The sequence below is a fragment of the Brevundimonas sp. Leaf168 genome (genome assembly GCF_001423685.1).
Taxonomy (GTDB): domain Bacteria; phylum Pseudomonadota; class Alphaproteobacteria; order Caulobacterales; family Caulobacteraceae; genus Brevundimonas; species Brevundimonas vesicularis_C.
This window is the reverse complement of the sequence record NZ_LMOY01000001.1, coordinates 449,320-667,469: the sequence shown is the minus strand read 5'-3', so window position 1 is coordinate 667,469 and position 218,150 is coordinate 449,320. Positions and strand designations below refer to the sequence as shown.

At 65.9% G+C, this 218,150-nt stretch carries 227 protein-coding genes, 3 tRNA genes and 1 pseudogene (1 of these 231 running past the window's edge); 103 read left to right on the top strand and 128 right to left on the bottom strand.

The genetic code is table 11. The features are described from left to right. On the bottom strand, positions 1-834 hold the 5' portion of the coding sequence (locus ASF81_RS03305; protein WP_200932852.1) for an N-acetylmuramoyl-L-alanine amidase. The gene continues 342 nt to the left of window position 1, outside the view; the window shows 834 of its 1,176 coding nt (coding positions 1-834); its start codon is at positions 832-834; its stop codon lies beyond the left edge, outside the window. Positions 835-1,342: 508 nt separating this feature from the next. On the opposite strand from ASF81_RS03305, the gene ASF81_RS03300 reads away from it, so the two are divergent. The 3 genes from ASF81_RS03300 to ASF81_RS03290 are packed head-to-tail and all read left to right on the top strand — an operon-like array spanning position 1,343 to position 6,322. Next, positions 1,343-4,057, top strand: coding sequence for a ribonuclease E/G (locus ASF81_RS03300; protein WP_055804656.1), 2,715 nt, complete (start codon positions 1,343-1,345; stop codon positions 4,055-4,057). Between the two features lie 59 nt (positions 4,058-4,116). Continuing rightward, positions 4,117-5,517, top strand: coding sequence for a M48 family metalloprotease (locus tag ASF81_RS03295; protein WP_055804652.1), 1,401 nt, complete (start codon positions 4,117-4,119; stop codon positions 5,515-5,517). 25 nt (positions 5,518-5,542) lie between these two features. Next, the gene (locus ASF81_RS03290) at positions 5,543-6,322 is read left to right on the top strand and encodes a thioredoxin domain-containing protein (protein WP_055804649.1); all 780 of its coding nucleotides are present in this window, start codon (positions 5,543-5,545) and stop codon (positions 6,320-6,322) included. 156 nt (positions 6,323-6,478) lie between these two features. Here ASF81_RS03290 and ASF81_RS03285 read toward each other — a convergent pair whose 3' ends face one another. Both ASF81_RS03285 and ASF81_RS03280 read right to left on the bottom strand, forming a co-directional pair. Continuing rightward, entirely contained in the window at positions 6,479-8,200 is a 1,722-nt protein-coding gene (locus ASF81_RS03285; protein ID WP_055804645.1) for a hypothetical protein, read from the bottom strand. 62 nt (positions 8,201-8,262) lie between these two features. Beyond that, positions 8,263-9,507 carry an ectonucleotide pyrophosphatase/phosphodiesterase gene (locus ASF81_RS03280; protein ID WP_055804642.1) on the bottom strand — a complete coding sequence of 415 codons (1,245 nt, stop codon included), beginning with the start codon at positions 9,505-9,507 and terminating at the stop codon, positions 8,263-8,265. A gap of 99 nt (positions 9,508-9,606) precedes the next feature. On the opposite strand from ASF81_RS03280, the gene ASF81_RS03275 reads away from it, so the two are divergent. Beyond that, on the top strand, positions 9,607-10,518 hold the full coding sequence (locus tag ASF81_RS03275; RefSeq protein ID WP_055804638.1) for an ABC transporter ATP-binding protein: 912 nt from the start codon (positions 9,607-9,609) through the stop codon (positions 10,516-10,518). Continuing rightward, positions 10,508-11,365: an ABC transporter permease subunit gene (locus tag ASF81_RS03270; RefSeq protein WP_055804636.1), complete on the top strand. Its 858-nt coding sequence runs from the start codon at positions 10,508-10,510 to the stop codon at positions 11,363-11,365. The genes ASF81_RS03275 and ASF81_RS03270 overlap by 11 nt, the downstream gene beginning before the upstream one ends. Here the strand turns inward: ASF81_RS03270 and ASF81_RS03265 are convergent. The 30 genes from ASF81_RS03265 to rpsJ all read right to left on the bottom strand — a co-directional run bounded on the left by ASF81_RS03265 (position 11,355) and on the right by rpsJ (position 28,010). After that, positions 11,355-12,254 carry a LysR substrate-binding domain-containing protein gene (locus ASF81_RS03265; RefSeq protein WP_055804632.1) on the bottom strand — a complete coding sequence of 300 codons (900 nt, stop codon included), beginning with the start codon at positions 12,252-12,254 and terminating at the stop codon, positions 11,355-11,357. The two genes, ASF81_RS03270 and ASF81_RS03265, sit on opposite strands and share 11 nt — an antisense overlap. Before the next feature lie 189 nt (positions 12,255-12,443). Further along, on the bottom strand, positions 12,444-12,902 hold the full coding sequence (locus tag ASF81_RS03260) for a GNAT family N-acetyltransferase (RefSeq protein ID WP_055804630.1): 459 nt from the start codon (positions 12,900-12,902) through the stop codon (positions 12,444-12,446). An 89-nt stretch (positions 12,903-12,991) separates the two neighbouring features. Next, positions 12,992-13,411, bottom strand: coding sequence for a 50S ribosomal protein L17 (gene rplQ / locus ASF81_RS03255; protein WP_055804627.1), 420 nt, complete (start codon positions 13,409-13,411; stop codon positions 12,992-12,994). A gap of 104 nt (positions 13,412-13,515) precedes the next feature. Beyond that, entirely contained in the window at positions 13,516-14,535 is a 1,020-nt protein-coding gene (locus ASF81_RS03250) for a DNA-directed RNA polymerase subunit alpha (RefSeq protein WP_017506040.1), read from the bottom strand. Between the two features lie 93 nt (positions 14,536-14,628). Then, positions 14,629-15,018, bottom strand: coding sequence for a 30S ribosomal protein S11 (gene rpsK, locus ASF81_RS03245; RefSeq protein ID WP_013268944.1), 390 nt, complete (start codon positions 15,016-15,018; stop codon positions 14,629-14,631). Between the two features lie 9 nt (positions 15,019-15,027). Continuing rightward, the gene (gene rpsM / locus ASF81_RS03240; protein WP_026108555.1) at positions 15,028-15,396 is read right to left on the bottom strand and encodes a 30S ribosomal protein S13; all 369 of its coding nucleotides are present in this window, start codon (positions 15,394-15,396) and stop codon (positions 15,028-15,030) included. A 138-nt stretch (positions 15,397-15,534) separates the two neighbouring features. After that, positions 15,535-16,266: an energy transducer TonB gene (locus tag ASF81_RS03235; RefSeq protein ID WP_055804623.1), complete on the bottom strand. Its 732-nt coding sequence runs from the start codon at positions 16,264-16,266 to the stop codon at positions 15,535-15,537. A gap of 27 nt (positions 16,267-16,293) precedes the next feature. Continuing rightward, a complete protein-coding gene (locus ASF81_RS03230) occupies positions 16,294-16,854 on the bottom strand; it encodes an adenylate kinase (protein WP_055804620.1) in 561 nt (186 codons plus the stop codon). Between the two features lie 37 nt (positions 16,855-16,891). After that, positions 16,892-18,271, bottom strand: coding sequence for a preprotein translocase subunit SecY (gene secY, locus ASF81_RS03225; RefSeq protein WP_017506043.1), 1,380 nt, complete (start codon positions 18,269-18,271; stop codon positions 16,892-16,894). Between the two features lie 128 nt (positions 18,272-18,399). After that, a complete protein-coding gene (rplO, locus tag ASF81_RS03220) occupies positions 18,400-18,993 on the bottom strand; it encodes a 50S ribosomal protein L15 (protein WP_055804617.1) in 594 nt (197 codons plus the stop codon). 141 nt (positions 18,994-19,134) lie between these two features. Further along, positions 19,135-19,323 (bottom strand): 50S ribosomal protein L30, encoded by a 189-nt coding sequence (gene rpmD / locus ASF81_RS03215; RefSeq protein ID WP_055753396.1) that lies wholly within the window; start codon positions 19,321-19,323, stop codon positions 19,135-19,137. Positions 19,324-19,326: 3 nt separating this feature from the next. Continuing rightward, positions 19,327-19,935, bottom strand: coding sequence for a 30S ribosomal protein S5 (rpsE, locus tag ASF81_RS03210; RefSeq protein WP_055753395.1), 609 nt, complete (start codon positions 19,933-19,935; stop codon positions 19,327-19,329). A 12-nt stretch (positions 19,936-19,947) separates the two neighbouring features. Continuing rightward, positions 19,948-20,304 carry a 50S ribosomal protein L18 gene (gene rplR, locus ASF81_RS03205; protein ID WP_008259637.1) on the bottom strand — a complete coding sequence of 119 codons (357 nt, stop codon included), beginning with the start codon at positions 20,302-20,304 and terminating at the stop codon, positions 19,948-19,950. Between the two features lie 3 nt (positions 20,305-20,307). Next, the gene (gene rplF / locus ASF81_RS03200; protein WP_055753394.1) at positions 20,308-20,841 is read right to left on the bottom strand and encodes a 50S ribosomal protein L6; all 534 of its coding nucleotides are present in this window, start codon (positions 20,839-20,841) and stop codon (positions 20,308-20,310) included. A gap of 1 nt (position 20,842) precedes the next feature. Further along, positions 20,843-21,241: a 30S ribosomal protein S8 gene (gene rpsH, locus ASF81_RS03195; protein WP_008262310.1), complete on the bottom strand. Its 399-nt coding sequence runs from the start codon at positions 21,239-21,241 to the stop codon at positions 20,843-20,845. 15 nt (positions 21,242-21,256) lie between these two features. Next, positions 21,257-21,562 (bottom strand): 30S ribosomal protein S14, encoded by a 306-nt coding sequence (gene rpsN / locus ASF81_RS03190; RefSeq protein WP_055753393.1) that lies wholly within the window; start codon positions 21,560-21,562, stop codon positions 21,257-21,259. Positions 21,563-21,581: 19 nt separating this feature from the next. Continuing rightward, positions 21,582-22,142: a 50S ribosomal protein L5 gene (gene rplE, locus ASF81_RS03185; protein ID WP_017506049.1), complete on the bottom strand. Its 561-nt coding sequence runs from the start codon at positions 22,140-22,142 to the stop codon at positions 21,582-21,584. Then, on the bottom strand, positions 22,142-22,450 hold the full coding sequence (gene rplX, locus ASF81_RS03180; protein WP_039248554.1) for a 50S ribosomal protein L24: 309 nt from the start codon (positions 22,448-22,450) through the stop codon (positions 22,142-22,144). Before rplX ends, rplE begins: the two co-directional genes overlap by 1 nt. 1 nt (position 22,451) lies before the next feature. Further along, a complete protein-coding gene (rplN, locus tag ASF81_RS03175) occupies positions 22,452-22,820 on the bottom strand; it encodes a 50S ribosomal protein L14 (RefSeq protein ID WP_003164378.1) in 369 nt (122 codons plus the stop codon). An 18-nt stretch (positions 22,821-22,838) separates the two neighbouring features. Beyond that, entirely contained in the window at positions 22,839-23,081 is a 243-nt protein-coding gene (gene rpsQ, locus ASF81_RS03170) for a 30S ribosomal protein S17 (protein WP_017506051.1), read from the bottom strand. Positions 23,082-23,091: 10 nt separating this feature from the next. Next, positions 23,092-23,289 carry a 50S ribosomal protein L29 gene (gene rpmC, locus ASF81_RS03165; RefSeq protein WP_008263673.1) on the bottom strand — a complete coding sequence of 66 codons (198 nt, stop codon included), beginning with the start codon at positions 23,287-23,289 and terminating at the stop codon, positions 23,092-23,094. Next, positions 23,289-23,729, bottom strand: coding sequence for a 50S ribosomal protein L16 (gene rplP, locus ASF81_RS03160; protein ID WP_017506052.1), 441 nt, complete (start codon positions 23,727-23,729; stop codon positions 23,289-23,291). The genes rpmC and rplP overlap by 1 nt, the downstream gene beginning before the upstream one ends. Positions 23,730-23,732: 3 nt before the next feature. Further along, the gene (rpsC, locus tag ASF81_RS03155) at positions 23,733-24,488 is read right to left on the bottom strand and encodes a 30S ribosomal protein S3 (RefSeq protein ID WP_017506053.1); all 756 of its coding nucleotides are present in this window, start codon (positions 24,486-24,488) and stop codon (positions 23,733-23,735) included. Then, positions 24,488-24,868 (bottom strand): 50S ribosomal protein L22, encoded by a 381-nt coding sequence (gene rplV / locus ASF81_RS03150; RefSeq protein WP_017506054.1) that lies wholly within the window; start codon positions 24,866-24,868, stop codon positions 24,488-24,490. The genes rpsC and rplV overlap by 1 nt, the downstream gene beginning before the upstream one ends. A 3-nt stretch (positions 24,869-24,871) precedes the next feature. Then, positions 24,872-25,150: a 30S ribosomal protein S19 gene (gene rpsS / locus ASF81_RS03145; protein ID WP_017506055.1), complete on the bottom strand. Its 279-nt coding sequence runs from the start codon at positions 25,148-25,150 to the stop codon at positions 24,872-24,874. 2 nt (positions 25,151-25,152) lie between these two features. Then, on the bottom strand, positions 25,153-25,989 hold the full coding sequence (gene rplB / locus ASF81_RS03140; protein WP_055753391.1) for a 50S ribosomal protein L2: 837 nt from the start codon (positions 25,987-25,989) through the stop codon (positions 25,153-25,155). Between the two features lie 4 nt (positions 25,990-25,993). After that, complete coding sequence (locus ASF81_RS03135) at positions 25,994-26,296, bottom strand: 50S ribosomal protein L23 (RefSeq protein WP_008260292.1); 303 nt, start codon at positions 26,294-26,296, stop codon at positions 25,994-25,996. Continuing rightward, a complete protein-coding gene (gene rplD, locus ASF81_RS03130; RefSeq protein ID WP_055804613.1) occupies positions 26,296-26,934 on the bottom strand; it encodes a 50S ribosomal protein L4 in 639 nt (212 codons plus the stop codon). Before rplD ends, ASF81_RS03135 begins: the two co-directional genes overlap by 1 nt. Beyond that, positions 26,934-27,683 carry a 50S ribosomal protein L3 gene (rplC, locus tag ASF81_RS03125; RefSeq protein ID WP_039248546.1) on the bottom strand — a complete coding sequence of 250 codons (750 nt, stop codon included), beginning with the start codon at positions 27,681-27,683 and terminating at the stop codon, positions 26,934-26,936. Before rplC ends, rplD begins: the two co-directional genes overlap by 1 nt. A gap of 21 nt (positions 27,684-27,704) precedes the next feature. Then, positions 27,705-28,010, bottom strand: a complete 306-nt coding sequence (gene rpsJ / locus ASF81_RS03120; RefSeq protein WP_003164367.1) for a 30S ribosomal protein S10 — start codon at positions 28,008-28,010, stop codon at positions 27,705-27,707. Positions 28,011-28,599: 589 nt separating this feature from the next. Here rpsJ and ASF81_RS03115 point away from each other — a divergent pair. Next, positions 28,600-29,355 (top strand): porin, encoded by a 756-nt coding sequence (locus ASF81_RS03115; protein ID WP_055804611.1) that lies wholly within the window; start codon positions 28,600-28,602, stop codon positions 29,353-29,355. A 117-nt stretch (positions 29,356-29,472) separates the two neighbouring features. On the opposite strand, the gene ASF81_RS03110 is transcribed toward ASF81_RS03115, so the two are convergent. From ASF81_RS03110 to ASF81_RS03100, 3 genes are all read right to left on the bottom strand, one after another. After that, entirely contained in the window at positions 29,473-30,360 is an 888-nt protein-coding gene (locus ASF81_RS03110; RefSeq protein ID WP_055804608.1) for a DUF2807 domain-containing protein, read from the bottom strand. A 98-nt stretch (positions 30,361-30,458) separates the two neighbouring features. Beyond that, complete coding sequence (locus ASF81_RS03105; RefSeq protein ID WP_055804605.1) at positions 30,459-31,373, bottom strand: hypothetical protein; 915 nt, start codon at positions 31,371-31,373, stop codon at positions 30,459-30,461. A gap of 10 nt (positions 31,374-31,383) precedes the next feature. Further along, positions 31,384-32,550 carry a GNAT family N-acetyltransferase gene (locus ASF81_RS03100; RefSeq protein WP_235559196.1) on the bottom strand — a complete coding sequence of 389 codons (1,167 nt, stop codon included), beginning with the start codon at positions 32,548-32,550 and terminating at the stop codon, positions 31,384-31,386. 143 nt (positions 32,551-32,693) lie between these two features. On the opposite strand from ASF81_RS03100, the gene ASF81_RS15215 reads away from it, so the two are divergent. Both ASF81_RS15215 and ASF81_RS03095 read left to right on the top strand, forming a co-directional pair. Continuing rightward, a complete protein-coding gene (locus tag ASF81_RS15215) occupies positions 32,694-32,855 on the top strand; it encodes a hypothetical protein (RefSeq protein ID WP_165117191.1) in 162 nt (53 codons plus the stop codon). A 38-nt stretch (positions 32,856-32,893) separates the two neighbouring features. Continuing rightward, positions 32,894-33,961 carry a L,D-transpeptidase gene (locus tag ASF81_RS03095; RefSeq protein ID WP_055804598.1) on the top strand — a complete coding sequence of 356 codons (1,068 nt, stop codon included), beginning with the start codon at positions 32,894-32,896 and terminating at the stop codon, positions 33,959-33,961. On the opposite strand, the gene ASF81_RS03090 is transcribed toward ASF81_RS03095, so the two are convergent. The 6 genes and pseudogenes from ASF81_RS03090 to rpsL all read right to left on the bottom strand — a co-directional run bounded on the left by ASF81_RS03090 (position 33,958) and on the right by rpsL (position 40,235). Next, positions 33,958-35,553: a carboxylesterase/lipase family protein gene (locus tag ASF81_RS03090; RefSeq protein ID WP_055804594.1), complete on the bottom strand. Its 1,596-nt coding sequence runs from the start codon at positions 35,551-35,553 to the stop codon at positions 33,958-33,960. The two genes, ASF81_RS03095 and ASF81_RS03090, sit on opposite strands and share 4 nt — an antisense overlap. A gap of 180 nt (positions 35,554-35,733) precedes the next feature. Further along, positions 35,734-36,872 (bottom strand): annotated as a pseudogene (gene tuf / locus ASF81_RS03085) (elongation factor Tu); the annotation flags it as partial. Between the two features lies 1 nt (position 36,873). Beyond that, positions 36,874-36,972 (bottom strand): GTP-binding protein (locus tag ASF81_RS15610; RefSeq protein WP_156356048.1); only part of this gene is annotated, 99 nt, incomplete at its 3' end. A gap of 109 nt (positions 36,973-37,081) precedes the next feature. Further along, positions 37,082-39,160: an elongation factor G gene (gene fusA, locus ASF81_RS03080; RefSeq protein ID WP_055754906.1), complete on the bottom strand. Its 2,079-nt coding sequence runs from the start codon at positions 39,158-39,160 to the stop codon at positions 37,082-37,084. A gap of 145 nt (positions 39,161-39,305) precedes the next feature. Next, positions 39,306-39,779, bottom strand: a complete 474-nt coding sequence (gene rpsG, locus ASF81_RS03075; RefSeq protein ID WP_017506744.1) for a 30S ribosomal protein S7 — start codon at positions 39,777-39,779, stop codon at positions 39,306-39,308. 81 nt (positions 39,780-39,860) lie between these two features. Next, positions 39,861-40,235, bottom strand: coding sequence for a 30S ribosomal protein S12 (gene rpsL / locus ASF81_RS03070; protein ID WP_008260482.1), 375 nt, complete (start codon positions 40,233-40,235; stop codon positions 39,861-39,863). A 1,708-nt stretch (positions 40,236-41,943) separates the two neighbouring features. Between rpsL and ASF81_RS03065 the strand changes: the two genes are divergently transcribed. After that, on the top strand, positions 41,944-42,780 hold the full coding sequence (locus ASF81_RS03065) for a hypothetical protein (protein ID WP_156363120.1): 837 nt from the start codon (positions 41,944-41,946) through the stop codon (positions 42,778-42,780). 2 nt (positions 42,781-42,782) lie between these two features. Here the strand turns inward: ASF81_RS03065 and ASF81_RS15530 are convergent, their stop codons facing one another. From ASF81_RS15530 to rpoB, 3 genes are all read right to left on the bottom strand, one after another. Beyond that, complete coding sequence (locus ASF81_RS15530; protein WP_255353850.1) at positions 42,783-42,914, bottom strand: hypothetical protein; 132 nt, start codon at positions 42,912-42,914, stop codon at positions 42,783-42,785. Between the two features lie 122 nt (positions 42,915-43,036). Then, complete coding sequence (gene rpoC, locus ASF81_RS03060) at positions 43,037-47,233, bottom strand: DNA-directed RNA polymerase subunit beta' (RefSeq protein ID WP_055754901.1); 4,197 nt, start codon at positions 47,231-47,233, stop codon at positions 43,037-43,039. Positions 47,234-47,336: 103 nt separating this feature from the next. Continuing rightward, positions 47,337-51,452, bottom strand: coding sequence for a DNA-directed RNA polymerase subunit beta (rpoB, locus tag ASF81_RS03055; protein ID WP_055804589.1), 4,116 nt, complete (start codon positions 51,450-51,452; stop codon positions 47,337-47,339). A 340-nt stretch (positions 51,453-51,792) separates the two neighbouring features. On the opposite strand from rpoB, the gene ASF81_RS03050 reads away from it, so the two are divergent. The 4 genes from ASF81_RS03050 (at position 51,793) to ASF81_RS03035 (ending at position 57,144) form a co-directional block, all read left to right on the top strand. After that, positions 51,793-52,344, top strand: a complete 552-nt coding sequence (locus tag ASF81_RS03050; protein ID WP_055804586.1) for an FKBP-type peptidyl-prolyl cis-trans isomerase — start codon at positions 51,793-51,795, stop codon at positions 52,342-52,344. Positions 52,345-52,476: 132 nt separating this feature from the next. Beyond that, the gene (locus ASF81_RS03045; RefSeq protein ID WP_156363119.1) at positions 52,477-52,962 is read left to right on the top strand and encodes a hypothetical protein; all 486 of its coding nucleotides are present in this window, start codon (positions 52,477-52,479) and stop codon (positions 52,960-52,962) included. Between the two features lie 131 nt (positions 52,963-53,093). After that, positions 53,094-55,055, top strand: coding sequence for a M61 family metallopeptidase (locus ASF81_RS03040; protein ID WP_055804579.1), 1,962 nt, complete (start codon positions 53,094-53,096; stop codon positions 55,053-55,055). A gap of 112 nt (positions 55,056-55,167) precedes the next feature. Then, positions 55,168-57,144 carry a M61 family metallopeptidase gene (locus ASF81_RS03035; protein WP_055804577.1) on the top strand — a complete coding sequence of 659 codons (1,977 nt, stop codon included), beginning with the start codon at positions 55,168-55,170 and terminating at the stop codon, positions 57,142-57,144. Positions 57,145-57,184: 40 nt separating this feature from the next. Here the strand turns inward: ASF81_RS03035 and ASF81_RS03030 are convergent, their stop codons facing one another. Continuing rightward, positions 57,185-57,862 (bottom strand): type 1 glutamine amidotransferase domain-containing protein, encoded by a 678-nt coding sequence (locus tag ASF81_RS03030; RefSeq protein WP_055804574.1) that lies wholly within the window; start codon positions 57,860-57,862, stop codon positions 57,185-57,187. 119 nt (positions 57,863-57,981) lie between these two features. On the opposite strand from ASF81_RS03030, the gene ASF81_RS03025 reads away from it, so the two are divergent. Further along, positions 57,982-58,893, top strand: coding sequence for a PHB depolymerase family esterase (locus ASF81_RS03025; RefSeq protein ID WP_055804569.1), 912 nt, complete (start codon positions 57,982-57,984; stop codon positions 58,891-58,893). A 10-nt stretch (positions 58,894-58,903) separates the two neighbouring features. Continuing rightward, on the top strand, positions 58,904-59,170 hold the full coding sequence (locus tag ASF81_RS14955) for a hypothetical protein (protein WP_156363118.1): 267 nt from the start codon (positions 58,904-58,906) through the stop codon (positions 59,168-59,170). 115 nt (positions 59,171-59,285) lie between these two features. Here ASF81_RS14955 and rplL read toward each other — a convergent pair whose 3' ends face one another. From rplL to ASF81_RS02995, 6 genes are all read right to left on the bottom strand, one after another. Continuing rightward, the gene (gene rplL, locus ASF81_RS03020) at positions 59,286-59,669 is read right to left on the bottom strand and encodes a 50S ribosomal protein L7/L12 (protein WP_055754823.1); all 384 of its coding nucleotides are present in this window, start codon (positions 59,667-59,669) and stop codon (positions 59,286-59,288) included. A gap of 62 nt (positions 59,670-59,731) precedes the next feature. Then, positions 59,732-60,247: a 50S ribosomal protein L10 gene (gene rplJ / locus ASF81_RS03015; RefSeq protein WP_055754822.1), complete on the bottom strand. Its 516-nt coding sequence runs from the start codon at positions 60,245-60,247 to the stop codon at positions 59,732-59,734. A gap of 310 nt (positions 60,248-60,557) precedes the next feature. Beyond that, complete coding sequence (locus ASF81_RS03010; protein WP_055804566.1) at positions 60,558-61,130, bottom strand: DUF2059 domain-containing protein; 573 nt, start codon at positions 61,128-61,130, stop codon at positions 60,558-60,560. A gap of 69 nt (positions 61,131-61,199) precedes the next feature. Continuing rightward, positions 61,200-61,652: an NUDIX hydrolase gene (locus ASF81_RS03005; RefSeq protein ID WP_055804563.1), complete on the bottom strand. Its 453-nt coding sequence runs from the start codon at positions 61,650-61,652 to the stop codon at positions 61,200-61,202. Between the two features lie 154 nt (positions 61,653-61,806). Further along, positions 61,807-62,889, bottom strand: coding sequence for an AI-2E family transporter (locus tag ASF81_RS03000; protein WP_052247852.1), 1,083 nt, complete (start codon positions 62,887-62,889; stop codon positions 61,807-61,809). A 69-nt stretch (positions 62,890-62,958) separates the two neighbouring features. Continuing rightward, positions 62,959-63,375 (bottom strand): helix-turn-helix domain-containing protein, encoded by a 417-nt coding sequence (locus tag ASF81_RS02995; RefSeq protein ID WP_055804560.1) that lies wholly within the window; start codon positions 63,373-63,375, stop codon positions 62,959-62,961. Positions 63,376-63,428: 53 nt separating this feature from the next. Here ASF81_RS02995 and ASF81_RS02990 point away from each other — a divergent pair, with 53 nt between their 5' ends. Further along, positions 63,429-64,037, top strand: a complete 609-nt coding sequence (locus ASF81_RS02990; RefSeq protein ID WP_055804557.1) for an NAD(P)-dependent oxidoreductase — start codon at positions 63,429-63,431, stop codon at positions 64,035-64,037. Positions 64,038-64,101: 64 nt separating this feature from the next. Here the strand turns inward: ASF81_RS02990 and rplA are convergent, their stop codons facing one another. The 8 genes from rplA to aspS form a co-directional block, all read right to left on the bottom strand. Continuing rightward, positions 64,102-64,791 carry a 50S ribosomal protein L1 gene (gene rplA / locus ASF81_RS02985; RefSeq protein WP_055804552.1) on the bottom strand — a complete coding sequence of 230 codons (690 nt, stop codon included), beginning with the start codon at positions 64,789-64,791 and terminating at the stop codon, positions 64,102-64,104. 3 nt (positions 64,792-64,794) lie between these two features. Beyond that, a complete protein-coding gene (gene rplK, locus ASF81_RS02980; RefSeq protein ID WP_008259841.1) occupies positions 64,795-65,226 on the bottom strand; it encodes a 50S ribosomal protein L11 in 432 nt (143 codons plus the stop codon). Between the two features lie 228 nt (positions 65,227-65,454). After that, positions 65,455-66,030 carry a transcription termination/antitermination protein NusG gene (gene nusG, locus ASF81_RS02975; RefSeq protein WP_017506694.1) on the bottom strand — a complete coding sequence of 192 codons (576 nt, stop codon included), beginning with the start codon at positions 66,028-66,030 and terminating at the stop codon, positions 65,455-65,457. 13 nt (positions 66,031-66,043) lie between these two features. Beyond that, entirely contained in the window at positions 66,044-66,358 is a 315-nt protein-coding gene (secE, locus tag ASF81_RS02970; RefSeq protein WP_017506693.1) for a preprotein translocase subunit SecE, read from the bottom strand. Positions 66,359-66,428: 70 nt separating this feature from the next. Further along, positions 66,429-66,504: transfer RNA gene (locus tag ASF81_RS02965), tRNA-Trp, on the bottom strand. 96 nt (positions 66,505-66,600) lie between these two features. Beyond that, positions 66,601-67,935 (bottom strand): hemolysin family protein, encoded by a 1,335-nt coding sequence (locus ASF81_RS02960; protein ID WP_200932850.1) that lies wholly within the window; start codon positions 67,933-67,935, stop codon positions 66,601-66,603. Positions 67,936-68,030: 95 nt separating this feature from the next. Next, positions 68,031-68,165, bottom strand: coding sequence for a hypothetical protein (locus ASF81_RS15525; protein ID WP_255353849.1), 135 nt, complete (start codon positions 68,163-68,165; stop codon positions 68,031-68,033). 146 nt (positions 68,166-68,311) lie between these two features. Next, on the bottom strand, positions 68,312-70,144 hold the full coding sequence (aspS, locus tag ASF81_RS02955; protein WP_055804544.1) for an aspartate--tRNA ligase: 1,833 nt from the start codon (positions 70,142-70,144) through the stop codon (positions 68,312-68,314). Positions 70,145-70,273: 129 nt separating this feature from the next. Between aspS and ASF81_RS02950 the strand changes: the two genes are divergently transcribed. The 4 genes from ASF81_RS02950 (at position 70,274) to ASF81_RS02935 (ending at position 75,129) form a co-directional block, all read left to right on the top strand. After that, positions 70,274-70,597: a YciI family protein gene (locus tag ASF81_RS02950; RefSeq protein WP_235559195.1), complete on the top strand. Its 324-nt coding sequence runs from the start codon at positions 70,274-70,276 to the stop codon at positions 70,595-70,597. Between the two features lie 86 nt (positions 70,598-70,683). After that, the gene (locus tag ASF81_RS02945; protein WP_055804541.1) at positions 70,684-71,364 is read left to right on the top strand and encodes a DnaA/Hda family protein; all 681 of its coding nucleotides are present in this window, start codon (positions 70,684-70,686) and stop codon (positions 71,362-71,364) included. Between the two features lie 61 nt (positions 71,365-71,425). Continuing rightward, positions 71,426-73,642 carry an RNA degradosome polyphosphate kinase gene (locus ASF81_RS02940; RefSeq protein ID WP_055804537.1) on the top strand — a complete coding sequence of 739 codons (2,217 nt, stop codon included), beginning with the start codon at positions 71,426-71,428 and terminating at the stop codon, positions 73,640-73,642. Further along, positions 73,642-75,129 carry a Ppx/GppA phosphatase family protein gene (locus ASF81_RS02935; RefSeq protein ID WP_055804534.1) on the top strand — a complete coding sequence of 496 codons (1,488 nt, stop codon included), beginning with the start codon at positions 73,642-73,644 and terminating at the stop codon, positions 75,127-75,129. Before ASF81_RS02940 ends, ASF81_RS02935 begins: the two co-directional genes overlap by 1 nt. 162 nt (positions 75,130-75,291) lie before the next feature. On the opposite strand, the gene rnd is transcribed toward ASF81_RS02935, so the two are convergent. Beyond that, positions 75,292-76,440, bottom strand: a complete 1,149-nt coding sequence (gene rnd / locus ASF81_RS02930; protein WP_055804531.1) for a ribonuclease D — start codon at positions 76,438-76,440, stop codon at positions 75,292-75,294. A gap of 79 nt (positions 76,441-76,519) precedes the next feature. Here rnd and purM point away from each other — a divergent pair, with 79 nt between their 5' ends. Further along, complete coding sequence (gene purM, locus ASF81_RS02925) at positions 76,520-77,557, top strand: phosphoribosylformylglycinamidine cyclo-ligase (protein ID WP_055804528.1); 1,038 nt, start codon at positions 76,520-76,522, stop codon at positions 77,555-77,557. A gap of 23 nt (positions 77,558-77,580) precedes the next feature. On the opposite strand, the gene ASF81_RS02920 is transcribed toward purM, so the two are convergent. Beyond that, a complete protein-coding gene (locus ASF81_RS02920; protein ID WP_055804524.1) occupies positions 77,581-79,191 on the bottom strand; it encodes a S10 family peptidase in 1,611 nt (536 codons plus the stop codon). A 142-nt stretch (positions 79,192-79,333) separates the two neighbouring features. Here ASF81_RS02920 and purN point away from each other — a divergent pair, with 142 nt between their 5' ends. After that, on the top strand, positions 79,334-79,936 hold the full coding sequence (purN, locus tag ASF81_RS02915) for a phosphoribosylglycinamide formyltransferase (protein WP_055805385.1): 603 nt from the start codon (positions 79,334-79,336) through the stop codon (positions 79,934-79,936). An 87-nt stretch (positions 79,937-80,023) separates the two neighbouring features. Then, on the top strand, positions 80,024-82,108 hold the full coding sequence (locus tag ASF81_RS02910) for a M13 family metallopeptidase (RefSeq protein WP_055804520.1): 2,085 nt from the start codon (positions 80,024-80,026) through the stop codon (positions 82,106-82,108). A gap of 89 nt (positions 82,109-82,197) precedes the next feature. On the opposite strand, the gene ASF81_RS02905 is transcribed toward ASF81_RS02910, so the two are convergent. Both ASF81_RS02905 and ndk read right to left on the bottom strand, forming a co-directional pair. Continuing rightward, the gene (locus ASF81_RS02905; RefSeq protein ID WP_017504673.1) at positions 82,198-82,398 is read right to left on the bottom strand and encodes a YMGG-like glycine zipper-containing protein; all 201 of its coding nucleotides are present in this window, start codon (positions 82,396-82,398) and stop codon (positions 82,198-82,200) included. Between the two features lie 163 nt (positions 82,399-82,561). Continuing rightward, the gene (gene ndk, locus ASF81_RS02900; protein ID WP_017504672.1) at positions 82,562-82,981 is read right to left on the bottom strand and encodes a nucleoside-diphosphate kinase; all 420 of its coding nucleotides are present in this window, start codon (positions 82,979-82,981) and stop codon (positions 82,562-82,564) included. Between the two features lie 151 nt (positions 82,982-83,132). On the opposite strand from ndk, the gene ASF81_RS02895 reads away from it, so the two are divergent. Both ASF81_RS02895 and ASF81_RS02890 read left to right on the top strand, forming a co-directional pair. Further along, positions 83,133-85,055 carry an ABC-F family ATP-binding cassette domain-containing protein gene (locus ASF81_RS02895; protein ID WP_055804517.1) on the top strand — a complete coding sequence of 641 codons (1,923 nt, stop codon included), beginning with the start codon at positions 83,133-83,135 and terminating at the stop codon, positions 85,053-85,055. Continuing rightward, positions 85,052-85,303, top strand: a complete 252-nt coding sequence (locus ASF81_RS02890; RefSeq protein WP_055804513.1) for a DUF2164 domain-containing protein — start codon at positions 85,052-85,054, stop codon at positions 85,301-85,303. Before ASF81_RS02895 ends, ASF81_RS02890 begins: the two co-directional genes overlap by 4 nt. An 81-nt stretch (positions 85,304-85,384) precedes the next feature. Here the strand turns inward: ASF81_RS02890 and ASF81_RS02885 are convergent, their stop codons facing one another. Both ASF81_RS02885 and ASF81_RS02880 read right to left on the bottom strand, forming a co-directional pair. After that, entirely contained in the window at positions 85,385-85,606 is a 222-nt protein-coding gene (locus tag ASF81_RS02885) for a DUF3126 family protein (RefSeq protein ID WP_039243756.1), read from the bottom strand. 72 nt (positions 85,607-85,678) lie between these two features. Beyond that, positions 85,679-86,878 (bottom strand): DUF1624 domain-containing protein, encoded by a 1,200-nt coding sequence (locus ASF81_RS02880; RefSeq protein WP_055804510.1) that lies wholly within the window; start codon positions 86,876-86,878, stop codon positions 85,679-85,681. Positions 86,879-86,929: 51 nt separating this feature from the next. On the opposite strand from ASF81_RS02880, the gene ASF81_RS02875 reads away from it, so the two are divergent. Further along, positions 86,930-89,005, top strand: a complete 2,076-nt coding sequence (locus ASF81_RS02875; RefSeq protein WP_055804507.1) for a TonB-dependent siderophore receptor — start codon at positions 86,930-86,932, stop codon at positions 89,003-89,005. 7 nt (positions 89,006-89,012) lie between these two features. Here ASF81_RS02875 and cysE read toward each other — a convergent pair whose 3' ends face one another. Both cysE and ASF81_RS02865 read right to left on the bottom strand, forming a co-directional pair. Next, a complete protein-coding gene (cysE, locus tag ASF81_RS02870; RefSeq protein ID WP_055805382.1) occupies positions 89,013-89,840 on the bottom strand; it encodes a serine O-acetyltransferase in 828 nt (275 codons plus the stop codon). A 20-nt stretch (positions 89,841-89,860) separates the two neighbouring features. Beyond that, entirely contained in the window at positions 89,861-90,487 is a 627-nt protein-coding gene (locus tag ASF81_RS02865; RefSeq protein WP_055804504.1) for an NUDIX hydrolase, read from the bottom strand. Between the two features lie 45 nt (positions 90,488-90,532). Between ASF81_RS02865 and ASF81_RS02860 the strand changes: the two genes are divergently transcribed. Next, entirely contained in the window at positions 90,533-91,126 is a 594-nt protein-coding gene (locus ASF81_RS02860) for a nitroreductase (protein WP_055804501.1), read from the top strand. 72 nt (positions 91,127-91,198) lie between these two features. Further along, a complete protein-coding gene (locus ASF81_RS02855) occupies positions 91,199-91,861 on the top strand; it encodes a DedA family protein (RefSeq protein ID WP_045810068.1) in 663 nt (220 codons plus the stop codon). On the opposite strand, the gene ASF81_RS02850 is transcribed toward ASF81_RS02855, so the two are convergent. Continuing rightward, entirely contained in the window at positions 91,833-92,705 is an 873-nt protein-coding gene (locus tag ASF81_RS02850) for a DUF817 domain-containing protein (protein WP_156363117.1), read from the bottom strand. The genes ASF81_RS02855 and ASF81_RS02850 overlap by 29 nt on opposite strands. A 157-nt stretch (positions 92,706-92,862) precedes the next feature. On the opposite strand from ASF81_RS02850, the gene ASF81_RS02845 reads away from it, so the two are divergent. Beyond that, entirely contained in the window at positions 92,863-93,630 is a 768-nt protein-coding gene (locus tag ASF81_RS02845) for an EAL domain-containing protein (protein WP_055804498.1), read from the top strand. 42 nt (positions 93,631-93,672) lie between these two features. Here the strand turns inward: ASF81_RS02845 and queF are convergent, their stop codons facing one another. After that, positions 93,673-94,134, bottom strand: a complete 462-nt coding sequence (queF, locus tag ASF81_RS02840; protein WP_055805377.1) for a preQ(1) synthase — start codon at positions 94,132-94,134, stop codon at positions 93,673-93,675. 473 nt (positions 94,135-94,607) lie between these two features. Between queF and ASF81_RS02835 the strand changes: the two genes are divergently transcribed. From ASF81_RS02835 to ASF81_RS02815, 5 genes are all read left to right on the top strand, one after another. Further along, a complete protein-coding gene (locus ASF81_RS02835; RefSeq protein WP_055804495.1) occupies positions 94,608-95,540 on the top strand; it encodes a nitronate monooxygenase family protein in 933 nt (310 codons plus the stop codon). Positions 95,541-95,578: 38 nt separating this feature from the next. Then, a complete protein-coding gene (locus ASF81_RS02830) occupies positions 95,579-96,295 on the top strand; it encodes a TorF family putative porin (protein WP_055804493.1) in 717 nt (238 codons plus the stop codon). A gap of 176 nt (positions 96,296-96,471) precedes the next feature. Then, positions 96,472-96,684, top strand: a complete 213-nt coding sequence (locus tag ASF81_RS02825) for a cold-shock protein (RefSeq protein WP_008260450.1) — start codon at positions 96,472-96,474, stop codon at positions 96,682-96,684. A 51-nt stretch (positions 96,685-96,735) separates the two neighbouring features. Further along, on the top strand, positions 96,736-96,930 hold the full coding sequence (locus ASF81_RS02820) for a hypothetical protein (protein WP_055804490.1): 195 nt from the start codon (positions 96,736-96,738) through the stop codon (positions 96,928-96,930). A gap of 23 nt (positions 96,931-96,953) precedes the next feature. Further along, positions 96,954-97,211, top strand: coding sequence for a hypothetical protein (locus ASF81_RS02815; protein ID WP_055804486.1), 258 nt, complete (start codon positions 96,954-96,956; stop codon positions 97,209-97,211). Between the two features lie 2 nt (positions 97,212-97,213). On the opposite strand, the gene ASF81_RS02810 is transcribed toward ASF81_RS02815, so the two are convergent. Both ASF81_RS02810 and ASF81_RS02805 read right to left on the bottom strand, forming a co-directional pair. After that, a complete protein-coding gene (locus ASF81_RS02810; protein WP_055804483.1) occupies positions 97,214-98,377 on the bottom strand; it encodes a cystathionine gamma-synthase in 1,164 nt (387 codons plus the stop codon). Between the two features lie 4 nt (positions 98,378-98,381). Further along, positions 98,382-99,782, bottom strand: a complete 1,401-nt coding sequence (locus tag ASF81_RS02805; RefSeq protein ID WP_055805372.1) for a cystathionine beta-synthase — start codon at positions 99,780-99,782, stop codon at positions 98,382-98,384. A 118-nt stretch (positions 99,783-99,900) separates the two neighbouring features. Between ASF81_RS02805 and rnr the strand changes: the two genes are divergently transcribed. Genes rnr through ASF81_RS02790 form a run of 3 tightly spaced genes read left to right on the top strand, consistent with a single transcriptional unit; the run spans position 99,901 to position 103,338 of the window. After that, entirely contained in the window at positions 99,901-102,225 is a 2,325-nt protein-coding gene (gene rnr, locus ASF81_RS02800; RefSeq protein ID WP_055804480.1) for a ribonuclease R, read from the top strand. Beyond that, positions 102,222-102,923: an NUDIX domain-containing protein gene (locus ASF81_RS02795; protein ID WP_055804477.1), complete on the top strand. Its 702-nt coding sequence runs from the start codon at positions 102,222-102,224 to the stop codon at positions 102,921-102,923. Before rnr ends, ASF81_RS02795 begins: the two co-directional genes overlap by 4 nt. 1 nt (position 102,924) lies before the next feature. Beyond that, positions 102,925-103,338: a DUF5990 family protein gene (locus ASF81_RS02790; RefSeq protein WP_055804475.1), complete on the top strand. Its 414-nt coding sequence runs from the start codon at positions 102,925-102,927 to the stop codon at positions 103,336-103,338. 2 nt (positions 103,339-103,340) lie between these two features. Here the strand turns inward: ASF81_RS02790 and ASF81_RS02785 are convergent, their stop codons facing one another. Then, the gene (locus ASF81_RS02785) at positions 103,341-103,907 is read right to left on the bottom strand and encodes a hypothetical protein (protein ID WP_055804473.1); all 567 of its coding nucleotides are present in this window, start codon (positions 103,905-103,907) and stop codon (positions 103,341-103,343) included. 126 nt (positions 103,908-104,033) lie between these two features. On the opposite strand from ASF81_RS02785, the gene rpmG reads away from it, so the two are divergent. Continuing rightward, entirely contained in the window at positions 104,034-104,201 is a 168-nt protein-coding gene (rpmG, locus tag ASF81_RS02780) for a 50S ribosomal protein L33 (RefSeq protein ID WP_003164451.1), read from the top strand. 75 nt (positions 104,202-104,276) lie between these two features. Here rpmG and ASF81_RS02775 read toward each other — a convergent pair whose 3' ends face one another. Further along, a complete protein-coding gene (locus ASF81_RS02775; RefSeq protein ID WP_055804472.1) occupies positions 104,277-105,638 on the bottom strand; it encodes a PleD family two-component system response regulator in 1,362 nt (453 codons plus the stop codon). Continuing rightward, positions 105,635-106,000: a response regulator gene (locus tag ASF81_RS02770; protein ID WP_164952723.1), complete on the bottom strand. Its 366-nt coding sequence runs from the start codon at positions 105,998-106,000 to the stop codon at positions 105,635-105,637. The genes ASF81_RS02775 and ASF81_RS02770 overlap by 4 nt, the downstream gene beginning before the upstream one ends. Positions 106,001-106,106: 106 nt before the next feature. Here ASF81_RS02770 and ASF81_RS02765 point away from each other — a divergent pair, with 106 nt between their 5' ends. Genes ASF81_RS02765 through ASF81_RS02755 form a run of 3 tightly spaced genes read left to right on the top strand, consistent with a single transcriptional unit; the run spans position 106,107 to position 109,456 of the window. Beyond that, positions 106,107-107,375 (top strand): DNA polymerase IV, encoded by a 1,269-nt coding sequence (locus tag ASF81_RS02765; RefSeq protein ID WP_082503403.1) that lies wholly within the window; start codon positions 106,107-106,109, stop codon positions 107,373-107,375. Positions 107,376-107,383: 8 nt separating this feature from the next. Further along, positions 107,384-108,679: a nicotinate phosphoribosyltransferase gene (locus tag ASF81_RS02760; RefSeq protein ID WP_055804468.1), complete on the top strand. Its 1,296-nt coding sequence runs from the start codon at positions 107,384-107,386 to the stop codon at positions 108,677-108,679. 36 nt (positions 108,680-108,715) lie between these two features. After that, the gene (locus ASF81_RS02755) at positions 108,716-109,456 is read left to right on the top strand and encodes a polysaccharide deacetylase family protein (RefSeq protein ID WP_055804465.1); all 741 of its coding nucleotides are present in this window, start codon (positions 108,716-108,718) and stop codon (positions 109,454-109,456) included. Positions 109,457-109,460: 4 nt separating this feature from the next. On the opposite strand, the gene ASF81_RS02750 is transcribed toward ASF81_RS02755, so the two are convergent. Continuing rightward, positions 109,461-110,357, bottom strand: coding sequence for a hypothetical protein (locus ASF81_RS02750; protein WP_055804461.1), 897 nt, complete (start codon positions 110,355-110,357; stop codon positions 109,461-109,463). A gap of 105 nt (positions 110,358-110,462) precedes the next feature. Between ASF81_RS02750 and ASF81_RS02745 the strand changes: the two genes are divergently transcribed. Both ASF81_RS02745 and ASF81_RS02740 read left to right on the top strand, forming a co-directional pair. After that, positions 110,463-110,921, top strand: coding sequence for a RidA family protein (locus ASF81_RS02745; RefSeq protein ID WP_017504644.1), 459 nt, complete (start codon positions 110,463-110,465; stop codon positions 110,919-110,921). Next, positions 110,918-112,063 carry a GNAT family N-acetyltransferase gene (locus ASF81_RS02740; RefSeq protein ID WP_055805365.1) on the top strand — a complete coding sequence of 382 codons (1,146 nt, stop codon included), beginning with the start codon at positions 110,918-110,920 and terminating at the stop codon, positions 112,061-112,063. The genes ASF81_RS02745 and ASF81_RS02740 overlap by 4 nt, the downstream gene beginning before the upstream one ends. Before the next feature lie 52 nt (positions 112,064-112,115). Here the strand turns inward: ASF81_RS02740 and clpA are convergent, their stop codons facing one another. Both clpA and clpS read right to left on the bottom strand, forming a co-directional pair. Next, positions 112,116-114,416 carry an ATP-dependent Clp protease ATP-binding subunit ClpA gene (gene clpA / locus ASF81_RS02735; protein WP_055804458.1) on the bottom strand — a complete coding sequence of 767 codons (2,301 nt, stop codon included), beginning with the start codon at positions 114,414-114,416 and terminating at the stop codon, positions 112,116-112,118. 13 nt (positions 114,417-114,429) lie between these two features. Beyond that, positions 114,430-114,759, bottom strand: coding sequence for an ATP-dependent Clp protease adapter ClpS (gene clpS, locus ASF81_RS02730; protein ID WP_017504641.1), 330 nt, complete (start codon positions 114,757-114,759; stop codon positions 114,430-114,432). A 172-nt stretch (positions 114,760-114,931) separates the two neighbouring features. Here clpS and ASF81_RS02725 point away from each other — a divergent pair, with 172 nt between their 5' ends. Beyond that, positions 114,932-115,405 carry a nuclear transport factor 2 family protein gene (locus ASF81_RS02725; protein ID WP_055804455.1) on the top strand — a complete coding sequence of 158 codons (474 nt, stop codon included), beginning with the start codon at positions 114,932-114,934 and terminating at the stop codon, positions 115,403-115,405. A 61-nt stretch (positions 115,406-115,466) separates the two neighbouring features. Here ASF81_RS02725 and ASF81_RS02720 read toward each other — a convergent pair whose 3' ends face one another. Next, positions 115,467-115,958 carry a phasin family protein gene (locus ASF81_RS02720; RefSeq protein WP_082465129.1) on the bottom strand — a complete coding sequence of 164 codons (492 nt, stop codon included), beginning with the start codon at positions 115,956-115,958 and terminating at the stop codon, positions 115,467-115,469. A gap of 275 nt (positions 115,959-116,233) precedes the next feature. Here ASF81_RS02720 and ASF81_RS02715 point away from each other — a divergent pair, with 275 nt between their 5' ends. Both ASF81_RS02715 and ASF81_RS02710 read left to right on the top strand, forming a co-directional pair. After that, on the top strand, positions 116,234-117,724 hold the full coding sequence (locus ASF81_RS02715; protein ID WP_055804451.1) for a D-alanyl-D-alanine carboxypeptidase: 1,491 nt from the start codon (positions 116,234-116,236) through the stop codon (positions 117,722-117,724). Positions 117,725-117,785: 61 nt separating this feature from the next. Next, complete coding sequence (locus tag ASF81_RS02710) at positions 117,786-118,850, top strand: PA0069 family radical SAM protein (RefSeq protein ID WP_055804448.1); 1,065 nt, start codon at positions 117,786-117,788, stop codon at positions 118,848-118,850. Here ASF81_RS02710 and ASF81_RS02705 read toward each other — a convergent pair. Then, positions 118,847-119,248 carry a hypothetical protein gene (locus ASF81_RS02705; protein WP_055804444.1) on the bottom strand — a complete coding sequence of 134 codons (402 nt, stop codon included), beginning with the start codon at positions 119,246-119,248 and terminating at the stop codon, positions 118,847-118,849. The genes ASF81_RS02710 and ASF81_RS02705 overlap by 4 nt on opposite strands. Then, on the bottom strand, positions 119,245-120,489 hold the full coding sequence (locus ASF81_RS02700) for a class I SAM-dependent RNA methyltransferase (RefSeq protein WP_055804441.1): 1,245 nt from the start codon (positions 120,487-120,489) through the stop codon (positions 119,245-119,247). Before ASF81_RS02700 ends, ASF81_RS02705 begins: the two co-directional genes overlap by 4 nt. A 245-nt stretch (positions 120,490-120,734) precedes the next feature. Between ASF81_RS02700 and ASF81_RS02695 the strand changes: the two genes are divergently transcribed. Then, the gene (locus tag ASF81_RS02695) at positions 120,735-121,397 is read left to right on the top strand and encodes a glycine zipper 2TM domain-containing protein (RefSeq protein WP_055804439.1); all 663 of its coding nucleotides are present in this window, start codon (positions 120,735-120,737) and stop codon (positions 121,395-121,397) included. Positions 121,398-121,541: 144 nt separating this feature from the next. Here ASF81_RS02695 and ASF81_RS02690 read toward each other — a convergent pair whose 3' ends face one another. The 5 genes from ASF81_RS02690 to ASF81_RS02670 form a co-directional block, all read right to left on the bottom strand. Further along, complete coding sequence (locus tag ASF81_RS02690) at positions 121,542-122,273, bottom strand: TlyA family RNA methyltransferase (protein ID WP_055804436.1); 732 nt, start codon at positions 122,271-122,273, stop codon at positions 121,542-121,544. Between the two features lie 21 nt (positions 122,274-122,294). Then, positions 122,295-125,021: a valine--tRNA ligase gene (locus ASF81_RS02685; RefSeq protein ID WP_055804433.1), complete on the bottom strand. Its 2,727-nt coding sequence runs from the start codon at positions 125,019-125,021 to the stop codon at positions 122,295-122,297. Between the two features lie 81 nt (positions 125,022-125,102). Next, on the bottom strand, positions 125,103-125,708 hold the full coding sequence (locus ASF81_RS02680; RefSeq protein WP_055804430.1) for a DUF2497 domain-containing protein: 606 nt from the start codon (positions 125,706-125,708) through the stop codon (positions 125,103-125,105). Positions 125,709-125,838: 130 nt separating this feature from the next. Further along, entirely contained in the window at positions 125,839-127,374 is a 1,536-nt protein-coding gene (locus ASF81_RS02675; RefSeq protein ID WP_055804427.1) for a TolC family outer membrane protein, read from the bottom strand. Between the two features lie 140 nt (positions 127,375-127,514). Beyond that, on the bottom strand, positions 127,515-128,144 hold the full coding sequence (locus tag ASF81_RS02670) for a protein-L-isoaspartate O-methyltransferase (protein ID WP_055804424.1): 630 nt from the start codon (positions 128,142-128,144) through the stop codon (positions 127,515-127,517). 135 nt (positions 128,145-128,279) lie between these two features. Between ASF81_RS02670 and ASF81_RS02665 the strand changes: the two genes are divergently transcribed. After that, positions 128,280-128,353, top strand: a tRNA-Cys gene (locus tag ASF81_RS02665). Positions 128,354-128,401: 48 nt separating this feature from the next. On the opposite strand, the gene ASF81_RS02660 is transcribed toward ASF81_RS02665, so the two are convergent. Continuing rightward, complete coding sequence (locus ASF81_RS02660; protein ID WP_082503402.1) at positions 128,402-129,235, bottom strand: RNA methyltransferase; 834 nt, start codon at positions 129,233-129,235, stop codon at positions 128,402-128,404. A 44-nt stretch (positions 129,236-129,279) separates the two neighbouring features. Here ASF81_RS02660 and ASF81_RS02655 point away from each other — a divergent pair. The 7 genes from ASF81_RS02655 (at position 129,280) to mnhG (ending at position 135,526) form a co-directional block, all read left to right on the top strand. Next, a tRNA-Asn gene (locus tag ASF81_RS02655) sits at positions 129,280-129,354 on the top strand. Positions 129,355-129,573: 219 nt separating this feature from the next. Next, complete coding sequence (locus ASF81_RS02650; protein ID WP_055804421.1) at positions 129,574-132,492, top strand: monovalent cation/H+ antiporter subunit A; 2,919 nt, start codon at positions 129,574-129,576, stop codon at positions 132,490-132,492. After that, the gene (locus ASF81_RS02645) at positions 132,492-132,833 is read left to right on the top strand and encodes a Na+/H+ antiporter subunit C (protein WP_055804418.1); all 342 of its coding nucleotides are present in this window, start codon (positions 132,492-132,494) and stop codon (positions 132,831-132,833) included. The genes ASF81_RS02650 and ASF81_RS02645 overlap by 1 nt, the downstream gene beginning before the upstream one ends. Then, entirely contained in the window at positions 132,830-134,425 is a 1,596-nt protein-coding gene (locus tag ASF81_RS02640) for a monovalent cation/H+ antiporter subunit D (protein ID WP_055804415.1), read from the top strand. The genes ASF81_RS02645 and ASF81_RS02640 overlap by 4 nt, the downstream gene beginning before the upstream one ends. Next, positions 134,422-134,910, top strand: a complete 489-nt coding sequence (locus tag ASF81_RS02635; RefSeq protein WP_055804412.1) for a Na+/H+ antiporter subunit E — start codon at positions 134,422-134,424, stop codon at positions 134,908-134,910. Before ASF81_RS02640 ends, ASF81_RS02635 begins: the two co-directional genes overlap by 4 nt. After that, positions 134,907-135,188 (top strand): K+/H+ antiporter subunit F, encoded by a 282-nt coding sequence (locus ASF81_RS02630; protein ID WP_045810222.1) that lies wholly within the window; start codon positions 134,907-134,909, stop codon positions 135,186-135,188. The genes ASF81_RS02635 and ASF81_RS02630 overlap by 4 nt, the downstream gene beginning before the upstream one ends. Beyond that, entirely contained in the window at positions 135,185-135,526 is a 342-nt protein-coding gene (gene mnhG / locus ASF81_RS02625) for a monovalent cation/H(+) antiporter subunit G (protein WP_055804408.1), read from the top strand. The genes ASF81_RS02630 and mnhG overlap by 4 nt, the downstream gene beginning before the upstream one ends. 116 nt (positions 135,527-135,642) lie before the next feature. Here mnhG and ASF81_RS02620 read toward each other — a convergent pair whose 3' ends face one another. Further along, on the bottom strand, positions 135,643-136,365 hold the full coding sequence (locus ASF81_RS02620) for a hypothetical protein (RefSeq protein WP_200932848.1): 723 nt from the start codon (positions 136,363-136,365) through the stop codon (positions 135,643-135,645). Positions 136,366-136,476: 111 nt separating this feature from the next. Here ASF81_RS02620 and ASF81_RS02615 point away from each other — a divergent pair, with 111 nt between their 5' ends. Then, positions 136,477-137,082 carry a TIGR00730 family Rossman fold protein gene (locus ASF81_RS02615; RefSeq protein WP_055804402.1) on the top strand — a complete coding sequence of 202 codons (606 nt, stop codon included), beginning with the start codon at positions 136,477-136,479 and terminating at the stop codon, positions 137,080-137,082. Between the two features lie 105 nt (positions 137,083-137,187). Continuing rightward, a complete protein-coding gene (locus tag ASF81_RS02610) occupies positions 137,188-137,481 on the top strand; it encodes a hypothetical protein (RefSeq protein WP_017504618.1) in 294 nt (97 codons plus the stop codon). A gap of 15 nt (positions 137,482-137,496) precedes the next feature. On the opposite strand, the gene gltX is transcribed toward ASF81_RS02610, so the two are convergent. From gltX to ASF81_RS02595, 3 genes are all read right to left on the bottom strand, one after another. Beyond that, positions 137,497-138,831: a glutamate--tRNA ligase gene (gene gltX / locus ASF81_RS02605; RefSeq protein ID WP_055804399.1), complete on the bottom strand. Its 1,335-nt coding sequence runs from the start codon at positions 138,829-138,831 to the stop codon at positions 137,497-137,499. Positions 138,832-138,907: 76 nt separating this feature from the next. Continuing rightward, on the bottom strand, positions 138,908-139,342 hold the full coding sequence (gene dksA / locus ASF81_RS02600) for an RNA polymerase-binding protein DksA (RefSeq protein ID WP_017504616.1): 435 nt from the start codon (positions 139,340-139,342) through the stop codon (positions 138,908-138,910). A 179-nt stretch (positions 139,343-139,521) separates the two neighbouring features. Next, positions 139,522-139,947 (bottom strand): flagellar assembly protein FliX, encoded by a 426-nt coding sequence (locus ASF81_RS02595; protein WP_055804396.1) that lies wholly within the window; start codon positions 139,945-139,947, stop codon positions 139,522-139,524. 183 nt (positions 139,948-140,130) lie between these two features. Between ASF81_RS02595 and ASF81_RS02590 the strand changes: the two genes are divergently transcribed. The 4 genes from ASF81_RS02590 to ASF81_RS02575 all read left to right on the top strand — a co-directional run bounded on the left by ASF81_RS02590 (position 140,131) and on the right by ASF81_RS02575 (position 143,672). Further along, positions 140,131-141,252: a flagellar basal body P-ring protein FlgI gene (locus ASF81_RS02590; RefSeq protein WP_017504614.1), complete on the top strand. Its 1,122-nt coding sequence runs from the start codon at positions 140,131-140,133 to the stop codon at positions 141,250-141,252. Between the two features lie 2 nt (positions 141,253-141,254). Beyond that, the gene (locus tag ASF81_RS02585) at positions 141,255-141,557 is read left to right on the top strand and encodes a rod-binding protein (RefSeq protein ID WP_039246464.1); all 303 of its coding nucleotides are present in this window, start codon (positions 141,255-141,257) and stop codon (positions 141,555-141,557) included. After that, positions 141,554-141,991, top strand: coding sequence for a hypothetical protein (locus ASF81_RS02580; RefSeq protein WP_055804393.1), 438 nt, complete (start codon positions 141,554-141,556; stop codon positions 141,989-141,991). Before ASF81_RS02585 ends, ASF81_RS02580 begins: the two co-directional genes overlap by 4 nt. Positions 141,992-142,094: 103 nt before the next feature. Then, the gene (locus ASF81_RS02575) at positions 142,095-143,672 is read left to right on the top strand and encodes an EAL domain-containing protein (RefSeq protein WP_055804390.1); all 1,578 of its coding nucleotides are present in this window, start codon (positions 142,095-142,097) and stop codon (positions 143,670-143,672) included. 5 nt (positions 143,673-143,677) lie between these two features. On the opposite strand, the gene ASF81_RS02570 is transcribed toward ASF81_RS02575, so the two are convergent. After that, positions 143,678-145,288 carry an ABC-F family ATP-binding cassette domain-containing protein gene (locus tag ASF81_RS02570; protein ID WP_055804387.1) on the bottom strand — a complete coding sequence of 537 codons (1,611 nt, stop codon included), beginning with the start codon at positions 145,286-145,288 and terminating at the stop codon, positions 143,678-143,680. Between the two features lie 175 nt (positions 145,289-145,463). On the opposite strand from ASF81_RS02570, the gene ASF81_RS02565 reads away from it, so the two are divergent. From ASF81_RS02565 to uvrA, 3 genes are all read left to right on the top strand, one after another. After that, positions 145,464-145,898 (top strand): hypothetical protein, encoded by a 435-nt coding sequence (locus tag ASF81_RS02565; protein WP_055804385.1) that lies wholly within the window; start codon positions 145,464-145,466, stop codon positions 145,896-145,898. 25 nt (positions 145,899-145,923) lie between these two features. Beyond that, positions 145,924-146,418 carry a group III truncated hemoglobin gene (locus ASF81_RS02560; RefSeq protein ID WP_156363116.1) on the top strand — a complete coding sequence of 165 codons (495 nt, stop codon included), beginning with the start codon at positions 145,924-145,926 and terminating at the stop codon, positions 146,416-146,418. 110 nt (positions 146,419-146,528) lie between these two features. Further along, positions 146,529-149,474 (top strand): excinuclease ABC subunit UvrA, encoded by a 2,946-nt coding sequence (uvrA, locus tag ASF81_RS02555; RefSeq protein WP_055804382.1) that lies wholly within the window; start codon positions 146,529-146,531, stop codon positions 149,472-149,474. 3 nt (positions 149,475-149,477) lie between these two features. Here uvrA and ASF81_RS02550 read toward each other — a convergent pair whose 3' ends face one another. The 9 genes from ASF81_RS02550 to flgK form a co-directional block, all read right to left on the bottom strand. Next, on the bottom strand, positions 149,478-150,380 hold the full coding sequence (locus ASF81_RS02550; RefSeq protein WP_055804379.1) for a hypothetical protein: 903 nt from the start codon (positions 150,378-150,380) through the stop codon (positions 149,478-149,480). 94 nt (positions 150,381-150,474) lie between these two features. Further along, positions 150,475-151,125 (bottom strand): ABC-type transport auxiliary lipoprotein family protein, encoded by a 651-nt coding sequence (locus ASF81_RS02545; RefSeq protein ID WP_055804376.1) that lies wholly within the window; start codon positions 151,123-151,125, stop codon positions 150,475-150,477. Beyond that, a complete protein-coding gene (locus ASF81_RS02540) occupies positions 151,122-152,060 on the bottom strand; it encodes an MlaD family protein (RefSeq protein ID WP_039246448.1) in 939 nt (312 codons plus the stop codon). The genes ASF81_RS02545 and ASF81_RS02540 overlap by 4 nt, the downstream gene beginning before the upstream one ends. A 12-nt stretch (positions 152,061-152,072) precedes the next feature. Then, positions 152,073-152,849, bottom strand: a complete 777-nt coding sequence (locus tag ASF81_RS02535) for an ABC transporter ATP-binding protein (RefSeq protein ID WP_055804373.1) — start codon at positions 152,847-152,849, stop codon at positions 152,073-152,075. After that, positions 152,846-153,961, bottom strand: coding sequence for an ABC transporter permease (locus ASF81_RS02530; RefSeq protein ID WP_055754759.1), 1,116 nt, complete (start codon positions 153,959-153,961; stop codon positions 152,846-152,848). Before ASF81_RS02530 ends, ASF81_RS02535 begins: the two co-directional genes overlap by 4 nt. 228 nt (positions 153,962-154,189) lie before the next feature. Then, positions 154,190-155,644 carry a UdgX family uracil-DNA binding protein gene (locus tag ASF81_RS02525; RefSeq protein WP_055804370.1) on the bottom strand — a complete coding sequence of 485 codons (1,455 nt, stop codon included), beginning with the start codon at positions 155,642-155,644 and terminating at the stop codon, positions 154,190-154,192. Then, on the bottom strand, positions 155,644-156,882 hold the full coding sequence (locus tag ASF81_RS02520; protein WP_055804366.1) for a putative DNA modification/repair radical SAM protein: 1,239 nt from the start codon (positions 156,880-156,882) through the stop codon (positions 155,644-155,646). Before ASF81_RS02520 ends, ASF81_RS02525 begins: the two co-directional genes overlap by 1 nt. 66 nt (positions 156,883-156,948) lie before the next feature. Continuing rightward, the gene (locus ASF81_RS02515; protein WP_039246439.1) at positions 156,949-157,914 is read right to left on the bottom strand and encodes a flagellin; all 966 of its coding nucleotides are present in this window, start codon (positions 157,912-157,914) and stop codon (positions 156,949-156,951) included. Beyond that, the gene (flgK, locus tag ASF81_RS02510; protein WP_055804363.1) at positions 157,911-160,028 is read right to left on the bottom strand and encodes a flagellar hook-associated protein FlgK; all 2,118 of its coding nucleotides are present in this window, start codon (positions 160,026-160,028) and stop codon (positions 157,911-157,913) included. Before flgK ends, ASF81_RS02515 begins: the two co-directional genes overlap by 4 nt. Positions 160,029-160,417: 389 nt before the next feature. On the opposite strand from flgK, the gene ASF81_RS15210 reads away from it, so the two are divergent. From ASF81_RS15210 to ASF81_RS02475, 7 genes are all read left to right on the top strand, one after another. After that, positions 160,418-162,298, top strand: coding sequence for a flagellar hook-length control protein FliK (locus ASF81_RS15210; protein ID WP_235559194.1), 1,881 nt, complete (start codon positions 160,418-160,420; stop codon positions 162,296-162,298). A gap of 4 nt (positions 162,299-162,302) precedes the next feature. Then, entirely contained in the window at positions 162,303-163,031 is a 729-nt protein-coding gene (locus ASF81_RS02500) for a flagellar hook assembly protein FlgD (RefSeq protein WP_055804360.1), read from the top strand. A gap of 48 nt (positions 163,032-163,079) precedes the next feature. Next, complete coding sequence (gene flgE / locus ASF81_RS02495) at positions 163,080-164,858, top strand: flagellar hook protein FlgE (RefSeq protein WP_055804357.1); 1,779 nt, start codon at positions 163,080-163,082, stop codon at positions 164,856-164,858. 172 nt (positions 164,859-165,030) lie between these two features. Beyond that, positions 165,031-165,315, top strand: coding sequence for a DUF1153 domain-containing protein (locus ASF81_RS02490; protein WP_026108337.1), 285 nt, complete (start codon positions 165,031-165,033; stop codon positions 165,313-165,315). 91 nt (positions 165,316-165,406) lie between these two features. Next, entirely contained in the window at positions 165,407-166,618 is a 1,212-nt protein-coding gene (gene mnmA, locus ASF81_RS02485) for a tRNA 2-thiouridine(34) synthase MnmA (RefSeq protein WP_055804354.1), read from the top strand. Between the two features lie 163 nt (positions 166,619-166,781). Beyond that, positions 166,782-169,115: a TonB-dependent receptor gene (locus ASF81_RS02480; protein ID WP_055804351.1), complete on the top strand. Its 2,334-nt coding sequence runs from the start codon at positions 166,782-166,784 to the stop codon at positions 169,113-169,115. A gap of 164 nt (positions 169,116-169,279) precedes the next feature. Further along, positions 169,280-169,969: a response regulator gene (locus tag ASF81_RS02475; RefSeq protein ID WP_055805352.1), complete on the top strand. Its 690-nt coding sequence runs from the start codon at positions 169,280-169,282 to the stop codon at positions 169,967-169,969. Positions 169,970-169,975: 6 nt separating this feature from the next. Here the strand turns inward: ASF81_RS02475 and ASF81_RS02470 are convergent, their stop codons facing one another. Genes ASF81_RS02470 through ASF81_RS02460 form a run of 3 tightly spaced genes read right to left on the bottom strand, consistent with a single transcriptional unit; the run spans position 169,976 to position 171,627 of the window. Continuing rightward, positions 169,976-170,419 carry a VOC family protein gene (locus tag ASF81_RS02470; protein ID WP_235559193.1) on the bottom strand — a complete coding sequence of 148 codons (444 nt, stop codon included), beginning with the start codon at positions 170,417-170,419 and terminating at the stop codon, positions 169,976-169,978. Beyond that, complete coding sequence (locus tag ASF81_RS02465; RefSeq protein ID WP_055804345.1) at positions 170,388-171,089, bottom strand: YafY family protein; 702 nt, start codon at positions 171,087-171,089, stop codon at positions 170,388-170,390. Before ASF81_RS02465 ends, ASF81_RS02470 begins: the two co-directional genes overlap by 32 nt. A gap of 49 nt (positions 171,090-171,138) precedes the next feature. Further along, a complete protein-coding gene (locus ASF81_RS02460) occupies positions 171,139-171,627 on the bottom strand; it encodes a helix-turn-helix domain-containing protein (RefSeq protein ID WP_017504587.1) in 489 nt (162 codons plus the stop codon). Positions 171,628-171,807: 180 nt separating this feature from the next. Between ASF81_RS02460 and ASF81_RS02455 the strand changes: the two genes are divergently transcribed. Together ASF81_RS02455 and ASF81_RS02450 are read left to right on the top strand one after the other, a co-directional pair. Continuing rightward, the gene (locus ASF81_RS02455) at positions 171,808-172,656 is read left to right on the top strand and encodes a thioesterase family protein (RefSeq protein ID WP_055804341.1); all 849 of its coding nucleotides are present in this window, start codon (positions 171,808-171,810) and stop codon (positions 172,654-172,656) included. 55 nt (positions 172,657-172,711) lie between these two features. Then, entirely contained in the window at positions 172,712-172,990 is a 279-nt protein-coding gene (locus tag ASF81_RS02450) for a hypothetical protein (RefSeq protein ID WP_017504585.1), read from the top strand. A gap of 1 nt (position 172,991) precedes the next feature. Here the strand turns inward: ASF81_RS02450 and ASF81_RS02445 are convergent, their stop codons facing one another. The 3 genes from ASF81_RS02445 to queC are packed head-to-tail and all read right to left on the bottom strand — an operon-like array spanning position 172,992 to position 174,702. Next, positions 172,992-173,360: a 6-carboxytetrahydropterin synthase gene (locus ASF81_RS02445; protein ID WP_055804338.1), complete on the bottom strand. Its 369-nt coding sequence runs from the start codon at positions 173,358-173,360 to the stop codon at positions 172,992-172,994. Continuing rightward, the gene (queE, locus tag ASF81_RS02440; RefSeq protein ID WP_055805349.1) at positions 173,360-173,995 is read right to left on the bottom strand and encodes a 7-carboxy-7-deazaguanine synthase; all 636 of its coding nucleotides are present in this window, start codon (positions 173,993-173,995) and stop codon (positions 173,360-173,362) included. Before queE ends, ASF81_RS02445 begins: the two co-directional genes overlap by 1 nt. Continuing rightward, positions 173,992-174,702, bottom strand: a complete 711-nt coding sequence (gene queC, locus ASF81_RS02435) for a 7-cyano-7-deazaguanine synthase QueC (RefSeq protein WP_369814896.1) — start codon at positions 174,700-174,702, stop codon at positions 173,992-173,994. The genes queE and queC overlap by 4 nt, the downstream gene beginning before the upstream one ends. A gap of 201 nt (positions 174,703-174,903) precedes the next feature. Between queC and ASF81_RS02430 the strand changes: the two genes are divergently transcribed. After that, a complete protein-coding gene (locus ASF81_RS02430) occupies positions 174,904-176,514 on the top strand; it encodes a response regulator (RefSeq protein ID WP_055804335.1) in 1,611 nt (536 codons plus the stop codon). A gap of 3 nt (positions 176,515-176,517) precedes the next feature. Here the strand turns inward: ASF81_RS02430 and ASF81_RS02425 are convergent, their stop codons facing one another. After that, a complete protein-coding gene (locus ASF81_RS02425) occupies positions 176,518-177,549 on the bottom strand; it encodes a ligase-associated DNA damage response exonuclease (protein ID WP_055804332.1) in 1,032 nt (343 codons plus the stop codon). Between the two features lie 85 nt (positions 177,550-177,634). Between ASF81_RS02425 and ASF81_RS02420 the strand changes: the two genes are divergently transcribed. The 5 genes from ASF81_RS02420 (at position 177,635) to ASF81_RS02400 (ending at position 180,228) form a co-directional block, all read left to right on the top strand. Then, positions 177,635-178,096, top strand: a complete 462-nt coding sequence (locus ASF81_RS02420) for a PaaI family thioesterase (RefSeq protein ID WP_055804329.1) — start codon at positions 177,635-177,637, stop codon at positions 178,094-178,096. Beyond that, complete coding sequence (locus tag ASF81_RS02415) at positions 178,093-178,488, top strand: PaaI family thioesterase (protein WP_055804326.1); 396 nt, start codon at positions 178,093-178,095, stop codon at positions 178,486-178,488. The genes ASF81_RS02420 and ASF81_RS02415 overlap by 4 nt, the downstream gene beginning before the upstream one ends. Positions 178,489-178,664: 176 nt before the next feature. Next, positions 178,665-179,015, top strand: coding sequence for a hypothetical protein (locus ASF81_RS02410; RefSeq protein WP_055754740.1), 351 nt, complete (start codon positions 178,665-178,667; stop codon positions 179,013-179,015). A gap of 91 nt (positions 179,016-179,106) precedes the next feature. Next, positions 179,107-179,550, top strand: coding sequence for a hypothetical protein (locus ASF81_RS02405; RefSeq protein WP_055804323.1), 444 nt, complete (start codon positions 179,107-179,109; stop codon positions 179,548-179,550). Positions 179,551-179,592: 42 nt separating this feature from the next. Then, positions 179,593-180,228 (top strand): helix-turn-helix transcriptional regulator, encoded by a 636-nt coding sequence (locus ASF81_RS02400; protein ID WP_055804321.1) that lies wholly within the window; start codon positions 179,593-179,595, stop codon positions 180,226-180,228. A 61-nt stretch (positions 180,229-180,289) separates the two neighbouring features. Here the strand turns inward: ASF81_RS02400 and ASF81_RS02395 are convergent, their stop codons facing one another. From ASF81_RS02395 to ASF81_RS02370, 6 genes are all read right to left on the bottom strand, one after another. After that, entirely contained in the window at positions 180,290-180,763 is a 474-nt protein-coding gene (locus tag ASF81_RS02395; protein ID WP_039246408.1) for an SH3 domain-containing protein, read from the bottom strand. A gap of 77 nt (positions 180,764-180,840) precedes the next feature. Next, positions 180,841-181,230, bottom strand: a complete 390-nt coding sequence (locus ASF81_RS02390) for a hypothetical protein (protein WP_055804318.1) — start codon at positions 181,228-181,230, stop codon at positions 180,841-180,843. 60 nt (positions 181,231-181,290) lie between these two features. Next, a complete protein-coding gene (locus ASF81_RS02385) occupies positions 181,291-182,973 on the bottom strand; it encodes a lysine--tRNA ligase (RefSeq protein ID WP_055804315.1) in 1,683 nt (560 codons plus the stop codon). Positions 182,974-183,014: 41 nt separating this feature from the next. Then, on the bottom strand, positions 183,015-183,359 hold the full coding sequence (locus ASF81_RS02380) for a RidA family protein (RefSeq protein ID WP_055804311.1): 345 nt from the start codon (positions 183,357-183,359) through the stop codon (positions 183,015-183,017). A 61-nt stretch (positions 183,360-183,420) separates the two neighbouring features. Then, positions 183,421-183,897: a hypothetical protein gene (locus ASF81_RS02375; protein ID WP_055804308.1), complete on the bottom strand. Its 477-nt coding sequence runs from the start codon at positions 183,895-183,897 to the stop codon at positions 183,421-183,423. A 41-nt stretch (positions 183,898-183,938) separates the two neighbouring features. After that, entirely contained in the window at positions 183,939-184,388 is a 450-nt protein-coding gene (locus ASF81_RS02370; RefSeq protein WP_039246401.1) for an Lrp/AsnC family transcriptional regulator, read from the bottom strand. Between the two features lie 135 nt (positions 184,389-184,523). Between ASF81_RS02370 and ASF81_RS02365 the strand changes: the two genes are divergently transcribed. After that, positions 184,524-185,810: a D-amino acid dehydrogenase gene (locus tag ASF81_RS02365; protein ID WP_055804303.1), complete on the top strand. Its 1,287-nt coding sequence runs from the start codon at positions 184,524-184,526 to the stop codon at positions 185,808-185,810. Positions 185,811-186,155: 345 nt separating this feature from the next. After that, the gene (gene queA / locus ASF81_RS02360; protein ID WP_055804299.1) at positions 186,156-187,241 is read left to right on the top strand and encodes a tRNA preQ1(34) S-adenosylmethionine ribosyltransferase-isomerase QueA; all 1,086 of its coding nucleotides are present in this window, start codon (positions 186,156-186,158) and stop codon (positions 187,239-187,241) included. 7 nt (positions 187,242-187,248) lie between these two features. Here the strand turns inward: queA and pdxH are convergent, their stop codons facing one another. After that, on the bottom strand, positions 187,249-187,923 hold the full coding sequence (pdxH, locus tag ASF81_RS02355) for a pyridoxamine 5'-phosphate oxidase (protein ID WP_055805341.1): 675 nt from the start codon (positions 187,921-187,923) through the stop codon (positions 187,249-187,251). Between the two features lie 109 nt (positions 187,924-188,032). Here pdxH and ASF81_RS02350 point away from each other — a divergent pair, with 109 nt between their 5' ends. The 3 genes from ASF81_RS02350 (at position 188,033) to ASF81_RS02340 (ending at position 190,431) form a co-directional block, all read left to right on the top strand. Beyond that, a complete protein-coding gene (locus ASF81_RS02350; protein WP_055804296.1) occupies positions 188,033-188,767 on the top strand; it encodes a DnaJ C-terminal domain-containing protein in 735 nt (244 codons plus the stop codon). A 9-nt stretch (positions 188,768-188,776) separates the two neighbouring features. Continuing rightward, positions 188,777-189,862, top strand: coding sequence for a chorismate synthase (aroC, locus tag ASF81_RS02345; RefSeq protein WP_055804293.1), 1,086 nt, complete (start codon positions 188,777-188,779; stop codon positions 189,860-189,862). Positions 189,863-190,089: 227 nt separating this feature from the next. Beyond that, positions 190,090-190,431, top strand: a complete 342-nt coding sequence (locus tag ASF81_RS02340) for a VOC family protein (RefSeq protein WP_055804290.1) — start codon at positions 190,090-190,092, stop codon at positions 190,429-190,431. 3 nt (positions 190,432-190,434) lie between these two features. Here the strand turns inward: ASF81_RS02340 and ASF81_RS02335 are convergent, their stop codons facing one another. The 3 genes from ASF81_RS02335 to thiE form a co-directional block, all read right to left on the bottom strand. Further along, a complete protein-coding gene (locus ASF81_RS02335) occupies positions 190,435-191,217 on the bottom strand; it encodes a hypothetical protein (protein WP_055804287.1) in 783 nt (260 codons plus the stop codon). A 43-nt stretch (positions 191,218-191,260) separates the two neighbouring features. Next, the gene (locus ASF81_RS02330) at positions 191,261-192,952 is read right to left on the bottom strand and encodes a HAMP domain-containing sensor histidine kinase (protein ID WP_055804284.1); all 1,692 of its coding nucleotides are present in this window, start codon (positions 192,950-192,952) and stop codon (positions 191,261-191,263) included. 62 nt (positions 192,953-193,014) lie between these two features. Then, a complete protein-coding gene (thiE, locus tag ASF81_RS02325) occupies positions 193,015-193,668 on the bottom strand; it encodes a thiamine phosphate synthase (RefSeq protein WP_055805338.1) in 654 nt (217 codons plus the stop codon). Between the two features lie 131 nt (positions 193,669-193,799). Between thiE and ASF81_RS02320 the strand changes: the two genes are divergently transcribed. The 6 genes from ASF81_RS02320 to ASF81_RS02295 all read left to right on the top strand — a co-directional run bounded on the left by ASF81_RS02320 (position 193,800) and on the right by ASF81_RS02295 (position 198,063). Beyond that, positions 193,800-193,985 (top strand): bacterioferritin-associated ferredoxin, encoded by a 186-nt coding sequence (locus tag ASF81_RS02320; protein WP_055804280.1) that lies wholly within the window; start codon positions 193,800-193,802, stop codon positions 193,983-193,985. A 141-nt stretch (positions 193,986-194,126) separates the two neighbouring features. Then, positions 194,127-194,627: a bacterioferritin gene (bfr, locus tag ASF81_RS02315; RefSeq protein WP_026108332.1), complete on the top strand. Its 501-nt coding sequence runs from the start codon at positions 194,127-194,129 to the stop codon at positions 194,625-194,627. Positions 194,628-194,696: 69 nt separating this feature from the next. Then, a complete protein-coding gene (locus tag ASF81_RS02310) occupies positions 194,697-195,257 on the top strand; it encodes a tryptophan-rich sensory protein (RefSeq protein ID WP_055754984.1) in 561 nt (186 codons plus the stop codon). A gap of 103 nt (positions 195,258-195,360) precedes the next feature. Next, the gene (gene efp / locus ASF81_RS02305) at positions 195,361-195,927 is read left to right on the top strand and encodes an elongation factor P (RefSeq protein WP_017504556.1); all 567 of its coding nucleotides are present in this window, start codon (positions 195,361-195,363) and stop codon (positions 195,925-195,927) included. Between the two features lie 104 nt (positions 195,928-196,031). Next, the gene (locus ASF81_RS02300) at positions 196,032-196,838 is read left to right on the top strand and encodes an inositol monophosphatase family protein (RefSeq protein WP_017504555.1); all 807 of its coding nucleotides are present in this window, start codon (positions 196,032-196,034) and stop codon (positions 196,836-196,838) included. Positions 196,839-197,031: 193 nt separating this feature from the next. Further along, complete coding sequence (locus ASF81_RS02295) at positions 197,032-198,063, top strand: glycerophosphodiester phosphodiesterase (protein ID WP_055804277.1); 1,032 nt, start codon at positions 197,032-197,034, stop codon at positions 198,061-198,063. Here ASF81_RS02295 and ASF81_RS02290 read toward each other — a convergent pair. Continuing rightward, complete coding sequence (locus ASF81_RS02290; protein WP_055754987.1) at positions 198,060-199,928, bottom strand: ABC transporter transmembrane domain-containing protein; 1,869 nt, start codon at positions 199,926-199,928, stop codon at positions 198,060-198,062. The genes ASF81_RS02295 and ASF81_RS02290 overlap by 4 nt on opposite strands. 134 nt (positions 199,929-200,062) lie before the next feature. On the opposite strand from ASF81_RS02290, the gene rpmE reads away from it, so the two are divergent. Further along, positions 200,063-200,287, top strand: a complete 225-nt coding sequence (gene rpmE, locus ASF81_RS02285; RefSeq protein ID WP_017506001.1) for a 50S ribosomal protein L31 — start codon at positions 200,063-200,065, stop codon at positions 200,285-200,287. A gap of 159 nt (positions 200,288-200,446) precedes the next feature. Continuing rightward, positions 200,447-202,009 (top strand): murein L,D-transpeptidase, encoded by a 1,563-nt coding sequence (locus ASF81_RS02280; RefSeq protein ID WP_055804273.1) that lies wholly within the window; start codon positions 200,447-200,449, stop codon positions 202,007-202,009. A gap of 9 nt (positions 202,010-202,018) precedes the next feature. On the opposite strand, the gene ASF81_RS02275 is transcribed toward ASF81_RS02280, so the two are convergent. Together ASF81_RS02275 and ASF81_RS02270 are read right to left on the bottom strand one after the other, a co-directional pair. After that, positions 202,019-202,519: a DUF1465 family protein gene (locus ASF81_RS02275; RefSeq protein ID WP_055754989.1), complete on the bottom strand. Its 501-nt coding sequence runs from the start codon at positions 202,517-202,519 to the stop codon at positions 202,019-202,021. Between the two features lie 109 nt (positions 202,520-202,628). Beyond that, the gene (locus tag ASF81_RS02270) at positions 202,629-202,832 is read right to left on the bottom strand and encodes a DUF1192 domain-containing protein (RefSeq protein ID WP_055804270.1); all 204 of its coding nucleotides are present in this window, start codon (positions 202,830-202,832) and stop codon (positions 202,629-202,631) included. Between the two features lie 88 nt (positions 202,833-202,920). Here ASF81_RS02270 and ASF81_RS02265 point away from each other — a divergent pair, with 88 nt between their 5' ends. Further along, a complete protein-coding gene (locus ASF81_RS02265) occupies positions 202,921-203,892 on the top strand; it encodes an NAD(P)H-quinone oxidoreductase (RefSeq protein ID WP_055804267.1) in 972 nt (323 codons plus the stop codon). Here the strand turns inward: ASF81_RS02265 and ASF81_RS02260 are convergent. Beyond that, the gene (locus ASF81_RS02260) at positions 203,889-204,494 is read right to left on the bottom strand and encodes a beta/gamma crystallin-related protein (protein WP_055804263.1); all 606 of its coding nucleotides are present in this window, start codon (positions 204,492-204,494) and stop codon (positions 203,889-203,891) included. The genes ASF81_RS02265 and ASF81_RS02260 overlap by 4 nt on opposite strands. A 220-nt stretch (positions 204,495-204,714) precedes the next feature. Here ASF81_RS02260 and ASF81_RS02255 point away from each other — a divergent pair, with 220 nt between their 5' ends. Then, positions 204,715-205,380, top strand: a complete 666-nt coding sequence (locus tag ASF81_RS02255; protein ID WP_055804260.1) for a DUF1013 domain-containing protein — start codon at positions 204,715-204,717, stop codon at positions 205,378-205,380. A gap of 72 nt (positions 205,381-205,452) precedes the next feature. Here ASF81_RS02255 and ASF81_RS02250 read toward each other — a convergent pair whose 3' ends face one another. Then, entirely contained in the window at positions 205,453-205,626 is a 174-nt protein-coding gene (locus ASF81_RS02250) for a YdcH family protein (protein WP_017505994.1), read from the bottom strand. A 116-nt stretch (positions 205,627-205,742) separates the two neighbouring features. Here ASF81_RS02250 and ASF81_RS02245 point away from each other — a divergent pair, with 116 nt between their 5' ends. From ASF81_RS02245 to ASF81_RS02215, 7 genes are all read left to right on the top strand, one after another. Further along, the gene (locus ASF81_RS02245) at positions 205,743-206,345 is read left to right on the top strand and encodes a UbiX family flavin prenyltransferase (RefSeq protein ID WP_055804256.1); all 603 of its coding nucleotides are present in this window, start codon (positions 205,743-205,745) and stop codon (positions 206,343-206,345) included. Further along, on the top strand, positions 206,342-206,806 hold the full coding sequence (locus tag ASF81_RS02240; RefSeq protein WP_055804253.1) for a TIGR02444 family protein: 465 nt from the start codon (positions 206,342-206,344) through the stop codon (positions 206,804-206,806). The genes ASF81_RS02245 and ASF81_RS02240 overlap by 4 nt, the downstream gene beginning before the upstream one ends. A 50-nt stretch (positions 206,807-206,856) precedes the next feature. Further along, a complete protein-coding gene (locus tag ASF81_RS02235; protein WP_017505991.1) occupies positions 206,857-207,081 on the top strand; it encodes a YdcH family protein in 225 nt (74 codons plus the stop codon). Positions 207,082-207,249: 168 nt separating this feature from the next. Next, the gene (locus ASF81_RS02230) at positions 207,250-207,891 is read left to right on the top strand and encodes a M23 family metallopeptidase (protein WP_055804250.1); all 642 of its coding nucleotides are present in this window, start codon (positions 207,250-207,252) and stop codon (positions 207,889-207,891) included. A gap of 67 nt (positions 207,892-207,958) precedes the next feature. After that, a complete protein-coding gene (locus ASF81_RS02225; protein ID WP_200932846.1) occupies positions 207,959-209,845 on the top strand; it encodes a CocE/NonD family hydrolase in 1,887 nt (628 codons plus the stop codon). Positions 209,846-209,919: 74 nt separating this feature from the next. Further along, on the top strand, positions 209,920-210,867 hold the full coding sequence (locus ASF81_RS02220; RefSeq protein ID WP_055804244.1) for an ABC transporter ATP-binding protein: 948 nt from the start codon (positions 209,920-209,922) through the stop codon (positions 210,865-210,867). Continuing rightward, complete coding sequence (locus ASF81_RS02215) at positions 210,864-212,222, top strand: ABC transporter permease (RefSeq protein ID WP_055804241.1); 1,359 nt, start codon at positions 210,864-210,866, stop codon at positions 212,220-212,222. Before ASF81_RS02220 ends, ASF81_RS02215 begins: the two co-directional genes overlap by 4 nt. A gap of 166 nt (positions 212,223-212,388) precedes the next feature. Here ASF81_RS02215 and rpsU read toward each other — a convergent pair whose 3' ends face one another. Beyond that, a complete protein-coding gene (rpsU, locus tag ASF81_RS02210; RefSeq protein ID WP_026108547.1) occupies positions 212,389-212,631 on the bottom strand; it encodes a 30S ribosomal protein S21 in 243 nt (80 codons plus the stop codon). Positions 212,632-212,819: 188 nt separating this feature from the next. On the opposite strand from rpsU, the gene ASF81_RS02205 reads away from it, so the two are divergent. Then, positions 212,820-213,467: a COQ9 family protein gene (locus tag ASF81_RS02205; protein ID WP_055805335.1), complete on the top strand. Its 648-nt coding sequence runs from the start codon at positions 212,820-212,822 to the stop codon at positions 213,465-213,467. Between the two features lie 244 nt (positions 213,468-213,711). On the opposite strand, the gene ASF81_RS14950 is transcribed toward ASF81_RS02205, so the two are convergent. From ASF81_RS14950 to purE, 3 genes are read right to left on the bottom strand one after another with little or no spacing between them, the layout of a single operon-like run. After that, complete coding sequence (locus tag ASF81_RS14950; RefSeq protein ID WP_156363112.1) at positions 213,712-213,945, bottom strand: hypothetical protein; 234 nt, start codon at positions 213,943-213,945, stop codon at positions 213,712-213,714. A gap of 42 nt (positions 213,946-213,987) precedes the next feature. Next, positions 213,988-215,070: a 5-(carboxyamino)imidazole ribonucleotide synthase gene (locus ASF81_RS02200; RefSeq protein WP_055804236.1), complete on the bottom strand. Its 1,083-nt coding sequence runs from the start codon at positions 215,068-215,070 to the stop codon at positions 213,988-213,990. Next, positions 215,071-215,562: a 5-(carboxyamino)imidazole ribonucleotide mutase gene (gene purE / locus ASF81_RS02195; RefSeq protein WP_055804233.1), complete on the bottom strand. Its 492-nt coding sequence runs from the start codon at positions 215,560-215,562 to the stop codon at positions 215,071-215,073. 183 nt (positions 215,563-215,745) lie between these two features. On the opposite strand from purE, the gene ASF81_RS02190 reads away from it, so the two are divergent. After that, positions 215,746-216,309, top strand: coding sequence for a GGDEF domain-containing protein (locus ASF81_RS02190; protein WP_055804230.1), 564 nt, complete (start codon positions 215,746-215,748; stop codon positions 216,307-216,309). 22 nt (positions 216,310-216,331) lie between these two features. On the opposite strand, the gene ASF81_RS02185 is transcribed toward ASF81_RS02190, so the two are convergent. Beyond that, positions 216,332-218,134, bottom strand: a complete 1,803-nt coding sequence (locus tag ASF81_RS02185; protein WP_055804227.1) for an autotransporter domain-containing esterase — start codon at positions 218,132-218,134, stop codon at positions 216,332-216,334. Between the last annotated feature and the right edge of the window lie 16 nt (positions 218,135-218,150).

Sequence of the window (218,150 nt, the reverse complement as noted above, 5' to 3'; positions counted from 1 at the left end):
CGGATCGCGCCCCGGCAGATGCAGCTCGCGATGCCAGTTGTCGCCGCGCGTGAACTCGCGCACGGCCCGGCCCGCGCCCTGCTCCGACAAGGTATAGACGCTGGCCCCGCGCAGCGCCGGATCGGCGCCGGCGTCGGCGTGCAAGGAAATGAACAGATCGGCGTCCGCCTGACGCGCGATTGACACACGGCGATAGAGGTCGACGTAGCGGTCGTCGGTCCGGGTCAGGCGCACGCGATAGCGGCCGTTCTTCTCAAGCTCGGCCTTCAAGGCCAGGGCTGCGGCCAAAGTGACCTGCTTTTCCTGGGCGCTTGCGCCGCTGGCGCCCGGATCATTGCCGCCATGGCCGGCGTCGATGACGATCAGGGGGCGTTCTGCGCGACGCGGCGGCGCGCTGGCGCGCGGCGCCGGCGTGGTCGAGGCGCGCGCGGCGGCTCCCGTCGCCTTCAGGTCCACGACATAACGATAATGGCTGACGCCGTCGCCGGGCGGCAGCAGGAAGCGCCGTTCGATCTCGCTGCCGCGCGCCAGTTCTAGCTGAACTCGCGACGAACCGCCGGACGACGTAACTTCATAAGAGCGCACTAGGCCCGAACCGCCACCGTTTAGACCACGCCCTGGCGCAACACCGCTGAGGGCCAGCACCACCCGGCCTTCGCCGCCCGCGTCGATGACGCGTCCTTGCGCCGTCTTGTCCAGATCGATGACGACGCGGGTCCGATCGCCATCGGCGCCGAAGCGCACCGCCAACACATCGCCCTGCGCGCCCCAGGCGAAACCGCGCGTTGCGGACAGACCGCCCATGCAGATGACCACGAAGGCCAGGGCGGTCATCGCCCACTCCTTCGCGCGCCAGCGCATCAGACCTGTCAAAACGCGACCGCTCATCTGCGTCGGCGAACCCGGTTTAAGCCTACTTGAACCCCATCATGACAGAGGCTCGTATTCAGGGGGTTAAGGCGAGCGCCTTTTAATTCTCCCGTTGCATGACTATGCTGTGACCGCTCGCGAACCGATCGCGCCGATTTCGCCTCTGCGAATCTTGGCGCGCCCTCCTCGCGGCGTTGACTTTCACCAATCCTAGAACCGCCCCGGCCTGGCCGATGGTTCGAAGAGCGGACCAGGGACGCGGCCTTCCCAAGGGATTGGCGCGCCCGGTTCAGGACCGACGACTTAATGGGCCTTTCCGCCTGCGTTCCCCAACGGCTTGATCAAGCCTTCTTCGCCGTTCTCGGCGAGGGGATGTCGCGCGCGCCGGCCCTCACCTTCATTCGGCGAGCCGCCATGACCCTGTCCGGAGATCCGGGACGGTCGGCCTGCGCGCGCCAGAGAGAGACTTTCCATGTCAAAGACAATGCTGATCGATGCGGCGCATCCCGAGGAGACCCGGGTCGCCATCGTGGACGGGCGCAAGATTGAGGAATTCGATTTCGAATCCCGTGCGAAGCGCCAGCTTCGCGGCAACATCTACCTCGCCAAGGTCACTCGCGTAGAGCCCAGCCTGCAGGCCGCCTTCATTGAATACGGCGGCAATCGCCACGGCTTCCTCGCCTTCAACGAAATCCACCCCGACTACTACCAGATCCCCGTCGCCGACCGCGAAGCCATCATGGCCGAGGCGCATGACGATGAGGACGAAGACGATCTCGACCGCGAATCGACCGGCGATGACGTCGACCCCGAATCGGCGCTGGCCGACGAGGAGCGGCTGAAGCGCCGCCTGATGCGTCGCTACAAGATCCAGGACGTCATCAAGCGCCGCCAGATCCTGCTGGTCCAGGTCGTCAAGGACGAGCGCGGCGCCAAGGGCGCGGCCCTGACCACCTGGCTGTCGCTGGCCGGCCGCTACTGCGTGCTGATGCCTAACACCGGCAAGGGCGGCGGCATTTCGCGCAAGATCACGAACACCTCTGACCGTCGTCGCCTGAAGAGCGCCGTCTCGGCCCTGGAAGTGCCCAAGGGCATGGGCCTGATCATCCGCACGGCGGGCGCCAAGCGCACCAAGGCCGAGATCAAGCGCGACTATCAATATCTGCTGCGCCTGTGGGAAACGATCCGCGAGACCACCCTCGCCTCTCACGCCCCCTCGGTGATCTACGAGGAAGAGAACCTGGTCCGCCGCGCCGTGCGCGACATGTTCGACAAGGATTTCGACGGCATTCAGGTCGAGGGCGTCGAGGGCTTCAAGGAAGCGCGCGACTTCATGCGCGTGCTGATGCCGGCCCAGGCCAAGAAGGTTCACCTGTATCGCGGCTCGCGCCCCCTGTTCGCGGCCAACGGCATCGAGGAACTGCTGACGCAGATCCACCAACCGGTGGTGCCGCTGAAATCCGGCGGCTATCTGGTCATCAACCAGACCGAAGCCCTGGTGGCTATCGACGTCAACTCGGGTCGCGCCACCAAGGAACGCAACGTCGAGCAGACGGCCTTCAAGACCAATATGGAAGCGGCCGAAGAAGCCGCCCGCCAACTGCGCTTGCGCGACCTCGCCGGCCTGGTCGTCATCGACTTCATCGACATGGATGAAGGCAAGAACAACCGCGCCGTCGAGCGCGTGCTGAAGGAGGCCCTGTCCTCCGACCGCGCCCGCATCCAGATGGGCCGCATCTCGCCCTTCGGCCTGATGGAGATCAGCCGCCAGCGTCGTCGTCTGGGCGTGATCGAGGGCGCCACCGAAGCCTGCCCGCACTGCCAGGGCACGGGCCGCATTCGCTCGGCCGAATCCGCGGCTCTGATGACCTTGCGCGCGGTAGACATCGAGGCCGGCAAGAACGGCGCGGGCGTGGTGGTGCTGAAGGTCTGCACCGCCGTAGGCCTGTACATCCTGAACCACAAGCGCGCCTATCTGCAGTCGCTCCTGGAACGTCGCGGCCTGAACGTCATCGTCCAGATCGACGACAGCCTGGGTCAGGGCGAACACAATATCGAGCGCACCGAGACGAACGAGGACTTCGTCGCGCCCGAGATCGAGATGCCCAACCTCGACGACGACTTCGACGCCTCGCTGTACGAAGACGAGGATGAGGACGACGACGAGGAGATCATCGCCGACGACGATGACGACACCGTCGAATCCCTGGATCGCGAAGACAGCGACGACGACGAACCGCGCGAACGCTCGGAGCGTCACGAGGGTGGTCGCGATCGCGGCCGTGGGCGCAACCGTCGCCGTCGCGGCGGTCGTCGCGACGAGGAAACCTCCGAAGTCGAGGCCGTCGATGCGGTCAGCGCCGACGACGCCTCGGACGATGAGGAAGACGAAAACGGCCGCCGCCGTCGCCGTGGCCGCCGTGGCGGTCGCCGCGTCCGTGAGGATGGCGAGCGCGACGTCTACACCTGGGTCCGCGGCCGCACGCCGTCGCTGGACGACCCCTATGTCTGGTTCGACCCGCTGAACCCTGGCCGCTCGGAAGGTCGTCCGGAACGCGGCGAGCGCCCCGAGCGGGCTGAACGCCCCGCTGTCGCTCAGTCCGAGGTCGAAGGCCTGGATGTCGTCGCCAACAACGGGGCCGGCGAAGGCTCTGGTGAGGAAGGCGGCCGTTCGCGCCGTCGTCGTCGTCGCGGTCGCGGCCGTGGCGACGGTTCCGTCAGCCACGAGATCAAGGTCGAGAACCGCGCCACCAACGAAGGCATGCCGCCCGACGGCTCGCCCGAGACGCCCATGGCCGTCATGGTCGAGCCGACCGAGGCCGTCGAGCCAGCCGCCCCGGCCATCGCGCCCGAACCTCAGCGTCGTCGCGTGCGCCGCAAGTCGGCCAGCGCCAATGTCGAGATCGCGACCGAACCGCATCCCGACACCGCCATCGAGCCGAACGAGGCCACGGTCCAAGGCGCGGCGGTGGAGCTGGACGTGACCCCGCACGAGGCGCTGGCCGCCGAACCGGCCGAGGTCGCCCCGGTCGCCCCCCCGACGGCGGTTCCAGTGACCGAGGCCGTGCTGGCCGAACCCTTCGTCGCCCCCACGCCGGAGATCGACGTTCAGGCCATAATCGCCGAAGACCCGAACCAGATCGTCGCACCGCCCGAAAAGCCCAAGCGCGGGTGGTGGCGCCGCTGATCGGTCACGATTAGACTGTCTGGATACAGGCGGGGGCCGGTCGTTGTTGGAGTAGAGCCATGAGGTGGCTTCCCCGATCTGCATCCCGCGTTCTGGCGGCGGCGGCGACGGCCTTGATGGCTGTTTCCGTCGCCGGCCAGGCCTCCGCGCAAAACCTGATCCGCGACACCGAGGTCGAGGGCATCGTGCGCGAATGGGCCGACCCGGTCTTCGTGGCCATGGGGCTGAACCCGAACGACATCGAAGTTCTGTTGGTCAACGACAACGACCTGAACGCCTTTGCAACACGCGGGCGGATCATGGGCGTCAACACCGGCCTGATCCTGCGCACCAAGACGCCCGGCGAACTGCTGGGCGTGATGGCGCACGAGGCAGGCCACATCAAGAACCGCCACACCCTGCGCGACGGGGCCGAGAACGCCGGCAAACAGCCGATGTTCATGACCATGGCGCTGGGCGCCCTGGCGATCGCCGCCGGCGCGCCGGACGCAGGCGTGGCCCTGCTCGGCTCCAGCCAGTATTTCGGCGCTCTCGGCGCGCTGCATTATATGCAGAGCCAGGAAGGTGAAGCCGACCTCTCGGGCGCGCGGGCGCTTGAGGCGGCTGGCGAATCCGGCGCCGGTCTGGTGTCCTTCTTCGAAAACTTCCGCTCGCAGGAGGTCTTCTCCGACGCCCGCCGCTATCCCTATTTCCGCAGCCACCCCCTGTCGTCGAACCGCATCGAGAGCCTGCGTCGCTATGTGCAGGAACAGCCGCACTACGACCATCGCGACAGCCCCGAACGTATGGCGCAGCACGCTCTGATCCTGGCCAAGATCCACGCCTTCATGGATGCGCCGAACGCCACCCTGCGCGACTATCCGTCAACCGACACCTCCCTGCCCGGCCGCTATGCGCGGGCCATCGCCTGGTATCGCGACGGCCAGACGGACAAGGCGCTGACGGCGGTGGATGCGCTGATCGCCGGCGACGTGAACAACCCCTATTTCCAGGAACTGAAGGGCCAGATCCTGTTCGAGGAAGGTCGCCCGGCCGAGGCCGTCGCCGCCCACCGCGAGGCGGTCCGCCTGAAGCCCGACGCCCCCCTGCTGCGCGTCAACCTGGCCCACGCCCTGATTGAAACCAACGACAAGGCCAATCTGGACGAGGCCATCGATCAGCTGAAACACGCCGTCGTCGCCGAGAAGGACAACACCATGGCGTGGCGCCTTCTGGCCCAGGCCTATGCCTCCCAGGGCAAGGAGGGCGAGGCGCGACTGGCCTCGGCGGAATACTATTTCGCCGGCGGGGATGAGAAGCAGGCCACCCAGTTCGCCCTGCGCGCCCGCTCCATGCTGAATCCCGGTTCGATCGAATGGCGCCGCGCCGTCGATATCGTCCTGGCCTCGGGCGCCACGCCCGACGATCTCAACGACCTGGACCGCCGTGACGCCGCGCGCCGGCCCGCGACCCTCAACTGACCCCTACCGCGAACTGCGAGCTTGAATGACCGACGACGCCCCCACGCCTGCGCCCGAACTCAAGACCGCCAAGCCGGGATGGCTCAGCGGCGGCCGCGCCGGCTATCTGGCGCTGGGCCTGTCGGTCATCGCGCTGGGCTTTTCTGCCGCCCCCTATCTGACCGGCGAATCGAACGTCCGCGCCTATCTGCTGGAGCATCCCGAGGTCTTGCAGGAGGCGCAGATGGCGCTCCAGACCAAGGACGCCGAGGCCGCCGTCGAGGAGACGAACCAGGCCGCCGCCGCCAACGCCGGCCTTCTGGCGCCCGACGCCCGCGATCCGGCCTTCGGTCCGGCGAACGCCAAGGTCACGGTGATCGAGTTCTTCGACTTCCGCTGCCCCGGCTGCAAGGCCGTGGCCCACGACTATCGCGCCCTGATGGCCGCCCATCCGGAGGTCCGCTTCGTCTTCAAGGACTGGCCCATCCTGGACCGCGGCGACGACATCACTTCGCAATACGCCGCCCGCGCCGCCTTGGCCGCGCACCAGCAGGGCAAGTATCTGGAGGTCTATGACGCCCTGATGACCGAGCGGGCGTTGTCGATCGAAGCGATCGACGCCATCCTGGCCGCGCACGGCGTGGACATGGCCCGCGCCAAGGCCGCGATCGCCGCGCCCGACACCACCCGCCACATCGCCGACATCCACACCACGGCCGCCGCCCTGCGTCTGCGCGGCACGCCGACCTTCTTCGTCAACGGCAAGGCCAGCCCCGGCATCGACCCGGCCGAAATCGGCAAACTGATCGAAGCAGCGAAGAAATAGGCATCCCTCTCCCATTGGGAGAGGGCTTGAGCGCACGGCGGCGATAGCCGTCGTTCTGGCGCGAAAGGGTGAGGGTCGGGTCTTTCGACCTAGCCCACCGACCAACCCTCATCCGGCCCTCCGGGCCACCTTCTCCCAATGGGAGAAGGAAAGATGTTAAGCCTCACCCAGAGTCATCTGTCCGCCGATCCATTCGACACCGGCGTGGCGCAGGGCGTCATTGGCCGCCGTCTCGTCGCCCAGCGCCTGTTCGGCGCGGTAGAGGACGTAGTAGCTGTAGGGATCATTCGGCCAATCCTTCAGCAGTTCGCCGATCTTGGCCTTGGCGCCCGCCGCATCGCCGGACGCCAGCATGGCTGCGGCCAGGCTGCGGCGCGTCGGATACCAGATCATGGGCGGATCGCCGCCCTCGGGCGCCATGGCCTGGATCTCCGCCGCCCGCCCATAGGCGGCGATGGCGGCGGGATAGTCATGATCGGTCATGGCCGCGCGGCCTTCCAGCACCTTCTGGAACAGTTCGGCGAAACCGGTCTGACGATCCGCCATCGGGCCCTTGAACGCCTGGTCCGCCAGCAGGGCGGCGATGGCCTGGGCCTCGACCCGAACCGCCGCCGCATCGCCGCGCCGCGCCGCGGCCTCACCCCGTGCATAGCGCCAACCGACCCGCATCAGCGGACGGCCCACGTCGGGCTCGGCCAGGGCCGCGACCTGGGCGTCCGATCCGAACCGGCCGTAAAGCGCATAGGCGTCCGCCGCCATCACCTGACGATAGACGACATAGCCGTCCTCGCCCGCCTCGGGCGGTCCCGCCAGCTGCGGATAGGTCGCCATATACCAGTCGGCCAGCTCCAGCCCCCGCTCGGCCCCGCCCGCCATCAGGGCGCCGCCCATGCCGAAATGGATGTTGTGGGCATGCAGCCGCATGCCGCGAATGCCGCCGGGCGGCCCGACCAGTTGGTCGTAGCTCTTGTCCAGCGCCACGGCGTTGACGTTGGACATCATCGCATCCTTGTAGCGCCCGACTCGATAGAAAGTGTGCGACGGCATATGCACCAGATGGCTGGCGCCCGGCGCCAGCAGGGCCAGCCGCTCGCCATAGGCCAGCGCCCTGTGCGGATCGTCCGACCATTCGGTCAGGTGGATGTACAGGTGAATGGCGCCCGGATCGTTCGGCTTGACCGTCAGGGCGTGCTCCAGGATCGCCATGGCGCGGGTTACGGCCGGATCGGTCGCCTTGCCGTCCTTGTCCCACCATTCGCCCTCGGGCTGGAGCATCCAGGCGTCGGCGGTGATCGAGGCGACCGATACGTCGTCGGCGTGACGCTTTGCGATCCGGTCCATGGCGCGGGCGTAACGCAGGGCGCGGGTCTTCTCCTTGCCGGAATAGCGCTGGATCAGGGCGTCGATCATCTGCCGCTGCATCGGCGTGGCGTCTCGGGCCAGACGCCTTGCGTCACGTGCAACGCGGAGGCCTGTAGCGATCGATTCGGGATCGCCGCCGCCGCCATTCAGGTTCGGCCCGATCGCCCAGGCCTCGCCCCAGGCGCACATGCCGCACGACGGGTCCAACTGCCTCGCCTTCCTGAACGCCCGCACCGATTCCGAATGCTCGAACGCCCAGCGCAGACGCACGCCGTGGTCGAACCAGGCCTGGGCCTCGGGATTCTTCGTATCGACCGCGAAGCCCTCGTCGCCGAAGCCCGGGGCCATGACCATATCGCGTGTCGGCTGGACATCGCCGACGGCCCCGACCCGGCCGCAGACCTGCGGATTGGTGATCAGCGCTAGGGTCGCCGCCGTCGCTGTGGCGTCGGCGACCGCCACGGGCGCAATCAGACAGGCGACCGAAACCGTCGCGACCCACAGACTCTTGCGCATCTTCGCCCCTCTTCCTCTGGCGACCAGTGTGCGCTCAAATCGTCGGCTCGCCAATCACCCCATCAGGGCATAGTGACGGGCAAGGTGTCTTGCGCCCGCCCCTCGCCGGCCGGCGCCGCGATCCCGAGCATTCGCGCCAGGAAGGGCTGCACATCGACGCTGTCCAGATCGGTCAGACGACGCCCGGCGACCACACCCGGCCCGTGGGCGATGAAGATCGCCGCCATCTCCGGCGCCTGATTGTCATAACCGTGGGCGCCGCCCGCCCGCGTCACCGGCCGATCTCGCGTCGCCGTCAGCCAGCCTGTCTCGACCAGACAGACGATCTGCGCCACGCGCGGATTGGAACCATAGGCCAGTCGCGCCGGCACATCGGCCTTGTTCCAGCATTCCATATGCGGATGGCGCCCAACCAGATTCTGCTGCACCTCGGCCTCGCGGCCCGGCGCCGGATCGGCGGTCAGGACCGCTCCGCCATAGCCGATCTTCAGCGCAGCCGGATCGATGATGTCGTCGATCCACACGACCCGCTCCGGCGAGGTCGCGGCCATGCCGTGATCCGATACCACGACCAGCATCGTGCGATCATAAAGCCCCCTCGCCTTCAGCCCCTCGATCAACCGTGCCATCGAGGCGTCCACCGATGCGGCGGCGGCGCGCGTCTCGGCTGAATCGGGGCCGTTGCGATGACCGGCGGTATCGACGATGTCGAAATAGAGCGTCTCCAGCTTCGGTCGCTGATCCAACGGCAGGTCCAGCCACGACAGCAGACGATCCACGCGCGCATCGCCCGGCATTCCCTGGTCGAACGGCGCCCACTGGCTGGGCCTTACGCCGTGGATCTCGACCTCCGATCCCGGCCAGAACATGGTGCCGGTGCGCACGCCGGCCTTTTCGGCCGTGACCCAGATCGGCTCGCCCTGATCCCAGAAGCCGCTTTCCTTGCTGGCCATGGTGAAGGCGCCCAGTTGCGCGTCGGCGAACCGGTTGCCGACCACCCCGTGATGGTCCGGGTGCAGTCCCGTCACCAGCGTATAATGGTTGGGGAAGGTCACGCTGGGGAACGACGGCCGCATCGACCCGAACGCGCCGCCGGCGACCAGTCCATCCAGCACCGGCGTCTGCCCCTTGCCCAGATAGTCGGGCGAGAAGCCGTCGATCGACACCAGGATGATCAGATCGGGACGGCTCGTCTGCGCGGCCTGCTCGACAATCGGAGATGGACGGGCGGATTGCGGGGCTCCGGCGCAGGACGCGACGGCGAAGGCGGCGGCCACGGCAAGGCTGGCGGCGACGAAACGAGACATGAACTTACTCCAAGGCGACACTGAACCATTGCCTAAACTTAATGGACGACAGCCACGCGACGGCTTGTGCGACCGGCGTTCACTCGCCAAGCTTGGCGTATGGAAACCGTCATCGACATTCGCGGACTGACCAAGACCTACGGGACGGTAAAGGCCTTGGACGGCCTGACCTTGTCGATCCCGCGCGGCGGGGTCTACGGCATTCTGGGTCCCAATGGTGCGGGCAAATCGACGCTGTTTCGCACCCTGCTGGGTCTGATTCGGCCGACTGAGGGCGAGGCTGTGGTGATGGGCGGTCGGATCGGCGATCCGGCCTCCATGCGTCGCATGGGCTCGATGATCGAGACGCCGCGCTTTCCGCCGTTCATGACCGCCCGCCAGGTGCTGGAATGGCTGGCCCGCGCCCACGGCGGCGTATCCTCGGCCGAGATCGACAACTGGCTGCAACGGGTCGGCCTGACCGAGGCGGCCAACCGGCGCGTTAAGGGCTTTTCGGTCGGCATGCTGCAACGCCTTGGCGTCGCCGCCGCCCTGATGACCAAGCCGGATCTGGTCATTTTGGATGAACCGACCAGCGGCATGGATCCGCCCGGCATTCAGGAGATGCGAGCCCTGATCCGCAGCCTGGCCGACCACGACGGCGTGACGGTCATCCTGGCCAGCCACCAGCTTCAGGAGGTCCAGCGCGTCTGCGACCGCGTCGCCATCTTCAACAAGGGCAAGGTGATCACCGAGGGTCGCGTCTCCGACCTGACCGCCTCGGGCGAGCGTCTGCGCCTGTCCGTCACGCCGCTGGCCAAGGCCATGTCCGTGCTGGGCGACCGCGCGACGCTTGAGGGCGACGTGATCGTGGCCGCCGTGCCTCGCGCCGAGGCCGCCACCGCCATCAAGGCCCTGGTCGAGGGCGGCGTCGATATCGAAGAGGCCCGTTGGATTGGCGCGGACCTGGAAGACGTCTTCATGAGCGAAACCGGCTGGACCGGCGTGCAGGAGCAAAACCGTGCTGGCTGACGCGATCCGTTCCGAAACCTACCGCCTGTCCAAGAACCGCACCGCCCTGTTCTGGAGCGTGCTGTTCATCCCGATCATGGGCGTAATCCTGGCCACCCTGGGCTTCGTGGTCGCCAAGGCCAATGAGGCGAAACTGGCCGGCAAGCTGCCGCCCGACATGATGAAGGGCGGCCCGCTCGATCTGGGGATGGCCCTGGTCAAGAGCGCGGGCGACTTCGCCAATCCGGCTATCCTGATGTTCGTCCTGATCGGTGCAGCTACCATCTATGCCGGCGACTATCGCTGGGAGACCTGGCGGCTAATCAGCGCGCGCAACACCCGACCGAATCTGCTGACCGGCAAGGTCGCGGTCGTGGGTCTGGTGATCGTGCTGGCGACCATCGCCGCCCTGATCTCCGACATGATCGCCAGTGTAATCCAGGCGGCGGTGTTCGGCCGCCCCCTCACCTTCTCAATGAACGGCGCAGCGGCGGCGGACTTCGGGCTTCTAACCCTGACCTCCTGGGCGCGCATTCTGCAGTTCACCATGCTCGGCCTCCTGGCGGCCGTGGTGACGCGCTCGTTGCTGGCGGCCCTGTTTGCGCCGCTGGTGATCGGCGTGGCCCAGTTCTTCCTGCCCCAACTGCTGCTGCCGGCGGGCGTGACGCCGGACGGCTGGCTTCTGCCGCTGCTGTCGCCGGGCATGGCCACCGACCTGCTCAAAGCCGCCATCGAGGGCGGCGCATCGGCGGCGCAACTGCCAGACCATGCCGTACTCAAAGGTGTCCTCAGCCTGGCCCTCTGGATTGGCGTCCCCTTCGCCGCCTCCATCGTCTGGTTCAACCGCCAGGATTTGTCTAAGGAATAGGCGGCGACGGACTGCGCGCGCCTTCCGCAACCAGCCAGTCGCGGAAGGCGTCCACCGCCGCGTCCTTGCGGCCTTCCGGCCGCAGAAAGACAAACCGGGACGGCCGCTCGACGAAACCGAACGGCGCGGCCAACCGGCCGGCCATCACGTCTGGCGCCACGAAGGCCCAAGGCGCGATACCAACGCCCAATCCAGCGATCGCCGCCTCCACCAGCGAATGATTATGCGCGAATTCTCGCTCCATCGCCGCCGGCGGCAGGGTCACGCCGGCCAGTTCAGCCCAAACCGACCACGCCCGACGGAAGGTCGCCGAATGCAGCCGCGGCGCGCCAGTTAAGGCTTCCATCGTTGGCAGCTGAGCCATCATGGATGGCGATCCGACCGGTCCCTGATGTTGAGCCAAGAAGCGCGTCGCTTCGGTTCGCGCATGAAGCTGATCCGGCTCCACGATACGGATGGCGCCGTCGAAACGATCGCGCCGATAATCGACCGGCGCATAAGATTCCGACAGCCTAACGCGCACGTCAGGATGCACTTCCAGAAATGACGGCAAGCGCGGGATCAGCCATTTCAAGGCGAAGGTGCCCAGACAGGAAATCTCGATCTCCCGCACCGCGCCCTGCCGCGCGGCCTCGACCGCATCCATGATCGCGCTAAACGCTGGCGTCAGGCCCTCGGCCAGCTTTGCCCCAGTCTCGGTCAGCGTCAGCGCATGGCGTGGCCCGGTCACCAGAGCCACGCCCAGTGAGGCCTGCAGCGCCGCGATCTGACGGCTGACCGCCCCGTGGGTGACACACAACTCGGCTGATGCACGGGTCATGCTGCCGTGCCGAGCGAACACCTCGAAGGTTCGCAGCGCATTCAGCGGCGGCGGCGCGCGACCCGACATGTGACCTCCCCTCACAGACCTCCACCCGCTTAATCGATTTCGCCGTCGTCGCCTATCGGCTTCAAGCTTGACGATGCCGCTTCCGAACCCACCGCCCGAACCACCACGCCGCTCGCTTCAGGATCAGATCGCCTACGGCCTATGCATTCTGCTCATATGGAGCATGGCGATCGCCGCGTTCTGGGACGGCTAAAGCCGTTTCTCCATGAAGACGTCCGCGCGCGCATAGGGCGTGGGCCGTGGCGGCAGATGCAGGAAGCCGGCGCCTTCATACAGAGCGATCGCGGGCTTGAGGGCGCTATTGGTTTCCAGATAGAGCCGGGCGGCGCCCATTTCCCGCGCCGCCGCTTCGCAGGCGTCCAGCAGGCGTCGCGCCAGCCCCAGGCCGCGCGCGGCGGGCGTGACCGTCATCTTGCAGACCTCCACCCCGTCGTCGGTCGGGACCATGGCGCAACAGCCCATGGCCTCACCATCCTTCTCAGCGATGAAGATGCGCCCGCCCTTGTCCAGGAACACGCCCTGCGGATCATCGATAGCCAGCCGATCCTTGGCTTCGATGGTGAAGCCGCCCTCGACTAGCCAGGCGGTGTTCAACTGCGCCCAGGCGGCGGCGTGATCGAAACGGAAATCGACGATGGCGCCAGTCATTCACCCCTCATGTCCGGTTTCCACGCAAAGCAAAAGGGCGGTCGGATCGCTCCGACCGCCCTTCCGGCGTTTGGTCAAACGACCAAATCTTAGTCTTCGTCGTTGCCTTCGAAGGCCAAGACCGGACCGGAGTCCTTACCCTTGGCTTCGACGTCGCGATCGACGAACTCGATGACGGCCATCGGGGCGTTGTCGCCGTGGCGGAAGCCGGCCTTCATGATGCGGATATAGCCGCCGTTACGCTCGCTGTAGCGCGGGCCAAGCGTTTCGAACAGCTTGCCGACTTGCGGCACGTCCCGGACCTGGCTGATGGCCTGACGACGCGCGTGCAGGTCGCCCTTCTTGGCGAGGGTGACCAGCTTCTCGACGAAGGGACGCAGTTCCTTCGCCTTGGGCAGGGTCGTGGTGATCTGCTCGTGCTTGATCAGCGAGGCGGCCATGTTGGCGAACATGGCGGTGCGGTGGCTGCTCGTGCGACCGAGTTTACGATGGGCGGCGCCGTGGCGCATCTGGGTCTCTCCTACTCCGGAACCGGTATCCTCAATCGGACCTGGAACCGTAATCTTCTAACCGCCCCGACATTCTCCCGAAGGAGACGGGCGGAGGGTTGAACTTAGATCTGGTCGTCGAACTTCTTGGCCAGATCTTCGATGTTTTCGGGCGGCCAGTTCGGCACGTCCATGCCGAGGCTGAGGCCCATCGTCGTGAGAACTTCCTTGATCTCGTTCAACGACTTGCGGCCGAAGTTCGGGGTGCGAAGCATTTCGCCCTCGGTCTTCTGGATCAGGTCGCCGATGTAGACGATGTTGTCGTTCTTCAGGCAGTTGGCCGAACGAACCGACAGTTCCAGCTCGTCCACCTTTTTCAACAGCGCCGGGTTGAAGGGCAGGTCGGGCTTGCCGTCCGACTGCTCGACAGCCTTCTTGGGCTCTTCGAAGGTGATGAAGATCTGGAGCTGGTCCTGCAGGATGCGCGCGGCGTAAGCCACGGCGTCAACCGGCGTGACCGCACCGTTGGTTTCGACTTCCAGCAACAGCTTATCGTAGTCCAGCGACTGACCCTGACGGGTCGGCTCGACGCGGTAAGCCACCTTCTTGACCGGCGAATACAGGGCGTCGACGGCGATCAGGCCGATCGGCGCATCTTCCGGACGGTTCAGCTCGGCGGCGACGTAGCCCTTGCCGTTCTGGACGGTCAGTTCCATGCGCACCGATGCGCCGTCGTCCAGCGTGCAGATGACGTGGTCGGGGTTCAGAACCTCGATGTCCGCCGGCACGTCGATCTGGCCGGCCGTCACCGGACCGGGGCCCGTGGCGCGCAGGGTCATGCGCTTGGGGCCTTCGGCGTGCATACGCAGCGCCAGTTGCTTGATGTTCAGGACGATGTCGACCACGTCTTCGCGAACGCCTTCCAGCGACGAGAATTCATGAACGACGCCGTCGATCTGGATGGCCGTGACGGCCGCGCCTTGCAGCGAGGACAGCAGAACGCGACGGAGCGCGTTGCCGAGCGTCACGCCGAAGCCACGCTCGAGGGGTTCGGCCACCAGGCGCGCCTTGCGCTGGGCGTCGGAACCGATCTCGATCTGCGGCTTCTCGGGACGGATCAGCTCTTGCCAGTTTCTTTCGATCATTTTGTCCCTCGAACGGGTTTCGCCTGCTCCGGCCTTGTCGACGAGGCCATGGTGGAGCGGACGGAGATTGGGGGTGCCTTAGAACGCTATCGCTTAGACGCGACGACGCTTGGGCGGACGGCAACCATTGTGCGGCATCGGCGTGACGTCGCGGATGGTCGTGATCGTCAGACCGACCGACTGCAGCGCGCGCAGGGCCGATTCACGGCCGGAGCCCGGTCCCGAGACGTTCACTTCCAGCGTCTTCACGCCGTGTTCCTGGGCCTTCTTGCCAGCGTCTTCCGCAGCCATCTGAGCGGCGTAAGGGGTCGACTTACGCGAACCCTTGAAGCCCATGTGACCCGCCGAAGACCACGAGATCGCGTTGCCCTGGGCATCGGTGATCGTGATCATGGTGTTGTTGAACGAAGCATTCACGTGGGCGACGCCCGAGGTGATGTTCTTGCGCTCGCGCTTCTTTACGCGACCCGGTTCCTTGGCCATGTGTCTGTCTTACTTCTTCTTGCCGGCGATCGGCTTGGCGGGACCCTTGCGGGTGCGGGCGTTCGTGTGGGTGCGCTGACCGCGGACCGGCAGGCCCTTACGGTGACGCAGACCGCGATAGCAGGCCAGATCCATCAGACGCTTGATGTTCATCGACGTCTCGCGGCGCAGGTCGCCCTCGACGGTGTGATCCTTGTCGATCGTTTCGCGGATCGACAGGACTTCGGCGTCCGTCAGCTGGTTCACCCGGCGAGCGGGCTCGATGCCCACCTTCTCGGTGATGTCCTTGGCGGCGGCGGGGCCGATGCCATGGATATACTGAAGCGCGATCTCTACGCGCTTGTTGGTCGGGATGTTGACGCCAGCAATACGGGCCACGAAATTCTCCAGATACGCGTTAGTCAGACGCAACAAACGCTCCGGTTAACAAACCAGGAGCGTGGCGCCCTTCGCGGGAAGGCGCCCTTATACAGATGATTCACCGGGCGTCAACATCCGCTCCCGCGCGGCGCGGCTTCAGCGTGGTGGGCGGCCGAAATCTACGCCGACGGTGACCCGCTGACCCTCGACGGGGCGACCGTCTTCGGTCGGGGGCTGAAAGCGGAAATAGCCGGACACCTGCAAGCCGGCCGCGCCGAAGCCCAGACCGGGGGGCGTCTCTTGAACGACGCGGCAACCGTCCAGCCGGCTGTCCAGGCGAATAACGCAGGACAGTTCGACCCGGCCGTAACGGCTGCGGGCGCCCGGCGGATGATTGGCGCGAATCTGGCCGATGGTGGGGCCGGTGACCAGACGCGGTCCGGTCGAGCCGCTGCCGGGGCCAGACCCAGAGCCGACGCCGGATCCGCTGCCTGTCCCCTGCCCGCCCTGGCCGAAGCCGGGTTGCGGCGACAGCGACGGTGCGATCCCGACGACGGGCGCAGGCTCCGGCGCCTTGACAGGCGGGGCGGGAACTTCGCGCGGGCGTTCCTTGGGCGGAGGCGGCGGCGTGTGAATGACGGATGGCGCAGCGGGGGCGCCGCCGCCGGTCTCGGGTGCCGGGGGTTCGTTGGATATCAGCGGCGGCGGATCGTAGAGCACGACCTCAAACGGCGGCGGCTCGACTACGGGCGTCGGCGCCGGCCCCCTCACCTGTCCCAGCCACAGGAACAAGCCGATTTCCGCGACGGCGACGCCGACGAATATCCCCGCCATGCGCCAGCGACGCAGGCGGGTCTTTTGGGGTTTGGGATCGTCCAACTCAGTCATCAGGCGATCAACGCCCGAAAACGCAAATCAGGCCAGGGCCTCGTCGATCGCCTTGGCGACGGACTCGATCGAGCCCATGCCGTCGGCTTCGGTCAACTTGCCCTGGGCTTCATAGTAGGGAAGTAGCGGCGCGGTGTTGCGGTTGTAGGCCTCGAGCCGGACCTTGAAGGATTCGGGATTGTCGTCCGGACGGCCCTGTTCGGCGAAGCGCTTGGCGATCCGTTCGGTCAGGGCCGCGTCGTCGACCTTCAGGCGGACGACGGCGTCGATCTGAACACCGCGCTTGGCCAGCATCTCGTCCAGCGCCTCGGCCTGGGCCACGGTGCGGGGGAAGCCGTCAAAGATGGCGCCGCCGGCGGCCTCGGCCTCCGGCAGGCGATCCTCGATCAGGGCGATGACGATCTCGTCGGTGACCAGATCGCCGCGCGCCAGCACGTCCTTGACCTTGAGGCCCAGCTCCGAGCCCGAGGCGATGGCCGCGCGCAGCATGTCGCCGGTGGAGAGCTGGACCATGCCCTTCTCTTCCACCAGCCGCTTGGCCTGGGTGCCCTTGCCCGCCGCCGGCGGTCCGAACAGGATCAAGTTCATGCTTCAGCCCTCCCCTGGGCGTCTGACAACCTAAGACTTAGCGGCGAACGGGCGTGGGAGCGCCGCGACCGCCGCGACCACGCAGCTTGGCCTTCTTGATCAGGCCTTCGTACTGGTGCGCCAGCAGTTGGGACTGGATCTGGGCCACAGTGTCCATGGTGACCGAGACGACGATCAAGATAGACGTTCCGCCAAAGTACAGGCTGTTGCCGAACTGGCTGACGATGAACTCCGGCAGCAGGCAGACTGCGGTGATGTAGGCGGCGCCGATCACGGTCAGGCGGGTCAGGACATAGTCCAGATATTCCGCCGTGCGCTTGCCCGGACGGATGCCCGGGAGGAAGCCGCCGTATTTGCGCAGGTTCTCGGCCGTATCCTCGGGATTGAAGGTGATCGAGGTGTAGAAGAAGCAGAAGAAGACGATCAGGGCGGCATACAGCGCCATGAACAGCGGCTGGCCGTGCGTCAGCTGAGCCGTCACCAGCGGCAGCCAGCTCATCCAGCTGGGCAGGTCGGCGTTAGCCGTCATGGTCGCAACCGTCGTCGGCAGCATCAGCAGCGACGAGGCGAAGATCGGCGGGATCACGCCGGCGGTGTTGACCTTCAGCGGCAGGAACGAACGCTCGCCGCCGGCCATGCGGTTGCCTTCCTGGCGCTTCGGATACTGGATCAAAAGACGGCGCTGGGCGCGTTCCATGAAGACGATGAAGACCACGGTGGCCACGGCCAGGATGGCGATGAACAGCAGGGCGAAGGCCGACATCTGGCCTTGTTGGGCCAGGCCCAGCAGGCGGGCGATGGTGGACGGCAGGACCGCCACGATACCGGCGAAGATGATCAGCGAGATGCCGTTGCCGACGCCGCGCGCCGTCACCTGCTCACCCAACCACATCAGGAACATGGTGCCGCCGGTCAGGGTCACGACGGTCGAGATGATGAAGAAGATGCCGGGGTTGTCGACCAGGCCGGCCGTGCTGTTCAGGCCCGCGGCGATGCCGAAGGACTGCGCCAGCGCCAGGAACACCGTCAGATAACGCGTGTACTGGTTCAGCTGCTTGCGTCCGCTTTCGCCGCCTTCCTTCTTCAGCTTCTCCCAGGGCGGATACACCGTGCCCATCAGCTGCACGATGATCGAGGCCGAGATGTAGGGCATCACGTTCAGAGCGAAGATGGCCATACGCTCGACCGCGCCGCCCGAGAACATGTTGAACATGTCCAGGATGCCGCGCTGACCGTCCGGGTTCTGGAAGAACTGCAGGAAGGCCTGCGAGTTGATGCCCGGGATCGGGACATAGGTGCCGATGCGATAGACCAGAAGCGCGCCCAGCGTGAACAGCAGGCGTTTATGCAGCTCGGTCGCTTTCGCGAACGAGCCCATATTCATATTGGCGGCGAGTTGTTCTGCGGCCGAAGCCATTATGCGTCCCCACGACTGATTGAGTCGTCAGATAGGCGGAAAGCGGCCCTCATGCGAGGGCCGCTTCCGTTCTTTCGTCGTCGCAGATGTAATCAGGTCACGACCTAATCGCCGCGACGACGCGTGACTTAGGCTTTGGCGGCGGTGCGCTTGGTGCGGGCCGAGATTTTGTTCTCGTCGCCGCGCGGCGCCTTGGGAGCCGGAGCCTTGCCCTTGGCGGCGTTGCGCTTCTCGACTCGCGCGGCGGCCTTGGCTTCGGCTTCGATGCGTTGCTCGACGACCGAGCCGCCAGCGGCCTCGATGGCCTTCTTGGCGCCGGCGGTGGCCGACCAAACGACCAGGTTCAGCGCTTGCTTCAGTTCGCCGGTGCCCAGCAGACGCACGCCGTCCTTTACGCGACGGATCACGCCGGCGGCGACCAGGGCGTCGCCCTTCAGTTCGGACTTGGCGTCCAGCTTGCCGGCGTCTACGGCGTCTTGCAGGCGCCACAGGTTCACTTCAGCCAGCTTCAGAGCATTGGCGTTGTTGAAGCCGCGCTTGGGCATACGCATGTACAGCGGCATTTGGCCGCCTTCGAAGCCGCCGATGGCGACGCCCGAACGCGACTTCTGACCCTTGACGCCACGGCCAGCGGTCTTGCCCTTGCCCGAACCGGGGCCACGGCCGACGCGCATGCGCTTCTTGTGGGCGCCTTCGTTGTCGCGGATTTCGTTCAGTTTCATGTGCCTGATCCTTTCGGGTGCTAGCGCCCGGACATCGTCCGGACTCGGCTTGGAAAAATGAAGGGCCGCTGATAGGCGACCCTCTGGATATTCGCAAGTGCAGAAACGCCCTCCCCCGGGTTCGGGAGAGGGCGAAACGGCTTACTTTTCGACGATCTCGGTCAGGTGGGCGACCTTGGCGATCATCCCGCGAACCGAAGGCGTGTCTTCCAGGGTCGATTCACGACCCAAGCGGTTCAGGCCCAGGCCCACCAAGGTGGCGCGCTGGTCGTTCTTACGGCGGATCGGCGAACCGGTCTGCTTGACGGTGAGCGTTTTCTTCTCAGCCATGACTTAGGACTCCACGGCTTCGGGCGCCGAGGCGCCGTCGTTGCGGCGGCCCATCAGATCCGCGACCTTCTTGCCGCGCTTGGACGCGACTTGACGGGGCGAGGACTGGACCTTCAGCGCTTCGAACGTCGCGCGGATCATGTTGTAGGGGTTCGACGAACCGGTCGACTTGCCCACGACGTCCTGGACGCCGAGGGTTTCGAGCACGGCGCGCATCGGACCGCCCGCGATGACGCCGGTCCCGGGAGGGGCGGCGCGCATCATGATCTTGCCGGCGCCCCAACGGCCGTTGCCGTCGTGGTGCAGCGTGCGGTTCTCGCGCAGCGGAACGCGGATCATCGTCTTCTTGGCTTCTTCGGTCGCCTTGCGGATGGCTTCCGGCACTTCGCGCGCCTTGCCGTGACCGAAGCCGACGCGACCCTTGCCGTCGCCGACGACCATCAGAGCTGCGAAGCTGAAGCGACGGCCGCCTTTGACGGTGGCGGCGACGCGGTTGATGTGCACCAGCTTCTCGACGATGTCGGAATCCGGCCCATCAGCAGCGGGACCGTTGCGGTTGTCACGACGGTTGCGATCGTTGCCGCCGCCGCCGCGTTGGGGTTGTTGCGCCATCTGTCGCGTCCCTTAGAAGTTCAGGCCGGCTTCACGCGCGGCTTCCGCCAGCGCCTTCACCCGTCCATGATAGATGTACTCGCCACGGTCGAAGACGACGTCCTTGACGCCCTTCTCGATGGCGCGTTCGGCGATCAGCTTGCCGATCGCGGCGGCCGCAGCCGTGTCCGAACCGCGCTTGCCCTTGCCGCCTTCCAGCGACGAGGCAGCCACGACGGTCACGCCTTGGGCGTCGTCGATGATCTGGGCCGAGATGTTCTTGTCCGAACGGTAGACCGACAGACGCAGACGACCGTTGGCGACAGCCTTCAGGCGGCGACGCGTGCGCTCCGAGCGACGCTTGGCTTGTTGTCGAAGAGAAAGAGCCATGACTTACTTCTTCTTGCCTTCCTTGCGACGGACCTTCTCGCCCGCGTAACGGACGCCCTTGCCCTTGTAGGGCTCCGGCGGACGCAGCTTGCGGATGACCGAGGCGATCTGACCGACGGCTTGCTTGTCAGCGCCCGAGATCTTGATCTCGGTCTGCTTCGGCACAGCGAAGCTGACGCCGGCCGGCGGAGCGATATCGACTTCGTGCGAGAAGCCGAGTTGCAGCGAAAGGGCGTCGCCCTTCATCGCGGCGCGGTAACCCACGCCGACCAGCTCCAGCGACTTTTCGAAGCCCGTGGTGACGCCGACGACCATGTTGTCGACCAGGGTGCGCGACAGACCCCACATCGCGCGAGCGCGAGGCGTGTCCGAACGCGGCGTCAGCGACAGTTCGTCGCCTTCCTGCTTGACTTCGATCTCGTCGGCGACGGTCCAGGCGCTCTCGCCCTTGGGTCCCTTGACGGTGACGTTCTGGCCGTCGAGCGTGACAGTCACGCCCTTCGGCACGGCGATGGTTTTCTTGCCAATACGGGACATATCAGTAGACCCTGCAGAGGACTTCGCCGCCGACGTTAGCGTCGCGGGCGGAAGCGTCGGACATGACGCCCTTCGAAGTCGAGAGGATCGAGATGCCGAGGCCGTTCTTGACGGGCTTCAGATCGCCGATCGCCGAATAGACGCGGCGGCCCGGCTTGGACACGCGCGCGATCTCAGCGATGACGGGCTGACCGTCAAAGTACTTGAGCTCGATCTCGAACTGCGGAAACTCACCCGGGTTCTGAACCAGGTTGTAGCCGCGGATGTAGCCTTCGTCCTGCAGCACGTCGAGGACGCGCTGGCGCAGACGCGAGGCCGGGGTCAGCACCTTGGAACGCTTGCGGGTCGCCGCGTTCTTGATGCGAGCGATCATGTCGCTCAGGGGATCGTTGATCATCATGTCTGTTCGCTCCCCTTACCAGCTGGACTTCGTCAGGCCGGGAATCTGGCCCAGGTTGCCCAGTTCACGCAGCGCAATCCGGCTCATCTTGAGCTTGCGGTAGAACGCCCGCGGACGACCCGTCACTTCGCAGCGGTTGCGAATGCGGCTCGGCGCAGAGTTGCGCGGCAGTTCGGCCAGCTTCAGGCGCGCGTCGAAGCGCTCCTCCAGCGGCAGGTTTTCGTCGTTGGCGGTCGCCTTGAGGGCGGCCCGCTTCGCGGCATACTTCGCAACCAGGGCCTTGACGGCTTCATTGCGGTTTACGGCGCTTTTCTTAGCCATTGTGCTCTTCCCTTCCCGCTCAGTTCTTCACGAACGGGAACTTGAACTCGGTGAGGAGAGCCTTGGCTTCCTCATCGGTCTTGGCCGTGGTGCAGACGACAATGTCCATGCCCCACATCTGATCGATCTGGTCGTAGTTGATCTCCGGGAACACGATGTGCTCCTTCAGACCCGTGGCGTAGTTGCCGCGACCATCGAAGGACGTGCCCTTCAGACCACGGAAATCCTTCACGCGCGGCAGCGCGATCGTGATGAACCGGTCCAGGAACTCGTACATCTGGTCGCCACGCAGGGTGACCTTGCCGCCGATGACCATGCCTTCGCGCAGCTTGAAGCCGGCGATGGAGTTACGGGCCTTGGTGGCGACGGCCTTCTGACCGGCGATGGCGGTCAGATCCTTGAGGGCGGTGTTCGCCTTCTTGGAGTCTGCGACGGCTTCGCCGATGCCCATGTTCAGGACGATCTTGTCCAGCTTGGGCACCTGCATTTCGTTCGTGTAGCCGAACTTTTCTTTCATCACCTGGCGGATGCGAGCGTGATACTCGTCCTTGAGGCGCGGAGTGTACTTTTCGGTAGCCATCAGATGACGTCTCCCGTCGTCTTGGCGATGCGGACCTTCTTGTCCCCATCGATCTTGAAGCCGACGCGGGTCGCCTTGCCGTTGGCGTCGGCGATCGCGACGTTCGACAGGTGAAGCGAGGCTTCCTTGTTCTTGATGCCGCCCTGCGGGTCAGCCTGGCTCGGGCGCGTGTGGCGCTGAACCATGTTGACGCCTTCGACGAGGACGCGGTTTTCGGTGGGCAGGACTTTCAGCACGTTACCCGTGCGGCCTTTGTCCTTGCCGGTGAGGACGACGACGCGGTCGCCCTTCTTGATCTTGGCGGCCATGTTACAGGACCTCCGGAGCCAGCGAGATGATCTTCATGTGGTTCTTGGCGCGCAGTTCGCGAGGAACCGGGCCGAAGATCCGCGTGCCGACAGGCTCGTTCTGCTTGTTGACGATGACGGCGGCCGACTTGTCAAAGCGGATGACCGAGCCGTCCTTGCGTTGGATGTCCTTGGCGGTGCGCACGACGATGGCGCGAACGACGTCGCCCTTCTTCACACGGCCGCGCGGGATGGCTTCCTTCACGGAGGCGACGATTGTGTCGCCGATCGAGGCGTAGCGGCGCTTGGAGCCGCCCAACACCTTGATGCACATGACCCGGCGGGCGCCCGAATTATCGGCCACTTCCAGGTTAGTTTGCATCTGGATCATAAGATCAGATCCTTCTGATTACGAGGCGGAGGCGTTGGAAAGGACTTCCCAGCGCTTCAGTTTGGACTTGGGGGCGCACTCGACGATGCGAGCGATGTCGCCGACCTTGAGCGCGTTGGCTTCGTCGTGCGCGTGGTACTTCTTGGACGACCGGACGGTCTTCTTCAGAAGCGGGTGAAGCAGGGTGCGCTCCACCTTCACAACGACAGTCTTCTCGCCCTTGTCGGACACGACCACGCCTTCAAGAATTCGCTTGGGCATATTCGTTTCCTTACGAGGCCGCACGCTTCTCGCGCAGAAGCGTCGAGATGCGAGCGATGTCTTTGCGGACTTCACCAACGCGGTGAGTCTTTTCCATTTGGCCGGTGGCCGCCTGGAAGCGCAGGTTGAACTGTTCCTTCTTGAGCTTCAGCAGCTCGTCGGACAGTTGGTCGGTCGTTTGCGACCGCAGATCGGCGATCTTGGTCATTAGGCGGCAGCCTCCACATGCGCGACGCCGGCGTCGATACGGGTCACGACCTTGGTGCGGACCGGCAGCTTGGCGGCGCCGAGACGGAGTGCTTCGCGGGCGACATCGTCCGGCACGCCGTCGATTTCAAACAGGATACGGCCTGGGTGGCAACGCGCGGCCCAGTGGTCCACGGCGCCCTTGCCCTTACCCATCCGGACTTCGGCCGGCTTGCCCGTGACGGGCAGGTCGGGGAAGACGCGGATCCAGACGCGGCCCTGACGCTTCATCTGGCGAGTGATCGCGCGGCGAGCCGCTTCGATCTGACGCGCGGTGATGCGTTCCGGCTCCAGCGTCTTCAGGCCATACGACCCGAAGTTCAGCGAGAAACCGCCCTTGGCCGAGCCATGGATCCGGCCCTTGAAGGCCTTGCGGTATTTGGTCTTCTTCGGTTGCAACATGACTTAGTTCTCACGTCCCCGGTCGCGACGCGGACCGCGGTCGCCACGGGGGCCGCCGCGTTCGCGGCCTTCGTTCGAGGACGGACCCGACGCTTCCTGGGCCCAACGCTTGTCCTGCGCCATGGGATCGTGCTCCAGCACTTCACCCTTAAAGACCCAGACCTTCACGCCGATGATGCCGTAGGTCGTCTTGGCTTCATAGAAACCATAGTCGATGTCGGCGCGCAGCGTGTGAAGCGGCACGCGACCTTCGCGGTACCATTCCATACGAGCGATTTCCGCGCCGCCCAGACGACCCGAGACATTCATACGAATACCCTTGGCGCCCAGGCGCATGGCCGACTGCATCGAACGCTTCATGGCGCGACGGAAAGCCACGCGGCGCTCCAGCTGCTGCGCGATGTTCTCGGCGATCAGCTGCGCATCGGTTTCCGGCTTGCGGACTTCGATGATGTTCAGGTGAACTTCACCCTCGGTGCGCGCCGAGATGTCCTTGCGGAGCTTCTCGATGTCAGCGCCCTTCTTGCCGATCACGACGCCCGGACGGGCGGCGTAGATGGTGATGCGGCACTTCTTGTGCGGGCGCTCGATGATGATGCGCGACACGCCGGCGGCGGCCAGGCGTTCCCGCAGCCACTCGCGCAGCTTCAGGTCCTGGTGCAGCAGGCGGGAGTAGTCGGCGCCGGCGGCGAACCAGCGGCTGTCCCACGTGCGGTTCACGCCGAGGCGCAGACCGACCGGATTGATTTTCTGTCCCATCAGGCGGCCTCGCCGGCTTCACGGACCACGATGGTGATCTCGCTGAACGGTTTCAGGATGCGCGACGAACGACCGCGAGCACGGCTCGCGAAACGCTTCATCACCAGGTTCTTGCCCACGAAGGCCTCGGCGACGACGAGATTGTCGATGTCGAGGTTGTGGTTGTTCTCGGCGTTCGAGATCGCCGAATACAGGACCTTGCGGACGTCGCCAGCGATGCGCTTACGGCTGAATTCCAGCTCGTTCAGCGCCTTCTGGACCGGCATGCCGCGGATCGAAGCGGCGACCAGGTTCAGCTTTTGCGGGCTGATACGCACGTTGACCAGCTTGGCGCGGGCCTCGGTCGGGGCGACCCGACGCTCGTTTTTTGTCTGGGCCATCAGTTACTTCCTTTTGGCCTTCTTGTCCGCCGCGTGACCCGGGAAGTTCCGGGTCGGGGCAAACTCGCCGAGCTTCATGCCGACCATCTCTTCCGAGACCGACACGGGCACGTGCTTCTGACCGTTATGGACGCCGAACGTCAGACCGACGAACTGCGGCAGGATGGTGGAGCGGCGCGACCAGGTCTTGATCACGTCCTTGCGGCCCGACGATTGAACGGCGTCGGCCTTCTTGAGCAGATACCCGTCGACAAACGGGCCTTTCCAGGAGGAGCGGGCCATTCTTAGCGAGCCTTCTTAACGTGGCGGGTACGGATGATATACTTGTCCGTAGCCTTGTTCTTGCGGGTACGAGTGCCCTTGGTGTCCTTGCCCCACGGCGTGACGGGGGTACGACCACCAGAGGTCCGGCCTTCACCACCACCATGCGGGTGGTCGATCGGGTTCATGGCGACGCCGCGAACGTGCGGACGCCAGCCCATGTGACGCTTGCGACCAGCCTTGCCCAGGTTCTGGTTCATGTGATCGGGATTCGACACCGCGCCCACCGTGGCGATGCAGCCGTCCAGGACCATGCGCAGTTCGCCCGAGCCGAGACGGATCTGGGCGTAGCCCTGATCGCGACCGACCAGCTGGGCGTAGGCGCCGGCCGAACGGGCCAGCTGGGCGCCCTTGCCCGGCTTCATTTCGATGTTGTGGATGATCGTACCCACCGGCATCGAACGGAGCGGCATGGCGTTGCCCGGCTTCACGTCGGTCTTTTCGCCCGCGACGATCGTGTCGCCCGCCTTAAGGCGTTGCGGCGCGATGATGTAGGTCTTCTCGCCGTCCTCGTAGGTCACGAGAGCGATGAAGGCCGTGCGGTTCGGATCGTATTCCAGACGCTCGACCGTGCCGACCATGTCCCACTTGCGACGCTTGAAGTCGATCTTGCGGTACAGGGTCTTGGCGCCGCCGCCACGGAAGCGGACCGCGATGCGACCGCCCTGCCCGCGTCCGCCCGACTTGGTCAGGCCTTCGGTCAGCGACTTTTCCGGACGGCCCTTGTGGAGTTCCGAACGGTCAACCAGCACGAGGGCGCGACGGCCCGGCGAGGTCGGATTGTAATGTTTCAAGGCCATCTGATCAGAGCCCCGTGGTGACGTCGATCGACTGGCCGTCAGCCAGCGTCACGATCGCTTTTTTGATGTCGACCCGGCGACCCAGGATACCCCGGAAGCGCTTGGTCTTGCCCTTTTGAACCAGGGTGTTGACCTTCAGGACGTTGACTTTGAACAGGCTTTCGACCGCAGCGGCGATCTCGTCCTTGGTCGCCGTGTCGGCGACGCGGAAGACGACCTTGTTCTGCTCGGACAGGATCGTGGCCTTTTCGGTGATCACCGGGGCCAGGATGGTGTCGTAGTGCTTGGCGGTAGGTTGAGCGGCCATTACGCGGCTTCCTTATCGCTGAAGCGGGCTTCGATGGCCTCGATGGCGGCCTTCGTCAGCACCAGCTTGTCAGCCCGCAGGATGTCATAGACGTTCAGGCCGGCGTTCGGCAGCACGTCGATGTGCGGGATGTTGCGTGCGGCCAGGCCGAAGTTCGCATCGACTTCGGGACCCGCGATGATGAGCGCCTTGGTCCAGCCCAGCTTGCCGAGCGTTTCGCGCAGCGAAGCGGTCTTGGCTTCCTTGACCGAGACGGTGTCGACCACGATCAGGTCGCCCGACTTGGCCTTGGAGGACAGGGCGTGACGCAGAGCCAGCGCGCGGATCTTCTTCGGCAGCGAGAAGCCGTGATCGCGAACGATCGGGCCGAAGGCGCGCGAACCGCCGACGAACTGCGGTGCACGGCGCGAACCGTGACGAGCGCCGCCGGTGCCCTTTTGCTTGTACATCTTCTTACCCGTACGAGAGTTCTCGTTGCGGGTCTGAACCTTGTGCGTACCGGCGCGGCGCTTGGCCAGTTGCCAGTTGACGGTGCGGGCCAGGATGTCGCCGCGGATGTCGGAGATGCCGAAGACGGCGTCCGACAGTTCCACGTCGCCAGCAGCCTTGCCGTCGAGTTGGATGACAGAGAGTTTCATTACGCTTCACCGCCTTCGGTCGCTTCGACAGGGGCTTCTTCAGCCGGGGTCGAGGCGGGTTGAGCAGCAGACTTGCTCGACTTCAGCGCGCCGGGGAACGGAGCGTCGGCCGGGCGAGCCTTCTTGATGGCGTCGCGAACCTTGACGTAGCTGCCGTCGTGACCGGGGACAGCGCCCTTGATCAGGATCAGGCCACGCTCGGCGTCCACGCGGACGACGGTCAGGTTCTGGGTGGTGACGGTCTCGGCGCCGTAGTGGCCGGCCATCTTCTTGCCGGGGAACGTGCGACCCGGGTCCTGACGGTTACCCGTCGAACCGTGCGAACGGTGCGAGACCGAAACGCCGTGGGTGGCGCGAAGGCCGCCGAAGTTCCAGCGCTTCATGGCGCCGGCGAAACCCTTACCGATGGTCTCGCCCTGGATGTCGACCTTCTGGCCCACCAGGAAGTGTTCGGCCGACAGTTCGGCGCCCACGTCCAGCAGACCGTCCGCATCGACGCGGAACTCGGTCACATAGGCTTTCGGTTCGACTTCCGCCTTGGCGAAGGTCTCGCGTTGAGCCTTGTTGGTGTTCTTAGCCTTCTTCGTGCCAGCGCCCAGCTGGAGAGCGACGTAGCCGTCACGCTCCTGGGTACGTTGGCCGACGACTTGGCAGCCGTCGAGCTGCAGCACAGTGACCGGTACGTGCGCGCCGTCATCGGCGAACACGCGGGTCATGCCCAGCTTCTTGGCGATCACGCCCGTGCGCATCGGATCCCGCCTCTTTCTACTTTAAATCTTGATCTCGACGTCCACGCCGGCGGACAGGTCGAGCTTCATGAGCGCGTCCACGGTCTGCGGGGTGGGGTCGACGATGTCGAGCACGCGTTTGTGCGTGCGGATTTCAAACTGCTCACGCGACTTCTTATCGACGTGCGGAGAGCGGTTCACGGTGAACTTCTCGATCAGGGTCGGCAGCGGAATCGGACCGCGAACGGTCGCGCCGGTGCGCTTGGCGGTATTAACGATCTCGCGCGTCGAAAAATCGAGGACGCGGTGATCAAAGGCCTTGAGCCTGATGCGGATGCTTTGATCCATATCGGTGCTTACTTCCAATGCGGTCGGAGGACCGCGTCCCTGTGAACCATTTCAAAGACCGAAGGCCTTCGGGCAAAAAGCCCTCAGGGAACGCAAATCCGCAAAAACGATCGGCCCACGCAGTCGCCCGCGAAGGCCGTTGATATCCCAAGAAGCTGCAAAGAACAGTGACTTAGGTCGTTCTTGCGAACCGCGTTTGCAGCGAACTGCACAGCCGGTCCAACAAGAGTGGTGGCTTATGCCTATCGATTCTGATTTCGTCAAGCGCGCAAACCCGGGCTGAGACAGTATTTCGACGTGGTCTTTCCCGAGGGCTGCGCACGGCGCGACGACACATTCGGCGGCGACGTCGGCGCGTTGCACACCCTCTTTATAGTGGATGAGCGCGACTGCGGCGCGCGCTTAACGACTTGCCCCACAGATCGCCAAGTCGTGACACATTCTCGCCGCAACGCGTGGCTGTTGCGCAACAACCTTGCGATCCCAAGCCAATCGAACGTCGGTTTATTGCTCCGCTTCGTTTTAGCCTGATAGCAGCGCCCCTCCCCGGACCCCCATCCGGGTGCAGACTGCTAAGGACAAAAGAAAAATGAAGACGATCCTCCTCGCCACGGCCGCCGCCGCCGCCCTGTTCGCCGCCCCGGCCTTCGCTCAAGACGCCATCGGTTCGATCGGCGTGACCTATTCCAACCCGTCCATCGAAGTCGCTGGCGACGACGTCGACGCCGACGTCTGGACCGTTGACGGCTCGGTCGCCCTGCCGGCCCAGGACTGGACCGTGACCCTGAACGGCGCGATCGACTACACCAAGGCCTTTGGCGAAGAAGACGTCACCGGCGCCGCCGCCGCTCACCTGACCAAGATGTGGTCCTCCGACGTTCGCGCCGGCGCCTTCGTCGCCGCCAACGGCATCGGCAGCGGCAATGAGCCGATCTGGACCGTCGGCGCAGAAGCGCAGAAGTACCTGTCGAACGCCACCCTGACCGGCCAAGTCGCCTACACGACCGCTGACAACGTGGACGCCGACATCTGGACCGTCGGCGCCGACGCCGTCTTCTACGTCATGCCGAACCTGCGCCTGAACGCGGGCATCGCCTACAACAACGTCGACTTCTCGGGCGGCGACACCGACGCCTGGACCTACGGCGTGGGCGCCGAATACGAGTTCGAGAACACCCCGTTCTCGCTGGGCGCCGCCTACACCCGCGCCGACATCGATTCGCTGGACGTCGACACTTGGTCGGTCGGCCTGCGCTATTCGTTCGGCGGCGGTCTGCAAGCGCGTGACCGCGCCGGCGCCAACCTGGGCGTCTCGGCCATCTCCAGCGTCCTGAGCGTCTTCTAAGCGTCTCGGACCTGATCCATGCGAAGAGCCCCGGCGGAGCAATCCGCCGGGGCTTTTTGTTTGGCCGGAAAAGACCCCCGGGGTTCCACGACCGGGGGCCTTCTCGTCGCTCGGGTCTTACTGCCCGATCTGCAAGGTTCCCGATCCGACGACGGAGCGAGAGACCGATCCCGTGGCCGAGGCGACGCGGACGCTGCCCGATCCGGCGATCGCCACGTCCAGGTCGCGCGTGGCGCCGCCGTAGCGGACATCGCCCGAGCCGCCGATGGCGACCGACAGCTTGTCCATTCGGCCCTGCCGCACATTCACACCGCCCGAGCCGCCGATGGACAGTTCGCTGCGTCCGCCGGCGCTGGCCACCTCGACATTGCCCGATCCACCGACGGCCGCCTTCAGGGTTCCGGTTGCTCCGGCCGAGATGGAGCCAGACCCGCCGACGCTGGCGTTCAGCGATCGAGACGTGCCCGTGCGGATCGCGCCTGATCCGCCAAGGCCCAGCTCCACATCGCCGTCCACATTGGCCACGTTCCAGTTGCCGCAGCCGCCATTGTCCAACTCGACCGATCGCGCGCCGCGTCCGACCGAGCCGAAGACCGCGCCGCTGGCGCTGACATCCACGACGCGCGGCGTGCGCACTACGATCAAAGGCGCGTCTTCCAGACGGATGCGGCCCAGGTCGCGCACCTCGACCGTCGCGCCCTGCCCGGGCTGGCTCGCATCGCTGCGGCCGGAGTTGCAGCCGCGAATGGCGCTGTTGCCGCCCCACATGCCGTTACGGCGCAGGCCGCCGTCGATCTTGACGTCATTGCCGTCGCGGCGAACCTGGATGGCCGGCAGACGCGTCTGGCCTTGCGTGACCTCGACGCCGATATCCTGACGATCCTCGACGATGACCACCACGCGGGCGACGGCGTTGCGGATCTCGACCTCGGCGGCCGAAGCGGGCGCGGCGACGAACCCGGTCAGGGTGGCGACGGCGGCGGCGGCGATCAGTGCGGTTTTCATGAGCGGTGTTCCCTTCCCGAATGTGAGCAGAAGGTGCGCGTCGCCCGCGCCCAAGTCATTTTAACTCGAGGTCATGAACTCGAATTAACGCCCCGAGCTCATGACGTCGCGTTCAGCGCGCCCGCGCCGTCCGCCGCGCCGATCTCCGGCTCGAAGTCGCGCTCGAAATTGGCGATCTTGCTCTTCATCGCGCCCGCCTTCTTCAGCGCCAGCGACGCGGCCCAGCGCGCCGCCAGCTCCGGCGTCGTCATGCCGTCGGTGAAGCGCGGCCGCCCGCCCCGGCTGCGGATCACCGCATTGGTGAACAGCGCCCCGTTCCTGAACCGCGACGGCCAGGTCTGGAAATCCATCGACAGGCTGACGCAAAAGCGATCCAGATTCTCCACCCGGTGCGGCGCATACAGCGGCCAGGTCAGGGCGCGGCCTGGCTCCAGATCCATGACCTGCGCATCCTGTTCGAACGCCAGCGTGTAAGGCAGCTCTTCGGTCGTTTGGCGCGCGACCACCTGTTCCATGTTTCGCTCGGGCAGATGCCCCTCGTCACCGGGATAGACGAACAGCCGCTTGCGCCCACGCAGATGAAACAACATCACGCCCGCCGCGTCGAAATGATAGGGCACGCGCGCCTTGGGCGACGACAGGATCAGCTGCCCCGCGTTCCGCACCGCCCGCATCCCCGGGTAGGTCGCCTGGATCGCCGCGAAATCCTTCATCGCCGCCGCCCACAGCTCGGGCCAGCCGGTCTCGACCCCGCGCAGATTGACCCACAGCCGACCCTGTTTGATCGCCTCCAGCAGCTCCTCACCTGACAGCCGCCCGCGCGCGCCGGTGCGCAAGGACACCTGCCCCTCCTCGTCGTAGTCATACAGGTTGATGTCGAACAGCTCGGCCGGATAGCGATCCAGCACGGCGGCCAGCGCCGCGTCCTCGGCGAATCCTTGCTCGATCAGAGTGTGGGCGTGGGTCTTGGCCTCGGCGATCGGGCCCGGATAGCGTGTGCGGCGTTGGGTCATGCCGATGTCCTCAAACGTGGGCGACGCGCGCCGGCGTCTTCTTCTTGGCGGCCGCCTTCTGGACAGCCGACCGTGCGGCGACCGCCGCGCCCCTCAGCCGCCCGACGGGCGTCGCCTCGCACGCTTCGATGGTGGCCCAGCGCCGACGCAGGGACGCCCGCACCGCCTCGCCGCGTCCGCCCGCCCTGTTCAGCGCCGCGACCGTGATGTCGCCTAGCGCCTGGATCACGCCCGGCTGCATCACCACGGCTTCGCGCACCGTCTGGCGGGCGTTGACGAAGTATTTCTTGTAGGTCTCGCCCTCGAAGCCGAAGTCGAACACCCGGAAGCCCTCGGCCGCCGCCAGCCGCATTGTGTCCATGCTGAGCAGGATGCCCGGCGAACACCGCGCCAGCGTCGGCTCATAGGCCGGGAACCAGAAATGGTAATGCCGCCCGGCATGCAGCGAGAACTCGGTCGCCACCAGCTTGTCGCCCGCATGCATGGCCGCCATCGAGGCGCCGAAGCCTTCTCGCGCCTCGCTCATCAGAGCGTGCAGCAGATCCCGCGTCCAGCCGCAGGCGAAGATGTCATGCAGGCCCGAGCGCCGATACTGCGCCGCCTTCAGCGCGATCAGATGATCCAGCAGCGCCGGATCTCTGAGACCCCGCTCCACCCGGATCGGCCCCAGTTCGGCCTCCAGGCTGCGGCGCGCCCGCTCCTTGTCCTTGAAGTATTTGCCAAAGGTCTTGCGTCGCTCGGCGTACCAGTCGTCATAGCCCGCCTCGGGCATGGCCACCTGCACCGTCTCACGCGCTTGGCCGGTTTCGCCTGCGCCGATCCAGCCGGGCACGTTCAGCCGCTTGGCGCTCAACAGCCGCGCCACGTCTTCCAGCGTGATCGTCTCGTCCGCCGGGGCGATCACGCCGTGATAGTCGTTCATCGGCGCGCCAAGCGGCTGCACCGCTCCGCCGCGTCGCTGATGCGGGAAGAAGCCGACGATCTCACCGTCTCGCCGGAACACGGCGATCGCAGCACCGGGGCAGACCCGCGAGGCGACCTCGGCATAATCCCAGCGGAAATAGGGGCTGGCCAGATCGGGATTGCCAGCCGTCCACGCACGCCACAGGGCGACGGCGGCGGCATCCATCGCCGCCGCGTCCATGATCTCGACCTGCAGCATTCCGGCCATACGCATCCTCTCGGGGCCTTGCGCAGCAAGGTCCATTCCACATCGCACCCTGCCCTATGCGCGTTTCATCAGGGTTCACCGTCATGGTGAATGCACGTTGAAGGAGCCGCGGTCGCCCTGGCGCGTTTGAGTGACCCAAGGAGAAGACCATGACCGATCAACGCCCTGACAGCAAAGCCGTCGAGAACGAGAACCTGCGGCCGGATGCCGACGGCCAGCCGCCGCGCCCGGCGACCGAGCCCAAGGGTTCAAAGGATTCGTCCAACTCCGGCGAAACCGAAACCGACCCCGCGACCGGCGAACCCAACTGAACACCGACCGCCTGCACTCACCGTCTCGAAAGTCTCTTATGAATCGTCCCGCCTACCTCGCCGCACTCGCTGTTCTCGCTCTGGGCGCCTGTTCGCCGAAGGAAAAGAACACAGCCGCCCCAGCGGCGCAGACGGCCGAGGCCGCGCAAGTGGGCCAAACCGGCCCGCTCTCCCGAGACGCCATCGAAAACACCGCCTATGCGCCGCCGCCGGCCGCACAAGAGGGCCAGCCGGCCAGCCCGAATGCCGCCCAGCAGCAGCCGCAGCCCGCCCTGATCCGCGCCCAGGTTCTTCTGGAACGCGCCCGCTTCTCGCCCGGCGCGATCGACGGCCTGGCGGGGTCGAACATGCGCCAGGCCATCTCGGCGTTTCAGGAAGCGAACGGCATGACGGTGAACGGCGAGTTGAACGCCGACGTGATGGGAAGACTGCGCGCCGCCGCCGGACCAGGCGCGGTGACCACCACCTACACCATCACGCAGCAGGACATCGCCGGACCCTACCTCGGCGTCGTCCCCACGGAGCTGGAAGCTCAGGGTCAGGCGGCCCACATGGGCTATGCCAATATCGTCGAGGCCTTGGCCGAGCGCTTCCACGTCACCGAGGCCTTGCTGCGCGCCATGAACCCCGGCGCCGACTTCAATCGCGTGGGCCAAGGCCTGCTTGTCCCCGCCGTCAACACCGCGCCCCTGCCCGCCGACGTGGACCACATCGACGTCGACAAGAGCGAAGGTTCGGTCAAGGCGTTCGACGCCGACGGCAAGCTGATCGCCTACTTCCCCGCCACCATCGGCAGCGGCGACAATCCCACCCCGACTGGCACGGTCAAGGTCAATGGCGTGGCGCGAAACCCGGACTACACCTACGACCCGTCGAAACTCAGCTATGGCGACGGCAAGAAGAAGGTCGTCGTCAAACCCGGCTCGAACAATCCGGTGGGGGTCGTCTGGATCGATCTGAACAAGCCCAGCTACGGCATCCACGGCACGCCGGACCCGCATCTGGTCGGCAAGACGGCCTCGCACGGCTGCGTGCGCCTGACCAACTGGGACGCCTGGATGCTGGCTGACAAGGTCAAACCGGGCGTCACTGTCCGCTTTATCTAGTGGACGGCGCCGAACGGCGTCCCGTCCCAGAAGTCGCAGTGGTGGCGCTCGAAGAAGCCGTCGTCCATCACATCGCCCTCCGGCTTGAACACCCGCACCGGCCCCGCACCTTCGACGCGGGGCCATTCGGCGGCGAAGGCCGAACTGCCGAACGTCGCCCATAGCCTTTGCATCCGCTCAGACAGCGCCTTTTGCTCCGGCGTGAACCGCTTGGGATCAGCAAACACCCAGCGCGTGCCGAACACATAGGCCAGTTCGCTGGCGTGATAGGCGCCCAGATCCAGACCGACAATCCAGTCGGGCAAGACGAACGGCGCCTCGCGATCGGCGAACTCATAGCCCCACACCGGCACATGCTGGGCCAGCAGTCGTCGCAAAGCTTGTGACGGACAGGCGAACCTCTGGTCCGTGAAGTTCGCAGCGATGGCATAGGCGGGCCCGTCCTCACCCACTGGATAGCGCGCCAGCACCCGCTCACCCTGGTCGCCGTACATCCAGATCGTCTCCTTCTGATAGCGATCCATGTCCTGCACCTCGTTGGCGAACAGCCGCCCCTCATCGAGGTTCGTCCCGACGAGGACGGGCACGCGCGTGAACCGTCCCTCGCGGATCGCGACCGCCGGGTTTTCCGGCACAGTGGCGTCCGTGTGCACCGGTCCCCACGATCCCGGCCCGTTGATGCCCGCCCTCAATGACGCCGCGCGCGACAGCCGCCAGGCCGGCAGCGCCTTTAAGCAAGCGATCTGATCCTCGCCGGTGCAGCCAAGCCTTTCGCTGAACATCGGCCCCGACTGGGCCGCATCCTGCGCCCTGACCAGGGACGACGGCTCTAGGCACCCGCCGCTCTGCATGATGACCCGTTGATACAGGCCCTCCGACTGCGGCGACGCCATCAGGTAACAGGCCGTCCAGGCTCCCGCGCTCTCGGCGAACAGGGTGACATCGCCCGGGTCGCCGCCGAAGGCTGCAATGTTACGATGCACCCACTTCAGCGCCGCCTGCTGATCCATCAGGCCGAAGTTGCCGCCGAAGCCTTCGCCGGTCGCCTGAAACCCCGGATGCGCCAGCCAGCCCAGCGCGCCGAGCCGATAGTTCATCGTCACGACCACCCGACCCTGCTCGCGCGCCAGTTTCGACGGATCGTAGTTGGCGCCCGCCCCCACGGTGAAGGCCCCGCCGGGGATATAGATCATAACGGGTCGCGGCTCGGTCGCACCCCCGCCCGGCGCATAGATGTTCAGATACAGACAGTCCTCGGACCCGACGACGATCCCGCCGCCGCCGCCCAGGATCGAGCGTCGCCCGATCGCCTGGGTGCAGTCCGCACCGATCCGCGTCGCATCTCGAACACCCTGCCATGCCGCGACCGGCTGCGGCGCGCGCCAGCGCCGTTCGCCGACCGGGGCCGCCGCGAACGGCACGCCGAGGAACGCTCGCGTCCCCGCCCCATCGACGCCGCGCACCGTCCCGAATTCGGTTGTCGCCAACACCGGCTGGGCGTCCTTGGCGAACCGGACCTGATCGACCTTGCCGGGATGGGTGGCGCAGGCCGACAGGGCGACAAGGCACGCAAGCAACGAGATCAGACGCATCGTGAACCTTGGCTTTTTGGCAGACGATCCTAACGCCTGAGCGTGGGGCTCGTTGCGGGCGCTGGTGGCTCACCCACAGCAAAACGGCCCCCGGATTGCTCCGGGGGCCGTTCTGTTACGCTACTGTGTCTCTCGGCCTATGCGCGCCTCGCGGAGGCGCGCGACTTGAGGCCGGTCTTCTTACTCGACGATCTTGGCGACGACGCCGGCACCGACGGTGCGGCCGCCTTCACGGATGGCGAAGCGCAGGCCTTGGTCCATGGCGATCGGGGTGATCAGCTCGACGTTCAGCTCGGCGTTGTCGCCCGGGTGCGGAAGTAGAACTGCGGGCGATAGTTCGTGAAGAACGGGGTGTGACGACCGCCTTCTTCCTTGGTCAGGATGTAGGCTTCGGCCAGGAACTTGGTGTGCGGGGTGATGGAGCCCGGCTTGCACAGCACTTGGCCGCGCTCGACGTCTTCACGCTTGGTGCCGCGCAGCAGAACGCCGACGTTGTCGCCCGCTTGACCTTGGTCCAGCAGCTTGCGGAACATTTCCACGCCCGTGCAGGTCGTCTTCTGGACCGGACGGATGCCGACGATCTCGACTTCCTCACCGACCTTGACGATGCCCTTCTCGACGCGGCCCGTGACCACGGTGCCGCGGCCCGAGATCGAGAACACGTCTTCGACCGGCATCAGGAACGGCAGGTCGACCGGACGCTCCGGCTGCGGGATGTAGGCGTCGACGGTTTCCATCAGGGCCAGAACGCGCTGTTCGCCGATTTCCGGGTTCACGCCGTCGGTCGCGGCCTTGGCCGAGCCCTTGGTGATCGGAATGTCGTCGCCGGGGAACTGGTACGAGCTGAGCAGCTCGCGCACTTCCATCTCGACCAGCTCGAGCAGCTCTTCGTCGTCGACCAGGTCGACCTTGTTCATGAAGACCACCAGGGCCGGCACGCCGACCTGACGGGCCAGCAAGATGTGCTCGCGGGTCTGCGGCATCGGGCCGTCAGCGGCCGACACCACCAGGATCGCGCCGTCCATCTGCGCGGCGCCGGTGATCATGTTCTTCACATAGTCGGCGTGGCCGGGGCAGTCGACGTGGGCGTAGTGACGGTTGGCCGTCTCATATTCCACGTGCGCGGTGTTGATCGTGATGCCGCGCGCCTTCTCTTCCGGCGCAGCGTCGATGTCGGCGTAGTTCATCGCCTTCGCGCCGCCGGCCTTCGCCAGCGTCATCGTGATCGCAGCCGTCAACGTCGTCTTGCCGTGGTCAACGTGACCAATCGTGCCGATGTTGCAGTGCGGCTTCGTCCGTTCGAACTTTTCCTTGGCCATNCGTGATCGCAGCCGTCAACGTCGTCTTGCCGTGGTCAACGTGACCAATCGTGCCGATGTTGCAGTGCGGCTTCGTCCGTTCGAACTTTTCCTTGGCCATTTTCTAGCTCCTAAGGTCCCCGAACCGGGGTTCCTGCAGTTTGGGGGTTAAGGACGCCCGGTCCTTACGGTCCGGGCGCATATAGGCGGGCTTTCCGAAAAGGGAAAGCTTAGGCGTACTTCTTGATTACTTCGTCGGCGACGTGTTGCGGCACCGGCTCGTAGTGGTCGTATTGCATGGTGAACTGAGCGCGGCCCTGCGACATGCCGCGCAGCGTGTTCACATAGCCGAACATGTTGGCCAGCGGCACGAAGGCGTTCACGACGGTGGCGTTGCCGCGCATGTCCTGACCCTGGATCATGCCGCGACGGCCGTTCAGGTCGCCGATGACCGACCCGAGGTATTCCTCGGGGGTCACGACTTCCACCGCCATGATCGGCTCGAGCAGCTTGGGCGAACCCTTCTCCTTCAGTTCGCGGAAGGCGGCGCGCGACGCGATTTCGAACGCCAGCACGCTGGAGTCGACGTCGTGGTACTTGCCGTCCGTCAGGGTCGCCTTGAAGTCGATCAGCGGGAAGCCGGCCAGCAGGCCGTTGTCCTTGGCCGAGTTCAGGCCCTTTTCGACGCCGGGGATGTATTCCTTCGGCACCGCGCCGCCGACGATCGAGTTCTCGAACACGAAGCCCGAGCCCGGCTCGCCGGGTTCGAAGGTGATCATGACGCGGGCGAATTGGCCCGTACCGCCGGTCTGCTTCTTGTGCGTGTAATCGATGTCGACCTTGCGGCCCAGCGATTCACGATAGGCGACCTGCGGCGCGCCGATGTTGGCCTCGACCTTGTAGGTGCGCTTCAAGATGTCGATCTTGATGTCCAGGTGCAGCTCGCCCATGCCCTTCAGGATCGTCTGGCCCGACTCGTGGTCGGTCGAGACGGTGAAGGAGGGATCTTCCGAGGCCAGCTTGGCCAGGGCGACGCCCAGCTTCTCCTGGTCGCCCTTGGTCTTGGGCTCGACCGAGATCTCGATGACCGGCGCCGGGAACTCCATTTTCTCCAGGATGACGGGCGACTTGATCGGGTCGCACAGGGTGTCGCCCGTGCGGGTTTCCTTCAGGCCTGCCAGGGCGACGATGTCGCCGGCGTAGGCTTCCTTGACGTCTTCACGGTTGTTGGAGTGCATCTGCAGCATCCGGCCGACGCGCTCTTTCTTGTCGCGGCTGGAGTTCAGCAGCGACTGACCGGTTTCCATCTTGCCCGAATACAGGCGGCAGAAGGTCAGCGAGCCGACGAAGGGGTCGTCCATGATCTTGAAGGCCAGGACCGACAGGGGCTCTTCGTCCGAAGCCTTACGCACGACGGGCTCTTCGGTCTTGAAGTCGATGCCCGGCGTCGGCGGGATGTCCAGCGGCGACGGCAGATAGTCGACGACGGCGTCCAGCAGCGTCTGCACGCCCTTGTTCTTGAAGGCCGAGCCGCACAGGATCGGATAGAAGGCGCCGGTCAGAACGGCCTTACGGATGCACTTCTTGATGGTGGCTTCGTCGGGCTCGTTGCCCTCGAGGTAGGCTTCCATCGCCTCGTCGTCCAGCTCGACGGCGTTGTCGATCAGGTACTGACGCGCAGCGATCGCCTTGTCCATCAGGTCGTCGGGGATCGGCACGTCCTTGTAGGAAGCGCCCAGGCCGTCGTTGTCCCAGACCACGCCGGTCATGCGGACCAGATCGACCAGACCCGACAGCGAGGACTCAGCGCCGATCGGGAACTGGATCGGCACGGCCTTGGCGCCCAGACGGTCGCGGATCGATTCGACCGAGGCGTCGAAGTCGGCGCCGATCTTGTCCATCTTGTTGACGTAGACGATGCGCGGCACCTTGTACTTGTCGGCCTGGCGCCAAACGGTTTCCGTCTGCGGCTCGACGCCGGCGTTGCCGTCCAGCACGGTCACGGCGCCGTCGAGGACGCGCAGCGAACGCTCAACCTCAATGGTGAAGTCCACGTGGCCTGGGGTGTCGATGATGTTCAGACGCTTGCCTTGCCAGAAGGCGGTCGTCGCGGCGGACGTGATGGTGATGCCGCGCTCCTGCTCCTGGTCCATCCAGTCCATGGTCGCAGCGCCGTCGTGGACTTCGCCGATCTTGTGGGATTTACCGGTGTAATACAGGATCCGCTCGGTCGTCGTCGTCTTGCCCGCGTCGATGTGGGCCATGATGCCGAAGTTGCGGTAGTCCTCGAGCTTGTGAGTGCGGGCCATGAAAGCGTGCCTTGAAAATTTCAGGACGCTCAGGTGCGCCCTCGGAAGGATGTCGGTGTTCGGATAAGCGAGCGCGGGCGATTTAACTTAAACCGCCCGCGCCGGAAACCCTTAGATAGTCAGCGCAGATGACGCTTTGAAGGCGTTACCAGCGATAGTGGCTGAAGGCGCGGTTGGCTTCGGCCATCTTGTGGGTGTCTTCACGCTTCTTGACCGCGGTGCCGCGGTTGTTCGAGGCGTCCAGCAGTTCGGCGGCCAGCTTCTCGGTCATGGTGTTCTCGCCACGCTTGCGCGCAGCGTTCACCAGCCAGCGGATGGCCAGGGCGCGGCGACGGTCCGGACGGACTTCGACGGGCACCTGATAGGTGGCGCCGCCGACGCGACGCGAGCGCACTTCGACCGACGGGGAGACGTTTTCCAGGGCGGCGTGGAAGGTCGCGACCGGCTCTTGGTCCTTCTTCTTCTCGGCCAGGATGTCGAAGGCGCCGTACACGATGTTTTCGGCGACGGCCTTCTTACCTTCGTACATGACGTAGTTCATGAACTTGGTGACGACCAGGTCCCCGAACTTGGGATCCGGCAGAACTTCACGTTTCTGGGCGCGGTGACGACGCGACATGGGGTATTCCTTGCAGTGCCCGACCAACGCCGGGAAGATCTCGAAAAGGCCTCCGGGCGCGACGGCCCGGAGAAGAATGGCTTACTTCGGACGCTTGGCGCCGTAGTGCGAACGACGCTGCTTACGGTCCTTGACGCCTTGGGTATCCAGAACGCCGCGCAGGATGTGATAGCGAACGCCGGGCAAGTCCTTCACGCGGCCGCCGCGGATCAGAACAACCGAGTGTTCTTGCAGGTTGTGGCCTTCGCCGGGGATATAGCACACGGCTTCGTAGCCGTTCTTGGCCAGACGGACCTTGGCGACCTTACGCAGAGCCGAGTTCGGCTTCTTCGGGGTCGTGGTGTAAACGCGGGTGCAGACGCCGCGACGCTGGGGCGAACCCTCCAGAGCCGGCACCTTGTTGCGGGTGGGCTTGGGCTTGCGCGGCTTGCGGATCAGCTGGTTGATCGTAGGCATTCGAAACTCGTCTCGACTTCTGATGGAGGCGTGTGTCTTTCGACCGAAGCGCCTCTCGCCTTCTTGTGAACGGGGGACCATCCCCTCGCCCGGGTGTCATCGAGACTGAGAGCGCGACCACCCAAACAGAAAAACCGGAACGCGCGCTTTGGGCGTTCCGGCGGGCACAGCCCGTCCGTTGGATTGTCACGATCTCAGCGACCGGCGAACCGGCCACGCCTCGAAAGTGGGCGGCTTCTACGCCCGATGGGCCGGAAGGTCAAGGCGGAGACGTTAACGCTCCAGAATGCAGCCCCTTTAATGAAGTCTGCCGGTCTTCAATAGAGCGACCTTTCGCCTGAAACCCGCCACGCTTCGCGCTCAGCTTGACGAGACGACCAACCGGGGATGGGTCATGGCGGGGCTGGCCCGAACAGGGGCGATTGCGCTCTCGCTTGCGGTGAACGCAGGCCTTCTGACGCTGCTCGCGTTGGAGGACCGCCGCCCGGCGCCGCGTCGGATTTGGGGACAAGCGCCGCTCTACATCGAGATCGAGCCTGTGATAATTAGGGCCAAGGCCCGCACAGCGTCGGCGGCTGTGCCGCAAGCGGAGGACCAGCGTCGGGCGTCAGTCCCTTCGCGCGACTCCGTGCCTGCGAGACCGGCGCCGACCGTGACGCCGACATCGGATCGTCCGGCCGCGCCCGCGCTGGACGGTCCGACCAAGCCAATCACCCGACGCCGCCTGGCCGACGGGGAACGCGACGCGCAATGGCGAACCGGATTGCCGCCCCGAAATGGCACGGTCCACGCAAGACCGGCACGTTTGCCGTGCGCTGGCAAGCGCAGCCGCTGATTCATCGCCGCCGATGTTGCGCTCCGGCGATGAGGAAAGGACGGCGGGCTTTGCAAAAGAAGCCGCCGTCAAGAAGCGCTGGCGCGACTACCGCGAGGGCGACGGCGCCTACCCCGGGCTGCAGTCCCTATTCGGTAGGAACTGACGATGGCTGTTGTTGACCTCTTAACTGGGACGACGACGCCGACGAAGTCCCCCCGCCGTCTTGACTGGCGCAAGGCGGGCTTTGCGGCCGCAGCAGTCGGGCTGAATGCGGGCGCCGTGGCGCTTCTATCCCTAACCGATCCAGGGCTGCGCGCTCGTTCGCTGCGGCCTGCGCCGATGATCGTCTATCTTGAGGACGCCTAGCCGTCCCTGGTCCGCGCGCCAAGGAGCCCGTCTGTCACGTCCTCTGAGGACGCCATGGCCGCCCCCCCGACCCGCGCAGACGTCGCAAGCGGATTCGCCGGACAGAGGCGATCCGGCGACGTCGGCGCCCCCGCCCACGTCTTTGAGCCAAGCGAAAGCAGACGACGAGATCGACCCCCGCTGGCGAGTCGATGGCCCTCTTGCGGGGCCGAGACTGTCTTCCCTTTCGCGCAACGCCCCGCACCGCCTCGCGCCCGACGACCGCCGCCGCTGCGAAGAGCGCTGGAGCGGCGGTGAAACAACGCCTGTCATCCGGGGAACGGGCAATGCCGATCGCGACGCCGCCTTAGCGCGACAGGGGGCGCGTCGTCTGGCGGCCTGGGAAATGCAGCGCGCCGATCCGCCACGCGTCCGAAGATCGTGCGAAGATCCTAACCCCGTGGCAGGGTGCGCCGACGTGGATATCCGGATCGAACTCTTTTCCTCGCGGGACGGCTTGCTGCCCAATCTCAGAAAGCGTCGCGAATGACCGCAGCCTCCGCGCCCTCCCCTGGCCCATGGCCGCGACGAACTCGTCCGGACTGGCGCAAGGTCGCCTTGGCCACAGCCTCGGTCGCCATCAACGCAGGGCTGATCGCCACCCTGTCTCTCACCGCGCTGGGGATCGACGCTCCGCCGAGCGCGCCCTATTCACGCCCCCTCTACATCGACATCAGCCCACGCCCTCTGCTGCCGAACGAGCGGCCCCGCCCTGCGATGCAGACGCCCGAGCCCGTCGCCATGTCCGCATCGCGTGACGCTAGCGGCATCGACGCCGCTCCCACAGACAGGGTCGCGTCCGCTCCGGACAGTCGCCCCACCTCGATTCGTCCGCGGATCGCCGCGCCCACGCCCCAAGGCGCGCCCGCGCCGCCGGGCGCCTGGACGGTCAATCCGAACGATCGCGCCGGCGCCATGTCCCGTGTCCTGCGTCAGGGCCTGATCGGCTGCACCACGCCGCAACAGCTCAACGCCGCCGAGCGCGCAAACTGCCTCCAAGACGCCGAGCGGCGCGGCCGCAACGCCGCCCCGATCACCGGCACGGGCAACCCCGAACGCGACGCCGCCTTTGCGCGCGAAGGCGCGCGGCGTCTGGCTGAATGGGAGGCGGGCCGTCGTCCTCTGTCCGGCGGCGTCGGCGTGGTGGGCCCGGCGGACTGCGTCGGCTCGAACTTCGGCACAGGCTGCGCCGGCGCGCAGTTGAATCCCTCGCTGGCGCCCGACTCGACCCGCAACGTCCAGACCCGACGCGACGGCCACCGGGCCGGCGGCGCACCGATCACGCCAGGTGCTTCAGCCCCGATAGAGCGGTGGAAAGATTGAGGTCAGTGATCCTGGCAATAGGCGTCATGCATGGCCGCGCCGAGATTGAGCATCATCGTCTTGGCTTCAACGACGACGAAGAGCGACAAAATCACGGCCGTTAGGCCCCACAGCACCTTGTCAGCTTTCGTCATGGCGGCCCTCTACACAACCTTGGCTCAGTTCACCGCAATCGGAGCACGCGTCAAGTCATAGAAAAAGGGCGACGCCGTCGCCGGCGCCGCCCTCTTCGTATCTTCGCTCGAGAAGCGTGAAATCAGCTCTCGCTGCTCTCCAGCTCCAGTTGCAGATCGGCCGGCAGCGGCTCGATCGCCTCTTCCAGAGCCGAGGTCAGTTCTGCATCCCGCTCGTTGGCGATCTTCTGCAGGCTGCGCAGGTAGGCGCCGGTGCCGGCCGGGATCAGGCGGCCGACGATGACGTTTTCCTTCAGGCCTTCCAGCATGTCCTTCTTGCCGTGGACCGAGGCGTCGGTGAGGACGCGAGTGGTCTCCTGGAAGGACGCCGCCGAGATGAAGCTGCGGGTTTGCAGCGACGCCTTGGTGATGCCCAGCAGGACGGGCTGGGTGGTGGCCAGACGGCCGCCACGCTTCTCGACCTTGGCGTTTTCCAGAACGGCTTCGGCGACTTCGACGGTGTCGCCGCGGATCAAGGTGGTTTCACCCGAATCCAGCACTTCCACCTTCTGCAGCATCTGACGCACGATGACTTCGATGTGCTTGTCGTTGATCGGCACGCCCTGCAGTCGATAGACCTCCTGCACTTCGTTCACCAGATACTCGGCCAGCGCCTCGACGCCCTGGATGCGCAGCAGATCGTGCGGATCCGGGTTGCCGTCGATGATGTAGTCGCCCTTCTGGATCAGATCGCCGTCGTGGACGGAGATGTGCTTTCCTTTCGGGATCAGGAACTCGACCGGTTCGCCCTGCACGCCGTCGGCGTTGGGCTCGGGCGTGATCTTGATGCGACGCTTGTTCTTGTAGTCGCGGCCGAATTCGACGCGACCATCCATCTCGGCGATGACCGCGCAGTCCTTCGGACGACGCGCTTCGAACAGTTCGGCGACGCGCGGCAGACCGCCGGTGATGTCGCGGGTCTTGGCGCCTTCGGTCGGAACGCGAGCGATGATCTCGCCCGGCTTGACCTCATCGCCGTTCGACACGGACAGAACCGCGCCCACGGGCAGCAGATAGCGGGCGTCCGAACCGGAAGACAGCTTGGCGTAGGCGTCGCCCAGGGTGACGCCCATGGCCGGACGCAGGTCCGAGCCGCGCGGGCTGGCGCGCCAGTCGCTGACGACGCGCTGGGCGATGCCCGTCGCTTCGTCGGTTTCTTCCTTGACCGACAGGCCTTCGACGAGGTCTTCGAAGCGCACGACGCCGCCGACTTCCGTCAGGATCGGGGTGGTATAGGGGTCCCACTCCGCCAGGCGTTGGTTCTTCTTGACCTCGTCACCGTCCTTGACGCGGATGCGGGCGCCGTAAGGAGCCTTGTGCGTCTCGCGGTCCTTGCCGTCGACGACCACGGTCACGATGACGTTGCGGCTCATGGCCACCAGGTCGCCGTGGGCCGCGACGACGGTCGGGCCGGTGACCTTGGCCGTACCGGCGTTGGTCGCTTCCATGAAGGAGGTTTCCGCCACCTGGGCCGTACCGCCGATGTGGAAGGTCCGCATCGTCAGCTGGGTGCCCGGCTCGCCGATCGACTGGGCGGCGATGACGCCGACCGCTTCGCCGATGTTGACGTTTGTGCCGCGCGCCAGGTCACGGCCGTAGCAGTGGGCGCAGATGCCGGCTTCGGCCTCGCAGGTCAGGGCCGAACGGACCTTGACCGACTGGACGCCCGCAGCCTCGACGGCCTCGGCGACTTCTTCCACCAGATAGGTGTCGGCGGGGAACAGGACGGTATCGGTGCCCGGCTCCTTGATGTCCTCGGCCGCATAGCGACCCAGGATGCGCTGACCCAGCGAGACCAGCACGTCGCCGCCTTCCATCACCGCACGCAGGGTAATGCCGCGCGTCGAGCCGCAATCCTGCTCGGTGACGATGGAGTCCTGCGCCACGTCCACCAGACGGCGGGTCAGGTAACCCGAGTTGGCGGTCTTCAGCGCGGTGTCGGCCAGACCCTTACGGGCGCCGTGGGTGGAGTTGAAGTATTCAAGGACGGTCAGGCCTTCCTTGAAGTTCGAGGTGATCGGCGTCTCGATGATCTCGCCGGACGGCTTGGCCATCAGGCCGCGCATGCCGCCCAGTTGCTTCATCTGCGCCTGCGAACCACGGGCGCCGGAGTTGGCCATCATGAAGACCGAGTTGATGTCGGGGTTTTCACCCTCGATCAGCACGCGCGGTTGCGCGATCTCGCCCATCATGGCGTCGGCGATCCGGTCCGTGGCCTTGGACCAGGCGTCGACCACCTTGTTGTATTTCTCGCCGCGCGTGATCAGGCCGTCGGCGTACTGTTGCTCGTACTCCTCGACCTGGGTGCGGGTCTCGGCGACCAGCTCGACCTTCTTGGCCGGGATCACGATGTCGTCCTTGCCGAACGAAATGCCGGCCTTGGCGGCTTCACGGAAGCCCAGGCCCATCATCTGGTCGGCGAAGATGACCGTCGCCTTCTGACCGCAGTGGCGATAGACCACGTCGATCAGATTGCCGATTTCCTTCTTGGTCAGGTTCTTCTCGAGCAGGCGATAGCCGACGTTCGGGTTACGCGGCAGCAGGGCGGCCAGCTTCATGCGACCAGGCGTGGTGTCGATGACCTTGGTCACCTCATTGCCTTCGGCGTCCTGTTCCGTCCAGCGCGCCTTGATGCGCGTGTGCAGGGTGACGACCTTGGCGTCCAGCGCCGCATCGATCTCGCCGATGTTAGCGAACAGCTTGCCTTCACCCGGCTCGCCGTCCTTGACCAGCGACAGATAGTACAGGCCCAGGACGATGTCCTGCGACGGCACGATGATCGGCTTGCCGTTGGCGGGCGACAGGATGTTGTTGGTCGACATCATCAGGACGCGCGCTTCCAGCTGGGCCTCGAGGCTCAGCGGGACGTGAACGGCCATCTGGTCGCCGTCGAAGTCGGCGTTGAAGGCGGTGCAGACCAGCGGGTGCAGGCGGATGGCCTTGCCCTCGATCAGCTTGGGCTCGAACGCCTGGATGCCCAGACGGTGAAGCGTCGGCGCGCGGTTCAGCAGAACCGGGTGCTCGCGGATGACCTCGTCCAGGATGTCCCAGACGGCGGGCTGCTCGCGCTCGACCATGCGCTTGGATTGCTTGACGGTGCCCGACAGGCCCTTGGCGTCCAGGCGTGCATAGATGAACGGCTTGAACAGCTCCAGCGCCATCTTCTTGGGCAGGCCGCATTCGTGCAGCTTCAGTTCCGGACCCACGGTGATGACCGAACGGCCCGAATAGTCGACGCGCTTGCCTAGCAGGTTCTGACGGAAGCGACCCTGCTTGCCCTTCAGCATGTCGGCCAGCGACTTCAGCGGACGCTTGTTGGCGCCCGTGATCACGCGACCGCGACGGCCGTTGTCGAACAGGGCGTCGACGGACTCCTGCAGCATCCGCTTTTCGTTACGGATGATGATGTCCGGCGCGCGCAGTTCCATCAGGCGCTTCAGGCGGTTGTTGCGGTTGATGACGCGGCGATACAGGTCGTTCAGGTCGGAGGTCGCGAAACGACCGCCGTCCAGCGGCACCAGCGGACGCAGTTCCGGCGGAATGACCGGCACGATCGTCAGAATCATCCACTCGGGCTTGTTGCCCGATTCCAGGAAGGCCTCGATCAGCTTCAGGCGCTTGGACGCCTTCTTGGCCTTCATTTCCGAGGGATTGTCGGCCAGCTCGGCGCGGTGCTTTTCAGCTTCCGCGTTCAGGTCGATGCCCATCAGCAGGTTGCGGACGGCCTCGGCGCCGATCTCGGCGGTGAAGCCGTCATCGCCGAACTCTTCTTGGTAGCGATAGAACTCGTCTTCCGTCAGCAGTTGGTTCTGCTTCAGCGGGGTCAGGCCCGGCTCGGTGACGATGTAGTTTTCGAAGTACAGGACGCGCTCGACGTCCTTCAGCGCCATATCCAGCATCAGCGAGATGCGGCTGGGCAGCGACTTCAGGAACCAGATGTGGGCGACCGGCGCAGCCAGGTCGATGTGACCCATGCGCTCGCGGCGAACGCGGGCCAGGGTGACTTCGACGCCGCACTTCTCGCAGATGATGCCCTTGTACTTCATGCGCTTGTACTTGCCGCACAGGCATTCGTAGTCCTTGGTCGGGCCAAAGATACGCGCGCAGAACAGGCCGTCACGCTCGGGCTTGAACGTACGGTAGTTGATGGTTTCCGGCTTCTTGATCTCGCCGAACGACCACGAACGGATCTTCTCGGGCGAGGCCAGGGCGATCTTGATCTGGTCGAAGGTCGGGGTGACCGGGACCGGGTTGAAGATGTTCAGGACTTCCTGGTTCATCTTGATTCCTTCTGCGGGGCTGACCCGCGAAAATTATTCAGAACGGAAAAAAGCGGAGGGATCGCCCTCCCCCGCCGTGGCGAGAGAGGGCTCGTGATCCGGATCAGCTGTTCCCCAGCTCCACGTTCAGACCCAGCGAACGCATTTCCTTGATGAGCACGTTGAAGCTCTCGGGAATGCCGGCCTCGAAGCTGTCGTCGCCACGGACGATGGCCTCGTAGACCTTGGTCCGGCCGGCCACGTCGTCGGACTTCACCGTCAGCATCTCCTGCAGGGTGTAGGCGGCGCCGTAAGCTTCCAGAGCCCAGACCTCCATTTCCCCGAAGCGCTGGCCGCCGAACTGCGCCTTGCCGCCCAACGGCTGCTGGGTGACCAGCGAGTACGGGCCGATGGAGCGGGCGTGGATCTTGTCGTCGACCAGGTGGTGCAGCTTCAGCATGTAGATGTAGCCGACCGTGACCGGACGCTTGAACTGCTCGCCGGTCTGACCGTCGTACAGGATCGACTGGGCCGACTTGTTCAGCCCCGCCTCTTCCAGCAGACGCTCGATGTCGCCGATGTGCGCGCCGTCGAAGACCGGGGTCGCGAAGGGGACGCCCTTGGACAGGTTCTTCGCCAGTTCGATCAGCTCTTCCTCATCCTGCGGCAGCGGGGTTTCCGGGCCGTAGATATGGGTCAGACGATCAATCAGCGCCTGCTTCTGACCACCCGCTTGCCAGGCTTCCAGCAGACCGGAGATCTGCTTGCCCAGACCCGCGGCGGCCCAACCCAGGTGGGTTTCGAAGATCTGTCCAATGTTCATGCGCGACGGCACGCCCAGCGGGTTCAGAACGACGTCGACGTGCGTGCCGTCTTCCAGGTGCGGCATGTCCTCGATCGGCAGGATCTTGGAAATGACGCCCTTGTTGCCGTGACGGCCGGCCATCTTGTCGCCGGGCTGCAGCTTGCGCTTCACGGCCACGAAGACCTTGACCATCTTCATCACGCCGGGGGGCAGTTCGTCGCCGCGTTGCAGCTTCTCGACCTTGTCTTCGAAACGACGGTCCAGTTGCTTGCGAGCGTCCTCGAACTGGCGCTTCATCGCTTCCAGCTCGCCCATGGCCTTTTCGTCGTCCAGGGCGATCTGCCACCACAGACCACGGCTGACCTCGGCCAGCTTCTCTTCGGTCAGTTCGCCGCGGCCGATGCCCTTGGGCCCCGACACGGCGTTCTTGCCCACGATCAGCGGCTTCAGGCGGCCATAGACGTTACGCTCGAGGATCTTGAGCTCGTCGTCGCGGTCCTTGCCCAGACGTTCGATCTCGGCGCGTTCGATCGCCATGGCGCGCTCGTCCTTGTCGACGCCGTGACGGTTGAAGACGCGAACGTCGACGATCGTGCCGGCGACGCCGGGCGGCAGGCGCAGGGAGGTGTCGCGCACATCCGAAGCCTTCTCGCCGAAGATGGCGCGCAGCAGCTTCTCTTCCGGCGTCATCGGGCTTTCGCCCTTCGGCGTGACCTTGCCGACCAGGATGTCGCCCGGCTGAACCTCGGCGCCGATGGCCACGATGCCCGCTTCGTCGAGGTTGCGCAGGGCTTCCTCGCCGACGTTGGGGATGTCGCGCGTGATTTCCTCAGGGCCAAGCTTCGTATCGCGGGCGGCGACTTCGAACTCTTCCAGGTGGATCGAGGTAAAGACGTCGTCGCGCACGATGCGCTCGGAGATCAGGATGGAGTCTTCGAAGTTGTAGCCGTTCCAGGGCATGAAGGCGACCAGGGCGTTGCGGCCCAGAGCCAGTTCGCCCAGGTCCGTCGACGGACCGTCGGCGATCACGTCGCCGCCCTTCACCTGATCGCCCACGCGCACGATCGGGCGCTGGTTGATGCAGGTCGACTGGTTCGAACGCTGGAACTTCGACAGGCGGTAGATGTCGACGCCCGAGCGGGCGGCGTCCACGTCGCCGGTGGCGCGAACGACGATCCGGGTGCCGTCGATCTGTTCGACGACGCCGTCACGACGGGCGACCACGACGGCCCCGGAGTCCACGGCCACGACCGCTTCCATGCCGGTGCCGACCAGCGGCGCGTCCGACTGCACCAGAGGCACGGCCTGACGTTGCATGTTGGCGCCCATCAGCGCGCGGTTGGCGTCGTCGTTTTCCAGGAACGGGATCAGGGCCGCAGCGACCGAAACGACCTGTTTCGGCGACACGTCCATCATGTCCACGGCGTCCTTGTTCAGGAGCTGGGATTCACCGTTGATCCGGCCGGGAACCAGGTCCTCGACGATCTGACCGTTCTTCAGTTCGATGTTGGCCTGAGCGATCGTGTACTTCGACTCTTCCATGGCCGAGATGTAGACCACCTCGCCCTGGGCCTGGCCGTCCTTCACGCGGCGGTAGGGGCTCTCGATGAAGCCGTATTTGTTGACGCGCGCGTGGGTGGCCAGCGAGTTGATCAGGCCGATGTTCGGGCCTTCCGGCGTTTCGATCGGGCAGATCCGGCCGTAGTGGGTCGGGTGCACGTCGCGGACTTCGAAGCCCGCGCGCTCACGCGTCAAACCACCCGGGCCAAGCGCCGACAGACGACGCTTGTGGGTGATTTCCGACAGCGGGTTCGTCTGGTCCATGAACTGCGAAAGCTGCGACGAACCGAAGAACTCGCGAACCGCGGCGGCGGCCGGCTTGGCGTTGATCAGGTCGTGCGGCATGACCGTGTCGATATCGACCGAGGACATGCGCTCCTTGATGGCGCGCTCCATCCGCAGCAGACCGACGCGGTACTGGTTTTCGAGCAGCTCGCCGACCGAACGGACCCGGCGGTTGCCCAGGTTGTCGATGTCGTCGATCTCGCCGCGGCCGTCCTTCAGCCCGACCAGGATCTGCAGCACCTTCAGCACGTCTTCCTTCCGCAGCACGCGGATCTCGTCGGAGACCTCGGGGCTTTCCAGACGCATGTTCATCTTGACCCGGCCGACAGCCGACAGGTCGTAGCGTTCGCTGTCGAAGAACAGCGAGTTGAACATGGCCTCGGCGGCTTCCGGGGTGGGCGGCTCGCCCGGGCGCATCACGCGATAGACGTCGAACAGGGCGTCCTCGCGGTTGTCGTTCTTGTCCACGCGCAGGGTGTTGCGCATGTAGGCGCCGACCGTGACGTGGTCGATGTCCAGCACTTCGATGGTGGTGAAGCTGTTTTGCTCCAGCACTTCGATGGTCGGGGCGTCCAGTTCGTCGCCGGCCTCGGCGAAGATTTCGCCGGTCTCGAAGTTGACGGCGTCATTGGCCAGATACTTGGTTACCAGGGCGTCGGCGGCCAGCGACAGCGAGGTCGTCGTTTCGCCCAGCTTCTTGGCGGCGCGGGCGCTGATCTTCTGACCGGCCTGGGCGACCACTTCGCCGGTGTCGGCGTCGATCAGGTCGAACTCCGGCTTAACCCCGCGCCAGCGCTCGGCCTTGTAGGGCGTGACCCAGCCTTCGCCGCGCTTCTCGTAAGGCACGGTCTCATAGAAGGTCTTCAAGATTTCTTCGCCGTCCATGCCCAGACCCATCAGGAAGGTCGTGGCGGGCAGCTTGCGGCGGCGGTCGATGCGGACATAGACCACGTCCTTGGCGTCGAACTCGAAGTCGAGCCACGAGCCGCGGTACGGGATCACGCGGGCCGCGAATAGCAGCTTGCCCGAGGAGTGCGTCTTGCCCTTGTCGTGATCGAAGAAGACGCCCGGCGAACGGTGCATCTGCGAGACGATCACGCGCTCGGTGCCGTTGACGATGAAGGTGCCCTTATCCGTCATGAGCGGGATGTCGCCCATGTAGACGTCCTGCTCCTTGATGTCCTTGACCGAACGGGCTCCCGTTTCCTCGTCGGTTTCGAACACGATCAGGCGCAGCTTGACCTTCAGCGGCGCGGCATAGGTCATGTCGCGCTGAATGCACTCTTCGACGTCGTACTTCGGCTCTTCGAACTCGTACGAGACGTATTCCAGGATGGCGCGCTCGTTGAAGTCCTTGATCGGGAACACCGACTTGAAGACCGCCTCGATGCCCTGCTCCTTGCGGACGCCCGGACGGACCTCGCGCTGCAGGAACTGTTCGTAGGAAGCGCGCTGAACCTCGATCAGGTTCGGCATCGCGATCGCTTCGGGAATACGCCCGAAGGATTTGCGGATGCGCTTCTTGCCGGTGAACGAGGTGGCGGAAGCGATCTGACCGTTGATGGCGAGATCGTGGGCGACGTCAGTCATTCAGTGTTTCCCATGGCGCACGCCCCGGGGAAGACGTGCGTGAAATGCAGCAGCCACGGCGCGCGTTTCCGCGTCCGCAGCCAGGGTTTCGGCATCCACCCTCGGCCCGCTGCCGGGCCAGGACGCCTGAAATGGACCGGCTCCCTGGGAAGGAGCCGCGCCTTCGCTCGGTCGGAGGGCGACGGACCGGGCCTCGGCGCTTGCGCGCAGACTCATATGGAGTGTTGCGGAGCGCGCACATATACGCGCATTCGCGACGAAATAAAGGCCCCAGGGAACCTTTTCGACAGAGCCGAGCAATCTCGTTGCGAGCGACGATGGCCTGATCTAGCGTCGCCTTATGACACGGATCGCCCTGCCCCTGCTCGCCGCCCTCGCCCTTTCCGCCTGCGCCACCCATCGCGAGCCGGTGACCTATGCCGAGACGGCTTCGGCCGCCGCGCGCGCCGCCGATCAGGTCAATGGCCAGGGCGCCCTGACGCCGCAGCAGGCCTGGGACGCCGGCAATACCGCCTACCTCGCCTGGAACGGCGCCCGGCGCGGCTGGACGACCACCGAAAGCGGCCTGCAATATCGCCGCGTCGGCAAGGCCCACCCCGAGGGCGCTCAGCCGAAGGCGACCGACACGGTCAAGGTCCACTATCGCGGGACCTTCATCGACGGGCGCGAGTTCGACAGTTCCTACGCCCGCAACGAACCGGCCGAGTTCCCGCTCAATCGCGTCATCAAGGGCTGGACCGAGGGCGTGGCCCTGATGCGCGTCGGGGAAATCTACGAGTTCGTCATCCCCGCCACGCTGGGCTACGGCTCGCGCTGGGTCGGCGGCGACGAACTGCCGCCCAACTCCACCCTGCGCTTCTCGGTCGAACTGCTGGACGTCAAGCCGGGTTGAAGACCGAAACAGGATGGCTGGCGACCGCGCTCCATCCTATTTCGACACCCTGACCACAGCCTATTCAACGGCTTGGGCGCTCGAAGCGTCATTGTTCCGGCCATAGGCGTCGTCGCCCGCATCATGGGCCGCATGACCGATGACCTCTCCGATCCCAATCCGAATTCGCCCGACTGGACCCGACGGTCCGCCGCAACCTGGGCCGCGGCCCGTAAAGACTATCTCGCCGGGGGGTTCGCCCAGGAGGTCTGCGCGCGCCACGGCCTCAGTCTGTCGACCTTCCGTTGGCGCGCTCGCACGGAAGGCTGGCGCCGTTCGGACCAGCCGCACGGCGCGGTTTTCGAACCGCTCGACGCCTATGAGTTGGACGCCATAGACCAGCGCCTGCCCTGCAACGCCGCCGACATGGCGCGTCTGGCCTGGGCCAATGCTTCACGGGCGATGATCGACGGCAAGCTGATCGAGGCGCGGGGCTGGTCCCGGCTGCACAAGGATCTGGAGGCCATCGCCAAGATCGACGACCATGCCGTGCGCTACTACCGGGGCATGGCCAACGACCCGAAACGACAGCACAATCTGCCCACCACGCCGCCCCTGCGTCCGATGGAGGAGGACTGATCCAAATTACACCTCCTTGCATTTTGCACGCGTTTTCTGGGTGCAGTGCAATTTCGGATCAGCGCTGACGCTTGACGCCCTGCCCCCTGCGTCGGACTGTCGCGGCTCCCCAGTCGCTTGAAGAGTCCTCGATGATCCGTTCTTGCCTGCGCGCCGCCCCTCTCGGCCTCGCTCTTCTGCTCGTCTCGACCGCCCCGGCCGCCCTGGCGCAGCAGGCCTCGACCACGCCGCCGGCCCTGCCTGCGCCCCTGCCCGCGATTCCGGAAGCGCGGGACGTCGCCTATCCCGGCGTCATCACCCTGGACGTCGACGCCACCAATTTGGCCCAGCACATCTTTGCGGTGAAGGAAACGATCCCGGTCGCCCAGGCGGGACCGATGACCCTGTTCTTCCCCGAATGGCTGCCGGGCAACCACGGCCCCGTCGGCCCCATCGCGCAGCTGGCCGGCATCGAGATCACCGCGAACGGCCAGCGGGTGCAGTGGGTGCGCGACACCCTGCATCCCTTCGCCTACCACGTGGTCGTCCCGGCCGGTGCGACCGCGCTGGACATCACCCTGCAGCACCTGTCGCCGACGACCGGCAATCAGGGCCGCATCACGATGACGCCCGAGATGCTGAACATCCAGTGGGAGAAGATGCTGCTCTATCCCGCCGGCCACTGGTCGCGGAACATCACGGTCCAGCCCACGGTCAAATTCCCGGCCGGATGGCAGTTCGGCACGGCGCTCGAGCCCGAAAGCAAGGCCGGCGACGTCCAGACGTTCAAGCCCGTCAATCTGGAAGTGCTGATCGACAGCCCGGTCTTCGCCGGCGTCCACTATCGCCAGATCGACCTCGATCCCGGCGGCCGCTCGCCCGTTCGCGCCAACATCGTCGCGGACAAGGCCGACAGCCTGAACGCCACCGACGAGCAGATCCAGATCCTGCGCAATCTGGTCGCCCAGATGGACCGCCTGTATGGCGCGCGCCATTTCGACCACTACGACTTCCTGATCGCCATGACGGACAAGCTGGGCGGCATCGGGCTGGAGCATCACCGCAGTTCGGAAAACTCGGTCGATCCCGCCTTCTTCACCGGCTGGGACACCCACCTGTCCGACCGCGACCTGCTCAGCCACGAGATGAACCACTCCTGGGACGGCAAATGGCGTCGGCCCGCCGACCAGTATGTGCCCAACTTCAACTCGCCCCTGCAGAACAGCCTGCTGTGGGTCTATGAGGGCCAGACCCAGTACTATGGTCAGGTCATCGCCGCCCGCTCGGGCCTGCTCAGCAAGCAACAGGCGATGGATGCCCTGGCCATGACCGCCGCGACCTTCGACACGCGCGTCGGCCGCGAATGGCGCGCGATGCAGGACACCACCAACGACCCCATCATCAGCCAGCGCCAGCCCAAGGGCTGGCTGTCATGGCAGCGCGACGAGGACTACTATTCGGAGGGCCAGCTGATCTGGCTCGACGTCGACACGACGATCCGCGAAAAGACCGGCGGCCGGAAGTCGCTCGACGACTTCGCCCGCGCCTTCTACGGCGTCCAGGACGGCAGCTATACGCCGGCCCCCTATACGTTCGAGGATGTGGTCGCGGCCCTGAACGGCGTCGTCGCCAATGACTGGGCGACCTTCCTGCGCACCCGCCTGGACGCCGACGGCCCTGAGGCCCGCGCCCCGCTGGACGGTCTGGCGCGCGGCGGCTGGCGCCTAGCCTTCACGGACAAGCCCACCGACTACATGAAGACCCTGTACGCCGAGCTGAAACGCAACGACTTCACCTATTCGCTGGGCTTCCAGACCGGCGAAGGCAACAAGATCCGCAGCGTCCAGTGGAACGGTCTGGCCTTCAAGTCGGGCCTGGCCGCCGGGATGGAGATCGTCGCCGTCAACGGGCAGGCCGCCAGCGCCGAACGCCTGGCAGAGGCCGTCACCGCCGCCAAGGACCCATCGACGCCCATCACCCTGATCGTCAAGGACGACGAGCAATACCGCACCGTCGTCTTCGACTACCACGACGGCCTGCGCTACCCCCGCCTGGAACGCATCCCCGGCACACCTGATCGCCTGGGCGACATCCTGACGCCCCGCCGGCGCTGACGGCGTACGTCTCCTCCCGATCGGTCGCGAGAGGGAGGAGACACAACGCCACGCTTGACGCATCGCCCCTCGCCCCCGACGGTGCGGCTTCCTCGCCGAACCGGATGACCGAATGCCGCGTACCCGCCTGACCGCCGCCTGCCTCGCCGTTCTGATGACGGCCGCCGCTTCGCCAGTTCTGGCCCAGAGTTTCCAGTCCACTCCGGTCGTCATCGATGCGACCCAGGCGCCGCTGGCCCTGCCCCGCGCCCAGCCGGCCATCCCGGCGCCCCAGGACAAGCCCTATCCGGGCGTGATCCATTACCGCGCCGACATCACCGACCTGGACCGCCGCATCATCCGCGTCAGCCAGACCATCCCGGTCGCCAGCCCGGGCCCGCTGACCCTGCTCTATCCGAAGTTCCTGCCCGGCAACCACGCCGCCACCGGCCCGATCCAACTGCTGTCCGGCCTGACCGTCACCGCCAATGGCCAGCGGATGGAGTGGCTGCGCGACACGCTGGATCCTTACGCCTTCCACCTCGACATCCCGGCGGGCGTGACCAGCATCGACGTGCAGTTCCAGCAACTGACTCAGCCCGACAGTTCCAACTGGCGCGTGCTGATGACCCCGGCCATGGTCAATCTGCAGTGGGAAAAGGCCATCCTCTATCCGGCCGGCTATTTCAGCCGCCAGATCCAGGTCGCCCCGTCGGTGGTCCTGCCCGCCGGCTGGAAATACGGCACCGCCCTGACCACGGCGTCTCAGGACGGCGACGTGGCGGCCTTCGCCCCGACCGACCTCTACACCCTGATCGACAGCCCCATCTTCGCGGGCGCGCACTATCGCCGCGTCGACATCGACCCCAGCGGTGAGCGCGTCCACTTGAACATCCTGGCCGACGAGGCCAAGGGTCTGGCCGCCACCGACGACCAGCTGAAACTGTTCGAGAACATGGTTCAGCAGGCCGACCGCCTGTTCGGCGCCCGTCACTTCGACAACTACGAATTCCTGTTCGCCCTGACCGATCAGATGGGCGGCATCGGGCTGGAGCATCATCGCTCGTCCGAGAACACCGGCGCGCCCGACTTCTTCACCAACTGGAGCAAGAGCGCCGGCGATCGGGGTCTGCTGCCCCACGAATACACCCACTCCTGGAACGGCAAGTTCATGCGTCCGGCGGACGAGCTGACCGCCAACCACAACGTCCCGACCCAGAACACCCTGCTGTGGGTTTATGAAGGTCAGACCGAATACTGGGGCGATGTGCTGGCCGCCCGGTCGGGCCTGCATTCGAAGGACGTGGCCCTGGCCACCCTGGCCAGCGTCGCCGCCTTCTATGACAACCAGCCGGGTCGCCAGTGGCGCGCCTTGCAGGATACCAACAACCACAATCTGCTGGGCTATCGCGTGCCGGGCCAGTTCACCTCATGGATGCGCGGCACAGGCGACTACTACCGCGAAAGCCTGCTGGTCTGGCTGGACGCCGACACCCTGATCCGCGAGGGCACCAATGGCCGCAAGTCGCTGGATGATTTCGCCAGGGGCTTCTACGGTCACGACGACGGCGAATGGGCGCCTCAGGGCTACACCTTCGAAGATGTCGTCGCGGCCCTGAATGCGGTCTATCCCCACGACTGGGCCGCCTTCCTGCGCACCCGTCTGGACGCCGTCGGTCCCGACGCCCGCGCGCCGCTGGCCGGGATCGAGCGTGGCGGCTGGCGACTGACCTACACCGACACGCCCTCGGCGGCGGAGAAGTCGGTCCAGAGCGGCTGGGCCAACGACTTCCAATATTCGCTGGGCTTCACCCTGTCGGGCGACAAGCTGACCAACATCCGCTGGGGCGGGCCCGCCTTCGAGCAAGGCCTCGGCGCCGGCTGGAGCCTGGTCGCCGTCAACGGCAAGGCCGGCTCGGCCGAGGTGTTGCGCAACACCGTCACGGCGGCGAAAGGGACCGACGCCCCGATCGAACTGTTGCTGAAATCCGGCGATCGCTTCCGCACGGTGGCCTTCAATTACCACGACGGCCTGCGCTACCCGCGGCTGGAACGGGTCGAGGGCGCGCCGGATCGCCTGTCCGACATCCTCGCGCCTCGCCGGCGCTAAAAGCGTCTCCTCCCCGCCTCGCGGGGAGGAGACACGCCCCTTACTTTAACAGCTTCAGCAACGCCTCGGCCGCCGCGTGCGACGAGCCGGGGTTCTGCCCGGTCACCAGCTTGCCGTCGGTCAGCACATAGGAGCCCCAGTCCGGCCCCTTGGAGTAGTCGCCGCCGTTGGCGGTCAGCACGTTCTCGACCAGGAACGGCACCACGTCGGTCAGGCCCACGGCCTCCTCCTCGGAGTTGGTGAAGCCGGTCACCTTGCGGCCGTTGACCAGCGGCTTGCCGTCCGGTCCGTTCACCGACTTCAGCACGCCGGGCGCATGACAAACGAAGCCGGTCGGCTTGTCAGCCTTGGCGAAGGCCTCGATCAGGGCGATGGAGTCGGCGTCGTTCGCCAGGTCCCACAGCGGTCCGTGGCCGCCGGGATAGAAGACGGCGTCGAAATCCTCGGCCTTCACCGACGACAGGACGACGGTCGAGGCCAAGGCGGCCTGGGCTTCGGGGTCGGCCTTGAACCGGCGCGTATCGTCGGTCTGGGCGTCGGGGTCGTCGCTCTTGGGGTCCAGCGGCGGCTGACCGCCCTTGGGCGAGGCCAGCACGATCTCCGCGCCCGCATCCTTCAGCGCGTAATAGGGCGCCGCCAGTTCTTCCAGCCAGAAGCCGGTCTTCTTGCCCGTGTCGCCGAGTTGATCGTGCGACGTCAGCACCAACAGAATTTTCATAGGGGATGGCTCCGTCTTGGGGTGTCCACAGATGGGAAGCCGCACGGCGCCGCTCAAGACTGGCCTCGATGCCGAAAACATCCCACCCTGCCGGCCTCGATCAGCGGAGACGACGTCGCATGAAGCCTTGGTTCGGTCTGTTCGCCGCCCTGATGGGCCTGATGATCTTCAGCCCGTCGGCGCAGGCAGCCGGCCCCTGCAACATCGGACAGGCGGGCGCGACTCAGGCCGTCGCCATCGGCCGCAGCGGACGCACGATGCGGATCCACCTGCCCATGGGTTTTGACCCCGCAAGGCCGGCGCCTCTGGTCTTCCTGCTGCATGGCAGCGGCGGCACCGGAGAGAAGATGCTGGCGTCTTCCGGCTTGGCTGAAGCGGCGGATCGGCACGGCTTCATCGTCGCCGCGCCCGACGCCGGCATTCCGATCGATCAAGGTTTCGTCTGGAACATCCCCGGCGTGCCGACCGTCACCGGCGCAGTCCCCGGTCCCGGCGATGCCGACGACGTCGCCTATCTGACGGGAGCCATCGATTATCTGGCTGACCAGGGCTGCGTCGATGACAGCCGCATCTATGCGACGGGCTTGTCGGGCGGCGGGCGGATGGCGTCCTGGCTGGGTTGCGTCGCCGCCGACCGTTTCGCCGCCATCGCTCCGGTCGTCGGCTTGCGCGCCGGCAATCCCAGAAAGGACCGCCCGCAGCAACCCGATCCCGCCACCTGCCGCCCTTCGCGCCCCATGCCGGTCATCGCCTTCGCCGGCGACGCCGACACGACCAATCCGATCCAGGGCGGCGGCGCAGGCTATTGGAGCTACACCATGCACGCCGCCGAACAGCGCTGGGCCCAGCTGAACGGCTGCACCCATGTGCGAGACACCCGCTGGATCACCGACAAGATCTATGAAGAGGGCTACTCAGCCTGCCGCGACGGCGCGGACGTGGTGGGCCGCATCACCGCCGGCGGCGGCCACAGCTGGGTCGCCGACAACGACGCCCTGTGGGCCTTTTTCGCCGCACGTTCGCTCCGCTAAGAACCGGCCGATGGCTCTGCTGAGATTTGAGATTTGGGAAACAGCGAACTCACAAAAGTGCGCTGCCGTCAGTGAGGCGTGGGATCGTCTCCGGGATCCCGATGCTCGCTTTGTCGAAGCCTTCTATGCATCAACACAAGAAGAAGCGATGGCCTACCGCAACAGGCGCAATGGCTGGCGGCCCTACGAACCCGTTCGCGGATTGACCGACCAGATATTTAGCGACGCTCAGCATGTTGAACAGGAAGCTTACCTATCCGTCCGCGCAGTCAGATAACTAAGATGTCCGCCAAGGGCCTCAACAGCGCTCCGCGCGGTAGGCCCCAAAAGAAAAGACCCGGCGGTTTCCCGCCAGGTCTTCCCGATCTTCAGCAAATGCCGAAAGTCAGATCTTACTTGATCTGGACCTTGGCGCCGGCTTCCGTCAGCTTCTTGGCGACTTCGTCGGCGGCTTGCTTGGAGACGTTCTCGACGACGTTCTGCGGAGCGCCTTCGACCAGGTCCTTGGCTTCCTTCAGACCCAGGTCCGAACGGACGCCGCGGACTTCCTTGATCACGTTGATCTTCTTGTCGCCGCCGTCGACCAGGACGACGGTGAATTCGGTTTGCTCTTCGGCAGCTTCAGCCGGAGCGCCGCCGCCGGCGGCCGGAGCAGCCATGGCGACCGGAGCAGCGGCGCTGACGCCCCACTTTTCTTCCAGCAGCTTGGAGAGTTCAGCAGCTTCGAGGACGGTCAGAGCGGACAGGTCTTCGACGATCTTGGCGAGGTCAGCCATTGTCAGTTTTCCTTCGGAGGATTGGTTTTAGAGAGTGATGCAGAGATGAAAGGCTGGGCCGCTTACGCGGCTTCCTTGGTGGCGTAGGCGTTGAACACGCGAGCCAGCTGACCGGCGGGTGCTTGCAGCACGCCGGCGATACGGGTCGCAGGCGCGTTGAGCAGGCCGATGAGTTGACCGCGAACCTCGTCGAGCGTCGGGAGCTTGGACAGTGCGTCCACGCCCTTTTGGTCGACGATGGTCGAGCCCATGAAGCCGCCGACGATCTTGAAGCGATCGTTGGCCTTGGCGAACTCGGTGGCGACCTTGGCGGCCGTACCGGGGTTCTCGGAATAGGCGATGCCCACGGGACCCTTGAACAGGTTGTGGTAGTCGCTGCCTTCCTCGGCTTCGAGCGCCTTCAGCGCCAGGCGGTTCTTGACCACCTTGAACGCGCCGCCTTCTTTACGAAGACGGCCACGCAGATCTTCCATTTCCGCAACGGTCAGACCCAGGTTGTGGGTCACGACCACGCTGCCGGCGTCGGCGAAAACGCCCTTGAGCGATTCGATAGACTCGGCTTTTTGAGCGCGATCCATTGCGGTCTCCAGTCTTGGTATTCGCCGCCGGGCTTATTCCCGACGACGGATTGGCCAAAGCGCGTCGCATCGCTGCGAAACGTCGGGCCGGTCGTATTGTCCGAAGGATGCGTCTGACGGCGTCCGTCCCGGAATGCGGGCTGACAGCGCAAGGTCGCGTCCCCATCTCCCCACGGCGTCAGAGGGCTCTCTGACAGTTATGGCCTGGGTGACCCCCACGCCCCGAAGTTCTCGGACAGGACCGTCAGAAGATGAACCTCCGACGGGAAGCGGCGCTCTTACAGGCGCCGTCGTTGGAAATCAACCCGGCTTAACGCCGGCTGGGCTTGGCGCCGGTCTGTTCGGCCTCGCCGCAGTCGAACCGGGCGCAATAGTTGCTCTCGAACTCCTCCAGAAGGTTCGTCATCGCTGCGGTCTCGACCTCCTGTGAGGCCATGCTCAAGGATATCGTCTTGGCTGCAACAGAGCGCCCGACAGCCGTGCGATAGAATGCGATCTGAGCGAAGAGTTCTTCTTCAGTGAAGACGGAACCGTAGATTGGGGCCAAGTCATCCATGAACCGCTCGATCATTCTGCTAGCCATAGACGGCATGTTAGTGCGGACCCAAATCGCTTCTTCGCCGCCCTTCTTATCCAGTTCGCCCATCTGCGCGACCATTACGCGCTCGAACTCCTTCATGAAGTTCGGTCCGACGGACAGATCGATCAGTTCGCGCGCCAAGGCGCTGCGGCGGGCCAAGCCGGCATCCTGCGGCGCAGGCTCGACGCGCGTGACGACGACTGTTTCCGACTGAGCCGCCGTCTGCGCGTGCGCGCCTGTCGCGCTCAGACCCAGCGCCAGACCCAGCGACGCAGCTAGCGCCTGTTTGCGTGTGATGATCATGATGGCCTCCCCCGCTCTCTTATCGGAACGCTCAGGCCCGCAGGCCACTCGAATTCGACCGACTGTTGCTCAATCTTCCAGCGGCGTGGCGTCGAAGTCGCGGATCAGCGCGGCCAGGTCGGGCTCATGAACCAGATCCGCCGCCTCGCTCAGGCTCATCCAGCGGCGCTCGCGCTGATGCGCTTCGGGCCAGGCGCCCATCTGGATCAGCACTTCCAGCGGATAGACCGACACCACGCACTGGCGCACGCCGCCGTCTTTCAGACCCTTGGCGTATCGGAAGACGCCGATGGACTGAGTGTCGACGTCGCCCTTCACCCCCGCCTCCTCCATCGCCTCCTGGGCGGCGGCCTCGGGATCGCTCTTGCCGACCATCCGCCCGCCCTTGGGGATCACCCAGCGTCGCGTTTCGCGCGAGGTGATCATCAGGATGCGACGCTCGCCGTCCTCCAGCCGCCACGGCAGGGCCGCGACCTGCCGGGTCTCGGAGCGGGTGGTGCGTTTCGACCGGGCCTGGGCCACGCCTCAGCCCTCGCCCATCGCGTGATGGGTCCTGCCGATTCGTGCTGGCGCTCGCCCAATCTTCACGTCTGGTTCCAGGTCTGCCGGTCGCGGCCGCCCTCGAAACGGGATCGCGACGCCTGCGTCAAGTTGTCAGACCACGGACGGTCCCATTTTATTTCTCGCCGGGCGCCTTGGCCTTGGGATCGCCCAGCACGTCCTGACGATACAGCATGGTGATCAGGGTGTGCAGCACCAGCGCCAGCGGCGTGGCGAACAGCACGCCCAGCGGCCCGAACAGGGTGCCGATGCCCACCACGGCGAAGATGCCCAGCACGACGGGCAGGTTCGCGACGTTCTTCTGCACCATCGGCGTGATGAAGTTGCTCTCCAGCTGGGACACAACGACATACAGCGCCAGCGTCATCAGGGCCGTCTGCCACCCTTGCGTGGCGCCAACCAGCACGGCCGGCACGGTGGAGACGATGGGGCCCACGATCGGCACGAACTGCGCCAGTCCCGTCAGCAGACCCAGCCCCAGCGCCGACGGCACGCCGATGATGGCCAAACCGACGCCCGTCAGCGTCCCGACCAGGACCATCGAGAACAGCTGCGCCTTCAGCCAGCCCTTCAACGCCTTGCCACAGCTGTTCAGCACTTCGCGCATTCGCGGCCGCCGATCCATGGGCAGCATGGACAGAAGCCCCTCGCGCGACTTGGCGGGTTCGATCGCAAGAAAGACCCCCGCAACCACGACCAGAACCAGGGTGGTGACGCCCGATGCGAGACCCAGGGCGAACTTCTGCGCGACCTGCAACGCTTGACCGGCGCGGCCGCCCAGCCCCTGCAACTGTTCCAGCAGCTGCGCGGCATAGGGTTGGGCTTGGATCCAGGACTGAACCTGCTCCCACCCTTGCGGCACCACGGCCGACAGGGCCACGACCTGTTCGGTGATCTGGGTTCCGAACAGGGTCAGAACGCCTGCCAGCACCGCAATCACGATCAGCAGCGACAGGAAGACGGCCAGCGGATCCGGCGCCTTCAGCCAGCGCACGATGGGATCGGCCAGGGCGCGCAGGATCACCGACACCACGATGGCTCCGAAGATCAGCAGCCACAGCGTCTGCAAGGTCACGATCAGCTGGACCGCGAAATAGGCCGCCACCAGCACGATGGCGCCGAACGCGAGGCGCCCCTTCCACGGATCGTGCCCGCCCACACCGGGCTTGTCGCCCATCAGTTTGCCCAGTCCGAACATATCGCCCCCTTCAAGGTCGCGACAGGAACGCGGGTCGAGCGTGGCCGTTCGCCGCACGCGATAAAAAAGTCAGTGGGCGTCGGAGGCTCGCTGATCGTAGGCCGTTTGCGCGGCCGCGACTTCCGGCATCCGGGTCTCGGCCCAGTCGATGATCGACTGCATCGCCGCCATCAGGGTTCGGCCCAGCGGCGTGACCGCATAGGTCACCGACACCGGCACGGTGGCCACGACAGAGCGTGACACCAGCCCGTCGCGCTCCAGCGATTTCAGCGTCTGGCTCAGCATCTTCTGCGACACCCCATCGACCCGCTGCTTCAGGGCGTTGAACCGGATCGGCCCCTCTCCAAGCACGATCAGGATCAGGGTGCTCCACTTGTCAGCGACGCGGTCCAGCAGCTGGCGCGTCGGACAGTTCGCCGCGAACACATCGCCGCGCAGCCAGGTTTCGTGAAGGTGACCAGGTGTCTGAGAGGTGCCGTCTTGCATGGTCGCATCCCATATCGCACCTGGTATCCATTGGATACCCAAAGGAGCCTTCCATGAAAGTCGCAGTCCTCGGCGCCAGCGGTCGCGCCGGCTCGGAAATCACCAAGGAACTGGTCGCGCGCGGTCACACGGTCACCGCCATCGCCCGCAAGCCGGAAGCGATTCCGAGCGCCACCGGCGTCACGCCTGTCGCCGGCGACGCCTCGGACGCCGCCGCGCTCGCCGACCTGATCAAGGGTTCGGACGCGGTCATCAGCGCCCTGCACTTCGATGTTCCCGCCGCGACGATCCTCGGCGCGCTGAAGACCGCCGGCGTCCCGCGCCTGCTCGTCACCGGCGGCGCCGCCAGCCTGGAGGTCGCGCCCGGCGTCCTGCTGTTCGACACGCCGCAGTTTCCGGGCGAATGGAAGCCCATCGCCAAGGGCGGCATCACCTTCCTGGACGACCTGCGTCAGGAAACGGACATCGACTGGACTTTCTTCTCCCCCGCCGCCCTGATCGAGGAAACGCCGCGCCTGGGCCGCTATCGCACCGGGACCGACCAACTGGTCGTGGACGCCAACGGCGACAGCAAGATCGGCTTCTCCGACTACGCCATCGCCATGGTCGACGAACTGGAGAACCCCAAGCACAGCCGCGCCCGCTTCACCGCCGCCTACTGATCCGGGCAAGAAAAAACGGCGGGGATCGCTCCCCGCCGTTCTTCAGTGTGGCTTGTCTTTCGACTTAGGCGCCCAGCGAGGCCGGGTCGACCTTGAAGCCCGGGCCCATCGTCGAGGACAGGCTGATACGCTTCACATAGGTGCCCTTGGCGCCCGACGGCTTGGAACGCACCAGGGCGTCCACGATGGCCTTCACGTTGGCTTCCAGGGCGTCCTGGCTGAACGAGACCTTGCCGATGCCGGCGTGGACGATGCCCGCCTTCTCGACGCGGAACTCGACGGCGCCGCCCTTGGCGTCCTTGACGGCCTGGGCCACGTTCGGGGTCACGGTGCCGACCTTGGGGTTCGGCATCAGGCCGCGCGGGCCCAGCACCTTACCCAGACGGCCGACCAGGGCCATCATGTCCGGCGACGCGATCACGCGGTCGAACTCCATGAAGCCGCCGGCGATCTTTTCGTACAGATCTTCGGCGCCGACGTGTTCGGCGCCGGCTGCGGTGGCTTCAGCAGCCTTGGCGTCCTTGGCGAAGACGGCGACGCGAACGTCACGGCCGGTGCCCGACGGCAGGTTGACGACGCCACGGACCTGTTGGTCGGCGTGACGCGGATCGACGCCCAGGTTGACCGAGATTTCCAGCGACTCGTCGAACTTGGCCTTGGCGTTTTCCTTGGCCAGCTTGATGGCGTCGGAGAACGGCAGCAGGTCCTGGGTCACGCCGGTGCGGGCCTTGAAGGCCTTGGTTTGCTTGGCCATGGTTTAGCCCTCCACCACTTCGAGGCCCATCGCGCGGGCGGAGCCTTCGATGATCTTGGCCGCCGCGTCGAGGTCGTTGGCGTTCAGATCCTTCATCTTCTTTTCGGCGATCTCGCGCAGTTGCGCCTGCGTGATCTTGCCGGCGACTTCACGGCCGACCAGCTTCGAACCCGACTTCAGGCCCGTGGCCTGCTTCAGGTACCAAGTCGCTGGCGGCGTCTTGGTGATGAAGGTGAACGACTTGTCCTGATAGACGGTGATCACGGTCGGAAGCGGGGTGCCCTTGGCTTCCTTCTCGGTGCGCGCGTTGAACTCCTTGCAGAAGCCCATGATGTTCACGCCGCGCTGACCCAGAGCCGGGCCGATCGGGGGCGAAGGCGTGGCCGAACCGGCCGGCACTTGCAGCTTGATATAGCCGAGAATCTTCTTGGCCATTGGTCTCTCCTATGAATGATCCCGGACGTGATCCGGGACCGGTGAGCCGTGGTGCGGCATGGCTGCCTCCCACGGATTTGACGCTCCACGAACCAAGGCCCGCCGAGCGAAGGCGCGCGTGTAACAGAGGGGGGATGGAAAGGCAACGCACCGCCCCGCCCTCGCCGCAGAAACGAAAAAGCCGCGCCCTTTCGGACGCGGCTTGAAATCTCGACAGGGGCGTGAGCCTCAGCCCGCGACCTTCTCCACCTGGGCGTATTCCAGTTCGACCGGTGTGGCGCGGCCGAAGATGGACACGGCGACGCGCAGGCGGGCGTGTTCTTCGTCCACGCTCTCGACCGAACCGTCGAAGCTGGCGAACGGGCCGTCGATCACCTTGACCTTCTCGCCGATGTCGAAGCGGATGGTGGGCTTCGGACGCTCGACGCCCTCTTCCACGGCGCCGATGATGTTCTGAACTTCACGCTCGGAGACCGGCAGGGGCTTGGTGCCGCCCGCGGCGCCCAGGAAGCCCGTGACCTTCGGCGTGTTCTTGACCAAGTGGTAGGCCTGGTCGGTCATTTCCATCTTCACCAGCACATAGCCGGGGAAGAACTTGCGTTCCGAGTTCACCTTGCGGCCGCGACGGATCTCGACGACGTCCTCGGTCGGAACCAGGATTTCGGAGAAGGCGTCTTCCAGGCCCTGTTGCTTGGCCTGGTCACGCAGCTGCTCGGCGACCTTCTTCTCGAAGTTCGAGTAGGCGTTGACGATGTACCACTTGTGGCGCGGATTGGCGGGCTTTGCGGGCGCTGCATCGGTCATGGGCGCGTCTTTCTCAGGATCCGAGAGCGATGATGTAGCGGAAGGCGTAGCCCAGGCCGGTGTCCACGATCCAGAAGAAGATCGAGGCGATGATGACCATGATGAAGACCATCACCGAGGTGATCCAGGTCTCCTTGCGGCTGGGCCAGACGATCTTGCGGCCTTCGGCGCGCACCTGGCTCAGGAACTGGCCGGGGCTGGTGCGGGGCTTCTTGGGCTCGGGCGAATCGACCGTGATGGCGGCGGCGCCGGCCGCCTGAGGCTTGGCGCCCATCTGGGGCTTCGCGCTGCCTTGAGGCCGCTTGCCGGGAGTTTTGGCCTTGGCCATCAGTTGCTCTTCACACAATTGTTCCTGTCGCCCCAGATGGGAAGTCCCATCCGGAAGCGACAGGGGGGATTGGCAGGAGTTGGGGGACTCGAACCCACGACCCCCGGTTTTGGAGACCGGTGCTCTACCAGCTGAGCTAAACTCCTAGACAACCGCGCAAACCCGAAAGGTCCGTGCGTTCGCCAGAGGGGGGCGTATGCCCGACACCGCCCGCCTTTTCAAGGGCGATGTGACACTTGCGATCAGTCTTCCAGATGCGCGGCGATGGCGTCGCGCTCGTCCTGTGCCTTCACCAGTTCCTTGAAGATCAGCTTGTCGATGCGGCGGTCGTCCATATCCACGACCTCGACCTCGAATCGGCCGACCTGCAGCACTTCGCCCTCGTCCGGGACGCGCGAGATCTGGTGCAGAATCAGGCCGGCGACAGTGTGGAAGCCTTCATGCTCGCCGAAGTCTTCGCCCAGGGTGTCGGCAAGGTCATCGAGGTCGGTTTGGCCGTCCACCAGCCAGGTGCCGTCCGCGCGTTGATGGATCCAGGCCTGCTCTTCGTCATGGCCCTCGTCGAAGTCGCCGGCGATCATCTCCAGAATGTCGGTCGCCGTCACCACGCCTTCGAAGGCGCCGTATTCGTCGACGATGAAGGCCATGTGGACCCGCGAGCCCTTCAGGATTTCCAGCGCTTTCAGCACCGAGGTCGACTGAGGAATGAAGGCCGGCTCCGCGACCAGCGGCTCCACATCGATCTTGCCGGTCGTCAGCAGGGCGTCCAGCAGGTCCTTCTTGTGCACCAGCCCCAGCGGATTATCGACGTCGTTCTCGCGCGCCACGACGATGCGCGAATAGGGGCAGGTTCGGATTTCCTCGCGCACAACCTCCTCGGGGTCGTCCAAGGCGATCCAGAACACCTCGTGGCGCGGCGTCATGGCCACCCGCACCGGACGGTCGCCCAGGCGCATGATCTCCTCGATCATCTCCTGCTCTTCCGGTTCGATCAGGCCGGCGGAGGTGCCCTCGGCCAGAATCGTAGCCACCTCTTCCTGGGTCACGTCCGATCCGTCGCGATCCTTGACGCCCAGCAGCTTCAGAATTCCCGAGGTCGAGGCGGTCAGCAGCAGGACGAAGGGCTTCAGCACGATCGCCAACGTCGAGATGGGCTTGGCCATCTTGGACGCCACCGTCTCGGGGAAGATCAGCGCCAGACGCTTTGGCACCAGTTCGCCGATGATCAGCGAGACATAGGTGATGCACACGACCACCAGGGCCGTGGCGAAGAATTCGGTGTATTGAGCCAGCGCCGGGAAAGCGACTTCCAGAATGCGATCCAGTTCGCCCGCGATGGTCGCCTGACCATAGGCGCCCGCCAGAATGCCGATCAGAGTGATGCCCACCTGAACCGCGGACAGGAACTGAGTCGGTTCTTCCGACAGTTTCAGCGCCGCCCGGGCCCCCCGGTCGCCCCGTTCCGCCCTCGCCTGCAGCTTGGATTTCCGCGAGGAGACGACCGCCAATTCAGTCATGGCGAACAAGCCGTTGAGCACCACCAGGAGCAGAACGACAGCAATAGCGATGAGTAACATCTAGGGGGTTTTGGGGACCGACGCGGCGCGACAGACGGCGTCCGCAGCGCTACATTAGGGCAGGATCGCGACCAGCGCCACGTTTTCCTTTGCGCTCAGCCCGTCCGCCCGGCTTCGACCGAGCCGTAAGCGCCCGAAACCGGCCGGCCATTGGCGTTATACTGGGTCGCGCAGGCGCTCATGCCCAGCACGGTGCCGATGAAGATACCCAGTCGAATGGCGCGTCGCATTTGGTTACCGAAAGATTAACGTCCGATCCGAACGTAAATCCCGGTCAGCGGTTGCAGGCAATCGTGCTCGCCTTGGGCGCGAGCACAAAAAAGGGGGACGCCGCTAAGCATCCCCCCTTTTTTCGTCCTGGATCAGATCTCGCCGATCACACCTTGATCGGAAGGGCCGTGCGGATGTGGACGTCCTTCAGTTGGCGCTCCTCGGCCTCGGTCGGGGCGTTCATCAGCAGATCCTCGCCCTGCTGGTTCAGCGGGAAGGCGATGACCTCGCGGATGGCCGTCTCGCCGGCCAGCAGCATGACGATGCGGTCGATGCCGGGGGCCAGACCGCCGTGCGGCGGCGCGCCAAAGCGGAAGGCGTTCAGCATGCCGCCGAACTGCTCCTCGACCACCGAGGCGTCATAGCCGGCGATCTCGAAGGCCTTCAGCATGATCTCGGCCTTGTGGTTCCGGATCGCGCCCGAGCACAGCTCATAGCCGTTGCAGACGATGTCGTACTGATAGGCGCGGATGGTCAGCGGGTCCTGGGTCTCCAGAGCCTCCAGCCCGCCCTGCGGCATGGAAAAGGGGTTGTGGCTGAAGTCGACCTTCTTCTCTTCTTCCGACCATTCGAACATGGGGAAGTCGACGATCCAGCAGAATTTGAACTGGTCTTCGTCCACCAGCTTCAGCTCGGTGCCCACGCGGGTGCGGGCCAGGCCGGCGAACTTGGCGAAGGTCGCAGGCAGGCCGGCGACGAAGAAGGCGGCGTCGCCCTGCCCCAGACCCAGCGACGACATCAGGACCTCGGTCGGTTCCTGACCCAGGTTCTTGGCGATCGGGCCGCCCCAAGCGCCCTGGTCTTCGGACCAGAAGATATAGCCCAGGCCCGGTTGGCCCTCGCCCTGCGCCCAGCTGTTCATGCGGTCGCAGAAGGCGCGCGAACCGCCCATGGGGGCCGGAATGGCCCAGACGGCGTTCTTGTCGTCCGCGCCCAGGATTTTGGCGAAGAGGCCGAAGCCGCCGTCGCGGAAGTGATCAGACACCACCTGCATCTTGATCGGGTTGCGCAGGTCCGGCTTGTCCGAACCGTACCAGGCCATCGACTGGGCGTAGGTCAGGCGCTCGAAACCCTTGTGTTCGAACGTCTCGCCGAAGTCGTTGGTGAAGGTATGGACGCCGTCGATGGCCGAGACCGGCTTGCCCTCGCCGAACTCCTCGAACACGCCGTGCATCAGCGGCTCGATGGCGGCGAAGACGTCTTCCTGCGTCACGAAGCTCATCTCGACGTCGAGCTGATAGAACTCCAGCGAACGATCGGCGCGCAGGTCTTCGTCACGGAAGCACGGCGCGATCTGGAAATAGCGATCAAAGCCCGAGACCATGAGCAGCTGTTTGAACTGCTGCGGCGCCTGGGGCAGCGCATAGAACTTGCCCGGATGCAGTCGCGACGGCACTAGGAAGTCGCGCGCGCCTTCCGGCGACGAGGCCGTCAGGATCGGCGTCTGATACTCCAGGAAGCCCTGATCGACCATGCGGCGGCGGATCGAGGAAATCACCTTGGAGCGCAGCACGATGTTCTTGTGCAGTCGCTCGCGGCGCAGATCCAGGAAGCGGTTGGCCAGGCGGATATCCTCGGGATATTCCTGATCCCCAAAGACCGGCATCGGCAGTTCGGCGGCTTCGGACAGCACCTCGACGCCCTGGACGCGCACCTCGACCTCGCCGGTCGGCAGGTTGGGGTTCACCACGGAGGCGTCGCGGGCGACCACCTCGCCATCGACCTTGATCACGCTCTCGGCGCGCAGACGCTCCACGGCGGCGAAGCCCGGCGTCTCGGGGTGCAGAACCAGCTGCGTCAGGCCGTAGTGGTCGCGCAGGTCGATGAACAGCAGACCGCCGTGGTCGCGCTTGCGGTGAACCCAGCCCGACAGGCGAACAGCGGAACCAGCGTCAGAGGCGCGCAGGGCGCCGCAGGTGTGAGAGCGATAGGCGTGCATGAAACGAACCGTCTGGAGTCTCTGGGCGGTGGAATCCGACGCCGTCGGCGCCCGAAATCGAAGCGGCGTAGGGCGCATCATCGCCCCGGAAAGTCAAGGTTTCAGCCGTTGCAAAGCCTGCCGCCGCGCATGATATCTGACGCTTCCATCCCGCCCGAGGCCGCCATGTTCATCGTCACCATCACCTACACCCAGCCCATCGAAGCTATCGAGGCGCGGACGGTCGAGCATCGCGCGTGGCTGGATCAGCATGTCGCCAGCGGCCTGATCATCGCCGCCGGGCCGATGGTCCCGCGCACCGGCGGCATTCTGTTGGTGCGCAGCGGCGGGACCAAGCAAGAGCTGGAGACCCTGCTGAAGGACGATCCATTCCAGGTTCACGGCCTGGCCGATTACACGGTGACCGAGTTCAAGGCCGGCAAACTGAACCCCGCCCTGGCCGAATTCGCCTGATTTCATCCACAGGGGCGCGGTTCGCTCCCCGCAACCAACAGAGCGGACCTGACGCGGTTAACGCCGGCCTCTGCTATGACAGGCGCATGTCCGCGCTGAGCGCCCTGCCCCCGACGACGACCGACCAGCTGCGTCTGCCGCTGGAGCGGCCGGTTGCGGGCGAGGCCTTCGTGACGTCAGACAGCAATGCCGAGGCCGTGCGCGTTCTGGCCCGCTGGCCCGACGGCGTGGGCGCGGTGCTGGCGCTGCACGGCCCCCCGGGATCGGGCAAGAGCCGCCTCGCCGCCGACTGGGCCGAACGGATCGGCGCCGTGCCGCTGAACGGCGCCGAGGCCGCCTTCATCGACCCGCTGGAGCTGGAAGGCCGGCCGGTCCTGCTGGACCGCGCCGCCGACGCCGACGACGAAAGCCTGTTTCATCTGATCAACCTGGCCAACTCCGGCGGGGGCGCCCTTCTGCTGGTGTCCCGCTCGGCCCCGCGTCAGTGGTCGGTCGATCTGCCCGACCTGCGTTCGCGGCTGGACGCCGTGCGCGCCGTCGCCATCGCCGCGCCCGACGACGCGGTCCTGTCGGCCATCCTGCGCGCCCGCTTCGCCGAACGCAGCATCACCCCATCCGACGACGTGATCGACTATCTGGTCCGCCGCCTGGACCGCTCGGCCGAGACCGCCGCTGCGGTGGTCGAACGTCTGGACGCCCTCCACCGCCCGGTCACGCGCGTTCTGGCGCGTCAGGTGCTGGACGCCATGGACGCCGCCGCCGACTGATCCGCGACATTTTCCTCGGCGCCAGCTTGCGGCCGTCACACACGCGCGCGAGAACCGGTTCATGACCGACGCCGCGATCCATGACGACACCCGAGGCGAAGAGGTTCCCGCCTCTCGCGCCCCCCAACTGGCGCTGAGCGAAGAGCTGATGGCCTCGCCCAGCCGGTTCTTCAATCGCGAAACCTCGTGGCTGGCGTTCAACGAACGCGTGCTGGAAGAAGCGGCCAACCCCAACCACCCGCTGCTGGAGCGGCTGCGATTCCTGTCCATCTCGGCCAATAATCTGGACGAGTTCTTCATGACCCGCGTCGCCGGTCTGAAGGGCCAGTTGCGAGAACGTCTGCGCGTCTTGTCCGCCGACGGCCTGACGCCCGCCGAACAGCTGGAGCGCATCAACATCGCCGCCGGCGAGCTGATGGCCGAACAGCAGCTGCGCTGGCGCCAGCTGAAGAAGGAGCTGACGGTCGCCGGCATCGAGATCGTCGATCGCCAGAAGATCACCAAGACCGAGCGCGAGCGTTTGGAACCCGAGTTCCTGAACCAGCTCTTCGCCGTCCTGACGCCGCTCGCCATCGACCCGGCCCACCCCTTCCCCTTCCTGCCCAACCTGGGCTTCTCCCTAGCGCTGAAGCTGAAGCGCAAGGGCGAGACCAAGACCTTCTACGCCCTGGTGCCGGTGCCGACCCAGGTGCGTCGGTTCTGGGAACTTCCGACCGACGGCCGTTCCACGCCGGGGCACAAGCGGTTCATCACGCTTGAAAACGTGCTGCTGCTGTTCATCGACCACCTGTTCCCCGGCTGCGAGGTTCAGGAAAAGGGCGTGCTGCGCCTGATCCGCGACTCGGACATCGAGATCGAGGAAGAGGCCGAAGATCTGGTGCTGGAGTTCGAGGAGGCGCTGAAGCAGCGTCGCCTGGGCTCGGTGGTGCGCGTCAAGATCGAGGCGTCCATGCCTGTCGATCTGCGCGATTTCATCGTCGGCGAGCTGGAGGCCGCGCCCCAGGACGTGGTTCTGGTCGACGGCATGCTGGGTCTGGCCCAGCTGTCGGACCTGATCCCCGGCGGCCATCCGGACCTGAAGTTCAAGGGGTATGAGCCGCGCTATCCCGAACGCGTACGCGACAATGGCGGCGACGTCTTCGCGGCCATTCGCGAAAAGGATCTGCTGATCCACCACCCGTTCGAGAGCTTTGACGTGGTGGTTCAGTTTCTGCGTCAGGCGGCGCGCGACCCCAACGTCATCGCAATCAAACAGACGCTGTATCGCACCTCGAAAGACAGCCCCATCGTCGCCGCCCTGATCGAGGCGGCCGAGAACGGCAAGAACGTCACCGCCCTGGTCGAACTGAAGGCCCGCTTCGACGAAGAGGCCAATCTGCGCTGGGCGCGAGCGATGGAGCGGGCCGGCGTCCACGTCGTCTTCGGCTTCGTCGAATATAAGACCCACGCCAAGGTCAGTGTCGTGGTCCGGCGCGAGGGAGAGGGCTTGCGCACCTACTGCCACTTCGGCACCGGCAACTATCACCCCGTAACGGCCAAGGTTTACACCGACTTGTCGCTGTTCTCCTGCGACCCCGTCCTGGGGCGCGATGCGACGCGGGTGTTCAACTACATCACCGGCTATGCGACGCCGGACCACCTCGAAGCCTTGGTCGTCTCGCCGCTGAACATGAAGGCTACGCTGATCGAACTGATCGGTAAGGAGATGTCGGCCGCCGCCATGGGCAAACCCGCCGCCATCTGGGTCAAGCTGAACGCCCTGGTTGATGTCGAAATCATCGACGCCCTTTACCGGGCCAGCCAGTGGGGCGTGCGGATCGATCTGGTGGTGCGCGGCATCTGCTGCCTGCGTCCCGGCGTGCCGGGTCTGTCGGAGAATATCCGGGTCAAGTCGATCGTCGGCCGCTTCCTGGAACACAGCCGCATCGTCTGTTTCGCCAATGGCAAGGACCTGCCGCATGACAAGGCCAAGGTCTTCATTTCTTCGGCCGACTGGATGACGCGAAACCTGGATCGCCGGGTCGAGTTGATGACGCCGATCCGCAACGCCACCGTCCACGATCAGGTGCTGGACCAGATCATGGTCGCCAATCTGAAGGACGATGCACAAAGCTGGGTGCTGGACGCCGAAGGGCGCTATACACGCGTCACCCCCGCCGATCCTGAGCGGCCCTTCTCGGCCCACAAATACTTCATGACCAATCCCAGCCTGTCCGGGCGCGGCCGTAAGGCCAAGAGCCTGCCCGCCGTCCTGCGCTACGAGCGTCCAGGCCGCTGATGCCCGACATCACGCTTACCGACCGCGACATCGCCGCGATCGACATCGGTTCAAACTCGGTTCGACTGGTCCTGTACCGGTTGGAAGGCCGCGCGATCTGGACCGTCTATAATGAGAAGGTTCTGGCCGGCCTGGGCCGCGACCTGCCGACGACCCGCAAACTGTCGCACGAGGGCGTGGTCATGGCGATGACGGCGCTGCGCCGTTTCGCCGCCGTGCTGGAAGGCGTGCGGCCTGACGCGACCCTGATCGCCGCCACCGCCGCCGTGCGCGAAGCCCTGGACGGGCCGGAGTTCTGTGAACGGGTCGCCGCCGAGACCGGCCTCCAGATCCGCGTCCTGTCGGGTGAGGAAGAGGCCAAATATGCGGCCATGGGCGTATTGGCCGGCGCCCCCCTGGCTCACGGCGTCTCGGCCGACATGGGCGGCGCCAGTCTGGAGCTGACCCGGCTGAACGGAGATGGCGTCGAGAACGGTCTGACCCTGCCGCTGGGTCCGTTTGCTCTGGCTGACGGCAAGGCCTTCGACGCCGAGCGCATCAAGGCCCGTATCGATCAGGCCCTGAAACCGGTCGCAGCCCAGTTCAAGAGCGAGCGCCTCTACGCCGTGGGCGGTGCCTGGCGCACCTTGGCCCAGGTCCATATGGGTTTGAAATCCTATCCGCTGAAAGTCGTGCATCAGTATCAGATGTCGGCCGATGAGGCGCTGGAGACCGCGCGTCTGGTGGCGCAGCAGTCGGCGGCCAGCTTGGCCAAACTGCCCGGCGTATCGAAGAAGCGCGCCGAAACCTTGCCCTACGCCGGCCTGGTGCTTGAGGCGTTGATCAAACATCTGGGTCTCAAACAGATCGAGATGTCGGCCTGGGGCGTGCGCGAAGGCCTGCTGTTCGAGACGCTGGACGAGGCGACGCGGACTGCCGATCCGCTGCTGGCCGGCTGCACCGCCCTGGGCGGTCGTCAGGGCGTGGCTCCCGCCCTGCCCGGCGCGCTCAACGGCTGGATTTCAGAAATCGTCGCCGCCCTGCCCGAGGTGTTCGGCGAGAAACGCGACGCTGTACTGGTCAGCGCCGCCTGCCGTCTGGCGGACCTGGGCGCGCGGCTGCACCCGGATCACAGGCTGGAGCTTGTCTTCGACCAGGTGCTGCGGGCGCCCGTCGCGGGCATCAGCCACACGGAACGCGCCTTTCTGGCCACCGCGATGAACGCCCGCTACGGCGGCGCCCCCGCCACGCCGCAGCCCGAGGTCATCGATCGCCTGCTCGACGCCGCCGCCGCCAAACGCGCCCGCGCCCTCGGCCTGGCGATCCGTCTTGCCTGCGATCTGTCCGGGCGCTCGCCCCAGCTGATGGCCAACGCCACCGCCAAGGTCAAAAGCGGCGACCTGCGCCTGACCGCGACCGAAGGCTACGCTGACGTCCTCCTGGGCGAACAGACCAAGAAGCGCGCCAAGGCGCTCGCCGAGGCGATGGACCTGGGGCTGAAGATATAAGGCGATCAGCCCGTCTCCTCCCCATCTTATGGGGAGGTGGCGCGCCCTCCGCGCCGGGACGGAGGGGTTCTCCAACGCATCATAGGCGCCCGCGGGACTTCAAGAGCCCCTCTACCGCTTCGCGGTCCCCCTCCCCATTGCATGGGGAGGAGACGCTCGCCCCTACTCGATCTCGACGACTTCCACCCGCGCGCCGTTCAGCACCAGGGCGATCTCGCCGCGCTTCAGCTTCAGCGCATCCTCGCCGAAGATCTGGCGGCGCCAGCCCTTCATGGCGTCGATGTCGGCGTCGTCACTGATGGCGATCTTTTCCAGGTCCGACACGGTGGCGATCAGCTTGGAGGCCACGCCGGCGTTGTCGCTCTTGGCCTTAAGCAGAACCTTCAACAATTCCACCACCGACGGCGGGGCCGGCTGGCGGTGGGCGGGGCGCTCCATCTCGGGCGCATGCGACTCGGGATCGGCCAGAACCCGCTTCAGCTCCTCAGCCAGTTCCAGACCCAGCCGTGAGCCACCGAAACCCTTGGGCACCGAGCGCAGGCGATTGAAAGCCTCGACATCCGTCGGAGTCTGCTGGGCGATCTCGTCGATGCCCTCGTCCTTCAGGATGCGGCCGCGCGGCTGGTCGCGCTCCTGCGCCGCCCGCTCGCGCCAGACGGCGACGGCCTTGAACGCCGCCAGATATTTGGCCGAGAACTTCTTGGGCTTCAGCCGCTTCCAGGCGTTTTCGGGATTGGTGTCGTAGAGGGCCGGATCGGTCAGGCTCTCCATCTCCGACATCACCCACTCTAGTCGGCCTTCCTTTTGCAGCCGATCGCGCAGCTTGGGGTAAAGCGCCGCAAGGTGGGTCACATCGCCCAGCGCATAGACCAGTTGGTTCTCCGACAACGGCCGGCGCGCCCAGTCGGTGAAGCGGCTGCCCTTGTCCACCTCGATGCGCAGCATCTGCCGCACCAGCGAATCATAGGCCACTTGCTCGCCGAAGCCCGCCGCCATGGCGGCGACCTGGGTGTCGAACATCGGCTTGGGCATGGTCCCCAGGCGCACGAAGATTTCCACGTCCTGGCGACAGGCGTGGAAGACCTTCACGATCTTCTCGTCGCGCAACAGCGCTAGGAACGGCTCCAGATCCAGCCCCTCGGCCATCGGGTCGATGATGGCGGCGTGATCGGCCGAGGCCGCCTGAATCAGGCAGAGCTTCGGCCAATAGGTCGTTTCCCGCATGAACTCGGTGTCGACCGTGATGAAAGGAGCGTTGGCTACGCGGGCGCAGAAATCGGCCAGCGCCTCGGTGGTGGTGATCGGCGTCATTCCGATGCTATAGCCCCGCGCATCCTACCTGTGGCAAGAGCCGCGCTGCATTTCCGCCCCGATTCAGGCCCGAGATCCCATGAGCGACACCCAAAAGCCTCTCGAAAACGGTCTGACCTACGCCGATGCGGGCGTGGACATCGACGCGGGCGAAATGCTGGTCGAACATATCAAGCCGCTGGCGAAATCGACGGCGCGCCCCGGATCGGAGCCCTCGCTAGGCGGATTCGGCGCCCTGTTCGACCTGAAAGCCGCCGGCTTCCAAGACCCGCTGATCGTCACCACGACCGACGGCGTCGGCACCAAGCTGAAGATCGCGATCGAGACCGGCCGTCATGACGGCGTCGGCGTCGACCTGGTCGCCATGTGCGTCAACGACCTGTTGGCCCAGGGCGCCGAACCTCTGCTGTTCCTCGACTATTACGCGACCGGCCGGCTCGAGATCGACGCCGCCCGCCGCGTCGTCGCCGGCATCGCCGAGGGCTGTCGCCAGGCCGGCTGCGCTCTGGTCGGGGGCGAGACGGCCGAAATGCCGGGCATGTACACCGAGGGCGACTACGATCTGGCCGGGTTCAGTCTCGGCGCCGTCGAGCGCGGCCACGCCCTGCCCTATCTGGATCGCCAGGCGGCCGGCGACGTCATCATCGGCCTGGCCTCCACCGGCCCTCATTCCAACGGCTATTCTCTGGTGCGCAAGGTGGTCGAGAAGTCCGGCCTGGCCTGGGGCGACGACGCCCCCTTCGCCAAGGACCGCTCGCTGGCCCAGGCCCTGATGGAGCCCACCCGCATCTATGTGAAGCCGGTGCTGCCGATCATGAAGGCGGGCCTGGTCAAGGGCGCGGCCCACATCACCGGCGGCGGCCTGATCGAAAACCCGCCCCGCTGCATCGCCGAGGGTCTGCACGCCCGCTTCGACTGGAACGCCTGGCCCATGCCCGCCGTCTTCCAGTGGCTGGCCGAAACCGGCGGCATCAGCGACCATGAGATGCGCCGCACCTTCAACTGCGGCGTCGGTTTCATCCTGATCGTCTCGCCCGAGAACGCTGAGCCGGTGCTGGCGGCCCTGCTAAACGCCGGCGAAGTCGCCTTCGTGTGCGGACAACTGGAAGCGGCCTAAGCCGCTCCCAGGTCCCGCGGGGCTTACCGGACCCCGCCGTTCGCCGTCTCGGCGTAGAAGCGCGACAGGTCGGCGTGCAGCTTCACCAGAGCGTCGTGACTGAGGTACATCATGTGCCCGCCCTCATAGTAGGTGAACTCCAGGTTCGGCCGCAGGCTGGGCTCCAGCATCATTTGCGCCAGATCGAACTCGGTCGAGAAGAAGGGCGTGGCGGCGTCATAATAGCCGTTCAGCGACATCACCTTCAGATACGGATTTCGTCGCATCGCCGTGGCTAGATCGATGGCCGTATTCGGCGTGGTTTGCGGCCCTCCCACCGGCGGACGGTGGCTCCAGTTCCAGTTGAAGCCCGGCAGGCCCCGCGCCGACATTCGGTATTCGACGTCGGTCTTGTAGTTCAGTTCATTGGCCACGTAGTCGCGGAAGATGCCGAAATAGGCCCCCGTCACGGCCGAGCTGGACGGATCATCCTCTGGCTCGCCGCCCGCCGCATCTTCATCCAGACCCATGTAGCGGGTGTCCAGCCGCCCGATCGTCTGGCGCCGGTCGCGCAGCAACTCCTTGCGGAAGGCGCCGAGATCCACGCGCATATTCGCGTTGTCGATGAAGGTGGTCGACAGGCCGGTCAGGTCGCTCATCTGGCGCACGATGTCCGCGCGCTCGGCGTCAGAGATCATGTGCCCCTTGGCCAGGGCCGAGGCGTAAGGCCCCAACGCGAAGTCACGCGCGCGCTGGACCTGTTCTTCGACCGTCGCGGCCGGGTTCGCCAGCTTGCGATGATACCAGGCCGTCGCCGCATAGGTCGGCAACAGGGTGACGAAGTTTTGCGGATAGCCTGGCTGACGCACGCCATAGTTCATGATCGACGACAGCAGCACCACGCCGTTCAGCGACATCCCGCGATCTTCAAGCTGGAACGCCACCGCACCGGTGCGCAGCGTGCCGTAGGATTCGCCGATGATGTATTTCGGGCTGGACCAACGGCTGAACTTGGTCGTGTAGCGCATGATGGCGCGGGCGAAGGCGTCGGCGTCTCCATCCACGCCCCAGAAGGTCGAGCCCGGCGTCTCGCCCAACGGACGCGAGAAGCCCGCGCCAACCATGTCGATGAAAACCAGGTCCGTCTGATCAAGCAGAGTCTGGTCGTTCGGGCCGAAGGCGAAGGGCGCCGGCCGCACCACGGTCGGCTCATCGGTCTGGACCCGCATCGGCCCAAACGAGCCCATATGCAGCCATACGGTCGGCGAGCCTGGTCCGCCGTTGTAGAGATAGGTCACCGGCCGCGTCCCGACCGGCTGACCGTCCAGCGTATAGGCGGTGTAGAACAGGCTGGCGGTCGGCATCCCCGCGTCATCGCGGATCGTCAGGGTGCCCGCCGTCGCCTTGTAGCGCAGAGTCTTGCCGTGGGCGTTGACCGAATGGGCCGTCGTGACTTCGGTCTCCTCGACCGGTGCGCGCGCCCAGTCCTTTTCGATCGCCTCGGCGTTGGCGTTGCGGAACCGGTCGGTTGCGGATCGCATCGCGGCGCCCCCGCCATTGTTGCTGCTGCTGTTAGTCCCGCTTTCCTGGGCCAGCGCCGCCACGGGCGCGCCCAGCATCGCGGCGATGGCCGCGAGGCAGATCAGTCTCTTCATGCGATAGTCCCCTGTACGCACCGACCCACGACCCCTCGCCATGCGGTTGGCGTTACACGCTAACGCCCGAATCCTGCCGACAACAAGGGCGGATCGCGTTTGAAACTTGCCAATGGTCGCCCGCCCCGTCATGCGAGGCGCCATGTCACCCCAAGCCGCCCCGCCCGTCCGCGTCGCCGTCCTGATCTCGGGGGCGGGCTCCAACATGGCGGCTCTGATCGACGCCGGTCAGGCGCCGGACAGAGGCTATGAGGTCGTGCTCGTGCTGTCGAATATCGAAGGCGCGGGCGGTCTGGCGATTGCGGCGGCCAAGGGCGTGGCGACGGCGACCGTGGCGCACAAACCGTTCGGCAAGGATCGCGAGGCGCATGAGCGGGCGGTGGACGCCGTCCTTCGCGACGCTGGCGCCGAGGTTGTGGCTCTGGCCGGCTATATGCGTGTTCTGACGCCTTGGCTCGTCGGCGGCTGGCGCGAGCGGATGCTGAACATCCACCCCAGCCTGCTGCCCCTCTATCCGGGTCTGGACACCCACGCCCGCGCCATCACCGCCGGCGACGCCGAGGCCGGCTGCACGGTCCATCTGGTGACCGAAGGCGTCGATGAAGGCCCCATCCTGGGCCAGGCGCGCGTGCCGATCGTCGAGGGCGACACGGCCGAGGCTCTGGCCGAACGGGTCAAGACGGCGGAGCATCAGCTTTACCCGCAGGTGCTGTCTGACTTTTGCCGAGAGCTGCCCCGCCCTTAGCGGCGCGAAGATTACAAAAACGTCATGCGACAGACCGCCGCACCGGCGCAATGGTGCGCCCGACCTCAATCGGGACCCTCTCTATCCATGACTCGCATTCGTCTGATGGCCGCCTGCTCGGCCTGTATCGTCGTCGCTCTCACCGGCGGCGCGGCCTCGGCCCAGGACGCTTCGGCCCAGAACGCTTCGGCCCAGCATTCGCACGGCATGGCCGGCGCGGCCCACAGCCCCTTCGGCGCCTGGGGCTTCGATCTGGCCGGTCGCAACACCTCGGTTAAGCCCGGCGACGACTTCAACGAATACGCCAACGGAACCTATCTGCGCACGACCGAGATTCCGGCCGACAAGTCGCGCTTCGGCCCGTTCGACGTCCTGTATGAGAACGCCCAGTCCCAGCTGAAATCGATCATCGAAACCAGCGCCGCCAATCCCGCCAACGAGAACGCCCGCAAGGTCGGCGCCCTATACGCCAGCTTCATGGACGAGGCGAAGATCGAACAGCTGGGCGCAACGCCGCTGGCCGCCGACCTCGCCGCCGTGAAGGCGGTGACCGACCACGCCGGCATGGCGCGCCTGATGGGCGAAAGCCATTCGGGCTTCGGCGGCTCCCTGTTCGGCATCGACGTGTTCGAGGATCTGAAGAACCCCAATCTGAACTCGGCCTATCTGGGTCAGGGGTCGCTGGGCCTGCCGGACCGCGACTACTATCTGAAGCCCGACTTCGCCGCCCAGCGCGAGGCCTATCTGGCCTATCTGACAACCACCCTGACCGCCATCGGCTGGGCCGATCCGGCCAAGACCGCCGCCGACATCCTCGCCTTCGAAACCAAGGTCGCCGACAAGCAGTGGACGACCGTCGAGCGTCGCCAGATCGACAAGCTGTACAACCCGGCCAAGGCCTCGGACCTGGCGACCCTGGCTCCCGGCTTCGACTGGGCCGGCTTCCTGGCCGGCGCCCAGGTGTCGGATGTCGACACCTTGGTGCTGATGGAAAACACCGCCATCCCCGCCATCGCCCAGGTGTTCGCCGACACCCCAATCGAGACCCTGAAGGCCTGGCAGGCGTTCAACGTCGTCGATCAGGCCAGCCCCTATCTGTCCAAGGCCTTCGTCGACGCCCGCTTCGACTTCCGCGGTAAGACCCTACGCGGTCAGCCCGAAAACCGTCCCCGCTGGAATCGGGGCGTGGCCCTGGTCGACGGCCAGCTGGGCGAGGTCCTGGCCCAGGAATATGTCCGCCTGCACTTCCCCGCCTCGTCCAAGGCCCAGATGGAAGCCCTGGTCGGCAACATCCGCGACGCCATGACGGAGCGGCTGAAGACCCTGGACTGGATGAGCGAGCCCACGCGCGAGCAGGCCCTGTACAAGATGTCCAAGTTCGGGGTGAAGATCGGCTATCCCGACAAATGGCGCTCGTATGACGGCCTGGAGCTGAAGGCCGACGACCTGTACGGCAACGTCGAACGCTCATCGGCCTTCGAATGGGCGTACAAGCGCGGCAAGATCGGCAAGCCGGTCGATCCGCTGGAATGGGGCATGACGCCCCAGACGGTGAACGCCTACTACAACCCGCCGCGCAACGAGATTGTCTTCCCGGCCGCCATCCTGCAGGCGCCCTTCTTCGATCCGAACGCGGACCCGGCCGTCAACTACGGCGGCATCGGCGCGGTCATCGGCCACGAAATCACCCACGGCTTCGACGATCAGGGCCGCAAGTCCGACGGCGACGGCGTGCTGCGCGACTGGTGGACGCCGGAAGACGCCGCCCGCTTCGAGGCGCGCGCCAAGGTGCTGGGCGACATCTACGACAAGCTGGAGCCGATCCCCGGCGTGCACGTCAACGGCGACCTGACGATGGGCGAGAACATCGCCGACCTGGGCGGCCTGCTGCTGGCCCTGGACGCCTATCACAAGTCTCTGGACGGCCAGCCGGCGCCGGTCATCGACGGGCTTACGGGCGATCAGCGCGTCTTCCTGGGCTGGGCGCAGGTCTGGCGCGAGAAGTCGCGCGAGGCGGCGCTGAAGGAGCAGTTGACCACCGACCCGCACTCGCCCGGCCCGGTGCGCGCCGCGACCTCGCCGCGCAATATCGACGCCTGGTATGCGGCCTTCGGCGTCTCGCCGGACCAGAAGGAATATATTGCGCCCGAGGCCCGCGCCCGCATCTGGTAAGGGCGCCGGACGTCGAACGTAGAAAAGGCCCGGAGCGAACGCTCCGGGCCTTTTTGTCATCCGGGCTTTCGCCCCAGACTGAGCCTGATTTAGCGGGGCTTGGTCGCCGCGCCGGCGACGGCGCCGATGGCGGCGCCGGCCACGGTCGAACCCGTGTTGCCGCCGATGACCTGACCGGCGACGGCGCCGCCCAGGGCGCCGGTGGCGGCGCGTTGTTCCATCGTTTGGCCGCAGGCGGCCAGCAGGGCCACGACGCCGATGACGGGGGCCAGTTTGATCATGGTCTTCATGGGTCTTCTCCGGGAGACGAACGAGATAATGACCACCAAACGACAAGGCCCGCGTCCGGTTCCGGGCGCGGGCCTATATAGTCACGCTATGCGAGAGGGTTCGCTCTCGCATCGCTTTGTTTCGGCGCTACGCTCGGGACGCGGTCCCTCGCGACTTGAGCGCTTAGCCGACGATCTGGTCGTCGGTGAAGAACTGCGCGATCTCGATCTTGGCGTTGTCCTGGCTGTCCGAACCGTGGACCGAGTTTTCACCGATCGACAGGGCGAACTGCTTGCGGATGGTGCCTTCGGCGGCCTGTTCCGGGTTGGTGGCGCCCATGACTTCACGATAGGCGGCGACGGCGTTGTCGCCTTCCAGCACCTGAACGACGACCGGCTCGGCCGTCATCTGCTCGACCAGCTCGCCGTAGAACGGGCGCTCGGCGTGCACTTCGTAAAATTTCTTGGCTTGCTCGGTCGTCAGCTTGACGCGGCGCTGGGCCACGATGCGCAGGCCGGCGCCTTCGATCACGGCGTTGATCGCGCCGGTCAGGTTGCGGCGCGTGGCGTCGGGCTTGATGATCGAGAAGGTACGTTCGGTCATGGGAATTGACTTCTTGTTGGGAGATTGAGTGTCGCGGGCTTATAGCGACCACCTCCCGCGTTTCCAACCGTCCCTTTTTGCATCCCTGACGCCCGCCGCATGGCGACCTGCCGATTGAGGGACGCCGACCAACCGAAGAACCTTCGCCGCAATGCTTCAGATCACCGACCTGACCTTCAACGCCTGGGGCCGCAAGTTTCTCGTGGACGCCTCCGTCAGCCTGCCGCCCGGCTCCAAGGTCGGTCTGGTCGGCCGCAACGGCATCGGCAAGTCGACCCTGTTCAAGCTGATCCTGGGCGAGCTTCACGCCGCCGGCGACGAGATCAGCCTGCCCAAGACCGCCCGTATCGGCTCGGTCGATCAGGAGCATCCGGCGACCCCCGTCAGCGTCATCGACACGATCCTTGAGGCCGACGTCGAGCGCCACACCCTGCTGGGCCGGCTCGAGACTGCGGAACCGGAAGAGATGGGCGAGATCTGGTCGCGCCTGATCGAGATCGACGCCGACGCCGCGCCTGCGCGCGCCGCCGAAATCCTGGTCGGCCTGGGCTTCGATCAGGAAAACCAGGCCCGGCCGATGTCGGAGTTCTCGGGCGGCTGGCGGATGCGCGTCGCCCTGGCCGCCGCCCTGTTCGCCGAGCCCGACATGCTGCTGCTGGACGAACCGACCAACTACCTCGACCTGGAAGGCGCCCTGTGGCTGGAGGCGCGGCTGAAGAAATACCCGCACACCGCCCTTATCATCTCCCACGACCGCGAGATGCTGAACGAGGTCTGTACCCACATCCTGCACCTCGCGAACCACACCCTGACCCTCTACACCGGCAACTACGACGCCTTCGAAAAGGCTCGCGCCGAAAAGGCCCGGCTGCAACTGTCGGCCAAGGCCAAGCAGGACGCCGAGCGCGCCCACCTTCAGGCCTTCGTCGATCGCTTCAAGGCCAAGGCGTCCAAGGCCGCCCAGGCCCAGTCGCGCATGAAGCGGCTGGAGAAGATGCAGCCGGTCGCCACCACGATCGAGGAGCGAGTCGCCCCCTTCACCCTGCCCTCGCCGCCGCGCCCGCTGGCGCCGCCGCTGATCCGGCTGGAGCGGGCCAATGTCGGCTATGAGCCGGGCAAGCCGATCCTGCGCAACCTGAACCTTCGTATGGACCTGGACGACCGCATCGGCCTGCTGGGCGTCAACGGCGCCGGCAAGTCCACCTTCGCCAAGATGATCGCCGGCGCTCTGGACGTGTCCGAGGGCGAACTTCACCGCGACAGGAAGATGCGCGTCGGCTGGTTCCACCAGCACCAGATCGAGGCGATGGATCCGACCGACACGCCGCTGGAGATCATCCGCCGCGCCATGCCCGACGCGCCCGAAAGCGCCCGCCGCTCCAAACTGGCCCAGTTCGGCCTGGGCTATGAGAAGCAGGAGACCACGGTCGACAGCCTGTCGGGCGGCGAACGTGCGCGTCTGCTGCTGAACATGGTGGCGATGGATGCGCCCCACGTCCTGATCCTCGACGAACCGACCAACCACCTGGACATCGACAGTCGTCGCGCCCTGCTGGATGCGCTGAACGACTACAACGGCGCCGTCATCCTGATCACCCACGACCGTTCGCTGATGGAGATGGTGGCGGATCGCCTGTGGCTGGCCGCCGACGGCACGGTGAAACCCTTTGACGGCGACATGGACGACTACGCCAAGTTCGTCCTGGACCGCGCGAAACAGGCCATCGCCAAGCCCAGCCAGATCAAGAAGGAAGAGGCCAAGGCGAACTCAGGCGCCCCTCAAGCAGAGAGCGCCAATTCTTCAAAAGGCGGGGGCGCGAACGATAGGGGCAACAAGAAGCGATCTGGCCCTTCGCCCTCGACCCTGCGTCACGCGGTCAAGAAGGCGGAGGAGACCATGACCCGCCTGACGGCCGAGATCGCCCGTATCGACGACGACATGGCCACCGCCTCGGTCAGCAATCCCAAGGCCTTGGAAGGTCTGACCCGCGCCCGCGCCAAGACCGAGGCGGATCTCGCCGCCGCCGAAGCCGCCTGGGTCGCCGCCGAAGAAGCCCTCGCCGAAGTCGCATGAAACCGATCGAATTCTCCAAGGAAGAACGCGTGGCGATCACCGCCAAACTGCGCGACTACTTCGCCCGCGAACTGGATCACGAACTCGGCCAGCTTCCGGCCGAGATGCTGCTGGACTTCATCGGCAAGGAGATCGGCGGCGCCTTTTACAATCGCGGCGTCCACGACGCCCAGCAACTGGTCCAGCAGAAGGCCGAGGACATCGTCGAGGCGCTGTATGGCCTCGAACGCGCGGCCCCCACGCGCTGACCGGCCCGCATCGCTGAACAGGTCGGCGCAAACGAAAACCGCCCGGCGCATTCACGCCGGGCGGTTGGATCGGTCGGCGTTTCAGGCCGGAAGGTCTTCGGCCAGGATCGCCATTTCGAACATGAACGAGCCTTCCTCGTCCTCATCCTCGAAGACGATGCCGATGAACTCGTCGCCGACATAGACCTCGGCCGAGTCATTCTGCTTGGGGCGGGCCTTCACGATGATGCCGCCGGTGTTGAAGGTGCGCTTGAGGTGCGCCTCGATGCGCTTCAGGTCGGTGTCTTTCACGGGGGGCCTCATGGTCTGGACGTTGGCGGCGGACCCTAGAGACATCGGCGGTTCAGGGAAACCGGCGTCGCGCATTTTCCCGCTTCAGAGATACTTCATCCACCATTGCGAACTGCGCCGCTTGACCCCGCCGAACCACCGGCAGGCGAACCAGCAAGGCACGGCGACCAGGCCCGCCAGCAGCCACACCCAGCCTACGCCGGGCACGCCGAAGCCCTCGCCCTGATTGGCGCCGAACAGCATCAGGGCCGCCAGGTTCAGCAGATGCAGCCCGTAGAGGTGGATCAGATAGAAGAACAGCGGCGCCCCGCCAAAGACCGCCAGCACTCCAACCAACCGATCCGGCGCCTTTTCCAGCCCCGCCAGGATCAGCGCGCCAATCCCCAGCGTCAGCAGCAGAAAGTCGGCCGACGGCGGATATTTGGTCAGGTTCAGCACGCTCATCACCGTCTGGATCGGCGTCGCCTGCACGGCCCACGGCGCATCCCCATAGACATTGATCGCCCGCAGCACGACGAACAGGGCGAGCGCGCCCAGCCCCGTCAGCACCAGACGCTTCAGCCGCGTCTTCTGCCCGCCTGCGAACCACGGCCCAATGGCGTAGCCCAGCGCCGCCACCCCGATCCACGGCAGAAGCGGATAGGAGGTTCTCGCCTGACCGCCCCAAGCTAAGTCTATAAATCCGCGATCATGCAGCACGGCCCAGATCGCATGTCCCGGCTGCCCTGCCGCGACGGTGATCGGGTCCAGCAGATTGTGCCCCAGCACGATGACCAGCCCCACGGCGATCAGCACCGGGCGTGGCAGATGCACCAGGGCCGCCAGCGCGATCATCGACAGGCCGATGGCCCAGATCACCTGCAGATAGATCAACTCGGGCGTCATCGAGAAGGTCCAGGCGAAGTTGACCACCGTCAACTCCAGCACGACCAGAAACAGACCGCGTTTCAGCAGGAAGGCCGATGCCGCGCCGGCTCCGTTCCCGCCGCCCGCCTGCTTGTTTCCATAAAGCCAAGCCCCCAATCCCGTCAGGGCCACGAACACCGGCGCGCACAGATGGGCCGACAGCCGGGTGAAGAACAGTGCCGGCGAGGTCGTCTCCACATTCATCGGGTCCGAGACCTGGGCGTGGATGAAGAAGAACTCCCGCGCGTGATCGACCAGCATCAGCAGGATGACCAGCCCGCGCAGGGCGTCGATGGATCGGATCCGACCGACCGCACGGCTTGGCGCGGAAGTCGAAGAAGCGAAAGCGGGAACAAGCGTTGCAGCGGTTGACATCATCAGGCGGAAGCGGATAGCCGATACAGTATAACATTTCAAACGGAGCCTGCCTTGTCCCTCCTTCTGAGCTGCGCCGGCGCGTGCCTGCTGGTCGCCGCTGACGCCCCCGCCCCCGTCGCTGTCGCGGCGGTCGAGCCTGAAACGGTGGGGGAGATCGTCGTTCTGGGCCGCCGCTCGGCGCCGCGTGACCTGACTTTGGGCGCAGGAGCGATCACCGAGGCCATGTCGCCGTCCAGCCGCTCCATCGAGAACGATCTGATCAAGGCTGTGGGCGCGACGCGCCTGGCCGATGCGCTGGAGTTGGTGAGCGGGGTCAGCCAGCAGAACAATCGCGGCGGCGTCATGGACAACTTCGCCATCCGCGGCTTCTTGGGCACGCCCGACGGCGGCGCGGAATATTATGTCGACGGCTTCCTGGCCAACCGCGGCATGGCCCCGCCCCGCGACCCGGCGACGTCCGAACGAATCGAGGTGCTGAAGGGTCCGTCCGGCGCGTTGTTCGGCGACATCGATCCGGCCGGACGCATCAATATCGTCTCCAAGACCCCGCGCTTTGCGCCCGCCGCCGCCTTTACCGCCACGGTGGGATCGTTCGGCCTGCGTCGCGGCGAACTGGACCTGACCGGCCCGATCAACGACTCCCTGGCCGGACGGCTTGTGGTGGCGGGCGAGACCTCGAACGGTTGGCGCGACTATGTCGGCCTGGACCGCACCGTGGTGGCGCCGTCCCTGACCTGGCGTCCCACCGACGATCTGCGCCTAACCTATGTGGGCGAGTTCACCACCTTCACGACCCTGTTCGACCGGGGAATGCCGGCGATCAACGGCGACGCGCTGCTCCTGCCGCCCTCGAACTACTACGGCGAGCCCGGCGACGGCGTGACCCGCTTCCGCAACAAACGGCACCAGATCACCGGCGAATACCGGATCAATGACGACTGGAGCCTGAACGGCGGCGTCGCCTGGCGCGGCGGCTCGCTAAAGGGTCTGTCGAGCGACCATTCGCGTCTGGTCGGCGACCAGCTGTGGCGTCAGCGTCGCGGACGCGACTTCTCGGTCGAGGACCTGTCGGCGCGGCTGGAGCTTAACGGCGTGGTCGAAACGGGACTGGGCGTTCACAACCTCGGTTTCGGGGTGAAGGCCTATCAGCTGACCTATGGCGAGAAGTGGCTGCGAATCAATCCGACTGCGGCCAATCCCTATCCGATCAACGTGCTCAATCCTGTCTATGGCGCGGTCACGTCGCCGACGCCCCTGCCTTTCACCGACAATCTGGAAACGCGCGACGTCGTCACCCTGTACGCCCAGGATCTGTGGGAGGTGAACGATCGTCTCAGCCTGCTGGCCGGGCTGCGCTTCGACGACTACGACCAGACCATCCGAAACAATCGCACCGGCGCCGTCGGCGAGGCCAGCGACACGCCCATGAAGTACCGCCTCGCCGCCCGCTATCGCCTGACCGACAACCTGACCGCCCACGCCAGCTATGGTCAGTCGTTCGTGCTGAACTCGGGCACGGGCCGAGACGGCTCCGGCTTCGCGCCCGAGGATGGCAAGGGCTACGAGATCGGTCTCGCCGGCGCCTGGGACGGACTGGACCTCGCCGCCACCGTCTTTGACATCGAGAAGTCGAACATTCTGACGACCGATCCCGTCGATCCCAACTTCCTGGCCCCGGTCGGCAAGCTGACGACGCGCGGAATCGAACTGGACGGCGCCTTGAAGATCGACGACGCCTGGCAGGTGGTGGCCAACTACGGCTGGACCGACGCGAAGGCCGACGACAGCGCCTTCGCCACCGACGCCGTGCTGAACGTCCCCGAACATTCCGGCTCGCTGTTCGTGATCGGTCGCTTCCCCACCATCCACGGCACGACCTGGTCATTCATGACCGGCGCGGCCTACGTCGGCGACCGGGCCGGCGGCCTGGCGCTCGGCGCGCCAGAACTGCCTGCCTATTGGAAGGCCAAAGCGGCGCTGGACTACGGACTGACGCCCCAGGTCACCGCCCGCGTCGAGGTCGACAACCTGTTTGACGAGCGTTACGCCGCCAGCTCCTACAGCGCCTTGTGGATCTACCCCGGCGCCCCGCGCAGCGTCCGCGCCTCGCTCAGGATCGCTCTGTGAGATCGGGTCAGATGACGAAGTCGTACACCACATCGGCCAGGGTGTGATCCATGGTGCGGGCCGGTTCGGCGTTGGTCGGGCAGTTGACCAGCCGGGCCGGCACCCCCGCCACGGTGCAGCCGGACGGCACGGCCTTCAGCACCACCGAGCCGGAGGCCACCTTGGCGTAGTCGCCGACATGGATATTGCCCAGCACCTTTGCCCCGGCGCCCAACAGGACGCCCTTGCCGATCTTGGGGTGGCGGTCGCCGCGTTCGGCGCCCGTCCCGCCCAGGGTCACGCCGTGCAGCATCGACACGTCGTCGCCGACCACCGCCGTCTCGCCGATGACGATGCCCGTGCCGTGATCCAGAAACAGCCCCTTGCCCATCTGCGCGGCCGGATGGATGTCCAGCTGGAACAGTTCGGAAATCCGGCTCTGGAAGTGGAAGGCCAGCGTCTCGCGCCCCTGTCCCCACAGCCAGTGCGCCACGCGCCAGCCCTGTAGGGCCTGGAAGCCTTTGAAATACAGGAAGGGCTGCAACAGGTTGCGGATCGCCGGGTCGCGTTCGGCCACAGCCTGCAGATCGGCCTCCGCCGCCTCGACCATCGACGGGTCGGCCTTGAACGCCGACAGACAGACTTCGCGCACCGACATGGCGCTCATCTCGCCGTCCGCCAGCTTGCGCGCGATCTGGAAGCTCAGCGCGCCCGCCAGGTCGTCGTGCGACAGGATCACCGCATTCATCTGCGAACCCAGTTGCGGCTCCTCGCGCGACGCCGCCTCGGCGGAGGCGCGCAGCTGACGCCACACGGTGTTCATTTCGAGTTCTGCGACGACTTCCAGCTTGGCCATGACCGGCTCCTTCGGCGACATCATACGCGCCCCAGCAAGGCGCGCGCCAGCGCCTCGGGCAGTTCGCCGTTCATCGCCATATGATAGGCCTTGTAGGCCGTCGCCACCGTCAGGCTGTCGCGCACCGTTCCCCGCCCGATCTCGTCCAGCAGATCCAGGAACGACACGCGCACCACGGCGATGATCTCGGTGGGATCGGGATCGGTCGCCGCGGGCGACAGGCCCCAGGCGATCCAGGTCATGCCGATCTCGTCGGTGATGGAGTTCGACATCTCGACCTCCAGCGCCGGCAGCCAGTGTTTGGCCTGCAATCCGGCCTCCTCGGCCAGTTCGCGCCGGATGCCGTTGAAAGGATCCTCATCCAGCGGCGCACCGCCTTCGGGCATTTCCCAGCTGTAATTGGCGTGGGCGAACCGCTGCTGTCCCACCAGGGTGACCGTCCCGTCGTCGTGGACGGGCAGGACGCCGGTCCCGACGTTCTTGAACCGCACGACGGCATAGTCGGCCTTAATCCCCGTCGGCGCCGTCGCCGGATGGCGGGTCAGCGCCATCCAAGGGCTGTCGAACACCGTCTCGGTTCCGTCGCTGCACCAGGCCGGCGGCTTCGTCAGCCCTTCGGCCCATTTCGGTTCGTCGGATTTGCGCATGGGCCACCTATGGCGAAGACGCGGATGAAAGCCTAGCTAGACGGCATGGTCGCGCTCAACGAACCCCTGCCCCCGCCCGTTCCCTCAAAAGATTTCCGCGACCGCCTAACACAGCGGCGCTCCGCCCCGGCCCAGGCCCTGGTCGCGCCCGGCCCGTCCGAGGCCGAACTGGACGAGATCCTGACGCTGGGCGCCCGCACACCCGACCATGGCAAGCTGTTCCCGTGGCGTTTCGTCGTCCTGGGGCCTCAATCGCGCGCCGACATCGCCGCCCGCCTCGCCGTGCTGGTCGAACTCAGGAACGGCCCGGCCAAAGATCAGGCCGTGCTCGCCAAGCTGACCGCCGCGCCCGTCACCATCCTGGTCGTCTCGACGCCAGTCGAAGGATCCAAGCCGATCTGGGAGCAACAGCTGTCGGCCGGCGCCGTCTGCATGAACCTGGAACACGCCGCCTCCGGCTTCGGCTATTCGTCCAGCTGGATCACCGACTGGTACAGCTACGACCCGCAAGGCGTCGCCCTGTTCGGCCTGACCGAGGGCGAGAGCGTCGCCGGCTTCATCCACATCGGCACGCTGAACGAACCCGCGCTGGAACGCCCGCGTCCCGACCTGGCCGCCAAGGTCACACGCCTGCCGTAAGCGGGTGACATAAGGTCGCCCCAAGTCGGTTTGACCTCGACCGACCCCGCCTTCCTCCCCCAAGGCCTTCGTATGGATTCCCTGTTGCAAGCCGTGGGCGATTTCGTCGCCCGCAACCATATGTGGGCCGGCGTCATGCTGGGCCTGGTCGTGTTCGTCGAGTCGCTGGCGGTCGTCGGCGCCTTCGTGCCCGCCACCGGCCTGCTGGTCGCGGCGGGCGGCCTGATCGCGGCCGGCGTGCTGGACCCCGTCAATGTCATCGTCGGTTGCGTCATCGGCGCAGTGATCGGCGACGCCATCTCCTACTGGGCCGGACGTCGACTGGGCGTGCGCTTCCTCCAGCGCCCGATGTTCAAGGCGCACCGCCGGCGCATCGCCTGGACGCGTTTGTACTGCCGTCGCTACGGCGTCATGTCGATCTTCGTCGGCCGCTTCTTCGGGCCCTTGCGCGCCTTCGTGCCGCTGACCCTGGGAATGCTCAGGATGCGTCAGCGCGCCTTCCAGTTCGGCAATGTCACATCCGGCATCGTCTGGGTGCTGGCCATGCTGGCGCCGGGCTATCTCGCCGCTCAAGGTCTGGCGAAGATGGAAGTCCTCAGCGAGGCCCACGGCCCCACCCTGCTGATCGGCGGCCTCGCCGTGACCATCCTGGTCGTCGCCGTGGTCTATCGCCTGGTGAAGGCCCGCATGAGCCGCAAGTCCGCCGTCATGCGCGGGGCGCTGCAGGGCCGCTAGGCTCCTCTTCCGGTCGGTGCACCAACGAGACCAGCACCACCGAGATGATCATCAGCAGGAACCAGCTGCCCAGCTTGGCCAGGGACACCATTTCCCACCCGTCGGCCTGCCCCGGATAGACCCAGGCCCGCCCCAGCGTGCCCAGGTTCTCGGCGAACCAGATGAACAGCGCCACCAGGAAATAACCCAGCAGCAGCGGCATCGATCGCCGCTTCCGATCCGCCGTGAAATAGAACCATCCCCGCCCGAACAACATGGCGGTCGCGATGAACAGCGCGATGCGCACGTCCGGCAGCCAGTGATGGGCGAAGAAGTTGACGTAGATCGCCGCCGCCAGCACCCAGGTCGTCCACAGCGGCGGATACCTCCGCACCCGGATGTGGAAGATGCGCTGCACCCGCGCGATATAACTGCCCACCGCCGCATACATGAAGCCCGAGAATAGCGGCACCGCCCCGATCCGCAGCAGACTGTCCTCGGGATAGACCCACGACCCGTGCGCGGTCTTGAACAGTTCCATGATCGTCCCCGCCACATGGAACAGGAAGATCACCCGCGCCTCTTCCCAGCTCTCCAGCCGGAAGATCAGCATCGCCGCCTGGATCGCCACCGCCCCGACCGCCAGAAAGTCGTAGCGCGACACCGGCGCCCCCTCCGGCCAAAGCAGAAACGTCCCCAGGATCAGGGCCAGCATCAGCCCCCCGAACATACACGCCCACCCCTGCTTCAGTCCGAACCACAGGAACTCATAGGCCTGGCGCCGCGCCCGCGACCCATCCGCCCACGCCTCCGCCCGCGTCATCAGACGACGGCCCCAGACTTCGAGCGGAAGTGCGTGGTTCATCGCATTATCCGTGACGGCGCAGCGAAAAACTTCAAGAGCGGACCGCTATACCGCTAAGGCGCATCAACCGCACAAGGGAACCCGACAGCGAATTTCCTGTTCGACATCAGTCTTTAACGCCTGCCGCCTTAGACTTACCGGCCAGTAGGAGAAGCTTATGTCTTGCGCAGGCTGTAAGGATGGGGCGGGGTTTGAACTGCCGATCACCATGGCGTTCCAGCCGATCGTCGATGTGACGACCCAGACGGTCTTCGCCTACGAGGCCCTGGTGCGGGGCAAGGACGGCCGGGGCGCGGGTCAGGTTCTGTCGCATATCTCCCACGACAACCGCTATGCCTTCGATCAGCTATGCCGCACGACCGCCATCGATCTCGCCGCCGGTCTGGATATGACGGCGGGCGGCGCCAGCCTGTCGATCAACTTCCTGCCCAACGCCGTTTATGAGCCGCGCGCTTGCATCCGCGCCACCCTGGCGGCGGCGATGCGCACCAACTTCCCGGTGGATCGGATCATCTTCGAGTTCACCGAGAGCGAGGTGATGGACACGGACCACATCCTCAACATCCTGCGATCCTATCGCGCCATGGGCTTCAAGACCGCCATCGACGACTTCGGCGCCGGCTATGCGGGTCTGGGCCTGCTCACCCTGTTCCAGCCCGACATCGTCAAGCTGGACATGGCCCTGGTTCGCGACATCGACACCAACACGGTCAAGCGCACTATCGTGCGCAACACGCTGAACATGCTGCGGGACCTGGGCATCCAGCCGGTCTGCGAGGGCATCGAAACCCTGGCCGAACACGATGTCCTGCGCGACCTCGGCGTCGATCTGATGCAGGGCTATCTGCTGGCGAAGCCGGCGCTGGAAGCCTTGTCTCCTGTCGCCTGGCCTGACCAGGCTGCGCCTGTGGCCCTAAGCGCCTGATCGCCACGCGCCCGCCGCTGAACGGCGGACGCGCGACCTCCACTATCCCCGCCCGCGATAAGTCGGCACGCCCTGGTCCGGCAGCCATAGCCCCTCGGGCGGCGCGCCGGTCTGCCAGAAGACGTCGATCGGGATGCCGCCGCGCGGATACCAGTATCCCCCGATCCTCAGCCATTTGGGCTCAAGCAGGTCGGCCAGCTTGCGGCCGATGGCGACGGTGCAGTCCTCGTGGAAGGCGCCGTGATTGCGGAAACTGGTCAGATACAGCTTCAGGCTCTTGGACTCGACCAGCCAGTCGCCCGGCGCATAGTCGATGACGATGTGGGCGAAGTCCGGCTGGCCCGTCACCGGGCAAAGGCTGGTGAACTCCGGCGCCGTGAACCGGGCCAGATACAGCGTATCCGCATGCGGGTTCGGCACCCGCTCCAGCACCGCCGTCTCGGGACTGGTCGGAGCGGCGGTCTGGGCGCCGAGCTGGCTGAGGTTGTCGGTATAGTGGGTCATGCCGGGCATTTAGGCGCTTGCGACGCGTATGAAAATCCTCCCTCGCTCCACTTCCCTCTCCCATTGGGGGAGGGATTGAGCGCACGGCGGCGTCAGCCGGCGTCATTGCGCGAAATGGTGAGGGTCGGATGGCGTGATCTGGCCAACCGACCGACCCTCATCCGGCCCTCCGGGCCACCTTCTCTCAACGGGAGAAGGGAGACGACCAACCAGCCATCGTAATCCCGAACAGCTTCCCCCACCCTTTCAACGCCTTCGCCGCGACCAGGGTCAATCGACCGACCCTACGCCCGAACCATCGTATGATGGCCGGTTTTCACCCGCCGTCGCCGCCTGCCCGCCCTCACCCCGCCTCCGACGCGAGATTAGACGAATTAGACTCATTTTTTCGCTCCACCGTCTGAAATCCCCGCGATTGCCTTCCCCGGCGACAGCCCGCTAAGCGTAGCGAAAGAAAACCAAAGGAGACGTCCGTGGCCATTCCCGCTTCGCTGCAAAAAGGTCTGATCCTGCCGATCATTTCGGCCCCGATGTTTCTGGTGTCTGGACCGGATCTGGTGGTCGAGGCCTGCAATACGGGCGTGATCGGCACCTTCCCGTCGCTGAACCAGCGCACGACCGAGGGCTATCGGGACTGGATTCAGGAGATCAAGGGTCGGCTGAAGCCCGAGGCCGCGGCTTTCGGCGTCAACCACATCGTCCACCCGACCAACCCCCGGCTGATGGCCGACATGATGGTGTCGGTCGAGGAGAAGGTGCCGCTGATCATCACCTCCCTGGGCGCCGTGCGCGACGTGGTCGACGCGGTCCATGGCTACGGCGGTCAGGTCTTCCATGACATCGCCAACATTCGCCATGCGCGAAAGGCGGCCGAGGCGGGCGTCGACGGTCTGATCCTGGTCGCCAACGGCGCGGGCGGCCATGCAGGCATCATCAACCCCTTCGCCCTGGTCAATGAGGTCCGCAGCTTCTTCAAGGGGACCATCATCCTGTCGGGCGCGCTTTCGACGGGTCAGGACGTGGCGGCCGCCCTGATGCTGGGCGCTGACTTCGCCTATATGGGCACGCGCTTCATCAACACGACCGAGGCCATGGCCGCCGACGCCTACAAGCAGATGGTCATCGACAGCGGCGCGACCGACATCGTCCACACGCCCGCCGTGTCCGGCATCCCCGCCAACTTCATGAGCAAGTCGCTGATCGAGAACGGCATCGATCCGAAGACCTTGCCCGAGCACAAGCTGGACATGGGCGACGAGGCTAAGGCCTGGAAGACCGTCTGGTCCGCCGGCCAGGGCGCGGGCGCCATCCACGACGTCCTGCCGACCGCCGAACTGGTCGCGCGCCTGCGACAAGAGTTCGCTCAGGCCACGGAGGAATTCGCCATCAAGGCCGGAGCACGCTAAAGGCGGCGCAAATCCGCTTCTCTCGCGCTGGAGCCCCCATGATCCGCACGACCGTCCTCGCCGCCCTCTCCGTCTCCGCGCTCGCCGTTGCGCTGCCGGCCGCCGCCCAGTCGGCGCCTGGGTCCGCCCCGACGTCCGCGCGCGACGCCTGGTCCTTCGAACTGGGCGCGGGCACGGACAACCGCTCCAAGGATGCGTCCAAGTCCGGCAACGACGGCTACGCCTTCGGCTCGGCGACCTGGGAAAGCGCGGATGGCCTGTTTTACGTCGGCCCCGGTTTCCAGACGATCCAGGCCGGCGGCTCCAACGTCGAGGCCGAGTTCGTGGTCGGCTATCAGCCTGAAGCCTTTGGCTATCGGTTCGACTTCAACGTCGCCTACAAGAACCGCCTCGACGCCGAAGCCGGCTATGATCAGGACGCCTGGGAGATCACCGGCAACGCCAGCCGCTCGATCGGCCCGGCCAGCGCGCGACTGCAGGTCCAGTATTCGCCCGACGCCGCCGGCTCGACCGACAGCTTCACCTGGGTCGAGGGCCGCCTGGGCTGGGACTTCACGCCCCAGCTGAACGGCACAGTCGCCGTCGGTCGTCGCGAACAGAATGGCGCGCCCGATTACACCGGCTGGAACGCCGGCGTGACCTACGCCCTCAACGACGCCCTGGAGCTGGACCTGCGCTACTACGACACCGACGCCCACACCTTCGGCGAACAGTATGAGGACGCCTTGGTCGCCAAGGTCGCCTACGCCTTCTGATCGCCAGCCCCTTGCGCAACGGTTGTCGGGCGCCCATCTAGGTCTGGTCGATCTCTCTGCGTAACGCCGCTGCTCCCTTTGCATCACGCACCGAGGTCCAAAAGCCGATCCCATTCAGACCCGACAGGCCGACCAGGGATCCCTCCCTGCGGTCAACGCCAGACGGAGGTCTCCAAATGGCTACCGGCACTGTAAAATGGTACAACCCCACCAAAGGCTACGGCTTCATCGCGCCCGATGACGGCGGCAAGGACGTCTTCGTCCACGCCTCGGCCGTCGAAACGTCGAGCGTCGGCTCGCTGAACGAAGGCCAGAAGATTTCCTACGAAATCGAGCGCGATTCGCGCTCCGGCAAAGAGTCCGCCGGTCGCCTTACGGCGGCGGAGTAGGACACGCTCCAAGCGTCCAACACGAACGAGCCGGCCCCGACCAGGGCCGGCGTGATCGCCTTCGACGGCGAGGTCATCAAACTGATGCCGCTCGGCGGCCGTCGCGTTCGCCTGGACAACGGCCACCTGATCACGGTCCTGCCCTCGCTGGGCGCCCAGACGGGCGTCTCGCTGCTGGGCGACCGCGTGACGGCGGAAATCGCCTTCAATCAGCTGAAGGGCTGGCGCCTGTCGCGCCAGCCCTGAGGCTTCTGCATACGGATGCCGACATGACCCCGCTCGCCGACATGATCCCCGCGATGACCGACGCCGACCTGACGACGCTGCGCGCCAACGCCGCCCGCCTGGCCGAACACGGCGCCTCGACCCAGGTCATGGCCGCCAGCGACATCATCCCGGTCATCGACACCGAAATGGCTCGCCGCGCGGCCCTGCCCAAGCCCGCAAAGGCCCCGGTCAAGCGCGCCGCCCCCAAGAAGAAGCTGCCGCCGGTCACCGGCCACCAGACAGCCCTTCCGTCCAGCTGAGATCAGCCCAAGGCCTGATCCAGATCCGCGATCAGGTCCTCGACATTCTCGACCCCGACCGACAGCCGGATCAGGTTGTCGGTCACGCCGCCCGCCTCGCGCACCTCCTTGGGCACGCTGGCGTGGGTCATGATGGCCGGGTGGTTCACCAGGCTTTCGACCCCGCCTAGCGACTCGGCCAGGGTGAAGACCTGAACCCGCTCCAGCACCCGCTTGGTGCGCTCCAGATCGCCCTCCAGGATCACCGTCACCATCCCGCCGAACCCGCCGTGCATCTGGCGCGCGGCCAGCTCATGCTGAGGGTGAGCGATCAGGCCGGGATAGATCACCTTGGCGATCCCCGCGCGCGTTTCAAGCCAGCGCGCGATGGTCAGCGCGTTCTCGCAGTGCGCCTTCATCCGCAGCGCCAGCGTCTTTAAGCCCCGGTTGGCCAAGAACGCGTCGAACGGCCCCATGATCCCGCCGACCGAGTTCTGCAGGAACTTGATCCGCGTCGCCACCTCGGCGTCGGCTGTCACCAGCACGCCGCCGATGATGTCCGAATGGCCGTTCAGGTACTTGGTCGCCGAGTGCATGACCACGTCCGCCCCCAGGCTCAGCGGCTGCTGGCAGAACGGGGTGGCGAAGGTGTTGTCCACGACCAGCAGCAACCCATGCGCCTTGGCCACCTTCGACAGGGCGGCGATATCGGCCAGCTTCATCAGGGGATTGGTGGGCGTCTCGACCCACAGCATCTTGGTCTTCGGGGTGATCGCCGCCTCGACCGCCGCGATGTCGCTCAGGTCCACATAGGCGAAGTCCAGCCCCATGGTCCGCCGACGCACCCGCTCGAACAGTCGCCACGAGCCGCCGTACAGGTCGTCGCCCGTGACGATGTGATCGCCCGCATCCAGCAACTCCAGCGCCGTCGAGGTCGCCGCCATGCCCGAGCCGAAGCCAAACCCGTGCGTGCCGCCCTCCAGGTCCGCGATACAGGCCTCGAACGCCTCGCGCGTCGGGTTTTTGCCCCGCGCATACTCATAACCCTTGTTCACGCCCGGGCTTTCCTGGGCGTAGGTCGAGGTGGCGTAGATCGGCGTCATCACCGCGCCCGTCGTCGGGTCAGGATGTTGGCCCGCATGGATCGCGCGGGTCGAAAAGCCCTGGCTGTTCTTCTTGTCGCTCATGGACTTACCGATTCAGGCTGAGGTGGTTGATCAGGTCGGTGCGGGTGATCAGGCCGACGAACCGCTCGCCGTCCAGCACGATGGCCACGCGGTCGCGGTCGAAGACAGGGATCAGGGCGTCCAGCGGCTCATTGACCTGAAGCGTGTCCAGATCGCGCGTCATGGCCGAGGCCACCGGCTTGGCGAACCGCTCCTTCCGCGTGATCTCGTCAGTGTTCATGATGCGGATCAGGTCGCTTTCGTCCAAGATCCCGACCAGCCGGCCGTCTTCGATGATCGGCAGTTGCGATACGTCGGCGCCCTTCATCCGCTTGAAGGCGGTGTCCAGGGTATCGCCCGGCCCGGCGACGACGACATCGCCCTTCTCGTATTTGCGGTTGATCAGGTCCGACAGGTCGCCGTGCAGCTCGCGCTCGCCCAGGCCCTGATCCGCCAGCCAGGCGTCGTTATAGACCTTGGACAGATATTTGGCCCCAGTGTCGCAGACGAAGGTGACGCAGGTCTTGGCCTCGGTCTGCTCGCGGCACCAGCGCAGGGCCGAGGCGATCAGTGTGCCCGACGACGACCCCGCCAGAATGCCTTCTTTCAACAGCAGCTCGCGCGCCGTGGCGATCGCCTCCGCATCCGGGATCGAATAGGCCTTGTCGATCAGGCTCATGTCCGCCGTGTCGGGCACGAAATTCTGACCGATGCCCTCGACCGTATAGCTGCCGTCCGGCCCCGGCACGCCGTCGTTGACGATGCCGGCCAGGGTCGATCCGACCGGATCGGCCAGGATGATCTGCGCCTTCGAGCCGACGCTCTTCAGGTAGCGCGCCACGCCGGTGATCGTCCCGCCCGAGCCGATGCCGGCGACGAAGGCGTCGATGTCGCCGCCCGTCTGCTCCCAGATTTCCGGCCCCGTCGTCTTCACATGGGCCTCGGCGTTCGACTGGTTGGCGAACTGGTTGACGTAATAGGCGCCCGGAATGGCTTGGGACAGACGCTCGGCCATGTCGGTGTAATATTCCGGGTGCCCGTGCGGCACGTCCGAACGCGTCAGGCGAACATCGGCGCCCATCGCCCTGAGATGCTGGATCTTTTCCTTCGACATCTTGTCCGGGATGACTAGAAGCACCTTATATCCCCTGGCCCGGCCGACCAACGTCAGCGCCAGGCCCGTGTTGCCCGCTGTCGCCTCGACGATCGTGCCGCCCGCCTTCAGCCAGCCTTCCTTCTCGGCCGCATCCAGCATCTCGACCGCGATCCGGTCCTTGATCGAACCGCCGGGGTTCTGGGACTCCAGCTTCAGCAGCAGGCGGCACGGGCCGGTGTCGATCTTCGTCACCTCCACCATCGGCGTCTTGCCGATCAGATCCAGCGGCGACGAGACGGTCGCGCTCAGGGCGGGGGCGGTCAGGGACATCGAAAACTCCATTCGGGGCGGGCGGAAGCTGAAGCCCCGCCGTCACATGGTCAACTCACGCAAGATTTGACCCCTCAAGATTTACTCAAGGGCGCGGTTCCGCGCTACGAAAGACATAATGACCAAATCATCCAAGAGGCCGCCCGCCGGTCTCCCCGACAAAGACACCCTCGTCGCCTTTCTGCGCGAGGCCGGATCGGCCGAGAAGACCGACATCGCGCGCCATTTCGGGCTGAAAGGCGGTGACCGCCGGGCCTTGCGCGAAATGATCCGCGAGCTGGAAGCCGAAGGGCGACTGGGCAAACGCGGTCGCAAAGGCTTTTCCGAAGCCGGCGCCCTGCCCCCCGTCGGCGTCGCCGATGTGATCGAACGCGACGGCGACGGCGAACTGTATGTGCGCCTGGTCGAGGCCACTCCCGACGCCCCGCGCGCCATTCTGATGCCCGACAAGTCCAAGGCCGCCCCTGGCCTGGGCGATCGCGTGCTGGTGAAGTTCCAGCGCGGCGCAGAGGGTTGGGAAGCCCGGCTGATCAAGAAGCTGGACGTGGGGACCAATCGCGTCCTGGGCGTGATCCGCAAGTCGGCGCGCGAAACCCGCGTCGAGCCGGTCGATCGCCGCTCCAAGGACGTACTGCTGGTGCCCCAGGCCCAGTCCGGCGACCTGCGTGACGGCGACCTGGTTCTGGCCGCGATTGAGAAAGGCGACCAGCGCTATGGTCCCAAGCGCGGCAAGATCCTGGAGCACATCGGCAAGGAGGATGATCCCCGCGCCGCCTCCCTGATCGCTATCCATGCCCACGGCGTCCCGACCGGCTTCTCCGAAGCGGTCGAACGCGAGGCCGAGGATCAGGCCCTGCCGACTCTGAAGGGGCGCGAGGACCTGCGCGAGGTCCCCTTCATCACCATCGACCCCGCCGATGCGCGCGACCACGACGACGCCGTCTATGCGGCGCGCGACGAGGATCCAAAAAATGAGGGCGGCTGGATCGTCTGGGTCGCCATCGCCGACGTCGCCGCCTACGTCCGCCCCGGCAGCCAGCTGGACCGCGAGGCGCGCGACAAGGGCAACTCGACCTATTTCCCCGATCGCGTCGAGCCGATGCTGCCGGAAGTGCTGTCGAACGGTCTGTGCAGCCTGAAGGAGGGCGAGAACCGCGCCTGTCTCGCCGTGCGGATGGTCTTCGACAAGGACGGACGAAAGACCGGCCACCGGTTCGTGCGCGGCCTGATGCGGTCGCACGCCAAGCTCAGCTACGAGCAGGCGCAGGCCGCCATTGATGGGCAAACTGATGACACGACCGGCCCGATCATGGAGGCGATCCTCTATCCGCTGTGGAACGCCTATCACGCCATGCTGAAGGGCCGCCTGAAGCGCAGTCCGCTGCAGATCGAATCGGCCGAACGCCGCATCCGCATGGCGCCCGCCAATGAACAAGGAGGGGGCGGCATCGCCTCCATCGAAAAGCGCGCTTCGCTGGAGGCGCACCGGCTGATCGAAGAGATGATGATCCAGGCCAACGTCTGCGCCGCCGAAACGCTGGAGCAGAAGAAGACGCCGCTGATCTATCGCGTCCACGACACGCCCAGTCAGGAGAAGATCTTCAACCTGGCCGACTTCCTGTCGACCATCGGCAAGCCCTGGAACAAGGGCGAGCCCGGTACGACCAAACGGTTCAACAAGCTGCTGGACGAGACCCGCGACACCGAACACGCCGATGTGGTCAACGAGGTGGTCCTGCGCAGCCAGATGCAGGCGATCTACTCTCCTGAGAACATCGGCCACTTCGGCCTGAACCTGGATCGTTATGCCCACTTCACCTCGCCGATCCGGCGTTACTCCGACCTGATCGTTCACCGCGGCCTGATCCGGGCGCTGAACCTGGGCAAGGACGGACTGACCGACCGCGAGATCGCCGAACTGCCGGCCATCGCCGAGGGCGTTACGATGACCGAGCGCCGGTCGATGGCCGCCGAGCGCGACGCCATGGATCGCTATATCGCCGCCTATCTGGAAGAGCACGTCGGCGCGACCTTCGCCGGGCGGATCACAGGCGTGACGCGGTTCGGCCTGTTCATTCGTCTGGAGGACACGGGCGCGGACGGCCTGGTGCCCGTCTCGACGATCGGCAGCGAATACTTCACCCACGACGACCGCGCCCACGCCCTGGTCGGCGAACGCACGGGTAAACGCTTCACCCTGGGCCGCATGGTGGAGGTTAAGCTGCGCGAGGCGACCCCCGTCACGGGCGGCCTGGTGTTCGAAATGCTCAGCGAGCCCGACCCCCGCGATCCCAACGCCCCCGCGCCCCGCTATGGCATTCGCGGACGCGGTGGCGACGGCCCGCCGATGCGCGGCAAGAACCGGCCCGGCGGCCCCAAGCCCCGCAACGGCTCCAAACCCTCCGGCGGCCTGAAGGGCGTGAGGAAGGGCAAGCGCAAGTGACCCCCTTCGACGCCGCTCAGGATCTGGCCGACGCCCCGCGTGTCGGCGGGGCTCGGCGCCCGAAGGATGCGGCGACGCTGATCCTGACGCGCGGCGGCGATCGGCCAGAGGTGCTGATGGGGCGGCGCGCGCCGGGCCATGTGTTCATGGCGTCGAAATGGGTGTTTCCGGGCGGGCGGATCGACCGCAGCGACTTCACCGCCGCCGCGACGGGTGAGTTGTCGGGCGACGTTGCGCGGCGACTGGAAGGCGAACTGCCCGCTCGCCGTGCGCGCGCCCTGGCCCTGACGGCGGTGCGCGAGACGTTCGAGGAGACAGGGCTGATTCTGGGGAGGCCGGCGCCCCGCGCCTCCATCGCCGGCCCGTGGCGTGAGTATCGCCAAGCGGGCGCCCTGCCCGATCTGTCGGTTCTGTCATATGTGGCGCGCGCCATTACGCCGCCGGGCCGGACCCGCCGGTTCGACGCCCGCTTCTTCATGGCACCGGCCGATGCCTTACTGAGCCCGGAGCCGACCGCAGGATCGGGCGAACTGGACGAGATCGCCTGGCTGCCGTTGGACGAGGCGCGCGCGCTGGATCTGCCGGCCATCACCCGTTTCGTGCTGGGGGAGTTGGCCGAGCGGCTGGAATACCCGAAACGCCCCCTGCCCTTCGTTCGGATGGTGCGGGGTCGGCACACGGTCGAGCACAGGGACTGACATGGCCGGAACGACGATCACCCTGCGCCTGACGATCGCCGATCCGGTCGCGGGCGTCGCCTACAGCCTGCAGAACAAGGCGAACATGCCGGTCGAGCCGCGCATCGCCGCCGACGGTCCGATCAGCTTCGACGCGCCCGTCACCGTGTCCGAGGATGGCCGCCTGACCGGCCCCTTCGTGCGGCGCGAGGGCGCAACGCGGCGGTTCGTCTATATTGCGATCGGCACGTCAGCAGGGCAGCACGTCAGCGAATGGAGCCGACGCGCCAAAATCGACGTCCACGACATTCCCGCCGATCTGCTGGCCCAGGCGCGCCAGGGCGAGGTGCTGGAAGTCGTCCTGCCCGGCCGCACCAAGGACGGCGGCCCCGCCTGCGCCACCGTGCGGCCGATCCAGGCCTGGCGCGCAGTCTGACCCTAGTCGGCCATCGGCTTGGTCAGGTCGAACTCCACGCGGAAATGCCGGTTGGGACGACGCAGTTCGTAGGCGAACACTCGGTCGGGATGAACCTCCATCGCCCAGGTATTGGTGGTCGAGACGGCCGCGTCGTTTTCGTTGAACAGGGCGATCGATTCGGCGTCGACCGGGAATTCCTGACGCTCGGCCGTGCCGGCGTTGACCGTATCGCCGCCATACCAATGCAGCACGTCGGTCGTGCCGTCCGCATGTCGGTGATCGTGCTTCAGCCGAAGGCCCGTGTCGGTCTTGGTCACGACCCAGGTGCGCGAACGATCCGACCCCACGGCGAAGGGAATACGCACCTCGTCCGGCGAACAGTCGCGGACCTGCATGACCAGCTGCTCGCTGGCGAACTTGGCGTCGGCGGCGTCGGTGGTGACGACACGGCCTTCGAATCGTTGGCCGCACAGGGCGGTCAACCGCGCCATGAAATCGTCCTGGGACTGAGCCGGATCGGCCGTTGCGACGCCGACGCATGACAAGGACATCAGGGCCGCAGCGGCCAGCAGGGATGCGATTTTCATGCGGTCAGACTATATGTGCGTTCCGCCTCATCAACGTGGCATCGCGCCCGTTGACTTTGGGGCGATCCTGAGTATGTTCCGCGCCTCTTATTTTAAGCGGCTTTCGCCGTCGCAGAGGTAATTCCGATGGCCAAACCGGCTTCCATCAAGATCCGCCTGAACTCCACGGCCGACACCGGCTTCTTCTATGTCACCAAGAAGAACGCCCGCACCATGACCGAGAAAATGGTCGTCAAGAAGTACGATCCCGTCGTGCGCAAGCACGTCGAGTTCAAGGAAGGCAAGATCAAGTAAGTCCTTGATCCGCTGAGAATTGAAAACGCCCGGCTGGTCTCCAGCCGGGCGTTTTTCGTTGTCTGGACGCCCTTGTTACGCCGCCTTGGCGATGACCCGGTTGCGGCCGGCGGCCTTAGCCTCATAGACCCCTTCGTCGGCGCGCTTCAGCAAGCCCTCGGGCGTATCGCCGTCGCCGGTCGTGGCGGCCACGCCGATCGAGATGGTGATGGTGATCTGCTCCTTGCCACCCATGACGCGGAACGGCGCGGAGGCGACGTCGCGGCGAATCCGTTCGGCGACGCGGCCGGCGTCTTCCAGACTGGCGCCCGGCATGACCACCACGAACTCCTCGCCGCCCATGCGGCACGGCAGGTCCACGGCCCGGACATTGGTGGCCAGGCGCACGGCGAACTCCACCAGCACCTCGTCGCCGGCGTCGTGGCCGAAGCTGTCGTTGACCGACTTGAAGTGGTCGATGTCCAGAACCAGCACGGCCACCTGGGCTCCGCCTTGGGCCGCACGACCCACGAGCGCCTGTAGCTGGCCAGTCATGTAGCGCCGGTTATGCAGGCCGGTCAGGGCGTCGGTGACGGCCATTTCCATGCTGCTGTCCAGCTTCTGGCGCAGGAAATCGGTGTAGCGTTTGCGCCGGATCTGGGTGCGAACCCGCGCCGACAGTTCTTCGGTATCAACGGGGCGCGGTAGGATGTCGGCAGCGCCCAGTTCCAGCGCCTTGATCATGCGTGGCCGTTCGGTCGGCTCCACGATCGCCAGGATCGGCGCGCGGCGGGCATCGCCCGACTTGGCCTGGGCGACGATCCGAAGGCCGTCGAAGCTGGCGGCGGCGACGTTGACGATGATCAAATCCAGCGCGCCCTTGGCCGCGACCAGCGCCGCCTCGGGATCGGTTTCGATGGCGACGCGATGTTCGCCGCCCAGTTCCTGGGCGATCTTCTCGGCCTGACGCTGGTCGTCGTCGACGATCAGAACGCGCCCGCCCTCGCTACGCAGCCGCGCGGCATTGTCCGAATCGACGCCCAAGCGACGGCCGCTTTCCTCTCGCTCGCGCAGCTCGTCCATGACGTGCTTCAGCCGCGTCAGCGACTTGACCCGCGCGAACAGGATGACGTCGTCGATGGGCTTGGTCAGGAAATCGTCGGCGCCAGCCTCAAGCCCCTTGATCCGATCCTCGCGCCCGTCCAGCGCCGTGACCAGCACGACGGGAATATGGCGCGTCTCGGCCTGGGCCTTGAGCCGTCGGCACGTCTCGAACCCGTCCATGCCGGGCATCATGACGTCCAGCAGGATCAGGTCCGGCTGGTGCTCGGCGGCGATGGTCAGGGCCGACGCGCCGTCGTTGCAGGTCAGCACATCGTAATATTCGATGGTCAGCTTGGCTTCGAGCAGGCGGACGTTCACGTCCACATCGTCGACGACGAGGATACGGGCGCTCATCCGAGGTGCTGCCGGATGGTTTCGAGGAAATGCATGACCGAGATGGGCTTGGAGATATAGGCCTCGCAGCCGCCCTGACGGATCCGCTCCTCATCGCCCTTCATGGCGAAGGCGGTGACGGCGATGACGGGGATGTGGTTCAGCTCCTCGTCGTCCTTCAGCCATTTGGTGACTTCCAGGCCCGAGATTTCGGGCAACTGGATATCCATCAGGATCAGGTCGGGATGATGGGCGCGCGCCAGGGCGAGCGCCTGCAAACCCTCGCGGGTCTGCAGGGTCTCATAGCCCTGGGAATCGAGCAGATCATGAAAAAGCTTCATGTTCAGCTCGTTATCCTCGACGATGAGGACTTTCTTGGACATCATCACCTGACCTGCGCGCCCCTCGAACGCGGGACGCCTCGTTGGTCGCATTCGTAGGCGCCCAGTCTTAAGTTGGGGTGAAGCCAACCTTACGGAGACCTTAAACGTGGCCATCAAGGCCATCTGTCGCGACTGCTTGTGGACCGGCGAAGATCCCGCCGGGCCGCGCGAGAACCGCTGTCCGGCGTGCGGATCGCGGCGCGTAGTCGCAGACGCCGAACTGGACCAGCTGTCGATCGCCCACATGGACTGCGACGCCTTCTACGCCTCGGTAGAGAAGCGTGACCGGCCCGAACTGCGCGACAAGCCGGTGATCGTCGGCGGCGGAAAGCGCGGCGTGGTCTCCACCGCCTGCTATGTCGCGCGCCAGTATGGCGTCGGCTCGGCCATGCCCATGTTCAAGGCGCTGAAGGCCTGTCCCGAGGCCGTTGTGATCAGGCCGGACTTCACCAAATACGTCTTCGAATCGCAGCGCATTCTGGGGGCGTTGGGACAGCTGACGCCCTTGATCCAGCCGTTGTCGCTGGATGAGGCCTGGGTCGATCTGTCTGGCACGGAGCGGCTGAACGGCGGCCCGCCGGCGCTGCAGCTGATCCGCTTCCAGAAACAGATCGAGGAGGAAACCGGCCTAACCGTCTCCATCGGCCTGGCCCCCAACCGCTTCCTGGCCAAGATGGCGTCGGAGATGGACAAGCCGCGCGGTTTCTCCGTCGTCGGGGCCGCCAACGCACAGGCCCTGTTGGCGCCGCGCCCCGTCACCGCCCTGCCCGGCGTCGGGCCGGTATTCGGCAAGGCGCTACGCAGCGACGGCTATTCGACCATCGGCGATCTTGCGCAGGCGGACGTGCGCGACCTGGTCAAACGCTACGGCGAATCCGGTTTGCGCCTGCACGATCTGGCCCACGCCCGCGACGCCCGCGCCGTGAACCCCGAGCGCGATCGCAAGGGAATGAGCGCCGAAACCACGTTCAACGAAGACCTGACGTCGGCCGAGGCGCTGGAGGCCGAGCTATGGCCCCTGTGCGAGAAGCTGGCGTCAAAGGCCCGTCGCGACGGGGTCGCCAGCCGGGTGCTGGTGCTCAAGCTGCGGCGCATCGACTTCAAGATCGTGACCCGACGCATCACCCTGCCCGACCCGGTCCAGACGGCCCGCGCCCTGTTCGCAGCGGGGCGCGATCTGCTGAAACCCGAGCTGGGCCGCCCCTATCGTCTGATCGGCATCGGCATGGCGGACGTGCAGGACGCGGAGGACGCGCCCGCCGGCCTGTTCCAGACCAGTGAGACGCGCGCCTTGAAGACAGAGCGCGCCATCGATGTGCTGCGCGAGAAGTTCGGCAAGGACGCCGTGGTGGCGGGCCGTGCGTTGAAGCCGTAGGACAGGGCATGGATCTCGCCAAACGCGCCTATGACCATGGCTTTCGCCTGGACCCGATCGTCCGCAGTCTGCTGGACACGGACTTCTACAAGCTGCTGATGCTGCAGATGATCTGGCGCGAGCATCGCGACGTTCCGGTCGTCTTCCAGGTCATCAACCGCACCAAGGCTGTGCGTCTGGCTGACGAGATCGATATCGACGCGCTGCGCGAGCAGCTGGATCACGCCCGATCCCTCAGCTTCACCAACAAGGAACTGGTCTGGCTGGCGGGCAACAGCTTCTATGGCGTGAAGCAGATCTTCTCGCCCGACTTCATCGCCTGGCTGACCGATTATCGCCTGCCCGACTACGACTTGTCAGTTCAGGACGGGCAGTATGTGCTGACCTTCTCGGGCGCCTGGGCCGAGGTGACGCTGTGGGAGATCCCGGCGCTGGCGATCCTGAACGAACTGCGCTGCCGCGTCGGGATGCGGCGGCTGGGCCGGTTCGAGCTGGACATCCTGTATTCGCGCGCCAAGACGCGGCTGTGGTCCAAGGTCGAGCGGCTGCGGCTCTTGCCCGACCTCGCCCTGTCCGACTTCGGCACGCGGCGGCGGCACGGCTTCCTTTGGCAACGCTGGTGCATTCAGGCGTTGAAGGAGGGGCTGGGCAAATCCTTCATCGGCACATCCAACGTCCTGCACGCCATGGAGAACGATCTGGAAGCCATCGGCACCAACGGCCACGAACTGCCGATGGTTCTAGCGGCCCTGGCGCCCGACGACGCGGCGTTGGCCCAGGTGCCGTATGCGGTGCTGGACGAATGGCGCAGGCACTATGCGGGCAATCTGCTGATCGTCCTGCCCGACGCTTTCGGCACCGAGGCCTTTCTGGAGCAGGCGCCCGATTGGGTGGCGGACTGGACCGGGTTCCGTCCCGACTCGGCCCCGCCGATCCCGGCCGGCGACCGCCTGATCGACTGGTGGCGCGCGCATGGGCGCGACCCGAAAGAGAAGCTGCTGATCTTCTCGGACGGGATGGACATCGACGGGATCGAGGCGACCCACGCTCATTTCCACAGTCGCGCGCGTCTCAGCTTCGGCTGGGGCACCAATCTGACCAATGATTTCCGCGACTGTTCGCCCGCCTTCGCGCCTGAACTGGAGCCGATCTCCCTGGTGTGCAAGGTGGTCGAGGCCGGCGGTCGCCCCGCCATCAAACTGTCGGACAATCCGGCGAAAGCGGTCGGCGATCCCGGCGAGATCGAACGCTATCGCCGTGTCTTCGGTGTGCGCGGTCTGACGGCTCAACCCGTCACGGTCTGAAACCCGGCCTTAAGCCCGCCGTGCGACAAGGCGGGAATGAGCGCCTTTCTCGACAAGATGCGTCGCCGCGCCGGCCGCTATCTCGATGTCCGTCCTGCCGACGTGCGGCCCGCGCGCGGCGTCCTCAGCCTGTCGTTCGACGACATCCCGGCATCGGCCTGGACCGAGGCCGGACCGATCCTGGCTCAACACGGGGTCAAGGCAACCTACTATGTCTGCGGCGGACTGTCGGGCGGTCGCAATCTGGACCTGCCCCAGTTTGAGGTGGAGCATCTGCAAGCGCTCCATGAGGCCGGGCATGAAGTCGGTTGCCACACCTATGAACATGTCTCGACCCTGACCCTGTCGCCGGCCCGGCTAGACGCCAGCCTGGCCCGCAACGCCGCCTGGGTGGCCGAGCGGTTGGACGGATACGAAATGCAGACCTTCGCCTATCCCTTCGGCGATTGCGCCCTCGGATCGAAAGCCGTGATCGACAAACGTTTCCTGTGCGGGCGCGGCGTACGCGACGGGATCAACGCCGGGCGTTCGGATCGCAATCTGCTGCAGGCCATCGGCCTGGAGAGCCGTCGTCTGCCCGGCTACGACCTAGAGACGCTGGTTTCGGAGACGGCGGCCTCGAACGGCTGGCTGATCGCCTATGGCCACGATGTCAGCGACGCGCCGACGCCGTATGGTTGCCGTCCGGAGGACATCGATCGGTTGATCCGACTGGCCAGCGCGGCCGACTTGGACATTCAACCGGTCGCGGCGGCGTGGCGGATGGCGACAGCCTGAGGGATCAGGCCGCCTTGCGCCGGTCCGCCCAGGCGATCAGCTCCTTGCGGGGCCAGATCATCAGCCAAGACCGCGCGGTGTACTCCCCGCTGTCGATCAGCGCCTTGCGCGACGCCGACGCCGTCGCCGCCCGTTCGGTGTGGATCTCGCCCGGTCCTTGGTGGACCATGAAGGCGCCGCCGTTCAGCGGGTTGAGCCGCAGGTGCGCCAGGCGGGGGCTGATCTCGGTCAGTGGCGGATCGTAGAACCAGCTCGAGCCGATCATGCCCGCCAATTCAGGCCGCGCGCGGCACAGCTCGGCCGCCGTGGCCCAGGCCTCGTTCCAGCCGTCCTCGTTGAAGCCGCGCAGCCACCGGCTTTCGGTGTGCACCTCCAGCCAAGGCTCGCGCTTCGCGCCCGCCGCCAGATAGCGAAACAGCGGTTTGACGCCCCAACCATCGCGGACGTGTTTGACGATCTGGCCCGGCCCTACCGGCGACGACAGGTCTATGACCTGGCTCTTGGCCCCCGGCACGCTGAGCGCCAGGGTGAAGCGCACGTCCTTGGACCAATGGTCGAAAACGTAGTCGCCTTCAGCCTTGTCCAGAAAACCCGCCAACTGTTCGATCCAGTAGGGATAGAGGGCCATCACCTCGGCCGGCAGTGCCATCGCCGCGGCGCGGTCGGGCAGTTGCAACGCCCAGGCGGCGACCAGGCCGCGACGCATACCGTCGGATGCATCAGCGCCCAACAGCGCATCTACCGCCTTGGCCGGCATTTCGAAATCCCAATGCGGCGCCGCCTCGGCGGCCTTCTGCGCGGCCGGGACCACGGCGGCATCCACGCGCGCCCGGTCGTCAGGAGACAACCGCGCCAGCACGGCATGGAAGGCGGCGACGTCGGGGGTCAGGTGCATATCCATGATCGCACCATGACACGGCGCGGTTGGCGAACCTTTAAAGCGCGCCGAACGGGTGACGCCGCCCTTGCCCCGCGCTAAACCGCGCCCAGATAAACAGGAGCCCCCATGAGCATCGAAGCCCGCATCGCCGAACTCGGCCTCACCCTGCCGGAACCCGCCAAGCCGGTGGCCAGCTATGTCTCCTATGTCCGTTCGGGCAATCAGGTCACCATCTCGGGCCAGCTGTCGAACGACGCGAACGGCGGGATCAAGGGCACGGTTGGCGTGGACGTGACGCCGGAGCAGGCGCTGGAAGCCGCGCGCCTGTGCGGTCTGAACCTGATCGCCCAGATCAAGGCCGCCTGCGATGGCGATCTGGACCGGGTGGTCCGCATCGTGAAGCTGGGCGGCTTCGTTCAGGCCGGTCCCGACTTCACCGCCATTCCCGCCGTCATCAACGGCTGCTCGGACATGATGGTCGAGGTCTTCGGCGACGCAGGCAAGCACGCCCGCTCGGCCGTCGGCGTGTACAAGCTGCCGCTCGGCTTCGCCGTCGAGATCGATGCGATCGTGGAGATCCGCTGATCTTTCAGATCTCGGTTCACGAAGAGATCGCCGACATCGGCCGTGAGGCCTGGGACGCGTGCGCGCTGCCCACCGGCGATCCCTTTGTCTCCTACGACTTCTTGCACGCGTGCGAGGCCTCTGGCAGCGCCGCGCCGCGCCAGGGCTGGGCCCCACGCCACTTGGCCCTGAGGGGTGAAGACAACGCGGTGCTGGGCGTCATGCCCCTCTATCTGAAGGGCAACAGCCAGGGCGAGTATGTCTTCGACCATAGCTGGGCCGACGCCTATGAACGGGCCGGCGGCCGATATTATCCCAAGCTGCTGGGCGCCGTGCCCTTTACGCCCGCGACCGGCCCGCGCTTCCTGAACCATCCCGAGACCGACGCCGCGACGGTGCGTCAGGCCCTAATCCAGGGGGCGGTGACCTTGGTCGAACGGCTGGGCGTCTCCTCCCTGCACGTCAACTTTCCGACCGAAGCCGACTGGTCCGCCATGACCGAGGCGGACCTGCTGCCGCGCCAGGACATCCAATTCATTTGGCGCAATAACGGCTATCGGACCTTCGACGATTTCCTGGCCGCCCTGTCGGCCAGCCGCCGCAAGACCATCAAGCGCGAGCGCCGCGACGCCCAGGCCGATCTGGATATCCGCGTCCTGACCGGCGCCGATATCACTGAGGCGCACTGGGAAGCCTTCTTCGCCTTCTACATGGACACCGGCTCGCGCAAATGGGGCCGGCCCTATCTGACGCGCGACTTCTTCAGTCGCATCGGCGCGACCATGGCCGACCGGATCGCCCTGGTCATGGCGTTTCGGGATGAAACGCCCATCGCCGGCGCTCTGAATTTCATCGGCCGAGACGCGCTTTACGGCCGTCAGTGGGGCACGCTGGAAGACGTGCCGTTCCTGCATTTCGAGCTTTGCTACTATAAGGCTATCGAGTTCGCCATTTCGCGTGGCCTGTCCCGCGTCGAAGCCGGGGCCCAAGGCGACCACAAGATCGCGCGCGGCTACCTGCCCTCCCCCGTCTATTCCGCCCATTTCATCGCCGACCCCGCCCTGCGCGATCCCGTCGCCCGCTATCTGGACGGCGAACGGCCGGCTGTCGCGGCGGAGATGCGGGCGATGACGGAAGAACTGTCGCCCTACAAGCAGGCGTAGAAAAAGGCCCGGCTGCTGCCAGCCGGGCCTTTCGCCATCACCATTTTAAGGATCAGGCCGTCTCTTCTTCCTCGGCCTTCGCGGGCGCGCTGACGCTCGTGATGTCGAAGTCGATCTTGCCGTCCTTCAGCTGGACCCTGACGTGTCCGCCGCGCGTCAGGCGGCCGAACAGGATGTCGTCGGCCAGCGGCTTCTTGATCGAGTCCTGGATAACCCGCGCCAGCGGACGCGCGCCGTACAGTTCGTCGAAGCCGTTCTTGGCCAGCCAGTCGGCGGCTTCGTCGGTCAGTTCGATGGTGATGTTGCGGTCCGCCAGCTGGGCTTCCAGCTGAAGGACGAACTTGGTCACCACCGAGCGGATCGTGTCGGCCTGCAACGGCTTGAAGGCCACGATGGCGTCCAGGCGATTGCGGAACTCCGGCGCAAACAGGCGCTGGATGGCCTTGTCATCCTCGCCCTCGACCTTGCCCCGGCCGAAGCCGATGGAGGCGCGGGCGTTGTCAGCGGCGCCGGCATTGGTGGTCATGATCAGGATGACGTTCCTGAAATCGACCTTTTTGCCGACCGCATCGGTCAGCATGCCGTTGTCCATCACCTGCAGCAGGATGTTGTAGACATCCGGGTGCGCCTTCTCGATCTCATCCAACAGCACGACGGCGTGCGGATGCTGATCGACGGCGTCGGTCAGAAGCCCGCCCTGGTCATGGCCGACGTAGCCGGGAGGCGCGCCGATCAGACGGCTGACCGTGTGGCGCTCCATATATTCCGACATGTCGAAGCGCTGCATCTCGATGCCCAAGGTGGCGGCGAGTTGCTTGGCGACTTCGGTCTTGCCGACGCCGGTCGGGCCGCTGAAAAGGAAGCTGCCGATCGGCTTGTTCGGATCGCGCAGACCCGCCCGCGCCAGCTTCATGGCCGCCGACACCTGTTCGATCGCTTGCTCCTGACCAAAGACCGCACGCTTCAGATCGGTTTCCAACTCGCGCAGGCTTTCGGTATCGGACTTGGACACTGACTTGGCCGGGATGCGGGCCATCTTAGCGATGACGGCCTCGACTTCCTTCTGCCCGATGACCTTCTTCCTCTTGGATTCGGTCAGCAGCATCTGCGACGCCCCGGCCTCGTCGATGACGTCGATCGCCTTGTCCGGCAGTTTGCGGTCGGTCATGTAGCGCGCAGACAGCTCCACCGCCGTGCGCACGGCGCTGTCGGTGTAGCGGACCTTGTGGTGCTGCTCATAGTAGGTCTTCAGGCCCTTCAGGATCTTCACCGTATCCTCGACCGTCGGCTCGTTGACGTCGATCTTCTGGAAGCGACGCACCAAGGCGCGGTCCTTCTCGAAGTGCTGGCGATATTCCTTGTAGGTCGTCGATCCCATGCAGCGCAGCGTGCCGGACGCAAGGGCCGGTTTCAGCAGGTTCGAGGCATCCATCGCCCCGCCCGAGGTCGCGCCCGCGCCGATCACCGTGTGGATCTCGTCGATGAAGAGCACGGCGTTGTCGTGGTTCTCCAGTTCCTTGACCACCTGTTTCAGGCGTTCCTCGAAGTCGCCGCGATAGCGGGTGCCGGCCAGAAGAGCGCCCATGTCCAGCGAATAGATGGTGGCGTCCTTCAGGACGTCGGGCACTTCGCCGTTGACGATCTTGCGGGCCAAACCTTCGGCGATGGCGGTCTTGCCGACGCCGGGATCCCCCACCAGAAGCGGGTTGTTCTTGGTCCGACGGCAGAGGATCTGGATCGAGCGATCCACCTCGGCCTGACGACCGATCAGGGGATCGACCTTGCCCTGGCGCGACTTCTCGTTGAGGTCGACGCAATAGGCTTCCAGCGCCTCGCCGCCCTGTTTGACGGCGGAAGCATCCTCGGCCTCTTCGGGCGAAGCGCCCTTGGCCGGACGGGCCTCGTTGGCGCCCGCCTTCTTGGCGATGCCGTGGGCGATGAAGTTGACCGCGTCGTAGCGCGTCATGTCCTGCTCTTGCAGGAAATAGGCGGCGTGGCTCTCGCGCTCGGAGAAGATGGCGACCAGCACGTTGGCGCCGGACACTTCCTCGCGGCCGGACGACTGGACGTGGATCACCGCGCGCTGGATCACGCGCTGGAAACCGGCGGTCGGCTTGGCGTCCTCGCCGTCGCTGGTGGCCAGGGCGGCCAGGTCGTTGTCGACATAGAGGGTCAACGCCGCTTTCAACGCCGACAGATCGACGTTGCAGGCCTGCATGACGCCGGTCGCATCGGGATCGTCGATCAGCGCGAGCAGCAGGTGCTCAAGCGTCGCATACTCGTGCCTGCGCGCATTGGCGTATCCCACCGCGCGGTGCAGGGTTTCTTCGAGAGGACGGGAAAATGAAGGCATAGGGAGGCTCCTCTCAGTCCTTTTCCATCGTGCATTGCAAAGGGTGCTGGTGGCGGCGCGCCGTCTCGATGACCTGCGCGACCTTGGTCTCGGCGACTTCGTAGGTGAAGACGCCGCAGACGCCGACGCCATGCTGATGCACATGCAGCATGATGCGGGTGGCCTCTTCCCGGCTCTTCTGGAAGAACCGCTCCAGCACATAGACGACGAATTCCATCGGCGAATAATCGTCGTTCAGAATCAGCACTCGATAGAGCGAGGGCTTTTGCAGCTTCGGCTTTGTTTCGGTGACGACGGCGGTTCCTTGACCGCCGCCGGTCTCACCGGGCCTTTGTATGGGCATTCGTGTTCCGTAATCGGGGAGTCGTCTTGGCTCTCAGATAGGGAATGATGGCCTGAATTGAAGCGGCGTCCAGTCACGGCTTTCGTGAAGGGCGTCTGACAAAGATTTCACGTGATCGCAGGCGGTCGACGGCTCAGGTTGAGCGCCTCAAGTTGAACAGCTCCCGATCGCCATGCCCGCCGCCCTCGTCGCCGCCCTTTCGCTCGCCGCCCTCTCCCAGCCTACGCCGCTGGAAACCGCCGTCATGGCGGCCGACGCGAAACTTTTCGCTGTCTTCTTCGAAGGCTGCGACCCGGCCGGACTTCGGGCCATGCTGACCGACGATTTCGAGTTTTTCGACGACCGCGGCGGACGGGTGGCCACCGACGCCGACGGCTTTGTCGCGCAATACGCCGCCCGCTGTCAGGACCGCAGCGCGCCAGACGCGTGGCGGACCCGGCGCGAGGCCCTGCGGCACGGTCTGGCGGTCTATCCCATCAACAACTACGGCGCGGTCGAAACGGGCGAGCACGTCTTTTACGAGCGGCAGGGCGACGGTCCGGAACGGCGCGTCGGTCGCGCCCGCTTCACGCAGATGTGGAATCAGGAGGGGGCCGAGTGGAAGCTGGCGCGGGTCTTCAGGTACGACCATTCCGCCCTGCCCTGACAGCAAAAAAGCCCCGGAGCGAACTCCGGGGCCTTCTCGATTCTTCAGGCGGTTCGCGGGATTAGCGAGCGGCCTGGAAGGTTTCGACTGAGGCGGTTACGCGCTCGTTGATCGGCTTGATGCTGTCCTTGACCGTGGCGGTGACGATCTCGTTCGTCTTGGTCAGCTCGGCGACATAGCGCTCCATCGACTTCTTGGCCCAGGCGGTCTGGAGCTCGAAGAACTCCTGCACCGAACGGGCGGTCGACAGTTCCTTGGAGGCGGCGACGCCGTCTTCCCACGAAGACTTGGCGAAGCCCAGCGCCTGTTGCGACAGGGCCTCGGCGCCTTTCTGGGCGACGGTGACCGACTCGACCATGGCTTCCAGGGTCTTCTTGCTGTGCGCGTTCAACTCGGCCATCGAGGCCGTCGATTTGTCGATGCCTTCACGGAAGGCCTGGGTGCCAGCGGCTTGCATGGTTTCGGCTTGCGCCTTGACCTTGGCGGCAGCCGAAGTTGCGGCGGCGGTGGCTTGGTCGGCGGTTTTCTTCACGGTTTCAGCGGCGTCGGCCATGATCGTCTCTCCGGTAGAAGGCCCTTGGGGACGGGCCTGAGGGCGGAAATAATGACGCGAGAGGATCTCGCAGACCCGCAATATGCTGCACATGCGAAGGTTTTTCAAGCGTTTTGTGCAATGCACAATATGATCGGCGATAACCTTGATCGGCCGGTCAAATTTGCGTTGACGCGCGGTTAACCACCACGAAACCCGCGCTTCCTATGCTAGCTGTTTGTTCGTGACGGCCGGGGGGCCTGTCGCACCCTGCTCACCGAGGGGTTGTCCCGCCCATGATTGCTTTTCTCCGCCGTGGCCTGTTCGCCGTCCTCGCGCTTTCGCTGGTTCTGGGCGCAAACGTCAGGCCGATCGAGGCCCAGACCGCCTACTCGGCCCAGGAGAACAGCCGCTACGCCGCCATCGTGATCGACGCCGCCACGGGCGAGGTCCTGTTCGCGCGAAACGCCGACAGCCGCCGCTATCCAGCGTCCCTGACCAAGATGATGACGCTGTATCTGACGTTCGAAGCGCTGTCTCAGGGCAAGGCCAATGTGAACGACGTGCTGACGATCTCGCCGCGCGCCGCGTCCCAGCCGCCATCGAAACTGGGCCTGGCTGCTGGCCAGACCATCACCCTGGACGACGCCATGCGCGCCACCGCCGTGCGGTCCGCCAACGACATGGCCCTGGCCATTGGCGAGCACATCGGCGGATCGGAAGCCCGCTTCACCAATATGATGACGCAGAAGGCCGCGCAGCTAGGCATGACCCAGACGCGCTACTACACCGCAAACGGCCTGCCGGACGCACGTCAGGTGACCTCCGCGCGCGACCAAGCCATTCTGGCGCGCGCGATCATGCGCGATTTCCCTCAGTACTACAGTTATTTCGGCCTTCACGACTGGGCCTACAACGGCCGCAACTATCGCAACACCAACGGCCTGCTGCCGACAGGGCGCGGCTATGACGGGATGAAGACCGGCTACACCAACGCCTCGGGCTACAACCTCGCCGCCTCGGCCGTGCGTGACGGGCGACGCCTGATCACCGTGGTCCTGGGCGGCCGTTCGACCGCCAGCCGCAACGCCCACGTCGCCGAACTCATGGACACCGGCTTCGAGGTCGAGCGCCGCCGCGCCCAGGGCGAGCGGATCCAGGTGGCCCAGACCTTCTTCGAGCAGCGCGGATTCGGCGTCGGGTCGGCGATCGCCGACGCCCCGATCGCCTATGCTTCGGTCAATGACGACGAGGACGGCGTCGGCGCGGAATCCACCGCTGTCGCCTATACGGCCGCACCGGCGCCCGCCGCCCTGCCGACCCGCGTCGCCCCTGCCCCGTCGGAGCGCGCAGCCAGCCAGCGGGCCGCCGCAGCGCTGCCGCCCATCGGTTCGGCGCCGGCCGCCTCCGCCGCTACGCGCGGGCCACGCAATGTCACCGCTTCGCTGAACGGCGCCCCGGCCAATGCCGCTGTCGCGCCGTCCACCACGCCCCGTCGTTCTGCGTCGTCTGCAACGCGTGAACCGACACGCGCCGCGCCCAGAACGCCGGCCGGTCGCTGGGCGGTGCAGGTCGGCGCCTTCCGCGAGGAAAAGGTGGCGACCGACTGGCTGACCGAGGTCAATCGCCGCTTCCGCGATCAGTTCGCCACCGCCGAACGCAACGTCCAGACCGCCGGCGACTGGTATCGCTCGCGCTTCGTCGGCCTGTCCGAAACCGGCGCAAAGTCCGCCTGCGAGGCGCTGGCTGCGCGTCGCGTTACCTGCATGGTCATCGGCCCCGACTGAACCAAAACCTCTAGAACAAATGTTCTTGCTTTGTTCTATCTGATGTCGCATCGTCCTTCCCATGGAAACCGCCAAGGGAAGAGGCGCGCGTTCGAATGTCAGCGGCCGCTACGAGCCTGAGCAGCATCAGTCGTTCGATGACGGCTGGACGCAAGACGACGCCGAGGCCGCGCCACTGCGCACAACCCTCACCCCTGAACACGCCCGCACCATCATTGCCCGGAACGACAGTCCGGACATCGGCTTCGACCGCTCCATCAACCCGTACAAAGGTTGCGAACATGGCTGCATCTACTGCTACGCCCGTCCGTCCCATGCCTGGATGGGCCTATCCCCGGGCCTGGATTTCGAGAGCCGGATCTTCTTCAAACCCCAGGCCGCAAGTCTGCTGGAACAGGCGTTCCTCGCACCCCGATACCGATGCAAGCGCATCCACATAGGCGGCAATACAGACCCCTATCAGCCGGTCGAACGTGATCTAAAGTCGACGCGCTCGATCCTGGAGGTCATGCAAAGATTCAGGCATCCGTTCAGCATCATCACCAAGTCGGTGTTGATCGCGCGCGATGCCGACGTTCTGGGCCCGATGGGCAAGGCGGGGCTGGCCTCGGCCTTCGTCTCCATCACCACCCTGGATCGTGGGCTGGCGCGGGCGATGGAGCCGCGCGCCTCCACCCCCGCCAAGCGGCTGGAGGCGATCAGCCGCCTGGCGGACGCCGGTTGTCCTGTCGGAGTCGGTTTCGCCCCCGTCATTCCCGGTCTGAACGACCATGAACTGGAAGCCATACTGGAAGCCGCCGCCAAGGCCGGGGCGACGCGGGCCATGTATGTCACCCTGCGTCTGCCGCTTGAGATCAAGGATCTGTTTCGGGAATGGCTGGCCGACGCCCGCCCGGATCGCGCCGCGCGCGTCATGTCCCTGATCCGCCAGACACGCGGAGGCAAGGATTATGACGCCGACTGGTCTCAGCGGATGAAGGGAACCGGCCCTGTCGCCGAACTGATCGGAACGCGGTTCAAGGCCGCCGTCAAACGCTACGGCCTCGACACGCCGCATCGCCTGCTGGACGAAACCCAGTTCCGCGTGCCCGCAGACGCCCGGCCTCAGCTGGAGTTGTTCGGCTAGTCGTCCGCCGCCGAAGGATCGATGGCGCGCGTGACCAGATCGCGCCAGGTCGGATCGGTGTCATCGACCAGATCGACATCCTCCATCAGGGCCACCGCGCCCTCGCCGTCCGGCAGGATCAGACCCAGGATTTCCATCTCCTCGCCATCGGCGCCGAGATGGCTTTCGGCCTGAACGGCCACCGCCGCCTGTTCGCCGTCCTCTTCCCACCAGATGACCGGCTGGGGCAGGTCCATGGCGATGGGACGCGGATCGTCGGTCTCGCCCAAGGCGAAGACGGCACGTCGCGCCTGAACGTCGTCCAGCGTCGCCACGGCGCCAGTGAACGGTGTCAGCCGCATCCAGTCGTCGGCGTCGAAACCGCCGCCGTCCTCTTCGCTCGTGTCGTCAAAGATCATCGTGTGAAAACCCCCACCAGTTCGACGTGCGAGGACCACAGGAACTGATCCACCGGCGTCACCTTCTCCAGGCGGAAACCGGCATCGATCAGCACCCGCGCATCACGCGTAAAGGTCTGAGGATTGCACGACACGCCCACGACGACGCCGGCCTTGGTGTCCGCGATCTGAGCCGTCTGGTCGATCGCGCCGGCCCGCGGCGGATCGAACACGATGGCGTCGCATCCCTTCAGGTCATAGGGATTCATTGGCCGACGAAACAGATCGCGCGCCTCGGCCGTGATGGCCTTCATTCCTTTGGCCGAACCGACGGCGGCCTTCAGCGCATCGATGCCCGGCTTGGATGCGTCCGCCGCGATCACCGGCGCGACCGTGGCCAACGGAAAGGTGAAGGTTCCCGCGCCGCAGAACAGGTCGGCGATCTTCTTGGCGCCCTTCACCGCCACCAGCGCGCGCGCAACCATCGCCGCCTCGGCCTGAGGGACCGCCTGCAGAAATCCACCCGCCGGTAGGGACACGGTGGCTGGGCCAAACGCCACCTTGGGCTGGCGCGCCATCACCAGGGTGTCGCCCACCAGGCTGAGGCGCGCCAGATCGGCCAGGTGCGCGGCCTGAATGGCCTGCATCTGGGCGTCAGCCGACAGGCCGCCGCCCGAGCGCCTTTCGACCCCGGTCACATCGACGTCCAGCCCCGACAGGGTCCAGGTGACGTGCAGGGTTGGCGCCGATTTCGGATGTTCGAAAAAGGCGGCCGCGACCTGGGTCAGCGCCGGAATGGCCGCCACGATCCGGGGATCGGCGACCGGACAGGCCTTCACCTCGACCAGCCGCCAGGAGCGGCGCGCCTTGAAACCCAGCACAACCCGTCCATCCTGGGTGCGACGGGCATGAAGAGCCAGGCGGCGACGGCTGGCCGGCGGGGTCGCCACCGTCGCCTCGATCTCGGTCTCGATCCGCTCGCGCGCCAGGGCCAGGCGCACCTGTTCTCGCTTCCAATCCAGATACGGCTTTTCCGACCAATGCTGAAGCGAGCAGCCGCCACAGTCGCCATACTGGGGCGAGACCGGTGCGATCCGGTCAGGGCTGGGCGTGATGATCTCGACCTCTTCCAGCCGTCCGTCCGCGACGACGCCGCGCACCGTTTCGCCTGGCAAGGTCAGGCCGGCGAACACCGGGCCAGACGGCGTCTGGGCGACGCCGTCGCCCTGGCCGCCGACGCGGTCGATGGTGAAGATGTCCATCGGCGGGCTTCTAGCCGCAGGTCCCCCTTCGCTCAAGCCACAGGGCCATCGCGGCAGGTTCGCTGAACATGAACGAAGATGAACGAACCGATCAATTGCCGTTCAGCTTCGCTGAACATGAACGAAGATGAACGAACCGATCAATTGCCGTTCAGCTTCGCCGCCGTAAATCCTGGTGCAACGAGACACGAGGCTTTGCCGTTAACGTTTGACGGAAAACCGTTCGGTCCTCAGAGGGTTGGAAAATGCGTCTCACGAAAACATCGATCGCCGCCGTCGCCGCCCTGGCGTTCGGCGTCACGGCCGCCCCGCTCACGGCGTCGGCCCAGAACTATTACGGCAGCGGCTATAGCCAGAACTACGGCGCGGGCGCCTATAGCCGCTCGTACGATTACAACAGCGGCCGCTATTACGATCCTTGCGCCCGTGAGCGCCAAGGCCGCACCGGCGCCGGCGCGGTGATCGGCGGCGGCGCGGGCGCCGTCATCGGCTCGCAGCTCGCCGCACGCGGCCGTCGCACGGAGGGCAGCATCCTGGGCGGTGTGGTCGGCGCCGTGATCGGCTCACAGGTCGGTCGTTCCAGCTCGGACGCCTGCCGCAGCTATCAGAGCAGTTATGGCTCGAACGGTTACTACGCCCAGGGATACAGCCAACCGAGCTATGGCTACTACGACGATCGTTACACCGGCGATCAAGGCTATCGCTACGACGACTACGACCGTCGCGACGACTATGCCTACAGCGGTGGCGGCTATTACGACGACCGCTCGCGGCCGGTCGAATCCTATCAGAATTCAGACGGATGCCGTCTGGCGGAAAGCCAGATCCGTCTGCCCGATGGTCGCACGGACACCCGCTACGTCCGCACCTGCCCCGACCAGTACGGCCGCTATCGCGTCGTCGATTAATTTTCAGCCCCCCTGTCGATCGACGACGTGACGGAGCCGCCGGAGGAGCAATCCTTCGGCGGTTTATCTTTGTTCAGGGGGCTATCGGCCTTTGGCCTACTTGAGCCCAGCCTTGAAGCTATCGATCTTGGGGCTCGGGCTTAGTCAGCCCGGCTTCTTGGCCCAGAGCAGGAACTCGACATTGCCGTCGCCGCCGGTGATCGGACTTTCGGTTGTCGCCTGAACCGTCCAACCCAGCGCTTCCAGCCAGTTGCGCACGCGCTCCACGGCGGCCGCATGCGCCGCCGCATCCTTGATCACGCCCTTCTTGCCGCCGCCCGGGCCATCGGCCTCGAACTGAGGCTTGACCAAGGTAACCAGATCCGCGCCAGGCGTCGCTAGATCGAGCGCGACCGGGAGAACCTTGATCAGGCTGATGAAACTGGCGTCGCAGACGACCAGTGAGGGCGGCTGCGGGATCAGATCGATCGTAAGGTCCCGCGCATCGGTGCGCTCTAGATTGACCACGCGGGGATCGGACGCCACCCGTGCGTGCATCTGGCCGAAGCCGACATCGACGGCGAACACCTTGGCCGCGCCGCGGTTCAGCAAAACCTCGGTAAAGCCGCCGGTCGATGCGCCGACATCCAGCGCCACCCTGCCCTCGACGAGGACGGGCCACAGGGTCAGCGCGTGGTCCAGCTTTAGCGCGCCACGCCCGACCCAAGGGTGGGCGGGTTGGGCCTCCAGCGTGATGTCGTCCGCGAACTGTTCGGACGCCTTCCGCACCATCACGCCGTCGGCCAGAACCAGCCCCGCCTCGATCGCGGCGCGCGCTTGCGAGCGGCTGTCGAACAGGCCGCGTGCGACCAGAAGCTGATCAATCCGCGTCTTCACAGCCTTGCTTTCATCAGGGCGTCAAAGCGACGCCAGACGCGCCAGCGCCGCCTGTAGCTTGACCTTGCCCGCCTCGGCCTCGGCCAGCTTGGCGCGCTGTTCGTCGACGACTTCCGGCGCGGCGCGAGACACGAAGTTAGGATTGCCCAGCTTCTTGTTCACATGGCCGATGTCGCTGTCGAAGGCGGCGATTTCCTTCTCCAGACGGGCCCGTTCGGCGGTCAGATCGATGATGCCCGCCAAGGACAAGGCGATGGTCGAACCGCCGGACACGAAGGTCACCGCCCCTGTTGGCGCCGCGTCCGCCGAACCAACCTCGGACACCCGGCCCAGGGTCAGGATCAGATCGCGATGGCGGGCGATTCGCTCAACCGTCACGGCGTCGGGCGCGACAAAGGCCAGCGGCGGCTTGGCCGACGGCGGCACGTTCATTTCGGCGCGCAGACCGCGAATCTCGCCGACCAGATCGACCAGCCAGCCGATCTCAGCTTCGGCCGAAGCGTCGATGAAGGCGTCCGGCAGCACCGGCCACTCGGCGCCGATCAACAAGCCGTCGCGCGCCGGGCCTTCCCTGCCCAGTTCGGCCCACAGTTCCTCGGTGATGAAGGGCATGACCGGATGCAGCAGCTTGAGCGTCTGGTCCAGCGTCCAAGCCGTCATCGCCCGCGTCTCGGCCTTTGCGGCTTCATCGGCGCCTTGGAACACCGGTTTGGCTAGTTCCAGATACCAGTCGCAGAACACATTCCAGACGAAGCGATACAGTGCGCCCGCCGCATCGTCGAAGCGTCCCCCTTCGATGGCTTCGGACACCGCGCGTTCGGCCTTGGTCAGCTCGCCTCGGATCCAGCGGTTGATCGTCTGTTCGACGGTGGCGGGATCGAAGCCCTTGACGCGGCGCGCCTCGTTCATCTGGCTGAAGCGCGCAGCGTTCCACAGCTTGGTGCCGAAATTGCGATAGCCCTCGATCCGCTGCTTCGACAGTTTGATGTCCCGCGTGCCCGACAGGATCGCCATGGTGAAGCGCAGCGGATCGGCGCCCAGCTCGTCGATGATGCCCAGGGGATCGATGACGTTCCCCTTGGATTTGCTCATCTTCTGACCCTTCTCGTCGCGGACGAGGCCATTGATGATGACGCGCTTGAACGGGACCTCGCCCATGAAGTGCTGGCCCATCATCATCATCCGGGCGACCCAGAAGAAGATGATGTCCGCCGCCGTGACCAGGTCGCTGGTCGGATAGAACCGCTCCAGATCCTCGGTCTTCTCGGGCCAACCCATGGTCGAGAAGGGCCACAGGGCCGAGGAGAACCAGGTGTCGAGAACGTCCTCGTCCTGGGTCAGGGCGACCTCGGAATCGTAGTCCGCCATCGCCTGTTCGCGGGCGTCCTCTTCCGTTTCAGCCACATAGATTTCGCCGTTCGGGCCATACCAGGCCGGGATGCGGTGCCCCCACCAGAGCTGGCGTGAGATGCACCAAGGCTCGATGTTGCGCAGCCACTCGAAATAGATCTTCTCGTAGGACTTGGGCTCGAACACCGTATCGCCCTGCTCCACCGCCTTCAGCGCGGGCTGGGCCAGGACCTTGGCGTCGACGTACCACTGGTCGGTCAGCCACGGCTCGATGACCACGCCGGAGCGGTCGCCGTGCGGCACGACGTGTTTGGTTTTCTCGATCTCGCGCAGCCAGCCCTTTTCCTCGGCGCGGGCGACGATGGCCTTGCGCGCGGCGAAGCGGTCTTGACCGACGTAGTCCGCAGGCACGTCGGGCGTATCGACGTCGGTGATGCGTCCGAAAGCGTCGAGGATATTCAGCGACGGCAGGCCGGCTCGCTTGCCCACGCCGAAATCGTTGAAATCATGCGCCGGCGTGATCTTCACCGCGCCCGAACCCTTGGTCGGATCGGCATAGTCGTCAGCGACGATGGGGATGCAACGGCCGGTGATCGGCAGGGTCACGAACTTGCCGACCAGGCCGGCATAGCGTTCGTCATCCGGATGCACCGCCACGCCCGTGTCGCCCAGCATGGTCTCGGGCCGGGTCGTCGCGACGACGATGAAGTCACGCGTCTCGAATTCGGTCGCCTTGCCGTCCTCGTCGAAGGCGATGGGATGTTGATAGGTGACGCCGTCGGCCAGCGGATAGGCGAAATGCCAGTAGGCGCCGTCGACTTCGCGCTGCTCGACCTCCAGGTCCGAGATGGCGGTCTGGAAATGCGGGTCCCAGTTCACCAGCCGCTTGTCGCGATAGATCAGGCCTTCCTTATGCAGTTGCACGAAGACCTTGCGGACGGCGGCGTTTAGCCCCTCGTCCAGGGTGAACCGCTCGCGCGACCAGTCACACGATGCGCCGAGGCGGCGCAGTTGACGCACGATGGTCCCGCCGCTTTCGGCCTTCCATTCCCAGATTTTCTCGATGAAGGCGTCGCGGCCCATGTCGCGACGCCCCACATTGCCGGCGGCGGCCAGCTGGCGCTCCACCACCATCTGGGTGGCGATGCCGGCGTGGTCCGTGCCAGGCAGCCACAGCACCGCCTTGCCCTTCATCCGGTGATAGCGGGCAAGGACATCCTGCAGCGTATTGTTCAGTGCATGGCCGATATGCAGGCTGCCGGTCACGTTGGGCGGCGGAATGACGATCGAATAGGCCTCGGCGGCGCCGTCGGTGCGGGGCGCGAACAGGCCGCTCTCTTCCCACTGGGCATAAAGGCGGGGCTCGGCGGCCTGGGGTTCGAAAGTCTTCTCAAGCATCGGAATAGGTCTTTTGCAAAATGCGAAAGGGCGGCCCCTTCAGGAGCCGCCCCTCGGATTAGTCTGGGCTGAAGCGAAGGGCTAGGCGCTGCGCGCGATGCGTTCGACTTCCTTTTGTACCGCCGCCTGGACAATGCCGGGTAGGTTGGCGTCAAGCCAGTCCTTCAGCAGCGGGCGCAGCATCTCGGCGACCATCGCCTCGACCGTGTTGCCGCTGACGAAGGGCAGGTCGCCCGAGGCCGACGGAGCCGGCTCTGGCTTCTTGAAGCTGGCGGCCAGGCCCGCAAAGGCCGAGGCGGCGCTGGCGGCGGCGCTATCGCCGACCAGGGTGTCGTAGGCCGGGGCCGGCTCGGGAGCCGATTCGTAAGCCGGCGCGGGTTCAGGCTCGGGCTGATAGGGCGCGGGCGAATGCTCGACCACGTCTAGATCGCCGATGGTCTCGGCCGGCGCTTCATAGCGGTCGGTCAGTTCCAGCACGTCGTCTTCGACGGCGGCGGGTTCCGGCGTCGGCTCGACCGGGGCGGCGAAGACGGTTTCGGCCGCGATCGGCTCGGGAACCGGCTCAGGCGTGGCTTCCGGCATCGCGGCGGCCGGCGTCTCGGCCGGGGCCTCGTCTTCAGAGATGATCCGGCGAATCGACGCCAGAATCTCTTCCATGGTCGGTTCCTGGGCGGACTGATCGGTCATGGCGCAACCTTGGGCGAGGCCTGGGTAGAAGGGGTGGGCGCCGAACGATGGATCGCTCGAAACCTGTGCCTTGTCGTCGCATCTTCGTCCGTCGGAATCAACGGGCGGTTTCCGTCCGTATTCGACGCGGTCAGTTCTGCGGCGCCGTGCGCACGACCTCGCCCTTGAGCTGAGCGTCGATCGGCGCGTCGGCGGTGTCCGGCGTGGTCACGATCGGCGGCGAGGCCACGCGGTCCAGAGTCTCGATCACGCCATCCCACGGCAAACCGCCGCGTCCCTTGACCTGGTCGTAGTTCGTTACGGGATCATAGGCCTCGATCGTCGGGTTCAGCGCCGGGCCTTCCAACTGGCCCATGGCGGCCAGCAGCGAGGCGCGGGCGACGTATTCGGCGGCGCGGGCGCTGGCGACCGAAGTCTGGGCGTTCCGCAGAGCCAGTTCCTGATTCAGCACGTCCAGCGTGGTGCGCAGACCGACCTGGGCTTCCTGGCGGACGCCTTCGGCAGCGACCGATGCGGCGCGAACGGCTTCGGTGCCGGCGGCGACCGTGGCGCGGGTCGAGAGCACCTGGGCGTAGGCCGAACTGACATTCTGCAGCACGGTGCGGCGCTCACCCTCGATGCCGATCTGGGCCGCGTTGGCGCGCTCCAGAGCCTGGGCGACGCGCGAGCGGTTCAGGCCGCCGGTGAACAGCGGCACGGACAGGGTGGCGCCGGCCGTGAAGCTGCGGCGATCGGCCAGTTCGCCCAGATCGCCCAAATCGTTGGTCGATCCGCCGTAAGAGGCGGTAGCGCGCACCGACGGCAGATATTCCGAACGGGCGGCGGCGACGGCCGCCTCGGCGCTTTGCAGCTGATAGGTCGCGGCAAGCACAGCGGGATTGCGCTGCAACGCCGTCTCGATGGCGACGTCGAAGTCGCTGGGCACTTCCGGTAAGATAGGCGCGGCTTCCAGATCGGCCGGCGATTGGCCGACGACGGCGGCATAGGCGGCGCGCGACGTGGACAGCTGGGCTTGGGCGTTCGCCAGATCGGCCTCGGACTGCGCCTGCGAAGCTTCGGCCTGGGCCACGTCGGTGCGGGTGATCTCACCGACCTCGAAACGGGCGCTGGTTTCTTCCAGCTGGCGTTGCAGCACCGTCAGGTTCTCCTGACGGATACGCAGGATTTCCATGTCGCGGGTGACGTTCACATAGGCCTGGATCACCGACAGCATGACCGACTGCTCGATCTCACGCAGGTTCTCACGGCCGGCCAGGACGCTGGCGCGCGCCTGATCAATGGCGCGCGAGGTGCGACCGGCGGTCCAGACATTCTGGCTGACGCTGACGCCGACATTGGCGCCTTCGGTTTCGGACGATGAGGTCGTGACTTGGGTGTCGGGTATGCCGTCGCCGTTCGTATCGACGAACTGGGTCACGGCGGGAAAGTCGCTGCGGGTATAGTCCACGCCGGCCGAGGCGCCGATGGTCGGGCGCAGGCCCGACCGCGCTTGAACCACCGTCTCGTCCAGCGCACGCTGGTTGGCGCGCTGGGCCAGCAAGTTGGGGTTGGTCCGATAGGCCAGGGCGATGGCGTCCTGCAGCGTCTCGGCCCAGGCCGGCGCGCCCAGACCGGTCATCACGGCGACCACAGCGGCCGAAGCCAGAACACGCGAGCGTTTCAACATTGTCCGTCCTTGCGTGACGCTCCGAAGAACGCCCGAATGTTTTCTCAAGCGTAACTGCGGCCTGACCGAACCACACGCCAGTTAAGTTTTCTTCACGGTTGCGAACGGGATTTCCGTCGCAACCGCGCGTCTCTTTGGTCTTACAGCGCGAAAGTGGGGGCGGGCTTCAGCTCGGCAAGGACCGCTGGCGACGAATCAAACAGTTCGCGGCGCGACAGGCCTTCGCGCGTCTGAACATACAGGGCCGCCTTGCCGATGGCGCCGCGACGTTCGACCACGACGATCCGGCCGCCGGGACGCATGGCCGCGCCCCACGATTCGGGAAGGCTCTCGACGCCGCCTTCGGAAATGATCAGGTCCCAGCCTTCGCCGGTCGGCTGAGCCAGCGGCGCAACGACGGTCGCCACGCCCGCTTCAGACAGGGCCTCGCCGACCACGGCGAAAACGGCGTCGTCCGATTCCTGAGCCGTGACGCTGACGCCCATACGGGCGAGTAGCGCGGCGGCATAGGGCGCGGCGATCGCCAGGGCCTTCTCGCCTTCGCGTGCATCGGCCGCCTGCAGCAGCTTGGCGACGTCACGCGCCGGCATCAGGCGGCGCTCGCCCGCGATCACGACCGATTCTTCGGAATAGGCGGCGAAGGCGCGATCAGGCGCGCAGAACTTTTCACGCGGCACGGCCATCATGGCCAGGTGAATCGCGCGATCCGTCACGTCGTTCACTCGCACCTGCGAGTCGACCATGGCCTTGCGCTCTGCGGTGAAATCCATCTGTAGGGCAGCCTTCAACGATAATCCGGGAGGAAAACTCGCGCGCTTATAGGTCCGTGCGTTGCAGCGGACAATCCGATCTGATAGCGAACGCCCCTCGCGATGACCGCCCCCGAGAAATCGGGGACAAAAAGCGGCCTGATGGCGGAGTGGTGACGCAGAGGACTGCAAATCCTTGCACCCGGGTTCGATTCCCGGTCAGGCCTCCATCGCGACGATACGGACGAAGGCCGCCCCTCGGGGCGGCCTTCGCGTTTTCAGCTTCCAGTGAGCGCCGTCGTCGTCAGATGATGAAGCGCAACCGCACTCGTCGCCGCGACATTCAGCGAATCGAACCCGCCCGCCATAGCGATGCCGATCGGCCGGCAACGGTCGATCAAATCCTTGGGCAGCCCCGGACCTTCCGACCCCAGCATCAGAGCGACCGGTCCGGCGCGCCTGTAGTCCGAAAGCCGCTCGGTCGCCGAAGGCGTCAGCGCCAACACCTCGACGCCGGCCCGCTGCAGGGCCTCGATAATGTCTGTCGCGCCGGCCACGACGAACGGCGTGCGCAGCACCGCGCCGACCGAAACGCGAATCGCCTTGCGGTAAAAGGGGTCGCAGCAGGTCGGATCAAGCAGCACCGCCGTGGCGCCGAACGCGGCGGCGTTCCTGAACAAGCCGCCGACATTGTCGTGGTTGCCGATCCCGCTAGCCACGACGAACACGTCCTGCGACCCGATATCCGCCAGCACTTTGTCCAGCGACAGCGGCTCGGGCTTTTGGCCCAAGGCCAGAATGCCCCGATGCAGTTCGAATCCCGCGATCCGGTCCAGCACGGCTTGGCTCGCAACATAGACGGGCGTCGCGGACGGCAGAGACGTGATGACATCGCCCAAGGCCGCAACGCGCTTTTCCGCCAGCAGCAGCGACAAGGGCTGACAGCGCGATGCCATCGACGCCAGTCCACGCACCACCACCTCCCCTTCCGCGATGAACAGTCCCTGACGACCCGTCAGATCGCGCTCTCGGATATCGCGATAGGCCGCAACACGCGGGTCGTCGGGATCTTCGATAAATATCGTTTCGATTGGCTCGTTTTCCCATTGCAAGATCAGAACGGCCGCTGCTATACGCCCGCCTCCCGAGCAGATGTTCCGCAGTAGCTCAGTGGTAGAGCAGCCGACTGTTAATCGGCTGGTCGTAGGTTCGAATCCTACCTGCGGAGCCACTCGGGGTAAAGACTGAGGCCAGACAAGGCGTTAGGTCGAAAACTTTCCATAATACCTGATCCTTTTCGCACCGCGGCCGAGCTGTTGTGCGCGGGCGCGCCGCGCTCTGGTGTCGCTTTGACGCACCCCGCCCCTGCCCGTAGATCATAGCGAACCTTGGCCAACCTTGAGCGTTGGCAAAGCTATCCCTCACGATCCAGGAGAGACGCCCCGCCTCGATGTCCATCAGCTTCCTTCTCGTCGTCATCCTGGTCCTGCCGTTCCTTGGCGCCATCGTCGCGTCCGGCTTGCCGCGTCACGCACGCACCTCGGCCGCCATCTTGTCCTGGATCGTGGCCTTGGTCAGCCTGGGGTGTCTGGCTGCGCTATGGCCGATGTTCCAGGACGGGGAGACGCTGCGCTACGAAATCCCGTGGCTGCCGTCGCTGGGCGTCAATCTGGTGCTGCGACTGGATGGACTGTCGTGGCTGTTCAGCGCCCTGATCCTGGGGATCGGCGCCTTGGTGGTGCTGTATGCCCGCTACTACATGTCGCCGAAGGATCCGGTGCCGCGGTTCTTTTCCTTCCTGCTGGCCTTCATGGGCGCGATGCAAGGCGTGGTGCTGTCGGGCAATCTGATCCAGCTGGTCGTCTTCTGGGAGCTGACCAGCCTCTTCTCCTTCCTGTTGATTGGCTATTGGCACCAAAATCCCGCCGCGCGCGAAGGGTCCCGCATGGCGCTGACGGTGACGGCCATGGGCGGTATCGCCCTGCTGGTCGGCATGATTCTGATCGGGCGGATCGTCGGGAGCTACGACCTCGATGTCGTCTTGGCGTCGCGAGAGGCGATCCAGACCAGCCCGCTGTATCTGCCCGCGCTGATCCTTCTGCTGCTCGGCGCGATGACCAAGAGCGCACAGTTTCCGTTCCACTTCTGGCTGCCCCGCGCCATGGCCGCGCCGACGCCGGTCAGCGCCTATCTGCACTCTGCGACCATGGTGAAGGCGGGCATCTTCCTGCTGATCCGCTTCTGGCCCGTCCTGGCGGGGTCGGAGAGCTGGTATCTGATCGTCGGCGGAATGGGCTTGGCGACGCTGCTGCTCGGCGCCTGGTGCGCCATTTTCCAGCATGATCTCAAAGGTCTGCTGGCTTATTCGACGATCAGCCATCTGGGCCTGATCGTGCTGCTGTTGGGACTGGGCAGTCCGCTGGCCTGTATCGCGGCCATCTTCCACACGGTGAACCACGCCACCTTCAAGGCGTCGCTCTTCATGGCCGCCGGCATCATCGACCATGAAGCGGGCACGCGGGATATGCGCAAGCTCAGCGGTCTGTTCCGCTTCATGCCCTTCACGGCGACCCTGGCCATGGTGGCGGCAGCGGCGATGGCGGGCGTGCCGCTGCTGAACGGCTTTCTGTCCAAGGAAATGTTCCTGGCCGAGGCGGTGGCCAGCGCCCATACGCACGGCCTGAACATGCTGCTGCCCGCCCTGGCCACATTGGCCAGCGCCTTCAGCGTTCTGTATTCACTGCGGTTCATCCACGCGACCTTCTTCGGCCTGCCTCCGACCGAACTGGATCGCATCCCGCACGAGCCGCCCGCCTGGATGCGTCGCCCCGTCGAGGTGTTGGTCGCGCTGTGCCTGGTCGTCGGCATCTTCCCGGCTGTAACGGTGGGGCCGTTCCTGAAGAGCGCCGCCGTTTCAGTGCTGGGCTTTGACCTGCCCTATTACAGTCTGGCCCTGTGGCACGGGTTCAACCTGCCGCTGGTGCTGAGCCTTATCGCGCTCGCGGGCGGCGTGGGTCTCTATGTCGTCTTCGGCAAACGCATCAACGCCAACCCGCGCGGCGGACCGTGGGGCTGGAAGCGTCTGAACGGCGGCTGGTTGTTCGAGCGAACCATGACCGGCCTGTTCAAGGGCTCGGAGGCGATGGTTCGTCTGTTGGGGGCCACACGACAACAGGCACAGCTGAGGGCCATCGTCTTGGTCGCCCTGCTGGCGGGCGGGCTGGCGGCGATCGGCGCCGGATTGGTGATCCGCCCGATCATGCCGACATTGACCCTGTCAAACTGGGCCTTCGCCGGTCTGTGGCTGCTCGGCGCCAGTTGTGCAGTCGCAGCGGCATGGCAGGCGAAATATCACCGACTGGCCGCCGTGGTTCTAATGGGCGGCGCAGGTCTGGCCAGTTGCCTGTCCTTCGTCTGGCTGTCGGCGCCGGATCTGGCCGTGACCCAACTGCTGGTCGAGGTCGTAACCACCGTCCTGCTACTGCTGGGTCTGCGCTGGCTGCCGAAGCGGCTCGAGACCATTCGCCTGCCACAGGCCATGGAGAAGCGGTCTCGCCGCCGTCGCCGCATCGACCTGATCATCGCCGCCGCCGTCGGCGCGGCCTTGGCGGCCATTTCCTACGCCGTCATGACGCGACCATCGATCGAGGGGATATCGCGCTTCTTCGTCGAGCACGCCTATAAAGACGCGGGCGGGCGCAACATCGTCAACGTCATCCTGGTCGATTTCCGCGCCTTCGACACCTTCGGCGAGATCACGGTTCTGGGCATTGTGGGCCTGACCATCTTCGCCCTGCTGCGCCGCTTCCGTCCCGCCGACGACACCCTGTCAAATCCCAGTCAGCAGAGCGTGCAGGACGCCTCAGACCGCGATCACGAGACGCGATCGGAGGGCGACACGCTGAAGGAAACCATGCTGATCCCCCGCGTTGTCATGCGCTGGATCTTCCCCTTCATCATCCTGCTCGCCGTTCACCTGTTCCTGCGCGGGCACGACCTGCCGGGCGGCGGTTTTGCGGCGGGCGTGGCCCTGTCGATCGCCTTCATCCTGCAATATATGGCCTCGGGCGCCCGGTGGGTCGAAGAGCGGCTGGCCATCCGGCCCATCTTCTGGATCGGCGCGGGCCTGGTGATCGCCGCCATCAGCGGGATCGGATCGTGGCTGTTCGGTTATCCCTTCCTGGCCTCCTGGTTCCAGTATGCCGACCTGCCGATCCTGGGACGCGTGCCCTTGGCCAGCGCCGTGCTGTTCGACTTGGGCGTGGTCGTTCTGGTCGTGGGCGCCACGGTCCTGACCCTCGTCGCCCTAGCGCACCAGTCGCTGCGCAAGCCCAAACAGAGAGACAACGAGGAGGGTGAGCTGTCATGATGGAGCTGGTTCTCGCCCTCGCCATCGGCGTGCTGTCGGCCTCGGGTGTCTGGTTGCTGCTGCGCCCGCGCACCTTCCAGGTGATCATGGGGCTGTCGCTGCTGTCCTATGCGGTCAATATCTTCATCTTCGCCATGGGACGGCTGAGGTCGGGCGCGCCGCCGGTGCTGGCGGGCGAGGTCTCCGACCCCGCGCGCTACACCGACCCGACGCCGCAGGCGCTGGTCCTGACCGCGATCGTCATCAGCTTCGCCCTGACGGCGCTGTTCCTGGTCGTCATTCTGGCCGCCCGCGGCATCACCGGCAGCGACCATGTCGACGGCAAGGAGCCGGACGCATGATCGACTGGAACGCCCATCTGATCATCGGCCCCATCGTCCTGCCGATGATCATCGCCTCAGCCATGCTGCTGCTGGACGAGCGTCGCCGAACGCTGAAGGCGGCGCTTAGCTTGAGCGCTATGGCCGCCATTCTGATCATGGCCTTGGTTCTGCTGCACGAGAGCGCGAACGGCGCCGTGGGCGGCGGCGATACTGCGCGCGTCTATCGCCTGGGGTCGTGGGCTGCGCCCTACGGCATCGTCTTGGTGGCCGACCGGCTTTCGACGATGATGGTTGCGCTGACCAGCGTTCTGGGCGGATGCGCCCTGATCTTCGCCTTGGCGCGATGGGACCGGGCGGGGCCGCGCTTCCACGCCCTGTTCTTGCTTCTCATCATGGGGGTGAACGGCGCCCTGCTGACCGGCGACCTGTTCAACCTGTTCGTCTTTTTCGAGATCATGCTCGCCGCCTCGTACGGACTGGCCCTGCATGGGTCGGGCGAGGCGCGTGTGCGGGCAGGCGTGATCTATATCGCCGTCAATCTGACCGCGTCCTTGCTGTTCCTGATCGGCGTCAGCCTGATCTACGGGGTGACAGGCACGCTGAACATGGCGGATGTTGCAACGCGGGTTGCGACCATCTCAGTGGATGACCTGGGACTGTTTCATATCGGCGCGGCGGTGCTGGGCACGGCCTTTCTAATCAAGTGCGCCATGTGGCCCTTGGGGTTCTGGCTGACCCCGACCTATTCGGCAGCCAGCGCGCCGGCGGCGGCGGTCTTCGCCATCCTGTCCAAGGTCGGGGTCTATGTCGTCATCCGCCTCAGTCTGTTGCTGTTCGGCGCCGACGCGGGCGCCTCCGCCGGATTTGGCCTGACCTGGCTGTTCGTCGGCGGACTAGCGACCATAGCGTTCGGCACATTCGGCCTGATCGCCTCTCGCGATCTGTCGCGCGCCGCCGGATTCGGCGTGATGATTTCTTCCGGCACCGTTCTGGCCAGCCTGGGCGTCGGCGATGCAGCGACCCTCAGCGGCGCGCTCTTTTATCTGATTGGCTCCACCCTGGCCTGCGCAGCCCTGTTTTTGCTGGCCGAGATCCTCCAGCGTGGACGTGAGGCCGACGTTGGCGAGGCGCGCGCTGTTTTCGATGACGAATATCGTGATCCATTCGACGACGAAGAGCGCAATGAGCCGGGCCTAGTCATTCCGGCGGCCGTCGCGGCCCTGGGCGGGGCCTTTCTGATCTGCACCCTGATGGTTGCCGGCCTGCCGCCTTTGGCCGGCTTCGTCGGGAAACTTTCTATGATCAGCGCCTTGGTCGGCGTTGGCGATGCGGCGGCCTGGACGCTGGTCGCCGTACTTTCCGTGTCCAGCCTCGGCGCCTTGATCGGCCTGACGCGCCTGGGCGTCGGCGCTATCTGGACGCGCGACGAGGATGCGCCGGCATTCGTGGTGGGTGCGGCCGAGCTGACGGCGGTCGCAGCCCTGCTTGGCGCATGCGTGTTCTTGGCCATCTTCGCTGGCTCCGCCCTGATCTACACCGACCACACGGCGGCCTGGCTGGCTGACCCGCAAGGCTACATCCACGCGGTGCTGGGCGGGGGCGGTCGATGAGACGCATCCTCCCCTACCCCATCCTGTCACTAGGCCTGTTCGTCGCCTCAATCCTGCTCAGCGCCTCGGTCGCGCCGCCGTCTCTGGCGCTCGCAGTGCTGCTGGCCCTTCTTGCGCCGATCATCATGTTGGCGCTGGGCGTGGATCGCGTGCGGGTAAAGGCGCCGATGGCCATAATGCGCCTCGCCATCGACGTCGTCGGCGACATCGTGCGCTCCAACTGGGCGGTGTCGCACATCATTCTGGGGCGGCGACGGCATGAGCGCACATCCGGCTTCATCCACATCCCGCTGGATCTGCGCGACCGATATGGCCTGGCGGTCCTGGCCATCATCATCACCTCGACGCCCGGCACCTTGTGGGTCGAGTATGAGTCCGCCACCGGCCGTCTGCTGCTGCACGTGCTGGATCTCGTGGATGAAGAGACCTGGGTTCGGCTGATCAAGGATCGCTACGAGCGCCGGCTGATGGAGATTTTCGAATGACGGCGGCGGTGCTGACCTGGGGTCTGGGTCTGGCCCAGCTGATGCTGATCTGCGCCATGGGCCTGGCGGCATGGCGGATCATTCACGGTCCGCGCGCCCAGGATCGCGTCCTGGGCATGGACACCCTTTATCTCAACGGCATGCTGCTGGTGGTGGTGTTCGGCATCCGCACCAACAGCCAGCTTTATTTCGAGGCCGCCTTGGTGATCGGCATGTTGGGCTTCGCCGCCACCGTGGCGCTGGCCAAGTTCCTGATGCGCGGCGAGGTGATTGAATGACCCAAGCTGACGTTCCCGCATGGGCCGCGATCATCGTTGTCGCACTGGCCGTCATCGGCTCGGCCCTTTCGCTACTGGGCGCGGTTGGGCTGGTTCGGCTGAAAACCTTCTACGAGCGCGTCCATGCCCCGACGCTTGGCGCCACGCTGGGCATGGCGCTGGTCCTGCTGGCGTCGATCGTCTGGTTCACGACCGTCGAGCGGCGTTTCATGCCGCGCGAAATCCTGATCGGCCTGTTCCTGACGGTCACGACGCCGGTCACCCTGATCCTGCTCGCCCGCGCCGCCCTGTTCCGTGATCGCACCGACAGGGTCAAAGACACGCCGAGGAAGGGCTGATCGTCCGGCAAAAAAGAAGCCCGGCGGGGGCGCCGGGCTGCAAGCAGGTTCGGTGATGGTGTCCCTGAGGACAACCCATTCCTTAACCGAAATGGTTTCCAGATCGTTAAGCGCCTTCAGTCCGGCAGCCAGGTCGTCTGACGCCCAGATGGCTCGACAGGCCAAGTGATCCGCCAGCCCGCCCCCGCCCGCTCGACGACGAAGCCCGCAGTCGCCCCCGCGCCCGGATAGTCGAAGCTCTTTCCATTCACCGTGATCGTCGCCCCACCCGACTGTCCGATGACGGCCCGCCAGCGGCCGCGCCCGATCGCCGTCGGCGCCATATCTGCGCCGTTGATATTGACCGAGGGAGCCGCCCCATTCGTCCGGCCTGACGCCATCAGAGTCGCACCGTCCGAATCCACCGCATCCAGGTCTTCGCCGCCATCGAGGCGAACCGTCGGCTGGCCTGCGGCAATCAGGACGACGGGACCGGCTCCGCCCTGGATCACCACCAGGGTCTCGGGCGAGACGGCGGCGTCCTCGCCCACCTGCACCTCGGGCGTAAAGCGCACATCGCCGCTCAAAGGCGGCAGTCGCAGTTCGAAACGCCCCGCGCCGTCCGCCGTCGTCGCCACGGCCGCAGCGTCCGGCGCACGCAGCACGACGCGCGCATTGGGCCCCGCCCCGCCGCGCAGCACCAGAACGCCGCCGTCGCGCATCACGCCATCAATTTGGGGCGGGCGAACCCAGGGCGAGGCCTCGTCGGCCCCCGTCGGCCCCGCCACGCCGCCCTGCTGATCGGAACAGGCTGCGGCAGCCAGGACCGCGACACACGCGACCATCATCCGACGTTTCATCCTGCGCCTCTACGATATAGGACTGGCGACTCAGCGGCTTGAGCCTGTGTTAGCTTGAGCGCCGTCGGTTTGGCCATGGCCAGGCCGCGTATTCGTTTTCTTCGAGGCTCCATGTCCCTGCCCCCCGTTTCGTTCCTGCCGTTCGACGGCTCTTCCGTTTGCCTGTTCTGCGGCGCCTCCGAGACCGCCGACCCTTCCTATACTGAGGCGGCTTATGCGTTTGGCAAGGCGGCGGCCGAGGCCGGCTGGCGGCTGGTCTATGGCGGCGGTGGCGTGGGTCTGATGGGAGCCTCCGCGCGTGGCGCGCATGAGGCGGGCGGCCGGGTTGTCGGCATCATGCCGGCCTTCCTGCGCAGCCGCGAACGCCTGTTCGACGAGGTCGAAACGGTCGTCGTCACTTCGATGCACGAGCGTAAGCAACTGATGTACGACCAATCCGACGCCTTCGTGGTCGCGCCTGGCGGCATCGGCACCCTGGAAGAGGTTGTGGAGCTGCTGTCCTGGAAGCGGCTGGACCTGCACCACAAGCCAGTCGTCTTCCTGAACCTGAACGGCTTCTGGAATGGCTTCTTCGACCTGATGAAGCACAGCGTCGCAGAAGGAATGACGCCGCCGTCGTTCCTGGACGCCTGGACCGTCGCTGAAACCGTGGAAGAGGCAATGGCGCAGGTTCAGGCCGGCGACGATGCGCCGCAATTGAAACATGATCATCGATAAGTGATCATCGCTCATAATCCGCTGCGCGCGTCTTGACAGTTTTTATGGAAAACTGACATGGGAGCGGAGCGGCATGACGCCGTTCTTCATTTCGGAGAGTTTTCGATGCGCGCTTTGCTGATCGCCGCCGCCCTGTTCGCCGCCGCCCCTGCGGTCGCCCAAGCCCCCGCCGCCACCAGCCTGACGCTGGCCGACGCCGCCAAGGCGCCCGCACGCGCCACCATCATCGACGGTGCTCGTTGGTCCTGCGAAGGCGCGACCTGCACCGCAGCAGGCGGCACGGAACAGCCCGCGACGCGCGCCTGCCGCCGCGTTGTTCAGAAGTTCGGTCCCGTGACCGCCTTCTCCTACAAGGGTGTCGCCCTGAGCGCCGACGAACTGGCTGTCTGCAACGCCTAGACTGCGTGAGGCGGCTTAGGCCGCCTCACCTCTCAGACGACGCTGGATGGTTTCGCGACCGATCAGCGGGGCCATGGCCGCCATGTCCGGCCCGTGCTGCTGTCCCGTCAGCGCCAGACGCAGCGGCATGAACAGCGCCTTACCCTTCGCGCCCGTCTCGGCCTTGACGGCCGAGGTCCACGCGGACCAGGCGTTCTCGTCGATCACTTCCGGCAGCAGACGCAGCGCTGTTTCAATGAAGGTCGCATCTTCGATCACCGGTTGGATCGGACCACGGACGATCTGCGCCATGTCCGCGACGTCGGCGAACTTCGTCAGATTGCCCCGCATCGTATTCCAGAAGGCTTCGCCTAGATCGGCGCCGAGAGCCTGAAGACGCGGCTGCGCTGTCGCATAATCCATGACGTGCAGCGCCTGGGCGTTCAGTCGGTCCAGATCCGCCGTATCGTAACGCGCCGGCGAACGGCCCATCTTGGAGAAGGCGAAGCTCTGTCCCAGAGCCTCGACAGAGGCGCCGACTTCCAGCGGATCAGAGGTGCCTATCCGGCCAAGGTGGCTGGTGATCGCGATCGGCTCATAGCCTTGGTCGCGCATGTCGCTGATCGACAGCGATCCCAGACGCTTGGACAGGGCCGCGCCGTCGGCGCCGACCAGCAGCGGCATGTGGGCGAAGCCCGGAACCGCCGCGCCCAGCGCCTCGAAGATTTCGATCTGCGCCCCGGTGTTGGTGACGTGATCCTCGCCCCGGATGATGTGCGTGATGGCCATGTCGATGTCATCGACCACCGACGGCAGTGTGTAGAGGAACAGACCGTCCTCGCGGATCAGCACCGGGTCCGACATCGAGGCGGTGTCCACCTCCGCATGACCGCGCGCCAAGTCTTCCCAGGCGACGCGCTTGCCGTCCAGTTTGAAGCGCCAATGGGGGCGACGCCCTTCGGCTTCGTAGGCAGCCTTCTGCTCTTCGGTCAGTTCCAGCGCCGCGCGGTCATAGATCGGCGGCAGGCCGCGCGACAGTTGCACCTTGCGGCGACGGTCCAGCTCGTCGGCGGTCTCATAGGCGGCATATAGCCGCCCCGACGCCTTCAGCCTGGCGGCCGCTTCTTCGTAGCGATCGAACCGCTTGGACTGGTTGTAACGCTCGTCCCATGGCATCCCCAGCCAAGTCAGGTCGTCTTCGATCCCCTGTTCAAACTCGGGCGTGGAGCGCGCCAGGTCGGTGTCGTCGATGCGCAACACAAACGATCCGCCCTGCCCCTTGGCGAACATCCAGTTCACCAAGGCGGTGCGGACATTGCCGACATGCAGCTTACCCGTGGGCGACGGGGCGAAACGAACCTTGACGGACATGGATAGACGACCTCGAAAGCGAGGCGGCTAGGTCGCCCCGCAACCCGGCGAAGTCAAGGCGCGGAAGGCTTAAACCTCAGTCGTCGCGGTGAACGCGTTCGCGGCGTTCGTGGCGTTCCTGGGCTTCGACCGACAGCGTTGCCGTCGGACGGGCTTCCAGACGACCCAGGCTGATGGGTTCGCCCGTGTCCTCGCAGTAGCCGTAGGAACCATCCTCGATCCGGCGCAGCGCGTCGTCGATCTTGGAGATCAACTTGCGTTGTCGGTCGCGGGTGCGCAACTCCAGCGCGCGATCGGATTCCGAAGACGCCCGGTCCACCAGATCGGGGTGGTTTTCGGTCTCGGCCTTCAGATTGACGACCGTGCCCTTGGACTCGCGAAGGATCTCATCCTTCCAGGCCAGCAGCTTCTTCTTGAAATAGGCTTGCTGCCGTTCGTTCATGAACGGCTCGCTGTCAGACGGCCGATACGGGCCGGTTTCGTCGGACACAACGGACGCCAAGGCGCTCATCGATCTCACGCTCTCTAACACGCCCCCCTGTGGCGTAGATGGCCGTATAATCAGCCCGTCGAGTCGCGGCAACGCGGTTCTCGATTCCGTGATGAAAATAGGGCGACTAACCGCCTGACAGTGGCAAAAGTCACTCACTGCCAAAGCTTAGCCGCCTGATGTCAGACGATTATTTCGTATCAGGGGCGGTTGCGGCGCATTTCCGCCTTCGCCAGTTCGACTGAGGCGCGCAGGTCGATCTGATCCAGCAGGGCGCCCAAGTCCTTGTCGTCGTCGGCGGCGCGCTCCTCGCGCAGGCTCCGCGCCAGACGATCCAGAGCCCCCTCGTCGGCGTCGCCGTTCAGCAGTGCCAGCTTGATTTCGTCAAGGCGATCCAGAAGACCGCTGCCGCGCCGGATGGCGCGACGTCGCTTTTCCAACGGCCCCTCGACTCCTTGAAGGGCCATCAGGGCTGAGACGTCAGAGACTCCGCCCGTTGCTGCGCTGGCGGTCGTTGCAGCGGGCGCGGACGAAGCCGCAGTCTGCCCTAGCGAGAAGCCGCTGGCGGATCGCGTCGGACGTGTGCTGGCAGGCGTGCTGACGCCGTTGGGGCCGACAACCTTCATGTGCAGGTGCTCCGCGTCATGAAATCATGGATGACGGGCGGCGATGACTGTTTGGTTAACGCCCCGGCAAATCCTGCCGCTTCTCTGAACGTCAAAGGCCGACCGACATTGAATTCACATCGTTAATTCTCCGGCACGATCCTCGCACTGATGACGGCGTAACGTTGCGTGGACGCCTGACCGATGCAAAATCTGCTTGCCCGCCTGATCGCCTCCGTCGCCGCGACGCTCGTCGTCGCCGGCGGCGCGACCTCGGCGTTGGCCCAGTCGCAGTCGCGCATCAAGGACATCGCCGCCGTCGAGGGCGTGCGCGGCAACCAGTTGGTCGGCTACGGCATGGTCATGGGGCTGAACGGCACGGGCGATTCCTTACGCAATTGCCCCTTCACCCGCCAATCGCTGGAGGGCATGACCGAGCGACTGGGCGTCAACATTCGCGGCGCCAACGCCAACACCAAGAATATGGCCGCCGTCATGGTCACGGCCGACCTGCCCGCATTCGCCACGCCCGGCTCGCGCATCGACGTGTCGGTCGCCTCCATGTGCGACGCCAAGAGCTTGCTGGGCGGTTCGCTGGTTGTCACCAGCCTACAAGGCGCGGACGGTCAGGTCTACGCGGTGGCACAAGGCTCGGTCCAGACCGGCGCCGTCTCGGCGTCGGGTGGGTCGGGGTCTTCGGTGACGCGCGGCGTGCCGACCGCCGGCCGCATCGCCTCGGGCGCCCTGGTCGAGCGCGAGACCGGCTTCCAGATGGCCAATATGAACGAGGTGCGCCTGAACCTGCGCAACCCCGACTTCACCACCGCCCAGCGCGTCGCCGCCGTCGTCAACGCCGCCTATCCAGGGTCGGCCCTGGCCGAGAACGGCACCGTCGTGTCCCTGCGCGCGCCCGGCGAACTGGGCATGGCGGGGTTCATCAGCCGGATCGAGAACCTGGCCGTCAGCGTCGATACGCCCGCCAAGGTCATCATCGACGAGGTCAACGGCGTCATCGTCATGGGCGACGCCGTGCGCATCTCTCGCGTCGCCATCGCTCAGGGCAATCTAACCATATCGGTGGACGAGCAGCCGCAGGTCAGTCAGCCGGCGCCCTTCAGCCGGGGCCAGACCGCCGTCGTCCCTTCGACCCAAGTGAACGTCGAAGAGGATTTGGGCACCCAGATGCGGCTGGTCGGCGGTGGCGCCAACCTGTCCACCCTGGTCAACGGCCTGAACGCCCTGGGCGTCAGCCCGCGCGACATGATCAGCATCCTGCAGGCCATCAAGGCCGCCGGCGCCCTGCAGGCCGACATCGAGGTGATGTGAGCATGACCGACCTGACCGTCTCCGCCGATCTGCTGCGCCCTGCCGCGGCCGCGCCCACGGCGGCTAACCGAGACAAGATCGCGGAAACCGCCAAGGCCTTCGAGGCCACCTTCATCTCGCAAATGCTGAAGCCGATGTTCGAAGGCCTGTCGACCGACGGCCTGTTCGGCGGCGGCCAGGGCGAGGCGACATGGCGCAGCTTCATGCTGGACGAAATGGCCAAGTCCACGGTGAAGGCCGGCGGCATCGGCCTGAGCAACACCGTCATGGCCGAAATGCTGAAGATGCAGGAGGGCCGGCCATGAGCGACACCGAACTGGCCCAGGCGCGGGTTCGTCAGTTGACGACCCTGACCTTGCGCCTGACCGAGCGGCTGAAGGCCGAAACAGCCGCCTTCGCCGATGGCCGTCCTCAGGATGTGGCGGCCGGTCTGTCGGAAACTCAGGAGATGGCCAATCTCTACCGTCGCGATTCCGCCCATGTGAAGGCCAATCCGGCGCTGCTGAGCGGCGCTCCGCTCGAAGACCGCAGGACACTGGTCGACGCCACGCGTGAGTTCGACGCCGCCCTGACTCGTCACAGCCGCGCCGTCGACGCCGCGCGTCAAATCTCCGAGGGCCTGGTCCGCGCCATCGCGGCGGAAGTCACCGCTGCTCGCACACCCGCCTCCGCCTATGCCGCCGACGGCCGCGCCTCGCTAGGCGACGGACGCGCTGTCGCCCTGAACCGAATGGCCTGAAGCGCATGGCCTGAAGGGACGGCCCTTCGCCGTTCGCAGATCACGGTTCGCGTCCTAAGGGTCATTGCCTATTTTTTAAGCGACTGTGTGCCAGCATGGCCTCATGACGCTGACCACTCGCCTCCTAGGCCTGGCCTTCGCTTCCGCCGACACCCTGGTGGAGGTGGATCCGAAAGGCGTGGTCGCCTTTGCGATCGGCGCGGGCGCCGTGGCCGGCGAAGACGCAGGCGCGACCTGGACGGGCCGTCCCCTGCTCGAGCTGCTGCACGACGGCGCATCCACCCTGACCGCCCTGCAAGGCATGAAGGCCGGCGTGCGTATTCCCGCGACATCGATCCTGGTGGCGGCCGGTCCCGATCGCGTGCGCCGCGCCTCTTTCCGCGCCTTCGTGCTGCCGCAGATGGCGCCGGCCGTCTCCTGCGCCATCTCCTACGAAGGCCCGGCCTTTGCGCTGGAGGATTTGGAGACGCGTCCGCTTCTGGAACCGGAGGATTTTCTGGCCGACGCCGGGCGCGTGCTGGAGTCCAACCCCGACCTGGCCCTGTCCTTCCTCGACATCACTGGGTTGGAGAATGTCACCGGCGAAGCCGCCGACCGTCTGAACCGCCGCATCGAGGCCACGCTTCAATCCGCCGCCGTCGAGGGATCGAGCGCGTCGCAGGTCACCGGCGTCCGCTATGCCCTTCTCCGCGCCGCCAACGACCGCCGCGACATCGCCGCCGAAATCGTGGAGGCCGGTCGGGCCGAAGGCCTGTCGCTGGGAGCGGAGGCGTTCAGCTCGCCCGTCCCGCCCGGATCGGATTCCCTGTGCGTGCTGCGCGCCATGCGGTTCGCCATCGAAGGATGCCTGAAGGGCGACGGCCTCGCCAATCCGCAGATCGCCTTCGCAGACTCGCTGAAGCGCACCTTCCGCGACGCCGAGACCTTCCGCAGCCTGGTCAAGTCGCGCGAGTTCCAGGTCCACTATCAGCCTATCGTCCATCTGGATTCCCGAGCGGTCCATCACTTCGAGGCCCTGACCCGATTCAGCGGCAACAGCGGTCCCGCCGAAGCCATTCGCATGGCCGAGGAGCTGGACATGATCGAGTCATTCGATCTCGCGGTGGCGGAAAAGGTGCTGAAGCGGATGCGCCAGCCCGGCGCCGGACTGCTGAAGATGGCGATCAATGTCTCGGGCGCCTCGCTGGGCGACGACACCTATGTCGAGCAGTTGCTGCGCATGACCGCCGGCGCGCCCGAGGAACGTCGTCGCCTGATGGTCGAAGTGACCGAAACCTCCGCCGTCGCAGACATCGAAGCCGCCGACCGTCGCCTGGCCGCGCTGCGCGAAGCCGGCATCAAGGTCTGCATCGACGATTTCGGCGCGGGAGCCGCCGCCTTCGATTATCTGCGCAAACTGTCCGTGGACTCGGTCAAGATCGACGGGGCCATCGTGCGCGACATCCAGACCGACCAACGCTCCAAGGCTATGCTGCACAGCATCGTCGAAATGTGCCGTTCGATGAGGCTGGAAACCATCGCCGAGATGATCGAGACCGACGGTGTCGCATCCGAGCTCAAGGCGGCGGGCGTCGAATACGGCCAAGGCTGGCTGTTTGGCCGGGCCGAAGCCGAGCCGCGCACCCAACTGTCCAGCCCGTCGATGGTCCGTCGCAAGGGCGCCGTCGAGGCCTGGGGCTGACGACCTCAGAGCTGGACCGTGCGCGTGATCTTCAGCGCCGACAGGAAATCCACATCGTGGCTCACGATGATCAAGGCGCCGTCATAGGCGTTCAGCGCCTCTTCGACCGCCGCGATGGCGTCCAAGTCGAGGTGGTTCGTCGGCTCATCCAACACCAGCAACTGCGGAGGCGTCGCGCCTGTCATGACGCAGGCCAGACCCGCCCTCAGCCGCTCGCCGCCTGACAGCTCGCCGACCCGGCGCTGCGCGGCCGTATTGCGAAACAGGAAGCGAGCCAGCGCCGCTTGGGCGTCATTGACCGACCCTTGCGGATTCAATCGCCGCCACGCCTCCACCAGCGTTTCGTCCGGGCTCAGGATCTTGACCTCCTGATCCAGCAGCACCGCACGCACAGGCCGATCGACGGCGCCCGTCGTCGGTGAAAGATCGCCGGTGATCAGCCGCAGCAGGGTCGTCTTGCCCGCGCCGTTCGGTCCCGTGATCGCGACCCGTTCCGGCCCGACCAGGTTCAGGTCGACCGGCCCGACGATCGTCCGCCCCTCGGGTGTCGCCCAGCCGGCCTGGTCCATCGTCAGCACCGTCCGTCCCGTTGGCAGGCCGGTCGTCGGCATCGGGATCGCCAGCGTCCGCGTTCGCTCTACGCGCGCCTGGGCTGAGGCCAAGGCGTCCTGCGCGGCCGCGGCCTGACGTTCGGCCAGCAAGCCGCCGCGCCCGCCCGTGTTTTCAGCGCGCTCGGCCCGGGCACCCAGCAGGATTTTCGGCATGTCGCCCTTGGCAGCCTTGCGACGGCCGGCGGCGTCGCGGCGCGACTGGGCCTCCGCGCGCTGCTGAGCCTCGGCGCCAGTACGCGCGAGTTCGCGCTTGGCTTCGGCCAGATCCCGCGTCGCCGCCTCGCCCTCCAGCGCCTTTCGCTCAACATAGGCGTCATAGCCGCCGCCATAGCTGGCGACACCCAAGCTCGACACTTCAAGAATTCGGTCCATGCGGCGCAACAGGTTGCGATCATGGCTGACCACCACGACCCCTCCGTCCCAACGCGCGATGACATCGGCGACCAGCGCCCGCGCCTGCGCATCCAGATGATTGGTCGGCTCGTCCAGCAGGATCAAGTTGGGCCGGGTCAGCCTCAATCCAGCCAGCCGCAACCGCGTCTGCTCGCCCCCGCTGAGACTGGACGTCAGGCGTTCGTAGTCCAGGTCAGGCAGCCCGACATCTCTTAGGGCCTCGTCAAGACGAGTCTCCAGCGTCCAGTCCGCCTCGGCCAGATCGTCAGCCGTTCCCTGCCCCGCCAAAACCCGCGCCACAACAGCCAGCGCCGCTCCAAGGCCCAGGGTTTGAGCGACGGTCTCACCGGGGTTTGGCTCATACCGCTGATCCAACACGCCAATCGTGCCGGTTCGCGCGACTGCACCCTCGGCAGGCGCGGCTTCGCCCGAGATCAGGCGCAGAAGCGTGCTCTTGCCCGCGCCATTGCGACCGACGATGCCGGTTCGCTCAGGCCCGAACGTCAGGCTCAGATTGTCGAATAATGTGGCGCCGTCCGGCGTCCTAGAGGCGACCTTGTCGAGTGTCGCGAGTGCGGACGGGGACGCGTTTCGGCTTGGGCTGATTGGCATTGAGGATCACGAGCAGCATGGCGGACAGGGCGGAACCGGTGGCCAATGCGATGATCATGATCGTCAAACCTTCTGCAAAACGCGTCAGAACAGGGAGGATGGGTCGTAATCCCGCAATGCGCAAGTCTGGCGTCGAACACGGCCGCGTGAGAAGCTTGGCGTTGAGGAGACAATCATGAAGACCGTCATCACCCTCGCCATCGTCTCCACACTGGCTTGCGCCGCATGCGCGACTGCGCCGGACCGGCCGCCGTCAGCCCCGGATTACAGCGCCGTTCCGACCCAGGCGCCGACGCCCAACGCGCGGCTCTATGCCGCCTGCCTGGAGCAGGCCGCCGCAGCCGACGCCTATCGCCGCGCGGACAACGGGGACGGCGCAGAATATATGCTGTTTACCTGCACGGGTGCGCCGGCCGCCGCCTTCGCCAAGGCCTTGATCCCTTGGAGCGAGAAGATCGGATCGACATTCCAGCGTGACGGCCGCACGTTCCGCTCGACCGCAAAGGTCGAGGCCGACCTGTTCGGAGTCGATTCCTGCTCGACCGATGCGACGGGCGGAGACGCCATCTGCATCCTGTCATTCAACGCCGGCGACTTCCTCGACCAATAGGATGGCGACGGCTAGACCAGCCGTCATGCAAACCCGTTTCCGCATCGAAGACCCCGCCGGCGCCGCCGCGCGGCGCGAGGCCGCCGTCCAGCGCCTGCGGGACGAAACGGGCATAGAAGAAGCCATGATCGACGCCTTGGTCGAAGACTTCTACGCCCGCGTCCGCGACGATGCGCTGATCGGCCCGATTTTCGCGGACCGGATCACCGACTGGGCGCCGCACTTAGCGCAGATGAAGCTGTTCTGGTCGTCCGTCGCCCTGTCCACGGGCGTCTATCAGGGCCGGCCGATGCCGAAACACCTACCCCTTCCCATCGATGCGCGGCATTTCGATCGCTGGCTGGAGTTGTTCGCCGAAACTGCGCGTGCCCTGTGCCCGCCCATCGCCGCCGACCACTTCATTGAACGCGCCCGCCGCATCGCCGAAAGCCTTGAACTGGGTGTCGCCAACGCCAGTGGCGTGCTTCTGGCCAAGGGCGAGCGCTTCGTGCGCCCCACGCAATCGTGGACGCCCGAATGATGCGTCAGCCGCAATGTTCCTACTTTGTTCTTGCTTCAATCACGCAATTCGTCCCCATATAGCGATGTCGCGCCGGACCCGCCGGCCCTCCTCCGCGTTCTCCGGACAGCATGACCGAAAAGCACAACTTCATCCGCGTTCGCGGCGCCCGCGAGCACAATCTCAAGGGCGTGGATCTCGACATTCCGCGTGAACAGCTGGTGGTGATGACCGGCCTGTCGGGGTCGGGCAAATCCTCGCTGGCGTTCGACACCATCTATGCCGAAGGCCAGCGGCGCTATGTCGAGAGCCTGTCGGCCTATGCCCGCCAGTTTCTGGAGCTGATGGGCAAGCCGGACGTGGATCTGATCGAAGGCCTGTCGCCGGCCATCTCGATCGAGCAGAAGACGACGTCCAAGAACCCGCGCTCGACCGTCGGTACGGTGACGGAAATCCACGACTACATGCGCCTGCTGTGGGCGCGCGTCGGGGTGCCCTATTCGCCGGCGACCGGCCTGCCCATCGAGAGCCAGACCGTCAGCCAGATGGTCGACAAGCTGGTCGCCCTGCCCGATGGTGAGCGCATCCTGCTGCTCGCCCCCGTCGTTCGCGGCCGTAAGGGCGAGTACAAGAAGGAAATCGCCGAGTGGCAGCGTCAGGGCTTCCAGCGCCTGAAGATCGACGGGCAATTCTATCCGATCGACGAAGCGCCCACGCTGGACAAGAAGTTCAAGCACGACATCGACATCGTGGTGGACCGGATCGTCACCAAGCCGGATCAGGAAGCCCGCTACGCCGACAGCCTGCAGACGGCGCTGGGTCTGGCCGACGGCATCGCCAATGCCGAATGGGCCTCGACGGCGGAAGGTGAGACCGCGCCGCGCTCCATCCTGTTCTCCGAACGGTTCGCCTGCCCGGTGTCGGGCTTCACGATCAGTGAGATCGAGCCGCGCCTTTTCTCGTTCAACAACCCCTTCGGCGCCTGCCCGGTCTGCGACGGCCTGGGGGTCAAGCTGGCCTTTGATGCCGATCTGGTGATCCCGGACCGCGACAAGACCCTGCACAAGGGCGCCGTGGCGCCGTGGGCGCGTGGGCCGTCGCCGCTCTACACCCAGACGCTGCAGTCGCTCAGCCTCCACTATGGTTTCTCGATGGACAAGCCGTGGCGCGACCTGCCCGCCCAGGCGCACAAGGCCATCCTGCACGGCACGGGGTCCGAGAAGATCAAGTTCGTCTATGACGACAACGCCCGCAAATACGAGGTCTCCAAGCCGTTCGAGGGCGTGCTGCCAAACCTGGAGCGCCGCTGGCGCGAGACCGACAGCGCCTGGGTGCGCGAGGAACTGGCCCGCTATCAGTCCGAGACGCCCTGCGACGCCTGCCACGGCAAGCGGCTGAAGCCCGAGGCCCTGGCGGTCAAAGTCGGCGGCGAGGACATCGCCGACATCTCCACCCTGTCGATCTCCAAGGCCTATCTGTGGTTCTCGACGCTGGAAGAGAACCTGACCGAAAAGCAGATGGAGATCGCCCGGCGCATCCTGAAGGAAATCTGCGACCGGCTGCGGTTCCTGAACAACGTCGGCCTGGACTATCTGAACCTGTCCCGATCCTCCGGCACCCTGTCGGGCGGCGAGAGCCAGCGTATCCGCCTGGCGTCGCAGATCGGCTCGGGCCTGACTGGCGTCCTCTACGTGCTGGACGAGCCGTCCATCGGCCTGCACCAGCGCGACAACACCCGCCTGCTGGAAAGCCTGAAGGGCCTGCGCGATCTTGGTAACTCGGTCCTCGTGGTCGAGCATGACGAAGAAGCCATCCTGACCGCGGACTACGTCATCGACATGGGCCCGGCCGCCGGTGTTCATGGCGGCCAGGTCTGCGCCGAGGGCACGCCGGCTCAGGTCATGGCCAACCCCAAGTCCCTGACCGGCAAATACCTGACCGGCGAGCGCGAGATCGAAATCCCCGCCGAGGGTCGCCGCCCCATCAACCGCAGGCGTATGCTGAAAATCAGCGGCGCCAACGGCAACAATCTGAAGAGCGTCACCGGCGAAATCCCGGTCGGCGTCTTCACCTGCATCACCGGTGTCTCCGGCGGCGGCAAGTCCACCTTCACCATCGAGACCCTGTACAAGGCCGCCGCGCGTCGCCTGAACAATGCATCGGAGGCCCCTGCCCCGTTCGACCGGATCGAAGGGCTGGAGCATTTCGACAAAGTCATCGACATCGACCAGTCGCCCATCGGCCGCACCCCGCGCTCGAACCCCGCGACCTATACCGGCGCCTTCGGGCCTATCCGCGACTGGTACGCCGGCCTGCCGGAATCCAAGGCGCGCGGCTATGGCCCCGGGCGGTTCAGCTTCAACGTCAAGGGCGGGCGTTGCGAAGCCTGCCAAGGCGACGGCGTCATCAAGATCGAGATGCACTTCCTGCCGGACGTCTATGTCACCTGCGACGTCTGCAAGGGCAAACGCTACAACCGCGAGACGCTGGAGATTGTGTTCAAGGGCAAGTCCATTTCGGACGTGCTGGACATGACGGTCGAGGAGGCGGCGACCTTCTTCAAGGCCGTGCCGCCGATCCGCGACAAGATGCTGACGCTGGAACGGGTCGGCCTGGGCTACGTCAAGGTCGGCCAGCCGGCGACCACCCTGTCGGGCGGCGAGGCCCAGCGGGTCAAACTGTCCAAGGAGCTGTCCAAGCGCGCCACCGGCCGCACCCTGTACATCCTCGACGAGCCGACCACCGGCCTGCACTTCGAGGATACGCGCAAGCTGCTGGAAGTGCTGCAGGAACTGGTCGAGGCCGGGAACACCATTGTGGTGATCGAACACAACCTCGATGTCATCAAGGTCGCCGACTATCTGCTCGACTTCGGACCTGAAGGCGGCGACGGCGGCGGCGAGATCGTTGCGGTCGGCACGCCCGAACAGGTCGCGGACAACAAGGCCAGCTGGACCGGCAAATACCTCAAGGAGGTGCTGGATCGGCACGAGGACCGCCGCAAGGCGCGCGTGGCGGCCCTGGGCGGGTCCGTTGATCCTCCGGCCAAGAAGAAAAGGGTGAAGGCGTCGGCCTGATCGTCAGGAAAAGACGTCGGTCGACTGACCGCCTCGAAGCCCATTCCAGGCCGCTGCGAACGGGGCATACAGTACCGCGAGTTGCAGCGCGGCGAGGAAGGCGTTGACGATCGACGACACCAGGATCGCCGGCCAAGCCTGCATCAGGATCTGACCCAGTCCCTCGCCGTCGAAGCGCGCCAGCGTCTGGATGCCGCCGGTGGCGAGGTCTGCGGCTGCGCCGATGATCATGCCCAGGATGCTGACGATCAGGGACATGATGATGGCGATCACGGCCATGCCCAGCAGCGACCAGAAATGCCCCTTGGTGGCGGCGAACGATTCCACGATGGTGATCTTGCGGCGATCGATCGTCATCGGCACCGCGAGACTCAACTTGATCGCCAGCCAGACGATCAGCGCAAAGACGGCGAAGATCAGCAGCACGCCGGCCAAAATCAGCAGCGCCTGACCCGACGCCGCGCCGAAACCGATGGCCGCGCCGACCACCATCATGCCGACGCCCGACGCCAAGCCGACAGCCAAGCTGACGATCAGACTGACCGCCAGAACACGGACCTCATCCATACCGAGGCGCAGATAGCCCCACGACGACTCGTCCGGCCGCAAGACGGAGCGCGCCACCGCCGCGCTCAGCACCGCGCCGACCAGCAGGCCGATGGGCGCGGCCCAGATCAGGGCTCCGGCATAGGTCTGGCCTAGGGCCTGAAACTCCGCCATCGACGGGTTGGCCGACTGTTCCAGCGCTTCGCCGGCCGCCATCAGACTGGCCCACTTGTCTGCGCCCAGGCCGAACATGGCGACATAGACGGCCAGATAGACCAGGCCCCAGGCGACCGCGACGATCGGATGCCGGCGAACGACCCGGAAGCCTTCGAAGGCCGCGTCGGTGGCGGAAAAACTCATGACAACTCCGGGAGCAGATTCGCGGCGCACCCTAGCGCATCCGCAAGCCTACGTCCCGCACCGCCGCCGTCGCGGCATCATGCGTTCGATCGTCTCAGTTCGCGGAGGCGATCGTCCAGTCGGCGATCTGGGTGTTGATGTCGCGCGTCGCCGTGTCGAAGGCTGCAACGATGGCGGACACGCGATTGTCGCCGGCGGGCTGGGTCACGGTGAACACCCGCTCAACCGAGCGCCCTTCCTCGGGACGAATGGTCCCGCCGCCAGCGCGCCGTTCCGGGGTGGAGCGCAGCTGCGCCCGCGCGGTCACGACGACATCCGGCACGGCTCCCGGCGCGGCGTATCGAGCCTCGAAGGTCGTGACCGTGACTTGCAGGACCAGCGGCGGCGTCCCCGGCTCGCGGCGACCCAGCACGCGAATGCGATCCGCTCGGTTGGCGAAGGCCGCCTTCAAGCTGTCGTCGAACAGGGTCGAGGCCGGCGACACCCAGCGTGCGCCGCCAATATAGGCCGTCTCTAGACCCGTGACGCCGAGGATCTTGTCGTCGCCGGTCGCCTGCGGGAACTCGATGCGGCGGATCGAGACCGTTAGAGGCGCAGGCGTGTCGCCCACCGACGACGGCGCGGCCATCGGCAGGCCGAACCGATAGTTCTGCACCGGGTCCGGCGACGACAGCAGGGCGCATCCGCTCAGCGCGGTCAGGACAGCGGCGGGCGCCGCCAGTCGAAGGACAGGACGAAGGATCACGGCTGCACCTCCAGCTCTTTGGATTTCGGACGACCGATGAAGTCACGCGGGCTGGCGCGGACGTCGTCGATCAGGGATTGCAGAGACCGGGTGGCGTCTTGCAGCTCTTCAATCGTGCCGGTCAATTGCGGCAGGCTGGTCGTCGCAAAGTCACCCAAAGGACGCTCCAGCCCCGTGATCGAACGGTTGGCCGAGGCGATCGCCGTGCGGGCTTCCGCCGTCGCCGAGTTGATATTGGCGATGGCTTGGCGACCGTCCGTATTGATGATCTGACGCGTGTCGACGGCCAGGGCCTGGTATTCCTTCACCGCCGCGTTGGCGTTGGTCACGGCCTCTTCCAACTGCTGGAAGATGGCCTTGCGGGCTTCCAGTTCAGTCGTCAGCGCCTCGACGTTCTTCACACTGGTGGAGAAGCTGCGGATATTGTCATCGGACATGACGCGGTTGATCCGGTTCAGCGCATCCACGGTCTGGGCCAGAACCGTGCCCGAACCACTCAACAGTTCAGCGATCGGCGACGGCTGGCTTTGCAGCACTGGCACGACATTATCCGGATACTGCTCTTTCAGCAGGGCGCTGTTGGGCGAGCCGGCGGTGATCTGGATGTAGTTCAGACCGGTGATGCCTTGCGGCTCCAGCTGCGCGCGCGAGGTGACGCGCACCGGCGTCGTGCCGTCAACGCGGACACGGGCGATCACCTGGTCGCCGCGCTTGGTGTCGATGTTCAGGTCAGTGACCTCGCCGACGCGGATGCCGTTGAAATGCACCTCGCCGCCTTCGGACAGGCCATTCACCGGCCCATAGAAGACGATGTCGTACATGTCGTAGTCGCTGTTGAACTGCAGCCGGGCCAGCCAGATGGTGAACACCGCCAGGGCCGCCAGAAGGGCGACGGTGGCGATGCCGACGGCGGCGTAATGTGCGTCTCTTTCCATGATCCGCTCTCCTCAGGCGGCAGACTTGGTGGCTGCGCGTCCGCGCGGCCCCAGGAAATATTCTTTGATCCACGGATGGTCGGAGCCTTCCAGCTCCTGCACCGTGGCCTTTTCCACGACCCGCTTGTCCGCCAGCACCGCCACCTTGTCACAGATGGCATAGAGCGTATCGAGGTCGTGGGTGATCATGAAGACGGACAGACCGAGGTCGTCCGCCAGTTGCCGGATCAGATCGTCGAACGCGGCCGCGCCGATGGGGTCCAGACCCGCCGTCGGCTCGTCCAGAAACACCAGTTCCGGGTCCAGCGCCAGCGCACGCGCCAGGCCGGCGCGCTTCTTCATGCCGCCCGACAGCTCGGCGGGCTTCAGGTGGTGGTGCTCGGGCTTGAGGCCCACCATGGCGATCTTGAGTTCGGCCAATTCATAGATGATCGCTTTGGGCAGTTTGGTGTGCTCGACCAGTGGCGAGGCGACGTTCTCCAACACGCTCAACGACGAGAACAGCGCACCCTGCTGGAACAGGATGCCGGTGCGGCGCTCGATGTCCGCCGACTGATCGTCGGTCAGGGTCGCACGGTCGTAGCCCAGCACCTTCACCGATCCGCCCTCGGGCTCTTTCAGTCCGATGATGGTGTTCAGCAGTACGGTCTTGCCCGCGCCCGATCCGCCGACGACGCCCAGGACTTCGCCGCGCACCAGGTCGAGGTCGAGGTTCTCGTGGATGGTGCGCTCGCCGAACTGGCTCAACAGGCCGCGCACCTCGATCAGGTTTTCTGGCGCCTCGGTCATATGTTCAGCTCTAGGAACACCAGGGCGAACACGGCGTCCAGGAAGATGATGGCGAAGATGGCCTGAACCACGGCGGCCGTCACGCGCCGGCCCAGGCTTTCGACGTCGCCGGCGACCGACATGCCCTGACGGCAACCGATCGCGGCGATCACCAGGGCGAAGACCGGCGCCTTCACCAGACCGACCATCAGATGCTGGGCCATGGTGCCATCCTCGACCAGACGCTGGAAGAAGAAGGACGGACCAAGATTCAGCGAGCTCCAGCACACGACCAGACCGCCGACCAGACCGCCGATCATGCCCATGAAGGTCAGCAGCGGCAGCATCAGCACCAGGGACGCGACGCGCGGGATCACCAATGCCTGGAACGGATTGACGCCCATAACCTGCATGGCGTCGACCTCCTGGTTCATCCGCATCGATCCGATCTCGGCCGCAAAGGCCGAAGCCGAACGTCCAGCCAACAAGACCGAGGCGATGACTACCGCGAACTCACGGAACATAGCGACGCCGATCAGTTGAACCGCGAACACCTGGGCGCCGAAGTCGGTCAGCAGGTCCACGCCGATGAAGGCGATCACCGCGCCGATAAAGAAGTTGGTGATCATGACGATCGGAATGGCGTCCAGTCCGGCGCGCTCGGCCTGACTGACCCAGGCCGGCCAACGGATGCCGCCGGGGTGTTTGGCGGCTTCCACCACGGCGGCCATCAGCCGACCCAAGAAGGCCAGCGACAACATGGCCTCTCCGCCGAAATCGTAAACGCCACGGCCGATCTTGGCGAAGGTGCGCACGAAGGCGCTGGGGCGTTTCGGCGCCGGGGCGCTTTGGCGCTCCAGAAGTTCGATCATGTGGTAGATACGACCGGCCTCGGGTCGGTCCTTCCACTGACTCTTGGACAGGCGGCCGCTTGAGGCCTGCACCAAGGCTAGCGCGCCGGCGGTATCGAAGCGACCGAGATCCGAGGTGTCGATGCTGGCGATATCGCGGCCTTCCAGATCGCGGCTCAGTTCCGTCGGCAGACGACCCAGCGCCGTGGTCGTCCAGTCGCCGGTCAGGCGCAGACGGGCCTCGCCATCTCTATCGACGATTTCGTATGCAGCCGTGTTCATCGCGCCCCTGAAGACCGATCTGACATCGCGATTTTCCCCTGACGCTCTGAACAGACAGCCGAAATCCCTGCCGCGCTAATGGTCAAGCCGGCATTCGATGTCAACGCGCGATGACATTCGCGCGGATGTTTGTCGATCGACCGTGTCGAGATCGCCTCCCCCGATGAAACGTCCAACGGTCACGCTGGCGCTGATGCCAAACGCGGCCGAACGGGATTCGTTCTCGCGTCACCTCATACGACGCTGCACGGCCGTCAGATCCTCAATGAACAACCGTCTCGCCTCGGACTTCGCCGCCTCGTCCGGCAGACGCAGCAGATAGGAGGGGTGGACCGTCAGTACGGCGGTCGATCCGTCGCTCAGGTCGATCGGCGCGCCGCGTTCCTGCATCACAGCCGGCTTGCGACCCAGCAACGCCAAACCCGCCGTCGCCCCCAGGGCCAGCACGACCTGCGGCTTGATCAGCCTTCGCTCCGAATCCAGCCACCAGCGGCAGGCCTGAACCTCGCCCGCATTCGGCGTCTTGTGCAGGCGACGTTTGCCGCGCGGTTCGTGTTTGAAGTGTTTGACCGCGTTGGTGACATAGACGTCGGATCGATCAATGCCGGCCTCGGCCAAGGCGGCGTTCAGCACCTGTCCCGCCGGCCCGATGAAGGCGCGGCCCGCCAGATCCTCCTGATCGCCCGGCTGCTCGCCGACGATCATCAGACGCGCCGACTTCGGCCCCTCCCCGCACACGCCCTGCGTCGCGTCGCGGTAAAGCGGGCAACGGCGACAGGCCTGAACGCCGCCTGCGACATCGTCTAGGTTTTCGGGCACGGCCTCGGCGTCGGGACGCGCCAAATGGAGGTCAGGCGCGACGGCGCGCGCGAAACGCGGATTGGGCTGAGGAGACGGCGTGGCGACCATGGTCTCGGTTCGAACCGACGAGGCCGCGACCAGTTCCGGGATCAGGGCGGCTTCCGGCAGGTTCTTCCAATAGGACTTGGCCATCTCTCCGTGCATCGTCTTCACCTTCAGCCGCGCGGGATTGAAGGTCGAGGCGTAGTAGGTCTTCCAGAAATCCTCGATCTCGTCTTCGGCCGGCGCCATGTCGCGGGTGGCTGGCGGGCCGAACCGCAAGGCTTCTCCATCCCAAAAGGCCGAACCATCCGGCGTCAGGATCGACCAGCGCATGGTCGTGAATCGCCGCTCGAAGAAGGGCGCGGTCTTTTCCAAAACCCGATGCGGCGGCTCGAACCACGCCACCCAGGCCTCGCCCAGATCGTCATGCACCTGGCGAAAGCGAACGAAGGCCTTCATCTTGTGCGAAGCCCGGCTGACGTTCTTGACCCGCTCCAGCGCGTCGGCGACGTCCCGGTCTGAAATGACCTTGATCAGGTCCGGCTCATCCTTCAGCCGCCACAGCAGCCGATACATCAGATCGAAACGGTCAGCGGATCGATGCAGGATCAGGTTCTGGGCTAGGTCCACGAACTCTTTCGGGACGTTGAAAGCTCTGCGCTCATCCGGCGTCGGCGACGCCTCTTCGGCAATCGGCTGATCGAAAAGCCCGCCCTGTTCCATCGTCCCCGCCACGACGAACCGCGCCGCCGCAGGCTCCACACCCGCCAATCGAAACGCGCGCGCCGCTTTCCGCCAGCCGTCGAAGTCGGTCTCACCGTCCAGCGTCGCCACCGCCATCAGAACAGGCTCAACTGCTCGGGCGTTCGGCTGGTCACGCGCGCCTTGAGGTCCGCCGCGTCCGTCAGACCGCCTGGCGTCCAGTCCAGCGCCGTAATGAAGGGCCGAATCTTGGCAACCGATCGCGTCAGTCGTCCGACGTCCTCCAGCCGCAGGGTCCGATAGCGGCGCACCGAGACAATCCGGTCCACAGCTTTCACGCCCAGCCCCGGCACACGGAGCAGCATCTCGCGCGGCGCGCGGTTCACATCGACGGGAAATTGCTCGCGCTTGTTCAGAGCCCAAGCCAGTTTGGGGTCGACCGCCAGATCGAGCATGCCGTTCGATGCCCCCTCGCCAATCTCCGGCGCGGAGAAGCCATAGAACCGCATCAGCCAATCGGCCTGATACAGCCGATGCTCACGCATCAGCGGCGGCTTAGACAGCGGCAGGATCGAACTGGAGTCCGGGATGGGGCTGAACGCCGAATAATAGACGCGACGCAGGCCGTAACCGCCGTAGAGCGAAGCGCTGCGATCCAGGATTTCCGTATCCGGCGCGCCGTCGGCGCCGATGATCAGCTGGGTGCTCTGGCCGCCCGGCGCGAACTTCGGCGGTTTGATCTTTTCACGTTTGGCCGGCTTGGCCGCCTCGACGCCCAGGCGCACCTGGCTCATCGCCTTTTTAATGACCCCGACATCCTTTTGCGGCGCAAGTCGCGCCAGCGCCTCGTCGCGTGGAAGCTCGATATTGGCTGACAGGCGGTCGGCATACAGTCCCGCCATCTCCACCAGCTTCGGATCCGCCTCCGGGATCAGCTTCAGATGAATATAACCTCGGAAATCGTGGACTTCCCGCAGCGTCTTGGCCACCAGGACCAGCTGCTCCATCGTATAGTCGCCGGATCGAATGATGCCCGACGACAGAAAGAGGCCCTCGATATAGTCGCGCTTGTAGAAGTTGAGCGTCAGGTCGACGACCTCGTCGACATCGAAGCGCGCGCGCTCCACATTTGATGACACGCGATTGATGCAATAGGCGCAATCGTAGATGCAGAAGTTGGTCAGCAAGATTTTGAGGAGACTGATGCATCGACCGTCGGGCGTATAGGCGTGACAGATACCCATGCCCTCGGTCGAGCCGATCCCCTTGCCGTCGACGGAGTTTCGTTTCGACGTTCCGGACGACGAACAGGAGGCATCATACTTGGCGGCGTCAGCCAGAACGGAAAGTTTTCGACGCAGATCGAGACGGGCCATCGTTCATGATACGTTCCGGAACGACGTTTGGTCCAGCGTTGCCGTTTTCTTTTTTGAAACGACGACTTAACGCAGCAGATTGAGCAGCGACGTGCTCTTCAGCGAGTTGATGATCTGAGCCGAAGCCTCGATCGCCACCTGCGCCATCTGCAGATCGGTGATCGCCCGTGCCGGATCATAGCCGGACTTGTCCTGCATCATCTTCTGCAGGGCGGTCTTCTGATTTTCCTGGGCGTCCAGCGCCGTCTCGACGTGGTTTTGAATCAGACCATTCTTGGCCGTCTGGTTCGTCAGGCCCGCATTCGCCTTGTCCAGCTCGCCCATCTGCGCCTTCAGAAAAGCGGTGACGTTGGCGTCGGGCTGTCCCGTCAGAGTGCCGGCGCCAGCTGGCGTATAGGTCACGCCGCCGACGGTCACAGCCGTGCCGTTCTGGAAGGCCTGAATGTTGCGGAACACCTCAGTCAGCGGCCCGCCGATCTCGCTGGCCAGAAACCCGGTTTCGACCGTGGTCTTCTCGTCGATGCGCGACTTCTGCTTCAAGGTGTCGTTGGCGAAGGTCGCGGCGGTGGACGGCGCCGTCGTCAAATCGGCCATGGTCGCGGCTGTGGCGGGCGCGATGTCGCTTTGCCCCCCCGCAAACAGGTACGAGCCCTGGTGTTCCGCATTCAGTCCACCCTGCACCGTCTGATAGTTCAGACCGAGCTCGACCATCAGATTGTCGATCCGCCCGGCCGCCAGGCTGTTTGCAATGGCCTCGCGCGCCGCATTACCGCCTTCGTAGATGCGGCTCATGGCCAGATCCTGGGCGCTCAGACGCGCCTTCACGGCCTCGCCAGTGGAGATGAAGCCCTCCAGCCGCGCCTGTGTCGATGTCAGGCTGGTCAGCTGTTCGGCGCCTCGACCATAGCCAGACATATCGGTGGCGATCTTCTCGCTGTCGATCCGCTCCTGCGCCTGCTGCGCGCGGCCCTGCGCGTTCATCAGGCTGAGCAAGGCCGACTGGTAGTTCCCGTGGGTCGCGACGCGCGTCATTGCAGGATTCCGATCAGTACGTCGTACATGTCCTTGCTCGCCTGGATCAGGCGCGCAGAGGCGTTATAGGCTTGCTGGAAGGTGGTCATGTTGACCAGTTCCTCGTCCATGTTCACGCCTTCGGCCGAGGTGCGACGGCTGTCCGCCTCCTTGGCCAGGGCGCTTGCCGTTTCGCTGCGGGTCTTTGCGGCCGAGGCCTTACCGCCGATCTCGCCGGCGAAGTCCGCCGCATAGGACGACAGGGTCTTGGTCCCGCCGGCATTTCCGCCGGCCGCAGCGAAGGCGACGTTCTTCTTGCCCACATCCCCCAGCGCCAGGCCGCCGCGCCCATCGTTCTTGCTCAGCGCCGGCGTTCCCGCCGCTGCCGACAGGTTCAGTTGCGCCAGGGCCAGCTTGCCGGGGTCCTGCTGAATATCGCTGCGCACCGTGTAGGCGCCCGCCCGCGTCGATCCGGTCGCGCCCAGGCCGAACAGTTGCGACATTGAAACGCCGGACGGATCCTGGGTCGTATTGTCCTTCACGACGCTCATCGACGTCGCAGACGGGTCGTAGGCCTTGAATGACAGCTTGCCCGCAGCATCCAGGCTGAAGGCGCCATAGCGGCCAACGCCCGTGATGGGGTCGTTCAGCGCGCCCAGCATCTCGCCCATCGTTCCGGTCCCGGCGGGCACGGACACGGTGATGTCGCGAAGGCGCGCGCCCGATGGGCCGGCGAAGCGCAAGGTCAGGCTCTCGCCCGGATCGAACCCATGCTGAGACGTCAGGGTCAGGCCCGTCTCGTAGAAGGTCGGCGTGGTCGTAGTGACCAGGTCGTTCAGGCCGAACCAGTGCGAAAATCCGCGCCCGCCCTTCGTGCTGGGCGATGTCGCATCGTCGGCGATGGCCACGCCGTTTCCGGCCGCCCCGTCCAGGCGCAGTTGGCCATCCGAGAAGCTCGCCGTCGCCGTGCCGCCCAGTTGGGCGTTCAGCACGCTGAGGAAGGTGGTCGGATCGGCGGCGGCGCCGTTGATCGTCATCGTCCCGCCGGAAAAGACGATCCGGGCCGAGGCCTGCACCACGCCCGACGCATTGACCGTCGAGATGGTGGTCGTGCCGGTGAAGCCGGTCAGGGCGTTCTCGAGCGACTGTCCAACGTTGCGCCCCGTCAGGGTGGTCGGCGCAGGAACGCTGCTATTGGCGTTATGGGCGCGGTTCAGTTCGTCCGCGAGTTTGGCCGTCAACTCACCCAGGCGCGCGGCGGCAGCTGGCGCATCGACATCGCGCATCTCGACCAGACCCCGGATCTGACCGGACGACACGCCGTCCAACAGCGGCCAGCGCGTGCCGCTGGGCTCGGTGATCATGATGTCCGAGAAGGCCGTCATGGCGTCCACAGTGCCAGCCGCCTGGTACGACAGCGTCGCCGCCCCCTCGCCCACCAGGGTCGTGCCTGTGTTGGTGCGCAGCGTCACGCCGCCGTTCGAGCGCGCCTCGACCTTCACATCCATATATTTGGACAGTTCGTTGATCAGGCCAAGTTGGGCGTTCTGGGCGCCCGTCACATCCTCGTTCGTCACCGTGCCGGCGGCGATGGTTTTGTTCAGCTTGGCGATCTGTTCCAGCAGCGGATTGACCGTCTCGACCGCGCTCAGCAGCCGGCCGTCCGCCTCCTGACGCGCTGACTGGATCTGGGACGCGATGCCGGCGGCCTGATTGAAGATCGCCTGGGTCTTGTAGATGGTGTCCTGACGCCCGGCCGATGATGTCGGGCTTTCGGCCAGGGTCGCATAGGTGGCGAACAGCTTGTCGACCTGAGCGAAGAAGTTGGTGTCGCTGCTGGGATCGCCGAACTGGTTCTGGATCTGGTCGTACAGCTCATAGCGCACGGTCTGGCGCGCGGCGTCCGCCCCGGCGCTGAGGCTGGCCGCCTGCAGGAAACGGTCTGTCGCCAGACGCACCCGCGTGACGTCGACACCCGAACCATAGCCATTGGTGACGGCGGCCGACTGATCGGCGACCTTGCGGATGTATCCGGGCGTATCGACGTTGGCGATATTGTCGGCGGTGACACGCAACTGCGACTGGGCGGTCTTCAGCCCTGAGGTCGCAATGTTCATGATCGAGTTCAGCGACATTGACGCGTCTCCCCTGCCCTACCCGGCAACCGCTGCATCGCGACGCGCAGTTCTTGCCCAGCCACGCGCCGCGCCCGCTCGCATAAAGCGTTGTTTTTCCACAAGATTGTTGATCGGGCGGCCGTCATGATGGGAAAGACGCGCAAAGGTCGGGCCAATCGGATTCCGGGCATCCCGCGTGTCGCTGATCGGCAACGTGCGAAGCCGGGCAAAAAGTGGCGAGAGCGCGGCAATAACGACCGCCGCCCTTCGGGGCCACAGATCCCAAGGCTAAGTTTTGCATTGTTTTTGCTGACTTATTTTCTTGGCCCGACCCTTGCGTCGAGGGCGGCGAACTCTTGGGCGCAGCAGGCGCCGTCGTCGCTCCTTACGAAAGCCGCCGCGCTTCCATGTCCACCACCTCCGCCCTGCTCGCGCCTGCCCCTCTGGTTTCGACCGGAACGTCGGCTGCCGCTCTGGGCGCAGAGTCAGCCGATGCGGGCCTGTTCTCCAGCAAGGTCGCCGACGCGCTGAACACGGGCGTCCACGGCGCGCCTGTCGAACGGATGACGCCCGGCCGTCTGACGGGCGCTCGGTCGCTGGGCGTCATCATGGCCCAGCCCATGGCAACGGAACCGGGCACCGACACGCCGACCCCGACAACCGAAAGCGTCCCTACGATCTTGGGCGAGATAGCAGACTCCGAAACGCAGCCCGTCCCGGCCAACGAACAGCAGATCGGCACGGACAAAGCCGCGAATGACGACGATAGCTCTGGCCTCGTCGCCGCAACGCCGTTTACACCCGCGCAACTGACGCCGGCCGTTCCGGTCGCTCAATCGATCGTCGTAGCGGGCTCGTCGGCCGTTTCCGAGGACGCGGGGGAAAGCCCTGTCGATGCACAAGCTCCCCAAGATGTTGCGTCAGTCGCATTCGTTGCGCCTGAGACGATGACGACGACACTCGCTACAAATCCTCGTGCTGCAACTGACACCACAGCCAAGACTGCGTCGGCGCCTGCCGACCAGGACGTTGAAGCGAAGACCGCCCTGGCGGCCGCGACCGCTCAAGCAGTCCTTTCGGAACTCTCCGAAATCCTGACGACCGAAGCGTCGACCTCTTCTCCCGCCGTGGCGAAGCCGGCTGAATTCGAGGCCGCCGAGGCCCCGGTCACGCCCGCTCAGCCGACGACGACGACCGACGGTCCGAAGCCGACAGTCGCGCCCAAGCCGGCCTTTACGGTCAAGGGCGACGCAGCGCCTCGTCCGACCGACGCAGCGCCGCCGGCGTCTGCGACGTTCGACGCTGCGACCCGCACAATCCAGACGGCTGTCGCCAACACCGACACGCCGGCCGCTCCCTCGCCCAACGCTCAATCCCTTACGGCCGCTCAGATTCCGGCCGCTCAGGTCCAGATCGCCGTCAACGCAACGACGCCCAAGTCCTCCGCTATAGCCGCCGCCGACGTCGTCGTAGTCCTCAATGAAGCGGCGTCCGAACAGTCGGCAGAGGCTTCCCCGGCCGACACGCCGAAACCGCCGGCCTCGCTGCAGGCCGGAGAACCCCTGCGCGGCAACCTCCATAACGCGCTGGACCCAACCGGCGACACTGCCGTTCCTCCGGTTCAGAACGCGACGATCGAAGACGCCACCCCTTCCGGCGCCGCGATCGAAGTCGCCGCCAAGCCGACGCTCTCATCCGCCAAGGCAGCCGAACCCGCGATTGCCGGCGCCGCCACGTCGGATTCAGCGTCGCCCGAAACCACCACCGCAACCCCCGCGCCGGTCGATGCGCAGCCTGCCCAACAGGCCGCCGCGTCCAGCCATGCTCAGGGCCTGTCCACCCTGTCACGCGCCACCGTCGAGACCACCGCTCAACTCGCCGCACAGATCGCTCGCAAGCTCGAAGGCCGTTCGACCCGGTTCGACATGGTGCTGACGCCCGAAGATTTGGGCCGCGTCGATGTCAGTCTTGAGATCGGCAAGGACGGCCAGCTGTCCGCTCGCCTGGCCTTCGACAATCCCGCCGCCGCCGCCGATCTGAAGGGCCGCGCTGACGAACTGCGTCGCCAGCTTCAGGAGGCGGGCTTCCAGGTTGCAGGCGACGCGCTCGACTTCTCGCAACGCGATCCGTCCGCGGGCGGCGGCGCCTTCGAGCGCCAGCAGCAACGCAACGCCCTGTTCGCCGGTGCCTCTCGCCTCGCGGCCCAGGCCGACATGCCCATCGTCCCGGCGCCCGGCGCCTGGATCAATCATTCCCTGACGCCTGACCGCGTCGATCTGAAGGTCTGACCCCATGGTCGACGCCGTCACCACAAGCGCAGCAGCCGGCCGGGTCACCGGCGGCACAAAGGCCCTGGCCTCGAACTTCGAGACCTTCCTGACCCTCCTGACCACGCAGATGAAGAACCAGGATCCGCTGTCGCCGCTGGATTCCAACCAATTCACCGCTCAACTGACCCAGATGGCTGGCGTGGAGCAGCAACTGCTGACGAACGACCTGCTGACCAGCCTGCTGGCCGCCCAGGCCGGCGGCGGTCTGGACAACGCCGCCAACTACATCGGCAAGAGCGTCACCGCCGCCTGGACCGCCACCGAGTTCAACGATGGCAAGGCCAGCTGGGCCTATGAACTGGGCGCCGACGCGGACAAAGCCACCTTGCAGGTCGTCGACAGCAAGGGCGTCGTCGTCTGGGAGGGCGCCGCGCCCGACAAGACGTCCGGCCTGCACACCTTCTCCTGGGACGGCAAGCTGAAGGACGGCGGCACGGCCGAAGACGGCGGCGTCTATACGCTGAAGGTCGCCGCTACCGACGCGACCGGCGCCAAGGTCGACGCCCAGGCCCTGATCCAGGGCCGGGTCACCGGCGTCGAGATGTACAACGGCGCGCCGTATCTGGTGATCGGCGACTCCATCCTTCCGCTCTCGACCGTGATCTCGCTGAACGAGATCAAGGCACAGGCGGCCAACGATACCGACGATACGGAGAATCCGAACGTCCCCACCGAGGAGGCGGCCGCATGATGCGATCCGCCGCCTTCCCGATGACCTCTATTTAAGGAGCGTTCTTCCATGAGCCTCAACAGTGCAATGCTGGCCGGCGTGTCCGGCCTGGCCGCCAACTCCGCCGCCCTGGCGGCGATCTCCCAGAACATCGCCAACGTTAACACCGTCGGCTACAAGCGCACGGCCAGCGAGTTCCAGACGCTGGTCAACAGCCAGACCGCATCGGGCGGCAGCTACTCGGCCGGCGGCGTCACCACCAACACCCGCTCCTATGTCAGCCAGGAAGGTCAGCTTCAGCGCACGACCTCCAGCACCGACCTCGCCGTCAACGGTCAGGGCTTCTTCGTCACCACGACGCAGGCCGAGAACGTCGGCGCGACCGACACCCGCCTGTTCACGCGCGCCGGCGCCTTCACCGTCGACAAGCAAGGCTATCTGAAGAACAGCGCCGGCCTGTATCTCCAAGGCTGGCCGGTCGACTCCAACGGCGAAATCTCGACCGATCCGTCCGACCTGTCGCGCCTGCGCTCGATCAACATCGGCTCGGTCGGCGGCACCGCCGAACCGACCACTCGCGTCCAGATCAACGCCAACCTGCGTTCGACCCAGGATGTGTCTTCGGCGGCCGCTCCGTACACCAACAACAATGTGCAGGACGCCGCCACGCCGCCGGTCAGCCACAATATGTCGGTCGCCTACAAACGCACAGGCACGGGCACCTATCAGGTGACGATCAAGACCGGCATCACCTCGATCACCGGTACGGCGACCTACAACGCGGCCGGCGCCCTGACCTCCTTTACGCCTTCGAGCGGGACCAACGGCTCGGCCACCGCAACCGCAACCGCCATTGACATCACCCCGATGAGCGGCACCCCGCCGGTCAACGGCACCACCTTCGCCATAAACTTCGCCGACATCGGCATGAACACGGACGGCATCGCCAAGGGCAAGTATGATCCAAGCGTCAACTCAATGGCGATGTATAATGCCGACGACGACAACCCTGTCGGCGTGAAGCCCGACTTCAAGATGAACATCCCGGTGTCGGACTCCAAAGGCGGCCAGCGCAATCTGGAAATTCGTTTCCTGAAGAGCGCCGAGCCGAACCAGTGGTACGCTGAAATCGTCGCCGTACCGGCCGAGGATGTCGTGACAGGCGCCCCCTACTCTAACGGTCAGATCAAGACCGGCCTCATCGCATTCACCCCCTCGGGACGTCTGGACATCGAGACGATGCAGGGCTGGCCGGCGGGCAAAGGTCTGTTCGATGACCCGACCCAGGCCTCGCTGACCTTCCTGGAATCCGACCCGAGCAACACCATTGACCCGGCTGACCCTTCAGACAACGGCAAAGTCAAATGGGCCGACGGCCTGGGCATCGCCGCCCAGACGGTGACCCTGGACTTGAATACCTCGGCCGGCGGCCTCAGCCAGCTGAACACGGCCTCGGTCGTCCAGTCGACGGTCACCAACGGAACGGCCTTCGGCAATCTGAGCGAAATCACGATTGATGAAGGCGGCTACGTCACCGCCATCTTCGACAACGGCGTCATGCGCCGCATCGCCCAGGTCGCGGTCGCCACCTTCCCCAGCCCCGACAGCCTGCGTGAAGTGTCCGGCAACGCCTATGCCGTCAGCCTTCAGTCCGGCACCTTCAACCTGAAGGCGGCGGGAACGGGCGGCGCGGGCGAGATCGCGGCCAAGCAGCTGGAGTCCTCGACCGTTGATCTGTCGGCCGAGTTCACCGGCCTGATCACCACCCAGCGCGCCTATTCCGCCTCGTCCAAAATCATCACCACGGCCGATGAAATGCTGGCCGAGTTGATCAACATCAAACGCTGATCGGCGAGTAAGTAAGCGTTAGTCTCGATGAATCGTCGCGCAAGCAAGGTTTACAGAGTCGTTCAGGGAGGGGCGGAAGTTATCCGTTCCTTCACCACGACCCTTAAACGGACCTTAGTCGGGGACGCCTACCTTCATGACACTACGGTGTTGGTGAAAGAGGCATAAGCCCATGTTGCAAGAGCGACGCCTTAATAGCAAAGGCGAACAATACGTGGTCGGACCGACTGGCACGCCCCTGACCCTCAACGACCTGCCGCCGTCCAACACGGACCGGTGGGTGATCCGGCGCAAGGCCGAGGTCGTCGCCGCCGTTCGCGGCGGCCTGCTCAGCCTCGACGACGCCCTGGCGAAATATCGCCTGACGGCCGAAGAGTTCCTGGCCTGGCAGAAGGCCATCGACAAATGGGGCATGCAGGGCCTGCGCACGACGCGGATCCAGAGCTACCGCTCCTGAGGGTTTCCCCGAAGACGTTAAGGGCCGCATCCGGCGACGGGTGCGGCCCTTTTCTTTTGCGGGCCTCGAAATCGCGCCGGTTCCGCACTAAATGGCCGCGATGACCCTGGTCGAAGATTTCTGCCCCGTTCCCGACATCGCCCGCACCGACATGGACGCGGCGGTCGAGAGCGCGCGGGCGGCGGTCGGCCTGCCGGTCGGCGCGCGGGTCGTAGCCGCCATGTCGGGCGGAGTGGATTCCACCGTCGTCGCGGCCCTGCTGCACAAGGCGGGCTATGACGTCGTCGGCGTGACACTTCAACTCTACGACCACGGCGCGGCGCTGAAGAAGAAGGGCGCCTGCTGCGCGGGCCAGGACATTCACGACGCCCGTCTGGCCGCCGACATGATCGGCATCCCGCACTATGTTCTGGACTATGAGAGCCGGTTCAAGGATGCGGTGATCGACCAGTTCGCCGACAGCTACCTGAAGGGCCAGACCCCGGTCCCCTGCATCCGCTGCAATCAGACCGTCAAGTTCCGCGACCTGTTGGACGTGGCGCGCGACCTGGGCGCCGAAGCGATGGCGACGGGTCACTACGTCCGCCGCGCCGTCGCCGGTAACCGCTCGCAGATGCGCAAGGCCATCGATCATTCGCGCGACCAATCCTACTTCCTGTTCGCCACGACCCAGGACCAGCTGGACTATCTGCGCTTCCCCCTGGCCGATCTGGAAAAGCCACAGGTGCGCGGCGTCGCCGCCGAACTGGGCCTGAAGATCGCCGCCAAACCGGACAGCCAGGATATCTGTTTCGTACCTTCCGGCGACTATCGCACCCTGATCGACCGCCTGCGTCCGCAAGGGCGTGAGGCCGGCGAGATTGTGCATATGGACGGACGGGTGCTGGGCCGGCACGCGGGCATCACGGACTATACTATCGGCCAGCGCCGCGGCCTGAACATTGCCGTGGGCGAGCCGCTGTTCGTGACCCGGCTGGAGCCCGAGACCCGTCGTGTCATCGTCGGCCGGCGCGAAGCCCTGCTGACGGCCAGTCTGACGCTGGAAGAAACCAACTGGCTGGGCGACGAGGCGACCATCACCGAGGCGGCCGAGGCCAACATCCCGGTCCTGGCCCGTGTCCGCTCGACCCGCCAGCCCTCGCCAGCCCGTCTCGCCTTGATCGACGGCGATATCCGCGTCGTCTTCGACGATGGCGAAGAAGGCGTCGCGCCGGGCCAGGCCTGCGCCCTGTATGATCCGACGGACCCCGAACGCGTCCTGGGCGGCGGCTTCATTCGCGACACGACGGCGGTCGTCGCCTAACCACGCTTCGTGCGATTGTGGAGACGGTGTGGAGCTGCGGTGGAACAAGATCGCAGACTTCTCGCCACGCCAGACACCAAAGATGCACCGGGCTGTTGCACGGCTGTAAACTGCGCATCGCAATGACGGCGTAATCCCCGCCCCGACTAAGCAGGGGATAAAAATGCATCGTCAGACCAAACTGCGCCTTCAGCTGCTGCTGGGGACCGCCCTTCTCGCCGCGCCCGTTTCCGCCTTCGCCCAAACCGCTCCGGTTCAGACCGCGCCGACGGCCGCCAGCGCCGAGCCGGCCGGTCTTGACGACATCGTCGTGACCGCCACCAAGCGCGAAACCAACCTGCAGGACACGCCGATCTCGATCTCGGTCGTCAACGCCGAAGCCCTGGCCGATCGCCACGTGCAGAGCCTGATGGACCTGGCCGACGGAAGCGTCCCCAGCCTGCGCATCGCCACCTTCGAGGCCCGTCAGTCCGCCCTGACCATCGGCATCCGCGGCATCGTGCCGAACGACGCCAACCAGCCCGCGCGTGAGCAGGGCGTCGGCGTCTATGTCGACGGCGTCTATCTGGCCCGCCAGCACGGCCTCGCCGCCGCCCTGCTCGACATCGAGCGCGTCGAAGTCCTGAAGGGTCCGCAAGGCACCCTGTTCGGCCGCAACACTGAAGGCGGCGCCCTGTCGCTGGTGACCAAGAAGCCCACGGGCGTGTTCGGCATGCGCGCCATCGCCGGTGTCGGCAATCTGGAGTCCTACAACTCCGAACTGCACGTTGACTTCCCGGCCCTCGGCGACTTCGCCTTCAAGGTCGACGGCATCATTTCGGTCCAGGGTCCGGTGACTGAGAACATCTTGCCGGGACAGACAGGGTTTGGCGAATATGACCGTCGGGGCCTTCGCTTCCAGACGCGCTGGACGCCCGCCGAAAACTTCACCGCCACCCTGGCGGCGGACATCAGCAAGGACAAGAACACCCCGTTCTACAGCCAGCTGCTGAACTTCAACCCGAACGGCCTGACCGTCGTGCCATTCACCTCGGCTACGGTTCCCTCGGGCAGCATCCGCGCCCTGTCTCCCCTGGTGCAGGTCGAGGGCTCCAACCGCATGACGCAGGCCGACATCGGCGTGCCTCAGCAGTTTAGCGTCGACGACACGCGCGGCATGGACCTACACCTGTCGTATCGCCCGACCGACTCGCTGGAAATCCGCTCGATCACGGCCTACCGCGATCTGGACGTCGAACAGTATGACAACATCGCCGGCGCCCACCGTCCGCCGGTCGTCGGCCCGAACGGCCGCTTCAGCCGCTATTCGCTGGCCGGCTTCTGGCAGCATCAGTTCAGCCAGGAACTGCAGGCCGTCGGTTCGCTGGGCGACAGCATCGACTATGTCGGCGGCGTCTTCTACTTCAAGGAAACGGTGTCCGACGACGCCGCCACGCCCTCGACCAACCAGTGGAACGCCGACGGCACGGGCTACACCATCCTGGACCCCACCCCGACGATCCGCGGCTTCCGCTCGCTGGACCGCAAATCGACCGCCCATTCGGAATCCAAGGCCATCTACGGCCAGGCCACCTGGACCCCGGCCAGCATGGACGCCCTGCACCTGACGGTCGGCGGGCGCTACACCTGGGACGACAAGGACGGCAAGCTGGAGGTGGTCAACAACGCCGCCACCAACCTGACCTTCAGTTCCAAGGTCGATCGCTTCGACCCGCTGGTCACTCTGGCCTATGACGTCAGCAACAACATCAACGTCTACGGCAAGTACTCGACCGGCTACCGCGCCGGCGGCGCCTCCTCGCGCTCGCTGACCTATCGCTCGTTCGATCCCGAAGAGGTCAAGGCCTACGAAATCGGCGTAAAGAGCGACCTGTTCGATCGTCGCGTCCGCCTGAACGCCGCCGTCTACGCCATGGACCGCACGGACAGCCAGATCGACTTCAGCCTGGTTACCGTCCAGGGCGCCTCGACCCGCAACACGCTGGAAACGATCAACGCGCCGGGCACCACGAAAATCCGCGGCGTGGAGTTGGAAGGTCAGTTCCGGGCGACCGACAACCTGACCCTCTCGGCTTCTTACGCCTATACGGACGCCAAGGTGCCGGACACGGTCAACCCGTTCAACGGCCAGGTGCAGCAGGTCTTCATCGCCTATACGCCTGAGAATGCCGGCAGCGTCGCCGCCGACTGGAACTCGCCCTTCATGGGCGCGACCCTGAAGGCGCACATCGACGCCAACTACGCCGATGCGGCCCACAGCTTCGAGCAGTTCGCGATCAAGGCCGACTCGTCCTTCGTCGTGAACGCCCGCGTCGCCATCGCCGACATCACGACCCGCGACGGCGGTCCGCTGCTGGAAGTGGCCCTGTGGTCGCGCAACCTGCTGGACGAGACCTACGTCTACCGCCGCGATCCGTCGAACCGGAACACCCTGGGCGACTACGGCAACTTCAACAACCCGCGCACCTTCGGCATCGAGCTGCGCGCCTCCTACTAAGCGTTCCTCCCGAACGACCGACTGGCCCCCTTCCGCCACGGCGGGAGGGGGTTTTTCTTCGTCTGCGTGAAGGCTTTGCGACGGCGATATGAAACTTCACCGCAGCCGTCCGGTTTTGCTGGACGACGCGGCGATCTGGCGCGATGGCGGCTTTCGGAGACGCCATGAGCCCCCTGATCCTGATCGCCGATGACGCCGCCGAGGGCGTCGAAATCCTGGACGCCGCCCTGCGTCGGGACGGCTTTCGCACCGTCGTCGCCGCCGACGGCCAGCAGGCGGCCGACCTGCATGCGTCGCTCAAGCCCGATCTCGCCCTGCTCAGCGTCCGCCTGCCCGTGCGCGACGGCTGGGATGTACTGGGCGAACTGCGTCGGCGCGGCGAAACGCCCGTCATCATGATCGGCGACCGGGACGAGGCCGCCGACAAACTGCAGGCGCTGCGGATCGGGGCGGACGACTATATCGCCCAGCCGTTCAAGCCGGCCGAGGTCACGGCCTCCATCCAGACCATCCTGCGACGCAGCGGCGGCGGCCGGGCCGCCAAGACCCTTCGCGTCGGTCCGCTTGAGGTGCAGTTGGAGAACTATCTGGCGGCGATCCTGACGCCATCGGGCAAGCGCCGTCTGGACCTGACCCTGACCGAGTTCCGCATTCTGGCCCACATGGCCCGCACGCCCCTGCGCGTCTTCAGCCGCAGCGAGATCATGCAGGCCTGCTTCCCCAATCAGGCGGTGCTGGAACGCACGATCGACAGCCACGTCAGCCACCTGCGCCGCAAGCTGGACGCTGCCGACGCCGCCGGTCTGCTGACCAATGTCCGCGGGGTCGGATACCGGCTCGAAGCCGAGGTCTGATCGCGCTCACCCCGCGACGGCGTAGACCCTAAGCCGATGGCCGTCGGGATCGCCCGCCACGAAGCTGCGGACCGGCGCGGCGTCCGTCGGCGGCGTCAGAATGCGCGCCCCGCGATCCCACCAGTCGATATGCGCCTGATCCACCGCTGCGGCGCCCTCCAGCGGAAAGTCCACCTCGCACACCTCGCGCCGATCGCCGGCACGCCGCAGCAACCCCAGCGCCCGGCCCGACGTCAGCTTGAACAAGGCCCGGTCCGGTCCCGCCACCACAGGCCGACAACCCAGCAGACTGGCATAGAAGCGCGCGCTGACCTCCGGGTCCGCAACGGCCAGAAGAATATCCTCGATCTCGCTCATCGGCCTGGCCCCTTGTGTTTCCAACACGCCGAACACTAGCCTTTGCTGCTGCCAGTTTCCGTCAGCAGCCGTCGCCTGACCGCGATCTTTCATGCGCCTCTCGCCAAGTCTTCATCAGCGCCTGTCGACGCGTCGGATAGCGCGCCTCCATCACCTCCGCCTCGACGATGCGGTCGGTGCGGAAACTGCGGAAATCACCGCGCAGTTCGCACCAGGCGATCAGCAATCGCACCCGGTCGAAGAAGGCTAAGGCGAACGGCCAAACCACACGCTCGGACGCCGACCCCGCCTCGTCGCGGTAACACAGCTTCAGCCGTCGCTCGGTGCGGATCGCCTTCCTTAATAAGGCCGGATCGACCCGATCCGTCGGGAACGGTTCTCCCGGCACAACCAGCAGGGCCGATGTGTCCATCTCGTCGCGCAGGTCGGGCGGCAACACCGCCGAAATCCTTCCCAGCGCCGCCAGCGCCGCATCGCGCATGCGCGGATCGGCCCGATCCGCCACCCAGCGCGACCCCAGCACCAGGGCCTCGATCTCTTCCGGCGTGAACATCAACGGCGGCAGCATGAAGCCCGGCTTCAACACATAGCCGACCCCCGCCTCCCCCTCGATCGTCGCCCCTTGCGCCTGCAGGCTGGCGATGTCGCGGTAAAGCGTCCGCAGACTGACGCCCATCTCCTCGGCCAACACCTGCCCGCTCACCGGCCGACGATGCCGCCGCAGGACGTTCAGCAGATCAAGAAGGCGTTCGGAGCGTGACACCCCGCGATCCTAGCAGTCCTGCTGCCAGAAAGCGTCAGCAGGAACGGGCTTAGGCCGCTTCCTTGGGCATCACATCGCCGACCGTCGGCCGGTTCTCGGCGCGGGTCAGGGCGATATCCCTCGGTTTGACGATCTCGCCGCAGCAGCCGCACGCGATGCGCGGGGTCAGGGAATGGCCGCAGGTCTTGTGGACCATGTCGATGCCGCTGTCGGCGTCGCCATAGACGTGTTTGTTGCCCCAGCCGTGCAAGGTGACCAGAACGCCGTACAGATCCTTGCCCTTGGCGGTCAGGACATATTCGTTGCGCGGCGGGCGTTCGGAATACAGGCGCGGCTCCAGCACGCCATGCTGGACCAGGCTTTTGAGCCGGGCGGCCAGGACGTTGCGCGCCACGCCCAGATTGTCTTGCCACTGTTCGAACCGGCTGACGCCGTTGAAGGCGTCTCGAATGACCAGCAGGGTCCAGGGATCCCCGATCACCTCAAGCGTGGCGGCGATGGAGCAACTTTGGCGGCTGTAGTCGGCGGTGCGTCCCATAGTCGCGAAAGTGACGCCGCGTCAGGCATTTGGCAAGGGTTGCAAATCCGAACGCTCCAAGTCAGTCTTGTTTCGCAACGGACGTGCAGGCCTCCCGGTTCGCCGCCTTGTTCCTTGGACTTCGGCGGGAGATCGTCATCAGGTCTTCCGCCGCTTCTTCGCCTGACGCAGGATTGCGCAATGACGCCGCCCATTTCTCTCGACGCCGCCCTGACCTTCCAGGTCCTCGAAGACGGCGGTCTGTCCGCGCCCGTGCCGGGTCATTTCTCGAATGGCCCATCGAGCATGGCGCCGGAGAAGGGCTTTCCGTTCGGCGGGCTGCTGGCGGCCCTGTGCGCCCAGTCGATGCGACAGGGACTGGCGCTGGCGGCGCCCCTTCGAACCTTGTCGGTCCAATATCTGTCGGCGGCCAGGTTCGGTGAACAGGTCGCCTTTCGCCCTCGCCTGCTGCGCGGCGGCCGCAATGTTCTGTATGCCGCGGTCGAGGCCGAGCAGGACGGGCGCATGACCCACCACGCCACCGGCACCTATGGGCTGGACGCCGCGCCGCCTCCGCTGACGCCGTTGCACGCGCTGCCCCCGCCGCTGGACAGGCTGGACCCGAAGGCCACGATACGCGGGCCGATGTCGCCGCACTTCGCCCAGCACGTCGAATACCGCTTCGACGGCGGCCCCAACATCCTGGGCGGCAATGAGGGCAAGCCGGTGATCGAACGCACCTGGATGCGGATGGCCGACGGCCGGCCCTTGGATGAGGTCGGCCTGTGCTACCTTCTGGACGCCCTGTATCCACCCGCCTGGACCGCGTCCAAGACGCCGGCCGCCATGACCACCGTCGATCTGCGCATCGACATCCTGACCGATCCGACGCCCCAGACCGCGCCGGACGGCTGGGCCTTCTTCGAGTTCAGGATGCTGGACCTCGGCCTGGGCTGGACGGTGGACGAGGCGATCGCCTGGGGCGCTGATGGAACGCCGCTGGCCCTGTCGCGCCAACGCCGCAAACTGCTGCCGCAACGTCCGGCCTGAAGTCAGCCCTCATTCATCATTATCGACGACTATTCCAAATCTCTGGAGTGTCGCCATGCGTCGTCGAAATCGCCTCGTTTCCGTGTCCCAAGTCGTCGTCGTGCTGGGCGGTTGTCTGATGCTGCAGGGCTGCCTTGTCGGCGCCGTCGTCGGCGGGACCGCTGCGGTCGTCGGCGGGACGGCGAAAGCCACCGGCGCGGTCGTCGGCGCCGGCTTCGACGCCGTCACCACCTCGGACGAGGAAACCAAACTGCGTCGCGAGCGTGAACAGCGCGACTACGAACGCGAACAACGCCGCTGCGAACAGCGCCAGCGTCAGGGCAAACGCTGCTAGGTTAGAGACTTAGAACGCAGCGCTCGTTGATCGTCGGCCGCGCCACCTGAATCCGGCAAAGGCCCGGCCATTCGGGTTTCAGCGTCTTAGCGAACCACAGGCACAGGTTCTCCAGACTGGGCAGCGCCAGTCCCTCGTGCTCGTTCAGCATGCCGTGATCCAGCGTGTCGGCCGCCGCTTTCAGCGCCCGGTCCAGCGCGCCGAGGTCCGCGACCCAGCCGTGTTCGACGTCCAAGACCTCGGACCGCACCGTCGCCTCCACCGTGAAGGAATGGCCGTGAACGCGGCGATAGATGCTGCCCTCGGGCTCGTTCGGGAAGTGGTGGGCGGCGTCGAAGGTCGCCTGTTTGGTGATCTCGAAGACGGGCATTAGCGGACGCCGATGTATTTGTGGGTCTGGACGCTCAGGCGCCACTGTGGGTGGGTCAGGCAGTATTCGATGGCGGCGGCGGTGTTCTCGACCTGATCCGGCCCGTCCATCGGCTGAAGCCAGAACCGTTCAAAATCCAGATGTTCGAACCGATCCGGCATGGCCTTGGGCTGGGGAAAGACCAGTTTCAGCTCGGCCCCGCGCGTCTGGACCACATCCGCATCGGCCTTGGGACTGATGCAGATCCAGTCGACGCCGTCCGGCGCTGCGATCGTACCGTTCGATTCGATGGCGATTTCGAAACCGCGCGCATGCAGCGCGTCGATCAGCGGGCCATCCAGCTGCAACAAGGGCTCACCGCCCGTGCAGACCACCAGTTTCGGATCGCCTTCACGCCCGCGCCACATCGCCGCGACGTGATCGGCCAGCAGGTCCGCCGTCGCGAACTTGCCGCCCCCGTCGCCGTCGACGCCGACAAAGTCGGTGTCGCAGAAGGTGCAGACGGCGCTGGCCCGATCCTGCTCGCGCCCGCTCCACAGATTGCAGCCGGCGAACCGCAGGAAGACCGCCGGTCGCCCCGCCTGTCCGCCCTCGCCCTGAACCGTCAGGAACACTTCCTTGGCCGAATAGGTCATCGCCCCGACGCCCATTCGTCATAACCGGCCGCGCGCAGTTCGCAGGCCGGGCAAGACCCGCAGCCATAGCCCCAGGCATGTCGATGCGTCCGGTCGCCCTGATAGCAGGTATGGCTATCCTCGATGATCAGATCGATCAGCCTGTCGCCGCCGATCCTGTCCGCAAGGTCCCAGGTCTGGGCCTTGGTCAACCACATCAGGGGCGTGTCGATGACGACCGGCTTGTCCAGTCCCAGCGACAGCGCCCGCGCCATCGCCTCCATCGTCTCGTGGCGGCAGTCCGGATAGCCCGAATAATCCGTCTCGCACATGCCGCCGACCAGCACGTCCAGTCCTCGCCGATCCGCGAGCGCCGCGGCTGCGACCAGAAAGATCAGATTGCGACCCGGCACGAAGGTCGTCGGCAGGCCGCGCGCGTCCATTTCGATCTTGCGGTCGGCGGTCAGGGCGCTCTCGGCGATCCGGCCGTATCCGGTCAAGTCCACCACATGGTCGTCGCCCAGGCGATCGGCCCACTGCGGCAGAGCCGTCTTCATTCCGTCGCGCACGGACTGACGCGCCTGCATCTCCACCAGGTGGCGCTGGCCATAGTCGAACCCGACCGTCTCCACCCGCTCGAACCGCTTCAGCGCCCAGGCCAGGCAGGTCGCGCTGTCCTGCCCGCCGGAGAACAGAACCAAGGCCGATGTGGGCTTCTTTTCCAGGATGACGCTCATGACGAATCTGCGGTCGGCCGATCGGCCGCGCGCATGCACAAAGGGATGGGGACCCAGATGGGTCGGGCGGGCCTCATACACCAGACCCTACCCTTGAGCAAAAAAGGCGGATTTGCGTCTTGGATGGCGCCGCTTAACTAATCCGCAAGCGATTTAGGCTTTTACTCACAATGAGTAGGAGTTCCGGGCAGTATGCCGACCATCGAGACCCTTTCCGAGCGTCCAAAGCCGGTTGCGCCGACGACTCTCGGCTGCGAGGTTCTGGCGCGTTTCGAACGCGAGCCGGATACGCTGGTCATTCCCGTGGTCGATGGCGACCGCCCCGTCGGCCTGGTCGAACGCACCGCCTTCCTTCAGAAGATCGCCGCTCGCTTCGGGCACGCCCTTTACGACCTTCGCCCTATCACTTTCGCCATGGATGCCGAGCCGGCCGTGGTGGAGGCCGGTGTCCGGATCGACGCCTTTTGCGACATCATGCTGAAGGGCGGTCCGGCCGCCCTGCTGCGCGGCTTCATCGTCACCAAGAACGGCGCCTATTGGGGCGTAGGCACCGCCGCCACCCTGTTGCAGGCCGTCAACACGCGCCAGCGCGAGCAAAATGCGGAACTGGCCGAACAGGCGGCGATCCTTAGCGACACCCGCGCCCAGGCCATCGCCGCCGCCCGCGCCAAGAGCCAGTTCCTGGCCATCATGAGCCACGAACTGCGCACGCCCATGAACGGCGTCCTGGCCGTCGCCGAACTGCTTCGTCGCCAGCCGTTGAATACGGCGGCTCAGGCGCACGTCCAGACCATCGTCGACTCGTCCGAGACCCTGCTGCGCATCCTCCAGGACGCCGTCGACCTGTCCAAGGCCGAGGCCGGCGAACTGGAGCTGAAGACCGAGCCGACCGCCCTTCGCGCGGTCATGGACGACATCCAGTCGATGTGGGAGCCGCGCGCCTCTCAGGACGGCGTGACCCTGCTCGTCGGCTACGAAGGCGACACCGAACTGGCGGCCGTCATCGACGGCGTGCGCCTGAAGCAGGTGTTCAACAACCTGATCGGCAATGCGCTGAAGTTCGCCCGCAACGGCGTGGTTGAGGCCGGTCTCAAGGCCTGGGTCGAAGGCGACCGCATTCGTATGGAAGCCCGCATTCGCGACGACGGCCCGGGCGTCGAGCCGGAACGCGTCGACTCGATTTTCGAGCCCTTCGTGCACGGTTCCGGCCCCGACGGCGCCGGCCTGGGCCTGTCGATCTGTCGTCAGGTCATCGACCGGATGGACGGCCGAATCTGGGCCGAGAACAACAAGGGACGCGGCGCCACCTTCGCCTTCGACCTGACCGCGCCCCGCGCTGTGGTCGAGGCGGAAGCGCAATCGAACGTGTCGGATCTGTCGGGCCTGGACCTGAAATCCGCTCCGCACATCCTGATCGTCGATGACAACGCCACCAACCGCGTCGTCGCCCAGGCGCTGTGCGAGATGTTCGGCTGCAGTTCCGAACTGGCCGAGGACGGCCTCGAGGCGCTTCAGGCCGTTCAGGAAAGCCGCTACGATCTGGTCCTGATGGACATCAAGATGCCCCGGATGGACGGGGTTCAGGCGACGCAGGCCATCCGCGCCCTGCCCGGCGCCGTTGGCCGCGTGCCGATCGTGGCCCTGACCGCGAATGCGGACCCCGAAGACGCCAAACACTATCTGTCGATCGGCATGGCCGCCGTCGTCGAAAAGCCCATCAAGCCCGAACGCCTGCGTATGGCGATGAACGCCGCCATCTCCGCCGCGGACGAACAGGACCAGTCCGATCGCGCCGTCGCCTGATCCTCAGTCCGGACGAACGTCCAGCGCCTCTTCGTCCTCTTCGTCGTAGCCGACCAGACGCAGGGCCCTCGCCTTTTGCCCGTTGATCTCGGCCCAACGCAGCAAACCCTCCTCGCGGCCGTGAGTGATCCAGATTTCCTCTGGCTTGATCTCGGTGAAGGTCGCGGTCAGTTCGTTCCAGTCGGCATGATCCGACACGACCAACGGCAGTTCCACGCCGCGCTGGCGCGCCCGCGCCTTTACCCCCACCCACCCTGAAGCGAAGGCCGTGACCGGCTCGGCGAACCGACGCGCCCATCGATCCTGGATGGCGGATGGCGGTGCGATGGCGACCTCGCCGCCTAGCGCATTCTTCGGCAAATCACGGGTCGGCGCCAGCGGGCCCAGATCGACTCCTTCTCTTTCGTATAGAGCGTTCAGCCGCTCCAGCGCCCCGTGGACATAGATGGTGCGGTCCCATCCAGCCTCGCGCAGCAGACGGATGATCCGCTGCGCCTTGCCCAGCGCATAGGCGCCAACCAGATGCGCCCGCTCGGGAAACTGCCCCAGCGACCGCACCAGCCGCCCGACTTCCTCCTCCGCCGGCGGATGGCTGAAGACCGGCAGGCCGAACGTCGCCTCCGAGATGAAGACGTGGCAGGGCACGGGGTCGAACGGCGCACAGGTGGGATCGCGGCGGCGCTTATAGTCGCCGGACACGACCATGATCAGTCCCTTCCAGCGCACCTCGACCTGGGCAGAACCCAGCACATGGCCGGCGGGCGCCAATCTGAGATCGACCCCATTGATCGCGGTCGCCTCGCCGTATTCCACCGATTGGGGCTGCAGCGTGAAATCCGCGCCATAGCGCGCAGCCATGATCGCCAGGGTCTGGCGCGTCGCGAGAACCGCCCCATGACCGGCGCGCGCATGGTCGGCGTGGCCATGCGTGATGACGGCGCGATTCACCGGCCGAACCGGGTCGATGTAGAAATCTCCCGGCGGACAGTAGAGGCCGGCGGGCGTGGGATGCAGCAGGTCTTCGGGGCGGATCATCTTGCGGTAACGCTCTCGACGCCGTCGGGTCGCCGCCCCATAGATGATGACCCCGAAAATCGGCGCAACAGGTTCAGCCCGCACGATGCATGAGAGTTTCCTGACCACCATCCTGCCGCAACTGGCCGCCGGCGCCGCCCACACCGGCGCCTTGGGCTTCACCTTCGACGGCCTGCACGATGGCCAGCCCCGCATCCGCGCGCCGTGGCGTGAGGATCTGGTCGGCGATCCCGACAGCGGCGTCTTCGCAGGCGGTCTGGTGACGACCTTGCTTGATCATATCGGCGGCCTGGCTGTGTGGACTGCGATGGACGCCTTCCAGCCCATTGCCACCCTGGATTTGCGCGTCGACTACATGCGCGCGGCAAGGCCGCGTCAGGACCTGCTGGCCCAGGGCCTGTGCTACCGACTGACGCCCAGCATCGCCTTCGTGCGCGCCTGGGCTTTCGAGGACGATCCCGCCGATCCAGTCGCCGCAGCGCAAGCCGCCTATATCCTCAACCAGACCCGCGAGCGGGCGCCCCATGCAAAAGGAGCGGCGGCATGACCGACATCCTGGACCGCATGCCCTATGCCCGCTTTCTCGCCCTTCAGACCCTGGTCAGCGGCGACGAAGTCACTGTCGTCATGCCCTTCGACGACAAGCTGATCGGCAATCCGATGCTGCCCGCCCTGCATGGCGGATCGACGGCCGCCCTTCTGGAAATGACGGCAATGGCTCAGGTTGCGCTCAGCTTTCCTGGTCCGCGACTGCCCCGCCCGATCAATGTCACGGTCGCCTATCTGCGCACCGGCAGACCGATCGACGTCTTCGCGCGTGCTCGCATTAGCCGGGCGGGTCGTCGCGTCGCCCATGTGCACGCGGAGGCCTGGCAGGAAGAACGTCAACAGCCTATTGCGTCCCTTACCGCACACTTCCTGCTGGACAACCAGGACTGATCACTGCGCCCTAGCGCGCTGATTCGCGCCGATTTCTTGCCCTCATTGGGTTTTAACGCCGTGCTTACGGCGGCGCTTCAACGCGCGATTGCCGATATGGTAAAGATTGCTCTACCAAACAGGGTTAAGACGTGATAACCATACGGTTCTTGTAAACCTGTCTTTGAGGGGCTTTCATGGACCGCACTGAAGTCGTCACCAGCGTTGCTGGCGATCTGCATGCCACCGAACTCGCGATCGACGCCGCGATCACCCAGGCGACCACGCTGGTTCAATCCTTCATCGGCGCTCGCGCCGCTCTGTCGCTGTCGCCGGTCTCCGGCACGATGTCGCAAGCCAAGGCCATGGAAACGATCGCCGCCCTCTCGGCCGCCCGTGAATCCATCGTCGCTTGCCACGCCGAGCTGCAAAAAGACCACCGCCGCCTCGGCTTCGGCACCTATGCCGCCGGTCCGGTTGGCAAGCCCGACGATTGGCTTGACCCCAAGGCCGCGCTGACGACGCCGCATCTGCACCGCGTTGCATGAATTCTCGGTAAGCTTGGCTTATCGACGTTTCAGTTTGACCTGACTTCAGTCATTATCGCCCCCACGCATTTTTGCGGGGGGGCGATTTCACATGGTGAACATGCTGTACGCCGTCGTTGGCGCAGTGTTCATGGTCGGGATGGCCCTGTTCGCCTTTCTGAAGGGCGGGACCGCCGAAAAAATTGGAGCTGGGGCATACCTGATTGCGTGGTTCGCCACGATCATGATGCAAGAAAGCAGTGGCTTTGTGGGCGTGCCGGTAGGCATGTTTCTAATTGATCTAGCTCTACTGCTTGTCTTCATCGCTATTGCTTGGAAGCATCGACAGTCTTGGCCCGTCTGGGCCAGTGGCCTTCAGCTTGTCGTTGTAATGGCCCATGTGATGCTTTTGATGAAGCAACCGGTTTTAGTAGCGTCACTTTACACGGTAATGAATTTTACGGGCTATCTCGTCATCGGTTGCATCACAGCCGGGACTTTTTGGGCGTGGCAAAACCGCAAGGCTGCAAACTTCAACATAGGTAGAAATTCCTAAAGCCTGATCGTATTCTCGCGACGAATCGGTTGCTGGAAGATCATGCCGCTATCCCACGCCAAGCTTTGGAAAGCCGTCGATGCCTTGGCGCGGCGTGAAGGGCTGTCGCCGTCGGGCTTGGCGCGGCGGGCCGGTCTGGATGCGACGAGTTTCAATCCCTCGAAACGCTTCGGGCCCGGCGATCCTCCGCGTCCACGCTGGCCATCGACCGAGAGCATGACGCTGGTGCTTCAGGCGACGGGCTTGTCGCTATCGGAGTTTGCGGTATTGGCCGAAGACGCGCCGGAGGCGCCAAGCAGCGTACCCTTGCTGGGTCTCGCCAAGGCGGGTCAGGACGGTTTCTTCGACGACGCCGGCCTGCCGGTGGGCGAAGGTTGGGATCAGACCGACCTGCCGCGCGCCAAGGACACCCTGTTCAGCCTTCAGATCACCGGCGATTCGATGTCGCCCCTCTATCGCGAAGGCGACCGCGTCATCGTGGATCAAGAAGCGACGCAGGTACGGCGCGGCGACCGCGTCGTCGCCCGCCTGACCAGCGGAGAAACCGTGGCCAAGGAGGTTACCAGCCTGACCAGCCGCGCCGTCACCTTGGCCTCAATCAATCCCGACTACCCCCCAAGGATCGTGCCCCGACGCGAGATCGAATGGATGGCCCGCATCCTCTGGGTCAGCCAGTAGCGCGCAGCAAAAACCCCGCCCGGCGTGCCGGACGGGGCTTTCGATTAGCGGCGAACTGCAATCAGTTGGCCGTGACGTAGTGGGCGTTCACCCAACCACCGCCTGCGATCTGCACCCACTCGCCTTGCGAACCAATGGCGGTGAAGGGCTGACCGGCCGACAGCGTGCCGGCTTGGCGATAGTTGGTGCCAGGGCCGCTGCGGATGCGCAGGTTTGACGAAGCGCGATACTGGGCGCCGCTAGAGGCCGAAGCAGCACGGGCGCGCTGCTGGTTGCAGCCGATATAGGAACCGGCGGCGGCGCCGGCGCCCGCACCGACGATGGTGCCGGCCGTACGCTCATTGCGGGCGAGGTTCGAGCCCACCACGCCGCCGACGACGGCGCCGATCAGAGCGCCCGCACGCTGGCGACCGCCAGGGGCGTCACAGTTGGTCACGCCGTTGGCTTGAGCTTGGGCGGACATCGGGGCGGCGGTCACCATGGCGGCCAAGGCGGCAGCGGTGGCCAGACCGGTCTTGAAAATCTTGTTCGACATAACTCTTCTCCTGTCAGCGCGTTTGCCGATGAGGGGAGAATGCACAGACGAACCTGAAGGCTCCCGGAGCTTCGCCGTTATTTTCCGTTCATCTTGGCTATGCGCGCAGACTGGCGGCGGGCGACAAATTGCCTGGCGACATTGATGTCGCGTTCGATGAAGTGTTTCCGGCGCACGAACTGGAAGTCCAGCACGCGCGCCCACAGATGGAGCATGCGGTCGTTTGTCACGAAAATCGTCACCGCCTCGACGAGCGGCGGCGTCCCCCAAGCCTCAGCCAGCTTCGCCAGATGCTGGACCGTGGCGTCGTCGGTCATGGGTTCGCATTCGACGATCCAGTCCCAGCTGCAGAGCTCAGGCCTTTGCGTGATCAAATCGACCGTCGCTTTCAGCACGCGGTCGGCCGATCCGGCCGAGACCAGGTCGAGCATCAGGACCCTCTTCGCTTCGTCGATCTCGTAACGCAACCTCGCCTCCCCCGGCTACGTCCCCTCAGGATGGCATCACGCAACAACCCTGACGCAAGGTCAAGGTTGCGCCAGTTCTCCGTTTGCGCCCGCTTCGATCAGGGCGATCGTCTGCGGCAGGCCGTAGATAGCGGCGAACGAACCGAAGCGCGGCCCCTGGCTGGCGCCCAGCAGCACCTCGTAGAGCGCGCCGAACCACGCCCGCAGCGGCTCGAACGCATGCGCCTTGCCGACGGCATAGACCTCGTTCTGGATCAGTTCGCCATCGGTGGTGTCGACCGGCAGCGCCTTCAGTCGTTCGGCCAGGTCCAATAGCGCCGCCTTCTCCTTGTCGTCCGGCAGGCGATAGGACTTCGAGGGCTTCACGAAGTCCTCGTAGTAGTTCAGCGCGTGGTCCATCAGCCGGTCCAGCAGGGGCTCGTTCTGCGGCGTGGCGTCAGGCAGGTATTTGGCGAAATAGGCCCACAGCTGGTCCTTGGTCGAGGCGTTGGCCACGCCGACCAGGTTCAGCAGCAAAGCGAAGGACACTGGCGACGTGTGGGTCGGCGGATCGCCCGCGTGGATCGACCAGACGGCGTTGTCGATCCGCTTGGCCGGCTCCTGGGTCTTGTAGCTTTCGATGAAGGCCAGATAGTCGTCGATGGCGCGCGGAATGACGTTGAAGTGCAGGCTCTTGGCCGACTTCGGCGACTGGAACATGTACCACGACAGGCTCTCGGGCGTACCGTAGCGCAGCCACTCGTCCATCGTCAGGCCGTTGCCCTTGGACTTGGAGATCTTCTTGCCCTCGATGTCGAGGAAGAGCTCGTAGTTGAAGCCCTCAGGCGGGGTACCGCCCAGGGCGCGGCAGACCTTTGAGCTTTCGCGCACGCTTTCAATCAGGTCCTTGCCCGACATCTCGTAGTCGATGTCCAGCGCGACCCAGCGCATGGCCCAGTCGGGCTTCCACTGCAGCTTCACATTGCCGCCCGTGACCGGCACCTCGGTGCGGTTGCCCGGTTCGCCTGCGGGGTCTTCGAAGGTGATCGTGCCCTTCTCGACGTTGCGCGCCAGGGTCGGCACCTGCAGCACATGGCCGGTGATCGGGCTGATGGGCAGGAAGGGCGAATAGGTGGCGCGGCGCTCCTCGCCCAGGGTCGGCAGCATGATGGCCTGGACCGCGTCGAACCGTTCCAGAAGCGTCAGCAGCGTCGCGTCGAACCGGCCCGACCTGTAGGTCTCGGTCGAGGACATGAACTCGTAGTCGAAGCCGAAGCTGTCGAGGAAGGCGCGCAGGCGGGCGTTGTTGTGCGCGCCGAAGCTGTCGTGGGTGCCGAAGGGATCGCGCACTCGCGTCAGGGACAGATGCAGGTCCTCGCGCAGCATCTCCGGGTTCGGCACGCCTTCCGGCACCTTGCGCAGGCCGTCCATGTCGTCGGAGAAGGCGATCAGGCGCGTGGGCCAGTGGTCCCCGGTCAGGGCGCGAAAGGCGTTGCGCACCATGGTGGTGCGGGCGACCTCGCCGAAGGTGCCCATGTGCGGCAGGCCCGATGGGCCATAGCCGGTTTCCAGGATCACAGAGCGCTGCAAGGCGGGAAAGGCCGCCAGGGCTTCATCCGCCTTGCCGGCGTCGATCAGGGCGCGCGCTTCGGCTCGTTCGGTCTCGCCCAGCCGTTTCTTCAGAACATGGGCCAGCAGGTTGCGGGCTTGTTCGAAGGGCCAGGACTTGGCCTCGCGGGCGAGGGTTTCGAGGTTCTGAAGCATGGCGGCGGTTTGCAGTCTGCATCCCGCCCGGTCAACCGCGATCAGGCTTTGGCGGCGATTACGATGATCTCGACCTTGTAATCGGGCGACGCGAGCCGGCTTTCGCCCGTGGCGCGGGCTGGCGGGTTGGCGGTGTCGACCCAGGCGTCCCAGACACCGTTCATCGCCTCGAAGTCGGCGATGTCCGCCAGCCAGATCTGGGCCATCAGGATCCGGGACTTGTCGCTGCCGGCCTCGGCCAGCAGGGCTTCGATCTCGGCCAGCGCCGTTCGGGTCTGCGTCGCCACGTCGTCGCCGGGTTCGCCGACCTGGCCCGACAGATAGATGGTGTCGCCGTGGACAACGGCCTCGCTCATGCGGGCGCCAGGCTGGATGCGGGTGATCATGGGCGGGGGTCCTTCGAAAACGTCCCTCACCTATCGCCGCCGGGGCCCGGCTGTCGAGCGGCTAGCGCCGGTTGAACCGCGAGACGGTCAAGCCGACGACCAAGGCGCCGGCCCCGACGATCAAGGCGTCCTCGATCAGGCCGCTCTTGGTCTGGCCGATGCGGGCCATGGCCTTCTTGCGCCCCGAAAGGGTCAGATACGCCAGCGGCACGGCCGTGCTGACCGCCAGGCCGGCGCCCAGCTTTTCGCGACCGCGCGGGGCGAGAGCGGCGCCGGCGATGCCCGCGCTCATGACCCGCGCCAATAGGCCGAGGAAGACGGTGCGATCGGGCGCGGTCTTCATCTTGTCGCCCAGCAGTTCGCCGACGCCCATGGCCAGGGCGCCGAACTTGAACAGCGGCCGGTTCAGCAGGAAGACGCGGCCGGGCAAGGGCTTGTGCGCCAGTTCGGCGGTGGCGAGGGCCGCCATCGGGGTCATGGAACGGGCGCTGGCGACGGCGCCGATGAGGGCGGACGGGAGGAGGTCGAGGGCTTTCATGCCGCCACAACACTCGACCGGGCCGGAAGGTTCAGCCCGTTTCAGCCGCGCGCCGCCAGGACGTTGCGGATCGCCAGGCTGGAGTGGATGCGCGACACGCCCGGCAGGCGCGACAGGACGTCCTTGTGGATCACCTCATAGGCGGCGATGTCGGGCGCGACGGCGCGGACGATGTAGTCGGCCTCGCCCGCCATCAGATAGCAGTCGCGGATTTCCGGGTGGTTGCGGACGGCCGCCTCGAACCGGCGCATGTGGTCGTCAGTCTGCTTCTCCAGCGTGATCTCGACATAGGCGACGACGCCGTCGTCGCTGTCGTTGGCCAGGACGGCGGCATAGCCCCGGATCACCCCGCGCTCTTCCAGCCGGCGCACGCGCCGCAGGCAGGCGGAAGGCGACAGACCGACGGCGGAGGCCAGGTCCGCATTGCTGATGCGCCCATCGGCGCGGAGCCGTTGAAGGAGGCGCTGGTCGAGGGGATCAAGCAGGGACACAAGTTTCCGTCATTCAGCCGCAGATTATTGCGTCAGACTTCTATCAGCGACTGATCGTTGCGCAAACAGGCAGGATCGTCGATCCATGCAGCGCTAGCTTGCGGCGAATAATAACAGTGGGCTTGGGAACGTCACATGCGGGTTCTGGTGCTTGGGTCGGGCGTCATCGGCGTCACCACCGCCTGGTATCTCAGCCAGGCCGGGCATGAGGTCACGGTGGTGGATCGGCAGGCCGGTCCGGCGCTGGAGACCAGCTTCGCCAACGCTGCGCAGATTTCGCCGGGCTATTCCGCGCCCTGGGCCGCGCCGTCGATCCCAATCAAGGCGATGAAGTGGCTGCTGATGCGCCACGCCCCGCTGATCGTGCGCCCGCGTCTGGACATGGCCATGGTGCGCTGGACCGTCGCCATGCTGCGCAACTGCACCCATGAACGCTATGCGCTGAACAAGAGCCGGATGGTGCGTCTGGCCGAATACAGCCGCGACCAGATCGACCTGCTGCGCCGCGAGACCGGCATCACCTATGACGGTCGCCAGCAGGGCACGCTGCAGCTGTTCCGCACCGAAAAGCAGCTGGCCGACGTGCACAAGGACGTCGATGTGCTGAAAGCCGCCGGCGTGCCGTGCGAGGTTCTGGACCGCGCGGGCTGTATCGCGGCCGAGCCGGGCCTGGCCGCCTCCGACATCGATTTCGTCGGGGGTCTGCGTCTGCCGCATGACGAAACCGGCGACTGCTTCCTGTTCACCAACGCCCTGGCCAAGCTAGCGGCGGAGCGCGGCGTGGTCTTCCATACCGGGACCGAGATCCAGTCGATCACGATGACGGACGGTCGCGCGACCGGCGCCCTGACCAGCAAGGGCGCCCTGACGGCCGATCTGGTGATCCTGGCGCTCGGCTCCTATTCGCCGATGATGGCCAAGCCGATGGGGCTGGATCTGCCGGTCTATCCGGTGAAGGGCTATTCGATCACGGCCAAGATCGTGAACGAAGACCGCGCGCCCGTCTCCACCGTCATGGACGAGAGCTACAAAGTGGCGATCACGCGCCTGGGCGACCGCATTCGCGTGGGCGGCATGGCCGAGCTGTCGGGATACAACAACACCCTGCCCGCCGTCCGCCGCGAGACCCTGGCCCATTCGGTCGGCAGCCTGTTTCCGGGCGGCGGTGATCTGGCGGGCGCCAGCTATTGGTCGGGCCTGCGTCCGATGACGCCGGACGGCACGCCGGTGATCGGCGCGACCAAGGTTCCGGGGCTTTATCTGAACACCGGCCACGGCACCCTGGGCTGGACCATGGCCTGCGGCTCGGCGCGGGTTCTGGCCGACATGGTCGACGGCAAGGCGCCCGAGATCGAGACCCGCGATCTGTCGCTGAACCGCTATGGCGCCTGGGCCGGGGCGTTCGCGCCGGGCTACAGCTGAAATCAGACGGCGGCGGGGAATTTTACCGTCTAAAGAGTCTAATTCGTCTAATCTCGCGATGGTCGAGCCTTGGGCCGCGGACGGGAATTCACCGTCTAAAGTGTCTAATTCGTCTAATCCGGCGCCATCATCCGGGTAAGGCGCGGGCGGGACTTCGCCGTCCCTTCTGCCTGAACTTACGCTGTCAAAGATCGCCAGCCAGTCTAGCACACGGCCGGGGCGCGGTCGGTTAGACGCCGTTCGGGCGCGAAAAGCCGTTGTGAATCAGACAGCGGCGCGCCGACGATGCGCTGGCAGCACGCCGCGACGTGGCGCGGCGCGTCGGAGCGCCCTATAGAGCGCGCGATGAAGACCGCCGATTTCGATTTCGACCTGCCCGAGGACCGGATTGCGTTGCGCCCGGCCGATCCGCGCGATTCCGCACGGTTGCTGGTGGTGAAAGGTGGCGCGCTGGAAGACCGGATCATTCGCGATCTGCCGGACTTCCTGCAGCCCGGCGACGCCCTGGTGTTCAACGATACGCGGGTCATTCCCGCCCGTCTGTCGGGCGTGCGCCAGCGGATCGGGGCCGAGGGCGAAACCCTGACGGTCGAGGTGGAGGCGACGCTGCATCACCGCGACGCGCCCGACGTCTGGTCCGCTTTCATGAAGCCGGGCAAGCGGATCAAGCCGGGGGATCGGATCCGGTTCGGAAACGCGAGCGACGCCGCCTGCGACCTGGGGCGGCTGGACGCCACGGTGACGGCCAAGGGGGAAGACGGCCTGATCACCTTGACCTTCGACCTGGCGGGACCGGCGCTGGACGATGCGATCCGCGAGGTCGGGGTCATGCCCCTGCCGCCCTATATCGCCGCCAAACGGCCCGAAGACGACCGCGACCGGTCGGACTATCAGACCGTCTTCGCCGAGCATGACGGGTCAGTGGCGGCGCCGACGGCGGGGTTGCATTTCACCCCTGCCCTGCTGGACGCCATCCGCGCCAAGGGCGTCTCGACCCATGCGGTGACGCTGCATGTCGGGGCCGGCACTTTCCTGCCGGTCAAGGCCGACGACCTGGCCGACCACAAGATGCACAGCGAATGGGGCGAGGTGTCGCCTGAAACCGCCGCCGCCCTGAACGCCGTCCATGCAAAGGGCGGGCGCATCGTCTGCGTCGGCACCACCTCCCTGCGGCTGCTGGAAAGCGCGTCGGCCGAGGACGGCGAGATCCAGCCCTTCCACGGCGACACGGCCATCTTCATCACGCCCGGCTATCGGTTCCGGGCGGTCGATGTGCTGATGACCAACTTCCACCTGCCGAAGTCGACGCTGTTCATGCTGGTCAGCGCCTTTGCGGGCACGGCGACGATGAAGGCGGCCTATGCCCATGCGGTCGCCGACGGCTATCGCTTCTATTCCTACGGCGACGGATCGCTGCTGTTCCGCGACTGATCGCGGGTCAGGGCCAGAGGCGGCCCGAGCGCCAGGCCTCGCCGTCGCGGTCGAACCGCAGTCGGTCATGCAGGCGGAACGGGCGATCGCGCCAGAACTCGACCGAGCGCGGCACGACGCGCCAGCCGGTCCAGTGGGACGGGCGCGGCACCTCCTGACCATCGAAGCGCGCGGTTTCACGGCCCACGGCCTCTTCCAGCACGGTGCGATCCGACAGGGGGCGGGACTGGTCCGAGGCCCAGGCGCCGATGCGGCTTTCGCGCGCGCGGCTGGCGAAATAGGCGTCGGCCTCAGCCGGCGTGACAGGCTCGACCGCGCCGCGCACCCGCACCTGGCGACGCAGGGATTTCCAGTGGAAGGTCAGGGCGGCGGCCGCGCAACCGGCCAGTTCGACACCCTTGGTGCTCTCGCTGTTCGAATAGAAGGTGAAGCCTCGCGCATCGACATCCTTCAGCAGAACGATCCGCGCATCCGGCAGGCCGTCGGCGTCGACAGTCGACAGGGTCATGGCGTTGGGATCGTTCGGCTCGTGCGCCCTCGCGTCCGCCAGCCATTCGACGAACAGGCCGATGGGTTCGGGGCGATCGAAGATGGTCTCGTCGCCGTTGGCGGCCAGGGCGGCGGCATAGTCGCGGGCGTATTCTTCACGCGACGGGCTGGGCGGGATCACGGATGCGGTCATGCGAGTGATGTAGTCGGTGCAGGCGCGGCTGGGAATGATCGAGGTCAAAACGGTCGTGTCGCCGTCAGGGTTAACCGCCCATTGACCCTGATGCGCGAACGGTGACGACATGAGCGCGCCTGTTTCGATTTCAGATGTGTCCGGCGTCCGCGAGGCCCTGTCGATCTTGGGCCTGAACGGCGATGTCGATGCGTCGACGCTGAAGGCCGCCTTCCGCACGGCGGTGAAGGCGGCGCGGCCGGATCAGGCGGGCGGCGACGCCGAGCGGTTCCGGCGCGTGATCGCGGCCTATCGGCTGATCCAGGCGCATCAGCCCCCTCGCCCCGCCCTGTCGGCGCCCGCCGCGCGGCCCGCGCCTACGCCGGTTCTGGTGCTGTCGCCGATGCAGGCCCTGGCCGGGGGTCAGGTCGAGGTGCGGCTGGGCGCGCGGACGGTGCGGGTCACGGCGCCCAAGGGCCTGCGCAGCGGCGATTATCTGCGGCTGAGGCGCGGGGCGGCGGACGGGAGCGACCTCTATCTGTCGGTGCTGATCCGGCCCGAGGACGGGCTGTCGGTCGTCGGCGACGACCTGTTCATGACCTGGGCCGTCGAGCGTCGCCTGATGGCCGACGGCGGGCGGGTCGAGATCGAGACCCCTGTCGGCACGCGCTCGGCCTGGATCACCGCCGACATGGCCGCGCCGGTCCGGGTGCGGCTGAAGGACCTGGGCCTGCCCGCGCGCGGATCGCGGCCGGCGGGGCATCTGTTTGTGACGCTGGAGCCGTCGTCCGATGTTCCCTCGGCGGCCGAAGACCTGCTGGTGCGGTTCACGCGGGTCTGGACGCAGGAGCGTCTGGCGGCCTAAGTCGGGGCCATGTCGCACAATACCTTCGGCCATCTGTTTCGCGTGACCACCTGGGGCGAGAGCCACGGGCCGGCGATCGGCTGCGTCGTTGACGGATGCCCGCCGATGATCCCGCTGACCGAGGCGGACCTTCAGCCCTGGCTGGACCAGCGTAAGCCGGGCGGCAGCCGCTTCGTGACCCAGCGCAAGGAAAGCGACACGGCGCGCATCCTGTCGGGCGTGTTCGACGACGGCGACGGACCGGTGACGACGGGCACGCCGATCTCGATCCTGATCGAGAACGAGGACCAGCGGTCCAAGGACTATGGCGAGATCGCCCGCGCCTATCGGCCGGGGCACGCCGACTATGCCTATCAGGCCAAATACGGGGTGCGCGACCACCGGGGGGGCGGTCGATCCTCGGCGCGCGAGACGGCCTGCCGCGTGGCGGCCGGGGCCGTGGCGCGCAAGGTGCTGAGCGACGGGATCAGGATCCGCGCCGGCGTGGTCCAGATCGGCCCGCACCGGATCGCACCGGATCGGATCGACTTCGACGCCGTCGACACCAATCCGCTGTTCGCCGCCTCGGCCGAGGTCGTGGGTGACTGGGAGGCTTATCTGGACGGCATCCGCAAGGCGGGATCGTCGGTCGGGGCGGTCGTAGCGCTGGAAGTCACGGGCGTTCCGGCGGGCTGGGGCGCGCCCCTGTATGGCAAGCTGGACGGCGAGTTGGCCGCAGCCCTGATGTCGATCAATGCGGCCAAGGGCGTCGAGATCGGCGCCGGCTTCGAGGCCGCCGAACTGACCGGAGAACAGAACGCCGACGAGATGCGGCTGGACCTGAACAAGCAGCCGGTCTTCCTGTCGAACAAGGCTGGCGGCGTGCTGGGCGGGATTTCGACGGGCCAGCCGGTGACCGCGCGGGTAGCGTTCAAGCCGACCTCCTCCATCCTGACCCTGCGCCAGACGATCACCCGCGACGGCGAAGAGACGGACCTGCGCACCAAGGGCCGTCACGACCCATGCGTCGCCCTGCGCGCCGTACCGGTGGTCGAGGCCATGGCCGCCTGCGTGCTGGCCGACGCGCATCTGAGGCATCGCGCCCAGGTCGGCTGATCAGGGTCTGGGTCTGGTCGGTCGCGGGTTTGCGCGATCGGTCTCGCGCCTCGGCGGCGGCTCGGTCTGACGCGCCTCGCACCGCATCAAGGCCATCAGGGCCGACAGGCCTGTCGTCATCACGATCATCGCTCGATTCCTGCAAATGCGAACCGTTTGCAGGTTTGCGCATGTCCAGGGCGCGTGCAAGACAAGGGACCGGTGGCGCCCAACTCAGGAGATCAACCGTGCGTGAAGACGGAAAGCTGGACTACCTCGAACTGCCCGCCGCCAACCTGCCCGCGAACAAGCAATTCTACAGCCAGGCGTTCGGCTGGACCTTCGTGGATTACGGCCCGACCTATGCCGCCTTCGATCAGGGTCTGGACGGCGGGTTCGACGCCGATCAGACCGATCAGACCAAGGCGCCCCTGCCCATCCTGTACGCCCATGACCTGGAAGCCATGCTGGCCAAGGTCGAGGCGGCCGGCGGCCGGATTTTGAAACAGATCTACAGCTTCCCCGGCGGTCGCCGCTTCCACTTCGCCGATCCGGCCGGCACCGAAATGGCGGTGTGGTCCGAGGGCTGAGCCCTATTTGACGTCGATGGACTGGCCGATGCGTTCGGCCAGATCCCGGTCTGCGCCCTCGACGCTGGCGATCCAGACGTGGATCTCCTTGGGGTCCGTGGCGCGCTGGAACAGGTGCTCCATCGCCAGACGGCGGCTGCCTTCGGTCACGACGACCGAGGCGCGGCCGCCGGCGCGGACCGTCTCGCCGTCATAGATCGGAAACTGCGACGACGGACCGGCGTAGATCATCAGCAGGGTCTGGTCGCCGCGCTGGACGCGATAGATGTTGGCGTTCGCGCCGGCGCGCGCCGGGGTGATGGTCAGGCCGGTAGGCAGCTGGATGCTGAACGGCAGAGCGGCGATGGCGGCGGCGTTCAAGGCCGCCGGGGCGGGTGCGGCGGCCGGCGGGGTTGCGGCAGGCGCGGTCGTTGTCGGTTGGGGCGCGGTCGCTTGAGGCGCCGTTGTGGTCGGGGCTTGCGTTTGCGGACGTGTCGCGGTCGCCGGGCGCGTCGTGGCCGCCGGGCTTTGGCCGATGGGCGGCTGGGCCTGGGTCGTGCGCGTTGCGGATGACGCGGCGGGCGCCGGACGCGGCGATGCCGCGGGGGTTTGGCCGATTGGAGGCAAGGCCTGGCTCGTCGCCCGGGCCGGGGCCTGGGTCGGAGCTGCCGTGGAGGCGGCGGGCGGGGTCGCCGAAGGCGGGGCGCTGTTCAAGTCCCGCGTCAGGTTGGAACCGGCGCGCTGCGGCGGAGGCGTCGTCGCCTGTCCGGAAATCACGAGGGCGGCGGCAAGGGCGATCATGGGCATGGCCGAACCATCGCGCGGCCGGAGCGCGACCGCAAGCGCGACCTCACGCCTTCGGCAGCGCGACCCAGAAGGTGGCGCCCTCGCCCGGCGCCGAGATCACGCCGATCGAGCCGCCCTGCAACTCGACCAATCGCTTGGCTAAGGCCAGGCCGACGCCGTGCCCCTCGACCGTCGAACGCTCAAGCCCCAGGCGGTTGAAGGGTTCGAACAACTGCGCCTGCTTCTGTGGCGACAGGCCGGGGCCGAAATCGCTGACCTCAATGCGGACGCAGTCGTCCTGACGAAGCGCACGCAGGACGACACGGCCGCCGGAACCGCCGTATTTCAGCGCATTGCTGGTCAGGTTGGTGATGATCTGGGCCAGACGCTGAGAGTCCGCGACCGCGATCAAGCCATCGCCCTCGCACACCACCTCGACGGCGACCCTGTCGGAGTCGGGCCACAGCAGGCACGTGCGGCGCACGTCTTCCAGCAGCCCCGGAATGTCGGTCGGCCGCAGATCGACCCGGACGGCCCCGGATTCGGCGCGGGCCACATCCAGCAGATCATGGGCCAGGGTTTCGACCTGACGCGCGGTCTTGACCAGCATGTCGGACATCTCGGCCTGCTGGGCCGAGACTGGCCCCAGATGGCCCTGCCGCCACAGGTCGCCAATGCCGATGATGCCGGCGACGGGGCTCTTGATCTCATGGGCGACGTTGGCGAGCAGGCGAGACTTGGCCTCCGAGGCCTTCTCGGCGCGTTCTCGACCAACGCGCGCGCGCTCCGCCAGAAGATCGCGCTCTTCCAGCAACGAGGCCACCAGCAGGACGGGCATATAGCCGATCAGCACCAGCATCTGGGCCATCAGAACCTGATGGGTCAGGTCGCCCTGAGCATAGGGGCCGTTTCCGATCATGGCGCTGCCGACCAGCAGCACGCTCATGACGACGAGGGTGAAGGCGGCGCCCGCGACGCCGAGCCGTACCGCGATGGCCAGCAGAAGCGGCAGCAGGACGAAGCCCATCGGCACGTCGCCCGTGAAGGCGACAAAGTAAAAGACGGGAACAAGGCCGATCAGAACGAAGGCCTCGATCAGCTTCCTGGGTTTCAGCAGTCGCGCGAACATCGCAGGCGTCAGCGACATTCCTAGCGAACCCAATACAGCGATGCCCAAGGCGTGACCCAGCCACCAGGTCTGGAACCCCTGCCAAACGATGTCGCCCTGGCCCATCAGCGACAGGATCAGGGTGCTGCACAGGGCGGCGGGGATCGGCGCCAGGACAGCCGCGAAGAACAGGAAGCTGACCGCGCCGTTCAGGCTGGAAAGGTTGAGCGTGGGCGAGAACCGGCGCGCCAGCAGGACAGCCCCGACGATCTCGATCATGTTGGCGATCGTGAAGGCCAGCGCCAGCGGCGGCTTATTGCCGGCGATGATCTCGCCAATCAGGATGCTGACGGTCAGGACGCCGGCGAAGGTGAGGTCGCTGGCGCGGCCCCTGCTCGTGCGCAGCCAGACGGCGACGGCGACGCCGCTGGCACCCCACAGGCCCGCCACCAGTCCGGCCGAACGGGCATAGGCGATCGCCAGCGCGACCAGGATGGCGACGACGACGCCTGTCAGCACTGGAATCAGGGGATTGGGGCCATCCGGGCCGTCGGCGCCGACGGGGCCGGGCCGATGGCCAGCCGCCATCACGCCCTTGACAGGCGCGCTATGGGGGGCGTCGATGTTGAGCGCGCGGCTCAGGATCATGGACAGGTTCCGACCAATCAGAGGTCGGGATAGGACGACACGGTTCCTAATATCCCCTGAAGTCAGGCCTGCAATTTTTCGTTGAAACGCCTGACGGCCTCGGCTGCGCCGTCGGGATGGTTCCAGACCCCGCCGCTGACCGCCACGAAGTCGGCGCCGGCTTGGGCAAGCTCTGCGGCGTTATCGACTGTGATCCCGCCAATGGCGACGCAGGGTGTCTCGACCGTCTCTTGCCACACCGTGAGAATGTCCAGCGGCGGGCGATGCACCGTTTCCTTTGTATCGGTGGGATAGAAGGCGCCGAAGGCGACGTAGTCGGCGCCGCCCTCTGCGGCGTCCCAGGCCAGATCGCGGTCGTCGTGGCAGGTGACGCCGATCATGGCGTCCGGCCCCATGATACGCCGCGCCTCGGCCAGAGAGCCGTCTTCCTGACCGATGTGAACGCCGTCGCAGCCGGTGGCCCGCGCCAGATCGGGCCGGTCGTTCAGCAGGACCGCGACATCATGACGCCGCGCAATGGGAGCCAACACCTCGACCGCCGTGCGGATAGCCGCGTCGTCGGCGGGCTTCAGCCGGATCTGCAAGGCCGCGACGTCGCCGGCGGCCAAGGCCTGATCGAGGGTTTGCGCAAAGGCGTTCAGGTCGGCGATCGCGGGCGGCGTGATCAGATACAGCCGGCAGGGCGGACGCTCGGGGACGGTGGGTGTTCGGGCCATGTCCGTCATTGCCTGCCCACGCGACGATCCGTCAACGGCCCAAGGCCGGGCGAAACCGTGCGAACGACTTGCAATCGCCTTAAGGACTGCTATAGCGAACCATTCTCAGTCAGTGAAACGTGTAGCGCCTCGTGTACGTCTGCAACTGTAACGGTCTTCGCCAGCGTGATGTCGCCCAGGCCATCGAGGCCGGCGCCTGCCGTCCGCGTGACATCTTCGCGCGCAACCAATGCCGGGCCCAGTGCGCCAAATGTGTCTGCGAGATGCGTCAGATGATTCAGGAAAGCCGCGAAGCGTTCGCACTCGCAGCCGAATAGTTTGCTTCGACTGCGGCCGACAGTCACTCGCACTCTCAATGCAGTGATAAAAACTCGCAAATAAACAAAGCCCGTTTTACTGTGTTATGGCTGCGCTCGACAGACGGCGATAGCGCCGTGGCGAGACCAAGGACCATGGCCATGAAGGGTGACCCCGCAATCCTGCGCACGCTGAACGCAGTGCTGACCAACGAGCTGACGGCCGTAAATCAGTATTTCCTGCATGCCCGCATGTTCGAAAGCTGGGGCCTCGCGCACCTGGGCAACGTCATCTACGAAGAGTCGATCGGCGAGATGAAGCACGCCGACATGCTGATCAAACGCATCCTCTTCCTGGACGGGCTGCCCAATCTGCAAGACCTGCACAAGCTGAAGGTCGGCGAGGATCCGATCGAATGCCTGGGCGCCGACCTGCAACTGGAACTGGACAGCCGCGCGACGACCGCCGCCGCCGTGACCCAGTGCGAGGAAACCCGCGATTACGTCAGCCGTGACCTGCTGATGAAGATCCTGGCCGACACCGAAGAGCACATCGACTTCCTGGAAAACCAGCACAAGCTGATCGAGCTGATGGGCGCGCAAAACTATCTGCAATCGGCGATGAAAGAGATCGTCACCGACGGCGCGGCGACCGGCAACTAAGCTCTGCCTCCTGACGGAACTCCAATCCGCTCCGGCCATTAGCCTGTCAGGGCTAAGCTGGAGCGGACCATGACCGATATCGACGACGCCATCGACGACGTGCGCGACGCCGCCATGGACTTGCTGAACAGCGAGGGCCGCAGCGCCGGCCATGTGGTCGCCGGGATCGCCCTGACCGTCGGCTTCGCCTTGTTGGCCCACACCATCGCCTCGGGCGCGTTGAAGCCCCGTCGCAACCTGAAACAGGTGCGCGACAAGGACCTGCCGATCACCGAAAAGCCCAAGGGGGCCTTCAGCCTGATCCTGCCGGCCGTGTTCTCGGCGACGACCCTGTCGGCCGTGCGCGTGTGGAATGCGCCTCCGCAAAAGGAGCGGACCCGCGCCATGGGCCTATGGGTCGCGGCCCAGACGGTGAACGCCGTCTGGTTGGGCCTACGGCCGTCGTCGATGGCGCGTCAGGTGGTCGCCGCGATGTCGTCGGCCGGTCTGGCCGCCGCCTTCGCCCACGAAGCGCGCAAGCTGGACGAAGGGGCCGGCAAGATGGCCGCGCCGCTGGGGTCAGGTGTGCGGTTCGGAAACTTCCTGCACCGCAAGGCCGACGACGCCTCGGGCGGACGCACCCTGCATTAGGTTGCGTCGCCTTGCCCTTTATCGGGGCTTCCTCTAGGGATCGCGCCCTATTCGCCTCGCCCCGAACGGTGCGAGGGCGCAACTCCATTTCCGATGTGACCCCATGAAGATCAACGGCAACACCATCAAGCCCGGCATGGTCCTGCAGCACAATGGCGGCCTGTGGGTCGTCACCAAGGCCAGCCACGTCAAGCCCGGCAAGGGCGGCGCCTTCGCCAACGTCGAGGCCAAGAACCTGGAGACCGGCAACAAGCTGAACGAACGCTTCCGGTCGGAAGACAAGGTCGAGCGCGTGACGCTGGAACAGAAGGACTTCTCCTATCTGTTCGACAACGGCGACAGCCTGGTCTTCATGGACGACGCCACCTATGAGCAGATCGAACTGCAAAAGGACTGGGTCGGCGAAGAGCGCATCCCCTATCTGCAAGAAGGCATGAAGGTCGTCATCGAGATGCACGAAGAGCGTCCGATCGGCCTGGAACTGCCCGATCAGGTCGTGCTGGAAGTCGCCGAGACCGAGCCGACCGTGAAGGGCCAGACCGCCTCGTCGTCCTACAAGCCCGCGCTGGCGTCGAACGGCGTGCGCATCATGATCCCGCCCTATATGTCGGCCGGCGAGCGTATCGTCGTCGACACGACCAGCGGCGAATACGTCCGCCGCGCGGACTAACAGACCACCACGCTAAAGCGGCCCCTCGCGGGGCCGTTCCTTTCTGAACTTCTCCGACTGTCCGGCTGCGGCTTTGAAGGACTTTCGGACCAGGAGATTCCCCGATGGCCCTCGCCTCCGCCCTGCTCCAAGTCATGACCGATGCGGTGCGCAAGACCGCCCGCCCGATGCTGCGCGACTTCGGCGAAGTCTCCCAGCTTCAGGTGTCGAGGAAGGGCCCCGGCGATTTCGTCACGGCCGCCGACCTGAAGGCCGAAGACACGCTCTACGAACTGCTGATGAAGGCCCGCCCCGGTTACGGCTTCCTGGGCGAGGAACGCGGCATGATCGAGGGGACGGACAAGTCCCACACCTGGATCGTCGATCCGATCGACGGCACCACCAACTTCATGCACGCCATGCCCCACTTCGCCATCACGGTAGGGCTGGAGCGGCGCGCCCCGGACGGGTCGAGCGAGATCGTCGCCGGCGTGACCTACAACCCCGTCATGAACGAGCTGTTCTGGGCCGAAAAGGGCAAGGGCTGCTATCTGAACGACCAGCGCATCCGCGTCGCCGGCCGTCGTGACCTGTCCGAAAGCCTGATCGCCACCGGACTGCCCTTCATCGGCAAGTCGGGCCACGCCCAGTCGATCAAGGATCTGCACGCCGTGGGCCAACGGGTCGCTGGCATACGCCGCCTGGGTTCGGCTGCGCTGGACTTCGCCTGGGTCGCCGCAGGCCGCTACGACGCCTATTATGAGCGCAATCTGAAGCCCTGGGACGTGGCGGCGGGCATCCTGTTCGTCACCGAGGCCGGCGGCCGGGTCACGACCATCGAGAACGACGGCGATCCCAAGACGGGCAAGTCGATCCTGGCGTCGAACACCGAACTGCATCCGCACCTGCGCAAGGTGCTTCAGGGCTCCTGAAGCTCGCTTCTGTCTCTTCCCCGCTTGGGGGAAGTGGCGCGGCGCTTCTTAGCGCCGTGACGAAGGGGCTCTTGCCTGATCGCCAGCGGCCGGTGGGGCGTCAAGAACCCCTCCACCGCTTCGCGGTCCCCCTCCCCACATGTGGGGAGGAGACGGTCATCGGCCTGTCGCGCCCCCGCCCTATCCAAGGCGGATGATCCGTTTCATCCTGTGCGGCCTCGTCCTTCTGACCGGAACGCCAGCCTTGGGTCAGCCCCTGATCATCGCCCATCGCGGCGCGTCCGGCGAACGGCCCGAGCACACGCGTGCGGCCTATGAGCTGGCGATCGAACAGGGCGCGGACGTGATCGAGCCGGATCTGGTGCTGACCAGGGACGGCGTCTTCGTCGATCGGCATGAGAACGAGATCGGCGGCACGACCGACGTGAGCGGCCGGCCCGAGTTCGCAGGCCGTCGGACGACCAAGACCATCGACGGGGTCGAGACCACCGGCTGGTTCACCGAAGACTTCACCCTGGCCGAGTTGAAGACCCTGAGGGCCAGGGAGCGGTTGCCCGGCTTTCGACCGGGCAGCGCCGCCTATGACGGACAGGAGCCGATCCTGACCTTCGACGAGGTCGTCGCCATCGCGCGCGAGGCCTCGGCGCGGACCGGGCGGACGATCGCCGTGGCGCCGGAGCTGAAACACCCGACCTACTTCGCCGGGATCGGCTTGCCGATGGAGGACGGTTTCGTCACCGAATTGGAGCGGCTGGGTCTGTCGGGCGCCGAGGTGCCGATCATCATCCAGTGTTTCGAGGTCGGGCCGCTGGAGCGGTTGGCGACGCGGATCGATGCGCCGCTGGCTCAACTCGTGGCGGCCAAGGGCGGACCGGCGGACCGGGCGGACGTGACCTATGCCCAGATGATCGCGCCCGAGGGGCTAAAAGCCATTGCCGCTTACGCCGACTGGGTCGCGCCGGAGATGACATTGGTCCTGCCGCGCGACGCCGAAGGCCGCACGACCGCGCCGAGCACCCTGGTCGCAGACGCTCATGCGGCGGGCCTGAAGGTCGTGGTCTGGACCCTGCGGGCCGAGAACGCCTTCCTGCCGGTCGAGCGACGCAGAGGCGACGACCCGGCCGGGCACGGCGACATGGCCGGCTATGCCGCAGCCTTCGCCGCAGCTGGGGTCGATGCGCTGTTCAGCGACTTCCCGGCCCTGGCGCGGACCACGGCGCCCTAGTTGCGGAACTGAAGTTCGGCGAGGCGGGCGTAGAGGCCGCCCTGGGCGACGAGTTGCTCGTGGGTGCCCTCTTCGACGACGCGGCCGTCGTCCATGACGACGATGCGGTCGGCGCGCAGGACGGTGGCGAGGCGGTGGGCGATGACCAGGGTGGTGCGCTCCTCCATCGCCTGATCGAGGGCAACCTGGACCAGGCGTTCGCTTTCGGCGTCGAGGGCGCTGGTGGCCTCGTCCAGCAGCAGGATGGGGGCGTCGCGGACCAGGGCGCGAGCGATGGCCAAGCGCTGGCGCTGGCCGCCCGACAGGCTCTTGCCGCGCTCGCCGAGCGGGGTGTCGAAGCCCTCAGGCAGGGCGTCGATGAAGCCAAGCGCCTGAGCCTTTTCAGCGACGGCGCGGGCCTCTTCCAGGGTTGTGTTCTCGCGGCCGAAGCGGATGTTTTCCAAGGCCGAGCCCGAGAACAGCGGCGTCTCCTGCGACACCCAGGCGAAGCGATCGCGCACGGCGACGGGATCGGCCTGGCGCACATCGACGCCGTCGACCGAGACCATGCCGGTCTGCGGATCGTAGAAGCGCAGCAGCAGGCGGAAGACCGTGGACTTGCCGGCGCCGGACGGACCGACCAAAGCGACCGTCTCACCGGGGCGTACGGTCAGGCTGAAGCCCTTCAAGGCCGGAAGGTCGGGGCGGCCTGGATAGGCGAAGCCCACGGCCGACATCGACACCTCGCCACGCGGGGGCGTTGGCAGGGCCGTGGCCTGGGGCGGCGGGGCGATGCCGGCGACGGCGCGCATCAGCTCCTCGATCCGCTCCATGGCGCCGGCGGCCTTTTGCACGTCGCCCCAGCTTTCGCCGAGCGCGCCAACGGCGCCTGCGGCGAAAACGGACAGCAGAACGAACTGAAGCAGGGCGCCGGGCGTCATGGCGCCCTTCACCACGTCCTGGGCGCCCAGCCACAGCACCAGGGTCACGCCGCCGAACATGACAACGATGATCAGGGCGGTCATCCAGGCGCGGGCCTGCATCCGCGTCAAGGAAGCGTTGAAGGCGTCCTCGACCGCCGCGCCGAAGCGGGTGATGGCGCTCTGTTCACGACCGAAGGCCTGGACCGTCTCAATCGCGTCCACGCTTTCACCGGCGAAGCCGACGGCGTTGGCGAAGCGATCCTGAGACGCCACGGTCAGTTTGCGCACCTTGCGGCCGAAGATGAAGATCGGTCCAAGGAGGAAGGGCACGATCAGCAGGACGAAGCCGGTCAGCTTGGGACTGACGAAGAACAGCAGGGCCACGCCGCCGATCAGGGTCAGGAAGTTTCTGAGCGCGTAGGAGATCGAGGTCGTCATCAGCGTCTCGACCAGGGCGATATCCGTGGTCAGGCGCGACAGCACCTCGCCCGTGCGCATATGGGCGTAGAAGGACGGGTCCAGCGTCAGAATGCGGCCAAACAGACCCTTTCGCACATCGGCGATGACGCGCTCGCCCGTGCGGGTGACGAAATAGTAGCGGGCGGCGGTCGCCAGCCCCAGGAACAGGGCGTTGGCCCCCAGCAGCAGGAACCAGATGTTCAGATTGGCGCCGCCGGCCTCGAACCCATGGTCGATGGCCCCGCGCGCCAGGGCGGTCAGGCCCAGCGAGGCGGCGGTGGACAGCAGCAGCCAGAAGACCGCCATCAGGGCATGACCCTTGTGGCGCATGGCGAAGGGAATCAGTCGCGCGAGCGGGCGGATGTCGCGGCGCTTGGCGCGCTTGGCGCCCGCTTCGGACATCTGGTCGGCCAGAAGGGCGCCGGCGCTGGGCCGTCCTTCCAGCGACGCCATGCCCGAGGCGCGGTTGGCGGAAGGGGCGGAGGCGGCGGCTTGATCGGTCATTTCGCCCGCCTCTTGCCCCGGAACGCCCCCCGGTGTAAACGCCGCCCCTCATTCCCGCCGGATTTCTGGCGGGTTTCTCATTTCACGCGCACGGACGGTCGGCATCGTCACCGCGCAGAGACCGGACGACGACCATGAAGGCGGATACCCATCCCGACTACCACTTCATCACCGTGGTGATGACCGACGGCAGCACCTACCAGACCCGTTCGACCTACGGGAAGGAAGGCGACAAGCTGGCCCTCGACATCGATCCGTCGACGCACCCGGCCTGGACGGGCGGCAACGCCCAGCTGATGGACCGCGGCGGCCGCGTCTCGCGCTTCAACAACAAGTTCGCCGGCTTCATCAAGAAGTAAGCGCGTCCTGGCTGCGACATCTCGCAGCAATCGGAACACCAAGAGCGTCGGTCGAAAGGCCGGCGCTTTTTGTTTGGTCGGAACACCGATAATGTGGGGGCGTTCGGGTACCAGGGGCGTCGGCCACGCTGGCCGAAGCGATCGAAGAAGCGGAAGACTATGAATAGACGGCAACTGGGTCTGGGCGTCGCGACGGCGGCCATGACCCTTGGCTCGGCGGCGCGCGCGCAGCAGGTCTTCGTGCAGCGCGGACCGGAGGCGACCGCCTTCTACAACAGCTTCAACGACCAGATTTCTCGTCTGCCCGAGACTCAGCAGGCGGATGTGCGCGCCATCTATGAGATGAACGGCTGGCGGCCGGTGTGGAACGCCGACCGGGTTCGGGCCCTGAACACCGTCGCGGCCGGCGCCAATCGCCATGGTCTGGCGGGCTCTGACTATTTCGACTTCGTGGGACTGGCCGCCGATCCGGCGAGCGCGGACCTGCGGACCACGGCGGCGGCGCTGGCCTATGCCCGCGTCCTGGCCGAGGGCAAGGTGCGGCCCGAGACAGTCGAAGACCTTTGGGAAATGCAGAAGAACCGCGTGGACCTCCCGCGCGGTCTAAGCGACGCCCTGACCCGCAACGTGCTGGGCCAATGGTACGACGGCCTGGCGCCCACCGACATCGGCTATCAGAACCTGTCGGCCGGCTATGTCCGCTATCGCCGTCTGGCGGCGCAGGGCGGCTGGCCCCGCTTCACCCAAGGCGCGACCATCGAGCCGGGCAATAGCGATCGCCGAATCCCCGCCCTGATCGACCGCCTGACGGCCGAAGGCGACCTGTCGGCCGCCGACGGCGCGCGGCTGAAGTCGCAGGGCCTAGTTTACAACGCCGAACTGCAACGTGCGGTGCAAAGCTTCCAGAACCGCCATGGCCTGGGCGCAGACGGGCGGATCGGCGCGGGCACCCAGCGCTCGCTGGGCGCCTCGGCCGAGGACCGTGCGCGTCAGATCGCGCTGAACCTGGAGCGCCGTCGCTGGCTGAAGCGCGAGGTCGCGCCCGAGCGGATCGAGGTCAACACCGCCGCCGCCATCATGGTCTATTGGAAGGACGGCAAGCCGGTTCACTCCAACCGCGTCGTGGTCGGCTCGGCCGAGAACCAGACGCCCAGCCTGGAGAAGCCGTTCGCCTCGGTCGTGGCCAATCCGCCCTGGTATGTGCCGGCCGGCATCGCGCGCCGCGAAATCCTGCCCAAAGGGCCGGGGTATCTGGCCGCCAACGACATGTACGTGAAGGACGGCACGGTCATCCAGCGCGCCGGTCCGCGCTCGGCCCTGGGCTATGTCAAGTTCGAGCTGCGCGACAGCTACGCCATCTTCCTGCACGACACGCCGTCGAAAGCCGCCTTCAACCTGTCCACGCGTCAGCGCAGCCACGGCTGCGTGCGGGTGCAGAATGCGGTGGAGTTCGCGCGCCTGCTGCTGTCGCCCGATCCGACCAAGCTGGCCCAGTTCGACACGGCCCAGGACACGCGCGAGACGACGCGCGTGACCACCGGCCGGGAAATCTCGGTGCGTCTGCTGTACTGGACCGCCTTCGTGGATGGTCAGGGCCGCGTGGCGTTCCGCGAGGACGTCTATGGCCGCGACGACAAACTGGCGCAGGCGCTGGGCATCGGCGTCAATCTGCCCAAGCCCATCGACGACGGCCGGGCGGACGCCAACGACGTCGGGCCGTAAAAGGGGCGATCAGCCCCTGAAGGCCGCCTCGAGCATGCCCATCTGGCTGAGCACAGGGTTTTCCGGGGCCTGATCCTGATCGTCGGCATACATGCGGCGATCCAGATACAGGGTGCGGTCGAACAGCTTTTCCGATCGCACGAGGTATTCGATCAGGGCGATCGGAAGTTCGGCGTGGCTGGGCTCGGCGTCGATGCGGCGCTCGTTCAGGCGATAGCGCGGCTCGCAGGCGGTTTCCGGCGACATGTCGTCTTCGCGCACGGCCCGCTGGACCAGCAGCCAGGACGCAATCTGCATCAGGCGGGTGGTCAGCTTCATGCTCTCGGCCGCATAGGCCAGGGCGGCGGCGCGCGACAGCATCTTGGAATCGCGACGGCCCTCGCCGTCCAGATAGGCGGCGGTCTCCTCGACCAGTTCCATGCCTTCGCGGAAGGTGCGATCGAACAGCTCGGACCGGGCGAAATCGCGAACGGTGCGGCTGCGGTCAGCGGGGGACGGAGCGGAGGTCATTTGAGCATTGATCATCAGAGAAGGTCGGGTCCGTCCTGCAATCGGCGCCTGGCGGGGCCGTTCGCACGAAAGATGCAACGCTCATGCCATGCCAGCGGATCATTCGCGATCACGAACCGAAGTTGAACAAGGCGTCGGCGGCGTTTTTCTTGGAGCGTTTCGTCTCGATCGCGGCGCGCGAGCGAACGATCTCGGCCTCAAGCGCGGCGATCCGCTCCTGCAAATCCTCGACGGCGTAAACGTCCAGGTCTTCGCGTGACAGGGCCCGCAGCGGTTCGCCGCGTTGCGGGCGGGGTTCAAGATCTTCGGACATCGTCGCCTTCCTTTCGCGCTGTCATGGCCAAGGCGGTCCACGGTCCCTATCTGAACGCCCGGATACGGACGAATGCAAGGCGAGTGCGATGCGCGTGATCGAAATCGAAGGCGGTTCCGGACCGGCCGAGGCCCTGAAGATCGCCGAACGGCCCGATCCCGTGGCGGGGCGGGGTCAGGTGCTGATCCGGGTGCGGGCGGCGGGCGTGAACCGGCCGGACCTGCTGCAACGCACCGGCGCCTACCCCCCTCCCCCCGGCGCATCGGACGTTCTTGGGCTTGAGGTCGGGGGCGAGATCGAGGCCGTCGGAGAGGGCGTGACGCGCTGGACGGTCGGCGACCGGGTCTGTGCTCTGTTGGGCGGCGGCGGCTATGCAGAGCTGGCCGTGGTGGATGCGCGTCACGTCCTGCCGATCCCCGAGGGTCTGGATTACGTGCAGGCGGCCGTGCTGCCGGAAACCGTCTTCACCGTCTTCGCCAATGTGTTCGAGGGCGGCGCTTTGAAGGCCGGCGAGACCTTGCTGATCCACGGGGCGACCAGCGGCATCGGCGTCACGGCCATTCAGATGGCCAAGGCGGCCGGCGCCCGAGTGATCGCCACCTCACGCGGGGCGGACAAGGCCGCAGCCGCCAAGGCGCTGGGCGCGGACATCAGCCTGGACGCCAAGAGCGAGGATCTGGAGGCGCAGATCCGCGAGGCGGGCGGCGCGGACGTGGTTCTGGACATGGTGGGGCGCGATTACGCCGCCCTGAACCTGAACAGTCTGAATGCGGGCGGGCGTTGGGTGGTCATCGCCTCCCTGACCGGCCCCAAGGTCGAGATGGATCTGCAGCGGATCATGCTGAAGCGATTGACCCTGACCGGATCGACGTTGCGCAGCCGCCCGGCGGACGAAAAGGCGCGTCTGACCGCGGCTGTCGAGGCGACCGCCTGGCCGTGGGTCGCATCCGGCAAGGTCAAACCGCCGGTTCAGGCGGTCTTCGCGTTGGAGCAGGCGGCCGATGCGCACGCCGAACTGGAAGCCGGCGGGCACATCGGCAAGATCGTGCTGAGCGTCTAGTAGCGCCCGCCGCGCACGGGGCGCAGCGACGAGATGTTGTCGTTGAAGCCGCCGTTAAGGAAGCGGACGTCGCCTTCGACGATGCGGCAGCGCCCCCGGAACTCGGCGTCGGTGCAGACTTCCCAGCGACCTTCGACGCGCATCGAACTGATGCGGTCGTTGAATGGGGTGCGGCCCAGGTTGCGGTCTTCGCTGGTGAACTCACGCGAGGCGCCGCGGAAGTTGGCGTCCTCGTAAACGGTGATCGAGGACCGACCCCAGCCACCGCCATTGCCGCCGCCCCAGCCGGGGCCGCCGTTGCCGGGTCCCCAGCCGCCGCCGGGGCGACCGGGCTGGCTGTCTTCATAGTCGCCACGGAAACGCCCGCAGACCAGCAGGCCGTTGTCGTTGTTGATCTCCTCGCCGCCGCAGCGGTTCAGCTCGATCGACGTGCCGCGCATCCGGCCACGCATGTCGCGGCAATCGGCATAGAGACGACCGCGATTCACATAGGCTTCCGAGCACGACTGGGTATAGCCGCCGCGCGGGGCGACGCGTTGTTGTGCATAGTCCTGGCCCGAGGCCATCGCTGCGGCCAGAGCCGCGCCAAGCAGAATGGACATGGTGGTTCTCCTCTCCCGAAGCTGAAAAGCTTCATTACCGCGAAGGTTGCGTCAGGGCGGATGAACCGTTGCTGTATGGGATTGCCGGTCATCGTTTTCTTTTGTGTCGAATAGGCCTATATCGGCTTCATACGCGCCCGGTCGAAAGGCCGGGCGCCGTCGTATCCAACGCCAGCCGAAGCCTCATTCGGCGGCTCAACAACACCGGGACGAACGCCCCATGAGCGACATTCTGATGCCCAAGGCCACTGCGGTCTGGCTGGTCGACAACACCTCTCTCAGCTTCGAGCAGATCGCCGACTTCTGCGGCCTGCACCCGCTGGAAGTTCGCGGCATCGCCGACGGCGACGTGGCGCGCGACATCCGTGGCGTCGATCCCGTCACCGGCGGCCAGCTGACGCGCGAAGAACTGGACAAGGCACAGGGCGACGAAAACTATCGCATGAAGGCGATCGTCAGCCGCCACGCCGAACTGCTGAAGTCGGCAAAGCCAGCGCCGAAATACACGCCGGTGTCGCGTCGCCAGGACCGCCCCGACGCCATCGCCTGGTTCGTGCGTAACCACCCCGAGGTGACGGACGCCCAGATCGCCAAGATGCTGGGCACGACGAAGTCCACCATCGAGAGTGTGCGCAACCGCACGCACTGGAACAGCGCCAACATCAAGCCGGTCGACCCGGTGACTCTCGGCCTGGTCGGCCAGCTGGCGCTGGACGAGATCGTCAAGAAGGCCGCCGACAAGAAGGCCAAGGACGACCTGAAGAACGCCGGCGGCACGATCCAGCCCGTCGAACAGGTCGAGGCCGAGCCCGAGTTCGTGCCGGAAGCCCGCCAACGTCCCGGCGCCGAGCCGACAGCGGAATCGGTGTTCGGCACCAAGGACTGATCCGCCTTCGCGCAACAAAAACGGCCCCGGAGAGCGATCTCCGGGGCCGTCGTCGTTTTCAGGAGGTCGGCGCTAGGTCGCGCGCGCCTCCAGACTGGTGATTTCTTCCTTCAGCCGAAGCTTCTTCTGCTTCAGCGCCCTGACCTGCAACGGATCCGTGGACGGGCGGGTAAGCTCCTTCTGGATGGTCTCATCCAGGGTGCGATGACGATTACCCAGTTCGCGAATACGAGCCTCGATGGTCATGGCTTGCGCCTCCTTTGGTTAGGGACCAGTAGAGTGAGCGCCCGGTTTGGCGCGCTGTGTAATCACTTTCCAGTGACAGCCCGTCGCCCCGGACCCGAAGGAGGCTGACCCCCAAAATGGACGATGATGTGAACGGAGCCATACGGAACCCGCCTGCCAGATTGGTGGTCGGAATTTCAGGGGCTTCCGGCGCCGTCTATGGCGCCCGGGTGCTGGATGCGCTGAACGATCTGGGCGTCGAAAGCCATCTGGTCGTGACCAAGGCCGCCCTGCTCACATTGTCGCAGGAGACCGATCTGTCGCCCGACGAACTGACGACCAAGGCGTCGGTGGTTCACAAGCTGGGCGACGTGGGGGCGACGATCGCCTCCGGCTCGTTTCGCACCCTGGGCATGATCGTGGCGCCCTGCTCGATCAAGACGATGAGCGAGATCGCGACGGGCGTGACTTCCACCCTGCTGACGCGGGCGGCGGATGTGACGCTGAAAGAGCGGCGACCGCTGGTGCTGATGGTGCGCGAAACGCCGTTCCACCTGGGCCACCTTCGCACCATGACCGCCCTGGCCGAAATGGGCGCGACCATCGCCCCGCCCCTGCCCGCGCTTTACGCCCGGCCGGGCTCGATCATGGAGATGGTCGATCAGTCGGTGGGTAGGACGCTGGACCTGTTTGGCCTGGATTGGGGCGCGGTGCGGCGCTGGGAAGGCCTGAAGTCATGAGGCTGTGGGACTGGGCGGTCGCCGCCTATGGCGCGCCGGGGGTCGGCGAGGCGTGTCTGGCGCTACAGGACAGCCACGACCAGAACGTGCCTGTGCTGCTGTGGTCCGCCTGGGTCGCGGCGACAGGCCGAAAGCCGGACGAAGAGACGATCGAGGCGGCCTGCGACACGGCCCGCGCCTGGGACAGCGTCGTGGTCGCCCCGCTGCGTTCGGTGCGGCGGATACTGAAAGCGCCGGTGCCCGATATCGATGACGGCCCGCGCGAGAGCGTGCGCAACCGCATCAAGGCGCTGGAGCTGGAGGCGGAACGGCATTTGCTGGACGCGCTGGAGGCGCTGGCTCCCGAACCCAGCGGGCCGGCCCGCCCGATCATCGACGGCCTGGCAGCCACCGCCCGGATGTGGGCGGACGTCACCCCGCGTCCGGCCTTGATCCGGCTCGCAGACGCCCTTCCGGGCTAAGATCAGCGTGGCTATAAGCGGCTTGAGACGAGCGGCGTGGAGATGACACGATGAACGACGACACGCCTGCGATCACCGAGGAAATGGCCGAGCTTCAGGCGCGGGTGAACCATCTGCGCCAGGAACACGCCGACCTTGACGCCTCGATCGAGGCCTTGGGTCAGGCCGCCATTCCCGATCAGCTGATGATCGCCCGGCTGAAGCGAAAAAAGCTGGCGCTGAAGGACGAGATCGTGAAGCTGGAAGACCGCATCCTGCCCGACATCATCGCCTGATTTGGCCGGGCGAGCGGCAGGTTCCGCCCTGCGACCATCCGCCGCCCTGCCCTAGCCCCAAAGTCGCCAAAGCCGGTGGGCATAAGCCGCCCTCCCACGGAACGCCGTGCGCTGTCGGGGCGCCGCTTCCTTCATTCCAGAGCGTAGAGACGCTGGAGAGGCCGCCGAATGCGACGCCTGCTGTCCAACGCGCCGATGGCGCGGTGCAAGACCCTGTTGATCCACTCCGGCCAGACGGCCGCGTTCGCCGCCGTGGCCGTTTTCGCCGCCGCCGCCGCGCCAAATGCTGCGCGCGAGGCCGCCTTGCCGCCGCCGACCCAGATCGCCGCGCCGGTGTCGCCGCCGCTGAAGGCCGAGGTCGAAAAAGCCGGGCCGATCACGCGCCAGATCGCCTTCACCGCCCCGGTGCGCGGCTATGCGATCAACTCGCCGTTCGGCCTGCGCAAACTCGCCATTGAAGCCAAGGCGCGCGCGCACAAGGGCGTCGACATCGCCGCGCCCAAAGGCACGACCGTCTTCACCGCCGCCGAGGGCGAGGTTATCCGCACGGGCTACGACCCCGAGGGCTATGGCAACTTCATCGAGGTGCGCCACCCCAACGGCATGAGCACCCTGTACGGCCACCTGAGCCGGATCGATGTGGCGAACGGCGATGCGATCGCGCCCGGTCAGCGCATCGGTCTGGTCGGCTCCACCGGCTATTCCACTGGGCCGCACCTGCATTTCGAGGTCCGTCGCGGCGGCGCCCAGGTCAATCCGACCAAGGTGGTCGATCGCCATTTCGAAGTGACGGTGAAGGCCAAGGCCTGACGCACATTGCGTTGCGACGGGCGCCGCAAACGTCCTAGTGTCCCCCCTCGTTCTGGGAGGGATGGACATGAACAAGATCGTCGCCGCCGTCGTCGCGGGCCTTTTGGCCGCCACGCCCATCGCCGCTTCAGCGCAGGATTATGGGCGCTACAGCGACGCCGCCGCACAGACCGAGCTGTCGCGCCTGGCGGATGTGCAGATGGCGGTCATGGTGCCGATGCGCGACGGCGTGGGACTGGCCACCAATGTCTATCGCCCCAAGAACGCGTCCGGCCCCTTGCCGACCGTTTTCGTCCGCACGCCCTATAACGAGCTGGCCTACAACGCCCGCACTACGCGCTCGGCCCTGAGCTGGGTCAGCAAGGGCTATGCCTTCGTCATCCAGAACGAGCGGGGACGGTATTTCTCGGGCGGCGACTATCAGATCCTGGGCTATCCCCAGACCGACGGCTATGACGCCCTGACGTGGATTGCGGCCCAGCCCTGGTCGAACGGCAAGGTCGGCACCTTGGGCTGTTCGTCCTCCGCCGAATGGCAGCTGGCCCTGGCGGCCCAGAACCATCCCGCCCATGCCGCCATGGTGCCCCAGGCCTCGGGCGCCGGCATCGGCAAGGTCGGACGCTTCCAAGAACAGGGCAACTGGTACACCGGGGGCGTGCCGCGCAACCTGTTCTTCGTGTGGCTGTACGGCGTGGACAATCCGCAGCGCGCCCAGATCCCGATGGATCTTGACCAGGAAACCCGCGCCCGGATCGTCCGCTACAACGACCTGGACGCCAAGAAGCCGGATGTGAATTGGCCCAGCCAGATCCGGCATCTGCCGGTCAATGACATGCTGAAGGACCTGGGCGAGCCGGCCGGCACGTTCGAGGAACTGATCGCGCGCACCCCATCCGATCCGGCCTGGCGTCAGGGCGGCCTGTATCACGACGACATGGGCTGGGGCGTGCCGTCCCTTTGGTTCAACAGCTGGTATGACGTCTCCATCGGGCCGAACATGGAGCTGTTCAACCACGCCCGGTCCACGACCCAGGATCGCGAGGCGGCCGAGAACCAGTATGTCGTGGTCGGCCCCAACAACCACTGCGCCTTCGGCGGCCTGGGGCCGAACTACAAGTCGGGCGACCGGCCGCTGGGCGACGCCACCTTCGACAGCGACGCCCTGGTGCACGCCTGGTTCGATCGCTGGCTGAAGGGCGAACGCCGCGCCTTCCCCGAGAGCACGCCGCACGTGCAGTATTTCAATATGGGCGAAAACGCCTGGCGCACAGCCGCGCAGTGGCCGCCGGCCGGGGTCAAGACGGTGCGGATGTATCTGCGCTCAGGCGGCGGGGCCAACAGCTTGAATGGCGACGGCCTGCTGAGCCTTCAGGCGCCGCCCGCCGGCGAGCCGGCCGACCGCTATCGCTATGATCCGATGAACCCGGTCCAGACCATCGGCGGCGGCGATTGCTGCAACGGTGGGCTGGTCACGGCCGGGGCCTTCGATCAGCGACCGATCGAAGCGCGCAACGACGTGCTGGTTTATACGTCGGAGGCGCTGACCGAGCCGATGCAGGTCACCGGCTTCATCGATGCGGTGCTGAAGGTGTCGTCTTCTGCGCCCGACACCGATTTCGCGGTCAAGCTGGTGGATGTGGCGCCGGACGGCACGGCCTATATCCTGGGCGACACCATCATGCGGGCGCGCTATCGCAACGGCTATGATCGCCCCGCACCCCTGACGCCGGGCCAGGTAGCGACCGTGCAGCCCACGCCGCTGACCATCAGCAACACCTTCCAGCCCGGTCACCGCATCCGGGTCGAAGTCACCAGCTCCAACTTCCCCAAGTTCGTGCGCAACCTGAACACGGGCGGACCGAACGAGACCGAGAGCCAGGGCGTGGTCGCCGACAACGCCATCCATCACGCGGGCGACGACGCCTCCTATATCGACCTGCCTGTGGTGAAATAGGCGCCCCTGCGCCGAAGTCGCTGGCGTCCCCTGTCGTCGGATTCTAGTCTGACGACAGGGATTTGGGAGGCGACATGGCGGCGTTGACGCTGGATGGGGTGAACAAGCGATACGGCGATTTCCACGCCGTGCGCGATCTGAGTTTTCAGGTCGAGAAGGGGTCGATCTGCGGCTTTCTGGGACCGAACGGGGCGGGCAAGACCTCGACCCTGCGGATGATCCTGGGGTTGCAGCCAGCGACGTCGGGACGGATCGAAATCCTGGGCGCCGACGACGGGCGCAAGGTGCGCGACCGGATCGGTTTCCTGCCCGAGGAGCGCGGTCTTTATAAGAAGATGACGCCGGTCGAGGCCATCGCCTTCTTCGGCGCGCTGAAAGGCCTGCCGGTCGCCGAGGGCCGCAAGCGCGCCAAGACCCTGCTGGAGCAGCAGGGGCTCGGCGAGGCGCAGAAAAAGAAGATGAAGGAGCTGTCCAAGGGGATGGCGCAGAAGGTGCAGCTGATCGCCTCGGTCGTGCACCAGCCTGAGTTCGTCATCCTGGACGAGCCCTTCTCCGGTCTGGATCCGATGAACCAGCAGGGTCTGGAGTCGATGATTCGCGGCCTGGCCGCGAATGGCGCCACGGTGCTGTTCTCCACCCACGTGATGCAGCATGCCGAGCGGCTGTGCGACAAGGTCGTGCTGCTGGCGCGTGGCAAGAAGGCGTTCGAGGGGACGGTGGATCAGGCCAAGGCCACCTCGCCGCGCTTCCTGGATCTGGACGGCGCGATCAGCGCGGACGCCGCCGCCGCCCTGCCTGGCGTGGCGGGCGTCGAGACCCTGTCAGACGTGGAAGGCGTGCGTCGCCTGAAGATCGCCCTGGCGCCCGGCGCCGGTGGTCAGGACACGTTGAAGACCGCCTTCCTGAACGGCCTGGACGTGCGCGGCTTCGCGCTCAAGGAGCCGACGCTGCACGACGCCTTCATCGGCCTGACCGGCGACCATCCCGACCAACCCGTCGCATCCGTGGAGGCTGTCCGATGAACCGCACCCTGCTGATCGCGCGACGCGAATATGTCGCCTACGCCAAGACCGTCGGCTTCTGGCTGTCGCTATTGGCTTTTCCGCTATTCGCCGTGCTGGGCGGCGGCATTCCAGCGCTGATCAAGGCCTCCGAGCCGATCAAGTCGGTGGCGGTGATCGAGGAAGGCCCCAATGCGACGGGTCTGGCCGCCGCCGTTCGCGCCTCTCTGCAAGCGGATGTGGATCGTCAGAACCAGCGCCTGCGCGAAGCCGCCGAAAAGGGACAGGCGGGCGCCGGGCGCGCCGTCGCCTCCATCACCGGCCCCAAGATCCGTCTGGTTGACACGTCGCCTGCCATCGCCGACGCCGTCGGCCCGGCCCGTGACGAGGCGATCCGCCAGGCGCTGGACAAGCAGACCTCGAACGCCAGGCGCCTCGACGCCGTGGTCTTCCTGAGCCGCACGGATGGCAAGCCCGCCGCCCAGGTCTGGACCGCGCGCGCCACTGACAACGACGTCTCCGGCTTCATCCGAAATGCCCTGCGTGATGCCCGACGCACCGAACTTCTGACCGCCGCCGGGGTCGCCCCGGCCGTGGCGCAGGAGGTTCAGACCTTCCGACCGGAGGTGAAGTCCTTCTCGCCCAGCGCCGCCAGCGGGGGCGAGGTGTCGATGCGTGACCGAATCCCGTCCTTCATCGGCCTGGGCGTCGGATTCCTCCTGTGGTCGCTGGTCATCACAGGGGCCTCCATCCTGCTGAACAGCGTGATGGAGGAGAAGTCGAACAAGATCCTGGAGGTGCTGCTGTCCTCGGCCTCGGCGACCGAAATCCTGACGGGCAAGGTGCTGGGCGTGGCGCTGCTGACCCTGACGGTCATGGGGGTCTGGGGCGGGATCGGGGCCTTCACCCTGATTTCGGCCTCGCCCGAGACGGCGGCGACGGTCGGACAGGTGCTGCTGCACGACGGCCTGATCTTCTATTTCATCGCCTATATGGTCGGCGGCTACCTGATGTATGCGGTGCTGTTCGCAGCCATCGGCGCCTTCTGCGAGACGCCGCGCGACGCCCAGACCCTGATGGGGCCGATCATGATGATCCTGGTCGTGCCGATCCTGGTCATGCAGATGGCCCTGACCAGCCCAGATGCGCCGGTGGTCAAGGTTCTGTCCTGGATCCCCTTCTTCACCCCCTTCCTGATGAGCGCCCGCGCGCCCAGCGATCCGCCGCTGGTGGAGGTGGTTCTGACGCTGATCGGCATGTTCGCGACCGCCGCCTTCATGGTGTGGATCGCCGGGCGGGCGTTCCGCGCCGGCGCGCTGTCAGACGTGAAGCTGAGCTGGAAGAGCTTCGGCCGGGCGATTACCGGACGGGCGTAGGCAGCACGGTTGTCTCCTCCCTGTCGCGTCGCGATGGGGAGGTGGCGCCGCGCTTCTTCTGTGGGACTTCATGAGTCCTCCACCACGCTCCGCAGAAATGAAACGCAAAGAAAAAGGCCGCTTCCCGAAGGAAGCGGCCTTAAATCTTTGGGCTTTCGCCGGGGTCTTAACGACCGCCGGGAACGCGCGGCTTCGGCGCGGGCAGCAGGCCCTCGCGCTGCATGCGCTTGCGCGCCAGCTTGCGGGCGCGACGGATGGCTTCAGCCTTTTGACGGGCGCGCTTTTCCGAGGGCTTCTCGAAGTGCACGTGGCGCTTCATTTCACGGAAGCTGCCCTCGCGCTGCATCTTCTTCTTCAGGGCTTTGAGCGCTTGGTCGACGTTGTTGTCGCGAACGAAAATCTGAACCAGGTTAAACTCTCCTTTGGCCGCCCGCCGCGTCCTGTGAGGGAGACGGGCGAACAAAATAAAATCATCTTCCGACAGCCGGGCTCTCGGATGAAGGCGCGCTGATACACGAGCCGCCTCCTTCTGTCCAGATCGTCGCGACCATTCTTCAAGGCTCGAAACGCCATGACGACCGGCGTATGATCGCCCTTATGACCGAGACGACAGACTGGGCCGACCGGACCGAAAAGACCGTGCTGGACGCCGCCATCGCCCGCGCGCCCGCACTCGGCTGGAACGCGCGCCTGGTCCGCGAAGCCTGCGAGGCGTGCGGCCTGTCGCAGGGCGACGAGGAACTGCTGCTGCCTAACGGTGCGCGCGATCTGGCGGCCCTGCTGTCGCGCCGCCATGATGCGCGAGCGCTGGCGGCTCTGGGTGAAATCGACGCCAGATCGCTGAAGATTCGCGAGCGAATCGCCCGCGCCGTGTCCGAGCGGATGGAGGCGGGCGCCGCCGATCTGGAGGCCACGCGTCGCTGCGCCGCCTTCCTCGCCTTGCCCGTCAACGCCGATCTGGGGCTGAAACTGGCTTGGGAGAGCGCGGATCATCTGTGGCGCTGGGCCGGGGACGAGGCGACCGACTGGAATCACTATTCGAAGCGGACGATCCTGTCGGGCATCCTGATTCCCGCCCTGACCCTGCGCTGGTTCGACGGACGCGAAGCGGCGGAGGCCTTCGTCGCCCGCCGGATCGAAAACGTCATGGCCTTCGAGAAGTGGAAGGCGGGCAAGGATTTCGACGCGCCGTTCCGAAAGGTCAGTGATGCGCTGAGCCGCATGCGGTATGGGGCGAAAGCCTAGACCTTGGCGGAGCGAAGCTCGGCGCGATTGTCGCGCAGCGCCTGATCGCGACCAGATTGGTGTCCAGGTTGGTATACCCCGACGCCTAGGATCAGAACCGCAACGCCAAGTATGGCGCCTGCCAGCACGCGTGAGCGGCCAGCTCCGTCTGAAGTTCTTTGGTCTGCGCGCGGGCCATCGGCAGAGACCGATGAACCGATCAGGGCCATTGCCATTGCCATTAGGAACAGAACCATCGGGGTGTTCATATTCCGACGCTCTTGGTGATTGCAGATCGATTGTCACGTTCAGCGGCGTCTTTTCCCAGGCGCCCACCGAGGTCCACGCCGGCGACAATCAAGGCCAGAGCAGCCGCGGCTAAAGACACGCCGAGCGCGCCAACCCGCGACGATTGGCGGCCATTCAGTGCGCTGATCACTCCAACAGCAGAGGTCGAGACCAGCAGAAGCGCGAGTGACACGGTGAGCGACAGCGACATGGGTCGACCATGACGCAAGTTGCGTTCAACGCAACTCAAATATCAGATCGCACTCAGCACCCGATTCACATGCGCCATCTTGCGGCCGGGGCGGGCCTCGGCCTTGCCGTAGAGGTGCAGGCGTTCGTCGGACTTGGCCGACAGCTTGCGCCAGTCCTCGACTTCGTCGCCCAGCAGGTTTGTCATTTCGATGCGGGCGTGGGCCGTCGTGGGGCCGAGCGGCCAGCCGGCGACGGCGCGGATATGCTGTTCGAACTGGTCGCAGACGCAGCCGTCCTGGGTCCAGTGGCCGGTGTTGTGAACGCGCGGAGCGATCTCGTTGACCAGAAGCACGTCGTCTCCGAGGTCGAACAGTTCGACGCCCAGAACGCCGACGTAGTCCAGCCCGTCCAGGATCGCCTCGGCGATGGCGCGGGCGCGAACTTGGGTTTTCTCGTCCACGGCGGCGGGGGCCAGGGTGGTGCGCAGAACGCCGCCTTCGTGCCGGTTCTCGCCCAGCGGATAGACCGCCATATGGCCGTCCCAGTCGCGGGCGGCGATGACCGACAGTTCGCGCACGAAGGTCGCCTTGGCCTCCAGGATGGCCGGACGACCGCCCAGGCTTTCCAAGGCCGCGGGCGCGTCCTCGATGGCGTGGATCCAGACTTGGCCCTTGCCATCATAGCCTTCGCGGCGGGTCTTCAGGAGGGCGGGCAGGCCCAGTTCGGTCAGGCCGACGACCAGATCGTCCAGTGTGTCGATGACGGCGAAGGCGACCGTCGGGGCGCCGACGGCATTCAGGAAGGTCTTTTCGTCCACCCGGTCCTGCGACACGCGAAGCGCGGTCGGTCCCGGCGCGACGAGGGCGCCGGCTTCGGCCAGACGCTCGATGGATTCGGCCGGCACGTTCTCGAACTCGAAGGTGACGACGTCTGCGGCGCGGCCCAGCGCCGACAGGGCCTTTGGGTCGTCATAGGCGGCGACGATCTGGCGCGCCGAAACCCGGCCGGCCGGGCTGTCGGCTTCGGGGTCCAAGATCACGACGTCGAAGCCCAGGCGCGAGGCGGCCTGGCTCAGCATCCGGCCCAGTTGGCCTCCGCCGATGATGCCGAGGGTCGAACCGGGGGGAAGCGGAAGATCAGGCACTCAGTCCTCGACGGTTTCTGCGACGGATTCGGTCTGGGCGGCGCGGAAGGCGGCCAGGCGTCCGGCCAAGCCCTCGTCCGACAGGGCCAGGATCTGGGCGGCCAGGATGCCGGCGTTGGCCGCCCCCGCCTCGCCGATGGCCAGGGTGGCGACCGGAACGCCGGCCGGCATCTGAACGATCGACAGAAGGCTATCCATGCCCTTCAGCGCCTTGGACTGGACCGGCACGCCCAGCACCGGCAGTTCGGTCATGGAGGCGGCCATGCCTGGCAGATGGGCGGCGCCCCCTGCTCCGGCGATGATGACCTTGTATCCGGCAGCCTTGGCGCCCGTGGCGAAATCGACCAGGCGTTTGGGCGTGCGGTGGGCGCTGACGACCTTGGCGTCCCAGGCGACGCCCAGTTGATCCAGGCGATCGGCGGCCAGCTTCATGGTCGGCCAGTCGGACCGGCTGCCCATGATGATCGCCACCGGGGTTTCGGAAGTCGCCATGTCTGCAAGGCCCCTCGCGGAAAGGCGCCGGTTACAGCACGCGGGTGACGCCCGCAACCGCAACACCGTGATTTCAGCCGCGTCGGCCCGTAATGTCGGCCTTCAATGTCAGCGGATCACGCTCTACCATCGTTCGACCGCGCGACGCAGACTGAGTCGCGCCTTCGGAGCCAACCCTGCGCCGTGACCGACGTGGCCGAACACGACCTGACCGCCGAGATCGCGCGCCTGCGCGTCGAGCTGGAAGCGTGGAAGACGCGCGCCGCGGCCGCCGAGGCCGCCGCCGACCATGATGTGCTGACGCCCGCCCTGAACCGGCGCGGCTTCATCACGGCGATGCAACGGACCATGGCCTATTGTCAGCGGCACGGGGTGCCGGCGGTGCTGCTGTATCTGGACATGGACGGGTTCAAGAGCGTCAACGACAGCCTGGGCCATGCCGCCGGCGATGCAGCCCTGGTCGCGGTGGCCGAGCTGTTCTTGGCCAATCTGCGCGAGTCGGATGCGGTGGGCCGGCTGGGCGGGGACGAGTTCGCCCTGCTGATGTTGCACGCAGGCTATGAAGAGGGCCGGGCCAAGGCGCGTCAGCTGGCCGAGGCGCTGAAGACCGAAGGCTTTGTCTGGGACGGCCAGAAGACCGAACTGGGCGGCTCGTTCGGGGTGCGCGCCTGGGACGGCCATACCGACGCCGAGGTCTGGCTGACCGAGGCCGACGCCGCCATGTGGGTGAGGAAGAAGGGGCGCTGAGGCCCCTTCCCGCCCCTGCCGCTTAAAGCGGCAGTTTCAGCTGAATACCGCCCATGTGGCTGTCGGCGTGGTCGCCGAAGCGGCCGCGATAGCCGACTGTCACCTTGACCGGGCCGACCGACCCCTCGACGCCGGCCGAGGCCAAGAACTGGCCGCCGAACGGATCGTCGATCTCGCGCGACAGCACCTGGGCCGGGTTGTTGTAGAGACCGACGCGCACCGGATCGGAGCTGTCGTCCAAGGCGTCGCGGTAGCCGCCTTCGGCGAACAGGCCGAAGGCGCCCATTTCCGCCTCGGCGCGCAGGGCGACCTCGCCGGTAAGGGCCTTCACGGTGCGATCGCCGTACTGATACTGGGCGCCGACGCCCTGTTCGTAATAGCCGTCCACGTCGCTGGACACATAGGCCAGGGCCGCACGGGGCGACAGGGCGACGCCGCCCATGTCGAACCACATGCCGCCCTGCAGACGCGCGCCGCTACTGAGGGCGCGGGTTTCGGCGGTGTGGACGATCGGCGCCAGGCTGGTGGTGCGTTCGATGTCGTCGATGTTGTCGCGCGCCACGCCGACTGCGGCGTTGACGAAGACATCGCCCGACCGCCAGCCGCCATAGACATCCAGCCCGAAGCTTTCGACGTTGAACTGCAGCGCCTGGCTTTCGACGTCGGTGTTGCGCGCCGTGCCGGCCAGACCGAAGCGCCAGTCGGCCGAAGGGCCGGCCTCAAGCGCGATACGGGCGCCCCAGCCGTCGCTGGACGAACTGGTGACCGAGCCGCGCGCGTCGGTGTCGACGCTGTCGATCAGGGCCGAAGTTGTGACGGACACGCCGGCCTCCCACGGCTGGCGACCCGACAGGGCCTCGCCGGCGGCGTCCAAAGCATCCTCGCGGTGACGATAGGCCGTCTCGCCCTGCAAGGTCGATTGAGCACCGATGTCGCCATAGTAGAGGTAGTCGGTCGCCAGTTGGGCGATGATCCGATGGCCCGCCGCGGTCGGGTGGACGCCGTCGAAGTAGAAGTAGCTGTCCGGGTTCGTGCAGACCGTCACGCCGTTGAAGCAGGGCTGGGTGATGTTGGTGATGCCGAACAGGCCCGGATTGCCGGCCAGGGTGTCGCCTATCTTGAACAGGTCCATCATGATGATGTTGCTGCCTGGGCGGGCGGCGGCCGTGGCGGTCAGATTGGTCTGAAGCGCCGTGTTGAAGGTGGTGACGGCGAAGTCGGCCAGGGGCGCGGCGGTCGTGCCGCGGAATTGAGGCGTCAGGCTGAGCTTGGGCAGGTTGGTGACCAGGATGGTCCCGGCCCCCGCGCCCGCCACGGTGTTGACCAGGCTGTTGATGTTGGCGGCGGCCGTGGTTGCGACCGGAGTGATGGCGGCGACCGGGCTGGCGGAAGCGCCGGCGGCGGGCAGGCCCTGGAAGATGTCGTTGGCGCCGCCCAGGACGCTGACCAGATCGGTCGAGCTGAAGCGGCCGCCCGCGGCGGTGTAGCGCGACAGCTGGTTCAGCATGCCGAACGGCACGCCGGCCGAGGCGTCGGTGCGCGAGCCGCCGAAGGCGTAGTTGATGCTGCCCGTGACCGAGCCGTTGAAGTTGGCGGCGTTGAAGCCCAGCAGTTCGACGAAGGTCGGCCCGTTCGAGAAACGGCGCGCATAGGGCGGCGACGGCGGCTGGGTCCCGCCCGAGATCAGAAACAGGTTGCCGTTGTCGCTGAGGCTGTCGCCGAAAACGACGAGACGGTTGTAGGTCTGGGCCGAGGCCGAGCCGGCAAAGGCGCAGGCGGCAAGCGCCAGAGCGGCGACGGCGCCGCCGGTGATGAAGCGTGACATGAAATTCCTCCCGCAG

What these genes read in the sequence shown, in the direction of transcription:
- rpoB (WP_055804589.1), bottom strand. Translation starts at nt 51,452, where the DNA reads ATGACTGACGTCGCCCACGATCTCGCCATCAACGGTCAGATCGCTTCC.
- ASF81_RS03010 (WP_055804566.1), bottom strand. Translation starts at nt 61,130, where the DNA reads ATGATCATCACACGCAAACAGGCGCTAGCTGCGTCGCTGGGTCTGGCG.
- rplL (WP_055754823.1), bottom strand. Translation starts at nt 59,669, where the DNA reads ATGGCTGACCTCGCCAAGATCGTCGAAGACCTGTCCGCTCTGACCGTC.
- dksA (WP_017504616.1), bottom strand. Translation starts at nt 139,342, where the DNA reads ATGAGCGCCTTGGCGTCCGTTGTGTCCGACGAAACCGGCCCGTATCGG.
- ASF81_RS02250 (WP_017505994.1), bottom strand. Translation starts at nt 205,626, where the DNA reads ATGACCATCGAGGCTCGTATTCGCGAACTGGGTAATCGTCATCGCACC.
- ASF81_RS02585 (WP_039246464.1), top strand. Translation starts at nt 141,255, where the DNA reads ATGACCGACCTGACCGTCTCCGCCGATCTGCTGCGCCCTGCCGCGGCC.
- ASF81_RS02425 (WP_055804332.1), bottom strand. Translation starts at nt 177,549, where the DNA reads ATGATCCGCCCCGAAGACCTGCTGCATCCCACGCCCGCCGGCCTCTAC.
- fusA (WP_055754906.1), bottom strand. Translation starts at nt 39,160, where the DNA reads ATGGCCCGCACTCACAAGCTCGAGGACTACCGCAACTTCGGCATCATG.
- ndk (WP_017504672.1), bottom strand. Translation starts at nt 82,981, where the DNA reads ATGACCGAACGTACCTTCTCGATCATCAAGCCCGACGCCACGCGCCGC.
- ASF81_RS02580 (WP_055804393.1), top strand. Translation starts at nt 141,554, where the DNA reads ATGAGCGACACCGAACTGGCCCAGGCGCGGGTTCGTCAGTTGACGACC.
- cysE (WP_055805382.1), bottom strand. Translation starts at nt 89,840, where the DNA reads ATGGCCAAGCTGGAAGTCGTCGCAGAACTCGAAATGAACACCGTGTGG.
- ASF81_RS02615 (WP_055804402.1), top strand. Translation starts at nt 136,477, where the DNA reads ATGTCCCTGCCCCCCGTTTCGTTCCTGCCGTTCGACGGCTCTTCCGTT.
- secY (WP_017506043.1), bottom strand. Translation starts at nt 18,271, where the DNA reads ATGGCTTCGGCCGCAGAACAACTCGCCGCCAATATGAATATGGGCTCG.
- rplP (WP_017506052.1), bottom strand. Translation starts at nt 23,729, where the DNA reads ATGTTGCAACCGAAGAAGACCAAATACCGCAAGGCCTTCAAGGGCCGG.
- ASF81_RS02480 (WP_055804351.1), top strand. Translation starts at nt 166,782, where the DNA reads ATGCATCGTCAGACCAAACTGCGCCTTCAGCTGCTGCTGGGGACCGCC.
- ASF81_RS02565 (WP_055804385.1), top strand. Translation starts at nt 145,464, where the DNA reads ATGAAGACCGTCATCACCCTCGCCATCGTCTCCACACTGGCTTGCGCC.
- ASF81_RS02700 (WP_055804441.1), bottom strand. Translation starts at nt 120,489, where the DNA reads ATGGACATCTTCACCATCGACCGCGTCGGCGGCCAGGGCGACGGCGTC.
- flgK (WP_055804363.1), bottom strand. Translation starts at nt 160,028, where the DNA reads ATGTCGCTGAACTCGATCATGAACATTGCGACCTCAGGGCTGAAGACC.
- ASF81_RS02855 (WP_045810068.1), top strand. Translation starts at nt 91,199, where the DNA reads ATGGATTCCCTGTTGCAAGCCGTGGGCGATTTCGTCGCCCGCAACCAT.
- ASF81_RS02825 (WP_008260450.1), top strand. Translation starts at nt 96,472, where the DNA reads ATGGCTACCGGCACTGTAAAATGGTACAACCCCACCAAAGGCTACGGC.
- mnmA (WP_055804354.1), top strand. Translation starts at nt 165,407, where the DNA reads ATGGCCGCGATGACCCTGGTCGAAGATTTCTGCCCCGTTCCCGACATC.
- ASF81_RS02475 (WP_055805352.1), top strand. Translation starts at nt 169,280, where the DNA reads ATGAGCCCCCTGATCCTGATCGCCGATGACGCCGCCGAGGGCGTCGAA.
- ASF81_RS02520 (WP_055804366.1), bottom strand. Translation starts at nt 156,882, where the DNA reads ATGGCCCGTCTCGATCTGCGTCGAAAACTTTCCGTTCTGGCTGACGCC.
- ASF81_RS02300 (WP_017504555.1), top strand. Translation starts at nt 196,032, where the DNA reads ATGGCCCTCGCCTCCGCCCTGCTCCAAGTCATGACCGATGCGGTGCGC.
- gltX (WP_055804399.1), bottom strand. Translation starts at nt 138,831, where the DNA reads ATGTCCGTCAAGGTTCGTTTCGCCCCGTCGCCCACGGGTAAGCTGCAT.
- ASF81_RS03050 (WP_055804586.1), top strand. Translation starts at nt 51,793, where the DNA reads ATGACACGGATCGCCCTGCCCCTGCTCGCCGCCCTCGCCCTTTCCGCC.
- ASF81_RS02910 (WP_055804520.1), top strand. Translation starts at nt 80,024, where the DNA reads ATGACTCGCATTCGTCTGATGGCCGCCTGCTCGGCCTGTATCGTCGTC.
- ASF81_RS03290 (WP_055804649.1), top strand. Translation starts at nt 5,543, where the DNA reads ATGACCGACGACGCCCCCACGCCTGCGCCCGAACTCAAGACCGCCAAG.
- ASF81_RS03260 (WP_055804630.1), bottom strand. Translation starts at nt 12,902, where the DNA reads ATGACTGGCGCCATCGTCGATTTCCGTTTCGATCACGCCGCCGCCTGG.
- ASF81_RS02680 (WP_055804430.1), bottom strand. Translation starts at nt 125,708, where the DNA reads ATGACCGATCAGTCCGCCCAGGAACCGACCATGGAAGAGATTCTGGCG.
- ASF81_RS02280 (WP_055804273.1), top strand. Translation starts at nt 200,447, where the DNA reads ATGAATAGACGGCAACTGGGTCTGGGCGTCGCGACGGCGGCCATGACC.
- rplB (WP_055753391.1), bottom strand. Translation starts at nt 25,989, where the DNA reads ATGGCCTTGAAACATTACAATCCGACCTCGCCGGGCCGTCGCGCCCTC.
- clpA (WP_055804458.1), bottom strand. Translation starts at nt 114,416, where the DNA reads ATGCCTTCATTTTCCCGTCCTCTCGAAGAAACCCTGCACCGCGCGGTG.
- purE (WP_055804233.1), bottom strand. Translation starts at nt 215,562, where the DNA reads ATGGCGACTTCCGAAACCCCGGTGGCGATCATCATGGGCAGCCGGTCC.
- rplO (WP_055804617.1), bottom strand. Translation starts at nt 18,993, where the DNA reads ATGAAACTGAACGAAATCCGCGACAACGAAGGCGCCCACAAGAAGCGC.
- ASF81_RS02995 (WP_055804560.1), bottom strand. Translation starts at nt 63,375, where the DNA reads ATGCAAGACGGCACCTCTCAGACACCTGGTCACCTTCACGAAACCTGG.
- rpsQ (WP_017506051.1), bottom strand. Translation starts at nt 23,081, where the DNA reads ATGCCCAAGCGAATTCTTGAAGGCGTGGTCGTGTCCGACAAGGGCGAG.
- ASF81_RS02575 (WP_055804390.1), top strand. Translation starts at nt 142,095, where the DNA reads ATGACGCTGACCACTCGCCTCCTAGGCCTGGCCTTCGCTTCCGCCGAC.
- ASF81_RS02950 (WP_235559195.1), top strand. Translation starts at nt 70,274, where the DNA reads ATGATATCTGACGCTTCCATCCCGCCCGAGGCCGCCATGTTCATCGTC.
- ASF81_RS03035 (WP_055804577.1), top strand. Translation starts at nt 55,168, where the DNA reads ATGCCGCGTACCCGCCTGACCGCCGCCTGCCTCGCCGTTCTGATGACG.
- ASF81_RS02550 (WP_055804379.1), bottom strand. Translation starts at nt 150,380, where the DNA reads ATGAGTTTTTCCGCCACCGACGCGGCCTTCGAAGGCTTCCGGGTCGTT.
- ASF81_RS02525 (WP_055804370.1), bottom strand. Translation starts at nt 155,644, where the DNA reads ATGGCGGTGGCGACGCTGGACGGTGAGACCGACTTCGACGGCTGGCGG.
- ASF81_RS03025 (WP_055804569.1), top strand. Translation starts at nt 57,982, where the DNA reads ATGAAGCCTTGGTTCGGTCTGTTCGCCGCCCTGATGGGCCTGATGATC.
- rpsN (WP_055753393.1), bottom strand. Translation starts at nt 21,562, where the DNA reads ATGGCTAAGAAAAGCGCCGTAAACCGCAATGAAGCCGTCAAGGCCCTG.
- queA (WP_055804299.1), top strand. Translation starts at nt 186,156, where the DNA reads ATGAAGACCGCCGATTTCGATTTCGACCTGCCCGAGGACCGGATTGCG.
- ASF81_RS02640 (WP_055804415.1), top strand. Translation starts at nt 132,830, where the DNA reads ATGATCGACTGGAACGCCCATCTGATCATCGGCCCCATCGTCCTGCCG.
- ASF81_RS02755 (WP_055804465.1), top strand. Translation starts at nt 108,716, where the DNA reads ATGAGCGCCTTTCTCGACAAGATGCGTCGCCGCGCCGGCCGCTATCTC.
- ASF81_RS03100 (WP_235559196.1), bottom strand. Translation starts at nt 32,550, where the DNA reads ATGCGTATGGCCGGAATGCTGCAGGTCGAGATCATGGACGCGGCGGCG.
- ASF81_RS02885 (WP_039243756.1), bottom strand. Translation starts at nt 85,606, where the DNA reads ATGAGGCCCCCCGTGAAAGACACCGACCTGAAGCGCATCGAGGCGCAC.
- nusG (WP_017506694.1), bottom strand. Translation starts at nt 66,030, where the DNA reads ATGACCGATGCAGCGCCCGCAAAGCCCGCCAATCCGCGCCACAAGTGG.
- ASF81_RS02920 (WP_055804524.1), bottom strand. Translation starts at nt 79,191, where the DNA reads ATGAAGAGACTGATCTGCCTCGCGGCCATCGCCGCGATGCTGGGCGCG.
- ASF81_RS02380 (WP_055804311.1), bottom strand. Translation starts at nt 183,359, where the DNA reads ATGATCACCCGCATCCAGCCTGGCGCCCGCATGAGCGAGGCCGTTGTC.
- ASF81_RS03230 (WP_055804620.1), bottom strand. Translation starts at nt 16,854, where the DNA reads ATGAACTTGATCCTGTTCGGACCGCCGGCGGCGGGCAAGGGCACCCAG.
- ASF81_RS02415 (WP_055804326.1), top strand. Translation starts at nt 178,093, where the DNA reads ATGACCGACATCCTGGACCGCATGCCCTATGCCCGCTTTCTCGCCCTT.
- ASF81_RS02705 (WP_055804444.1), bottom strand. Translation starts at nt 119,248, where the DNA reads ATGATCTTTGACGACACGAGCGAAGAGGACGGCGGCGGTTTCGACGCC.
- ASF81_RS02650 (WP_055804421.1), top strand. Translation starts at nt 129,574, where the DNA reads ATGTCCATCAGCTTCCTTCTCGTCGTCATCCTGGTCCTGCCGTTCCTT.
- ASF81_RS02220 (WP_055804244.1), top strand. Translation starts at nt 209,920, where the DNA reads ATGGCGGCGTTGACGCTGGATGGGGTGAACAAGCGATACGGCGATTTC.
- rpsH (WP_008262310.1), bottom strand. Translation starts at nt 21,241, where the DNA reads ATGATGATCAACGATCCCCTGAGCGACATGATCGCTCGCATCAAGAAC.
- rplK (WP_008259841.1), bottom strand. Translation starts at nt 65,226, where the DNA reads ATGGCCAAGAAGATTCTCGGCTATATCAAGCTGCAAGTGCCGGCCGGT.
- ASF81_RS03000 (WP_052247852.1), bottom strand. Translation starts at nt 62,889, where the DNA reads ATGTTCGGACTGGGCAAACTGATGGGCGACAAGCCCGGTGTGGGCGGG.
- ASF81_RS02775 (WP_055804472.1), bottom strand. Translation starts at nt 105,638, where the DNA reads ATGAGCGCCCGTATCCTCGTCGTCGACGATGTGGACGTGAACGTCCGC.
- ASF81_RS02695 (WP_055804439.1), top strand. Translation starts at nt 120,735, where the DNA reads ATGCGTCTCACGAAAACATCGATCGCCGCCGTCGCCGCCCTGGCGTTC.
- rpsL (WP_008260482.1), bottom strand. Translation starts at nt 40,235, where the DNA reads ATGCCTACGATCAACCAGCTGATCCGCAAGCCGCGCAAGCCCAAGCCC.
- rpmE (WP_017506001.1), top strand. Translation starts at nt 200,063, where the DNA reads ATGAAGGCGGATACCCATCCCGACTACCACTTCATCACCGTGGTGATG.
- ASF81_RS02410 (WP_055754740.1), top strand. Translation starts at nt 178,665, where the DNA reads ATGGACCGCACTGAAGTCGTCACCAGCGTTGCTGGCGATCTGCATGCC.
- rplF (WP_055753394.1), bottom strand. Translation starts at nt 20,841, where the DNA reads ATGTCCCGTATTGGCAAGAAAACCATCGCCGTGCCGAAGGGCGTGACT.
- ASF81_RS02245 (WP_055804256.1), top strand. Translation starts at nt 205,743, where the DNA reads ATGGACGATGATGTGAACGGAGCCATACGGAACCCGCCTGCCAGATTG.
- ASF81_RS03285 (WP_055804645.1), bottom strand. Translation starts at nt 8,200, where the DNA reads ATGCGCAAGAGTCTGTGGGTCGCGACGGTTTCGGTCGCCTGTCTGATT.
- rplX (WP_039248554.1), bottom strand. Translation starts at nt 22,450, where the DNA reads ATGGCCGCCAAGATCAAGAAGGGCGACCGCGTCGTCGTCCTCACCGGC.
- ASF81_RS02830 (WP_055804493.1), top strand. Translation starts at nt 95,579, where the DNA reads ATGATCCGCACGACCGTCCTCGCCGCCCTCTCCGTCTCCGCGCTCGCC.
- mnhG (WP_055804408.1), top strand. Translation starts at nt 135,185, where the DNA reads ATGACCCAAGCTGACGTTCCCGCATGGGCCGCGATCATCGTTGTCGCA.
- ASF81_RS03235 (WP_055804623.1), bottom strand. Translation starts at nt 16,266, where the DNA reads ATGACTGAGTTGGACGATCCCAAACCCCAAAAGACCCGCCTGCGTCGC.
- ASF81_RS02635 (WP_055804412.1), top strand. Translation starts at nt 134,422, where the DNA reads ATGAGACGCATCCTCCCCTACCCCATCCTGTCACTAGGCCTGTTCGTC.
- ASF81_RS02790 (WP_055804475.1), top strand. Translation starts at nt 102,925, where the DNA reads ATGGCCGGAACGACGATCACCCTGCGCCTGACGATCGCCGATCCGGTC.
- ASF81_RS02535 (WP_055804373.1), bottom strand. Translation starts at nt 152,849, where the DNA reads ATGACCGAGGCGCCAGAAAACCTGATCGAGGTGCGCGGCCTGTTGAGC.
- ASF81_RS02725 (WP_055804455.1), top strand. Translation starts at nt 114,932, where the DNA reads ATGCCCGCCGCCCTCGTCGCCGCCCTTTCGCTCGCCGCCCTCTCCCAG.
- ASF81_RS02450 (WP_017504585.1), top strand. Translation starts at nt 172,712, where the DNA reads ATGCGTCGTCGAAATCGCCTCGTTTCCGTGTCCCAAGTCGTCGTCGTG.
- ASF81_RS02275 (WP_055754989.1), bottom strand. Translation starts at nt 202,519, where the DNA reads ATGACCTCCGCTCCGTCCCCCGCTGACCGCAGCCGCACCGTTCGCGAT.
- ASF81_RS02805 (WP_055805372.1), bottom strand. Translation starts at nt 99,782, where the DNA reads ATGTCCCTGACCGCCCCCGCCCTGAGCGCGACCGTCTCGTCGCCGCTG.
- flgE (WP_055804357.1), top strand. Translation starts at nt 163,080, where the DNA reads ATGAGCCTCAACAGTGCAATGCTGGCCGGCGTGTCCGGCCTGGCCGCC.
- ASF81_RS03105 (WP_055804605.1), bottom strand. Translation starts at nt 31,373, where the DNA reads ATGACCCAACGCCGCACACGCTATCCGGGCCCGATCGCCGAGGCCAAG.
- rpmC (WP_008263673.1), bottom strand. Translation starts at nt 23,289, where the DNA reads ATGACCAAGATCGCCGATCTGCGGTCGCAAACGACCGACCAACTGTCC.
- ASF81_RS15215 (WP_165117191.1), top strand. Translation starts at nt 32,694, where the DNA reads ATGACCGATCAACGCCCTGACAGCAAAGCCGTCGAGAACGAGAACCTG.
- ASF81_RS03090 (WP_055804594.1), bottom strand. Translation starts at nt 35,553, where the DNA reads ATGCGTCTGATCTCGTTGCTTGCGTGCCTTGTCGCCCTGTCGGCCTGC.
- ASF81_RS02270 (WP_055804270.1), bottom strand. Translation starts at nt 202,832, where the DNA reads ATGTCCGAAGATCTTGAACCCCGCCCGCAACGCGGCGAACCGCTGCGG.
- ASF81_RS02290 (WP_055754987.1), bottom strand. Translation starts at nt 199,928, where the DNA reads ATGACCGATCAAGCCGCCGCCTCCGCCCCTTCCGCCAACCGCGCCTCG.
- ASF81_RS02990 (WP_055804557.1), top strand. Translation starts at nt 63,429, where the DNA reads ATGAAAGTCGCAGTCCTCGGCGCCAGCGGTCGCGCCGGCTCGGAAATC.
- ASF81_RS02365 (WP_055804303.1), top strand. Translation starts at nt 184,524, where the DNA reads ATGCGGGTTCTGGTGCTTGGGTCGGGCGTCATCGGCGTCACCACCGCC.
- ASF81_RS02540 (WP_039246448.1), bottom strand. Translation starts at nt 152,060, where the DNA reads ATGGAAAGAGACGCACATTACGCCGCCGTCGGCATCGCCACCGTCGCC.
- ASF81_RS02455 (WP_055804341.1), top strand. Translation starts at nt 171,808, where the DNA reads ATGACGCCGCCCATTTCTCTCGACGCCGCCCTGACCTTCCAGGTCCTC.
- ASF81_RS02810 (WP_055804483.1), bottom strand. Translation starts at nt 98,377, where the DNA reads ATGAGCGACAAGAAGAACAGCCAGGGCTTTTCGACCCGCGCGATCCAT.
- ASF81_RS02720 (WP_082465129.1), bottom strand. Translation starts at nt 115,958, where the DNA reads ATGGCCGACGCCGCTGAAACCGTGAAGAAAACCGCCGACCAAGCCACC.
- ASF81_RS02610 (WP_017504618.1), top strand. Translation starts at nt 137,188, where the DNA reads ATGCGCGCTTTGCTGATCGCCGCCGCCCTGTTCGCCGCCGCCCCTGCG.
- ASF81_RS03065 (WP_156363120.1), top strand. Translation starts at nt 41,944, where the DNA reads ATGACCGCAGCCTCCGCGCCCTCCCCTGGCCCATGGCCGCGACGAACT.
- secE (WP_017506693.1), bottom strand. Translation starts at nt 66,358, where the DNA reads ATGGCCAAGGCCAAAACTCCCGGCAAGCGGCCTCAAGGCAGCGCGAAG.
- queF (WP_055805377.1), bottom strand. Translation starts at nt 94,134, where the DNA reads ATGACCCACTATACCGACAACCTCAGCCAGCTCGGCGCCCAGACCGCC.
- ASF81_RS02750 (WP_055804461.1), bottom strand. Translation starts at nt 110,357, where the DNA reads ATGGATATGCACCTGACCCCCGACGTCGCCGCCTTCCATGCCGTGCTG.
- ASF81_RS02945 (WP_055804541.1), top strand. Translation starts at nt 70,684, where the DNA reads ATGTCCGCGCTGAGCGCCCTGCCCCCGACGACGACCGACCAGCTGCGT.
- ASF81_RS03295 (WP_055804652.1), top strand. Translation starts at nt 4,117, where the DNA reads ATGAGGTGGCTTCCCCGATCTGCATCCCGCGTTCTGGCGGCGGCGGCG.
- ASF81_RS02770 (WP_164952723.1), bottom strand. Translation starts at nt 106,000, where the DNA reads ATGTCCAAGAAAGTCCTCATCGTCGAGGATAACGAGCTGAACATGAAG.
- ASF81_RS02430 (WP_055804335.1), top strand. Translation starts at nt 174,904, where the DNA reads ATGCCGACCATCGAGACCCTTTCCGAGCGTCCAAAGCCGGTTGCGCCG.
- ASF81_RS02490 (WP_026108337.1), top strand. Translation starts at nt 165,031, where the DNA reads ATGTTGCAAGAGCGACGCCTTAATAGCAAAGGCGAACAATACGTGGTC.
- ASF81_RS02715 (WP_055804451.1), top strand. Translation starts at nt 116,234, where the DNA reads ATGATTGCTTTTCTCCGCCGTGGCCTGTTCGCCGTCCTCGCGCTTTCG.
- ASF81_RS03040 (WP_055804579.1), top strand. Translation starts at nt 53,094, where the DNA reads ATGATCCGTTCTTGCCTGCGCGCCGCCCCTCTCGGCCTCGCTCTTCTG.
- purN (WP_055805385.1), top strand. Translation starts at nt 79,334, where the DNA reads ATGTCACCCCAAGCCGCCCCGCCCGTCCGCGTCGCCGTCCTGATCTCG.
- ASF81_RS02335 (WP_055804287.1), bottom strand. Translation starts at nt 191,217, where the DNA reads ATGCCCATGATCGCCCTTGCCGCCGCCCTCGTGATTTCCGGACAGGCG.
- ASF81_RS02260 (WP_055804263.1), bottom strand. Translation starts at nt 204,494, where the DNA reads ATGTCCATTCTGCTTGGCGCGGCTCTGGCCGCAGCGATGGCCTCGGGC.
- ASF81_RS02460 (WP_017504587.1), bottom strand. Translation starts at nt 171,627, where the DNA reads ATGGGACGCACCGCCGACTACAGCCGCCAAAGTTGCTCCATCGCCGCC.
- ASF81_RS02385 (WP_055804315.1), bottom strand. Translation starts at nt 182,973, where the DNA reads ATGCTTCAGAACCTCGAAACCCTCGCCCGCGAGGCCAAGTCCTGGCCC.
- ASF81_RS02905 (WP_017504673.1), bottom strand. Translation starts at nt 82,398, where the DNA reads ATGAAGACCATGATCAAACTGGCCCCCGTCATCGGCGTCGTGGCCCTG.
- purM (WP_055804528.1), top strand. Translation starts at nt 76,520, where the DNA reads ATGAGCGACACCCAAAAGCCTCTCGAAAACGGTCTGACCTACGCCGAT.
- ASF81_RS03265 (WP_055804632.1), bottom strand. Translation starts at nt 12,254, where the DNA reads ATGTCGGGTCGCGCGCCGCCGCCGCTGAATGCGCTGCGAACCTTCGAG.
- ASF81_RS02530 (WP_055754759.1), bottom strand. Translation starts at nt 153,961, where the DNA reads ATGAACACGGCTGCATACGAAATCGTCGATAGAGATGGCGAGGCCCGT.
- rplQ (WP_055804627.1), bottom strand. Translation starts at nt 13,411, where the DNA reads ATGCGCCACGGCGCCGCCCATCGTAAACTCGGTCGCACGAGCAGCCAC.
- ASF81_RS15525 (WP_255353849.1), bottom strand. Translation starts at nt 68,165, where the DNA reads ATGCGACGCGCCATTCGACTGGGTATCTTCATCGGCACCGTGCTGGGC.
- ASF81_RS02960 (WP_200932850.1), bottom strand. Translation starts at nt 67,935, where the DNA reads ATGTTACTCATCGCTATTGCTGTCGTTCTGCTCCTGGTGGTGCTCAAC.
- ASF81_RS02500 (WP_055804360.1), top strand. Translation starts at nt 162,303, where the DNA reads ATGGTCGACGCCGTCACCACAAGCGCAGCAGCCGGCCGGGTCACCGGC.
- ASF81_RS02685 (WP_055804433.1), bottom strand. Translation starts at nt 125,021, where the DNA reads ATGCTTGAGAAGACTTTCGAACCCCAGGCCGCCGAGCCCCGCCTTTAT.
- ASF81_RS02185 (WP_055804227.1), bottom strand. Translation starts at nt 218,134, where the DNA reads ATGTCACGCTTCATCACCGGCGGCGCCGTCGCCGCTCTGGCGCTTGCC.
- aspS (WP_055804544.1), bottom strand. Translation starts at nt 70,144, where the DNA reads ATGCACGCCTATCGCTCTCACACCTGCGGCGCCCTGCGCGCCTCTGAC.
- ASF81_RS15530 (WP_255353850.1), bottom strand. Translation starts at nt 42,914, where the DNA reads ATGACGAAAGCTGACAAGGTGCTGTGGGGCCTAACGGCCGTGATTTTG.
- ASF81_RS02350 (WP_055804296.1), top strand. Translation starts at nt 188,033, where the DNA reads ATGAGCGCGCCTGTTTCGATTTCAGATGTGTCCGGCGTCCGCGAGGCC.
- pdxH (WP_055805341.1), bottom strand. Translation starts at nt 187,923, where the DNA reads ATGACCGCATCCGTGATCCCGCCCAGCCCGTCGCGTGAAGAATACGCC.
- ASF81_RS02330 (WP_055804284.1), bottom strand. Translation starts at nt 192,952, where the DNA reads ATGATCCTGAGCCGCGCGCTCAACATCGACGCCCCCCATAGCGCGCCT.
- rpsG (WP_017506744.1), bottom strand. Translation starts at nt 39,779, where the DNA reads ATGTCGCGTCGTCACCGCGCCCAGAAACGTGAAGTTCTGCCGGATCCC.
- ASF81_RS02845 (WP_055804498.1), top strand. Translation starts at nt 92,863, where the DNA reads ATGTCTTGCGCAGGCTGTAAGGATGGGGCGGGGTTTGAACTGCCGATC.
- ASF81_RS02940 (WP_055804537.1), top strand. Translation starts at nt 71,426, where the DNA reads ATGACCGACGCCGCGATCCATGACGACACCCGAGGCGAAGAGGTTCCC.
- rplR (WP_008259637.1), bottom strand. Translation starts at nt 20,304, where the DNA reads ATGGCTCTTTCTCTTCGACAACAAGCCAAGCGTCGCTCGGAGCGCACG.
- ASF81_RS03115 (WP_055804611.1), top strand. Translation starts at nt 28,600, where the DNA reads ATGAAGACGATCCTCCTCGCCACGGCCGCCGCCGCCGCCCTGTTCGCC.
- rnd (WP_055804531.1), bottom strand. Translation starts at nt 76,440, where the DNA reads ATGACGCCGATCACCACCACCGAGGCGCTGGCCGATTTCTGCGCCCGC.
- ASF81_RS02240 (WP_055804253.1), top strand. Translation starts at nt 206,342, where the DNA reads ATGAGGCTGTGGGACTGGGCGGTCGCCGCCTATGGCGCGCCGGGGGTC.
- rplV (WP_017506054.1), bottom strand. Translation starts at nt 24,868, where the DNA reads ATGGCCCAGACAAAAAACGAGCGTCGGGTCGCCCCGACCGAGGCCCGC.
- queE (WP_055805349.1), bottom strand. Translation starts at nt 173,995, where the DNA reads ATGACCTATTCGGCCAAGGAAGTGTTCCTGACGGTTCAGGGCGAGGGC.
- ASF81_RS02230 (WP_055804250.1), top strand. Translation starts at nt 207,250, where the DNA reads ATGCGACGCCTGCTGTCCAACGCGCCGATGGCGCGGTGCAAGACCCTG.
- ASF81_RS03280 (WP_055804642.1), bottom strand. Translation starts at nt 9,507, where the DNA reads ATGTCTCGTTTCGTCGCCGCCAGCCTTGCCGTGGCCGCCGCCTTCGCC.
- ASF81_RS02850 (WP_156363117.1), bottom strand. Translation starts at nt 92,705, where the DNA reads ATGAACCACGCACTTCCGCTCGAAGTCTGGGGCCGTCGTCTGATGACG.
- rpsC (WP_017506053.1), bottom strand. Translation starts at nt 24,488, where the DNA reads ATGGGACAGAAAATCAATCCGGTCGGTCTGCGCCTCGGCGTGAACCGC.
- uvrA (WP_055804382.1), top strand. Translation starts at nt 146,529, where the DNA reads ATGACCGAAAAGCACAACTTCATCCGCGTTCGCGGCGCCCGCGAGCAC.
- ASF81_RS02710 (WP_055804448.1), top strand. Translation starts at nt 117,786, where the DNA reads ATGGAAACCGCCAAGGGAAGAGGCGCGCGTTCGAATGTCAGCGGCCGC.
- rplD (WP_055804613.1), bottom strand. Translation starts at nt 26,934, where the DNA reads ATGAAACTCTCTGTCATCCAACTCGACGGCAAGGCTGCTGGCGACGTG.
- ASF81_RS02295 (WP_055804277.1), top strand. Translation starts at nt 197,032, where the DNA reads ATGATCCGTTTCATCCTGTGCGGCCTCGTCCTTCTGACCGGAACGCCA.
- rnr (WP_055804480.1), top strand. Translation starts at nt 99,901, where the DNA reads ATGACCAAATCATCCAAGAGGCCGCCCGCCGGTCTCCCCGACAAAGAC.
- ASF81_RS02375 (WP_055804308.1), bottom strand. Translation starts at nt 183,897, where the DNA reads ATGAAAGCCCTCGACCTCCTCCCGTCCGCCCTCATCGGCGCCGTCGCC.
- ASF81_RS02255 (WP_055804260.1), top strand. Translation starts at nt 204,715, where the DNA reads ATGAGCGACATTCTGATGCCCAAGGCCACTGCGGTCTGGCTGGTCGAC.
- ASF81_RS14955 (WP_156363118.1), top strand. Translation starts at nt 58,904, where the DNA reads ATGGCTCTGCTGAGATTTGAGATTTGGGAAACAGCGAACTCACAAAAG.
- ASF81_RS02865 (WP_055804504.1), bottom strand. Translation starts at nt 90,487, where the DNA reads ATGCGCAAATCCGACGAACCGAAATGGGCCGAAGGGCTGACGAAGCCG.
- rplE (WP_017506049.1), bottom strand. Translation starts at nt 22,142, where the DNA reads ATGGCTACCGAAAAGTACACTCCGCGCCTCAAGGACGAGTATCACGCT.
- ASF81_RS02620 (WP_200932848.1), bottom strand. Translation starts at nt 136,365, where the DNA reads ATGAAACGTCGGATGATGGTCGCGTGTGTCGCGGTCCTGGCTGCCGCA.
- ASF81_RS02785 (WP_055804473.1), bottom strand. Translation starts at nt 103,907, where the DNA reads ATGAAAATCGCATCCCTGCTGGCCGCTGCGGCCCTGATGTCCTTGTCA.
- thiE (WP_055805338.1), bottom strand. Translation starts at nt 193,668, where the DNA reads ATGGCCCGAACACCCACCGTCCCCGAGCGTCCGCCCTGCCGGCTGTAT.
- efp (WP_017504556.1), top strand. Translation starts at nt 195,361, where the DNA reads ATGAAGATCAACGGCAACACCATCAAGCCCGGCATGGTCCTGCAGCAC.
- ASF81_RS02760 (WP_055804468.1), top strand. Translation starts at nt 107,384, where the DNA reads ATGGATCTCGCCAAACGCGCCTATGACCATGGCTTTCGCCTGGACCCG.
- ASF81_RS02395 (WP_039246408.1), bottom strand. Translation starts at nt 180,763, where the DNA reads ATGTCGAACAAGATTTTCAAGACCGGTCTGGCCACCGCTGCCGCCTTG.
- ASF81_RS14950 (WP_156363112.1), bottom strand. Translation starts at nt 213,945, where the DNA reads ATGTCGCTGTCGCTCACCGTGTCACTCGCGCTTCTGCTGGTCTCGACC.
- ASF81_RS02675 (WP_055804427.1), bottom strand. Translation starts at nt 127,374, where the DNA reads ATGTTGAAACGCTCGCGTGTTCTGGCTTCGGCCGCTGTGGTCGCCGTG.
- ASF81_RS02880 (WP_055804510.1), bottom strand. Translation starts at nt 86,878, where the DNA reads ATGATGTCAACCGCTGCAACGCTTGTTCCCGCTTTCGCTTCTTCGACT.
- rpsJ (WP_003164367.1), bottom strand. Translation starts at nt 28,010, where the DNA reads ATGGATCAAAGCATCCGCATCAGGCTCAAGGCCTTTGATCACCGCGTC.
- rpsE (WP_055753395.1), bottom strand. Translation starts at nt 19,935, where the DNA reads ATGGCGCAACAACCCCAACGCGGCGGCGGCGGCAACGATCGCAACCGT.
- clpS (WP_017504641.1), bottom strand. Translation starts at nt 114,759, where the DNA reads ATGCCCATACAAAGGCCCGGTGAGACCGGCGGCGGTCAAGGAACCGCC.
- ASF81_RS03250 (WP_017506040.1), bottom strand. Translation starts at nt 14,535, where the DNA reads ATGATCGAAAGAAACTGGCAAGAGCTGATCCGTCCCGAGAAGCCGCAG.
- ASF81_RS02670 (WP_055804424.1), bottom strand. Translation starts at nt 128,144, where the DNA reads ATGGATTTCACCGCAGAGCGCAAGGCCATGGTCGACTCGCAGGTGCGA.
- rplC (WP_039248546.1), bottom strand. Translation starts at nt 27,683, where the DNA reads ATGCGCACGGGCGTGATCGCCAAGAAGCTGGGCATGACCCGCGTGTTC.
- ASF81_RS02815 (WP_055804486.1), top strand. Translation starts at nt 96,954, where the DNA reads ATGACCCCGCTCGCCGACATGATCCCCGCGATGACCGACGCCGACCTG.
- ASF81_RS02890 (WP_055804513.1), top strand. Translation starts at nt 85,052, where the DNA reads ATGAAACCGATCGAATTCTCCAAGGAAGAACGCGTGGCGATCACCGCC.
- ASF81_RS02225 (WP_200932846.1), top strand. Translation starts at nt 207,959, where the DNA reads ATGAACAAGATCGTCGCCGCCGTCGTCGCGGGCCTTTTGGCCGCCACG.
- ASF81_RS02515 (WP_039246439.1), bottom strand. Translation starts at nt 157,914, where the DNA reads ATGACGCGCGTCGCGACCCACGGGAACTACCAGTCGGCCTTGCTCAGC.
- rplJ (WP_055754822.1), bottom strand. Translation starts at nt 60,247, where the DNA reads ATGGATCGCGCTCAAAAAGCCGAGTCTATCGAATCGCTCAAGGGCGTT.
- ASF81_RS02935 (WP_055804534.1), top strand. Translation starts at nt 73,642, where the DNA reads ATGCCCGACATCACGCTTACCGACCGCGACATCGCCGCGATCGACATC.
- ASF81_RS03095 (WP_055804598.1), top strand. Translation starts at nt 32,894, where the DNA reads ATGAATCGTCCCGCCTACCTCGCCGCACTCGCTGTTCTCGCTCTGGGC.
- ASF81_RS02470 (WP_235559193.1), bottom strand. Translation starts at nt 170,419, where the DNA reads ATGAAAGATCGCGGTCAGGCGACGGCTGCTGACGGAAACTGGCAGCAG.
- ASF81_RS02745 (WP_017504644.1), top strand. Translation starts at nt 110,463, where the DNA reads ATGAGCATCGAAGCCCGCATCGCCGAACTCGGCCTCACCCTGCCGGAA.
- ASF81_RS02420 (WP_055804329.1), top strand. Translation starts at nt 177,635, where the DNA reads ATGCATGAGAGTTTCCTGACCACCATCCTGCCGCAACTGGCCGCCGGC.
- aroC (WP_055804293.1), top strand. Translation starts at nt 188,777, where the DNA reads ATGTCGCACAATACCTTCGGCCATCTGTTTCGCGTGACCACCTGGGGC.
- rpoC (WP_055754901.1), bottom strand. Translation starts at nt 47,233, where the DNA reads ATGAACCAGGAAGTCCTGAACATCTTCAACCCGGTCCCGGTCACCCCG.
- ASF81_RS03110 (WP_055804608.1), bottom strand. Translation starts at nt 30,360, where the DNA reads ATGAAAACCGCACTGATCGCCGCCGCCGCCGTCGCCACCCTGACCGGG.
- rpsS (WP_017506055.1), bottom strand. Translation starts at nt 25,150, where the DNA reads ATGGCCCGCTCCTCCTGGAAAGGCCCGTTTGTCGACGGGTATCTGCTC.
- ASF81_RS02205 (WP_055805335.1), top strand. Translation starts at nt 212,820, where the DNA reads ATGACCGAGACGACAGACTGGGCCGACCGGACCGAAAAGACCGTGCTG.
- ASF81_RS03030 (WP_055804574.1), bottom strand. Translation starts at nt 57,862, where the DNA reads ATGAAAATTCTGTTGGTGCTGACGTCGCACGATCAACTCGGCGACACG.
- ASF81_RS03045 (WP_156363119.1), top strand. Translation starts at nt 52,477, where the DNA reads ATGACCGATGACCTCTCCGATCCCAATCCGAATTCGCCCGACTGGACC.
- ASF81_RS02215 (WP_055804241.1), top strand. Translation starts at nt 210,864, where the DNA reads ATGAACCGCACCCTGCTGATCGCGCGACGCGAATATGTCGCCTACGCC.
- rplA (WP_055804552.1), bottom strand. Translation starts at nt 64,791, where the DNA reads ATGGCCAAGCAAACCAAGGCCTTCAAGGCCCGCACCGGCGTGACCCAG.
- bfr (WP_026108332.1), top strand. Translation starts at nt 194,127, where the DNA reads ATGAAGGGTGACCCCGCAATCCTGCGCACGCTGAACGCAGTGCTGACC.
- ASF81_RS02595 (WP_055804396.1), bottom strand. Translation starts at nt 139,947, where the DNA reads ATGAAGGTTGTCGGCCCCAACGGCGTCAGCACGCCTGCCAGCACACGT.
- ASF81_RS02445 (WP_055804338.1), bottom strand. Translation starts at nt 173,360, where the DNA reads ATGCCCGTCTTCGAGATCACCAAACAGGCGACCTTCGACGCCGCCCAC.
- ASF81_RS02860 (WP_055804501.1), top strand. Translation starts at nt 90,533, where the DNA reads ATGGTCGCGCTCAACGAACCCCTGCCCCCGCCCGTTCCCTCAAAAGAT.
- rpsK (WP_013268944.1), bottom strand. Translation starts at nt 15,018, where the DNA reads ATGGCCAAGGAACCGGGTCGCGTAAAGAAGCGCGAGCGCAAGAACATC.
- ASF81_RS02400 (WP_055804321.1), top strand. Translation starts at nt 179,593, where the DNA reads ATGCCGCTATCCCACGCCAAGCTTTGGAAAGCCGTCGATGCCTTGGCG.
- ASF81_RS03135 (WP_008260292.1), bottom strand. Translation starts at nt 26,296, where the DNA reads ATGGCCGCTCAACCTACCGCCAAGCACTACGACACCATCCTGGCCCCG.
- rpmG (WP_003164451.1), top strand. Translation starts at nt 104,034, where the DNA reads ATGGCCAAACCGGCTTCCATCAAGATCCGCCTGAACTCCACGGCCGAC.
- ASF81_RS02405 (WP_055804323.1), top strand. Translation starts at nt 179,107, where the DNA reads ATGGTGAACATGCTGTACGCCGTCGTTGGCGCAGTGTTCATGGTCGGG.
- ASF81_RS02630 (WP_045810222.1), top strand. Translation starts at nt 134,907, where the DNA reads ATGACGGCGGCGGTGCTGACCTGGGGTCTGGGTCTGGCCCAGCTGATG.
- rplN (WP_003164378.1), bottom strand. Translation starts at nt 22,820, where the DNA reads ATGATCCAGATGCAAACTAACCTGGAAGTGGCCGATAATTCGGGCGCC.
- rpmD (WP_055753396.1), bottom strand. Translation starts at nt 19,323, where the DNA reads ATGGCTGAGAAGAAAACGCTCACCGTCAAGCAGACCGGTTCGCCGATC.
- ASF81_RS02235 (WP_017505991.1), top strand. Translation starts at nt 206,857, where the DNA reads ATGAACGACGACACGCCTGCGATCACCGAGGAAATGGCCGAGCTTCAG.
- ASF81_RS02310 (WP_055754984.1), top strand. Translation starts at nt 194,697, where the DNA reads ATGACCGATATCGACGACGCCATCGACGACGTGCGCGACGCCGCCATG.
- ASF81_RS02570 (WP_055804387.1), bottom strand. Translation starts at nt 145,288, where the DNA reads ATGCCAATCAGCCCAAGCCGAAACGCGTCCCCGTCCGCACTCGCGACA.
- ASF81_RS02560 (WP_156363116.1), top strand. Translation starts at nt 145,924, where the DNA reads ATGCAAACCCGTTTCCGCATCGAAGACCCCGCCGGCGCCGCCGCGCGG.
- ASF81_RS02265 (WP_055804267.1), top strand. Translation starts at nt 202,921, where the DNA reads ATGCGCGTGATCGAAATCGAAGGCGGTTCCGGACCGGCCGAGGCCCTG.
- ASF81_RS15210 (WP_235559194.1), top strand. Translation starts at nt 160,418, where the DNA reads ATGTCCACCACCTCCGCCCTGCTCGCGCCTGCCCCTCTGGTTTCGACC.
- ASF81_RS03300 (WP_055804656.1), top strand. Translation starts at nt 1,343, where the DNA reads ATGTCAAAGACAATGCTGATCGATGCGGCGCATCCCGAGGAGACCCGG.
- ASF81_RS02645 (WP_055804418.1), top strand. Translation starts at nt 132,492, where the DNA reads ATGGAGCTGGTTCTCGCCCTCGCCATCGGCGTGCTGTCGGCCTCGGGT.
- ASF81_RS02895 (WP_055804517.1), top strand. Translation starts at nt 83,133, where the DNA reads ATGCTTCAGATCACCGACCTGACCTTCAACGCCTGGGGCCGCAAGTTT.
- ASF81_RS02590 (WP_017504614.1), top strand. Translation starts at nt 140,131, where the DNA reads ATGCAAAATCTGCTTGCCCGCCTGATCGCCTCCGTCGCCGCGACGCTC.
- ASF81_RS03275 (WP_055804638.1), top strand. Translation starts at nt 9,607, where the DNA reads ATGGAAACCGTCATCGACATTCGCGGACTGACCAAGACCTACGGGACG.